Raw genomic sequence first — 222,675 nt, 5'->3', positions numbered from 1 at the left:
TCTCGCGGATCTCCGGCTCGACGAAGAGCGCGAGCGCCCACATGCCGGCATAGACGAGGCCCGCGAGGAGGCCGATCAGGACGACGAAACGGAACAGGGTCGGCAAGGTCGGGCTCTCGAGGTCGGTTGCGGCGTGATCGGGGCGGGCAGGCGCGGCGCTCGGGCACCGCACGCCGCCGTCCCGCCGCACGAGGACGCTACGCTCGCATGTCAGCCTATGCGGCGGACGCCGTCTTGCCTAGCCCTGCGTCGCACCCGCGCTCAGCCCTGCGGCTTGGTGGCCTTGCCCTTCTCGATGGCCTTCGAGACCATCTGCAGCGCTTCCTCGGCATCGCCCCAGCGCACGATCTTCACCCACTTGCCGGGCTCGAGGTCCTTGTAGTGCGTGAAGAAGTGCTCGATCTGCTCGAGCGTGATCTTCGGCATGTCGGTGATGGTCTTCACGCTCTCGTAGCGACGCGTGAGCTTCGTCGTCGGGACGGCGATGATCTTCTCGTCCTGGCCCGCCTCGTCCTCCATGATCAGCACGCCCACCGGCCGCACGGCGATGATCGCGCCGGGCACGATGGCGCGGGTGTTGGCCACGAGCACGTCGACGGGATCGCCGTCGTCGGAGAGCGTGTGCGGGACGAAGCCGTAATTCCCCGGATACCGCATCGAGGTGTAGAGGAAGCGGTCGACGACCAGCGTGCCGGCCGCCTTGTCCAGCTCGTACTTGATCGGCTCGCCGCCGATCGGCACCTCGATGATGACGTTCACCTCGTGGGGCGGGTTCTTGCCGATGGACACTGCATCGATGCGCATGCCGGTTCTCCCTCTCGCGGGCACGTCTCGCGCGCCGCGGGTCTTGTGGGCGCGAGTCTTGCGGTCGCGCGCTGAGTAGCGGCGGACGCCGCGCCGCACAAGGACGACTTTCGCCGGTTCGCGTCGGGCGTGGTGCGATCAGCGCTCGAACAGGTAGGCCTGCTTGGGCAGCGCATCGGGTCCGATGCGCTCCTTCCCGCGGGCGACGAGCCGCCCGCCCATGTGCTCGTAGAAGGCGCAGGCCCGCTCGTTCTGCGAGAGCGACCAGACCGCCACGCTGCGCGCACCGCGATGGTCGAGATCGTTGAGCACCGCCCGGAACAGCCGCCGGCCGAGACCGACGCCCTGGTATTCCGGTGCGAGGTAGAGCTCGTCGACCTCGCCCTCGGCGGGCAGCGCGCGGTCGCGGCAGCGGCCGTAGGAGGCGTATCCCACGATCTTCTTGCCGACGTCGAGCACGGCCAGCGGTCGCCCGCGGCGCAGCGAGAAGGCCCACCAGCGCGGGCCTCGCCGCTGGATCATGCGCTCGAGCGCGACGCCCGGGATGATGCCGCCATAGGCTTCCCGCCAGGCCGCGTCGAAGACCCGGGAGATGGCGCCGGCGTCGGCCGGCTTCGCATGCCTGATGCCTGTGACGAGCTCGCTCATGAGGAAAGTCTATGCCGCGTCGCGCGCGCTGGGAAGAGGTGCGTTCGTCGAAGCGGACGGCGCGCGCTGCGCCGTCGCGTCGCGGCGCTCGATTCTCCGCCTCGCAATCTCGGCCTGTGCGTTCCCGCCGCACCCGCGCGGTCGCGCGGCGCGCGGCACGAGCCTTGCCAAGCGCGGCTGGGCTCGCGAGGATGCGAGCCGGCGCGATGGGCATGCCCACGCCTTAGGCATTTCGAACTGGCAGGGATAGGCAACGATGACGCATTCACCCGCCGCGGCGCTGGCCGCAGCCGTCTCCACGCTCGCGCTCTGTGTCCTCGCGGTCCCGATCCTCGCGGTCCCGGCGAACGCCCAGGACGGCGACCTGCGCGAGGTGCGCTTCGGCACCAACTGGGTCGCCCAGGCCGAGCACGGCGGCTATTACCAGGCCGTCGCCGACGGCACCTACGAGGCATGCGGCCTGTCCGTCGAGATCGTCCCCGGCGGGCCGCAGGCGAACAACCGCATGCTCCTGCCGGTGGGCCGCATCGACTTCTACATGGGCGGCAACATGATCCAGTCCTTCTCGGCGATCCAGGAGGGCATCCCCACGCTCGTCGTGGCCGCCTCCTTCCAGAAGGAGCCGCAGATCCTGATGTCGCATCCGGGCGTGCACGACACGTTCGAGAGCCTGAAGGACTCCCAGTCGATCTACGTCGGCCGCGAGGGCCTCGCGACCTTCTATCAGTGGCTGATCACCGAGTACGGCTTCACCGAGGAGCAGACGAAGCCCTACACGTTCAACCCGGCGCCCTTCATCGCCGACACGGACGCGGTGCAGCAGGGTTACCTCACCTCCGAGCCGTTGGCGGTGGAGCGCGAGGCGGGCATCACGCCCAACGTCTTCCTGCTCGCGGATTACGGCTTCGACACCTATTCGACCATGATCGAGACCCGCCGCGAGCTCGTCGAGAACGAGCCGGACGTCGTCCAGTGCTTCGTCGACGGCTCGGCCATCGGCTGGTACAATTATCTCTACGGCGACAACGCCGCCGCCAACGAGATGATCAAGGCCGACAACCCCGAGATGACGAACGACCAGATCGCCTATTCCATCGAGAAGATGAAGGAATACGGCATCGTCGATTCAGGCGAGGCGCTGGAGCTCGGCATCGGCGCCATGACGGACGAGCGGATGAAGAGCTTCTTCGACAAGATGGTCGCCGCCGGCCTCTTCCCGGCCGACCTCGACTACACGCAGGCCTACACGCTCGACTTCGTCAACAAGGGCGTCGGCCTGGAGCTGCGCCCCGCGCAGTGACGGGAGACCGGGTCCGCGAGACCGGGGGCGAGACGACGACCGGCTCGCCCCCGGTAGACGGCGACACGATGCGAGACGGGAGCAGAGACCCGAGCCGATGAGCGCGATACAGGCCAGGCCGGCCCCCGACCAGCCACCGAGCCGGGCACCGTCCCTCGTCGCCCTGGAGGGCGTCGACAAGACCTTCGCCAACGGAACCGTCGCGCTCTCCGGGCTCGACCTCGACATCCGCGAGAACGAGTTCGTCTCGCTGCTGGGCCCCTCGGGCTGCGGCAAGTCGACGGCTCTGCGCATCCTCGCCGGCCTCGTCGCACCCTCGACCGGCCGCGTCGCCTGGGCCGGCGGCGGCACGGGGGAGGACCATCGCGGCGAGATCGGCTTCGTCTTCCAGGAGCCGACGCTGATGCCGTGGGCGAGCGTCGCCGACAACGTCTTCCTGCCGTTGCGCCTGCGCGGCGTCGCACGCGCCCGCGCGCAGGAGGCGATCGACGCATCCCTCGCGCTCGTGGGCCTGTCGAAATTCGCCCACGCCTATCCGCGCGAGCTCTCCGGCGGCATGAAGATGCGCGTCTCCATCGCCCGCGCGCTGTCGCTGCGCCCGCGCATCCTCTTGATGGACGAGCCCTTCGCCGCGCTCGACGAGATCACGCGGTTCAAGCTCAACGACGACCTCCTGCGCCTGCAGCAGGAATTCGGCTGCACGATCGTGTTCGTCACGCATTCGGTCTACGAAAGCGTCTACCTCTCCACGCGCATCGTGGTGATGGCGGCGCGGCCCGGACGGATCGTCGCCGAGATCCCCGTCGAGGAGCCGATCCCCCGCGACGAGACCTTTCGCACGACGCCGCTCTACGGCAGGCTCTGCCGGGAGGCGAGCGCCGCACTCCACGGCGCCATGGGCGCGCAGGAGCATCTCTAGTGCATGACGTGTCAGTGAGCGGAGCGTGGGCGTGAGCGAGACCAGAGCCGTCGTCGGCGGCACCGTGAGCGATGCGCGGGGCGAGACCCGCGAACATACTCGGGCCGAGACCCGCGGCGCGGCCGCCCCCGCGGCGGCGCGGGATCGCTCCAAGATCCTGCGCATCGCCCTGCCGCTCGCGGTCTTCGCCCTCGTGATCGTGGGCTGGGAGCGCTACGTCGTCGCCTACGAGGTGCCGCACTACATCCTGCCCGCCCCGACCCTGATCCTGAAGACGCTGATCTCGGACTGGCCGGTGCTCGCCACCTCGCTCGTCCAGACGCTGCAGACGACCTTCCTCGGCCTCCTCCTCGCCGTCGTGGGCGGCGTGGGGCTGGCCGTGCTCCTGTCGCTGTCGCGGCTCGTCGAATACTCGCTCTATCCCTACGCGGTGGTGCTGCAGGTGACGCCCGTCGTCGCGATCTCGCCGCTGCTGCTCATCTACATGCCGCAGGAGGCCGCCGTCCTGACCTGCGCCTGGATCGTCGCCTTCTTCCCGATCCTGTCGAACACGACGCTCGGCCTCCAGTCGGTGGATCGCAACCTGCTGGAGCTGTTCGACCTCTACGGCGCCACGAAGCCGCGCTGGGCGCCGCCCTGGCTCGGGCGCTTCCTCTCGCGGGTGAAGGCGCTGTGGTACCTGCGCCGGCCCGCCGCGCTGCCCTACTTCCTCGCCGGGCTCAAGATCGCCGGCGGCCTCGCGCTCATCGGCGCCGTCGTCGCGGAGATCGCCGCGGGCTCCGCCGGCGCCGGCTCGGGCCTCGCCTATCGCATCCTGGAGAGCCAGTTCCGGCTCAACATCCCCCGCCTGTTCGCCGCCCTCGCGCTTCTCTCGGCCACGGGCGTCGTCATCTTCCTCGCGCTTTCCACCGTGTCGCATCTCCTGCTGCGGCGCTGGCACGAGAGCGCCCTCTCGGAGGAGCGCTGATGCCCGATCCGTTCGCGTCCCACGCGCCGGCGCTACCGCCCGAGATCGCCGGCGCGCGCGCCTGGCGCATCGAGAACGCGCGCTCGCCGCTCTGTCTCGTCCAGGCCTCCGGCATCGCGGGCGACGCCGACGGCTTCGCGCGCATCGACGTCGTCGTGGAGGACGGGCGCATCGCCGGCATCGGTCCCGCCGGCGGCTTCCATCTCGACGGGGACGACCTGCCGCGCGTCGATCTTAACGGGCGCATCCTGCTGCCGCGGCTCGTCGACGTGCACACCCACATCGACAAGGGCCACATCTGGCCGCGAAAGCCCAATCCCGACGGCACCTTCGCCGGTGCGCTCTCCGCGGCGGGCGAGGATCGCGAGGCGCGCTGGAGCGCCGACGACCTCGCCCGGCGCATGGACTTCTCGCTGCGCTGCGCGCTCGCCCACGGCACGGGCGCGCTGCGCACGCATCTCGATTCGTTCGGCCGGCAGACGGCGATCTCCTGGCCCGTCTTCGCCGAGATGCGCGAGACCTGGCGGGGGATCCTCACGCTGCAGGCGGCCTCGCTCTTCCCCCTCGACCTGATCCACGACGATCCCGGCGCCTTCCACGAGATCGTCTCGACGACGGCGCGCTACGAAGGCGTGCTCGGCGGCGTCACCTTCCTGGGCGAGGCGCCGGGCGAGCGCCTCGACCTCGCCCTCGACATCATGATGAAGGCGGCCGCCGCCGAGGGCCTCGACCTCGACCTGCATGTGGACGAGAGCCTCGCCCCCGAGGCGCGCACGCTCGAGCGCATCGCGGATGCCGCGATCCGCAACCGCTTCCCCGGGCGCATCCTCGCCGGCCATTGCTGCGCGCTCGCCACGATGGACGACACCGAGTTCACCCGCGTGATCGACAAGGTGGCGCAGGCGCGCATCGCCGTCGTGTCGCTGCCGATGTGCAACATGTACCTCCAGGACCGCGCGGACGGCCGCACGCCGCGCCATCGCGGGGTCGCGCCGCTGCACGAGCTCAAGGCCGCGGGCGTGCCCGTCATGGTCGCCTCGGACAACACGCGCGATCCGTTCTACGCCTACGGCGACCTCGACCCGATCGAGGTCTTCCGCGAGGCGACGCGCATCCTCCATCTCGATCACGCGGGGCGCGACTGGCTGCGCGCGATCGCGGCGACGCCCGCCGACATCATGGGTCTCGATCGTGCCGGCCGGCTGGAGGCGGGTGACGCCGCCGATTTCGTCCTCGTGCGCGCCCGCTCCATGGACGAGCTCCTGGCGCGCCCGCAATCGGATCGGCTCGTCGTCCTCGCCGGCCGCCCCCTCGACGCGCGCCCGCCCGACTATGCCGAGCTCGACGACCTGATGCACCGCTGAGAGACGACGACGCGCCCGAGACGACGAGCCCCCTACAGGAGTGACCATGAGCGCCCGCTACGACATCGACGGCCTGGTATCGCGGCTGGACGGCATCAAGACCGAGACGAACCCCGCGCTGGTCAAGCAGAAGAGCCGCGACTTCTACTGGTACTCGCCGACGCTCAAGCGCCAGCTCGACGAGGTGAGCGGGGACGTCGTCGTCTCGCCGAAGAGCCGCGACGAGGTGGTGCGCACGCTCGAGGTCGCCTTCGCCCTCGGCATCCCGGTGACGCCGCGGGGAACGGGCACGGGCAATTACGGGCAGGCCATGCCGCTCTCGGGCGGCATCGTGCTCGACCTCTCGCTCTTCAACGCGGTCACCGAGATCCATCACGGGCGCGTCGTGGCCGAGCCCGGCGCCGTCGTCGCGGCCATGGACAAGACGACCCGCGCCGATTCGCGCCAGGAGATCCGGCTCCATCCCTCGACCTACCACACCGCCTCCATCGGCGGCTTCATCGCCGGCGGCTCCGGCGGCGTCGGCTCGATCCGCTGGGGCGGGCTGCGGGACGCGGGCAACATCATCTCGCTCGAGGTGGTGACGATGGAGGCGAGCCCGCGGGTCCTGACCCTCACGGGCGACGACCTGCACAAGGTCTCGCACGCCTACGGCACCAACGGCATCATCACCAAGGTCGAGATGCCGCTCACCCCCGCCTATGCCTGGGTCGACGTCATCCACGGCTTCGACACGCTGCGCGAGGCGACCGAGTTCGCCAATTCCGCGGGCGAGCAGGACGGGCTCCTCCTCAAGGAGCTCGCCGTCGTGGCGGCACCCGTGCCGCACGACCATTTCAAGCGCCATCGCAAGTACCTGCCGCGCGAGAAGCATCTGGTGCTCGCCATGGTCGCGGATTTCGCGCTCACGCCCTACCTCGCCTTCGCCGCACGGCATCGCGGCTCGGAGCTGCTCTTCCGCAACGACACGCTCGCTCCGGAGGACGCCAAGGGCTTGCCGCCGGTCTTCGAGCTCGCCTGGAACCACACGACCCTGCGCGCGCTGCGCGACGATCCCACGATCACCTATCTCCAGGTCCTCTACCCGTTCCCGAACCAGGTCGAGCTCGTGACGAGGATCCACGAGCGCTTCGGCGACGAGCTGCCGGCACACCTCGAGTTCGTGAAGTTCGACGGCAAGGTCACCTGCTTCGGCCTGCCGCTCGTGCGCTTCACGAGCGAGGAGCGGCTCGACGAGATCATGGCGATCCACGAGGAGATGGGCGCGCCGATCTTCAATCCCCACCGCTACACGCTGGAAGAGGGCGGCATGAAGCAGACCGACGAGGTCCAGCTCGCCTTCAAGCGCGAGGCGGACCCGCAGGGGCTGCTCAACCCCGGCAAGATGATCGCCTGGGAGGACCCGAGCTACGACTACCGCTCCGGCAAGACCTTCCTCTTCCGCGGCTTGGCGGAGGCGTGAGGATGATCGCGACGCAGAGCGCTGCGCGCCCCTCTCTCCTTCCCGGTAGGGGAAGGTGGATCGCCGCGAAGCGGCGAGACGGATGGGGCGCGGCGCGCAGCGACGCGTTCCGCGCAGCGGAAGCCTTGGTTTGCGGCATCGAACCGTCTTTTCGGCTGCGCCGAACGCGCGTCCCGCGCGCCCCATCCGTCACCGCGCTACGCGCGGCGCCACCTTCCCCTACAGGGAAGGAGAAGGGCGGGAGCGCCTGACATGCGCATCCTCGTTCTCTACGCGCATCCGGACCCGGAGAGCTACGTCGCGGCCCTCCATCGCACCGTCGTCGCAACGCTCACCGCCGCGGGTCACGAGGTCGACGATTGCGACCTCTACGCGGAGGGTTTCGACCCGGTGCTCTCGCTCGCGGAGCGGCGGGGCTATCACGAGACGCCGACGAACCGCATGCCGGTCGAGGACTACGTGCGGCGGCTCGAGGCCGCGGACGGGCTCGTTCTCGTCAACCCGGTCTGGAACTTCGGCTTCCCCGCGATCCTCAAGGGCTTCCTCGACCGGGTCTTCCTGCCGGGCGTCAGCTTCGTCATCGCCGACGGCAAGGTCGCGCCGGCCTTGCGCAACATCCGCCTGCTCATGTCGGTGACGACCTACGGCGCCTCGCGCTGGCGGGCCTTCCTCATGGGCGATCCGCCGCGGCGCTGCGTCATGCGCATGCTGCGCGTGCTCGCGGCGCCCGGCGCGAAGGCGGCCTATCTCGCCCATTACGACATGAACAACGCCACGCCCGAGAGCCGCAAGGCCTTCCTCGACCGGGTCCAGGCGACGCTCGCGGGGGTCTGATGCGCGTTCTCCTCGTCTATTGCCATCCGGTGCCGGAGAGCTTCAACGCGGCGGTGCGCGACCGCGCCGTCGGCGCTCTGGAAGCGGCGGGGCATTCGGTCGATCTCCTCGACCTCTACGCCGAGGGCTTCGACCCCGTCCTCTCGGCGGACGAACGGCGCGCCTATCACGAGCCGGGCGTCAACGAGGCGCCGGTCGCCGCCCACCTCGCGCGGCTGAAGGCCTGCGAGGCGCTGATCTTCGTCTACCCGACCTGGTGGTACGGACCGCCGGCCATGCTCAAGGGCTGGGTCGAGCGGGTGTTCGTGCCCCACGCCACCTTCGGCATGCCGGAGAAAGGCAAGCCGATCTCCCGCCTGCTCACGAACATCCGCGTCCTCGGCGCGATCTCGACGCTGGGCGCGCCGCGCTGGTGGTGGTGGTTCATGGGCATGCCCGGACGGCGCATGCTGCTCACCGGGCTGGGCGTCCTCTTCGCGCCGCGCTGCGAGACCTTCTGGATGGGCCTCCACGAGATGGACTCGGCGAGCCGGGAGGAGCGCGAACGCTATCTCGACCGGGTGAGCGCGCGTTTGAAGCGGCTGCGCTGACGCGGGACCGGGCTCATCGCCGGCCACTTTTCACGTGAAAACATCGTCGCACGCTTGGAACCGCAGGCGGGCTTCGGCGTTGTCTCTGGCCCGTCGCGCGTCCTGCGCCGACCGGGCTGCGAACCCGACCGGTAGCGATCGAGACGAGACGGATGAACGACATCAACGCCGCGCGGCGTCACGACGCCCGCGAGGCGAAGAGCCGGGGGCTTCTCGCGCGCTTGCCGCGCCTGTCCGGGCGCAATCTCCTCGCACCCGCCGCCGTCTTCGTCATCGGCCTCGCGAGCACGATGCTCGCCGGCTTCGCCTACGACCGCATCGCCGCCGAGCGGGACGAGCAGCGCTTCCAGTCGCTCGTCGCCCAGCGGGTCATCTCCATCGACGAGCGCATGCGTCTGTATGTCGGGCTCCTGCGCGGCGTCGCGGCGCATTTCGCGGCCGAGGGCACCGGCGACCGCGCCGATTTCGCGGCGCTCATTCGGCGCATGCGCATCGAGGACGAGTATCCCGGCGTCCAGGGCGTCGGCTTCACGGCGGTCGTCGAGCCCGGCGAGGAGGCGGCGCTGGAAGCTTCCCTCCGCGCACAGGGCGTCGAGGGCTTCGCCGTCTGGCCGAGCGCCGACGAGACCGATCCGCAGCGCGATCTGCGCACGGCGATCGTCTACCTCCAGCCGGAGGACGCGCGGAACCTCCAGGCCATCGGCTTCGACATGGCCTCCGAGGAGTCCCGACGCGCCGCCATGGCGCGCGCCCGCGACCGCGGCCGCTCCACGGCGTCGGGCCGCGTCACGCTCATCCAGGAGATGGAACAGGACGTCCAGCCGGGCTTCCTCATCTACCTGCCGGTCTTCGCCGGCGGCGCCATTCCCGAGACGATCGAGGCGCGCCGCGCCCTCCTGGAGGGCTTCGTCTACGCCCCCTTCCGCGCCCGCAACCTCTTCGACCGTGCGCTGTCGCAGGGGCTCGGCACCGAGCTCGACTTCGCGGTCTACGACGGCTCGTCCACGTCTCCCGACGCGCTTCTCTACCGCACCGGCGAGACCTTCGACCGCGGGCGCCTCGGCTTTCGTGCCGTCGAGGAGATCGTCATCGCCGACCAGCCCTGGACGGTGGTGCTCGAGACGACCCCCGTCTTCGAGGGCGCCTCGCCGCGCGTGTTCACGCCCTTCATCTTCCTCGCGGGCCTCCTCGCGACGGGACTGCTGACGGCGGCGAGCGTGCGCCAGGCGCGCGCGGTCGATCTCGCCGAGAAGGCGCAGGTCGATCTCGAGGAGCTGAACCAGACGCTGGAGCATCGCGTCGAGCGGCGCACGGCGCAGCTCGAGCGCGCCCGCGCGCGGCTGGCCGAGCTCAACGTCAACCTCGAACGCGCCGTGCAGTCGCGCACCGCGGAACTGTCGGCGGCGAACGAGGAGATTCAGCGCTTCGCCTACATCGTCAGCCACGATCTGCGCGCGCCGCTCGTCAACGTGATGGGCTTCACCGCGGAGCTCGACGCGGTGCGCCTGGACGTCGAAGCCTTCCTCGCGGACGTCGCGGAGAAGGCGCCGGAGATCGCGAGCGACGACGCGCGGCGCGCCATCGAGACGGATCTGCCGGAGGCGCTCGGCTTCATTCGCGCCTCGACGCAGAAGATGGACAGGCTGATCAACGCGATCCTCAAGCTGTCCCGCGAGGGTCGGCGCGTGCTCGTGCCCGAGACCGTCGATCTCGGCCAGCTCGTCGGCAACCTGCGCGACAGCCTCGCACACCAGCTGGTGGAGCGCGACACCGAGCTCGAGATCGGCCCCCTGCCGACGATCTCCTCCGATCGGCTCGCTCTGGAACAGATCTTCGGCAATCTGGTCGAGAACGCGGTGAAGTATCTCGACAAGTCGCGTCCCGGGCGCGTGCGCGTCCACGCGACGGATGCCGGGCCCCTCGTGGAGATCGCCGTCGCGGACAACGGGCGCGGAATCTCGGAGAACGATTTCGAGCGTATCTTCGACCTCTTCCGCCGTGCCGGTCGTCAGGACGTGCCGGGCGAGGGGATCGGCCTCGCCCATACCCGCGCCCTCGTGCGCCGCCTCGGCGGCACGATCGAGGTCGCCTCCAAGGCGGGAGAGGGCTCGACTTTCACCGTCACACTGCCGAAAGTGCTGGAGGACGCGGCCGAGCGTCCCGCGCACGAGAAAGAGGAAGCGGCATGAGTGCCCAGCCGGTCACCATCATCATGGTCGAGGACGACGAGGGCCATGCGCGCCTCATCGAGAAGAACGTCCGGCGCGCGGGGGTGAACAACGAGATCGTCCATTTCGTCGACGGAACCTCGGCGCTCGCGCACCTGATGCAGGAGCACGTGCGCGCCAACGGGCCGCTCCTCGTGCTCCTCGACCTCAACCTGCCCGACATGAGCGGCATCGACATCCTCGCTCAGCTCAAGGCCGACGAGCGTCTGCGGCGCGCACCGGTGATCGTGCTGACGACCACCGACGACCAACGCGAGATCCAGCGCTGCTACGATCTCGGGTGCAACGTGTACATCACCAAGCCCGTGGAGTACGAAACCTTCGCCCAGGCCATCCGCCAGCTGGGCCTCTTCCTTTCCGTGATGCAGGTGCCCGAGGCCTGACGACCGTGCCCTACAAGCTCGAAGGCGTCCGCCTTCTCTACATCGACGACGATTCCGCCTTCGGCCGCTTGGTCGAGCGCACGCTCTCACGCAAGGGCGTCGCGGTGACCGTCGCGCTGGGCGGGGAAGCCGGTGTCGCCGCGCTGGCGACCGGGCGCTTCGACGTGGTCGCGCTCGATCATTTCATGCCCGGCAAGGAGGGGCTCGAGGTCCTCGCCGAGATCCGCGCCGTCGACGACCCGCCGCCGGTCCTCTACGTCACCGGCGCCGACGAGGGGCGCATCGCGGTCGCGGCGCTGAAGGCCGGGGCCGCGGACTACATCGTCAAGGACGTCGGCGGTGCCTTCTTCGACCTGCTCGTCGCCGCCATCGGTCAGGCGCTCAGCCAGGAGGCCGTGCGCCGCGCCAAGGAGGCGGCCGAGCGCGAGGTGCGCGAGCAGCGCGACCGCGCCGAGATGCTCCTGCGCGAGGTGAACCACCGGGTGGCGAACTCGCTGCAGCTCGTCTCCTCCCTCGTCTCCATGCAGAAGTCGCTGGTGACCGATCCGGGCGCGCGCTCCGTGCTGGTGGAGACGCAGTCGCGGATCACCGCCATCGCGCAGATCCACCGCCGGCTCTACACGTCGCCGGACATCCGCGCCGTGTCCATGGACGCCTATCTGCGCGGGCTGATCGAGGAGCTGGGCGCCGCGCTCCAGGCGCAGGGCGAGCATCACGTGCTCAAGGTCACCGCCGACGGCGTGCCGATGCCCACGGACAAGGCCGTGTCGCTCGGCGTCATCGTCGCCGAGCTCGTCACCAATGCGGTGAAATACGCCTATCCCGCCGGTGCCGGCGGCGAGGTCCGCGTTCTCCTCGCCCGCGAAGGTACGGGCATCGCCCGGCTCGTGGTGGAGGACGACGGCGCCGGCTGGCGCGGTGAGGAGCCGCCCACCGGCAGCGGCCTCGGCACCCGCATCATCAAGTCCATGGCACACGCGCTGCAGTCGCGCCTCGAGTTCGACCCCACGCACCGCGGCACCCGCGTCATGCTCCGCTTCGCCCACGACGACGCCGAGCCGGAGCCCGCACTCCAGGTGGGGTGAAATCCCGCAGACCGCTCTCGCCCCCACCCGTCTCGCTGCGCTCGCCGACCGCCCCGTGGGGCGGTATCGGGTCGGTGCCCGTCATCGACGTCGATGCAGAGCGCGATATCGATACATCCCCTACGGGGCCCCGGAGGGGACCCCGCAGGGGAAGTGGGCCGCGAAGCGGACCGGTGGGGGCGAGCGGAAGGGCGCCGCGAGATGGCTGCCGGTCAGGCGACGGTCTACTTCGCCAGATGCTCCAGCGCGCTGCGCATCTCGTCCGGGATCGCCACCGGACGCCCATTTTCACGTGAAACGAAAACGTGGGTGAAGCGCCCCGCTGCCGCGGCGCAGGGCGCGCCCGCCTTGAAGATCCCCACTGCGTAGGTCACGGACGACGTGCCCAGCCGCTCCACCGCGATCCCCGCCTCTAGCGCATCCGGAAACGCGACGCTCTCGAAATACGAGCAAGCCGTCTCCACCACGAGCCCGATCACCGGGCTCGTCGCGATATCGAGCAGTCCTTCATCGACGTACCAGCCGTTCACGGCCGTGTCGAAATAGCTGTAATAGACGACGTTGTTCACGTGACCGTAGACGTCGTTGTCCATCCAGCGCGTCTGGATCGGGCGGTAGATCGCGAAGGCGTCGCGGTTCGGGCGCTGTGCCTTCGCCATGATGCCCTCGCCCGCCGATCAGCGCCCGCCGCGCAGGGCGCGGCAGAGCATGTCGAGCTGCTCCAGGCTGGCGTAGCGGATACGCACCTCTCCGTTGGGCGCACTGGGCTTCGCGGCGATGCTCACTTCGAGGCCGAGCGTCTCCGTGAGCGCCTGCTCCAGCGCTCGCGTATCCGCGTCCTTCTCCGAGCGGGGACGGCCGCCACGGGCACCGGAGCCGGGTACCGCCTCCTCCTCGCGGGCGAGGCGCTCGACGTCACGGACGTTGAGCCCGCGCTCGACGATCCGCTCGGCCGCGGCTTCGGGGTCCTTCACGGCCAGCAGGGCGCGGGCATGCCCCGCGCTGATCAGGCCGGACGAGAGCTTGTCCTGGACGCTCTGCGGCAGCTTCATCAGCCGCAGCGTGTTCGCCACGTGGGAGCGGCTCTTGCCGATGACCTGCGCGAGCTCGGTCTGCGAGTAGCCGAAATCGGCGATGAGCTTGTCGTAGCCCGCCGCCTCTTCCAGCGCGTTGAGGTCGGTGCGCTGAACGTTCTCGACGATGGCGTATTCCAGCGCCAACCGGTCGTCCGCCTCGACGACGACGATCGGGACCTCGTGCAGGCCGGCGCGCTGCGCCGCCCGCCAGCGCCGCTCGCCGGCGATGATCTCGAAGGCGTCCTCCAGCCCGCGCAGGGAACGCACGACGATGGGCTGGATGATCCCACGCTCGCGGATGGACTGCGCGAGATCTTCCAGGTCGCTCTCGGCGAAGGTCTTGCGCGGGTTGCGGGGGTTCGGCCGCAGGAACTCGATGGGTACGCGCCGTTGGCCGCGGCCGCGATCGACCACCGCCTCGTCGTCGTCCCCCATGTCGCCGATGAGCGCGGCGAGGCCGCGTCCGAGGCGAAGGCGCTGTCCCTCTTCCGCCATTCTCGTCTCTCCCCCGGACCTTGCCTCAGGCCGCCTTGAGCGTGCGTTCGCGCTGGATGATCTCGGACGCGAGCCTCAGATAGGCCTGGCTGCCCGAGCATTTGAGATCGTAGAGGAGGACCGGCTTGCCGTAGGACGGCGCCTCCGAGACCCGTACGTTGCGCGGGATCATGGTCTCGTAGACCTTGCCGCCCATGAAGGAGCGCACGTCCGCCACGACCTGGTTCGACAAATTGTTGCGCGGGTCGAACATGGTGAGCACCACGCCCTGGATCGACAGGCGCGGGTTCAGGTTGTCCCGCACCTGGTCGACGGTCTTCAGGAGCTGGCTCAGGCCCTCCAACGCGAAGAACTCGCATTGCAGCGGCACGAGCACCGAATCGGAAGCCGCCAGCGCGTTGATCGTCAGGAGATTCAGCGAAGGCGGGCAGTCGATCAGCACGTAGGTGAAGGGCTCGGCCCGCAGCGCGTCGCCCAGCGCCAGCCCGTCGATGGCGAGCTTCAGGCGATGGGCGCGGTTGCGCGCGGAGGCGATCTCGAGCTCGACGCCGAGCAGATCGAGGGTCGAGGGCGCGAGATGCAGGCGCGGCACCGCCGTGTCGCGGATGGCCGAGCGCAGCTCCGCCTCGCCGGTGAGCACGTGGTAGGTCGAGACCCGGCGCTGCTTGCGCTCGATGCCGAGCCCGGTCGATGCGTTACCCTGCGGATCGAGGTCGACGACGAGGACCTTCTCGCCGATGGCGGCGAGCGCCGTGCCGAGATTGATCGCCGTCGTGGTCTTGCCGACGCCGCCCTTCTGGTTGGCCAGCGCGATGACGCGGGGGCGGCCGTGCGGCCGGCGCGTCTCGCGGTAGGGGGCAGGATTCGAACGCTCCGCCTCGGCCATCGCGGGGGCCTCGGCCTCCAGCATATCGACGGCCGGGTCGTCGCCCGAAAGCGTTTCGATGGTCATGGTCGGTCCATCCTGGACGTGTCGTCCCGGGTGAGCTGGCGAATGCGCAGGATACGGGCGCGCGAATCGGTCCGGCTCGGGATCTCCTCGATGTCGACTGTCCGGGATTTCACCTGTGGGGTCAATTCACTGTCGACACCCGCACCCTTGGGAAACAGGGCCATGGCACCGGTTTTCAACAGCTCGTCGGTCCAGTCGAGCAGCGTCTCCAGCGGGGCGAGCGCGCGGGCGGAGACCACCTGGACGTCGCCGGCGAAGCTCCCGACGACGTCCTCGATGCGCGTGTCGTGGACGCGCGCCGGGGCGCCCGTCAGCCGCGCGACATGGCGGAGGAAGGCGCATTTGCGGGCGTTGGATTCGACGAGATCCATGTGGAAGCCGGGGCGGCTCTTCAGCGCGATCGCGACGACGAGCCCGGGGAAGCCGGCGCCGGAGCCGAGATCGGCCCAGCGCGTGGCGTCCGGCGGCGCGAAGTCGACGAGCTGCAGAGAATCGGCCACGTGACGTGTCCAGACGTTGTCGAGCGTCCCCGGCCCGACGAGGTTCTTCGCCGGCTGCCAGCGGCGCAGCTCGGCGACGAGCGTCTCCAGCCCGGAGCGCGTTTCACGTGAAACGGAGTAGGGCGCGAGAGCGGCGTCGCGTGATTCGGGTATCGGCATGACGCCTATGTGCCGCGGAGGCGCCCGCAGGTAAAGGGATCGAGCTCATGCCGATCGCCGACCCGCCACCTCCCCGAAGGGGCGGTCGACGAGCGGAGCGAAGCGGGTGGGGGCGAGAGCCGACGACCCTGTCCCTTCGCTCAGCCCCGCATGCCGAAGATCGCGCTGCCCACCCTCACCATCGTCGCGCCCATCTGGATCGCCGCGGCGAAGTCTGCGCTCATTCCCATGGAGAGCTCGCTGAGACCGTTGCGGCGGGCGATCTCGGCCAGGAGCGCGAAATGCGGGGAGGGCGGGTCCTCCGCGGGCGGGATGCACATCAGGCCCGCGATGGCGAGGCCGTGCTCCTCCCGGCAAGCAGCGATGAAGGCGTCGGCCTCTCCCGGCACGACGCCGCCCTTCTGCGGCTCCTCGCCGGTATTCACCTGCACGTAGAGCGTCGGCACGCGCGCGCCCTCCTCGCGCGCGCGAGCGATCTCCTTGGCCAACGCCTTGGCGAGGGAGGGGCGGTCGAGGCTCTGGATCGCGTCGAACAGCGCCACCGCCTCGCGTGCCTTGTTGGACTGGAGCGGCCCGATCAGGTGGACGCGGGCATCGGGATAGGCGGCGCGCAGGCCGGGCCACTTCCCCTTCGTCTCCTGCACGTAGTTCTCGCCGAAGACGCGGTGCCCCGCGGCGAGGACGGGCTCGATGGCGGGCGCATCGTAGGTCTTCGAGACGGCGACCAGCGTGACGTCATCGGGGTCGCGGCCGGCGTCGCGGGCCGCGCGGGCGATGGCCGCCTCGACCCGGTGCAGCCGGGCGACGCTCTCGGCCCCCATCTCGTCGCGCGCCTTCGCGAACGCGTCCGCATCCATCGCCATTCCCATCCCTCCCGCGCGCCCGGACCCGTTGACCGGCGGGCGCATTCGTGCCCAATTGCCCCGGCACCGCCGTGCGCCCTGCGTCGACGGTTCGCGGCAGCGCGCGCCGTCGCGGCCGCGTCGTGAACCGGCATCTTGCCACATCTCCCACAGGACACGCCAGATCGACCCCGCGATGAAGGCCGAGCGCTACAATCCCAAGGATTCCGAGCCCAAGTGGCAGGCGGAATGGGCGAAAGCCGAGACGTTCCGTACCCGCAACGACGATCCTCGGCCCCGCTACTACGTGCTGGAGATGTTCCCCTATCCGTCGGGGCGCATCCATATGGGGCACGTGCGCAATTACGCGATGGGCGACGTCGTCGCGCGCTACAAGCGCGCCAAGGGCTTCAACGTCCTCCACCCGATGGGCTGGGACGCGTTCGGCATGCCCGCCGAGAACGCGGCCATGGAGAACAAGGTCCACCCCAAGGAATGGACCTACAAGAACATCGCCACCATGCGCGGGCAGCTCCAGTCCATGGGGCTGTCGCTCGACTGGTCGCGGGAGATCGCCACCTGCGATCCCGCCTATTACAAGCATCAGCAGGCCATGTTCCTCGACTTCCTCGAGGCGGGCCTCGTCGACCGCAAGACGGCGAAGGTGAACTGGGACCCCGTCGACCAGACCGTGCTCGCCAACGAGCAGGTGATCGACGGGCGCGGCTGGCGCTCGGGCGCCCTCGTCGAGCAGCGCGAGCTCACCCAGTGGTTTCTCAAGATCACCGACTATTCCGAGGACCTGCTGCAGGCGCTCGACGGGCTCGAGCGCTGGCCGGACAAGGTCCGGCTGATGCAGCGCAACTGGATCGGCCGCTCCGAGGGCCTGATGGTGCGCTTCGGCCTCGACGCCGCGACGGCGCCGGAGGGTGCGTCCGAGCTCGAGATCTTCACGACGCGGCCGGACACGCTGTTCGGCGCGAAGTTCATGGCGCTCGCCCCCGACCATCCGCTGGCCAAGGCCGCGGCCGCGCGCGATCCCGCGCTCGCCGCCTTCGCGGAGGAGTGCCGGCGCATGGGCACCTCGGCGGAGGCGATCGAGACCGCCGAGAAGATGGGCTACGACACGGGCATCCGCGCGGTGCATCCGTTCGACCCGTCCTGGACGCTTCCCGTCTACGTCGCGAACTTCATCCTGATGGAGTACGGCACCGGCGCGATCTTCGGCTGCCCGGGTCACGATCAGCGCGACCTCGACTTCGCTCGCAAGTACGATCTCGGCGCCACCGCCGTCGTCTGCCCGCCCGACGCGGACGCGGCGTCGTTCGCCATCGAGGACGAGGCCTATGTGGGCGAGGGGCGGATCGTCAATTCGCGCTTCCTCGACGGCCTGACCATCGCCGAGGCCAAGGAGGAGGTCGCCCGCCGGCTCGAGGGCGAGACGCTCGCCGGCCGTCCCGTGGCGACGCGCAAGGTGAACTTCCGCCTGCGCGACTGGGGCATCTCGCGCCAGCGCTATTGGGGCTGCCCGATCCCGGTGATCCATTGCGAGGCCTGCGGCGTCGTGCCCGCCGCCCGTGACACCCTGCCGGTGACGCTGCCGGAGGACATCACCTTCGACAAGCCGGGCAACCCGCTCGACCGGCATCCGACCTGGCGCGACGTGTCCTGTCCGAAATGCGGCGGGGCGGCGAAGCGCGAGACGGACACGATGGACACGTTCGTCGATTCGTCCTGGTACTTTGCCCGCTTCACCGATCCGCATCTCGCGGACCGGCCGACGGACCCGAAGGAGGCCGACGGCTGGCTGCCGGTGGACCAGTATATCGGCGGCATCGAGCATGCGATCCTGCACCTGCTCTATTCGCGCTTCTTCACCCGCGCCATGCGCAAGTGCGGGCATCTGAACCTGGACGAGCCGTTCCGCGGCCTCTTCACCCAGGGCATGGTGGTGCACGAGACCTACAAGGACGCGGCCGGGCGCTGGGTCATGCCCGTCGATGTGCGCATCGAGACGGTCGAGGGCGAGCGCCGGGCGTTCCACGTGAAAACGGACGAGCCCGTCACGATCGGCTCCATCGAGAAGATGTCGAAGTCGAAGAAGAACGTCATCGACCCGGAGCACATCCTCGAGAGCTTCGGGGCGGATGCCGCGCGTTGGTTCGTGCTCTCCGATTCGCCGCCGGAGCGCGACGTGATCTGGACGGAGGAGGGCGCGCAGGGCGCCTATCGCTTCGTCCAGCGCGTCTGGCGCCTCGTCAACGAGACGCCTCTGGGACCAGCGGACGGTGCCCGTCCCGAGACGATCGGGGACGACGCGCTCGCTTTGCGCAAGGCGACGCACCGTACGCTCGCCGCCGTCGAGGAGGCGATCGAGGGGCTGCGCTTCAACGTCGCCGTCGCCAAGATCTACGAGCTCGCGAACGCCGTCTCCGGCGCCGCACCCAAGGACGGCACGGCACCGACCGGCGATCTCGGCTTCGCGCTGCGCGAGGCGCTGGGCGCCCTCGTCCAGCTCGTCGCGCCGATGATGCCGCACCTCGCCGAGGAGAGCTGGCGCGTGCTCGGCCGCGAGGGCTTCGTCGCCGATGCGGCGTGGCCGGCGGTCGAGGCCGATCTCCTCGTCGAGGACACGATCGTCATGCCGGTGCAGGTCAACGGCAAGAAGCGCGCCGACATCGCCGTCCCGCGGGACGCCGACAATGCGGCGATCGAGGCGCTCGCGCTCGCGCACGAGAACGTGCAGCGCGCCATGGAGGGCCGGCCCGTGCGCAAGATCATCGTCGTGCCGCAGAGGATCGTGAATGTCGTCGCCTGATCCGCGCGCCCGCAGGGCGCCGACCCGTCGCGCGGTCCTCTCGGGGCTCGCCTGCCTCGCGGCCCTGCCGCTCGCAGGCTGCCTGACGCCGCTCTACGGAACCGCCGCGTCTAACGTGGCGCTGGAGCAGCAGCTGCGCGCGATCGTGGTCGAGCCCGTCGCCGTCGCCGCCGGCGAGGAGGAGGTGCTCGGCCATTACCTTCGCCAGGAGCTCGTCTTCGCGCTCGACGGGACCGGCTCCGCCACGACGGCGGGCCCGAAGGCCTACCGGCTCTCCGTGCGCGCCAACGCCACGGTCTCGACGCCCATCGTCGATTCCGTGACGCTGCGCGCGAGCGTCGCCAGCCTCACGAGCTCGGCGACCTACACGCTCGCCACCATGGACGGCAGCGTCGTCGATGCCGGCACGGTGACCGGCGTCGTCACCTACGAGCGCACGGTGCAGCGCTTCGCCTCCGTCCGCGCTGGACGCGACGCGCGCATCCGCGTGGCCAAGCGGCTGGCCGAGGAGATGCGCACGCGTATCGCCATCGCCCTGCGCACGGCACCCGCGACGGCCGCGGCGAGCCTCTCCCCTCGCCCCGCCTCCTGATCGCGCCATGGTCGCGGTCAAGCCCGCAGAGGCCGACGCCGCGCTCGCGCGGATCGATCCGCGGGTCGCGCTCGTGCTCGTCTACGGCCCCGATACGGGCCTCGTCGCCGAACGCGCCAAGCGCGCAGCCCGAGCGGCGGTGGAGGACCCCGAGGACCCGTTCCAGTTCGTGAAGCTCGACGGCGACGGCGTCGCCGCCGATCCCGGCAAGCTCGCCGACGAGGCCGGCACCGTCGCCATGTTCGGCGGGCGGCGCGCCGTCTGGGTGCGGCCGACGTCGAAGAACCTCGTTCCCGCCGTGGAAGCCGTGCTCTCCCTGCCGGGATCGGACGCCCTCGTCGTGATCGAGGCGGGCGACCTCGCGAAGTCGGCGCCGCTGCGCACTCTGTGCGAGAAGGCACCGCGCGCGCTGGCCATCCCCTGTTACGCCGACGAGGGGCGAAATCTCTCCCAGGTCGTCGACGAGGTCCTGCGCGAAGCGGGCCTCGCCATCGATCGCGACACGCGCACGCTGCTCGTCGAGAGCCTCGGCGGCGACCGGCTCGCCACGCGCTCGGAGCTCGACAAGCTCGTCCTCTATTGCCACGGGCAGACCAATGTGACGCAAGCCGATCTCGAGGCGGTGCTCAGCGACGTCTCGGGGCTCCAGGCGACGGCCGTCACGGACGCCGCCTTCGCAGGCTCCGTGCGTGAGGCGGACGAGGCGTTGCGGCGCCTGCGCCAGGAGGGGACGAGCGTCACCGGCATCCTCACGCCGCTCCTGGGACACGCCACGACGCTGCTTCCGCTGACCCTCGACGTCGCGTCGGGAAGCCCACCGGCAGTGGCGGTGGAAGCCTGGCGCGGGCTGCACTTCAAGCGCAAGCCGCTCGTCACGAAGCATCTCGGCCTGTGGACACCCGACCTGCTGCGCCGGCTCGTCGGGCGCATCCAGGAAACCGTGCTCGCGACACGCCGGGCCGCGGATCTCGCCGATGAGCTCACCGAGAAGCTCGTCGTCGACATCGCGCGCATGGCCGCCGCTCGCGCGAGCCGCCGGGGCTGATCCCGCCGCCCTCTTACTCCGCCGCTTCCGCCGTCGGCAGGTAATCGCGCCAGACCATCTCGCCCTTGAAGCCGGCGATGAAGGCGGCGTGCGCCGCGCGCTCGGCGTCGCTGAGGCGCGAGGGTGCCGGGCGCCGCTCCGCCCGCGCGCCCGCCGCGACGAGGGGCCCGCGCGAGAGGCTCGGGGCGGCGAGGCCGAGATCGACCTGCTTGCCGCCGATCAGCTCGATATAGACCTCGGCCAGCAGCTCGGCGTCCAGGAGCGCGCCGTGCTTGGTGCGCTTGGTGTTGTCGATGGAGAAGCGGCTGCAGAGCGCGTCCAGGCTCGCCGGCGCGCCGGGGAACTTGCGCCTCGCCATCATCAGCGTGTCGAGCACCTGCGCGTCCGGCCAGCGCGGGCGGCCGATCCGCTCGAATTCCATGTTGAGGAAGCCCATGTCGAAGGGCGCGTTGTGGATGACGAGGCGCGCGCCGTCGATGAAGGCGAGGAACTCCTCGCACACCGCCTCGAACAGAGGCTTGTCCGCGAGAAATTCGTCCGACAGCCCATGCACCTGGAAGGCGCCCTCGGACATCCTGCGCTGCGGGTTCAGGTAGACGTGGTACGAGCGTCCCGTCGGGATGTGGTTGAGGAGCTCGACGCAGCCGATCTCGACGATGCGGTCGCCGAGATCCGCGTCGCGTCCCGTGGTCTCGGTGTCGAGGACGATCTCGCGCAAGGCGTCTCTCCGGCGTGCTCTCTCAGGCCCCGCGGCCACCGTCACGGCCGGCGAGGGCGCGCAGGATATCGCGCACCTGGCGCTCGGCGGAAGGGAAGCCGCAGCTCGTATCCACCACGAAGTGCGCGCGGCGGCGCTTCTCCGCGTCGGGTATCTGCCGCGCGAGGATGCCGTCGAGCTTCTCCGGGCTCATGCCCGGGCGGGCGAGGACGCGGGCGCGCTGGACGTCCGCGGGCGCCGTGACGACGCAGACGGCGTCGCAGTGCCGCTCGCCGCCCGTCTCGAAGAGGAGCGGCACGTCGAGAACGGCGAGGCTCGCACCGGCGGCGCGGGCGCGCGCCAGGAAGGCCTCGCGCTCGGCCGTCACGAGCGGATGGACGATGGCTTCGAGCCGCGCCATGGCCTCGGGCTTGCCGATGACCATCGGCCCGAGCAGGGCGCGATCGACGATGCCGTCACGCGTCGCACCCGGGAAGGCGGCCTCGATCGGCGCCGCGGCGGCGCCGGCATAGAGGGCGTGGACCGTGGCATCGGCATCGTGCACCGGCACGCCGGCGGCGCGAAACATCGCGGCCGTGGCCGACTTGCCCATGCCGATCGATCCCGTCAGCCCGAGGACGAAGGTCATGCCTCGCGCGACTCCGGCGTCGGCGCGGCCCGCGCCGGCTCGAGATCGGCCTCGACCAGCGCCCGCAGCTCCGGCCCGACCCGCGGGCGCACGCCGAACCAGCGCTCGAAGCCGGGCGCCGCCTGGTGGAGCAGCATGCCGAGCCCGTCCACGGCGGCGAGACCGCGGGCGCGGGCGTCGCGCAGGAGCGGCGTCTCGAGGGGCGCGTAGACGATGTCCGCCACGGCGGCGTGGGCGGGCAGGGGCGAGAGGTCGAGGTCGAGGGGGTCCTTGCCCGTCATGCCGAGCGAGGTGGCGTTGACGAGGAGGTCGGTGCGCGCGAGCGCTCGCGGCACGTCGGTGAGCAGCATCGTCGTCACGCGCGCCGGCGCGAAGGCGAGGAGCGGGGCCGCCTTGTCGAGGTCCCGCGCGGCGACGACGACCCGCGGTATGCCGCGATCGAGGAGACCCGCCACCACCGCCCGCGCCGCCCCGCCGGCGCCGAGCACCAGCGCGCGACCGGTCTCCCAGCCCCGTCCCAGAGCCGCGTCGAGGCTCTCCGCGAAGCCGGTGACGTCGGTGTTGTCACCATGCAGAACGCCGTTCTCGAGCCAGACGGTGTTCACCGCCCGCAGCCGCTGCGCCCGGTCGGTCGGTGCGTCGACGAGGCGAAAGGCCGCCTCCTTGTGCGGGATCGTGACGTTGCCGCCCACGTAGCCGTTGCGGCCGAGAGCCCGCAGGAAGCCGGGAAAGGCGTCGGGCGTCACGTCCACACGTTCGTAGGAGCCCGCGATGCCGTGCGCGTCGAGCCAATGGCCGTGGATCAGCGGCGAGCGGGAATGGGCGATCGGATGCCCGGCGACGAAGGCTCTCTTGGTCATTGCTCCCTCGGCCATAGGGTCATCGGCACTTTCGGTCTCTGCTCACAGGGCGAGCGCCCCCAGATCGCGCAAGGCTGCGAGAAGCGGGAAGATCGGCAGGCCGAGGATCGTCGCATGGTCCCCCTCCACCGTCTCGAAGAGATGCGCGCCCACGCCCTCGAGCTGGTAGCCGCCGACGCTCGTCGTGACGACGTCGCCCGCGAGATCGAGATACAGCGCGATGGCCGCCTCGTCGAGCGGGCGCATGGTGAGATGCGCGCTCGCGAGGAGATCGCAGACGATCTCGCCGTCGCGCGCCAGCGCCACGCCCGAATGCAGCGCGTGCCGGCGCCCGGCGAGGGCCGCGATCTGCTCGTTCGCCGCCTCGCGGGAGGTGGGCTTGTGGAAGAGACGGCGCTCGAGCGCCAGCGTCTGGTCGGCGCCGATGACGAGGGAGCGCGGACGCGTCCGCGACACGGCGCGCGCCTTCTCCCGGGCCAGCAGCACGGCCAGCGCCTCCGGGCTCGCCCCGTCGGCGAGCGCGCGCGCCTCGATCGCGCGCTCGTCCACCTCCGGCCGCGCGGTCTCGAAGGGCAGGGCCGTGGCGGCGAGGAGCGCTCTTCGCGTCGCCGAGGTGGAGGCGAGGACGAGGGGCGCGGGCTCGCGCCAGAGCGCCGCATCGGGAGAGGGGGAGGGAGCGTTCATGAGCCGGCTCAGGTCGCGATGAACTTCATGCGGTGGGCGCGATAATGCTCCAGGATCGCCGCCGCGGTCTCCTCGATGGAGCGGCGCGTCACGTCGATGACCGGCCAGCGCTTCCTGGCGAAGAGCTTACGCGAATAGGCGATCTCCTCGGCTACCCGGTCGCGGTCGGTATAGTCGGTCTCGTCCGACGCGTTGAGCGACAGGAGCCGGTTCTGGCGGATCTGGACGATGCGCTCCGGGCTCGCCACGAGGCCGACGAAGAGCGGCTTTTTCGCGTTCTCGATCTGCGGCGGCAGCGGCATGTCGGGCACGAGCGGGATGTTCGCCGTCTTCAGCCCGCGATTGGCGAGATAGATGGCGGTGGGCGTCTTCGAGGTTCGCGAGACGCCCATGAGCACCACGTCCGCCTCCTCGATGTCGGTGGGCAATTGCCCGTCGTCGTGGAAGAGCGTGAAGTTCATCGCGTCGATGCGCTTGAAATAGTCGGCGTTGAGCATGTGCTGCGCACCCGGCCGCGCCACGGATGCGGTGCCGAGATAGGATTGCAGCAAGGAATGGACGGGCGAGAGCACGGAGAGCGCCGGCGAGGCGTTCTCGCGGCAGGCCTCCTCCAGGCGCTGCGCCAGGTCCTGCTCGACGAGCGTGAAGAGCACGATGCCGGGCGCCGCCTCGATCTCGGCGATGACGCGCTCGAGCTGCGTCGCCGAGCGCACCAGCGGGTAGACGTGCTCGATGGCCGAGACGCCCTCGTACTGCGCGGCGACCGCGCGGGCGACGGTGATCAGCGTCTCGCCGGTGGAATCCGAGACGAGGTGGAGGTGGAAGTAGCTGCGCGCCACGATGGGCCTCCCGGCATCGCGATCCCCAGGCCGGCGACCGGGGGAGTCGACGAGTGTGGATAAAGCGCATGGCGCCCGGGGTCCAGCCGGGGGCCTGTGGAGGACCCCTCCATACCGTCAACACCGGATTTTCTGGGGAAGCGTGCGGCGGCTATGGTGGGAATCGGGTGCAGCAGGCTCTGCCCGGTCCGGCCCGGGATGCGGAAACGGAGCGTTAACGTCTTGTTAAGGTTTGGCCTTTCGGATCCGCCATGCGACTTCGGTAACGCTTTCTTCACCCTTCGCCGGGAGGCCCCCCGATGTGGAGAGGCTGTGGACGGCCTTGCGGCAGCCCTGTACCCCCGTCCAAGAGAAACAAGATTCGATTCTAGAAAGAAAATCTGATTTGAGAGGGATGGGGGAGGAACGCGGATGACATCCAAGCCGGCGCGCACGCTGCTACGGGTACTCGACGGCGAGGCGGTCTGGCCGCAGCCGATCTGGCTCATGCGCCAGGCCGGGCGCTACCTGCCCGAATACCGGGAGACGCGCGGCGAGGCCGGCGGGTTCCTGGAGCTGTGCTACAACCCCGATTTCGCGGTGGAGGTCACCCTCCAGCCGATCCGGCGCTTCGGCTTCGACGCCTCGATCCTGTTCTCCGACATCCTCGTCGTCCCCCATGCGCTCGGCCAGCACGTCTGGTTCGAGGAGGGGGAGGGCCCGCGTCTCGACCCGATCGCGACGCTCGACGACGTGAAGCGGCTGGGCGACACGAAGGATCCCCTGGAGCATCTCGCCCCCGTCATCGAGACGGTGCGCCGCCTGCGCGCGGAGCTGCCGGCGGAGACGACCCTGCTCGGCTTCTGCGGCGCGCCCTGGACGCTCGCGAGCTACATGATCGCGGGCCGTTCGAGCCCCGAGCAGGCGCCCTTGCGCCTCGCCGCCTATCGCGACCCGGCCTTCGTCGCGGCGTTGATCGAGCGGCTGGTCGAGACCTCGATCCGCTACCTCGTGGCGCAGATCGACGCGGGCGCCGACGCGGTCCAGATCTTCGAGAGCATGGGCACGAGCCTGCCGCCGCCGATGGTGGAGAGCCATTCGCTCGGCCCGCTCCAGCGGATCGTCACCGGCGTCAAGGCGGCACGCCCCGAGGCCAAGGTGATCGTCTTCGTGCGCGGGGGCGGGCACCTCCACAGGCTGGCGCAGGCGGGCTTCGCGGACGCGGTGGGTATCGACTGGCAGACGGACATCGCGCAGGCCGTGGCGGGCCTCCCCGCGGGCTTGGCGAGCCAAGGCAATCTCGACCCGTGGCGTCTCGTCGCCGGCGGGCGGGCGCTCGAGGAGGGGATCGACGCGATCCTCGACGCCACGCGCGGCCGGCCCCACGTCTTCAACCTCGGCCACGGCATCGAGAAGACGACGCCGATCGCCCATGTCGAGGCCATGATCGCGCGCGTGCGCGGAGCGTGACGGGTCGCGATGCTCGACGGATATCTCTGGCTGAAGAGCCTGCACGTCATCGCCATCATCGCCTGGATGGCGGGCCTCCTCTACCTGCCGCGGCTGTTCGTGTATCACACGAGCGCCGAGAAGGGCTCGGTGCAGTCCGAGACCTTCAAGGTGATGGAGCGCCGGTTGCTGAAGGCGATCACCACGCCGGCCATGATCGTCGCCGTGGTCACGGGCCTGTGGCTCGCTTTCGACGGCGGCTGGTGGAGCCAGGGCTGGCTGCACGGCAAGCTGCTGCTCGTGCTCGGCCTCCTCGTCTCCCACCACCTCATGGCGCGCTACGTGAAGGCCTTCGCCGGCGACGCGAACCACAAGTCTTCGAAATTCTTCAGAGCCTTCAACGAGGTGCCGACGCTGCTGATGATCGGCATCGTCATTCTCGTGATCGTGAAACCTATTTTCGCCTGAGCGCGTTTTGGGGGTTGAGCCGCGTGTGAAAACACGATAATCAGCCCCCTACCCTCCTCAGAGCGACTGGTCACGCTTCCCGATCGGGAGACGCGGTCCCCGGCACCCCGCCGGCCACCGTCCCACGAAGCGGCTCGTCAGAGCACCACACGCGAGCCCAGACCGGTCCCTCACGCCTCGGCGCGAACGTCCCATGATCGAAGACGACATCCTCAACGCCCCCATCCGCGAGACCGACGGCACGCCCGCGCCCATGCGCGAGATCAAGCTGCAGGATCTCAAGTCGAAGACCGCCACCGAGCTCACGACCTTCGCGGAGGAGCTCGAGGTGGAGAACGCCAGCACCATGCGCAAGCAGGAGCTGATGTTCGCGATCCTCAAGCAGCTCGCCGCCCGCGACGTCGAGATCATCGGCGAGGGCGTGGTCGAGACGCTGCAGGACGGCTTCGGCTTCCTGCGCTCGTCGGATTCGAACTACCTGCCGGGCCCGGACGACATCTACATCTCGCCCTCGCAGATCCGCCGCTTCGGCCTGCGTACCGGCGATACGGTGGAGGGCCCGATCCGCGGTCCCAAGGAGGGCGAGCGTTACTTCGCGCTCCTCAAGGTCAACACCGTCAATTTCGAGGATCCCGAGAAGATCCGCCACAAGGTCCACTTCGACAACCTGACGCCGCTCTACCCGACGGAGCGGCTCAAGCTCGAGCAGCAGGACCCCACGCGCAAGGATTACTCGGCGCGGATCATCGACATCGTCTCGCCCATCGGCAAGGGCCAGCGCGGGCTGATCGTCGCGCCGCCGCGCACCGGCAAGACCGTGCTGATGCAGAACATCGCGCAGTCGATCACGACGAACCATCCCGAGTGCTACCTCATCGTGCTGCTCATCGACGAGCGGCCGGAGGAGGTCACCGACATGCAGCGCTCGGTGAAGGGCGAGGTCATCGCCTCCACCTTCGACGAGCCGGCGGTGCGCCACGTCCAGGTGGCGGAGATGGTGATCGAGAAGGCCAAGCGCCTCGTCGAGCACGGCCGCGACGTGGTCATCCTGCTCGATTCGATCACCCGCCTCGGGCGCGCCTACAACACGGTGGTGCCGTCCTCGGGCAAGGTGCTCACCGGCGGCGTCGACGCCAACGCGCTGCAGCGGCCCAAGCGCTTCTTCGGCGCGGCGCGCAACATCGAGGAAGGCGGCTCGCTGACCATCATCGCCACCGCGCTGATCGACACCGGATCGCGCATGGACGAGGTGATCTTCGAGGAGTTCAAGGGCACCGGCAATTCCGAGATCATCCTCGACCGCAAGGTGGCCGACAAGCGCACCTTCCCGGCGCTGGACATCACGCGCTCCGGCACCCGCAAGGAAGAGCTCCTCGTTCCGCCCGACCAGCTCAAGAAGACCTACGTTCTGCGCCGCATCCTCAACCCGATGGGCACCGTGGACGCCATCGAGTTCCTGCTCGACAAGCTGCGCGCCACGAAGTCGAACGGCGAGTTCTTCGATTCGATGAACACCTGAGGACGGGGCCCGCGGCCCGTACTCCTATATCGGCACGGAAAAGCAAAGGGGCGAGCGTCGAGCTCGCCCCTTTTTCGTCTGCCGGTGCGGCTCGTCTCGCTGGATGCGAGATCTCGTCGCCCGCTCAGCGGGCGACGAAGCCGACGATCTCCTTGACCGCCTTCATCGTGACCTCCGCCATGGCGGACGCCTTCTCGGCGCCCTCCGCCAGGATGGCGTCGATGTGGCCGGGATCGGCCGTCAGGCGGCGCATCTCGTCGGTGATCGGGGCGAGCCTGTCCACGGCGAGGTCCACGAGCGCGCCCTTGAAGGTGGAGAAGTTGGCGCCGCCGAACTCGGCGAGCACCGCCTCGCGCTCGACGCCGCTGAGCGCCGCGTAGATGCCGACCAGGTTGTCGGCCTCGGGGCGCGCGGCGAGGCCGGCGGTCTCGGTCGGCAGCGGCTCGGGATCGGTCTTGGCCTTGCGGACCTTCTGCGCGATCGTGTCGGACGTGTCGGTGAGGTTGATGCGCGAATAGTCCGACGGGTCCGACTTCGACATCTTCTTCGAGCCGTCGCGCAGGCTCATCACCCGCGTGGCCGGGCCCTGGATCATCGGCTCCGGCAGCGGGAAGAACGCCTCGCCGTGCCCGCCGGCCGCGATCTCCTCGGCGAAGTCGTTGTTGAACTTCTGCGCGATGTCGCGGGTCAGCTCGAGGTGCTGCTTCTGGTCCTCGCCCACCGGCACGTGGGTGGCGCGATAGACCAGGATGTCGGCCGCCATCAGCGCCGGGTAGGCGAAGAGGCCCACCGAGGCGTTCTCGCGGTCCTTGCCGGCCTTCTCCTTGAACTGGGTCATGCGGTTGAGCCAGCCCATGCGCGCGATGCAGTTGAAGATCCAGGCCAGCTCCGCGTGCTGGGGCACTTGCGACTGGTTGAACAGGATCGAGCGCTTCGGGTCGATCCCGCAGGCGATGTAGGCGGCCGTGACCTCGCGGATGTTGCCGCGCAGCGCCTTGGGGTCCTGCGCCACCGTGATCGCGTGCATGTCGACGACGCAATACATGCACTCGTGCGTGTCCTGCATCCGCACCCAGTTGACCATCGCGCCGAGATAATTGCCGAGATGGAGGGTGTGCGTCGGCTGCATGCCGGAGAACACCAGATCCTTGAAGTGCGTCATCGTCTCGTCCTCGGGCGCCGCACGGGGGTGCGTCTCTCGCGCGGGGCTCTATCGGGTCGAGGGCGTGGAGGCAAGCACGAAGCGGGTCGCAGGCGCTCGATGCGGGGATCGCAGCCCGTCCGCGTCAGGCCTTGATCACGTAGGTGTCGGCGATCATGTCGTGCAGCGCCCGCTTTCCGCGCGTCCACCCCGCCATGAAGTAGCCGATGAAGAGGATGAGCGCCGAGATCGCCTTGGCGAAGTAGCGTCCCGTCGCGCGCCCGAACCCGATCCGGCCGCCCTCGGAATTCACGACCTTGAGCCCGAGCGCCCGCTTGCCGAGCGTGCCTTGCATCGACGAGCTCTCCATCACGGCGAAGTAGAGCCAGGTCACGCCGAAGCCGATGATGTTGCCGAGGAGCGCGATCTGGTCGGTCGATTGCGCGATGGAGGCACCGTCGAGCACGAGAAGGAAGCCGAGAGTGAAGCCGGCGAGCGCGCCGAAGACGACGGCGAGGATCATGGTGACGATCGTGTCGATCACAAGCGCGACGGCGCGGACCCAGAATCCGCCGAACGCGACGGTCCGGCTCTCCGGAGGGTGGCGGACGGATGCGACGGCGTAGTCGTACGCGCGGTCCATGCGGGCGATATCGGGCATGAGAACCTCTACAGACGGCTGGCATGGCATGCGGCGCCGTGCGGATGCACGCGCGCTGCGGCTCAATTCCAAGCTGCCGAGGTCGCGCGAGATTGCATGCGTACTCTTGCGTATGGCGGGTCCGGCGACGGTCGATTTCACGTGCTCTCACCGTGTTTCCTGCAAACATCGTTAAGAGCCATTGCCGCATCGAGCCGCTTCTTCCGCACCCTCGCTTCACCTTTCTTCACGTTCGCCGCGAATGCGAGACACGTCGGCGGGTCATGGTCTCCCCATCGCAGCCCCTACCGCGGCCGCACCCCTCCACGGGAGACGAGACCCATGACGACGGACAAGACCCCCATCGAGAAGACCCCCACCGACGACGCCACCTCGCGGGTCGCGGCCCCCCGCACCGGCTTTTCCCGCCCGATCCTCGCGGTCGCGCTCGGCGCGCTCGCGCTCGGAGCGGTCGGCGCCGGCTTCGCGGCGGCGCAGGACGCGCCGCTCGTGCGCCACGCCGCGGGCGAGGGTCCGCACGGCAGGATGATGCACGCTCGCTTCGGCGATCACGAGCGCGGCGAGCGCGGCGCCATGGGCGCCTTCATGGAATGGCGCCTCGAGCGCGCCCTCGACGAGGTCGAGGCGACCCCCGAGCAGGTGGAGCGGATCAAGGCCATCGCCGAGGACGCGCGCGACGAGATCATGCCGCTGGTGCAGGGCTTCCGCGACACCCGCGAGGACCTCGCCGGCATCCTCGGCGCCACCGAGATCGACCGGGCCGCCGCCGAGACCCTGCGCGCCGAGCGCCTCGCCGCCATGGAGACGGCCTCCGCCCGCGGCCTCGAAGCGCTCCTCGACGCCGCCGAGGTGCTCACTCCCGAGCAGCGCGCCGCGCTGATCGAGGAGATGGGCGAGCGCCGTCGCGGCCACGGCCGCTGGTGATAGGATAGCCGCATATCCCGTCGAAGAGGACGCGCGAGACATGCCGGACGAGATCCTGATCGTCGACGACGACGTGCGCCTGTCCGGCATGCTGCGGGACTATCTCGACCAGAACGGCTTTGCCGCCCGCGCCGCCGCCACGGCGCGGGACGGCCTCGCCGAGCTCTCCCGGCGCCCGCCCGCGGCGATCGTGCTGGACGTCATGCTGCCGGACCTCGACGGCTTCGAGACGCTGCGCCGCATCCGCGCCGCCTCCGACGTGCCCGTCGTCATGCTCACCGCCAAGGGCGACGAGACGGATCGCATCGTCGGCCTGGAGATCGGGGCGGACGATTACGTGCCCAAGCCCTTCAACCCACGCGAGCTGCTCGCGCGGCTGAAGGCGGTGCTGCGCCGGCGCAACGGCGGCGTCGGCCAGGCCGGCCCGCCGCCGCTGCGCTTCGGTCGGCTCGAGATCGACCGCGGGGCGCGCCAGGTGCGCGTCGACGGCGCGGAGCGTGCGCTCACCTCCTACCAGTTCGACCTGCTCGTGGCGCTCGCCGAGAACGCCGGGCGCGTCCTCTCCCGCGAGCAGCTGATGGACCTCGTGCGCGGCGCCGAGCTCGAGGCGTTCGACCGCTCCATCGACGTCCACGTCTCGCGCATCCGCGCGGCGATCGAGGACGATCCGAAGCATCCCCGCCGCGTGCTGACGGTCCGTGGCGCCGGCTACGTCTTCGCCCGCTCCCAGGACGAGGGCGCCTGATGGCTCTGTCGCTGCGCCGCCCCCGCGGCCTCTCGCTGTTCTGGAAGGTGTATCTGACGGTCGTCGCCGCCGTGGCGCTCGTGGCGCTGGCGGGCGCGATCGTCTTCCGCATCACCGCCGCCGCCGAGCGCGGGCCCTGGGCCGAGCGCGGGCGCATCTTCTTCGAGCGCACGCTGCCCGCCGACGATCCCGGGCCGACGCTCGATCGTCTCGCCGACGCGCTCGGCGCCGATCTCGCCCTGCGCGACCCCGGGGGCCGGCTCGTCGCCGGTGATCCCGGTCTCGACCGGCGCGGGCGCGTCTTCGTCTTCACGCTGAGCGACGGGCGCGTCGTCCAGGCGCGCTTCGGCCGCGCGGACTCGTCGGGCGAGGGAGGCGACGACGATCGCAATCCCTTGATCCCCATCGCCATCATCGCGATCCTGATCGCGCTCGTCGCCTACCCCGTCGTCGGTCACCTCACCCGCCGCCTCGAGCGCCTGCGGGCGGGCGTCGAGGCCTGGGGTGCGGGCGACCTCTCGGCCCGCATCGGGTTGTCGGGCGCCGACGAGGTCGCCGCCGTGGCGAAGAGCTTCGATGCGGCGGCCGCGACCGTGGAACGCCTCGTCGCCTCTCATTCGGCGCTCCTCGCCAATGCCAGCCACGAGCTGCGCTCGCCGCTCGCGCGCCTGCGCATGGCCATCGACCTGTTCGAGGAGGATCCGCGCCCGGCTCTGCGCCAGGAGATCGTCACGAGCCTCTCCGAGCTCGACGCGCTCGTCGAGGAGATCCTGGTGGCGAGCCGGCTCGATCACGTGGCAGGCCTGGAGCGTCGCGAGCGCGTCGATCTCCTCGCCCTCGTCGCCGAGGAGGGCGCGCGGGTCGATGCGACGGTGGAGGGCGACGCAGTGGAGATCGTGGGCGATCCGCGGCTCCTGCGCCGGCTCGTGCGCAACCTCTTCCAGAACGCCGCCCGCCACGGCGCGCCTCCGATCGAGGCCCGCGTCGAACGACGCGACGCAGGCGGCGTGCGGCTCGTCGTGCGCGACCACGGCCCGGGCCTGCCCGACGGCGAGGCGGAGCGGGTGTTCGAGGCGTTCTATCGGCCGGCGGGGCGATCGGAGGCGGCGGGAAGCTGGGGCCTGGGCCTGGCGCTGGTGCGCCAGATCGCGCGACGTCACGGCGGAGAGGCGCTCTACGCGCGGCCGAACGGCGAAGGAGCCGCGTTCGTGGCGGAGCTGCCGGGGGTCCCCGATGGGGAGCGTCTCTGACGTCTGCGGATGCGGGAGGTGTCGGGAGCGTCGTCCCGTGTGGCGCGCTCGCGAGGGAGCGTGTGGCGCCGGTACCAGCTCGTGATGCGAAACGGGTGGATGAAACGGAAGCGACCGAAACGGCCGTGGAAGCGCGGAAGAAAGAGCGGATCAGGAGAACATGTAGCCGAGGTAACGCTTGGAATCGATCGGATCGTAGCCGAGGCGCCCGCGTAGCTTCTTGCGCAGCTTCGAGATGTGGCTCTCCACCACCGCCTCGTCGACGTTCTCGTTGAACACGCCGTAGACGGCCGAGAAGATCTGCTCGCGCTGCACGCGCTTGCCCTTGTTCTTCACGAGATATTCGAGGATGCGGCGCTCGCGCCGGGGCAGGGTGAGCACCTCGCCGCGGACGATCGGGTCGCGCCCGTCGAAGAAGACCTGGAGATCGTGCTCGGTGGGCGCGGCCTCGTCTTCCACCGGCGGGACGATCCGGCGGTTGAAGGCGCCCACGCGGGCCATGATCTCCTTCACGTGCACGGGCTTGCGGACGACGTCGTCCACCCCGGCCGCGAAGAGCCCGAGCGTCTGCTCCAGGCAATGGGTGTCGTTCATGGCGATCACGGGCGCCTTGCAGCGGCTCTTGACGAGACGCGGCAGGGTCTCGCGCGCCTGGCAATCCCCGATGAGGATGGCCTCGACGGCGCCGAGATCCTCCTCGGCGGCGCCCGAGATCCAGTCGTTGAACTCCGACGGATCGAACCCGACCGCGCTCACGCCCTCTCGGTCGAAGCCGGATCGGTACCCCGTTGTGACGAGCTCTCTTTCGTCGACGATGATGTACACGTCATTACCCCCGTTCTAAGCGGACGCTCTAGGGGTAGTTCCGGAGGCCGTGACGAGCAACGCTCTTGTCGTGAATCACAGCTAGCAAATGTTGTCACCGTCAAGGGTACGTTACTTGCCCGCCGGTAAATCCGAATTCAAATTAGCGGCGATTACCAGCTGTTGGTAAGGTCTCGTTAGGAACTCGAATACTCCGGAAAAATCAACGCAAACGCCCGGCTTCCCGTCAATCTCCGGGTCCGACTTCGGCTCCGAAAGCGCCTCTCGCCGCGAGATCGACGATGCTGGCGGGATCGAGGCCCAGCACCTCCGCGAGCACCGTGTCGCGATCGGCGCCCAGCCGCGGCGGTGCCTTGTCGTAGGACGCGGGGGTGGCGCGGAGCTTGAGCGGATTGCCGAGGAGCCGCAGCGTCTCGCCGTCGACGATCGGGGAGGGCATCTCGATCACCATCTCGCGGGCGCGCGTATGCGGGTCCGAGAGGGCTTCCGGCACGCTCGCCACAGGGCCCGCGGGCACCTGCGCGCGCTCGAGCCGCGCGACCCAGGTCGCGACGTCGGCGCGCGCGACGATCGGGTCGAGGGCGGCGTTGAGCGCGTCGAGATGCTCGAGCCGCCCGGCATTGGTGGCAAAGCGCGGATCGCTCGCGAGCTCCGGCGCCTCGAGCGCCGCGCAGAAGCGGCGGAACTGCCCGTCGTTGCCCACCGCGACGACGAGGTGCCCGTCGGCGGCGCGGTAGGTCTGGTAGGGCGCGATGTTGGGATGGCGATTGCCGAGCCGCCGCGGCGCCTTGCCGGACACGAGGGTGTTCGTCGCCGCGTTCACGAGCCAGGAGATCTGCGTGTCGTAGAGCGAGACCTCGAGGAACTGCCCCTCCCCCGTCGCGTCCCGGTGGCGAAGCGCGGCGAGGATGCCCACGCTCGCATACATGCCGCACATGAGGTCGGAGATGCCCACGCCCACCTTCATCGGCTCCCCGTCGGGCTCGCCGGTGATGCTCATGATCCCGCCCATGGCCTGGACGAGGAAGTCGTAGCCGATGCGCTCGGCATAGGGCCCGTCGTGCCCGAAGCCTGTGATGGAGCACCAGACGAGATCGGGCTTGATCGCGCGCAGGTCCTCGTAGCCCAACCCCCGGCGGGCGAGGTCGCCCGGCTTGTAGTTCTCCACCACCACGTCCGCCTTCGCCGCGAGCGCGCGCACGATTTCGACGCCGGCGGGCGTCGTGATGTCGAGCACGATCGAGCTCTTGTTGCGGTTGGCCGCGAGGAAATAGGCGGAGAGGTCGGAGGGTGCGCCGGTCTCGTCGGGCACGAAGGGCGGGCCCCAGGCGCGGGTGTCGTCGCCCGATCCGGGCCGCTCGACCTTGATCACCCGCGCGCCGAGATCGCCTAGGAGCTGCGTCGCGCTCGGGCCTGCGAGGACGCGGGTGAGGTCGAGCACGGTGATGCCGGCGAGGCTCTTCGCGGACGTCTCGGGACGCGAGGCGGCGGTATCAGTCATCGAAAGGACCTCGGCGGCGCGGATGGGGCCGTCCTTCGGCTTACCCGCTCGCGCCTCCCGCGGGAAGCGCCGCACGCGCATGCGGCATTTCACGCTTCCGCGACGTCGGCCGGGGCGCTACCCTCCGGCCGGCCCGCATCGAGCCGTCGCGCGTGCGTGCGGCCGAGAGCGTGTGAGAGCGGGGGAAGCGTCGATGCGAAACGCGACTGTATGGAGCCTCGCCGCCGGCTGCGGCCTCGTGGCGATCCTCGCCGTCGCCGTGGCCACGCCTGCTTCGGCGCAGGCCGTCTCGCCCGATTTCGACTGGGGCGACGATTCGAGCCCCTTCGCCAACGACCGCGAATGCGACGACCCGCGCTTCGTGGGCCCGGGCATGGTGGGCTTCTCCGACGAGGAGCATCGCGGCGCGGACGCGACCGATTGCTTCCTGATGTTCAAGCGCGGGCGAATCACGCTGGCCGACGGTGCCGGTAGCGACGGCGCTGCCGCACCGCGCACCGTCGTCGGCGGGATCGATTACGGCGACGACACGGGGCGCTGGGCCAACGACGGCGAATGCGACGATCCCCGCTTCGAGGGCGAGGGGATGGCCGCGGTCCTCGTCGAGGAGGATCGCTTCAAGGACGCCAGCGATTGCCGCCGGCTCGTCGAGGCGGGTTCCATCGCGTTGCGCGCGGGCGAGAGCGGCGGCGCGCCGTCCCGCTCCGCGCCGGCGCCGGCGGCGGCGGGAGATGTCGATTTCGGCGACGACACCGGTCGATGGGCGAACGACGGCGAGTGCGACGATCCCCGCTTCGAGGGCGAGGGCATGGCCGCGGTGCTCGTGGAGGAGGATCGCCTACGCGACGCGAGCGACTGTCGACGCCTCTACGAGGCGGGCTCCATCGCGTTGCGTGCGGGCGAGGGCGGTGCGGCCTCCGCTCCCGCGACGGCCGTTCCCACGGCTCCCGCCACGCCCCCGCCTCCCGTGACACCCTCCGGGCCGGTGGACTTCGGCGACGACACGAGCCGCTGGGCAAACGACGGGGAATGCGACGACCCGCGCTTCCAGGGCCGCGGCATGGCGGCCGTGCTGCTCGACGAGGACGCGATGCGCGACGCGAGCGATTGCCGCCGGCTCTACGAGGAGGGCGCGATCGACCTCGTCGGCCGCTCCCGCGCGGACGTCGCCCCCGCAGCGCCCGCAGCGCCGGCGGCGCCGCCTGCCTCCTCCACCGCCGGCATCGATTTCGGCGACGATTCGAGCCGCTGGGCCAACGACGGCGAGTGCGACGATCCCCGCTTCGACGGCGAGGGCATGGCCATCGCGCCGCAGGGCGAGGACACGATGCGCGACGCGACCGATTGCCGAAATCTCCTCGCCGAGGGGCGGATCGAGCTGCGCTGAGGCGCGTCGGTCTTTTCCGCCGCGCCATTCCTCCCCATCTCTCGTTCGATGCCCCGTCTCGTCACCTACAACGTCCATTCCTTCATCGGTACCGATCGCCGCCGCGAGCCCGAGCGCATCGCGCATGCGATCCGCGAGAGCGGTGCGCGGGTCGTCGCGCTCCAGGAGGTGCGCTGGAGCGCCCGCAGCCAGGGCGCGCACGCGCTGCAGGCGCTCGCCCGCGGCCTGGGCATGGACTGGCACTTCCAGCGCACGGCGACCTTCGGCGGCGAGCAGTTCGGCCTCGCGATCCTGTCGGATCTGCCGATGCGCCCGGTGAAGGGCGGGCCCCTGCCGCGGCTCGGCCCGGCGCTGCCGGAGCGGCGCTCCGCGCTCTGGGTCGAGGTCGACACCGACCAGGGCCCGCTCCAGGTGATCTGCACGCATCTCGCCGTGCTCTCCCGGCGCGACCGCATGGCCCAGGCCGAGGCGCTGCTGGGGCCGGACTGGCTCGGCGCGGCGCCGGGGCCGGCGGTGCTCATGGGCGATCTCAACGCCGGCATGCGCACCGCCGCCTATCGGCGCCTGGCCGGCGAGCTCGACTGCGCCCGTTCCGTCCTGCCCGACAGGCACCCGACCTATCCCTCCTGGATGCCGCTGACGCGCATCGACCACATCATGGGCGCCAACGGCGCGCGTCTCGTGGCGGCGCAGGCCCTGCGCACGCCGACGACCCGCGTCGCCTCCGACCACCTCCCCTTCGTGGCGGAGGTGGTGCTCGACGATGCGGGCCGCGAGGCAGCGGATCAGCGGTCGGCCGGAGCCGGCCTCACTGGATGACGAGGTCGGCCTGGAGCGCGCCGGCGGACTTGATCGCCTGGAGGATGGCGATGATCCCGGCCGGCCGCAGCCCGATCTGGTTGAGGCCGGCGACGAGCGTCTGCAGGCTCGAGCCCTGTAGGATCGCGAGGCGGCCCTCGCCTTCCTGGACCTCGACGCGGGTGTCCGGCAGGACCACGGTCTGGCCGTCGGAGAAGGGTGCGGGTTGCGACGCCACGGGCATCTCCGTGATGCGCACCGTCAGGTTCCCGTGGGTGACGGCCACCGTCGAGACCCGCACGTCCGCGCCGATGACGACGGTGCCGGTGCGTTCGTCCAGGACGACGCGGGCGGGCGCGTCCGGCGTCACGGGGAGATCGCCAATCTCGGCGAGGAAGCGCACGGGGCTCACGTCGGGCGGGTTCACGAGCAGGATCGAGCGATAGTCGCGCTCGTAGGCGCCACGCCCGCCGAAGCGCGTCTGCGTGTAGACGTTGATGGCGTCGGCGATGCGCACCGCGGTACGGAAGTCCGGGTTCCGCAATTCGAGGATCAGCGAGCGCATGTTGCCGAAATGGTCCGGCAGCTCGCGCTCGATCAGCGCGCCGTTGGGCACGCGGCCGACCGTCGGGACGCCCTGCGTCACCGTCTCGGCCTCGCCCGCGGCGGAGAAGCCGCTCACCGCGACGGGGCCCTGGGCGACGGCGTAGATCTGCCCGTCCGCGCCCATGAGCGGCGTGATCACGAGCGTCCCGCCGAGCAGCGAGCGCGCGTCGCCCAGCGCCGAGACCGTGACGTCGATGCGGTTGCCGCGCCCGATGAAGGGCGGCAGCTCCGCCGTCACGACGACGGCGGCGACGTTGCGGGCGCGCAGCTGATCCGAGCCGACGTTCACGCCCATCCGGTCGAGCATGGACGTGAGCGACTGCTCGGTGAAGGGCGCGTTGCGCAGGGTGTCGCCGGTATTGGCGAGGCCGACCACGAGGCCGTAGCCGACGAGCTGGTTCTCGCGCATGCCCTTGAGGGTCGTGATGTCCTTGATGCGGGTCACGCCGCCCGCCATCGCGTCGGCGGCGGCCGAGCTCGGCATCAGCGTGGGCGCGAGGGCGGCCATCCCCAGAGCGAGGGCGAGGGCGAGAGGGCGGAGCATGCGACGAGGCATCAGGGCGCTCCCACGCGCAGCGAGCCGTCGTCCTGGACGATGCCCACGATGACGAGGCCCGAATCGAGGTTGCGCGCCCGCACGCGATCGCCGGCGCCGCCGTTCTCGAGCGGCGTCACGAGCGTCGAGATCACGAGCCCGTCGGCGGCGAAGACGACCTGCGTCGTCTCCCCGCGCACGACGAGCTTGGCGTCCTCCACGGCGTTCTGCGGCACGACGCGCCCGGGCAGCAGCGTGCGGCGCGCCACCTTGCCGACGAGGGCGCGCGCCTCGCGGATCACGGCGAGATCGCCGGTGCTGGCGGGAAAGTCGCGCTCGACGATCACCGTGTCCTTGATGGTCTCGCCGGGATAGATCGTGATCGTGGGCACCGGGAGGGTGACCGGGCCGGCGGCGAGGGCGGGCGCGCTCGCGGCGGCGGCGAGGGCCGCCACCGCGAGGAGTGCCGAGCGGGCTCGCGCGCGGCGGTGTCGTGTCGAGAGAGGCATGGCGGCGGATCTCCGGTCGGTCCGGCGGCGTCAGCGGATGCCGTTCGTCACGGTGGAGGCCATCTGGTCGGCGGCCTGGATCACCTTCGAGTTCATCTCGTAGGCGCGCTGGGCGGAGATCAGCTGGGTGATCTCCTTGACGGGATCGACGTTGGAGGCCTCGAGGTAGCCCTGGTGGATCTTGGCGTAGCCGGGATCGGCGGGCACGCCCACGACCGGCTGGCCGGAGGCCTCGGTCTCGCGGTACAGGTTGCCGCCCATGGGCGCGAGGCCGGTCTCGTTGGCGAAGTTGGCGAGCGTCAGCTGGCCGAGCTCCTCGAGCGCCTGCTGGTCGGGCACCCGGGCGAAGACCTGGCCGGACTGGTTGACCACGACCTCCACCGTGTTCTCCGGCACCTGGATCGCCGGCTCGACGAGGTAGCCCTCCATCGTCACGAGCTGGCCCTCGGCGTTGGTGTTGAAGGAGCCCGCGCGGGTGTAGAGGATCTCCCCGTCGGGGCCCTGCACCTGGAACCAGCCGCGCCCGTCGAGCGCGAGGTCGAGGCGGTTGCCCGTCTGCGAGAGCGCACCCTGCATGTGCAGGTTCCGGATCGCCGCCGTGCGCACGCCGAGCCCGAGATTGGCGCCCTCGGGGATCGCCGCCTCGCCGCCGCGCATGGGCACGCCCTGGAGCCGCTCGGTCTGATAGAGCAGATCCGTGAACTCGGCCCGCGCCCGCTTGAAGGCGGTGGTGTTGATGTTGGCGATGTTGTTGGCGATGACCTCGACGTTGAGCTGCTGGGCGTTCATGCCGGTGGCGGCGATGGCGAGCGCTTTCACGGGGTCTCTCCTTCATCTGTGGCCTGTGGCCCGGCGTTCTCGGCCGAGCCGGGGAGGGCCGAGCGCACGCGGCGCTTCTGTCTCGACTGGATGGCAGGGTTTCACGTGGAACCTGCGCGAGGCTTGTCGGTCCGCGCAGGGCCGCGGGACGCCGGCTTTACGTACTTGACAAAAACCGTCCGCTTCCGATCTCCTGTCGATCGACAGTCTTCGAGAATCCAACGACCGTTCGAGGCGTGCCGTGGCGAAAACCGGAACCTTGACGACCCGAGAAGCGCGGGATCTCGCGGACGATCTCCTGCGAGCCGTTTCCGACGCGCGTCGCGAGAGTGTCCGCACCGGCGAGACCACCCGTGTCACGATCACGGTCCATCCGGACAGGGCGCCGGAGATCGTGCGAGACGAAGGAAACGCGGGACGACATGCGGCCCTCCAGGAGGCACTCGAGCGCGCACGGGCACGCGGGCGAGTGGCTGCGTCGGAGGTGCTGAGCGGTGCGGACATGCTCAGCGGCGACGAGATGGCGCGGCGGCTCGGGGTGAGCCGCATGACGGTGAACACTTGGCGGCAGGAAGGGCGATTGGTCGGTATGGCGGGCGTCAAGCGCGGCTATCGCTTCCCGGAATGGCAGCTCGATGCGGAGGGACGGCCTTTCGCGGAGCTGCCGAAGCTGCACGCGCTCCTCGGCGGTGCGTGGGCGGTGTGGCGCTTCCTGAGCATGCCTCACGCGGAGCTCGGCGGCACGACGGGGCACGACGCCCTCGTCGCGGGCCGTTCGGAGGATGTTCTCGGGACGGCGGAGAGCATCGCGCGCGGGACCTTCGCCTGACGGATGCCGAGCGTGCCGATCGCGCAGCCGCCGCACGGCTTCGAGCAGCGCCGGGTCTTGACGAGCGAAATTCCAAAAGGCCGGCGATATCGGCGCATCTATCGCAGCGAGTTTCCCGACCCTCTCGGGTACGCGAAATCACCGAGCCGCTTCAGCGACCCGCGAGCGCTGAGCGACGACGATCGTTTCGGTGTCGTCTATTTCAACGAGACATCGACATCGTGCTTCCTGGAGGCTGTGCTGCGCGACCGTCGAGACGGCATCCTGGGCAGAGCGCTCCTGGACGAGGAGGATCTCACGCAGCGGTCGATCGCAACGATCGAGATCGTGGAGACGCTATCGGTGCTCGATCTTCGAGGCGACGCGCCCGTGAGAATGGGCGTGCCGAGCGAGGTCGTGCGTGGCTACGATCATCGCAATGCGCATCTCTGGGCCGTCGCCTTTCACGAGCACGCGTCGACGCTCGATGGCATCGTGTATCCCTCCCGTCTGGACCTTTCACCGAACCTCGCGATCTACGATCGCGCAATCGGCAAGGTTCGGGTCCTGGAGGTCTCTCCGCTGATCGAGGATCCCGACATGCCGTACATTCTCGAGCGATTCGACATCGCGCTGACCTCGTGATCGGGCAAGGCCGCCTTTCCTCAAATCTGCATCCGGCTGATTTCCTGGTACGCCTGCACGACCTTGTCGCGGACGGCGACGGCGGTCTGGAGGGTGCGCTCGGCGTTCATCACGGCCTCGACCACCTGCTGGACGGAGGCCTTGCCGTTGATGCCGGCGAGCGAGGCCGCCTCGGCCTCGCGCAGCGCGTTGACGCCCTGCGAGGCCACGTCGGAGAGGACCGCGCCGAAATCCGGCATGCTCGTCGCGGAGGACGGCGCGACGGGTGCCGCCTGCGCCGCGGTCGCGATGCGCTCGGCGGCACGGGTGGCGCCGGTCCCGGCGAGGCTGGAGAGGCTGTCGACGGCGTCGATCATCACGAGCTCCTCAGGAGGTCGATGGTCTGGGCGACCATGGAGCGGGTCTGGCGGATGACGGCGAGGTTGGCCTCGTAGGCGCGGTTCGCTTCGCGCATGTCGGCCATCTCGACGAGCATGTTGACGTTGGGCAGCTTGACGTAGCCGTTCTCGTCGGCGGCGGGGTGCGACGGGTCGAATTCCGTGCGGAACGGCGCACGGTCGGCGCCCACGCCGTCGACCTTGACCATGCTCGCGCCCGAGGCGCGGTCGATCTCGCTGTCGAAGGTCACCGTCTTGCGGCGATAGGGGTCGGTGCCGGCGGCGTCGCCGGTGGCGTTGGCGTTGGCCAGGTTCTCCGCGATGATGCGCATGCGGGTGGACTGGGCCTCGAGGCCGGAGCCCGCGATGCGCGAGGCGGAGGTGAGCGGGTCGATCATCATCGTCAGCCTCGGACGCTCTGCAGGATCATGCGGTGGAAGGACTTCACGACGGAGGTGGCGAGCGAGTGCTCGCGGCTCGCCGAGGAGGCCTTGATCAGCTCCTCCTCGATGCTCACCGAATTGCCCGAATGGCTGATCGCCAAGCCGTCGCGCGTACGTGTCTCGGAGACGCGCGCGTCCTGCGCCGGCAGGAGGTGATCCGGGCTCGTCGCCGCGAGCCGCAGGCTCGTATGGTCCATGACGTCGCGGAACGCCTCGACGTCGCGGGCGCGGAAGCCCGGCGTGTTGGCGTTGGCCACGTTCTCGGCGATCGTCGCCTGGCGCACGGAGAGCCATTCGGACTTGCGCGAGGCGAGGCTGAAGAGGTGGATGCCGTCGACCACGGGCGAAGCTCCTCGTCGTTGCTGACGATGGCGAGGATGATCGGGCTGGCTTGCGTCGAGCTTGCGCCGGGGACGGCGGGGCGAACGAAGCGGCGTTACAAACGCTTACGGAATGTGAAGCACTCCCGTGGCAGGCTCGCCTTGACGTCGCGCGCGGCGCGGGTGTTCTGAACCGCATCCGTTCTGAACCACACGAGCGGCGCGATGCGTCGCTCGACGATCTCGGAGCACGTCCCTTGCGCAAGCATTTCGGTACCGACGGCATCCGCGGCCGCGCCAACCTCAAGATCACGCCGGAGCTCGCGCTGCGCGTCGGCCAGGCGGCGGGCCTCGCCTTCCGTCGCGGCGATCACCGCCACCGCGTCGTCATCGGCAAGGACACGCGGCTGTCCGGCTACATGATCGAGTACGCCCTCGTCGCCGGCTTCACGTCGGTGGGCATGGACACGCTGCTGCTCGGCCCCATGCCGACGCCGGCGGTGGCCATGCTCACGCGCTCCATGCGTGCGGATCTCGGCGTGATGATCTCCGCCTCGCACAATCCTTACGAGGACAACGGCATCAAGCTGTTCGGGCCGGACGGCTACAAGCTCTCCGACGAGGTGGAGCTCGAGATCGAGGCCTTGATCGACGGGGACATCTCGCGGCGCCTCGCCGTGTCGGAGGGCCTGGGCCGCGCCCGGCGCGTGGAGGGCGTGCACGCCCGCTACATCGAGTTCGCCAAGCGCACGCTGCCGCGCCTCCTCGACCTCGAAGGCCTGCGCATCGTGCTCGACTGCGCCAACGGCGCCGCCTATCGCGTGGCGCCCGAGGCCTTGTGGGAGCTGGGCGCGGAGGTGATCGCCATCGGCGTCGAGCCCAACGGCTTCAACATCAACCGCGAGGTCGGCTCGACCGCCCCCGAGGCGCTCGTCGCGAAGGTGCGCGAGCTGCGGGCCGACGTCGGCATCGCGCTCGACGGCGACGCGGACCGCGTCATCATCGTCGACGAGAAGGGCCGCCTCGTCGACGGCGACCAGCTGATGGCCGCCATCGCCCGCAGCTGGCACGAGGACGGGCGCCTCTCGCGCCCGGGCATCGTGGCGACCGTCATGTCGAATCTGGGCCTCGAGCGCTACCTCCAGGGGCTGGGCCTTACGATGGAGCGCACGGCGGTGGGCGATCGCTACGTGCTCGAGCGCATGCGGGAGGAGGGCTACAATCTCGGCGGCGAGCAGTCGGGGCACATCATCCTCTCGGACTACGCGACGACCGGCGACGGGCTCCTCGCCGCGCTCCAGCTGCTCACCGTGGTGAAGCGCTCCGAGCGTCCGGTCTCGGAGGTCTGCCAGAGCTTCGAGCCGCTGCCGCAGATCCTCAAGAACGTGCGCTACAAGAGCGGGCGCCCCCTCGACGACGTCTCCGTCGCCTCCACCATCGAGGCCGGGCGCGCGCGTCTGGGGGAGGGCGGGCGCCTCGTCATCCGCCCGTCGGGCACCGAGCCCGTGATTCGCGTCATGGGCGAAGGCGACGACCGCGATCTCGTCAGCGAGGTCGTGGAGGAGATCGCGCTCGCCGTCACCCGCGCCGCCGCCTGAACGGCGCCGGCGCGGCGCGGATCGCCTTCGTCCGGTGAGATGCGCTTAACCGTGTCTCTTAAGGTTAAGCCCCGCTTAAGGAAGTTCTGCGATCGTCCCTATCCGTGAGAGCCGCGGGCCGTTCGCCCGCGCCGACGAGAACGGGGACCATTCGCCATGATTCGCCTCGAGCCGGCCCTCGTCGTCGCCGTCGCCGCCCTCGGCGGCGTCGTGGCGACGAGCGCTCAAGCCGCCGACCTTCCCACGCTTCCGCCCGCCCCCGTGCCGGTCCACGTCGAGAGCTTCGGCGGCTGGTACCTGCGCGGCGACATCGGCATGTCGAACCAGAAGTCCGACGAGCCGGAGAATCCCGAACTGGAGCGCCGGACTCCTGCGGACGCGGTCGAGTTTCTGCACTCCGATTTCGCGGCTTCACCCTTCGTCGGTGTGGGCGTCGGGTACCGCTTCAACTCCTGGCTGCGCGCCGACGTCACTGGTGAGTATCGCGGTCGTTCGCAATATCGCGGGTTGGATCGCGTACGCCAGACCGGGGCCGCCGCCTTCAATCAGGCCAACGAATTCTACTTCGACAAGACGGAATGGGTCGGCCTCGTCAACGGCTACCTGGATCTCGGCACCTGGCACGGCGTTACGCCGTTCGTTGGGGCGGGCGCCGGCTTTGCTCATGTGACGATCGACAATTTCCGTGACGTGGTGACCCTGCGAAGCGGACATAGCGGCGTTGCCTACGCTGACGCCGATTCGCGCACCAACTTCGCTTGGGCGCTCTATGCCGGTCTCGGCTACGAGGTTTCGCCGAACCTGTCCCTGGAGCTCGGCTATCGCTACCTCAACATGGGCGATGGAGGCACCGGCGAGACCTACCAGCTCGACGGGGTAAGCGGTGGCGAGGACAAGTGGGAGATCGGCAACATCCACTCCCACGACCTGAAGGTCGGCATGCGCTGGAACCTGCAGGCGCCGGCGCCCGTGCACGCCGGCCCGATCAGCCGCAGCTTCTGATCGACGAGGAGCCGACCCATGAGCCGCCTCATCCATTCCCGTCCGATCCTTCCGCTGGCCGCGGCCGCGCTCGCCGCCATGGCCCTCCTGCCGGGCACCGCCTCGGCCGCGGACGTGCTGCCGCCGCTGCCCGCCCTCGACGGGCCGGCGCCGGCCTCGGCGCCCGTCGGCTCGGGATGGTACCTGCGCGGCGACATCGGCTACACCGCCTACCGCGATCCGGAGACGCGTGCCCGCGTGGGCGGCGTCTCCGCACCCCTCGACGGCGCGGAGCTCGACCCCGCGCCGTCCATCGGTCTCGGTGCCGGCTACAAGTTCAATTCCTGGCTCCGCGCCGACGTGACGGCGGATCACCGCTTCGCCAACACGGCGACGGTGTTCTCCGGCGTGCCGAACGCGGCGGCGTTCGCGCAGGGCGATCTCTCCGCCTCGACCGTGCTCGCCAACGTCTATCTCGACCTCGGCACCTGGCACGGCTTCACGCCCTATGTCGGCGGCGGCGTGGGCTATGCCTGGACGCGGCTCGACGACTTCTCGGTCACGAATTGCGTCGCGCCCTGCGCCATCGGCGGCATCGGCCTCGGCACCCGCCTGCGGGACGACGAGGAGATCGGCGGCGACTTCGCCTGGGCCCTGATGGCGGGCGTCGCCGTCGACCTCGGCCGCAGCCTCTCGCTCGACATCGGCTACCGCTACGTCGATCTGGGCACGCCCGAGTTCGAGACCGCGGCAGGCACCACGTTCGAGGTCGACGACCTCACCGCGCACGAGGCGCGGATCGGCGTACGCTGGACCTTCGCCGCGCCCGAACCCTCCATCGTCCCGATCTCGCGCTCGTACTGAGCGCGGGCTCGCGCTTCCCCGCGACCTCCGCCACACCCGACAGAGACGACGAACCCTCTCGAGGATCGATCCCATGCGCATCCCGCTCGCCGCCACCGCCGCGCTCGCCGCGGGCTTCCTCTCGACCGGCGCCGCCGCCGTCGATCTCGGTCCCCTGCGCGGCGGCTACGGATCGGGTGGGCTCGAGCCCGTCGTCACCTGGCAGGGCGGCTATTTCGCCGGCTTCGCAGGCCAGACGAACGCGTCCTTCCAGGCGGACAAGGCGCTCGGGGACCTCATCGCTTTCGGGCTCCGGCGAACGATCGTAGAAGAAGAGATGCAGGTCTCGGAATGGCTGAATCCGCAGATTCCGGACGCGAGCGACACGACCTTCGGGGTCCTGGCCGGCTATAACTTCCAGTTCGCGGAAACTATATTGGGTATCGAAGCTGATGTAACCTTAGGAGCGCTCAGTTCAAGTGGGTTGGATACTCTCAGTAGGGTCCAAACATTATCGAACAATGAGCGTTACAATGTGACGGCCAAGGGGAACATCGATGCCAAGCTCGAGAATTGGGCGACGCTCAGAGCTCGAGCGGGATATACGCTCGGCGCGTTCCTTCCCTTCGTCACGGGTGGCATCGCACTGGCCCAGTATGAAGTCGTTCGCTCGGCGGGCGTTGACGGCAGCCGCGAGCGAGTGGATGACGATGGGCTTCCCATCACCGGCGCCGTACCCCTCCAACCGGTCTCCGAGACCGGAACCGACAGCGGCATCGCGCTGGGTCTCGCAGCCGGTGCGGGCCTCGACGTGGCGCTGACGCAGAACGTCTTCCTGCGCGGCGAATGGCAATACCTGTTCTTCCCCGATCTCGCCGGGGTGGAGATGAGTGTCAACACCTGGCGCGCCGCCGCCGGCGTGAAGTTCTGATCCACCAGCGCACCATGCCGGCGGGCCTCAGGCCCGCCGCGCCTCCAGGATCATCGCGCAGGCCTTCTCGGCGATCATGATCGTCGGCGAGTTGGTGTTGCCGGACGTGATGCGCGGCATGGCGGAGGCGTCGACGACGCGAAGACCCGCCACCCCGTGCACCCGAAGCCGCCCGTCGAGCACCGCCGACGGGTCGCTCGACGGCCCCATCTTGGCCGTGCCCACGGGATGGAAGATCGTCGTGCCGATCTCGCCCGCAGCCTGTGCCAGCGCCTCCTCCCCGTCGATCTCGGGTCCCGGCCTGTATTCCGTCGGCCTGAAGCGCGCGAGCGGCGCCTGCGCCACGATACGCCGGACGAGGCGGATCGAATCGGCCGCGACCCGGCGATCCTCGTGCGTGTCGAGATAATTCGGCTGGATCGCCGGCGGGGCGTGCGGGTCCGGGCTCGTGGCGTGGACCGACCCCCGGCTCGACGGACGCAGGTTGCACACGCTCGCCGTGAAGGCCGGAAAGGGGTGGGGCGCGTCGCCGAACTTGTCGAGCGACAAGGGCTGGAAGTGGAATTGCAGGTTCGGCGTCTCGTAGTCCGGCGAGGAGCGCGCGAAGGCGCCGAGCTGCGAGGGCGCCATGGTCAGCGGCCCGCGCCGGAACAGCGCGTATTCGAGCCCCATCCAGGCCCGCCGCCAGAGCTTGCCGTAATCCTCGTTGAGCGTGCGCACGCCCTCCACCTTGAAGATCGGGCGCAGCTGCAGATGGTCCTGCAGGTTCTCGCCGACGCCGGGCGCGTGATGCTTCGTCTCGACGCCGAGCGCCTGCAGGCGCGCGCCGTCGCCGATGCCGGAGAGCTCGAGCAGCTGCGGCGACTTGATCGCGCCGGCACACAGGATCACCTCGCCGCCGGCATGCGCCACGCAGGTCTCCCCGCCCTGGCGGAAGACGACGCCCGTGGCCCGCCCGTCCTCGATCACGACGCGCTCCACGGCGATGCCGGTCTCGAGCCGCAGGTTCGGCCGGCCGAGCGCCGGCGCGAGGAAGCCGCGGGCGGAGGACCAGCGCCGGCCGCCCTTCTGGTTCACCTGGAAGTAGCCGACGCCTGAATTGTCGCCGCGATTGAAGTCGTCCGTCGCCGGGATGCCGGCCGCGACGCAGGCCTCGATCACCGCGTCGAGCAGGTCCCAGCGCACCCGCGGATAGTCGACGCGCCATTCACCGCCGCCGGCATGATGCGCGTCCGGACGGGCGTGGTCCTGGTGCTGGAGGAAGATCGGCTTGACGTCCTCCCAGCCCCAGCCATCGAGGCCGAGCTGGCGCCAGCCGTCGTAGTCCTGCGCCTGGCCGCGCATGTAGATCATGGCGTTGATGGCCGACGAGCCGCCGATCACCTTGCCGCGGGGATAGGCGAGGGTGCGGCCGTTCAGCCCGGGGACCGGCTCGGTCTTCAGCATCCAGTCGGCGCGCGGGTTGCCGATGGCGAAGAGGTAGCCGACGGGGATGTGGAACCAGATCCAGTCGTCCTTGCCGCCGGCCTCGAGCACCAGCACCCGGGCCGAGGGGTCTCGCGAGAGGCGGTTCGCCACGACGCAGCCGGCCGAGCCGGCGCCCACCACGATGTAGTCGAAGGTCCCGAAATCCCTCAAGGCCGCCCTCCCGTTCCGCTTTCTCGTTCTTCGCGCGCGGTCCTCGGTGTCCGCTGCCACACGCGCGAGGGGAAGCCTAGCGCGTCGGGGCCCGGCTGACGACGGGGCAGGGCCCGGTCGAGCCGCGATCGGCACGTTTCGCCCCGCGCCGCGCCCTTCCATCGAGCGCCCGCGTCGCATAGATAGAGCGGGCGACAGATCGGAGAGCGAGCCGCCGCGTGAAGAAGGTCTACGTCAAGTCCTACGGCTGCCAGATGAACGTCTACGACGCCGAGCGCATGACCGACGTGCTCGCGCCGGAGGGCTATGTCCAGACGCAGGTGCCGGAGGAGGCCGATCTCGTCGTCCTCAACACCTGCCACATCCGCGAGAAGGCGGCGGAGAAGGTCTATTCCGAGCTCGGCCGCGTGCGCCGGATGAAGGAGGCGCGCACGCTCGAGGGGCACGAGACGAAGGTCGTCGTCGCCGGCTGCGTGGCCCAGGCCGAGGGCGCCGAGATCCTCAAGCGCGCCCACGTCGTCGACGCCGTCGTCGGCCCGCAGAGCTATCAGCGGCTCCCGGAGATCCTGCGCGCGGCCAAGGCCCGGCGCGTGGTCGACACGGAGTTTCCCGTCGAGGACAAGTTCGACGAGCTGCCCGCGCTCGACGCCAAGCGCGTGCGCGGGCGCGGGGTCACCGCCTTCCTCACCGTGCAGGAGGGTTGCGACAAGTTCTGCGCCTTCTGCGTCGTGCCCTATACGCGCGGCGCGGAGGTCTCGCGCCCCGTGGCGAAGGTGCTCGCGGAAGCCCGCACCCTCGCCGCGGCCGGCGTGCGCGAGATCACCGTCATCGGCCAGAACGTCAACGCCTATCACGGCGAGGGGCCGGACGGGCGGACCTGGGGTCTCGCGCGCCTCCTCCACGTGCTGGCCGAGATCGAGGGCGTGGAGCGCCTGCGCTACACGACGAGCCATCCCCGCGACATGGACGATGCGCTCGTCGCCGCCCATCGCGACCTGCCGGCCTTGATGCCCTACCTGCACCTGCCGGTGCAGGCGGGCTCGGACCGGGTGCTCGCCGCGATGAACCGCAAGCACACCGCCGACGAGTATCGCCGCATCGTCGAGCGCGTGCGCGCGGCGCGGCCGGACATCGCGCTCTCCTCGGACTTCATCGTGGGCTTTCCCGGCGAGACCGACGCCGAGTTCGAGGACACCATGCGCCTCGTCGCCGACGTCGGCTTCGCGTCGGCCTTCTCGTTCAAGTATTCGCCGCGCCCCGGGACGCCGGCGGCGGAGGAGGCGGAGCAGGTGGCCGAGGCCGTGAAGGTCGAGCGGCTCGCGCGCCTGCAGGCGCTCCTCGAGGAGCAGCGCCAGGCCTTCAACCGCGAGACGGTGGGGCGCACCGTGGACGTCCTGCTCGAGAAGCCCGGCCGCCATCCGGGCCAGCTCGCGGGCAAGTCGCCCTATCTCCAGGCCGTCGTCATCGAGGATGCGACCGGCGCCGTGGGCGACATCGTGGCCGCGCGGATCGTGCGGGCCGGATCGAACAGCCTGTTCGCCGAGACGAACGCGTCCGCCGCGACGCCTTCCGTTTCGTCGAACGTTTCCGCAGGAGAACCCGCCCTTGCCGTCGAGTGACCGGCCGTCGAACGACCGCCCCCGCGGCGAGGCCCGGGATGCCGCGAGCCATCCCGGCGTCGAGGAGATGGCGCAGATCAGCCTGACCTTCGACGACAACCGGCTGGCGAGCCTCGTCTTCGGGCATTACGACCAGAACCTCGCGCATCTCGAGCGCCGGCTCGGCGTGCTCGCCAACGCCAACGGCAATTGCGTCGTGCTGCGCGGCGCGCCGGAGGCGGCGGAGCAGGCCCGCCGGGTGCTGGAGAGCCTCTACGAGCAGGTCCGCTCCGGCGCGCCGCTCGCCGTCGGCGACGTCGACGGCGCGATCCAGGAGAGCGCGATGCAGGGCCAGCTCTTCCCTTCGGGCGACGAGCCGGCCGCCGAGCCCGGCACCGCCGGCTTCGAGGGCATCGCCACCCGCCGGCGCGGCTTCGTGAAGGCCCGCAACCGCGCGCAGGACGGCTATCTGCGTGCGCTCAAGGCGCACGAGCTCGTCTTCGCGGAGGGGCCGGCCGGCACCGGCAAGACCTGGCTCGCGGTGGGCTTCGCGGTCTCGCTGCTCGAGCGCGGGGACGTCGACAAGATCATCATCACACGTCCCGCCGTGGAGGCGGGCGAGCGCCTCGGCTTCCTTCCGGGCGACATGCGCGAGAAGGTCGACCCGTACCTGCGCCCGATCTACGACGCGCTCTACGACTTCATGGAGGCGCGCCACGTGGAGCGCGGCCTCGCGACCGGCATGATCGAGATCGCGCCGCTGGCCTTCATGCGCGGCCGCACGCTCACCTCCGCCCTCGTCCTCCTCGACGAAGCGCAGAACACCACGACCATGCAGATGAAGATGTTCCTCACCCGCCTGGGAGAGGGCTCGCGCATGATCGTCAACGGGGACCCGACTCAGATCGACCTGCCGCCGGGGCAGGCCTCGGGCCTCGTCGAGGCGTCGCGGGTGCTCGCGAAGGTGGAGGGCGTCGGGCGTATTCGCTTCAAGGACGAGGATGTCGTCAGGCACGATCTCGTGCGACGTATCGTCGCGGCTTATGATGCCGACTTCCGCGCACGCCACCCCGTCGACGCGTCGGGCGAGCCGCTGGCGCCGCAGCGCGGGCGCGGCGGCCCGCGTCCGGGGACACCCTCGTGAGTGCTGTCGACCTGACATTGGAGATCACCCGCGAGGCGGGCGCCTGGGATACGCTCGAAGACGTCGAAGGGCTGTGCGTGCGCGCCGCCGAGGCCGCCCTCGTGGTGGCCGGGGTGGAAGGGCTCGTCTCCCTCGAGCTGCTCCTGACCGACGACGACGCCATCAGGGCGATCAACCTGGAGTGGCGTAATCTCGACAAGCCGACGAACGTTCTCTCGTTTCCGGCGGCGCCGACCCCCGGCTTTCCCGGCCCGCGGCCGCTCGGCGACGTCGTCCTCGCCTACGAGACGCTCGCCCGGGAGGCCGAGGAGGAGGGCAAGTCCCTCGCGGATCACGCCGCGCACCTCCTGGCGCATGGCGTTCTGCACTGTCTCGGGTATGATCACGACACCGACGCTGCCGCCGAGGAGATGGAGGCGCTGGAGACACGGGCCATGGCCCTCATCGGGATCGCCGATCCCTATGGCGGGGCGACATGACGCCTCCTCGCAGCGCGAACGACACACGATGACCGACGGCTCTCAATCACCGACCCGCCCTGCCCCGTCCGCCTCCGAGCCCGCCCGCGAGGGCCGGGACGGCGATCGAAGTCCCGCCGCGCCCCGCCCGGCGGAGACGACGGTCGACGGCCATTCCGCGCCGAGCGTGCCCCCACGCGAGGGGTTCGTCGACCGCATGCTCGTGCGGCTCGGCCTGCGCCAGCGCGAATCGACGCGGGCCGATCTCGAGGATCTCCTCGCCGTGACGGCGGAGAACCCGCACATCTCCGCGCGCGAGCGCGCCATGCTCAAGAACGTGCTGCGTTTCCACCGCATGCGCGTCTACGACGTCATGGTGCCGCGCGCGGACATCGTCGCCGTCTCGCACGAGACGACGCTCGGCGAGATGCTGAAGGTGTTCCGCACCGCCGGCCATTCCCGCCTGCCCGTCTACGGCGAGACGCTCGACGACCCCAAGGGCATGGTCCACATCCGGGACTTCCTCGACTTCCTGGTGGCCAAGGCGGAGAGCGCCACGCGCCGCCGCCGCGCCCGCAGCGCCGAGCACAAGGCGGCCGGCAACGGGCGCGCCACGGGCGAGGCCAGGGCCGACGGCAAGGGTGAGGGCAGGGGTGAGGGCAAGGAGGCCCGCGGCGACCTCGCCCGCGCGCTCGACGGCGTGAGCCTCTCCAACATCGACCTCTCGGCGACCCTCGCCTCCGCGCGCATCCTGCGTCCGGTCCTGTTCGTGCCGCCCTCCATGCCCGCGGTCGAGCTCCTCGTGCGCATGCAGACGACGCGCACGCACATGGCGCTCGTCATCGACGAGTACGGCGGCACCGACGGCCTCGTCTCCATCGAGGATCTCGTCGAGATGGTGGTCGGCGACATCGAGGACGAGCACGACCTCGCGAGCCAATCGATGATTCGCCCGAGCGGGGCGGACACCTGGGTCGCGGACGCGCGCGCCGATCTCGAGGAGGCCTCGCAGGTCATCGGCTACGACTTCACCGAGGGCGAGGTGGCCGAGGACGTGGATACGCTCGGCGGCCTCGTCGTGGCGCTCGCCGGCCGCGTGCCGGCCCGCTCCGAGCTGATCGCGGGGCCGGAGAGCTTCGAGTTCGAGATCCTCGACGCGGATCCGCGGCGCCTCAAGCGCGTGCGCGTGCATCGCCGCGACCCGAGCCTCGCGCTCGTGCCCGCGGGTGTCGCCACCGGCTTGGCCGCGCGTCGCGGTGCGGACGCGACGGGCGCGTCCGCGGAGCGCGAGACCGGGGCCGGGGCCGGGGACGGCGAGGCGCCGGTGGAGAGAGAGACCCCCGGCGACACGACGGCGTCCGGCGACGCCCCGCGCTCGGCGCCGGGCGAGAGCGCGCCCGATCGGCCGCCATCCGCATGAAGACCCTGGCGCATCGCGTCGTCCTCGCCTGGGGCTGGCGGCGCGCGGCGATCGCGTTCGTCGCGGGCGCGATCGGGGCGCTCGCCATGCCGCCCTTCGGCTTCTTCCCGGCTTTGATCCTCGCCCTCGTCCCGGCCGTGTGGCTGGTCGACGGCCTCGGCTCGCGGCGCGACGTCCGCACGATCGCCGCCGCGGCGGGGATCGGCTGGCTGTGGGGCTTCGGCTATCTGCTGGCGGGGCTGTGGTGGCTCGGTGCGGCCTTCCTGGTCGAGGCCGAGCGTTTCGCCTGGGCGATGCCGCTCGGCGTGATCGCGCTTCCGGCTGCGCTGGCCTTGTTCTACGCGGCCGGCTTCGCGCTTGCGCGCGCGCTCTGGTCGCCGGGCGCCGCGCGCGTCCTGGCGCTCGCGACCGGCCTCGCCGCGGCGGAATGGCTGCGCGGGCACCTCTTCACGGGCTTTCCCTGGAACGCGCTCGGCATGGCGTTCGGGCAGAGCCTTCCGCTGATGCAGGCGGCCTCGCTGGTCGGGCTCTACGGGCTCGGGCTTCTCGCCGCGGCCATCGCCGCCGCGCCCGCGACCCTCGCCACCGGCCGCACGCCGACGGCGCGGCTCGCGCCCACGTTCGTCGCCACCCTCGCCTTCGGCGGGCTCCTCGCCTTCGGCGTCGCGCGCCTGCCGGCCGCGCCGATGCCGGAGGTCGCGGGCGTCGCCCTGCGCATCGTCCAGCCCAACCTGCCGCAGGACGTGAAGATCGACCCCGCCCGGCGCGAGGAGATCATGCGCACCTATCTCGGCCTCTCGGACCGGACGACCTCCCCCGAGCGCGCGAGCGTCGCGGACGTCACGCACGTGATCTGGCCCGAGAGCGCCTTCCCCTTCCTGCTCCACCGCGACGCGCGGGCGCTCGCGCAGATCGCCGGGCTCCTGCCGGCGGGCACGACCCTCGTCACGGGCGCCGCGCGGGTCGACGAAGGCTGGCTGCCGGGAGAGGAGCCGGTCTTCTACAATTCCATCCAGGTCGTCGCCGACGACGGCACGATTCTCGACACGTACGACAAGGTCCACCTCGTTCCCTTCGGTGAGTACCTTCCCGAGATGTTCGCCGCGATCCTCGACGGCGTCGGGCTGCGTGCCTTCGTCGCCGTCCCCGGCGGCTTCGCGGCCGGGACCGAGCGGCGGACGCTCGCCGTACCCGGTCTACCGTTGATTGCGCCCGGTATCTGCTACGAAGCCGTGTTCCCGGGCGCCGTCACGCCGCGGGGCGAGCGGCCCGGCGCGCTCCTGAACGTCACCAACGACGCCTGGTTCGGCGACACCCCCGGCCCACGCCAGCACTACGCCCAGGCCCGCCTGCGTGCCGTCGAGGAGGGGTTGCCACTCGTGCGCGCGGCCAATACCGGGATCTCGGCCATGGTCGATCCCTATGGTCGCGAGACGGGCCGGCTCCCGCTCGGAACCGCCGGACTTATCGATGCGGGGCTGCCACAGGCGCTCCGGCCCACCCTGTACGCGCGTTTCGGAGATGGCGTTTTTGCAATCATGCTTCTAACGTGTTGCGTGTCGGCGCTGATGCCGGGGCTTCGCGGGTCTCGGAGCGGCGTCGGCTGAGAGGCGCGCCGGAGGTCTTCCCGGAGCTTTCCCAGCGAAGGCTCCTTCCCGAAGGTTTCTCGGCCGCAGATGTCCAGTCCGAGGCATTCGCCGCCGGTCGTTCGCCGAAGGTCCCCCGCAGGAGCGATGCGTTGAAGAAGACTCCCAACCCGATCGACAAGCATGTCGGAAGCCGCGTGCGCATGCGCCGCATGATGATCGGCATGAGCCAGGAGCGCCTGGGCGATGCGCTGGGGCTCACCTTCCAGCAGGTGCAGAAATACGAGAAGGGCACCAACCGGATCGGTGCGAGCCGGCTGCACCAGATCGCGTCTATCCTGGGCGTGCAGGTGGAGTTCTTCTACGAGGGCGCGCCCCAGGCCGAGGGAGCGCCGCCCGTCGTGTCCGACGGGCTCTCGGAGACGCCCACCCCGCCCTACGTCGCGGACTTCCTCTCGACCACCGACGGCCTGCACCTGATGCGCGCCTTCATGAAGGTGCGCGACCCGAAGGTCCGCAAGCGCGTGGTCGAACTCGTGGAGGCTCTGGCAGGCGACGACGAGGAGCAGCCGGCCGAGGAGCTGGAGGCGATCGAGGCCGTTCGGTAGATCGGACACGTTCGCCTTTTCGGGTTGACCCGACCGAGAGTAGGTGTCATCTAGGTTCCGTTCAGTCCGTTTTACCGGACGGCGCCGGCCGTGCACCGTCCGCGCGAGGAATGAAAGGATCCGACGCCGTGGCCCGCTCCTCCTATCTCTTCACCAGCGAATCGGTGTCCGAAGGACATCCGGACAAGGTCTGCGACCGGATCTCCGACGAGGTCGTGGACGCCTTCCTGGGCGAGATGCCCGAGGCGCGGGTCGCGTGCGAGACGCTGGCCACGACGAACAAGGTCGTGATCGCCGGCGAGGTGCGCGGTCCCGCCACGATCACCAAGGAATACGTCGCCCACCTCGCGCGCCTGGCCATCAAGGACATCGGCTACGAGCAGGACGGCTTCCACTGGGACACGTGCGACATCGACGTCCTGCTGCACCAGCAATCGGCCGACATCGCCCAGGGCGTCGACGCCGAGGGCGCGGGCGACCAGGGCATCATGTTCGGCTATGCCTGCGACGAGACGCCCGAGCTGATGCCGGCGCCGATCTTCTTCGCGCACGAGATCCTCAAGACGCTCGCCGAGGCCCGCAAGACGGGCGAGTCGAAGGTGCTCGGCCCCGACGCCAAGAGCCAGGTCACCGTGCGCTACGAGAACGGCAAGCCCGTGGGCGTGACGCAGATCGTCGTCTCCACCCAGCACCTCGACCCGCATCTCACATCCCACGACGTGCGCGCCATCGTCGAGCCCTACGTCCGCCAGGCGCTGCCCGAGAACTGGATCGAGCCGACCTGCGTGTGGCACGTCAATCCTACGGGCAAGTTCCTCATCGGCGGCCCCGACGGCGATGCCGGCCTCACCGGCCGCAAGATCATCGTGGACACCTACGGCGGCGCGGCGCCCCACGGCGGCGGCGCCTTCTCCGGCAAGGACCCGACGAAGGTCGATCGCTCGGCGGCTTACGCCGCGCGCTACCTCGCCAAGAACGTCGTCGCCGCGGGCCTCGCCTCGCGCTGCACGATCCAGCTCTCCTACGCCATCGGCGTGGTGAAGCCGCTGTCGATCTACGTCGACACCCACGGCACGGGCAAGGTCGAGGAGGCCAAGCTCGAGGCGGTGCTCATGGACGCCATGGACCTCTCGCCACGCGGCATCCGCAACACGCTGGGCCTCGGCCGCGCCATCTACGCCCGCACCGCCGCCTACGGCCATTTCGGCCGCGCGGCCGAGGCGGACGGCGGCTTCTCCTGGGAAGCGACGACCCTCGCCGACGGCCTGAAGCGCATGTTCTGAGACGGGCACTCCGCTCGCGAGCGTTTTAGAGATGGGCGGCGATCCACGGGGATCGCCGCCCTCTTCGCGATGGTGCTCGCGCCGCCGACCCGCTCCTTCCCTGTAGGGGAAGGTGTCGCCGGCGAAGCCGGTGACGGATGGGGCGCGCGGCACGCGCGTTCGGCGGAGCCGAATTGCGACGGGGCCACCGACACGTCGGCTTCCGCTTCGCGGAACGCGTCGCTTCGCGCCGCGCCCCATCCGTCTCGTCGGCTTCGCCGCCGATCCACCTTCCCCTACAGGGAAGGAGACACCGTTCGGTCCTTCGGAGCGGAACCGCCGAACGGCTCTCGGCTCCGTCATGGCGGGAGGCGATCAGGCGTAGACGCCGGCGTCGACCGCGTCGATGTACTCCATCACCTCGCTCGCTCGGCCCTCGCGCACGAGCTGCATCGCCGTCTCTCCGCCGAAGCCCGCCAGCGGCTCCGAGCGATACCAGGCATAGGCGATAAGCGTCGATCCGAAGCAAGCCTCGGCGCGGTCGAGGATGTCGACCAGCTCGCGCAAGCGCTTCTGGGTTTCGGCACTCGCGATACGTTCGGGCCGTAGCATCGCGTCACGGCCCACGCCGACGGCGTGGGCGACCTCGTCGCGCGTCGTGCGCAGCTGTTGGGCAATGCGATCGGGCGTCAGCAGCCCGTGTTCTACGATTGCTTCGAGACGCATGCCGTTCTCCACCGCGGCTGAAGCGACATAGCGCCGGGGTGATTGGCCGAAGACGGGCCCGGCGGGGCTTCAAGGGCCCCCCCGCAGGCCGCACCCTCACCCGGCCTTCGGCTGGAGGAGCTTGCGGTTGATCAGCGCTTCCGCGATCTGCACGGCGTTGAGCGCCGCGCCCTTGCGCAAATTGTCGGAGACGCACCAGAACGAGAGGCCGTTCTCCACCGTGATGTCCTCGCGGATGCGCGAGACGTAGGTCGCGTCCTCGCCGGTGGCCTCGTGGGGCGTGGCGTAGCCGCCGGGCTCGCGCTTGTCGATCACCAGGATGCCGGGCGCCGAGCGCAGGATGGCGCGCGCCTCGTCGGCGCTGATGGGCCGCTCGAACTCGACGTTCACCGCCTCCGAATGCGAGACGAAGACCGGCACGCGCACGCAGGTGGCGGTGAGCTTGATCTTCGGGTCGAGGATCTTCTTCGTCTCGGCCACCATCTTCCACTCCTCCTTGGTCGAGCCGTCCTCCATGAAGACGTCGATCTGGGGGATGAGGTTGAAGGCGATGCGCGTGGGGAACTTCTTGGGCGCGAATTCCTGCAGCGAGTAGACCGCGCGGGTCTGGCGGTCGAGCTCCTCCTCGCCCTCCTTGCCGGCGCCGGAGACGGACTGGTAGGTCGCCACCACGACGCGCTTGATCGTCGCCGCGTCGTGCAGGGGCTTCAATGCCACCACGAGCTGCGCGGTCGAGCAGTTCGGGTTGGCGATGATGCCCTTCTTGGCGTACCCCTCGACGGCGGCGGCGTTCACCTCCGGCACGACGAGCGGCACGTCCTGGTCCATGCGCCAGGCGCTCGAATTGTCGATGACGACGCAGTTCTGCGCGGCGATCCTGGGCGCCCATTCCTTCGAGACGTCGCCGCCCGCCGACATCAGGCAGATGTCGACGTCGGAGAAGTCGAACGTGTCCAGCGCGCGCGTCTTGAGCGTCCTGTCGCCGTAGGACACCTCGACGCCCTGGCTGCGGCGCGACGCCACCGGCACGACCTCGTCGGCCGGGAAGGCGCGCTCGGAGAGGATGTCGAGCATGACCCGCCCGACATTGCCCGTCGCTCCGACGACGGCGACCTTGTAACCCATGGGTATTCTCCTCGCGATGGAACCGGGCTCCCCGGATGTCGCGGCGCCCGGGGAGCCTCGATCGGCTCTGCCTGGGCTTCCGGCCTCCCGCCCGGCGGGGAGAGGTCCGGGAACGAGAGGGCGTTCAGCGGAGCGTGGTGCCCGCCGTCGTGGACGTCGTCGTCGTTTTGCGCGTGGTGCTCACGGCCGGACGCATCGTCTCGCTCTCGTCTCCGCCCGGCCACCATTGCCGGAGCGTGGCTCGTGCTTGCGTCGAAACGCGAGCGGTGTCAAGCGCGCCTCTCGCCGACATCGCCCCTGCCGCCATCGCAACGATGGATTCACGAAACGCCGAGAAAGCCCGCTCGCTCCGGTGCGCCGGTAACCCCCCGTTCGGCCCCGCGGGCGGAGGGTCGCCACGGGAGACGAGAGGGACGGCGTCATCATGCACGCGGCGGGACGGTTCCGCGAGGCGGAGCTGTTGGAGATCGGGGCGGACTGGGAGCGCGACGCGCACGAGCGTCGCGAGCGCGGTCTCGCGCGCACGCTCTCCGGCGCCCTCACCGCCGCCGCCGCCTGCGGGCTCGTGGCGCTCGCGCTGATGCCGGCGCCGCCGCCCATGCAGGAGGCGCCCCGCGACATCGCCGAGCTGGTCGCGCGGCCCGATCCCGTCCTCACCGCACCGCCGCCGGACTGGCGCGCCCTCGAGATCCCGCAGATCGTGCTGGGCCTCGACGCGCCGGGCTTCTCCGGCCTCGCCTCGCGGCACGTGGCGCGCATCCATGCCGACGGCGCACGCGAGGACGCCCTCGTCTTCGGCGCCTTCGCGGAGCCGGGCACGCACATGCGTCTCGCGCTGCGGCGCGACGGGCCGGGCACGACGCCGGAGGCGGAGCGCAGCTTCTTCGTGGAGGCCGCGCTCGCCGCCGCGCAGGCCGGCCTCGCGATCGTCCGCACCGGACCGACGCAGGCGGTCGCCACACGCTTCGGCACGCTGGAAGCCGCCGAGCTCGTGCTCGAGAACGGGCCTGTGCGCACTTGCCTCGCCTTCCGCGGCGGCGTGAGCCTCGGGCTCTCCGGCTGGCTGTGCGACGCGCATGCCGCTCCGGAGACGCTCGCCTGCGTCGTCGACGGGCTCGTGCTCCTCGATCCCGGCGGCGACACGGCCCTCGCCCGCGCCTTCGCGGCGCCGGCCGGCGCGCACGGGTGCGCGCCGGCGGGTGACGATCCGGCCTCCGTCGCGTCCATCGCGCCCGCGCCGCCGACGCGGGGCGGTGGCGCACGTCCGCAGGCTCTGCCGCAGATCGTCGTGCCCATGCCGGTGCCGCCGCCGCGCCCCGCGCATCTGGGATTCTCCTCCTGACGGGAACCCGGATCGCGCGTCTCGCGTCGTCGATCCATGATCGTGGCACGAAGAGAGGCCTCACCATGACGCGAACTGCTCTCGCGGCCGCCTGCGCCGCTTTCCTCCTGGTCCCCGCCTCCGGCGCGAACGCGCAGGACGGGCTCGCCGTCGAGGTTCGGCCGTCGGGCCCGCCGGCCTGGCTCGATCCGCCGAACGTGACGCTGCCGAACAATCTCGAAGGCTCCATGCAGCGCTACGTGTACCAGCAGATGGTGCTGAGCGAGCCCTCCGCGCTCGGCGCGCACCGGGATCGCTACGGCCATCATCTTCTGCCGCGCCGCCGGGAGCTCGGCGACCTGCCGCCCTTCATCGAGACGCAGTGAGACCAAGACCGAGTGAGACGTCTCGCGCATTTCGGCCCGGCTCGCCCTTGACGAGCCGGGCCGCACGGCTTAGCTAGAACGTATGAGGAACGAACGCGCCCTGTTCTGGAGAGAATCGCTGCGCGACCTGCGCGGTGCGGCTCGTGGCGTCGGCCCCGCCCCGTGCGACGGGGAGGGGGACGTGCGCGAGGAGCGCCTGCGTGCGACGGCGCAGGCGGGAGACGGGCTCGGCCTGTCCTCCTGGCGCGGACGCTCGGGGCGGCGCGTCGTCGTCGCGGTGCACGCGATCGCCTCCGTCGACGCGGACGATCTCGACGGCACCGTGGCCCTCGCCGTCGCGCGAGAGCCGAGCGGTGCCGGCGAGGGTGCGGCGGCGCGCGCGCGGATCGTCGGCGTCACCCTCGCGGACGCCCTGCCGGACACCGCCCGCCGCGGCACGTGGCTCGCCCGTGCAGCCGAGCGCGGCGCGAGCGAGATCCATCTCCACCGCCTGGCCGAGACGCCGCAGGCCCGCGCCGCCGTGGCACGCGATCTCGGCGGGTCGCCCTCGCGATCGGGTGTCGACGGCTCGCGGGAGGTAGCCTACGCCGCGCGGGACATCGGCGCCCGCCGCCGCCCGGCCCGACGCCGCGGCGCGTCCGACGAGATGCTGGACACCATCACCGGCGGCCTCCAGGGCGGAGGCGGCACCGGCCGACGCCCCGCGCGGCGGTGACGCCCGGCTCGCCCGCGCTTCCGGCCGGGCGTTGCCGAAAGCGGCATTCGTATCCCCAGCGCGATGGCGCGAAAATAACGCCGGCTCTCCCCCTTCCCCCGGCCCCCGCCCCCCATTACATTGTTCCTTGCGGGGCTGTGGGGTTCGTCAGGAGGACTTTTCCCCGGGGCCTTATCGATCTCGAAGGGAGCTGTCCCTGACCCGGTCCGTGGACCGGGACATACGGCGCCCACCTACTGTGTAGGTATCCCGGGATCGACTCTCCAACGGCCTTCGCGGCTCCGCGCTCGATTACATGACGACGTCGCCTCTCGCACCATCGACCTCTGACAAGCCGGCGCTGCGGCGCGAGGGGCTCGCCCGGCGCGACGCGCTGGCACCCGAGGTGCGCGAGGCGGCGGCGCGGGGGCTCGTCCATACGCTGCTCGCCCTGCCCGAGCTCGCCGGCATCGGCACCATCGCCGGCTATTGGCCGCTGCGCACGGAACTCGACGTGCGCCCCGCCCTCGTGGCGCTCGCCGAGCGCGGCCATCGCATCGCGCTGCCCGTCGTCACCGATCCGAGCCTCGTCTTCCGCGCCTGGACGCCCGGCACGCCCCTCGTGCGCGGCGCCTTCGGCGTCGAGGCGCCGGGGCCGGAGGCGCAGATGCTCCATCCGCAGGCGCTCCTCGTGCCGCTCTCGCGTTTCGACCGCGCCTGCCACCGCATCGGCTACGGCAAGGGGCATTACGACCGTGCCCTCGCCGCGCTCGAGCGCGCGGGCCCGGTTCTCGCGATCGGGGTGGCTTTTTCCGTTCAGGAAGCGCAAAGCATTCCCGCCGAGGATCACGACCGTCGTCTCGACCTCGTCGTGACCGAGGCGGAGATCATCCGCGCGCCGCGGGACGCGGGCGCGGCACGGGAGGCGTGAGCGCATGCGGATCCTCTTCCTCGGCGACGTCGTCGGCCGGCCGGGGCGCCAGGCGGTCACCGAGGAGCTGCCCCGCCTGCGCGCTCGCTGGAAGCTCGATTGCGTCGTGATCAACGCGGAGAACGCCGCCGGCGGCTTCGGCATCACCGAGGCGATCTGCGACGAGCTCCTCGGCGCGGGCGCCGACGCGCTCACGCTCGGCAACCATTCCTTCGACCAGCGCGAGGCCCTCGTCTTCATCGAGCGGCAGGACAGGCTCGTGCGTCCCGCGAACTATCCCGCCGGCACGCCGGGGCGCGGCGCGACCCTCGTCGAGACGGCGCAGGGCGCGCGCGTCCTCGTCGTCAGCGTCATGGGGCGGCTCTTCATGGACGCCATGGACGACCCGTTCGGCGCCGTCGAGCGGGCGCTGTCCGACTGCCCGCTCGGCGCCGCCGCGGACGCCATCGTCGTCGACATGCACGCGGAGGCGACGAGCGAGAAGCAGGCCATGGGCGTGTTCTGCGACGGGCGCGCGAGCCTCGTCGTCGGCACCCACACCCACGTTCCCACGGGCGACCACCGCATCATGCCGGGCGGCACGGCCTACATGTCGGACGCCGGCATGTGCGGGGACTACGATTCCGTGCTCGGCATGGCCAAGGACGAGCCCCTGCGCCGCTTCCTGCAGAAGACGCCCGGCGCGCGGCTCGAGGTGGCGTCGGGCCCCGGCGCGCTCTCGGGGATCGCCGTCGAGACCGATCCGCGCACCGGGCTCGCCACGAAGGTGGCGCCGGTGCGGATCGGACCCCATCTCGACGAAACCAAGCCCGTCTTCTGGGATTGATCCGCACGTGGACCCGATGAGCGCGCACGATCCCCGAGAGACGACACGCGAGACCACCGCAGAGCCCGGCCTGGATGCCGGCGCCCGGCCGGAGGCGTCCGCGGCCGAGACGCCCGGCACGGAGGCCGAAGGCGTGGAGACGCCCGGCACGGAGGCCGAAGGCGTGGAGACGCCCGGCACCGAGGCGGCCGAGCGGCGCCGGCGCCTGCGCGAGGCCATCGAGCGTCTCCAGCAGCGCCGTGCCGAGCGTCGCGCGGCCAAGGCCGCGCGGCTCGCCGCGGAGGCCGACACGCCTCAGGCGCGGCGCGCCCGCGCGCTGCACGAGGCGATGGAGCACAAGCGCATCACCCTCGTCCTGCGCGCCGTCGTCGACACGGTGGAGGGCGACCGCATCTCCATTCGCGAGATCGTCGAGGCCTTCGGCGAGCGCGCCTTCGGCTTCGTCATCATCCTGTTCTCGCTGCCCAACTGCATCCCGGCGCCGCCGGGCATGAACTCCGTCTTCGGCCTGCCCGTCCTGCTCTTCGCCGTCCAGATGGCGCTGGGCAAGCGCCGCCCCTGGCTGCCGCGGCGCCTGATGGACAAGACCTTCGCGGTCTCGACCTTCCGCAAGATCATCGACCTCGCGGAGCCGCGGCTGCGCTGGGTGGAGAGCCTGTGCCGGCCCCGCTATACCGGGCTCTTCGGCGACCGCGGCGACCGCCTCATCGGCGTCTTCGCCGTCCTGCTGGCGGCCTGCGTGATCATTCCCCTTCCCGGCACCAACTTCGTGCCCTCCATCGCACTCGTCGTGCTCGCCATCGCGATCATGCAGGAGGACGGCGTGATGCTCGGCATCGGCGGCCTGCTCGGCCTCGCCGGCATGGTCTACACGGTGGGCCTGTCCTGGGCGATCGTCGGCGTGGCGCTGTTCGCCGCGGAGAAGGCGGGGGGGATGTGAGCAAGGCCCGGGCGGAGGGGGAAGGCCCTCGGCACGACGGTGCGCTTGGCAAGAGCGCCCTCTCCCGCCTATATCCGTGCTCCAGCGACACCTGATGAACAGCAACCAGGCCGCCGCCCTTCGGCCGGCGCCGCGCGAGGACGGATACCGCATGGCCGGACACAGCCAGTTCAAGAACATCATGCACCGCAAGGGGCGCGTCGATGCGCAGCGCTCCAAGCTCTTCTCGAAGCTCGCCCGCGAGATCACGGTGGCGGCCAAGATGGGCATGCCCGATCCCGCCATGAACCCGCGCCTGCGCGCCGCCGTGCTCGCGGCCAAGGCGCAGTCCATGCCCAAGGACAACATCGAGCGGGCCATCAAGAAGTCCCAGGGCGGGGACGCGGAGAACTACGAGGAGATCCGTTACGAGGGCTACGGCCCCGGCGGCGCGGCGATCATCATCGAGGCCATGACGGACAACCGCAACCGCACCGCCTCCGACATCCGCTCCTACTTCACCAAGTCCGGCGGCAACCTCGCCGAGACGGGCGCCGTCGCCTTCATGTTCGACCGCGTCGGCATCGTCGAGTACGGGCCCGAAGTGGCCGATGCCGACGGCATGCTGGAGGCCGCCATCGAGGCGGGCGCCGACGACGTCGTCTCCTCCGAGAACGGCCACGAGATCTACTGCGCCGACATCGCGCTCGGCGACGTGACCAAGGCGCTCGAGGAGCGCTTCGGCGAGGCGAGCAAGTCCGCGCTGATGTGGAAGCCGCAGAACGCGGTCGCCGTCGACGACGAGACCGGCGAGAAGCTCATGCGCCTCATGGAGACGCTCGAGGACCACGACGACGTCCAGAACGTCTACGCCAATTTCGAGCTCTCCGAGACGCTCATGGAGAAGCTCTCCGCCTGACCCGGGAGACGGGCGCCCTTCTCCTTCCCCTACAGGGAAGGAGCTAAGTGGAATTCGCGTCGCCGCCCTCCGCGCTCTCCCCGGCTTCCGCCGCCGCGGCTGCGGCGCCGCTCGCGACGGTGCGGGTGCGCACCTGCGGCAGGGCGCCGGGATGGGTCTCCTGGAGCCAGGCGACGAGGTCCTCGCGGACGGTGCAGCGCAAATCCCAGGTCTCGCCGGGGGTGCGCGCGCTCATCAGCCCGCGCACCGTGATCGAATCGCGCCCCGCGTCGATCACCTGAAGCCCCACCGTCTCGCCGTCGAAGAGCGGGGAGGCGCGCACCAGAGCCTCGAAGCGCGCGCGGATCGCCGCGATGGGTGCGGTGTAGTCGAGATGGAGCACGACGGACCCGATCAGCCGCGCCTCGCCTCGCGTCCAGTTCTGGAAGGGCTGCTCGATGAAGCGCTTGAGCGGCACGACGAGCCGGCGCAGGTCCCACAGCCGCACCACCACGTAGCTCGTGCGGATGTCCTCCACGAAGCCGAACTCGCCCTCCACGATCACCGCGTCCTCCAGCCGGACGGGCTGGGTGATGGCGAGCTGCAGGCCGGCGATGATGTTCGACAGCACCGGCTGGGCGGCGAGCCCGATGACGAGGCCCGCGACGCCCGCCGACGCGAACAGGCTCGTCCCGTATTGCCGCGCGACGGGGCTCGTCGTCATCAGCGCGGCGACCGTGAGGACGCCGATGACGATGACGGCGATGCGCCGCAGGAGCCGCACCTGCGTCGTCGCCTTGCGGGCGAGCGTGGTGTCCTCGGATTCGCGCGGAAGCCGGCGCAGGTAGACGTCGGCGGCGACGTCGACGACGACCATCGCGGCCCAGCCCAGCACGACGATGAAGGCGAGGAGCAGGAGCCAGGCGAGCCAAGCCCGCGTGTCGCCGTCGAGCGGCACGGCCGGCAGGGCCCCGCCCACGAGGACGATGACGAGCGCGAGCCGCGTCGGGCGCCGGATGCGCGCCAGGATGCCGCGTCCGAGATCGCCGAGCCGCCGCCCGAACGTCGCGCGCACGATCGAGACGACGAGCCCGTGCAGGAGGAGCGCCGCGACCGCGAAGAGCGCGAGCACGACGGCCGCCTCGGCCCAGTCCGGCCAGGCCGCGAGGATGTCGCCCGCCTCGTCGGCGAGCCCTGCGATCTGTTCCACGAAAAGAAAACCCCGCGTGCTGCCTCGTCGAGGCGGCGAACGCGGGGGCGAGCGCGGCGGTTCCTGCCGCGATGGTCGGGGAGTAGGGGGGGGTCAGCGCGTCAACGCCACGCGCCGCTCGTAGATGTCCCGGGCGATGGTCTCGAAATGGGCGACCAGCGTGTCGACCTCGGAGGTGAAGACGTGGCGCGGCGTCGAGGCGCAGCCGCCGAGCAGCTTGTGGGCATCGGCGCTGGAGAGCGCGAAGGCGACGGTGAACACCTCGACGTCCTCCGCATGCAGGTTCTCGCACACCGTTTCCATGCGCTCGTTCAGGAGCCTCTTGTGGTTCGAGCGGTTGAAGGTAGCGCTCTCGGACATGCGTCCGTAGGCGGTGTAATCGCTGTCGTTGGAGGGCGCGTGGCCGGTGTAGAAGCCGTTCTCGCCGTCCGTCATGAAGACGAGGATGCGCTCGACCTTGGCGTGGGGCGGGGCGTCGGCCCAATGGTCGGGACCCCACAGGCCCTGCCATTGCGGGGAGACGAGGCGCCAGCCCCAGAGCAGGCCGACATGGCCCATCGTGCCGCCGCGGTGCCAGGCCTCGAAATCCTCGATCTCGCCGAGAAGCAGGTCGCGGTCGGCGGTGAAGGGGACGACGGCGTTCTTCGGGCAGCCGAGATTGGGGCCGCGGCCGTCGTTGGACGTGGCATTGGTGTGCCAGCTCTCGTCGACGGAATTGGGCAGCCAGGAATTGAAGCGGTTGCTCGGCGAGCCGTTGCCCGTCCAGGACTGCCAGTAATAAGGCCGGAAGGCCGCGGTGCTCGGGGGCGCGTCGGTGAGCTCCCCGTCCGAGCCGGCGCGCTCCATGACGCAGCCCGCCCAGGCGTTCGCGACGTAGCAGGTGTCGCCGCGGATGACGCCCGGGCAATCGTCCACGTCCTCGAACGCGCTGAGCGTGCCCATGTAGCAGAGCTGCTTCTGGCCGTCCCAGACGACGTTCGTGCCCTTGCACAGGTTCGCCGGCACCTCGCTCGAATCCCAGACGTAGCGGTTCTGGGCGATGGCATCGAGGCCGGCGTCGTCGAGGGCGCCGTTGCCCGGGGTGAGCCAGCCGGAGCGCGAGGTGCCGACGTTCACGGTGGCCGAGTAGGGCACGATCGCGACCCGCAGACGGTCGCTCGAGGCGCCCGCGGGCAGGAGCGTCTCGACGAACCGGGTCGCCGATTGCCGCAGCGCATTGATCTTGCTGTCCTTCATCGAGCCCGTGACGTCGACGACGAGCACGACCTCGTAGAGCTTGCTCGCCGCCTGCGCCTCGCTCTCGAGCGTGAAGGGGATGCTCTCGATCCCGATGACGCGGGAGATGTTCGCCGTCACGCGGCCCGACGCCTCCACGTGCATGGTGCGCGCGCCGGTGGACGCGTCGACCACGAGACGCGGGACGACCTCGTCGATGACGACCCCCTCCGGCAGCTCGGGGATGAGCTGCTCGACCATCTCGCGGGCGTAGTCCTCGGCGCCGTATTCCTCCTCGCGGCTCACCGCGGCGAGGGCCGCGCGGTCGAGCATCGAGAGCACCTGCGGCCGCACGTTGGCGACTCGGTTATAGTCGACGGCGACGCCCGCGAGCCCGAGCGTGGGCAGGAGGCTCAGCGCGAAGGCGACGGCGACCCCGCCTCGGCGATCCTCGATCAGTCTGGACAGCATGTCGACGCTCGCTCTCGTTCGCGTAACGGCAGGTGAGGTGAGACGTAGCAGCGAAGTTCTGCAATCGGGCCAAAACGATCGCTCGAAGCGGAGGCGTCGCGGAAAGCTCTCGGTAACCCTCCCGGTGCAGTGCATCGGCACCTCGCCACGGGCGCTGCGATGGCTTAGGGATGGAGCATGGCCGCTTTCGACGACGAGGATCTCCGCGACGACGAGCGCCTGCGCGAGGTCCTGATCGCCCTCCTCGATCTCGACGTCGCCGCGGGCGTCGATTGCGCGCTCGACGAGACGCCGCACGATCGCTTCGCGGAGGAGGCGGCGCGGCGCGAGGAGGCGCGCGCCGTCCGGCCGGCGCCGGAGCCGGCGGCACGACGCGAGGCGCCGCCGCGATCGCAGCCGGCCTCACCGCCGCCCGCGCGCCCGGCGGTCTCGCCCGGCGCGCTCGACCCCGATCAGGCTGCGGCGAGCGCGCGGATCGCCGCGGAGGCGGCGCAGGATCTCGCGGCGCTCGAAGCCGCGCTCGCGGCCTTCGAGGGCTGCGCGCTCAAGGCGTCGGCCCGCAGCCTCGTCTTCGTGGACGGGACGCCCGGTGCGCGCGTGATGATCGTCGGCGAGGCGCCCGGCGCCGACGAGGACCGCACCGGCAAGCCCTTCGTCGGGCGCGCCGGCCAGCTCCTCGACCGCATGCTCGCGGCGATCGGGCTCGTGCGCGAGGACGTCTACATCGCCAACGTCGTGCCCTGGCGCCCGCCGGGCAACCGCACGCCGACCCCACAGGAGGTCGCCGCCTGCCTGCCCTTCACGCGTCGGCAGATCGCGCTCGCCGATCCCGACATCCTGGTGTGCATGGGCGCGCCGGCGACGCAACACCTGCTGGGCGTGCGCGAGGGGATCACCAAGGCGCGGGGGCGCTGGCTCGACTACGACACCGGGCGGCGGACGATCCGAGCGCTGCCGATGCTGCACCCGGCCTACCTCCTGCGCCAGCCCCTGCAGAAGCGCCTCGCCTGGCGCGACCTGCGCGCCCTGCGCGCCGCGCTCCGGCAGGAAGACTCTCAGATCTCCGAGAAGCCGCCGAGATAGGCGCGGGCGTCCGGATCGTGGGCTGCGTGCAGCCCCGCGGCGGCGGCGCGGGCGAAGCGCAGCGTCAGCGCCTTGCGCCTGGCCGGGGCGAGGGGATGGTGCGGCGGCTCGCGCAGGATCTCGGCGCCGAAGCCGTCGGCCAGGATCAGCCCCGCCTCGATGGGCAGGATGTCCAGCGGCGTGGCCGCATCGACCGCGAAATAGAGGCGGTCGCAGAACTCGCGGTAATCCGGCCATTTCCGGTCCGCCCGGAAGTCGCGCACGCTCGACTTGATCTCGACGATGGAGACGCTGCCGTCGCGCGAGAGCGCGATGACGTCCGCCCGGCGGCCGGAGCGCAGGGTGAACTCGCAGAGCGTCACGCAGTCGTGCGCGGCGAAGAGCCGGCGCACGCCCCGCTGGATCGCGAGCGCGCTCGGCGATTGCCGCCCGTCCGGGCGCAGGGCTGTCGCGGCCATGGTCATGCTTCGTTCCTAGCACGACGCGACCGAAAAGGGAACATCCGCTCCGATGGCGGCGGAGGCGGCACGGATGCCCGCGCCGCGCTCCGCCCCAGGGCCGGTCCCCGCTGCGTCAGCCCCGGCCGAGCGCGGCGACGATGGCGTCGCCCATCTCCGAGGTGGAGACGGCGTTGGCGCCCTCGCTTGCGATGTCCTTGGTGCGCGAGCCCGACGCGAGCGCCTCGGTGATCGCCGCCTCCAGCCGATCCGCCGCCTCGATGAGGCCGAAGGAATAGCGCAGGCACATGGCCAGCGAGCCGATCATGGCGATGGGGTTGGCGAGCCCGCGCCCGGCGATGTCCGGGGCCGAGCCGTGCACCGGCTCGTAGAGCGCCTTGCGCTTGCCGGTCTGCGGATCCTCGGCGCCGAGCGAGGCGGAGGGCAGCATGCCGAGCGAGCCCGTCAGCATCGCTGCGACGTCGGAGAGGATGTCGCCGAAGAGATTGTCGCAGACGATGACGTCGTATTGCTTGGGGTAGCGCACGAGCTGCATGGCGCAATTGTCGGCGAGCACGTGCTCGAGCGTCACGTCGGAGAAGTCCTGCGCGTGGACGCGGGTGACGACCTCCTTCCACAGCACGCCCGACTTCATGACGTTGTGCTTCTCGGCGGAGGAGACCTTGTTGCGGCGCTTGCGCGCGAGGTCGAAGGCCACGCGCGCGATGCGGTCGATCTCGCCCGTCGTGTAGAGCTGCGTGTCGACGGCGCGCTTCTCGCCGTTCTCGAGCGTGACGATCTCCTTGGGCTCGCCGAAATAGACGCCGCCCGTGAGCTCGCGCACGATGACGATGTCGAGGCCCTCGACCAGCTCGGGCTTGAGCGAGGACGCGCTCGCGAGCGCCGGGTAGCAGATCGCCGGGCGCAGGTTGGCGAACAGGCCGAGATCCTTGCGCAGCCGCAGGAGGCCCGCCTCCGGGCGGTGCTCGTAGGGCACGCTCGCCCATTTCGCGCCGCCCACCGCCCCGAACAGCACGGCGTCCGCCGCGTCGGCGAGGCGCATGGTCTCGTCCGAGATCGACTTGCCGTGCGTGTCGTAGGCCGCGCCGCCGACGAGATCGCGCTCGGTCTCGAAGGAGGCGACGCCCTCCTTCGACAGCCAGGAGACGATCTTCTCGACCTCCCCCATCACCTCGGGGCCGATCCCGTCGCCGGGGAGGAGCAGGAGCTTGTGCGTCGCCATGGCGTGCCGTCCGGTTTTCGTTGCGTCGGCAGCCTTGTGGCGAAAGGAACGCGCGGGGGCAAGGGGGAGGCCTGCCGGACGCGTGTGGGCGGGACGCGCGAGGGCGACGCCGCCCGTGGTCAGGCACCCTCGTGCAGGAGACGCGCGACCGTCTGCGGGTCCGACGCAATGACGCGCAGATAGGCCGTCAGCGTCGGATCGGGATCGCCCCGCCCGGCTGCCACGACCTCCAGCCGGTCTGGATCGATCCCGTAGCGCTGCGCCAGCTCGCGAACGTTCGCGCCGGTGCGCTCCTGGGCTCGCCTGAGGAGCGAGAGCGCCTCCAGCCGATCCAGCATCGCGTCCGACAGGAGCGGGTTGTCCGGGTCGTACGCGGCACCGGCGGCGATCGCCTCCTCGCCGATCGCCTCGAGGCCGGCGCGCACGGCCGGATCGTCGCGCGCCGCCTGCGCGCGGATCTCATCGAGCGTCTTGCGGACGATCGCCATGGAGGCGCCTCTCCTTTTGGCTTGCCTTTCGCGCCGAGATGATGCGCACGGCGTCGGCTCGTATCGTGTATACCACAGCCAGCACGACACCTCTAACGCGCCCGAAGCAGATCCGGCGCGGTTCGCCGTACGCGAAGCGATCGTCCGGCAGATCCAGACGACGCGGGTCGAGAAAGACCTCGGACGCGACGTCGAAGGAGATGCCGTGCTTGACTTCGTTGCTGGCGGCCTTGGCATCATCCCAATCGAAGCGCGTTGCGAGCACCATGCGGCAACTCTCGACAATCATGCTCGTATCGTCAAGCTTGTCTCGCTGGCGCATGCCTATGCCCGTGCTCCCGCGTGCACCCCGCCTGCGCGCGGCGGGCGCTGGCTCTCCGGGCACGCCCTCGCTAGGCTCGCCTCTCCAGGAGACGAGACGCAACGGGAGGGCACGGACATGGCGAGGATCGCGGTGGTGACGGGGGCCGGGTCGGGGATCGGGCTCGCGTCGGCTCTCGAGCTCGCGCGCACGGGCTTCGATCTCGTGCTCGCCGGGCGCCGGCCCGAGCCGCTGGAGGAGGCCGCCGCACGGATCCGCGATCTCGGTCGCGAGGCGCTGTGCGTGCCCACCGACGTCGCCGACGAGGCGCAGGTCGACGCGCTCTTCGCCCGCGCGGTGGAGCGCTTCGGCCGCGTCGACCTCCTGTTCAACAATGCCGGCCTGTTCACCAAGGGCGCGGAGGTGGACGCGCTCTCGGTGGCGGACTGGAAGCGCTCCGTCGACGTGAACCTCACCGGCGCCTTCCTGTGCGCGCGAGCCGCCTACATCCAGATGAAGCGCCAGGACCCCAGCGGCGGGCGCATCATCAACAACGGCTCGATCTCGGCCCATACGCCGCGGCCGGGCTCCGCGCCCTATACGGCGACGAAGCACGCGATCACGGGGCTCACGAAGTCGCTCGCGCTCGATGGGCGCCCGCACGACATCGCGGTGGGCCAGATCGACATCGGCAACGCCGAGACGGAGATGATCCGCGGCATCAACGCCGCGCGCGCCGCCGAGCCCGGCGCCCCGCCGCCGCAGCCCACCATGGACGTCGCCCACGCCGCGCGCGCGGTGGCGCACATGGCGAGCCTGCCGCTCGACGCCAACGTCCTGTTCATGACGGTGATGGCGACCAAGATGCCCTTCGTCGGCCGCGGCTGAGGCGAGAGCGGCGATCCGCCGCGCGCCGGTGCGGGGCCTTGGTGCCCTATCCTGGATCTTCCGAGACGCGTCGCCCGCATCGAGGAGATCCGCCATGCCCAGGCCCGAGTCCGTGTTCGAGACCGCCCCCGCACCACGCGTGCCGCACGCCTCGACGCACGCGCCGCCGACGCGCGAGGAGGGGCTCGCGCGCCTCGCCCGCTTCGTGCCGCTCGCTGGGAGCGCCTACGCGGCGAGCCGCAACGAGGATCGCGGTCCGCAGAACCGCGACAACGTGTCGACGCTCTCCCCCTACATCCGCCATCGCCTCGTCTCCGAGCGGGAGGTGCTCGCCGCGACCCTCGCGGCGCATTCCCTGGAGGACGCGGAGAAGTTCGTGCAGGAGGTGCTCTGGCGCACCTATTGGAAGGGCTGGCTCGAGCAGCGCCCCGCCGTCCGGAACCGCTACGACGCGCGGCTCGCCCAGGACATGCGCGCGCTCGAGGCCGACCTCTCGCTGCGCCGGCGCTTCGAGGAGGCGGTGGAGGGCCGCACCGGCATCGAGGGCTACGACGATTGGGCGCGGGAGCTGGTGGAGACCGGCTACCTGCACAATCACGCGCGGATGTGGTTCTCCTCCATCTGGATCTTCACCCTGCGCCTGCCCTGGGCGCTGGGGGCGGACTTCTTCCACCGCCACCTGCTCGACGGCGACCCGGCCTCGAACACTCTTTCCTGGCGCTGGACCGCGGGGCTGCAGACGCAGGGCAAGACCTATCTCGCGCGGCGCGACAACATCTCCCGCTACACGCTGGGACGCTTCTCGCCCGACGGGCTCTCGGGGAGCGCCGAGCCGCTCGTCGACGCGCCGCCTCCCCCGGCGGCGGGCATCCCCGCCGCGGACGCGCCCCGGGCCGTGGACGCGGCGCTCCTCCTCACCGAGGAGGATCTCACGCCCGAGCAATGGCATCTCGGCGCGATCCGGCCGAAGGCCATCCTGCTCGCGCACGCGGCCGCCTCGCGCTCGCCCTGGCCGAGCTCCGTGCCCGTCCTCGCCTTCACGGAGGGTGCGCTCGGCGACGCGGGGAGGCGGGCGAGCGCGCATCTCGGCGTCCCGGCGGAGCGCGTGGCGCTGACGCCGCAGGCGCTGACCGACGCCGCCCGCCGCCTCGGGGTCGGTGCGCTCGTGACCGGCTACGCGCCCGTCGGGCCCGCCGCGGACGCGCTCCATCGGGCACGGCCCTCCCTCGCCGATGCGGGGGTCGTGCTGCTGCGGCTGCGCCGGTCCCTGGACGAGCGCGCCTGGCCCTACGCGACGCGCGGCTTCTTCGCCTTTCGCAAGGCCATCCCCGACCTCCTCGCCGCGGAGGGGCTCGTCGCCCCCGGCACCGCCGCGTGAGGCGTAGCGCCGAGGTCGTTCAGAGCTCGCGGCAGACGAGCGGGCGCGCCGCGGCGGCGAGCGTCGCGCGGTAGCGCGCGCTGGCGTCCTGCGGATCGGCCGTCCGGCGCTCGCGATAGGCGGGGAGGCGGCGCTCGCAGGCGATCAGCTGGGTGAGAAAGCCCGCGTCGGCGCGGCCGCTGCGGAGCGCGGGCGGCGCCAGGCGAGGCTCCAGCGGCACGAGCGCGCGGCATTCTCCCCCTCGCGTTAATGTCTCGTTATGCAACGCGGCGACCTCCGTCGTGGACGACACCGCATTGCTAGCAAGTCGCGGGCCGTTCTTCACGCTTCGTTAACCGTCCGCCTCGATCCTGGTTCGGTACGCCCCTCGCGATCGGTCGCGCGGCGCCCTGCGCGGCGGGGGGCGGGGACGAGGACCGCATGCATTCCAAGGGCGCGCGCCCCCAGACCGGCCAGCTCGACAAGCCCCGACGCTCGACGCGCGGCCCGCTCGACCCACGCACGGTGCTCACCTCCATCGGCGAGGTCGTCTACGACTGGGACGTCGAGACCGACGCTCTCACCTGGAGCGCCAACGCCCGCGAGGTCTTCGGGCTGCCGGACATGGCGCCCTTCGCCACCGGTGCGGGCTACGGGCTCGCCTGCGAGGACGTTGGCGGGCGCACGCGCCACGACGCGGTGCTCGACGCCGGCACCTCCGAGGGCGAGACCGACCATGGCGCGGGCGTCGCCTACCGCGCCACCTACCTGCTGCGCCTCCCGGCCGCCGCGCGGGGCGCGCACGGCGCCGACGCGGACGGCTGCGTGCAGGTGGAGGACACCGGGCGCTGGTACGCCGGGAGCGACGGGCGACCGGCCTTCGCCCACGGCGTCCTGCGCCTCGCCCCGCCCGCACGCGACGAGCAATCGGGACCGGTGGCGCGCAACGGCTTCCTCGCCAAGATCTCGCGGGAGGTCGCCTCCGCCGCCCGGGCGAACCGGCCCATGACCCTGCTGGTCATGTCCATCGAGGGGCTCGACCGCATCAACGAGGACCACGGCTTCGAGGTGGCGGACCGCGCCATCGAGGAGGCCATGCGCCGCGCCGTCGTGGTCATGCGCCGCCGCGACGTCTTCGCCCGCTACGCCTCGAACCGCTTCGGCGTCGCCCTCCTCTCCTGCCCGCTGGAGCAGGCCGAGATCGCGGCCGAGCGCCTGCGCGCGGGCGTCGAAGGCGTGCCGCTGGAGACGCGGCGCGGGCCGCTGACGATCCGCGTCGCCATCGGCGCCGCCTGCGCGCCCGAGCACGCGAGCGAGGCCTCGGGCCTGCTGCGCCGGGCCGAGGACGCGCTGACCGCGAGCCGGCGCACCGCCGCCGGCTACCAGGTCTACCGTCCCGGCACGCTGCGCGCCGACCGCTCGCCGAAGCGGGCCGAGCGCGAGCTCGACATCGTCGCCGCCTTGAACGAGCGTCGCGTCGTCGTCGCCCGCCAGCCGGTGGTCGAGGCCTGCGGCGCGCGGGCGACCGCCTTCCACGAGGCGCTGGCGCGCATCCGCGAGCCGGAAGGCCGCATCGTCGGGGCGGGGGACATCATCCCCCTCGTCGAGCGGGCGGGCCTGGTGCCGCTCCTCGACGCGCGCATGCTGGAGCTCTCCGCGCGGCGGCTCGCCGCGAACCCGACGGAGCGGCTGTCCATCAACGTCTCCCCGCTGACGCTGGAGACGCCCGACTGGCTCGGCATCCTGGCGAGCACGCTCGGCGCCCATCCGGGCATCGCCGAGGGGCTCATCGTCGAGGTGACGGAGACCGTCGCCGTGCGGGACCCCGAGGCCACCCGCGCACGTCTCGACGCGATGAAGGCGCTCGGCGTCGCCATCGCGCTCGACGATTTCGGCGCCGGCCACACCTCCTTCCGCCACCTGCGCGACTTCCCCGTCGATCTCGTCAAGATCGACGGCGCCTTCGTGCAGAACCTCTCGCGCTCGCCGGACGATCGCTTCTTCGTGCGCACCCTCGTCGACCTCGCCCAGCACCTGGGCATCCCCACGGTCGCGGAATGGGTGGAGACGCAGGAGGCGGCCGACATGCTCGCCTCCTGGGGCGTCGACTACCTCCAGGGTGGTCTCTTCGGCATGGCGGCGATCGACGAGACGTCCCAGCCCCTGACCATCGCCGAGCCCGTCCGTCGCAGCGCCGTCGGCTGAGGCCCGCCTGCGCCGATCAGGCCGCGCGCGCCCGGCGTGCGGAGCCCGCATAGGCCGGGACCGTCTCGGGTGCGGCCTTGGCGAGGACGAAGCCCACGATCGCTGAGCGCGGGATGCTCGCACGCCGGAGGGCCTGCTCGACGTCGTCCGCTCCGGTCCGCTCCGCCTCGACCACGAGGAGGACCTTCACGCCCGCGCGGGCGAGCGCGCCGGCCTCGACGCCGCCGGCGCAGAGCGGGGGCGCGTCGAAGACCACCTGGTCCCAGCCCGTGGCGAGCCGCTCGACGAAGCCGCCGAGATCGGCGTCCTCCATCAGGTCCGCGAGCGTCGCCAGCGCCTCCGGCGAGCCGGCCGGGATGGCGGCGGGCTCGCCGTCGCGACCACGCACCAGCACTTCGCCGAGCGTCGCCCTGCCCCGCATCAGGTCCGCGAAGCCGTTCTCGCCCGCGATCCCGAGCGCGGTGCCGAGGCCCGCGCCCTCGCCGTCGGCGTCGATCGCGAGCGTCCGCCGTCCCTTCACCGCGAAGGCGCGCGCGAGGGCGAGCGCGAGGGTGGACTTGCCCTCGCCGGGCGAGACGGAGGTGACGACGACACGGGTCGCCCCGGCCTCGCGCAGGCGCGCGCGGATGCCCCGAAGCGCCGCGCGCGTGATCTCGTCGCTCGCCGCCTCGGCGCCGCGGCGGCGGTTGCGTCCCCCGCGAGCGCCGCCGGAGCGGGGCAGCGCACCCAGAGCGGCGAGGCCGAGCGCGGCCTCCGCCTCGTCGGGCGTGCGGAAGCCGCGGCGCGTCGCCTCCGCGAAGAGGGCGAAGGCGAGCCCGGCGAAGAGCCCCACGACGCCGCCGGCGGCGAGCATGACGGAGCCCTTGGGCGCGCTCTTGCGCAGCGGCGGCAGGGCCGGCGACACGAGCCGCGCGTCGGCGATGCGCAGGTCCTCCTGCTCGCCGGTCTCGCGCAGGCGCAGCAGTGCCTGCTCGTAGACGGCGCGGTTCGCCTCCGCTTCGCGCTCGAGCTCGCGCAGGCGCACGCTGGCCGAGCCGATGTCGCGGTAGCGCCCCTGCAGGTCCTCGAAGTCGCGCTGGAGCGAGGCCTCACGGCGAAGCGCCGTCTCCAGCTCGTTCTCGACGCCCGCCGAGATGCGCCCGATCTCGCTGCGGATGAGCGCCTCGGCCCGGTCGGCGCGGGCCTGCGCCTGACGCAGGGCGGGATGGTCCGGGCCGTAGACGAGCTCGAGCTCGGCGGCATTGCGCTCGAGCTCGGCGTATTCGACGCGCAGCTCCGCGACGACGGGCGACTGGAGCGCCTCGCCGAGGCTGCCGAGGTCGCCCAGTCGCTCGCCGACGAGGGCGAGCTGGTCGCGCCGCGCCTGCGCCTCGATCACCCGCGCCCGCGCGGCGGCGAGGTCGGCGCCGAGCTGCGCCACACGGCGATCGAGCAGCGTATCGCCCTGGCCGACGTCGAGGATCTCGTTGGAGGAACGGAAATCCGCCACCGCTTGCTCGGAGATCTCGAGCCTGGCGCGCAGGTCGTCGATGCGGTCGGCGAGGAAGTCGTTGGCGGTGCGGGTGGCGTCGACCCGCGCACCGACTAGCTCCCCGAGGTAGGTCTCGGCGACGGCGTTGGCGAGGCGGGCGGATTTCTGCGGGTCGCCGGTCGTGACGCCCACCTCCAGGATGTAGGTCAGGCCCCGGCGCTGCACCCACAGGCTCCGCGCGAGGGCGGAGAGCGCGATCTGCGCGTCGCGCTCGGGCGAGGAGGCCTCCGGTGCGGAGAGCCCGAGCGCCTGCATGACGCGGCCCCTCAAGCCGGCGGAGACGAAGTCGGGATCGCTCGCGAGGCCCTCCTCGGCCACCACGCGGCCGAGCACGGCCGTCGAGGTGATGAGCTCGACCTGGCTCTCCACCGCCGCCGCGTCCTGCCCGAAGCCCGAGAGGACGCTCTCCGAGGAGAGCACGTTCTGCTGGCGGGGATCCACCAGCAGGATGGCGGAGGCGGCGTAGCGCTCGGGGCTCAGGAGATAGGCGCCGAAGCCGAGCGCGACGCCGACGAGGGTCGTGGCGACGACGACGGGCGCGCGGCGGCGGACGAGGGCGAGATAGACGCGCAGGTCGAGCCACCCCGCCGGGAGCCGTGGCGCGGCCGCGGGGAAGGGATCGTCGAGAAATTCGGCTGCGTCCCGAAACGGTTTCATTTCGTCTCCAATCGACACATCCGGCTTAACGGAGGCGTAACCCTCCCACGCACGCGCAAGCGCGATGCCATGCGGTGCAAGGCGTTCGCGCGCATCGCGGCCTCACCGTAGGCTGGCATGCCTTTCGCTCTCGTTTCCGCAGCGACACGTCGATGTCGCACGCCCGCGCGGACGGCGGGCCCGCGTGCGGCGGAGCGAACGGGGAGGACGAGGAGCGGATGACGAGCGCCGCGTCGACGAGAGGAGGCTTCCCGGCGAGCGCCCATGGCGCGTTCGCGCCGCGTGCCCGTGCGGCGAGCCCCGCCACGGCACCCGCCTGGGCCGGCGCCGTCGTCACCCTCGCGCTGGGTCTCCTCGTCGTGGCCGTGCCGGTCCTCGTCTTCCAGGCGAGCTTCGTCCTATCGGTGGCGATCTGCGCCGTCGCCTGGGCGCTCGTCGCGAATTTCGCGCCGGGCATGCTGCCGGCGCATCTCGCGCTGGTCTTCGTCTTCCAGAACGTCTTCGTCTCGCTCGTGGCCGGCGAGCTCTCCGGGCAGCGGGACTTCACGCTGATCCGCGCCTATTCCTTCGTGGCGACGGTGGTGGCGTGGGGCGTCGTCGTCGCGGCCGTCCTGCCGACGCCGGCGCTGCGGCTGCCGTCGGCGCGCGGGCCGCTCCTCGCCTCCTCCATCGCCATCGCGGCGATCTTCGCCTATGCCGGACTGGGCTTCGCCGCGGGCGCGGGCGAGGGCGCGGTGATCTACCTGCGCAACGCGCTCACGCCCTTCCTCGTCTTCCAGATCGCCTTCCTCGTCGCCCTCGCGGGCCCCTTGCAGCCGACGCGCACGCTCACGCTGATCTGCGCGCTCGCGGTGGGATACGGCTATTGGGAGGCGATCGGCCACGAGAGCCTGTTCGCGCTCGTGAACGGCTACGACTATGTCGGCCTCGCCTTCGCCGACGTGCTCAATTCCGGCGCCCTCGTCGAGGAGATGCGCGAGACCGGCCGCGTCATCCGCGATACCCGCGACATGATGATGGTCAACCTGTTCAACTCGACCTTCTTCCCGGACATCCGCCTCTACCGCCTGCTTGGCCCGAACTTCCACGCGATCAGCTACGCCTACGCGGTGGCGATCCTCGCCCTCGTGCTCTTCGCCGCCGGCAGGCGGATCGTGCCGCTCCTCGCGTTGCCCGTCCTCGTCCTCGTCGGCTCGAAGGGCGCGATGATCCTCTTCGTCCTGTGCCTGATCGGCCTCGCCGCCTGGCGGCTCCTGCCGCCGGGACTCGTGCTCGCGGGGTATCTCGGCGTTCTCGGGCTCTATGCCGGGGTGGCCTTCGTCGTGGGGCTCAGCGTCGGCGACTACCACGTCATCGGCTTCCTCGGCGGCGTCGACGGCTTCGTCGCGAACCCGATCGGACGCGGGCTCGGCATCGGCGGCAATCTCAGCGGCGACATGACCCGCATCGACTGGAGCCGCGCGCAGAGCCTCGGGCGCACCGAGGGCGCCTTCGAGAGCGCGGTGGGCGTGCTGCTCTACCAGATGGGGATCGGCGCCCTCGTCGTGCTCACGGCCACCGTGCACCTCGCGCTCCACGCGTGGCGCGCGGCGGCGCACCGGCGCGATCCCGCTCTCGCGCTGGCGGCTCTGATGATCCTCACCATCCTCGTCAACGGCGTGTTCCAGGAGGAAGCCCTGTTCTCTCCCCTCGCCTTCGGCCTCGTCCTCCTCGTCGCCGGGCTGGCCATGGGCCGGGCCGTGCGCCCGGTGGAGCCCTCGCGCCGCGCCGCGCACAGCGCGAGAAAGGTCGCCCCGTGAAGACCGGCGAGAAGATCGGCCCGGACCTCCGGCCTCCGGCGCCGGCGCTCGGCGGGCGCCTCGGCATGCTGCTGGCGCGCCTCCTCGACGGGGCCATGCGCGACGCCGCGCGCGCCATCGCCTTCAAGGCGGCGGGCGCCGTGCTGATGCTGGCCGCCTTCGCGCTGGCTGCGCGCGTGATGGACAAGGCGGGCTTCGGCACGCTCGTCGTCTGGTTCAACGGGCTCAGCTTCGTCGTCGTGGTGGCGCAGGTCGGCCAGGAGACCTGGATCGCGCGCAGCTGGCACGAGCATCTCGGCGCCGGCCGCGACGCCGAGGCTCGCGGCGCCCTCGCTCGCGCCTTCGCCACCGTCCTCGTCACCGGTACGATCATCGGGCTCGGAGCGGCGATCTTCGCCGTCATGACGGGGCAGGGCGCCTATCTCGCGGCGAGCGCCTTCCTGTTCGTCCTCGCGCTGACGGTCTTCGCCGTCTCGATCCCCGCGAGCCGGACCATCGTCGGCATCGGCGCGGGCGACGGGCACGGCGAGGTGACCTGGCGCTCGCTCATCCTCGCCGGCTGTGCGCTGCTCGCCGTCTCGGGCGCCACCTTCGAGGCGCCGGACTTCCTCCTGATCGCGGCGCTCGCGGGCTTCGCCAGCGTCGCGCTCCAGGTCTCCGCCATCCGCCGCGCCCTGCCGGAGAGCGTGCGCCGCGCACGCGGCGTCGTCGACGGCCCGGCCTGGCGGCGGCGCTCCGCCTCCATGTGGGCCTCCTCCCTCATCGACGCGACGAGCCAATTCCTGGAGGTCCTCTTCGTGGGCCTCCTCCTCGGTCCGGCCATGGCCGCGGGCTACTTCGCCGCCGGACGGCTCGCCGCCGCCTTCGCCATGCTGTCGGGGGGCATCACCAACTTCGCGCTGCGCGCCATCGCCAAGGATTTCTTCGCCGGGCGCGCGGTGCAGGTGCAGGCGACGCTGCGGCGGCTCGCCGTCGCCGTCGCGGCCGCCGTGGCGATCGGGCTCGCCGGCATCCTGGCGGTCGGTGGCCATCTGCTGACGCTCTTCGGCGCGGATTACGCGGTCTATCACACGACGCTCGTCCTGCTCTCGCTCGGCACCGCCGCCGTGGCGCTCGGCGGACCGGCGTCCGCCGTCCTGGTGCTGACCGGTCACGAGCGGCTGCACGCCGTCCTCCTCGGCGCGTCCGTCGCGGCGCGCCTCGGCGCCGTGGCCATCGGCGCCCTCGCCTTCGGAGCCGTGGGCGCGGCGGCCGCCTATGCCGCGACCATCGCCACGACGACCATCGTCCTCGTCGTGGTGGCGCGCCGCCTCGTCGGCCTCGATCCCTCGATCTTCTCGCTCTTCGCGCGCTCGCGCGTGGAGATCCGGGACGGAGCACACTGATGCGACACCGCCTCGCCCCCGTCGTCCTGCTGCAGACCCAGTCCGAGAACGCCGGCGCGCAGGAGGTCTCGCGCCTCGTCGGCGAGCGGCTGGCGGCGCGCGGATATCCGGTCCACCACGTCTTCCTGTATCGCAAGTCCTCGGACTGCGCCTGGCTCGGCGACGTGCGCTTCTGCGCGCCGGCGCGGCCGCGGGGCCCGCTCGGCGTGGCGCGGCTCCTCGTGCGTCTCTACGAGACGCTGCGCGCGATCCGCCCCGCGACGGTGGTGACCTTCCAGCATTACGGCAACGTGCTGGGCGCCGTGCCCGCGCGGCTCGCGGGCGCGCGCGTCATCGCCAACCAGACGACCTCGCTGCGGCAGGTCGCGCGCCCGCTGGCGCGGGCGGATCGGCTTCTCGGTGCGCTGGGGATCTACGACCGGGTCGTCGTCAATTCCGCGCAGACGCTGAGCGAGTACGGCGTGCACCCGGCGTCCTACCGGGATCGGCTCGTCCTCGTCGAGCACGGCTTCGACCTGAAGGCGCGCACCCTCGACGCGCAGGCCGCGCGCGCCGCGCTCGACCTGCCGGCGGGCCCGCTCCTGGGCTGCGTGGCGCGGCTTCATCCGTCGAAGAACCTCGAAGCCGCCATCGGGCTCCTCGCCCGCCGGCAGCACTGGCGGCTCGCGCTGGCGGGGACGGGGCCGCACGAGGCGGTCCTGCGCGCGCACGCCGACAGGCTGGGCGTCGCCGATCGGGTGACCTTCGTGGGCGAGCTGCCGCCCGCGCGCATCGGCGACTTCCTGAGCGCGCTGGACGTCTTCGTCTTCCCCACCCGCATCGAGACCTTCGGCCTCGCCGGCGTCGAGGCGGCGCAGGCGGGGGTGCCCGTCGTCGCCAACGACATCCCGATCCTGCGCGAGGTGCTCGCCGTCGACGGCGCGCCCTGCGCCGCCTTCGTCGACGTCGACGACGCAGCCGCGCTCGAGAGCGCCGTGGCCGAAGCGCTCGAGCGGACGCCCGCCGTCGCGGCGCGGGTCGCGCGCGCCGCCGGGCTGGCCGAGCGCTATTGCGCCTCCGCCATGGCCGACGCCTACGCGGCGCTCGTCGAGGCCGTCGCCGCGGAGCGCGCGCCGCCCCGCGGCGCCGGGCGGGTCGAGGCCACCGACGACGCGCTCGCCGCCGAGCGGGGGAATTCGCGATGAAGCCCGACGATTACAGCGCGCTGCGCGTCGCCGGCGAGACCCGCCATCTGGCGATCCTCGCCGATCGCGGCGCGACGCGCTCCTGGATCGGGCGGCTCGCGGAGACGCTCGCCCGCGAGCCCGGGCTCGCCGTGACGCTGCATCCGGCCGGGCGCCGTCCCGGCGTGCTCTCGCGGCTCGATCTCCTGCAGGATCTCGAGCGCATGGTCCTGCGCGCGAGGCCGCGCGGCAGCGTGCTCGTGCCGCTGCAGCAATCGGCGCCCGCCCGCGAGACGCATCCCGCGAGCCTCGTCCTCGACCTGCGCTCGGATTGCGCGCGCGACCCCGACGCGGCCCTCGTGCCCGCGGACGCGCTCCTGGTGCGACCGCTCTACGACGGTCATGCCGGGGAGGAGCAGCTCGCCGCCTGCCTCCTCGCCGGGCACGCGCCCCGCGTCGATCTCGTGGAGGTGCGATCCGGCGCCGTCCTGTGGAGCGGACGCCCGTCCATCGAGGCCGCGCGCAGCGTGACGGAGGCGCTCGAGGCCGTGAGCGCCCGCACCGCGACCATGCTCCACGCGCTCGCCGTCGCCCCCCGCGCCAGCGTGAAGGCCGCAGCCGGCCCCGCGCGGCGTCTCGGGGCGCCGCTGGTGGCGCGCCATCTCGGAAAGCGCCTCGCGAGCCTCGTGGCGCGGGCGCTCTACCACGCCGCCTGCCAAGCGCCGCATTGGCGCGTGGGCTGGCGGCTCGTCGAGGGGCCCGGCGTCGCCGAGCGCCTCGACCTGTCGGGACCCGCCTGGCAGACCCTGCCCGATCCCGGCACGCGCTTCTACGCCGACCCGTTCCCGCTCGTGCGCGACGGGCGCCGCCACCTCTTCGTGGAGGATCTCGACCACCGCACGGGCAAGGGCATCGTCTCCGTCGTCGAGATCGACGAGAGCGGCCCGCGCGGGCTGCCGATCCCCGTGCTGGAGGAGCCCTGGCACCTCTCCTATCCGTTCCTCCTGGAGCACGAGGGCGAGGTCTACATGATCCCTGAGAGCTCCACCGCGAACGCGGTCCATCTCTACCGGGCGGACCCCTATCCCACCCGCTGGGTGCGCGAGGCGACGCTCGTCGAGGGCGCCTGCCTCAGCGACGCCACCCTCGTTCGGGAGGGCGGGCGCTGGTACATGCTCGCCACCGAGCACGACGGCGTCGGCGCCCATTCCGACATGCTCGTCGTTCATCACGCGCCCGACCTCTTCGGGCCGTGGACGCGGCTCTCGCGGGAGCCGGTCCTGATCGACGCCGAGACCGCGCGTCCCGCAGGCGCCTTCGTGCGCGGGCCGCACGGGCTCCTGCGACCGGTGCAGGACTGCGCCGGCGGCTACGGCCGCGCGCTCGGCCTCGCCGCGATCACGCGCCTCGACGAGGAGGGCTTCTCGCAGCGCCTCGTCGCGCGCATCGCGCCAGGGCCCGCCTGGCCGGGGCGCAGGCTCCACACGCTCAATCGCGCCGGCGACCTCGAATGCATCGACGGCTCGGCGCTCTCGCTTCGTGGCTGGGGGACCGTGGCCCATGCATGAGATTTTCGACGTCGCCCTGCGCTCCGAGATCGATCTCGACGGCGCGGCCTACCGCGACCTCTTCCGCCGAGCGGGGGAGCCCTGCTTCGGCCACCCGACCTGGCTCGCGGCGCTCGCCCGCATCTTCCCCGCCTCGCGGGGCGGTGTCGTGCGCTTCCTCGTCGTGGAGGAGCGCGGGACGGGGCGCCTCGCGCTCGTCCTGCCGCTCTTCCGTCGCAGCCGTCTCGGCGTCGAGCTCGTCCAGTCCGCCGATTTCGGGGTGAGCGACTATACCGGCCCCATCGCCGAGCCGGCGGAGATCGTCCGTCTCGCCGCCGATCCCGGTATCCGCCTGGCGATCGCCCGCGCGGTCGGCCGGCCGGCGCTCCTGCGCCTCGCCCGCGTACGCGACGGCGCGGACGACGTGGCGCACCTGATCGGTGCGCGAACCTCCCCCGCCCCGCACGCGGCGCACGCGATCGCTCTCCCCCGGACACATGCGCAATGGCGCGAGAGCCTCTCGCGCTCCACGCGCCAGGCGCTCAAGCGCCGGCGCCGGCAGGCGGAGGCCATCGCGCCGCTCGCGCTCGAAGTCGTCGACCGGGCGGGCGTCGACGCGGCCCTGGAGCGCCTCCTCGCCTTTCGGGCGGTGCGCTTTCCCGCGAGCGACGACGCGCTCCAGCGCCAGGACGGCCACGCCTTCTATCGCGAGGTCGCCCGGCGCGGCGTCGAGGACGGCTTCGTGCGGATCTACGCGCTGCGCCACGGCGAGCGCATCGTCGCCGTCGACTACTGCATCGTGTCGGGGGGCGTGACCTGCCTCCTGCTGCGTGGCATCACGCCGGACGCGGACCAGGCGCTCTCCTTCGGCAACACGCTCTTCGACGAGATCGTCGGGCATTGCATCGCCTCCGGCGACCGCGTGCTCGACCTCGCGGCGGGGGACGAGGCATACAAGACACGCTTCGGCGCGATCGCACATCCCCTCGCCATCGTGGACGCCCATGCCGGCCCGGCGGGCCTCGTCATCCACGGGGCCGCGCGCAGCGCACGGCTGCGCGCGGCCCTGCGCCGGCTAGCGGTGGCGCCCGGCGCCCGTCGCGCCGCCGCCCCGTCGATCGTCCGCGACGCGTCCTGAACGGGCGAAATCATGCTTAAGCGTTCCTTAATCGGAGCGCGACACACTGCGCCCTGCCGACGGATGACGCGGTCGGGAGCGGGATCGGGATGCGGGGCGCACGGGCGTTCGTACTGGCCATCGCGGGCGGCGCCGTCGGGGCGCTCGCCGGCGTCTCGGCGCATACGGGCCTGCGCCTGTGGCTCGGCGAGCCCTGGCAGGCGTCCTACCTCGTCGCGCCCCACGCGCAGACGCTTCCCCCGGCGAGCGCGCTGCCGCAAGGCGTGCGCCTCGCGGGCGATCCGCGCACCGGACTCCTCCTCGTCGAGGCGCGGGGCCCGAGCGCGGACGCGGCGACGGCTCTGGGCGCCGCCGCCGCCCTCGCCGTCGCCTCGGGGAGCGCATCGTCGAGCATCGGTCCACTCGACCCGCACGCTGCCGCCCCCGTGCCGGCGACGACGGGCTCGCTTCCGTCCTTTTCCACGGAGAGCGCGCGGCTGCGCGCGGAGCTCGCCTCGGCCGAGATCACGATCGCGGCGCTCGATGGGCGCGGGGACGCCCGCGCCCTCGCCTCCGCGCCCGACCTGCCCGAGCCGCTCGGCGCCCTCGCCTCCGCCTTCCGCGAGATCGACATGCGCTTCGCCGACGTCGAGGCGGATCTCGGCCCGCGGCACCCGGCCTATATCGAAGTGGCGCGCCGGCGGGAGCTCGTGGGACGCCAGCTCGTCGACGCCGCCGAGACCGGCCTCGCGCAGGCACGCGCGACGCAGGAGCGCGCGCAGGCCGCGCTCGCGGCGATCGAGGCGGCGAGCGCGGTGCGGGCTCCGTCCGAGGGCGATGGTGTCGCGCCCTCCGATCCGATGCCCGCCGGGACCTCGCCGGCGGAGATCCCCCTCGCCGCGCGCTCGGCGCCCCGCCACCTCGGCACCGCTCTCGCCTATCCCGCCGCGACCATGCCCCAGGCCGCGGGCCTCGGCGCGCTCGCCGGCAGCCTCGCCTTCCTCCTCGCCGGCATGGCCAGCGCGCCCGCGGGCACGCGCCGACGCCCGGCGGACGAATCGACCGAGGCGCGCGCGCCCGCGGCGAGCCCCGCGGTCGCATCCGGCGTGCCGGCGGAGCAGGCGCAAGCCGACGAGCGCGCGCTCCTCCACGCCGAGAGCTCCGAGCCCGAGCCCGAGCCCGAGGAGCCGGAGACCTCCGAGGATGAATCCGATCCCGGCCTCTCCCCCCAGGCGCTGGAGGCCCTCCTCACCCGCACCGCCGAGGCGATCGTCGCGCACGACATCGACCGCGTCGTCGCGCTGGGCGACGAGGCCGGCGAGCGCTCGCTCGGGCCGCTCCTCGCCGTCGCCCTCGCCGATCTCGAGCGGCGCGTCCTCCTCGTCGACGCGACGCCCGACGCCTACCTGTTCGAGGAAGCTTCCGGCGAGCCCGCCCGGGCGCTCACCGTGAGCCCGGTGCTGCCCCTCGACGAGGACGGCTTCATCGCCGCCGTGCGCCTGCGCTACCTCGTCGATCCCGCCTGCGACCCCTGGCGGACCGAAGAGGCGGCCTGCCTCCTGGCGCTGGCACGCGCCTCCTTCGACACGATCGTCGTCATGGCCCCGAGCGACTGGCGCAGCGACGCGCTCGAGCCCTCGGCGGAGGAGACCGGCCGGGCCGGCCTCCTCGTCCTCGATCCGGAGGGACGCGCCGTGGCGCACGCCGGGAGCGCGGCGCGCATCGACGACCCGGATACCACCGACCCCCGCTCGGCCGAGGCGATCGCTCGCAATCGACGCGCAGTTTAGTCGAATTGTCGGCATCGCGCTTGCTGTCCTGATCCGCACGCCCCTCGCACGGTCCCTTCCGTAGCGAAAGGCGTGTCGGAGCTGGACGCGATGGATCATTCCGAGACAACGGCGCCGCCGCACCTCACGGCGAGCGCCATGAGTCCCCCCGAGCGGACGGTGCGCCTGTCCTCGCTCTTCCCGGCGCGAGACCGGTTCCGTGCACGGCTCGCGCTGTCGAGCCTGCTCGCTCTGTGGGACCTCCTCGCCACCTACTCGATCGTCTACGCGGCGGAGGCGCTCTACCACCTCGTGGTGCTCGGCGTATCGCCCGACGAGGTGAACGCGGGACGGCGCGCCGTCGTCTTCGCGGTGAGCTTCGTCGCGATCGTCACGGCGCTTCGCGGCTATCGCCCGGGCCCGCACGCCCGCGAGAGCATCGGCCACGTCTTCGCCGTGTGGGAGATCACGGTCGTCGCCTTCATCGTCCTCGCTTTCCTGCAGAAGGACGCGGAGGCGCTCTCGCGCGGGGCGCTCGGCCTGGTCGCGATCGGCGGGCCCTTCCTGCTCCTGCCCGTGCGGCGTGCGCTCGTCTCCGTCCTCCAGGACTACGCGACGAGCCGCCGCATGCTCGATTCCACCGTGCTCGTCGTCGGCGTCGAGGAAGCCGTGCGGGGCGTCGAGAAGGCCATCGGCCGCGACGCCCACGGCCGCCGCGTCGCCGCCGTCCTGCAGCTGCGCGACGTCGAGACCGGTCCCGCCGCCGAGGGCGAGACGCCGCCGGCAGCGACGCTGGAGGAGGATCTCGCCTTCGCCGTGTCGCTGGCGCGGCTCACGCGCCCGGAGGAGATCGTCATTGCGCTCGGCCGCGTGCGCCCGGGCATCCTGGCGCGCACGGTGGAAGCGCTGCGGGCCATCCCCTGCGAGGTCTACGTTTCCTTCGAGGACGTCCTCGCCGAGGTGCCGCAGGTCGCCGGAACGCGGCTGGAGGACCGCTCGCTTCGCCTCATCCGCCCGCCGCTGACGCTGAGCGAGCGCGTGTCGAAGCGCCTCCTCGACGTCGCGCTGGCGGGGACGGCGCTCGTCCTGCTCGCGCCCCTCCTCGCCCTCGTCGCCCTCGCGATCCGCCTCGACGGGCCCGGCCCGATCCTGTTCCGGCAGCGTCGCTACGGCCTCAACCTGGCGCCGTTCCGCATCCTCAAGTTCCGCACCATGACCACGCTCGAGGACGGACGCGTGGTGCGCCAGGCGGAGCGGAACGACCCGCGCGTGACGAAGATCGGGCGCGTGCTGCGGCGCTGGAACATCGACGAGCTGCCGCAACTCTGGAACGTGCTCGTCGGCGACATGTCCCTCGTCGGACCGCGCCCCCACGCCATGACCCACGACCAGTCCTTCATGCGCGAGGCGACGAGCTACGTCTATCGCCACCGCGTGAAGCCCGGAATCACCGGCTGGGCCCAGGTGAACGGCTGCCGCGGCGAGATCCGCTCCGAGGACGACATCCGCCGGCGGCTCGCCCACGACCTCTACTACATAGACAACTGGAGCCTGTATCTCGATCTCCAGATCATGATCCTCACCCTCGTCTCCCCCCGTGCCTACAGGAACGCGCGATGACCGGCTTCGACCCCACCCATCCCGCCCTGCCGCCCGTCGTCCGGGAGACCGCCCCGCCCGTGACCGCCCCGCGCCGGGCCGACGCCTCCCTCGTCGGCGGCCTGCCGCTGCGCGTCGTCGACCGGAACGCCGCCGCCGACATCCTGCTCGCGCAGGCGGCGTCGCGGCAGGCGGCGAACGCACGGCCCTTCCTGTCCACCTCGGCCAACGGGCAGGTGCTCTCCCTCGTCGCCTCGGACCCGGAGCTGCGCCGGCTCGTTCTCGACTTCGACGAGATCCACGCCGACGGGATGCCGCTCGTCTTCGCCTCGCGGCTCCTGTGCCGGGCGCCCCTGCCGGAGCGGGTGGCGACGACGGACCTCTTCCACGACGTCGCGACGCGGGCGCAGGCGCAGGGGCGGACCTTCTACATGCTGGGCGCCGATCCCGAGAGCCTCGCCGCCGCCGAGCGGGAGGTGCGCCGGCTCTACCCGGACCTGCGGCTCGTCGGCACCCATCACGGCTACGTGGAGGGCGCGGCGGCCGACGAACGCGTCGCGGAGATCGCGCGCTTGCGCCCCGACGTGCTGTGGCTCGCCATGGGCTTTCCCCGCGAGCAGCGCTTCGCGCTGCGCTACGCGGACGCCCTGCGGGGCGTGGGCGCGGTGAAGACGTCGGGCGGGCTCTTCGACTTCCTCTCGAAGCGCCGGGCGCGTGCGCCCATGCCGCTGCAGCGCGCGGGCCTCGAATGGCTCTGGCGCCTCGCGCTCGAGCCGCGGCGGCTCGGCGCGCGCTATCTCGCGACGAACCCCCACGCCGCCTGGCTCCTCGCCACCCGCACCCGCCGCGAGCCGCTCGGCCACGCGGCGACGGCACGCGAGATCGAGGTCGCGCGTCCATGAGCCTCTCGCGTCGTCGCCTCCTCGCCGGCGTGGCCGCGGGATCCGTGGCGTCCGCAATGGCCGCACGGCCCGGGCTCGCCGGGACCGACGCCTTCGCCGGAGACGACGATCTCGCCATCGACGTCTCGCGCCTCGCGCGCGGCGTGAATCTGCCCGGCTGGCTCGATGCCGGGCTGCCCGAGACGGATGCGCTGGCGACGCTGGTCCGGCTCGGCATCACGCATATGCGCCTGCCCGTCCCGCTGGAGCGCGTCGGGCCCGATTTCGCCGACGGAGCCACGGCGGCCGCGACGATCCTCGCCGTCCGGGACGCCGTGAACCGGCTGCGCGCCGCGGGATGCGTCGTCTCCGTCGACCTCCACCCGGACACGGGCGCCTTCAACGCCCTGCACGAGGCGCGCCGGGAGGAGGGGCTCGCGGCCGCGATCGCCGCCTGGGACGCGCTGATCCCCTTCCTCGCCGACCTGCCGCCCGCCGAGGTCGCGCTGGAGATCCTCAACGAGCCGGTCGTCTCGGCGGAGATATGGCTCGCCCAGGCGCCGCGCCTCGCGGCAGCCGTGCGCGCGCGGGCTCCCGCCCACACGCTCGTCTATCCGCCGCACCTCTATCAGCGCATCGAGGCGCTGGAGGAGACGCCGCCCCTCGACGACCCGAACGTCGTCTACGCCGTGCATTACTACGACCCGATGGCCTTCACCCATCAGGGCGCGGACTGGAACGGCGACGGGGATCCGCTCGCGCATCTGCGCGGGCTCCCCTTCCCCGCCGGCCCCGAGGACGCCCGCCTCGACGGGTTCGTCGACGCCTCGAGGCGCGCGGGCCGGGACGAGGCGGCGGACATCGTGCGCGAGGCCTATGCCGACCCGTGGGACGCCGAGCGCATCGCGGCGGATTTCGCGCGCGCGGGCGCCTGGTCGCACCGGACGGGGCGGCGGGTGATCGTCAACGAGTTCGGCGTCCTGCGCTGGCACGCGCATCCGCGCGACCGCGCAGCCTGGCTCGCGGCCGTGCGCCGCGGCGCGGAAGCGGCCGGCATCGGCTGGGCGCATTGGGACTACGCGGACGGCTTCGGCCTCGCGGAGCGCACGCAGAGCGGCGATCGGCTCGATCCCGACACCCTCGACGCGCTCCTCGCCTGACGCCGCAGCCTCACGCCCCTCGGCCCGCGTACGGCGGGTGGAGCGCCGCCTCCGGATGCTCCGAGAGGAAGTGGCGCAGCGCGCCGTTGAGCCGGCGGGCGTGATCGAGGTCCCGGCGGCGGATCGCGGCGCGCAGGTCGTCGAGCATCATGTCGCGGATGCGCTCCGCACCGTGCGCCTCGTGGAGCAGATAGGCGCCGAGCGTCGCGGCGACGATCTCGGGCACGTGCTCGTGCTCCGCGAGGGCGGCGATCTCCTCCTCGGTGAGGTCCGAGAGGCCGATGGCGTCGATGAGGCTGATCATGGGGCGTCTCCTCGTCGTGTTTTGCGACGAGAATGCCATGTCCGGAGAGCCGACGCATTGACGAGACGCAAAGCCGGCGAAGCGTCTCGCCGGCGCCCGCGAAGCCGGCGCCCGCGAAGCCGTCGCGCTCAGGCGAGCGAGCGCGCCTCCTCGGGCAGCATGATCGGGATGCCGTCGCGGATCGGGTAGGCGAGCTTCGCCTGGCGCGACACCAGCTCCTGCGCCGCGTGATCGTATTCGAGCGGCCCCTTGGTCAGCGGGCAGACCAGGATCTCGAGGAGCTTCGGGTCGACGGCGATGGGATCGGCCGCCGCGCTCTCCGCGGGAGTGCCGCTCGGCTGGTTCTCGGGCGTGGTCTCGTCGGTCATCGGGTGGTCTCTCGAAGAACCCGCCGCGTCCGCGGGCGGGCTCATTGCAGGGTCGGCTCGCCGTCGTCGTCGCCGGAGCGGGCGATCTCGATCTCGGTGAGGGCGATGAGGACGTCGGCGCGGGTCTTGAGGTCGGCGGCCTCGAGCAGCGCCTGCTTCTCGCGCACGCCGAAGGGCGTCATCATGCACAGCGCGTTCACGAGCGCCTCGTTGGGCGCCTGCTCGACGCCCCGCCAATCGACCTCGACCTCCATGGCGTCGACGAACTGGCGCAGCGCCTTGAGCACGCCCTCTCGGTCCACCTCCTCCTCGCCGGCGCGGGCGACGAAATCGCGCGCGAAGGGCGCGAAGTCCGCCTCCACCTGGCGGTAGGCGGTCATGGCGGAGAGCTCGGACGCCACGCGGAAGCGCGCGATGCCCGTGAGCGTGATGAGGTAGCGCCCGTCCCCGGTCTCGGCGAGCTGCGTGATGCGTCCCGCGCAGCCCGTGCCGTAGAGGCTCGGCGGGCCGCCGGCGGCGCCGGCGTCGGCGTCCGGCTGCACCATGCCGATGATGCGCTCGGTCCGCAGCGCGTCGTCCACCATGGCGAGATAGCGCGGCTCGAAGATGTTGAGCGGCATCTGCCCGCGCGGGAGCAGCAGCGCGCCGGGCAGGGGGAAGACCGGGATGATGCCCGGGCAGTCCTGCGGCCCGCGATAGGTGGCGTTCATCGCCATGACCTCGTACTCCCGCGCTCGCGATCGACCCTCGCCCGGCGGAGGCGCATCGCTCCCCGCCGCCGCCCGCTCCCGCCGATCATCAGCGGAAGAGGACCGAGGAGAGCTTGCGCCGACCCACCATCGTGGCCTCGTCCTTGGGACCCCACGCCTCGAAGAACTCGACGAGCTGCTTGCGGGCCCCGTCCTCGTTCCAACTACGGTCCCGGCGCACGATTTCAACCAGCGCCTCGGCGGCGCGCACACGTTCGTTGCGCGCGTTGAGGGCGAGCGCGAGGTCGAAGCGGGCCTGATGGTCGTCCGGGTTCGCGGAAACGCGCGCCTCGAGCTCGGCCACGTCGCCCAGAGCCGCCGCCTGGCGGGCGAGCTCGATCGCCTTGCGGGCGGGGACGAGGGCGGGGTCCTGCGCCTTCTCGGGCGGCGCCATGGCGAGCATCTGCTCGGCGCCGTCGACGTCGCCGAGATCGACGTGGAGCTTCGCCATGCCGCCGAGCGCGACCATGTTGTCGGGCTCGCGCTGGAGCACCGCGGCATAGAGCTCCGCCGCGCCCTGCGCATCGCCCTTGCCGGCGCGGGTCGCGGCCTCCTCCAGCGCCTGCTCCACGGGGGAGGGGCCGGCGGCGCCCGAGAGCTTGTCGATGAAGGCCTTGATCTGGCTCTCGGGCTGGGCGCCCATGAAGCCGTCGACCGGCTGACCCTGGACGAAGGCGATCACGGCCGGGATGGACTGGATGCCGAGCTGGCCGGCGATGGAGGGGTGCTCGTCGATGTTCATCTTGACGAGCTTGACCTTGCCCTTGGCGGCGCGGACCACCTTCTCGATGACGGGCGTGAGCTGCTTGCAGGGACCGCACCAGGGCGCCCAGAAGTCCACGAGGACCGGGGTGCGCATGGAGGCGGCGATCACGTCCTCCCGAAACGTCGCGGTCGTCGTGTCCTTGATCAGGTCCGCCGGCGCGCCGTCGGGCAGGCCGCCGCCGAGATTCGATCCGTCTGCCAGCATGTCGGTTCGGCTCCTGTCGTCCGGGGCCCTTTTCGATGGGGCGCCCGTGCTTCTCGTGCTCTGGTGCGGGAGATGGGGTGCGACACCACGACCTGCCAGGGGGCGCGGGCCTTCAGGGGGAGGGCGCCGACGCCTCCTCCTCGGGTGGTGTCGGCAGGTCGACGATCGTCGGCGCGTGCCCGATCGCCGCGAGGAAGGCGACGAGCGCGGGCGTGGGGATCGCCGTCGTCATGGTGTTGACGAGCGGATGGACGTTGATCGTCTCGAACCCGGCGAGGGTGCGGTCGAGGAAGAAGCGCACGCGCCCCGCGCGATCGTTGGCGAGGGCGAGCGGCGTGACCGAGCCCGGCTCGACGCCGAGCGCCTCGCGCAAGAGCTCGGCGGAGCCGAAGGAGAGCCGGCTCGCCGCCCCGAGCGGGACGTGCAGCCGCTTGAGGTCGACGCGCGCATGGGCCTCCGCCGTCACCAGGAAGAGGCTGCCCTTCTTGTCCTTGAGGAAGAGGTTCTTCGTGTGGCCGCCCGGCAGGTCGCGCTCGATCGCCTGCGACTGCGCGACGGTGAACACCGCCTCGTGCTCCACCGTGCTGTGCGGCGTGCCGTGCCGGTCGAGGAGCGCGAAGAGCGCCTGCGGGTCGAGGGGGGCGTGCGTGCGGTCGTCCATGGCCCACCTCTTACGCGAAGGGCGCCGGTGCGCTCAAGCCTGCGGTAGCGTCCGCGGCGCATGGGACAGGGTGCCGGCGAGGCCGCCGAAAAGATCGTCGGAAAAAGATCGTCCTCGGCCCGAAATTTTCCCCTTGCATTCCCTTTTCGCCTGGTTCATATCACCGGCCTCGACGGCGGGCGACGCACCGCGGTCCGGAGCGAGCGGGTGTAGCTCAGGGGTAGAGCACAACCTTGCCAAGGTTGGGGTCGAGGGTTCGAATCCCTTCGCCCGCTCCAGTTTTCCTACCAGGTGTCCGAAAGCAGCGCCGCGTCGTCGAGCGATACGCGGCCCTTTGCCGTGCCGAGGGTCGTCCGGCGACGAGCGGACCGCGCGCGCCGAAAACGCATGATCGGCCGATCGGCATCGCCCCGTCGGGAGCCCGTCTTGACCGGATCCGCCTCGCCCGACCCGTCTTCATCGCAGACCGACACGATCTTCGCCCCGGCTTCCGGCTGGGGCCGCGCGGCGATCTGCGTCGTGCGCGTCAGCGGACCCGCGACGCGCGCCGTGCTGGAGGCGCTGGCCGGCGGCGTGCCCGCGCCCCGGCGGCTCGCGCTTCGCGACCTGCGCGCGCCCGCCACCGGCGAGGTGCTCGACCAGGCCCTCGTCGCCTACTTCCCCGCTCCGCATTCCTTCACCGGCGAGGATCAGGCCGAGCTCCACGTCCACGGCGGGCTCGCGACCCGCACCGCCGTGCTCGACGCCCTCGCCCACGTGCCGGGCTGCCGCCACGCCGAGCCCGGCGAGTTCACCCGCCGCGCCTTCCTCGGCGGGCGCATGGACCTCTCCGCCGTGGAGGGCCTCGCCGACCTGATCGAGGCGGAGACTCAGGCCCAGCGCCGCCAGGCGCTGCGGCAGCTCGAAGGCGGGCTCGGCCGGCTGGCGGAGGATTGGCGCCGGCGGATCGTCGAGGCTCAGGCGCTCCTCGAGGCGGCCCTCGACTTCTCCGACGAAGGCGACGTCGCGGACTCTGTGGAGGCGCAGGCCGCGGCGGCGATGACGGCGCTCGGAGGCGAGATCGCCCGGGCGCTGGCCGATGCCGGGCGCGGCGAGCGCCTGCGCGACGGCTACGTCGTCGTCCTCGCCGGCCCGCCCAATGCCGGCAAGTCGACGCTGATGAACGCCCTCGCCCGCCGCGACGTCGCCATCGTCTCCGCGACACCCGGCACCACGCGAGACGCCATCGAGGTGCGCCTCGATCTCGGCGGCCTGCCGGTGACGCTCATCGACACCGCCGGCCTGCGCGAGACGAGCGACACGATCGAGGCCGAAGGCGTCGCGCGCACCCGTGCCAAGATCGCCGGCGCGGATCTCGTCGTCTGGCTCGACCCCCGCGACGCGCCCGCGCCGCCGGAGCCGGCCGCTACGCCCCACCTCCACGTGGCGACGAAGGCGGATCTCGTCGCCGCGCTTCCGGCCGCCGCGCCCCCCGTGGCGGCCGATCTCGCCGTCTCGGCGGCGACGGGGGAGGGGATCGATGCGCTCCTCGCCGCGATCGAGGCGCGTGCCCGCGACACGGTCGGCGACGGGTCCGACGCCGTCGTCACCCGCGCGCGCCACCGCATCGCCCTTCAGACGGCCCACGACGCGCTCGCCCGCGGCGCGCGCGCCCTCGAGGCGGGCGACACCGAGCTCGCCGCCGAGGACGTCCGCCTCGCCGCCCGCGCCGTCGGCACGATCTCCGGCCGCGTGGACGTCGAGGACGTGCTGGACGCGCTGTTCGGGGCGTTCTGCATCGGGAAGTGAGGCTCCATGTCCGCCACCCCGCCCCTGGATGCGCGGGCCCAGCCTCTGTATATCGGACGCGACCCTCAAAGCCCGGACCGCACCACCATGCCCGCCCTCATCGGCCCCGACGATCCTCTCGACCGCTACGACGTCGTCGTGGTGGGCGGCGGACATGCGGGTGCGGAGGCCGCCGCCGCGGCGGCGCGGACGGGGGCGGCGACCGCGCTCGTGACGCACAAGGCCGCGACCATCGGCGCGATGTCCTGCAATCCGGCAATCGGCGGGCTCGGAAAGGGCCATCTCGTGCGCGAGATCGACGCCCTGGACGGGCTGATGGGCCGCGTCGCGGACGTGGCCGGCATCCAGTTCCGCCTGCTCAACCGCCGAAAGGGGCCCGCCGTACGCGGTCCGCGCAGCCAGGCCGACCGCAGGCTCTACGCCCGCGCCATGCAGGCGGCGCTCGCCGCGCAGGCGAACCTCGCGATCGTGGAGGGCGAGGCGCACGACATCGAGGTCGTGGACGGGCGCGTCGCGGCGCTGCTGCTGGCCGACGGCCGGCGCATCCGCGCGGGCGCCGTCGTGATCACGACCGGCACCTTCCTGCGCGGGCTCATTCATATCGGCGAGCGCAAGATCCCCGCCGGGCGCGTGGACGAGGCGCCTTCGCTCGGGCTCTCGGCGACGCTCGAGCGCTTCGGCTTCGCGCTCGGGCGGCTCAAGACCGGGACGCCGCCGCGCCTCGACGGGCGCACCATCGACTGGGCCGGGCTCGACGTGCAGGAAGCCGACGACGATCCCGTGCCCTTCTCCGCGCTGACGACGCGCATCACCACGCCGCAGATCGCCTGCGGCATCACCCGCACGACGGCGGCCGCGCACGATCTCATCCGCGCCAACCTCCATCGCGCGCCCATGTATTCCGGCGACATCGCCTCGACGGGCCCGCGCTACTGCCCCTCCATCGAGGACAAGGTGGTGCGCTTCGGCGATCGCGACGGCCATCAGATCTTCCTCGAGCCCGAGGGGCTCGACGACCCGACCGTCTACCCCAACGGCATCTCCACCTCCCTGCCGGAGGACGTCCAGGCGGGCGTCGTCGCGGCGATCCCCGGCTGCGCGCGCGCGCGCATCCTGCGGCCGGGCTACGCCATCGAGTACGATTACGTCGACCCCCGCAGCCTCGCGCCGACGCTCGAGACGAAGCGCATCGCCGGCCTCTTCCTGGCCGGGCAGATCAACGGCACGACGGGCTACGAGGAGGCCGCCGCGCAGGGCCTCGCGGCCGGCCTCAACGCCGCGCTCTTCGCCGGCGGCGGCGAGGGCGTCGTCTTCGATCGCGCGGCGTCCTATCTCGGCGTGCTCGTCGACGACCTCGTGACCCGCGGGGTCAGCGAGCCCTACCGCATGTTCACCTCGCGCTCCGAGTACCGGCTGAGCCTGCGCGTCGACAATGCCGACGAGCGGCTGACCGCGCTCGGGATCGCCGCCGGCTGCGTCGGGCCCGAGCGGGCGCGGCTCTTCGGACAGGCGAGCGATCGGCTGGCGGCCGCCCGCGCGGCGCTCGAGGCGCGCAGCGTGACGCCGGCGGAGGCCGCCCGCGCCGGGCTCGCGCTCAACCAGGACGGCATCCGCCGCTCCGCCTTCCAGCTCCTGTCCTACCCCCACGTCTCCTTCGAGGATCTCGCGCGGGTCTGGCCGGAGCTCGGCGAGATCGAGCCCGTGCTTCGCGAGCGGCTCACGACGGACGCGACCTACGCCGTCTATCTCGACCGGCAGGCGGCGGACATCGCCGCCCATCGCCGCGACGAGAGCGTGGTGCTGGCCGACGACATCGACTTCACGGCGCTGCCCGGGCTCTCGAACGAGATCCGCACGAAGCTCGATCGCGTGCGCCCGCGCACGCTCGGCCAGGCGGCGCGCATCGAGGGCATGACGCCGGCGGCGATCACGCTTCTCGCGGCGCATGCCCGCAATTCCCGCCGGCGCGGGCACCGAGAGAGCGCCTGCGTCAGATGACGTTGCGCTCGACGACCCGCCGCCCTTCTGCGATCCGTGCGAAGGCGAGGTCGGAGAGGTCGAGCGTCGCGTAGCGCCCCTCCACGATCCATTCCGCGAGCCCGCGCCCGACGGCGGGGCTCTGCTGCAGGCCGTGGCCGGAAAAGCCGTTACAGAGCAGGAAGTTCTCCGGCCCCTGCGGCGCGGCGGGCCCGAGCAGCGCGTTGTGGTCGAGCGCGCACATGTCGTAGGGACCCGCCCACGCCGCGCCCGGGCGGATGGCCTCGAAGGCGGGCACGCGCGCGGCGAGCGCGGGCCAGATCCGCTCCTCGAAATAGGTCCAGTCGACGTCCTGGCTCGCCGGGTCCTCGTCGCGCCAGGACAGGCCCTCGTCCTCCACCGCATCGGGGGAGACGCCGCAGATGAATTGCCGCCCGTCCGCGCTCTCGCCCTCCGGGCGGACGTAGACGCCGGACGTGTCGATCATCAGCGGGCAGTTCGGCACGTCGCCGCGGCAGGAGAAGGTGAAGACGTAGCGACGGCGCGCGAAGACCGGCAGGTCGACGCCGGCCATCGCGGCAACCGTGCGCCCGCCCGCGCCGGCGCAGTTCACCAGCGTCCCGCAGGCGATCCGTCGCCCGTCCGCGAGGACGACGCCCGTGACGCGCGGGCCCCCGCGCAGGACGTCCACCACCTCGCCGGCGACGTAGTGCGCGCCGAGCGCCTTCGCCTTGCGGCGGAAGGCCTGGAGCAGCCCCCAGCCGTCGAACCAGCCCTCCCCCGAGAGCCCGAGCGAGCCCATCACGACGTCCTCGCCGGGATTGAGCCAGGGGAAGCGCGCGACGAGCGTGTCGGGATCGAGGAGCGCGACGTCCGCGCCCTCCGCGATCTGGACGGCGTGGTTCTCGCGCAGGACGTCCGCGCCGGCGGCCGTGGCGAGATAGAGGTAGCCGCCCTCCTTCAGCCCGATCTCCGGCACCTCGCCCTCGACGGCGAGATGCTCCGCGATCGCGCGCAGGAAGCGGATGCCGTGGAGCGAGATGCGCACGTTCACCGGGCTCGAGAACTGGCTCCTGATCGAGGCCGCCGACAGCGCGGATGCGCACAGCCGGTAGGTCGGGTCCTTCTCGACGACGACGACTCGCCCCGAGAAGCCGGGATGCGCGAGGAGATGATAGGCGAGCGAGGAGCCCATGGCGGCGCCGCCGACGACGAGGACGTCGGCGGTCTCGGAAGTCGGGATCTCTGGCGACGTCACGGGTCTGGTCTCTCGTCGTGTCTTCGTGCGCGCGCGTGCTCGCGCCGGGCGCGGAGCGGACACGAGCACGTTCGCAAATCTGCCGAAAGAGGCGATTTCGTCGCCTCCGCTTGCGATCGCGCGCGGTCGTGCCCTCGCCCTTTGCACGACGGGGGCGGGCGCGCTAGGGTCACGCCCGGCGAGGCGGGCAGCGGAGCGGACATGGCCGAGAGGACGAACGAGCGGCTCGTGCGCGTCGTGCTCGACGAGGCCTCCATCGGCCGCGGCAATCCCGACCAGGAGCACGAGCGGGCGGTGGCGATCTGGGACATCGTCGAGACCAACCATTTCGCGGTGCCCGGGCGCGACGACGGGCCCTACGCGCTCAAGCTCGGCCTGGTGGAGGCCAAGCTCGCCTTCGAGATCCAGACGGAGGCGGGAGAGCCGCTGATGACGCATCTGCTCTCCCTCACCCCGTTCCGGCGCGTGATCCGCGACTATCGCACGGTCTGCGAGAGCTACTACGCCGCCATTCGCACGGCCTCGCCCCAGAAGATCGAGGCCATCGACATGGGCCGGCGCGGCCTGCACAACGAGGCCGCGGAACTGCTCGTGGAGCGCCTCTCCGGCAAGGTCGAGATCGACTTCGACACGGCGCGGCGCATCTTCACGCTGATCTTCGCGCTGCACTGGAAGGGCTGAGCCCGTGGCCGCGGACGGCTCGCGCGTGCACTCGGTGCTGTTCGTGTGCAATTACAACGCCGTTCGCTCGCCGATGGCGGAGGGGCTGGCGCGGCACTTCTTCGGGCGCTCGACCTACGTCCAGTCCGCGGGCGTGCGCAAGGAGGACGAGCCCGATCCATTCATGATCTCGGCCATGGACGAGCTCGGCATCGACGCGTCGCGCCACCGCTGCCGCACCCTCGACGAGCTGGAGGAATACGAGGGCTTGAGCTTCGACCTGATCGTCAGCCTCACGCCCGAGGCCCACCACGCCGCGCTCGAGCTGACCCGGTACATCGCCGCCGACGTGGAATATTGGCCCACGCCCGACCCGACGCTGGAGACCGGCACCCGCGAGCAGCGCCTCGACGCCTATCGCGCGACGCGTGACTGGCTGGCGGAACGGGTGAAGGCGCGGCTGCGGTGATTTTCGTCTGCGTCTCCTCACTCGGCCGTCGGGCGCTTCTCGCCGTCGGCGATCTGCTTCAGCGTTTCGGCCAGCTTCGGCAGGTCGTCGGTGACGACGTTCCAGACGATCCTGCCGGAGACGCGATGATACTCGTGCAGCAGGACGTTGCCCAACGCGCGAACCGCCTGCCAGGGTATGTCGGGGTATCGTGCCTTGACCTCGTCCGGCAGGTGGCGCGACGCCTCCGACACGATCTCCAGACCACGCTCGATGGCTCTCGCGAGAACCCAGTCGCTCTCTAGGTCGGCGACAGTCTTGCCCGCGCATGCGCGCTCGATCTGCGCGATCGCGTCGAGCATCTCGTCGAGGACGATATCGAGCGATCGGTGGGTCAAAACACGCGCACCGCATCCCACTCGATATCCCCCCGCAGCTTCGGGTGCAGGCTGTCGCGGGTGGTGACGTCGACCGGGCGCCGCAGCACCTCCTCGAGGTAGAGCTTGATGCCGACGAGGTCGAGGAGGGAGAAGCGCCCCTGCGGATCGTAGTCGAGGAAGAGGTCGACGTCGCTGTCCGGGCGGGCGTCTCCGCGGGCGAGGGAGCCGAACAGCCACATGGACGCGGCGCCGCGGGCCTTGACGGCATCGGCGTGGCGCGAAAGGTCGGCGATGATCGTGTCCCGCTCCATGCCGTGCATGATGCACCAGGACGGTCGGTCGGAAAAGCATCCGCTCCAGCGCCCGGGGCCACCTTGGAAGCAATCCGAGCTAGTAAGTACTCCCCCGCATGAGCGAATCCCAGGGTCGTGATAGCGTGGCCATACACGCATCTAGCGCGTGTGAAACTCTGGGGGATCTCCATCATGCCGACCCGCTCGCCGACGCGTCCGCCGGGACCGTCACGCTCGCTCTCGTGGGCGGCCGCGCGCGCCGCCGCGCTCGCCGTCACGCTCGTCGCCGCACCCGCCGCCGCGCAGACGGTCCATGTCGACCAGGGCGACGCCTGGACGCCGGCCAAGCGCGACGCCTTCTACACGCAGGACCAGGGCTCGGTCATCATGCCGCTCGCCTGGATGCAGGCGCTGACGCTGCCCGACGGCACGCCCTTCATGGACGCCAGCCTGTCGCGCTACGGCTACCTGCCGAACCCCAGCGCCACGACGCAGAACGTGCCCATCGGCTTCACCGTCGCCAACTACGCGGGCGCGCCCGCCATCGGCATGACCTGCTCGGCGTGCCACACGCGCCAGATCGACGTCTCGGGCACGAACTACCGCATCGACGGCGGGCCCGGCATCGTCGACTTCCAGCCCTTCCTCGCCGATCTCGACACGGCCGTGAAGGCCGTGCTCGCCAGCGACACGGCCTTCGACACCTTCGCCGGTGCCGTTCTCGGCGCGGATGCGACCGCGGTGGAGAAGGAGACGCTGCGCATCGACGTCGAGACCTGGGAGCTGCGCTTCGGCACGCTGATCGCGCGCTCCCTGCCCGATCCGGCCTGGGGCCCCTCGCGCCTCGACGCGGTGTCGATGATCTTCAACCGGCTCGCCGGCCTCGACATGGGCGAGGCGCCGAGCTACCTCATCGCCGACAACATCGCCCTCGCCGACGCGCCGACCCGCTATCCCTTCTTGTGGAACGCAGCGCGCCAGGACAAGACGCAATGGCCGGGCTTCGCCGACAACGGCAACGACATCCTCGGCCTGTCGCGTAACCTCGGCCAGGTCTACGGCGTCTTCGCGGTCTTCCACCCGATCCCGCAGAGCGGCTTCCTGCAGCTCGACCGCGACTACATCACGAACAATTCCGCGAACTTCACGGGGCTCAGAGCGCTCGAGACGCTGATCTGGGACATCGGCGCGCCGAAATGGCCCTGGGAGGTGGACCATGCGCTCGCCGCGCGCGGGGCCGAGATCTTCGATCGCGCGACCTCCGATGGCGGCTGCGTGGAATGCCACGGCATCACCCGCGGCGCCTTCCGCTCGATCCATCACGAGACCTGGGCGACGCCGATCGTCGACGTCGGCACGGACGCGCGCGAGTGCTCCGTCCTGCAGCGCACGGTGCAGACCGGCGTGATGGAAGGCGCCAAGATGCCCTTCGGCACGGCGCTCGGCGCGACCGACACCGCCTTCAACCTGCTCGCCACGACGGTGATCGGCGCGATCATCCAGGACTTTTTCCGCAGTCACGGCACGAGCGACGTGCGCACGATGAACGCCGCTTCCGCCGACGGCACGCCGCGGACGCTCGAGCAGAGCCTGCCGGACGAGCTCCAGCATCTCTCCGGCGCCTTCCGCAACACCGACGCGGCGTCGCAGCTGAGCGCCATGGCCGCGGCGGCGCCGGAGACGGCGCCGGCGAACCAGCCGACCTCGGGCTGCGCCTACGAATCGCGGGTGCTCCACGGCATCTGGGCGGCGGCGCCCTACCTCCACAACGGCTCGGTCCAGAGCCTGGAGGAGCTCTTGAAGCCGGCGTCCGAACGCAAGGCCTCCTTCGCGCTCGGCCCCACCTACGACATCGAGGCGGTGGGCCTCGCCGACACGCAGACGCGCTTCGGCTACACGCTCGTGACCACCGGCTGCGACGATCTCTCGTCGGGCAACAGCCGCTGCGGCCACGAATACGGCACCGACCTCTCCGATACGGAGAAGGGCGCGCTGCTCGAGTACCTGAAGACGCTCTGAGGCGCCACGCGTCAGAGACCGGCGAGCCGGGCGAGCGACACCGCTGTCAGCCCGGCCGCCACGCCGGCCAATTCGAACCGAACCAGCGCCATCGTCGCGACCGCCGCGACGAGGCCCAGGATCGCCGACGGGCCCGCTTGCGCCGCCACCGGCAGGATCGTCGAGACGACGATGGAGCCCGGCAGGGCGCGCAAGGCCCTGTCGATGGGCGGGGTGATTCGCAGCCGGCTCATGAACAGGATTCCGGAGGCGCGGCAGAGGTAGGTGGCCAGAGCCATCATCGCCACGGCGAGGTAGTCCGCCGCCGGATGCGCGAAGAAGCCGGCGAGGATGCCGGAGAGGGCGCCCTCAGCCATCGCGCAGCGCTCCCGCGGCGGCGCCCGCCAGCGCGCCCACGATGATGAAGGCGTAGCCGTCGACGAGGACGCTGGTCAGGAGCGCCACCGCGCCCGCGACGATCCACGGGATCGCCGGGGCGAGCCCCTTCCAGAGCGGCACCAGCATCACGGCGAAGAAGACGGGCATGACGAGATCGAGGCCGAAGGCGCGCGGATCCGTCACCAGCGCCCCGGCGAGGAAGCCGGGTATGGTGGCGAGCACCCACAGCCCCCACAGCATCGCGCCCGCGCCGAGGATGACCCCGAGGTCCCGCCCGCCGTCTGCGTGGTAGCGCGTCGCGACGAGCCAATTGGCGTCGACGAGGACGTAGAAGTTGAGGAGACGGATGCCCCGCGGCATGGCCTTCACGTGCGGCGCGATGGCCGCGCCCATGAGCACCATGCGCCCGTTGATCGTCGCCGTCACCATCATGAGGTAGAGCAGCGTCGGCCAGGACCACACCTCCCGCCAGAGCTCGAGCGCCACCATCTGCGAGGCGCCGGCGAAGACGAAGGCGGAGAGCGAGAGCGTCAGCCAGACGTCGAAGCCCTTCTGCGCCGCCGCCGCCCCGAAGGCCGTGCCGAACACCACGACGCCCGGCACGAGCGGCAGGGTCAGCCGCATGCCGGTGAGCGCGCCGGCGAGCGTGAGCGGCGGCGCCTCGGCCTCCTGTCGCGACGGATCGGGCATGGGTCTCGTCGTCCTCCAGCGAGACCTACTCGCTTAGACGCCGGGACGAAGCCGGGCAATCGCGGCCGACGCGCACCCGCCATGCACGAGACAAGACGGCATTCGCCCCCGCCCGCCTCGCTGCGCTCGTCCACCGCCCCTTGGGGCGGTGCCGCCGCCCCCTCGGCCGCCGCCTGCTCAGCCGGTCAGGCGCGCGATCTCTCGGCGAAGCGCCGGCCCGAGCTCCGGGTCGTCGAGGCCGTAGGCCAGGTTCGCCACGAGGAAGCCGATCTTCGAGCCGGTGTCGTGGGTCGTGCCCTCGTAGCGCATGCCGTGGAAGTCCTGCGTGCCCATCAGCGTCTTCATGGCGTCGGTGAGCTGGATCTCCCCGCCGGCGCCGGGCTCCTGGCGCTCCAGCACCTCGAAGATTTCCGGCTGCAGGATGTAGCGCCCGGAGATCATCAGGTTGGAGGGCGCGTCCTCGACCTTGGGCTTCTCCACCATGCCGGAGATCCGGAAGGTCCGGCCGTGGTCCTCCGCCACCGAGAGGATGCCGTACTTGGAGGTCTCCTCCATCGGCACCTCCTCGGAGGCGATGATGTTGCCGCCGTGGCGCTCGTAGGCCTCCAGCATCTGCGTCATGCAGCCCCTCGACAGCATGTCGGGCAGGATCACCGCGAAGGGCTCGTCGCCGACGATCTCGCGGGCGCACCAGACGGCGTGGCCGAGCCCGAGCGGCGCCTGCTGGCGGGTGAAGCTGGTGGCGCCCGCCTTCGGCAGGTCGGCCTTGAGCCCGTCGAGCGCCGGCTTCTTGCCGCGGGCGTCCAGCGTCGCCTCAAGCTCGTAGGCGATGTCGAAATGGTCCTCGATGGCGCTCTTGCCGCGCCCGGTGACGAAGACGAAATGCTCGATCCCGGCCGCCTTCGCCTCGTCCACCACGTGCTGGACGACGGGCCGGTCCACCACGGTCAGCATCTCCTTGGGCACCGCCTTCGTGGCGGGCAGGAACCGGGTGCCGAGCCCGGCGACGGGCAGGACGGCCTTGCGGATTCGCTTCATGACGTCTGGTCCTCGCTGTTCTCGCCCCCGCGCCGACGTCCGACGGCCGGGTGGCCCCGGCCGGCTTAACGGCTCCTTGAGCCGCTCCGTTGCATCATCTCCCGAACGGGGCGCGCGGGCACAATGCCCCAGCCTCGCGCACGACGTAAAGCGGGAGAGGTCCCATGGCGGTCTTGGTCACTGGCGGTGCCGGCTATATCGGGGCGCACGCCGTCCTCGCACTCCTCGACGCGGGAGAGGCCGTGGTCGTCCTCGACGATCTCTCCACGGGCGTGCGGCCGATGGTGCCCGAGGGCGTGCCCCTCGTCGTCGGCGACGTCGCCAATTCCGCCCTCGTGACGCGGGTCGTCGGCGAGCACGGCGTGAAGGAGGTCATGCATTTCGCCGCCAAGATCGTGGTGCCGGAATCGGTGGCCGATCCGCTCGGCTATTACGACGCCAACACGATGAAGACCCGTGCGCTCCTCGCCGCGGCGCTGGCCGCCGGGGTCGAGCGCTTCGTCTTCTCCTCGACGGCGGCGGTCTACGGCGAGCCGGACCTCGCGATCATCGACGAGGACGCCCCGCCCGCGCCGATCAATCCCTATGGACGCTCCAAGCTGATGAGCGAGTGGATGATCCGCGACGCCGCCGCGGCGCACGGGCTCGACTACGCCATCCTGCGCTACTTCAACGTCGCGGGCGCCGATCCGAAGGGCCGCGCCGGCCAGAGCGCGACGAACGCCACCCACCTGATCAAGGTGGCCTCCCAGGCGGCGCTGGGCCTGCGGCCGGCGCTCTCGATCTACGGCACCGACTACGCGACGCCCGACGGCACGTGCCTGCGCGACTACATCCAGGTGACGGACCTCGCCGACGCGCATCTCGCCGCGCTCCGGAACCTGCGCGAGCGAGGCGGGCGCCACACGTTCAATTGCGGCTACGGCCGCGGCGCCTCCGTGCGGGAGGTGGTGGAGACGGTCAAGCGCATCTCCGGCATCGACTTCCCCGTGGCCGAGGCCCCGCGCCGCGCCGGCGATCCCGCCGCCCTCGTGGCCGATGCGACGCGCATCCGCGAGACGCTGGCCTGGGAGCCGCGCTTCGCCGATCTCGACACGATCGTCGCCCAGGCGCTCGCCTGGGAGCGCCGGCTCGGCAACGGCGCGGAGCCGGTCCGCGCGACCGGGTGACGCGGGGGGCGCGACGGGGCCGGTGCGGCCGCCCTTAATCCGATCTTCACCACGATCTGGTGGCATCCGCGAGAACGGGTTAACCTTTCTCTCGGAAATGAGACCAGACATGCCGCGCACCACCTCAGCCCTCGACACGCGTCGGCGCCTCGCGCGCGCCGCCGCGCTCGCCGCGCTGGCGGCGACCCTGCCGCTCGCCGGCTGCACGGTCGCGGGCGCCGGCACCGGCATCGGCGAGCCCGTGGGCATCGCCACCGCGAGCCTCGATCCGGGCGCGGCGCAGGAGGGCGTGCCGCAGGGCACGTTCGACGCCTTCGTCGCCGGGCTCTGGCCGGAGGCGCAGGCGCGCGGCGTCTCGCGCGCGACGTTCGACACGGCCTTCCGCGGCGTGACGCCCAATCCGCGCATCATCGAGCTGACGCGCCGCCAGTCGGAGTTCACCCGGCCGATCTGGGAGTACATCGACAACGCCGTCTCGGCCGAGCGCGTGCGGCTCGGCGAGCGGGCGCGGGCGCAATATTCCTCGATCCTCTCCTCCGTCGAGCGCGCCTACGGCGTGCCGCAGGCGATCGTGCTCGGCGTGTGGGGCATGGAGACGAATTTCGGCGGCTTCACCGGCGACATGGACGTGATCCGCTCGCTCGCCACCCTCGCCCACGTGCGCCATCGCGGCGACTTCTTCCGCGGCGAGCTGCTCGCGGCGCTCGAGGTGCTCGAGCAGGGCAAGATCTCCCGCGGCGAGCTCGAAGGCTCCTGGGCCGGCGCCATGGGCCACACCCAGTTCATGCCGACGAGCTACCTGCGCTACGCGGTGGACGGCGACGGCGACGGCAAGCGCGACATCTGGCGCTCCATCCCGGACGCGCTCGCCTCCACGGCGAACTATCTGCGCGAGCACGGCTGGCGGCCGGGCCTCGACTGGGGCGTGGAGGTGAGCCTGCCGTCGGGCTTCGACTACGCCCAGCAGCGCATGCCGATGGCGAATTGGGCGGCGCTCGGCGTGCGTCCCGCCAACGGCGGCGCGCTTCCCGGTGGCGGCGCGGAGGCGACGCTGTTCCTGCCCGCCGGCGCCTCCGGGCCCGCCTTCCTGGTCACGTCGAACTACGACGTGATCAAGCGCTACAATTCCTCCGACAGCTACGCCATGGGCGTCGCCCTGCTGGGCCAGCGCCTCACCGGCGGCGGCGGCGTGCGCGGCTCCTGGCCGCGCGACGAGCGCATGCTCAGCGGCGACGAGCGGCGGGAATTGCAGACGCGCCTCGCGGGGCTCGGCCTCTACGACGGCACCGTCGACGGCAAGATCGGCTCGATGACCCGCGAGGCTGTTCGTCGATTCCAGCTCTCGCGCGGGCTGACGCCGGACGGCTATGCCGACGTCGCCCTGCTCGAAGCGCTCAGGGGGCGCTGACGCCGTCGATGAGGCGCTGACGCGCGGGCCGAAGCGCGCTATCATGGCAGACCATGACGCGCGCCCCTCGCCCGTTCGTGACCGCTCTCCTCGTCCTCGCGGCGCTGCTCCTCGGCGCCGCGACGAGCACCCGTGACGCCCGCGCCAACGACGACGAGCGGCGCATCTTCCTCGAGATGTTTCGCTCGGACCCGGCGCCGGCGGCACAGGCCGCCCCCGCGCAGCGCGAGCGCCCGCGCCAGAGACGCGTCACGAGGCCCGCGCCGGCCTCGGCCGCGACAGCTCCGCCGGAGAGCGCCGCAGCCGCCGTCGCCCCCGGCGAGGTCCTCGTCACCCATCGCGTCGTGGTCTTCGGCGATTCCCTCGCGACCAATCTCGGCGACGGGCTCGCCGACGTGCTCTCCGACCAGCCGCAGGTGATGGTCGCGACGCGCGCGCAGGGCTCGTCGGGTCTCGTGCGCGACGATTTCCACGATTGGCGCGCCGAGATCGAGCCCTTCCTCACGGGAGACGAGCGTTTCGACATCGGCGTCGTGCTCGTGGGCCTCAACGACCGCCAGGACATCGCCACGCCGGACGGGCGGCTCGAGCGCCTCGGCGAGCCCTGGAAGGAGGCCTACGCGGCGCGCGTCGACACCATCATCGAGCGTTTCGCCCAGGCGCGGATACCGCTGATCTGGGTCGGCCTGCCGCCCATGCGCTCCTCGCGTCTCTCCGCCGATCTCCAGGCGATCAACGAGATCGTGCGCGGGCGCGTCACCCGGGCCGACGGGATCTACGTCGACATCTGGCAGGCCTTCGTCGACGACGACAACCGCTATTCCGACAACGGCCCGACGCTGGAGGGGCAGATCGCGCGCCTGCGGGCGGGAGACGGCATCCACTTCACCCCGGCCGGCGGACGCAAGGCGGCGCATTTCGTCGACGTCGAGATCCGCCGTCTGCTGACGCGGGACGTAGGCCCTCTCGCCCGCGAGAGCCGGGAGGTGCCCGCCGGCGCCGTCGGCATCGCCGCGATCGAGAACCTGGAGAACCTCTCCGTGGACGAGATCGTCGCGCGCCTCACCGCGGCGGGCGTCGAGATTCCGGAGCTCGACGAGCCGGCGCCGGCGCCCGCCATCGGCCCCGTCCTGCCCCTCACCGCGTCCGCCCGCACCCAGGGCGCGGCGCTGGCGACCGCGCCGCCGCTGGCGGATCGCTCGATCCGGCTCCTCAACGAGCGCGTCCTGGCCGACGGCGTCGCGCCGGGGCCCGTCCCCGGCCGCGCGGACGATTTCAGCTGGCCCGGATCGGCGCCGGCGGGGACCACGGGAACCACGCGATCCCGTTAAGCCTTCCTTCGCGGCATGCGGCTAGGCTCGGTCTTCGGAAGGACCGTTCCGATGACCGAGACTGCCGATCCCGCCGACCACCGCACGGCTCCCCGCCGCCGCGCCCTCATCGCCGCGAAGCTCAGCTACGGGGGCGGCGCGGTGACGGTGGACTGCGTCGTGCGCAACATATCCCAGACCGGCGCGAAGCTCGCGCTCTCGGAAGGCATCACTATCCCGCACCATTTCGAGATCGTGATCCCGCAGCTCAACGCCGTGCACCGGGCCGAGCTGCGCTGGCGCACCGGCGGCGAGGCCGGCATCACCTTCCTCGACGCGCAGGGCGCAAGCCCGTCGGGCGACGGCGAGGAGGCCTTCGCGACGCAGCAGACCAGCATCGCCACCCCCGGCGAGGAGGCGCTCAAGGCGCGCATCCGTCGGCTGGAAGCCGAAATCGTGCGCCTTCGCGCCCGCGTGGCCGAGCTCGGCGGCACCTGAGGCGCGCCGCGCCTGCGGCCTCACTTCACGATGAGGACCTGCTTGTCGGTGACGCGCTCGCGCACGGGGCAGTTCACCACGAGACGAATGTCGTCGTAGTCTCGGTCGGTCCAGCCCAGGCCCGGCGGGCGGTCCTCCCAGCCGAAATACATGTACATGCCCTCCTGGCAGGCCGCCGTCGCCGTTCGCGGATCGCGGCCGGTCCTGCGATTGGGCACGATGCCGCCCTGCGAGACCGGCTTGCACTCGGCGAGCGTCGCGCATCGGATCGTCTCGAGGATCGGGCTCACGCTCATGTCGATCGGCGTGCGCGTGCTGCCGCCGACGACCCGATAGCCGCGCACGTCGTGCACCATCACCCGCGTCTCGGGATCGAGCACGGTGTCGGCATAGTACTCGTAGACCTCCTGGGCGGGATCGTCCCAGCGGTTCGGGTAGCGCCGCGCGCTGCGCACGTTGCGCAGCATGTAGCTGACCACCTCCCCCGGTCCGCAGGTGGGGAGCGCGAACCCTTGCGCCGCGTAGTCCGTCGGCGGCGAGCCGTTGTCGGCGATGGGGGTCAGCGCGCGGCGCCCGCGGTCGGGCTCGTCGGCGCGCTCGTCGTCGTAGCAATAGAGGTAGATGCGATTGTAGTCCGCCGCCTCCGGCTCCAGGAGCGACTGGTGCGGCGGGGTCGTCGCGTAGGTCGGCGGGATGCGCTTCGTCACGCTCTCCAGGCTGAACGCGATCTCGCGCGGCATTCCGGGCACCGCCGCGAGGATGCGCGTGTCCACCGCCGCCTCGATGCGCACGGAATAGTGCGCTTCGTCCAGCCACTGGCCGGTGACGTCGAGCGCCTCCAGCTGGTCGCCGTAGCGCTCCTGCAGCAAGGCCTTCGCCCCGCCCAGCGCCTGCGCGGCGATGTCGTCGTCCGCCGACGCGATCCGCACCGCCGTCGCGTCGCCGACGCTGCGAGCAAATTCCCGCGCGGCGCCGACACGCGTATAATCCACCGCCGCTCCCGTGAGGCCGAGCATGGGGACCACCATGAGGGCGAAGGAGAGGGTCACGTTGCCGCGTTCGTTCTTCCCGAAATTGAACATAGGGCTCCTCCTCGGTTTCAGGAAAGCTTAAGGCTCAGATCCAAAAGCGAGGTTTGCACGAATGCTCCATTTCGGGATTTTGTGAAGCGGCCTAATATACCTTAGGGAAACCATAGTAATCACATAAGGGACCTCCGATGCTCGACTTCACCGACCGGATCGCCTTCGTCACCGGCTGCGGCTCCCGCGCCGACGGCTCCAAGGGCGAAGGCTGGGGCAACGGCCAGGCCATCGCCACGCTCCTCGCCCGGCGCGGCGCGCACGTCGTCGGCTGCGACCGCGATCCGGACGCGGCCGAGGTGACGCGCCGGATCGTCGAGGCCGAGGGCGGCTCCTGCGAGGTGCATACCTGCGACGTCACGAGCCGGGCCGAGGTGGAGGCGCTCGTCGCCGCCATCGTCGAGCGTCACGGGCGCATCGACGTTCTCGTCAACAATGTCGGCCGCTCCGAGCCGGGCGGTCCCGTGGAGATGGACGAGGCCGTCTTCGACGCGCAGATGGATGTCAACCTGAAGAGCGCCTGGCTATGCTGCAAGGCGGTGCTGCCGATCATGGAGCGGCAGGGCAAGGGCGCGGTCGTCAGCGTCTCGTCCGTCGCGGGGCTGCGCTACATCGGCAAGCCGCAGGTGGCCTATGCCGCGGCCAAGGCGGCCCTCCTGCAGATGACGCGCGCCACCGCGGTGCTCTATGCGCCCAAGGGTGTGCGGCTGAACGCCGTCGTGCCCGGGCTCATCGGCACGCCGCTGGTGCGGCGCCTGGCGGACAAGTATGCCGGCGGCGACTACGACGGCTTCGTCGCCACCCGCAACGCGCAGGTCCCCATGGGCTTCATGGGTGACGCCTGGGACGTCGCGAACGCGGTGGCGTTCCTCGCCAGCGACGAGGCGCGCTACGTGACGGGGACGGAGATCGTGGTGGACGGGGGCTTCGTCGCGGCGACGCGATGAGGAGGTTCGGCGTGCGCAGTCTCCCGCTATCGTTGCATCCGCGGGTGCCGGCTGCTATATTGCTCTTGGAGTGGCAGGGAGAGGTTTCCCCCTCCCCGCCCTTTTTCAGCCGCCGATGGCCACGCGGAAGACGAGGTGCAAGCTCGTCTTCCGCACCATGCGGAAGCTGAAGGACACGCTGATGCGTGGAATGATCCACGACATGGCACATCCCTCCTCACGAACGAGCGCGGCACGCGCCCGATGATGCGGAGAACCGACCTCCGCATGGGGCTCGTCTGCACAGCCCTGGCATTCCCTCGGTCGTGAACGTGGCGCGTGCGCCACAGCTCGTTCGTAGACGTTCGTGCGTCGGCAGACAAGCAAAACGTATCAAGATCGCGTAGATTCAACCTATCGCTGAATTTCTTCAACCGCTCGCCAGGCGATCCATCTCCTGCGCCAGGGTCACGTCGAGCTTCGTGAGGCCGCCCGCGTCATGGGTGGAGAGGGTCACCTCCACCGTCTTGTAGACGTTGAACCATTCCGGATGGTGGTCGTGCTTCTCGGCGACGATCGCCACCTTCGCCATCCAGCCGAAGGCGGCGACGAAGTCGGCGAAGACGTAGCTTTTGTGGATCGCGTCGCGCCCTTCCACCATGGTCCAGCCGGTGAGCCCCGGCAGCATCGCGTCGCGCTCCTCTCGGGTGAGCAGGTTGGCGGCCATGTCGTCCTCCTGGATGGCTGGTTCTCGTCGTATCGCGTGCTCTCGAAACTAGGGCATCGGCGCCCCGAGTGGAATGCCGCCGACGGGCGCGAGACGCCGCCGCCCGGCGCCGCGGAAATCGTGCGCCGGGCACGTTTTCGGGGTAGGCAAGCGCGCCGGGAGCGTATATAGACCGCGCCTCGACCCAGATACCCGCCGGCGGGCGCGGACGCACGCGCGCGCCGGCGCATGCCGTGACCGGAGACGAACCATGGCCGTTCCGAAGAGAAAGACGTCGCCGTCCAAGCGCGGCATGCGCCGCTCCGCCGACGCGCTGAAGGCCCCGACCTATGTCGAGGACAAGGACTCGGGCGAACTTCGCCGCCCGCACCACATCGACCTGAAGACCGGCATGTATCGCGGTCGCCAGGTCCTCACGCCGAAGTCCGAGGACTGATCGCCCGCGGCGGTCCTCCGGGACCGCCCGGCGTCGCGCCTCGCTCGAGCAATCGAGACACGAAAAGGCCCGCGCACGACGCGGGCCTTTCTGCGTTCTCGCACCCATCAGCGATGCCTGCCCCGCGAGCGCGCACGCCAAAAGCCCGGCCGGCACGGGGTGCCGACCGGGTCTTCTTTTACTCGGAGCGTGAGCGCGGACGTGCCGCCTCAGAGGCTCATCGCCACCCGCATCCCCTCCAGCATCGCCGCATGCATGTTGCGCGAGGCGACCGCGTCGCCGATGCGCGCGAGGACGAAGCGGCCCGACGGGTTCGCGACGGGGAAGTCGAACCGGTTCTCGTCGATGCGCTCCAGCCCCAGCACGCCCGCATTGGAGGCGTGGGGGACGAGGCCGTGATAGACCTCGTCGAGCGGCACGGTGCCGTTCTCGACGACGAGCGCGTCCGCCTCGATCTCCTCGGCGACCCCCGTCAACGTGTTCTGGACGCGCACGCCCACGCCGTTTCCGCGCGGCGCGAGGCCCGCGAGCGAGCGGTTCGGCACGATGGCGACGCCAAGCGTGAAAAGCGCGCGCAGGGCGACGGCGCGCGTCGTCGGCCCGAGCTCCTGGAGCGGCATCTCGTCGGGCGTGAGGAAGGTGACGCGCGCTCCCTTGCGGGCCGCGACCTCCGCGGCGATGGCGGCTGCGTGCGTGCCGATCTCGTCGTAGACGACGACGTGCCCCTCCGGACGCGCGCCGCCGCCCAGCAGGTCCCACACCGAGCCGATGCGCTCGGTGCCGGGCACGTCCGGGATCGCCGGCAGGCCACCGGTGGCCAGCACGATGGCGTCCGCCTCCTCGGCGAGGAGATCGGGCGCCTCGACGTAGGAATTGAGCCGCACCTCGACGCCTTCGCGCTCCACCGCCTCGACCAGCCATTCGACGACGCCGAGCGTCTGGCGCCGTACCGTGCCGGCGCCGGCGAGGAGCAGCTGCCCGCCGAGCCGTGGTGCCGCCTCGTGCAGGACGACGCGATGGCCTCGCGCCGCGGCGACGCGCGCCGCCTCGAGCCCGCCCGGACCGCCGCCGACCACGACGACGCGCTTTCGCGCGCCCCCGGCACGGGGGATCACGTGAGGCAGCGTCAGCTCGCGGCCCGTGGCCACGTTGTGGCCGCACACGGCGGCCTTGCCCTGGTTCACCCGATCGACGCAATAGCCGAGCCCGACGCAGGGGCGGATCAGCGCCTCCTCGCCGGCCGCGAGCTTCGTGACGAGGTAGGGATCGGCCATGTGCGCGCGGGTCATGCCGACCATGTCGACGAGCCCTTCCTTGATCCCGTAGCGGGCCGTCGCGAGATCGGCGACCCCGCCGGCGGCGAGGACCGGCACGTCCACGGCGGCGCGGATGCGCCCGGCGCTCGCCAGATGCCCCGCCTCGTCGAGCCCCATGGGCGGCACCCATTCCGCGAGCCCGAGATTGTCGTAGGGCGCACCGGCGACGACGTTGAGGAAGTCCACCGCGCCGGTCTCCGCGAGGCCGCGCGCGATCGCGACGCATTCGTCGTCGGTCAGCCCGCCGGCGCGGCTCTCGTCGCCGCTGATGCGCAGGCCGAGAGCCGGCTCCGGCCCGATGGCCTCGCGCACGGCGTGCACGATGTCCACGACGACGGCGAGGCGCCGCTCGAGCGGGCCACCCAATGCGTCCTCGCGGCGGTTGGCATGGGGCGTCAGGAACTGGCCGAGCAGGTGCCCGTGGGCGAGGAGCTCGATGCCGTCGAAGCCCGCCTCGACGCAACGCCGCGCGGCGCGCGCGAAATCGGCGCGGATGCGCGCCACGTCGGAGGCCTCGATCGCCTTGGGGATCGCGCGATGTGCCCGCTCGCGCAGGGCGGAGGGCGCGACCGTGGGCAGCCAGGCGCCGTCGTCCCAATGCGTGCGCCTGCCCATATGGGTGAGCTGGCACATGACGGCGGCGCCCTGCGTTTTCACGCCGGCCGTCAGGGCGCGAAACCAGGGGAGGATCGTGTCGTCGCCGGCATGGAGCTGCCCGAAGACGGACGGGCTGTCGACGGAGACGTTCGTGGAGCCGCCGATCATGGTGAGCGCGAGCCCGCCCTTCGCCTTCTCGACGTGGTAGGCGGCGTAGCGCTCCCGCGGATGGCCGCCCTCGGCGAAGGAGGGCGCGTGGGCGGTGGAGAGGATGCGGTTGCGCAGGCGAAGCCGCCCGATCATTACGGGGGTGAGCAGCGGGTCGGCGGGTCCCTGCCCGCCCGCAGCCGCGTCGTCGAGCCGGTCCGTCGTCATCGTGCTCTCCCCAGGCCTCAAGCGGTGTAGAGCATGGCGGCGAGGATCGCCTCCGGTGCGTCCTCCTGGACGAGGTGCCCGGCGCCGGGCACCGGCACGAGCCGCGCGCCCGGGATCATCCCGGCGAGGCGCTCGCCCTGCGAGAAGGGGATCCACGCGTCCGCCTCGCCCCAGAGCAGGGTCACGGGCAGGTCGAGCCGGCCGAGCATCGGCTCGATCTCGTCCGTGTAGCGCTGGTCCATCTGCGCGATCTGGGCATAGAAGGCGGGCTTGCCGGCCGCGCCGAGCCAGGGGCGCGCATGCACGTCGAGCGCCTCCGCCGAGAGCGGCCGGTGCGCCGCGCCGGCGATGTAGGCGCGCAGCATCGCCTCGTGCGCGTAGTCCGGCAGGCCCGCGAAGGCGGGTTCGTGGACGCGCACGTGCTGGACGAAGGGCGATCCCCAGGGCGCGATGGCGACGGGATCGACCAGCGTCAGCTTGGAGACGGGCAGGCCGTCGAGCAGCATGGCGCGCAGAACCGTCGCACCGCCGAAGTCGTGGGCGAGCACCTCCAGATCGGCCGTGAGGCCCCATTCGCGCACAAGCGCTGCGAGCACACCGTTCTGCACCCCGAGGGAGACATCGGCGCCCGGCGTCATGGCGGAGCTGCCGTAGCCCAGCAGATCGAACCAGTACACCTTGCGATTGCTTGCTAGCCACGGGGCGATCCGCCGCCAGACTTGGCAGGAGAAGGGCGTCCCGTGGACGAGGACGAGCGGCGAGGCGCCGATGCCGTCCTCGCCCGCGCTGCCCCAGGCGACCGACCGACCCTCGTGGACGAAGCGATGCGGTGTCGGCAGCTCCGACGGGAACGTGGCCATCTCGGTCCTCCTGGGATGCGCGGGTGGCGTGACGATCCCGGGGCGTGCCCGGCGGACGCTGGGGGGCTGGCCGGACGCCGCACCCGGGATCGCCGGAACGGGCTCGCGCCGGGGGCTGACCGACGTCCCCTCGTTGCCCCGAAAGACGCCGGCCGCCTCGACCTGCCCGACGCGAGGAACCGTTCCGTTCTTGACAGATATACGCGTGGCCGCTTTCCCTGTAGCGAATCCTAGTCACCCCTGCGTACGCCGCGTGGAAACGGGGCCATTCCGGACGAGCGAGAGATGGGGAACGCCGAGCCCTCCGCCGCGATCAGGCAGATCCTGCGCTCGGACGCCATGCGCGTCGCGCTGGCCGTCGTCGAGCTCGGCTCCGTGCGCCGGGCCGCGTCCGCCCTGTCGATGACGCCGTCCGCGGTGTCCAAGCAGCTCGTGCGCATCGAGCGCCAGCTCGGCCGCACCCTCTTCGTGCGCTCGCGCGACGGGGTGCGACCCAACGACGAGGGATTGGCGCTGGCGAGCTACGCGCGCCGCTTCCTCGCCCTCGTGGCGGAGGTGGGCGAGCGCTTCGAGACGGATTTCGCCTCCCCGCGCGTTCGCCTCGGCGTCGCCGACGACGTCGGCCTCACGCGCCTGCCCGCCGCCCTCGCCCGCGTACGCGAGACGGCGCCGGACGTGGCGGTGGAGCTCACCGTCGCCTTCTCCTCCGAGCTCATCGCGCTGACGGAAGCCGGCAAGCTCGACCTCGCGATCCTCTCCGACGGCGGCCCGCCCTTTCCCGCCGGCGCGCGCCGCCTGCGGCCCGAGCCGATGAGCTGGTTCGGCCGACGCGACGCGTTGCCGCCGGAGGGGCCGCTGCCGCTTGCCGTCGCCGCCGAAGGCTGCCCCTGGCGGGCGCGGGCGATCGCGCTCCTCTCCGCGGCGAAGGTGCCCTGGCGGATCGCCTGCACGAGCCCCTCCGCCGCGGGCCAGCTCGCCGCGGCGCGCCTGGGGCTCGCGCTGGCGCCGCTGCCGGAGGCGGTCGCCGCCGGATACGACGATCTCGCCCGCGTCACGCAGGGCCTTCCCGATCTCCCCGCCTGCGATCTCGCCCTCCTCGCGCCGGCGCGGCCGAGCCGCGCGGTCCGCGCCGTGACCGAAGCCGTGCGCGTCGCCTACGGCTGAGCGCCGCAGGCGCGAACGGCCCCGCCCGCCCCGTCGTTGTCGACCGGTCGCCGACCTTCCCGGCGACGCGATGGAGAATGCGCGATGGGCTCGGGCGGCGACGTCATCCTCGTCGGCTTCCTCGCGAGCCTCGGAGCGGGGCTCGTGACGGGGCTCGGCGCGATCCCGGTCCTGTTCGTGAAGAGCCTGCCGCGGCGGCTCGAGGACGCGGCGCTCGGCTTCGCCGCGGGCGTGATGCTGGCCGCGTCGTTCTTCTCGCTCATCGGCCCGGGCATCGCGTACGGCACGACGGTCTTCGGCGTGGGCGAGCCGGTCTCGGCGGCGATCGTCGTCGCCTCCGTCCTCGCCGGCGCGTCGGCCATCGACGTCCTCAACCGCCGGGCGCCGCACGAGCATTTCGTCGGGGGCCGCGAGGGGCCGAACGACGACGAGGGCGCCAAGCGCGCGCGGATCTGGCTCTTCGTCACGGCGATCGCCCTGCACAACCTCCCCGAAGGCCTCGCCGTCGGCGTCGCTTTCGGCGGCGACACGATCGCGGAAGGCGTGCCGCTCGCCCTCGCCATCGGCCTGCAGAACGCGCCCGAGGGCCTGTCCGTCGCCCTCGCGCTGGCGGGGCTCGGCTATTCGCGGCCCGTCGCGCTCGGCATCGCCACGGCGACGGGGCTCGTCGAGGGCGTCTCCGGCCTTCTCGGCGTGAGCGTGGTGACCGTCTCCGAGCCGCTCCTGCCGATCGGCCTCGGCTTCGCGGCGGGGGCGATGCTCTACGTCATCTCCCACGAGATCATCCCCGAGACGCACCGCGCCGGGCACCAGCGCCTCGCGAGCGCCGGCCTGATGATCGGCCTCGCGGTCATGACCTTCCTCGACACGGCGCTCGGCTGAGGCTCGCGGGAGCACTTTCGTCCAAGACGCGGCGGGTCGGGGCGCGCGAGACAGGCGGCCCGACCCTTCGCGAGACCGGGCCATCATGCACGCATCCCAATCGACCACCACGCGCCGGGAGGAGATCCGCGCCGCGCTCTCGGACATCGCCGCGCCCAGCCTCGCCCTCGTGCCGATCGGGGTGCTCTTCGGCGCGGTGGCGACGGCCGAGGGGCTCTCGGCCGCGGAGACGATGCTGATGTCCGGCTTCGTGTTCGCGGGCGGCGCGCAATTCGCGGCGATCGAGATCTGGGCGGACCCCGTTCCCGTCGCCGCGATCGTCTTCTCGACGCTGCTGATCAACCTTCGCCACGTCCTGATGAGCGCGTCGCTCGCCCCGCGCACGGGCGCCTTCGCGACCTGGCAGCGGATCGTGGGCTTCCACTTCCTCGCCGACGAGACCTGGGCGCTGGCCGAGCGCCGGGCCGCCGCGGCGCGGCTGACCCCGACCTATTACTTCACGATGATCGCCCTGTTCTTCCCGACCTGGCTCGTGACGATCTCGACGGGCGCCGTGCTCGGCGCGCGCATCGGCGACCCGCAGACCTACGGCGCGGATTTCGCCTTCCCGGCGCTGTTCATCGCGCTGATCGCGGCGCTCTGGAAGGGGCCGGCGACGGGCGTCGTCGTCGCGGCGAGCGCCGTCGCGGCCGCGTGCGCCGCCTGGCTCTTCGGACCGCCCTGGCACGTGCCGGCCGGCGCCGTCGCCGGCATCGCCGCCGCGGCGCTCGCCTGGCGTCCCGACCCGCTGAAGGAGAGAGAGACGTGACGAGCGCGTTCCTCGACGTCGACCCCGCGGCGTTCGCCGCCATCGCCGGCATGGCGATCGTGACCTACGCGACGCGCGTCGCCGGGCTCGCGCTCGCCGGGCGCCTCGCGCTTCGCGGACGCGCCGAGGCCGCCTTCGAGGCGATCCCGCCGGCGGTCCTCACGGCGGTGATCGCGCCGGCGATCCTGCTCGCGGGCTGGCCGGAGGCGGTGGCGGGCGCGCTGACGGCGCTCGCCGCGATCCGCCTGCCGCTCATCGCGTGCGTGGCGGTGGGCGTGGGCGCCGTCGTCGCCCTGCGGGCGATCGCCGGCGCCTGAGCCCGTCCGCTCAGCGAGCCGCGATCACCGCGATCTCGACCTTGTACTGGGCGGCGGCGAGCTTCGCCTCGACGGTGGCGCGCGCCGGCGCGCAGCCGGGAGCGACCCAGGCGTCCCAGACGCCGTTCATCTCGGCGAAGGTCGCCATGTCGGACAGCCAGATCGAGGCGGAGAGGAGCTTCGTCTTGTCCGTGCCGGCCTGGGCGAGGAGCGCATCGATCATCGAGAGGATCTCGCGGGTCTGGTCGGCCACCGAGCCGCCGGCGGTCTCCTTGGCCACCTGGCCCGCGGTGTAGACGGTGTCGCCGTGAACGACGGCCATGGACATGCGCGGGCCGGGCGCGATGCGGGTGATCTCGGTCATGGGAGGTCCTCCTTCTCTCGTCGTCGTCTCATGGCCGAGCGCCGCGCCGGGGGCAAGGGCCCAGACGCCCGCCCGACGCGAAAGCCGGCATCGCATCTTTCGTGGCATCTTGCTCCGAATCACCGGCACGGCGATGATGCGGGGATGGTCCTCTCGCTCCTCCGCCGCACGCTCGTCGATCCCGCGCCCGAGCCCGACGCGATCCGCGTCGCGTTCGGGGCGAGCCGGTTCGACGTCGCGGTGAAGCGCTCGGCACGGGCCCGGCGGATGACGCTGCGGGTGTCCTCCGCCACGGGCGAGGTCGTCCTCACCATCCCGGCACGCACGGCGCTCGCCAGCGCCGAGCGGTTCGTCGGCGATCATGCCGGCTGGATCGCGACGCGGGTGGCGAAGCTCCCCGGGCGCGTCGCCTTCGTGCCGGGAGCGGAGGTGCCGCTTCGGGGCGTCCCGCATCGCATCGTGGCGACCGGCGGGCGGCGGGCGCCCGCGCGGGTCGGCGTCGACGAGCACGGCGCGCCGGCGCTCCTCGTGCCGGGCGATCCCGATCTCGTCGCGGCGAGGGTGCGCGACCTCCTCCTGCGCGAGGCCCGCGCCGATCTCGCCGCGGCGGTGGCACGCCACACCGCGACGATCGGCATTCCGGCGAAGCGAATCACCCTTCGCGACACGCGCAGCCGCTGGGGCTCCTGCTCCGCGCGCGGGCACCTGTCCTTCTCCTGGCGGCTGATCCTGGCGCCGGCCTTCGTGCTCGACTATCTCGCCGCGCACGAGGTGGCGCATCTCAAGGAGATGAACCATTCCGCCCGCTTCTGGCGGCTGACGGAGCGGCTTTGCCCCCGCACCGACGAGGCGGAGGCCTGGCTCCAGCGCAACGGCGCCTCCCTGCACCGCTGGGGTGCGTGAGGCGCCCGCCTGCTCTCGGGGCGACTCGTGCGCCCTCGATCACTCGCCGATCGACCATTCCATGCCGATGCGGGCAGTGAAGGTGAGCTGCGCCGGCGGGACGATCGGCACGGCGGGCGCCGCGGAGGCGCGCATCATCACGCGATCCATCTCGGGCATCGGGCCGCCGCCGACATCGCCGTTGCCGATCTGCCGGATGGCGCCGAGCGCGACGCCGGCGGCCTGCGCCAGCACCTCGGCCTGGCGGCGCGCGTCGGCGACGGCGAGGCGCATGGCCTCCTCCTGCGCCTCCTCGCTGCGCTCGAGCCCCCAGCCGATCGACTGGAAGGTCATCGCCTCGAGCGCGAGGATCTCGCCCGCGAAGGCGCCCACCGTGTCGACGTCGCGCAGCACGATCTCGAGCTGGTGCGTCGCCGTGTAGGGCGGAACGGTGCGAGGATTGCCGTTGCGGTCGTATTCCTCGGGCGTCTCGTAGACCTGGAAGTTCGAGGTCGAGACGTCCTCGCGGGCGATGCCGCGCGCCTCGATGGTCGCGAGCGCCTCCTCGGTGGCGAGCCGGTTCGCCTTCACCACCTCGGCGACGCTGTCGCCGCGATTGGTCACGGCGACGAAGACGCGGGCGAAGTCGGGCGCGCGTTCCACCTCGCCGATGCCGGTCACGACGATGCGTCCGGCCTGCGCGGCGACGCCTCCCGAGGTCTCCTGCGCCGACGCCGGCAGCGGCGTCGCGACGGCGAGCGAGAGGGCGAGGGCGAGGCCGGCGAGCGGCGGGGCGGCGCGAAACATGGGGCACTCCTGGTGAACTCTTCGGAGCGCGACACTCTGACCGCTTCTGTGGCCAAGTCGAGGCGGGAAGCCGAGGCGGGGCCCGCCCTCAGCCGGCCCGCACCTGTGCCGGGTCGACGAAGTTGAACTCCTCCACCATCAGCTCGCGCACCACCGCCTCGCCGATACGGGCGTTGACCGCCTCCGTCAGGCCGGTGAGGAAGCCGCGCATGTCGAAGGCGCGCAAATCGGCGAAATCGATGGTCTCGTCCGCGAACAGACGCTGGAAGGTCTCGTCGAGGATGAAGCTCTCGGGGGGCACGCGCAGCCGGCGCAGGTCGTCCGTGTCCACCGTGTAGACGAACTGGGCGACCACGTAGCCGGCTATTCTTCCGTCGCGCAGGATCGGCACGGAGAGCGCGCGGGTCTTCTCGTAGGAGACGCCCTGGAAATAGGTCGGCTCGCCGGTGACGTCGGCGGCGCGCTTGGCGCGCCAGTCCGCGACGAGGTGCGAGGAGACGAAGACCGTGGCGCACAGCCACAGCCCGGCGACGAGGAGGCGCGCGATCATCGCCGCGCGCTCCCGCCGGCCGCGGGCGCGCCGACACGCACGGGGACCGGCCGCTCGGCGTAGGTGCCGTCGGAATCGCGCGCCTCCATGGCGCCGGCGATGGTCGCCGCGATCTCGCGCACGGCGTCGAGATGGGTGGTGAGAACGGCCTGGTTGCGGGCGATGGCGTCGCGCAGGCGCCCGAGCCGATCGCGCAGCACCTCCGAGACGGTCTGCTCGGCCAGCGGGCGCGCGGCGCGGGTGAATTCCAGGAGGCACAGGCTCTTGCGCCTGTTGAGGTCCTTCATCTCGCCGGTCGAGAGCCGGCCGATGGCCGCGGTCTCGTGCTCGAGCACGGCTTCGAGCCGGTCGATCGCGGCGATCATGCCGGTGGCGTCGCCGTAATCGGGATTGAGCACGGGCGGCGCGAGAACGGGCGCGAGCGCCGTCGGCAGGGGCTCGGCCGCGGCGGCGAGGAGCGCCTCGGGGGCGGCCTCGTCGGTCGCGGCGCTCTCGTGCGCGGCGCTTTCGTGCGTGGCGCTTTCTAGCACCGGGTCGGCTTGCGCGGCGGGCAGGGCGGCGTCGGTCATGATCGATCCGTGTCAGGTGCGATAGAAGCCGGTGAAGTAGGGAGCGTCGGAGGCGGGCAGCGCGGCCGAGGCGGTGGCGTGCTCGGGCCAGAGCGTCGCCTTGGCGGCGTTCACCTGGTCGAGCTCGGGATGGGCGGCGGCCACCGCGCGGGCGATGCCCACGCCGCCGGCGCGGGCGAGCTCGGCGCCGATCTCCTCGGCGAGGAAGCCGCGCCAGACGGAGCCGGCGGTGCCTTCGCCGAAGACGCTCGCCTCCTGGGGCATCAAGGTCTCGACGACCTGGCGCAGGAAGGTCGCCTCGAAGGCCTGGGCCGGCGTCTCGGCCGCGCCGGTCGCCGAGCGCGTCGAGCCGCTCGCGAGGTCCGGGCCCGCACCGATCCGCGCCGATTGCGTGGGCGGCGCGAGGGCGGCCAGCGTCTGCTGCAGGCGCTCGGGGGAGGGCGGCGGCATCGGCACCGGCGGCGGCGCCGGCGGGCGCGCGGCCTCGGCCACCATGGTCTCGAAGCCGTCACCCGTTCGACCGCGGGCGGCGGCGATGTCGCGCAGGCGCTCCGTCGCCGCGGCGAGCGCGGTGGGATCGGCGGCACGCGCCACTTCGAGGATGATGTCGGAGGGCGGTTGGATGGTCATGTGCGGGCCTCCTCCTCTCCTGGTTCGGTCGATCGTCAGGCTACAGAGCCGCCCTTGCCCGAGGCTTGCGGCGAGGAGGCTTGCGTGATGGGGGCTTCCTTCCGCAGGCTCCCGATCTGCGCCTCCCCGCCGCCGGCGAGGAAGGCCTCGAGGATGTCGAGGTCCTCCTTGCGTCGGCGCTCGTCCTCGACCTGGCGCGCGGCCTCGGCCTTGAGGATGCCCGCCGCCTTCTCGCGCCGCGCCTCGACGCGCACGGCCTCCTCCTGGCGCTCGCTCGCCGCCTCCAGCTGCCGGCGCTGGCGCGCGAGGCTCTCGAGACGCTTGGCGCCGCTCTCGACGAAGAGCCCCTTGAGCGGGGTGTCGGCGTTGAGCGCGGCGATGGTCTCCTCCTGCGCCTGCGCGACCGCGCGCGTGCGCCGGGCGAAGTCCGCGAGCTTCCATTCCTCGAGCTTGCGCTTCGTCTCCTGCAGCGCATGGATGCGCACGAGCGAGGCGTGGCGGGCGCGGGCGTCGGTCATGCGCTCACCCCGTCCTGAGCCAGTCGGCGAAGCCGGCGGCGAAGAGGGCGAGGTACTCGCCGACGAGGAAGTAGACGATGAACAGGCCGGCCATCAGCACCGCCGGCATCGCCACGAAATAGATCGGGATCTGCTGGGCGAGCTTGTTCATGACGCCGATGGCGAAGTTCGCCAGGAAGGCGAAGATCACGAAGGGCGCGGAGATGCGCAGCGCGAGCAGGAAGGCCTCGCCGATCCGGTCCGACACCGCCACGAGCGAGGTGCGCGCGTCGAAGCCGGCCGCCGGCGGCAGCGTGTCGTAAGAGACGACGAGGCCGCGGAAGACCTCCCAATGCAGGTTCGCGATGAAGAACAGAGCCGTCGCCGACATCATCACGAGCGAGCCGAGCGCCGGGATCGGCTCGATCTCGTCGATGGGCGCGCCCGGCATGGCGCCGAAGCCGATCAGCATGGCGCTCGCATGCGCCAGCGTCTGCAGGGCGAGATAGAAGATGCGCCCGATGATGCCGATCTGCGCGCCGATCAGCGTCTCCGTGACGATCAGCGAGAGGATGCCCGCCTGCGAGGCCGCGCCGACGGTAGGCAGGAGCCCCGGCACGACGACCGGCGAGAGCGCCAGCGTGATGCCGAAGACGATGAACAGGCGCACCTGCGGCGGCACGCGCAGCGACGAGAAGCCCGGCATCAGCATCAGGCACGCGCCGATCCGGCAGAAGACCAGGAAGGTCGACAGGATCAGGTCCGGCGCGAGCAGGCTCACCCGACGGTCCCCAGGCTCTCGATGTCGACGCCGCGGGGGATCTCCACGTGCGAGAGGACGGGGAGCGTCGGGAACAGCCGCTCGACGACCATGCGCACGTAGGGCCGCGCGTCGGGCGCCGTGACGATGGCGAAGGGCTTGCCGCCTTCGAGCCGCTGCTTGATCGCGGCCGACGCCGCCTGGCCGAACTCCTCGAGCAGGCGCGGGTCGATGTCGAACTCCACCACCTCGCCCTTCGCGTCGCGCTTGACCGACTGGTGGAAGGCGAGGTCCCAGCGATTGCCGAGCCGCAGCACGCGCAAGGAGCCGCCCTCGGTGAGGTCCCCGCAGATCTGCTGGGACATGCGCATGCGCACGTGCTCCACCACCTGCTCTGACCGGCGCACGTGGGGCGCGATCTCCGCCACCGCCTCGAGGATGAGGTTGAGGTTGCGGATCGAGACGCGCTCGGCGAGGAGCAGCTTGAGCACGCCCTGGAGGCCGGAATACGAGATCTGCGAGGGCACGATGTCGTCGATGAGGCGCTTGTACTCGGGATCGAGGCGATCCATCAGCGCGCGCATGTCCTTGTAGGACAGGAGCTGGGGCAGGTTGTTGCGGATCACCTCGGAGAGGTGGGTGAGCAGGACGGAGAGGTTGTCGATGGGCTGGAAGCCCTCGCGCTTCACCTCCGCGGCGTAGCTCTCGGCGATCCACATGGCGGGCATGCCGAAGGCGGGCTCGCGCGCCTCGTCGCCCGGGACGTCGGGCTTCGACTGGCTGGTGATGACCATGACCTCGCCGATGCGCAGCTCGCTCGCGGCGATGGTCGTGCCGTGGATCTTGATCTCGTAGGTCTTGCGCGGGAGCGTGAGCGAATCCGACAGCTTGATCTCGGGCACGACGAAGCCGTACTGGCGCGCGAACTTGCGGCGCATCTTCGAGACGCGGTGGGCGAGCTCGCCGTGGGCGGTGAGGAGCTCGGCGGAGAGCTGCTTGCCGAGCACGAGCTCGATCTCGGGTGTGCGCAGCTCGTCCTTGACCGAATCGCGGCTCTCCTCCTCGACGCGCGCCTCCTCCTCGGCCTTCAGCATCTCCCGGCGGCTCTCCTCGGCGGCGATGCTGCGGGGGATGGCCCAGGCGCCGAACGCGAGGATGGCGGCGAGGATGGCCAGAGGGAAGAACGGCAGGCCCGGCGTGACCGCGAGCAGCAGCATGACGCCGCCCGCCATGACGAGCGCGCGGGGATAGCCCGAGAGCTGGGTCGTCACCGTCTCTTCCGCCGAGCCGCGGGTGCCGCCCTTCGACACGAGGAGGCCCGCCGCCAGCGAGACGATCAGCGCCGGGATCTGGGTGACGAGGCCGTCGCCCACCGAGAGCTTGACGAAGGCGTCGGCGGCGTCGGCGAGCTCCATGCCGTGGCGCGTCGTGCCGATGACGATGCCGCCGAACAGGTTGATCGCCGTGATGATCAAGCCGGCGATGGCGTCGCCGCGCACGAATTTCGAGGCGCCGTCCATGGCGCCGAAGAAGGAGCTCTCCTCCTCGAGCTCCCGCCGGCGGCGCTGCGCCTCCTTGTCGTCGATGAGGCCCGCCGAGAGGTCGGCGTCGATGGCCATCTGCTTGCCGGGGATGGCGTCGAGCGTGAAGCGCGCGCCGACCTCCGCGATGCGGGTCGCGCCCTTGGTGATGACGACGAAGTTCACCGTCACCAGGATGCAGAAGATGATCAGGCCGATGACGAAGTCGCCCGACATGACGAGACGCGAGAAGCCGTCGATGATCATGCCCGCGGCGTCGCCGCCGCTGTCGCCCTCCGAGAGGATCATGCGCGTCGTCGCGATGTTGAGCGCGAGCCGCAGCATGGTGGCGATGAGGAGGACGGTGGGGAAGGCGGAGAAGTCGAGCGGCTTCTGGATCCACAGCGCCACCATCAGGATGAGGACGGAGAGCGCGATGGAGAGCGCGAGCCCCGCATCGATGAGGAAGGCGGGGATGGGCAGGAAGAGGATCGTCAGGATGACGACGATGCCGAGCGCGAACCCGATGTCGCGCATGCCCCGTGCCCGCGGCGCTCCCCCTGCCGTCCTCGCCCCGCCGGCCGCGATCGCCTTCGCCATCTCGCCTCTCTCGTCCCGTGATGGATGATCCATCGTGGAGGATGAGCGCGGGACCTTGCGCGAGGATGGTGCGGGGGTGGGGGCACGGGCTCGAACGAGATCGGCGGGGAAAACATTCGCCGTTTGTTCCAATGGCCTCGTTTCCCTGCTATGGCTCGGATGCTCGCCTCTTGACGGAACCGGCCATGCTGCACGAGACCGACGACCTCTTTTCGTCCGCATGGCCGGACGGGCCGGCCGCTCCGAAGCTCGTGGGCGCGGCTCCGGCACGGGCACTCGCCTATCCCGAGCTGCGCTACATGGGCTCCAAGCGGCGCCTTCTGCCATGGATCCACGCGGTGCTCGACGAGCTCGACTTCGAGAGCGCGCTCGATCCCTTCTGCGGCACCGGGTGCGTCGCCTACCTCATGAAGGCGATGGGCCGGCGCGTGACCGCGTCGGACTTCCTGCTCTTCCCGAGCATCATCGCCGCTGCGACGGTGGGCAATTCGAGCGCTATGCTCGATTCCGGGACGCTCGGACGGCTCCTCTCCCACGCGCCGGACGACGACTTCATCGCTCGTACCTTCGACGGCGTCTTCTTCACCGCCGCCGATCGCGCGTTTCTCGATCGCGTCAGCGCGGGTCTCCGCGCGCTCGACGATCCCGATCGTCGCGCCGTCGGCTATGCCGCCTTGTTCCGCTCCTGCCTCAAGCGACAGCCGCGCGGCGTGTTCACCGTCTCCGGCGACCTCGCGCGATACGACGACGGCCGGCGCGACCTGCGCCTTTCCCTGGAAGAGCATTTCCACGAGCAGGTTGAGGCGTTCAACGCGGTCGTCTTCTCGAACGGCCGCGACTGCGGTGCGATGCGTGCGGATGCGCTTGCGATCGACCCGTCCGATTACGACCTCGTCTACCTCGACCCTCCCTATGTGCCGCGGTCGGATGACAACTGCTACGTGAAGCGCTATCACTTCCTCGAAGGACTGGCATCCTATTGGAAGGACGTCGAGCTGATGCCGCAGACGAAGGTCAAGAAGATCGCCAAGCGCTACACCCCTTTCAGCTATCGACGTACCGCGCTGGCGGCTTTCGAAGCGCTGTTCGAGAGGTTCGCCCGTAGCACGATCGTCCTATCGTATTCGTCCAACGGCTATCCGGATCTCGCGACGCTGGAGGGCCTGCTCTCTCGCTACAAGTCGCGCGTCACCGTCCACGAGCGCCCTCACCGCTATCACTTCGGTACTCACGGATCGGTCAAGCGCGCATCGGTGACCGAGTACCTGATCGTCGGGCGATGACGCGCGATACCGATCAGACGCTGGAGGAGATCGTCGAAAGCCTCGGCCCGCTCGCCGTCGAGTGGATGGACGACGTCGCCGCATCCGCGATCGCGGCTCTGCGAGCGCTGCCCGAGAAGGGGGCCTACGCACGAGAGGACGTCGTGACGCTGCTGGAGGATGACTTCGAGCGCGGTCTCCTCTGCGCGCGGCTGTTCCTGGCCTTGTCCAAGGATGCGATGGAGGCAGAGCTTCGACGCCTCCTCGGGCCGGGCGGGATCGGAGTGCGGCGCTTCGAAACCGATCGGGTTCGCTTCCTCGATGCGCTGGACGCGCTCGGATTGCCCGCGGCGATGAGCGATGCGGTCAACACTGTTCCGGTGTGGAGCGACATCCTGGTGGAGCGTCTTCGCGCCGGTCGCGGATCGGCCATTCAAGGACAGCGTCGCGGCCGGGGCCTCGAGGACTTCGTCGAGACGGCTCTCGTCGAGGTGTTCGGAGCGAACGCTTACGAGATGCGCGGCGTGTTCGCGGGCGTCAGAGGACGTACCGCGAAGTGCGACTTCGCGGTACCCGGCCGCCAGCGCGCGGACATCGTGATCGAGGCGAAGGGCTACGGGGCGACCGGGTCGAAGATGTCCGATATCATCGGCGATCTCGATGCGATCATCGACGCCAAGCGGCACGATCAGGTTCTCTTGTTCGTCACCGACGGCGTCACGTGGAAAGCGCGCCTCTCCGACCTGAGAAAGATCGTGGAGCGGCAGAACGACGGGAAGATCATGCACATCTATACGATGAGCATGCGTGACCGGCTCGTCTCCGACCTCCACGTTCTCAAGGAGCGCTTCGGCCTGTAGGCCGTCTCCGCCCCGGAACCGTCGGCCGTCGACGGTTTCAGGCCTTTGTTCATCTCTGCCGTCTATCGTCCCCCTTCCGATAGGGAAAGGGACGGTGCGGGCATGCAGGCATTGCAGGCCATACAGAACGAGATCCTCGAGCTCGTCGCGCGGGGCGAGCCGCTGCGGGCGCTCGCGGAGCGGCTGTGCCGGCTGGTGGAGGCGCACGACCCCTCCGTGGTCTGCTCCGTCCTCTCCGTCGACGACGAGCGCCGCCTGCGGCCCGTCGCGGCGCCGAGCCTGTCGCCGCGCTTCTCCGCCTCCGTGGACGGCGTTCCGATCGGTCCCAAGGCGGGGTCGTGCGGGACGGCGGCCTTTCTCGGCCGCGAGGTCGTCATCGAGGACATCGCCACCGATCCGCTCTGGGAGGGCTTCGCGCATCTCGCGCTCGAGGCCGGGGTCGTCGCCTGCTGGTCGCGGCCGATCCGCGGCTCGGACGAGAAGGTGCTCGGCACCTTCGCGCTGTATTACCGCGAGCGGCGCGGACCTTCGCCGGCGGACCGCGCGATCATCGAGCGCTGCACGCATCTGTGCTCCATCGCCATGGAGCACGACCTCCTCATCGCCAGGAACCGCCGCCTGGCGCTCGCCGACCAGCTGACGGGCCTGCCCAACCGCACGGCCTTCGAGGAGGACCTCGCGGCCATGACGGGCCGGGGCCCGTGCAGGACGGGGCTCCTCCTCGTGGACGTGGACGGGCTCAAGATCGTCAACGACACGCTGGGCCACGCCTCCGGCGACGCGCTCGTCGCGACGGTGGCGGCCGCGCTCTCCGAGCTCGAAGGTGGCACGCGCGTCTACCGCATCGGCGGTGACGAGTTCGCGCTCCTGCGTCCGGACGGCGCCTCGCCGCAGGCGCTGCGCGCGCTCTCCTCCGCGATCTTCCGGCGCCTGCGCGCGCTGCCGCAGAATGCGACCGCGCTCGGCGCGCCGAGCGTCACCATCGGCGGCGCCATCGATTCGGAGATGTGCAAGCTGCGTCGCAAGGCGGATCTCGCGCTCTACCACGCCAAGGCGTCGCGGCGCGGCTCCTATCTCCTCTTCAAGGAGGGCATGCGCACCGCCATCGGCTCGCGGCTCGACGCCATTCGCGAGGTCGGCGCGGCGCTGGCCGAGGAGCGGATGACGACGTACTTCCAGCCCATCGTCTCCCTCGCCGACGGGCGGATATTCGCCATGGAGGCGCTCGCGCGCATGCGTCGCGAGGACGGCAGCGTCGTCACCGCCGGCGCCTTCCAGCCCGCCCTCGACGACGCGGCCATCGCCTGCGCCATCACCGACGCGACGCTCGCCCGCGTGGCGGCGACGATCCGCGCCTGGGACGACGCGGGCGTCGTCGCGCCGAAGATCGGCGTCAACGTCACCGCCTTCGATCTCGCCCGCGGCGGGCTCGACCGGCGCCTGGCGCGGGCCTGCGACAAGGCCGGCATCGCGCATCACCGGATCTCCGTCGAGATCACCGAGAACGCGGTGCTGCGCGCCGGCGACCGGGCGGTGCGCACCACGCTCGCGGCCTTGAAGCGGCGGGGCGTGCGCATCGCGCTCGACGATTTCGGCACGGGCTTCGCCTCGCTGACGCACCTCCTCGATCTGCCCGTCGACGTGATCAAGATCGATCGCGCCTTCGTCTCGCGCATGCGAACGGACGCGCGGGCGCGCACCATCGTCGAGGCGCTGCTCTCGATCTCGCGGGGGCTCTCGCTGAACCTGATCGCGGAGGGCATCGAGACCGAGGCGCAGGCGCAGGACCTGCGCCGGATGGGCTGCCCGTTCGGCCAGGGCTTCCTGTTCGGGCGCGCGGAGGCGCCGGAAATCGCCATGGAGCTCTACCGGCGTCTGGGCCGGCGCGACGCGGACGCGGCTCAGCGCACTTCGGCCGAAGCCACGGCGAGGCGCATGTCGGCCGCGTGAGCTCCGCGCACGCGTCATGCCGAGATAGGCCGTGACCGGGCGGGCGTTGCGCCCTAATCTCCGGCTCCGATCGAGACCCGGAGACCGAGCCAGATGACCGCCACGTCGACCCGAGAGACCAGCCCCGTCGCCGCAGCCCCCCTCGGCGCGGGGGATCGGCTGATCCTGGTCGACGGCTCGTCCTTCGTGTTCCGCGCCTTCTTCCAGTCCATGAACCAGGACGCGCGCTACAATTACCGCTCGGACGGGCTGCCGACGGGCGCGCTGCGCATGTTCTGCGTCAAGCTGCTGCAATTCCTGAAGGACGGCGCCGCCGGCGTCACGCCGACCCACCTCGCCATCGTGCTCGACAAGTCGGAAGGCTCGTTCCGCCGCGAGGTCTATCCCGAGTACAAGGGCCACCGGCCGGACGCGCCGGAGGATCTCAAGGCGCAGATGCCGCTGATGCGCCACGCGGTGCGCGCCTTCGGGCTCGAGCCCGTGGAGCTCGAGCGCTACGAGGCGGACGACCTCATCGCCGCCTACGCCAAGCAGGCCGCCGAGCGCGGCGCCGACGTGCTCATCGTCTCCGCCGACAAGGACCTGATGCAGCTCGTCGGGCCCAAGGTGCGCTTCTACGATTTCGAATCGGGCGTGAAGGGCAAGCCCGGCTACCGCCCCGAGCGCGACCTCGACGAGGCCGCCGTGATCGAGCGCTGGGGCGTGCCGCCCAAGCAGATCGCCGATGTCCTGGCCCTCATGGGTGACACGTCGGACAACGTGCCCGGCGTCCCGGGCATCGGGCAGAAGACCGCCTCGCAGCTCATCGTCGAGTACGGCGACCTCGAGACGCTGCTCGCCAAGGCCCCCGAGATCAAGCAGCCCAAGCGCCGCGAGGCGCTCATCGCCAACGCCGACGTGGCGCGGCTCTCCAAGCGCCTCGTGCTCCTCGACGACGAGGCGCCGACGCCGGTACCCATCGACGACCTGCGCGTCGGCGATCTCGACGCACGCCGCCTCATCGCCTTCTTCAAGGCGATGGAGTTCACCACGGTGACGAAGCGCGTCGCCGCGGAATACGACGTCGACCTCAACACGGTGGAGCCCGATCCCGCCCTCGCTCGCGCCGGCGCGGCGACGAGCGGCGACGAGGCCGGCTCCGGCGAGGCGACGCCCGGCGGCGAGGACGCGACGCCGGCCGCCTCCGCCGACGAGGATTCGACGCCCGCCCGCATCGTGGCCATGCGCCTCAAGGACGCCGTCGACCAGAAGATCGACCGGGATGGCTACGAGCGCGTGACCACGCTCGCGCGCCTGAAGGAATGGGTGGCCGAGGCGAGCAGCATCGGCATCGTCGCCTTCGACACCGAGACGACGGCGCTCGAGGCGCACAAGGCCGATCTCGTCGGCGTCTCGCTGGCCACGGGCCCGAGCCGCGCCTGCTACGTGCCGCTGCAGCACCGCGACCCGGCGAGCGACCTGTTCTCGGGCTCGGGCCTCCTGCCCGACCAGATCCCGATCGCCGAGGCGCTCGCCGTGCTGCGCCCGATGCTGGAGGACCCGGGCGTCCTCAAGGTCGCGCACAACATGAAGTACGACTGGCTCGTGATGCAGCGGCACGGCGTCGAGGTCGCGCCCTTCGACGACACGATGCTGATGTCCTACGTGCTCGACGCCGGGCGCAACAATCACGGCATGGACGACCTCGCCCAGCGCCATCTCGGCCACACCTGCATCGCCTATGCCGAGGTCGCGGGCACGGGCAAGGCGCAGGTCTCCTTCGACCGCGTGCCCATCGAGAAGGCCACGACCTATGCCGCAGAGGACGCGGACGTGACCTTGCGCCTGTGGCGCGTGCTCAAGCCGCGCCTCGTCGCCGAGGAGAAGACGACCGTCTACGAGCTTCTGGAGCGCCCGCTCGCTCCGGTGCTCGCGCGGATGGAGGGACGCGGCATCAAGGTCGACAGGCAGGTGCTGAGCCGGCTCTCCTCCGACTTCGCCCAGACCATGGCGCGGCTCGAGGAGGAGATCCAGGCGGACGCCGGCGAGCCGTTCTCGGTGGGCAGCCCCAAGCAGATCGGCGAGATCCTGTTCGGCAAGCTCGGGCTTCCCGGCGGCAAGAAGACGCCCTCGGGCCAATGGGCGACGCCTGCCGCCGCGCTCGAGGAGCTGGCCGAGGCCGGGCACGAACTGCCGGCGAAGATCCTCGAATGGCGCCAGGTGCAGAAGCTGAAATCCACCTACTCGGATTCGCTGCCCGGCTACATGGACGAGGGCGGGCGGGTCCATACCTGCTTCTCGCTCGCCGCGACGACGACGGGGCGGCTGTCCTCCTCCGATCCCAACCTGCAGAACATCCCCGTGCGCACGGAAGCCGGCCGCAAGATCCGCACGGCCTTCATCGCGGAGCCCGGCCACCGCATCGTCTCGGCCGACTATTCGCAGATCGAGCTGCGGCTCCTCGCCCACATCGCCGACATCCCGCAGATGCAGGCGGCCTTCGCGGAGGGCGTCGACATTCACGCGACGACGGCGTCGGAGATGTTCGGCGTGCCCCTCGACCAGATGACCTCGGACCTGCGCCGCCAGGCGAAGACCATCAATTTCGGCATCATCTACGGCATCTCCGCCTTCGGCCTCGCCGCGCGCCTCGGCATCCCGCAGGGCGACGCCGCCGCCTTCATCAAGCGCTATTTCGAGCGCTTCCCCGGCATCCGCGCCTACATGGACGAGACGAAGAAGTTCTGCCGTGAGAACGGCTTCGTGACGACGCTGTTCGGGCGCGTGTGCCACTACCCCGCGATCCGCGCCGGCAACCCGGCGGAGCGCGCGGCGGTGGAGCGCCAGGCGATCAACGCCCCGATCCAAGGCTCCGCCGCCGACATCATCCGCCGCGCGATGACCCGCATGGAGGACGCGCTCGCGGAGGCGAAGCTCTCCGCGCGCATGCTGCTGCAGGTGCACGACGAGCTCGTCTTCGAGGTGCCCGAGGACGAGGTGGAGGCGACGCTCCCCGTCGTCGCCCGCGTGATGGAGGAGGCGCCCCATCCTGCGCTGACGCTCAAGGTGCCGCTCGCCGTCGAGGCGCGCGCCGCGAGCAATTGGGAGGAGGCGCATTGAGCGCCCCTCGCGCCCGCCTCGCACGGCCGGCCCGCCCGTGCGCCTGACGGGGCCCGCCGCCGTGACGCCGCCGCGCCCCCCCGTGGAGACCGCCACCGACGTGCGCCTCCTGCGCATCGCCGCCGACCACCTCGCCCGCTTCGGCCCGCGCCGGCTCACCGTAACGGGCGTGGCGGAGGAGGCGGGCATGACGCACGCCAACGTCTACCGCTACTACCCGTCGAAGGCCGACCTGATCGACGCGGTGGCCGGGCAATGGCTGCGCGATGTCGAGGCGGAGCTCGCCAACGTCGTCGACGGGCCGGACCCCGTGGAGGACAAGCTCGAGCGTTTCGTCACCGCCATCGCCACCTCCTACCGCGCCTGCGCCGTGGAGCAGCCGACGCTGTTCGAGGTCTACGTGTCCGCGGTGGAGGAATCCCGCGGCATCGCGCGCAAGCACCGCGGCCGCCAATTGCGTCTCCTGGAGCGCATCCTGGAAGAGGGGATCGCGACGGAGGCCTTCGCGCCCAAGGACCGCGACCGGGCGGTCGCCTTCGTCATCGACGCCGTCCAGCGCTTCGTGAACCCGGTCATGGTGCGCGTCGACGCCCGCGTCCCCTCCGGCGTCATGGAGACCCGCCTCGGCACGATGATCGAGGTCGTGCTGCGGGCGCTCCACGGCGGCTGGGTGTGATGAGCGCGTCTTTGATCGTGTCGCAAAGGGCTCGTTCGCCCTGCTGCGCCTGAGGTCTGACGGCGATAATCTCTTCATCATGACGAATGACATTTCTCGTCATTCGTCATTGCAGCCTCTCCGTGCGACCCCGGCCCCGCGCCGGGGTCTTCGCATGTGCACGAAGCCCTTGGGGAATCGCGCTAATTCGCGTTCCGCTGCGTCGGCGCCGCGTCGGCGCGGCGGGCAAAGCCCCGCCCATGAACGGAGAGCTTAAGGTTTTCAACGGGTTGAACCCCGATCCGTCTTGCGCTTACAAGGCCCCGCAAGCCGCGTCGGGCGTCGGCGACGTCGTCTCCACGCGACAGAACGGTCAACACCTGCAAGAGGCCTTTCCCTCATGGCACGCAAGAAGATCGCGCTCATCGGCGCCGGCCAGATCGGCGGCACGCTCGCCCACCTCGTCGGCCTCAAGGAGCTGGGCGACGTGGTCCTGTTCGACATCGCCGAGGGCGTGCCGCAGGGCAAGGGTCTCGACATCGCCGAGAGCGCGCCGGTGGACGGCTTCGACGCCGCCTACAAGGGCACGCAGGACTATGCCGATCTCGCCGGCGCCGACGTGGTGATCGTCACCGCCGGCGTGCCGCGCAAGCCCGGCATGAGCCGCGACGATCTGCTCGGCATCAACCTCAAGGTCATGCGCGCGGTCGGCGAGGGCATCAAGGCGCATTGCCCGAACGCCTTCGTGATCTGCATCACGAACCCGCTCGATGCCATGGTCTGGGCGCTGCAGAAGTTCTCCGGCCTGCCGGCGAACAAGATCGTCGGCATGGCCGGCGTGCTCGATTCCGCGCGCTTCCGCCACTTCCTCGCCGAGGAATTCGGCGTGTCGGTGGAGGACGTCACCGCCTTCGTGCTCGGCGGCCACGGCGACGACATGTGCCCGCTCGTGCGCTACTCGACGGTGGCCGGCATCCCGCTGCCCGACCTCGTGGCCATGGGCTGGACCACGCAGGAGAAGCTCGACGCCATGGTCGAGCGCACCCGCAAGGGCGGCGGCGAGATCGTCAACCTGCTCAAGACCGGCTCCGCCTACTACGCGCCCGCGGCCTCCGCCATCGCCATGGCCGAAAGCTACCTGAAGGACAAGCGCCGGGTCCTGCCCTGCGCCGCGCACCTCACCGGCCAGTACGGCGTCTCCGACATGTTCGTGGGCGTGCCGATCGTCATCGGCGCCAACGGCGTCGAGAAGATCGTCGAGGTCTCGTTCACGCAGGAGGAGAAGGCGATGTTCGAGAAGTCCGTCGCCTCCGTGAAGTCGCTCGTCGAGGCCTGCAAGGGCATCGAGCCGGCGCTCGCCTGAATCCCGCGCTCGCGCGCGGCGGCGAGGGCATCGCCGCCGCGGGTCTCCGACCCCGAGCTGATCCCGATCCCGAGAGAGGGTGGACCGATCTCATGAACATCCACGAATACCAGGGCAAGGCGCTGCTGAAGGAGTTCGGCGCGCCCGTCTCCCGCGGCGTCGCCATCTTCAAGGCCGAGGAGGCCGAGGCGGCCGCGCGCGAGCTCGGCGGTCCCCTCTGGGTCGTCAAGAGCCAGATCCACGCGGGCGGCCGCGGCAAGGGCAAGTTCAAGGAGGCCGCCGCCGGCGAGAAGGGCGGCGTGCGCCTCGCCAAGTCGATCGAGGAGGTGAAGGAATTCGCCTCCCAGATGCTCGGCAACACGCTCGTCACGGCCCAGACCGGCCCCGAGGGCAAGCAGGTCAATCGCCTCTACATCGAGGACGGCTCGGACATCGAGAAGGAGTTCTACCTCTCGGCGCTCGTCGATCGCTCGACCGGCTTCGTCGCCTTCGTGGTCTCGACGGAAGGCGGGATGGACATCGAGGAGGTCGCGCACGAGACCCCCGAGAAGATCCTGACGCTCGCGGTCGACCCCGTCACGGGCGTGATGCCCCATCACGGCCGCTCGGTCGCCAAGGCGCTCGGGCTCTCGGGCGACCTCGCCAAGCAGGCCGCCGACCTGATCGGCAAGCTCTACACGCTCTTCGTCCAGAAGGACGTCGAGATGCTCGAGATCAACCCGCTCATCGTCACCAAAGACGGCAAGCTGCGCTGCCTCGACGCGAAGGTCTCCTTCGATTCGAACGCCATGTTCCGTCACCCCGAGGTCGCCGAGTTGCGCGACCTGACGGAGGAGGACGACAAGGAGATCGAGGCCTCGAAGTACGACCTCGCCTACATCGCGCTCGACGGCACGATCGGCTGCATGGTCAACGGCGCCGGCCTCGCCATGGCGACGCTCGACATCATCAAGCTCTACGGTGAGGAGCCGGCGAACTTCCTCGACGTCGGCGGCGGCGCGAGCGAGGAGAAGGTCACCGCGGCCTTCAAGATCATCACCGCCGACCCGAACGTGAAGGGCATCCTCGTCAACATCTTCGGCGGCATCATGAAGTGCGACGTCATCGCCCGCGGCGTCATCGCGGCGGTGAAGGCGGTGGGCCTGCAGGTGCCGCTCGTCGTGCGCCTCGAGGGCACGAACGTCGAGGAGGGCAAGGAGATCATCCGCTCGTCCGGCCTCAACGTCATCCCCGCCGACGACCTCGACGACGCGGCGCAGAAGATCGTCGCCGCGGTGCGCGGGCAGGGCTGATGACGCTCCACGGCGCCATCGTGCTCGCAACTCCCGTGGTCACGGGCGCCGCGGTCGCGGCTCTGCTCGTGGCCATCGAGCGTTACGTGCTGCGCGATTGGCGTACGGGTCTGCGGCCACGGCTCTGGGGCTGCATCGCCGCCCTGTCGCTGCTGCCGCTCCCGGCGATCTTCATCTTCCACGCCTGGTATGTCACAGGCCTTCCGGAGGAGCTCGGCGCGCCCGCGTCCGACCCGATGGTCGAGCACGAAGCGGACATGGCGTCCTTCGCCTTCGCCGCGCTCTTCGGGGCCTACCTTCTTTTCTCGCTTCCGGTCTTCCTCACCGCGCTGTTCCGGCACGGCATGTGGCAGGACCGCAATGAGCTCACGCCGCTGGAGAGTTGAGCCGATGTCCATTCTCATCGACGCGAACACCAAGGTCATCTGCCAGGGCTTCACCGGCAAGAACGGGACCTTCCATTCCGAGCAGGCCATCGCCTACGGCACCAAGATGGTCGGCGGCACCTCGCCCGGCAAAGGCGGCTCGACGCATCTGGGCCTGCCCGTGTTCGACACGGTGCGCGAGGCCCGCGAGGCGACGGGCGCCGACGCCTCCGTGATCTACGTGCCGCCCCCGGGCGCCGCGGACGCGATCCTCGAGGCGGTCGACGCCGAGATCCCGCTCATCGTCTGCATCACCGAGGGCATCCCCGTCCTCGACATGGTGAAGGTGAAGCGCGCGCTCTCGGGCTCGAAGTCGCGCCTCGTCGGGCCCAATTGCCCCGGCGTCGTCACGGCGGGCGAATCGAAGATCGGCATCATGCCGGGCAACATCTTCAAGAAGGGCTCGGTGGGCATCGTCTCGCGCTCGGGCACGCTGACCTACGAGGCCGTGTTCCAGACCTCGAACGAGGGCCTGGGCCAGACGACGGCGGTGGGCATCGGTGGCGACCCGGTGAAGGGCACCGAGTTCATCGACGTGCTCGAGCACTTCCTCGCCGACGACGCCACGCACTCGATCGTGATGATCGGCGAGATCGGCGGCTCGGCGGAGGAGGACGCGGCGCAGTTCCTGCAGGACGAGGCCAAGCGCGGGCGCAAGAAGCCCATGGTCGGCTTCATCGCCGGCCGCACGGCGCCTCCGGGCCGCCGCATGGGGCATGCCGGCGCGATCATCTCCGGCGGCAAGGGCGGCGCCGAGGACAAGATCGCGGCGATGGAGGCGGCGGGCATCGTCGTCTCTCCCTCGCCCGCGCGCATCGGCAAGACCCTCGTCGAGGTCCTCAAGGGCTGAGACGCTTCGCATCGGGCGGGAGCGATCCCGCCCCGCGTTGGTTAACGCTACAGGAAGGCAGGCCGCGGTAGGATTCGCGTCCTCCACCTGACCCGGTCGGGGCCACGCGCTCCGGGGGAGACCGGGTCGAGAAAACCGGGGGCGTTCGCGCCCTCACCAGATCCCGGCGCGGGGTGCACCGCGCTGAACCGGACGAACGAACGCCATGGCACGCCAGACCGACGCCAACGAAGGCTTCCTGCAGACCTCCTTCCTCTCGGGCACGAACGCCGCCTACATCGAGGACCTCTACGCCGCCTACACGCAGGACCCGCGCTCGGTGGACGCCGAGTGGCAGGCCTTCTTCGGCGCCATGAAGGAGGAGAGCGCCACCGTCGCGAAGAACGCGAAGGGCGCCTCCTGGAAGCGGCCCAACTGGCCGATCCCGATGAACGGCGAGCTCGTCTCGGCCCTCGACGGCAACTGGATCGAGGTCGAGAAGCACATCGGCGACAAGCTCAAGGGCAAGGCTCAGGCGAAGGGCGTCGAGATCAGCCAGGCCGACGTTCAGCAGGCGACCCGCGACAGCTTGCGCGCGCTCATGATGATCCGCGCCTTCCGCATGCGCGGTCACCTGCACGCCAACCTCGACCCGCTCGGCTTCGAGAAGCGCGTCTCCGACGAGGAGCTCTCGCCCTCGCATTACGGCTTCACGCCGGAGGACTACGACCGCAAGATCTTCCTCGACATGGTGCTCGGCCTCGAGTTCGGCACCGTGCGCGAGATCCTGGCGATCCTCGAGCGCACCTATTGCCAGACGCTCGGCGTCGAGTTCATGCACATCTCCGATCCGGTGGAGAAGGCCTGGCTGCAGGAGCGCATCGAGGGTCCGGACAAGGAGATCGCCTTCACCCGCGAGGGCAAGCGCGCCATCCTCAACAAGCTCGTCGAGTCCGAGGGCTTCGAGAAGTTTCTCGACCTCAAGTACACGGGCACGAAGCGCTTCGGCCTCGACGGCGGCGAGGCGCTCATCCCGGCGCTGGAGCAGATCATCAAGCGCGGCGGCAATCTCGGCGTGAAGGAGATCGTGCTGGGCATGGCCCATCGCGGGCGCCTCAACGTGCTCACCCAGGTGATGGGCAAGCCGCACCGCGCGCTGTTCCACGAGTTCAAGGGCGGCTCCTTCGCCCCCGACGAGGTCGAGGGCTCGGGCGACGTCAAGTACCATCTCGGCGCCTCGTCGGACCGCACCTTCGACGGCAACAACGTCCACCTCTCGCTCACCGCGAACCCCTCCCACCTCGAGATCGTCGATCCCGTGGTGCTCGGCAAGGTCCGCGCCAAGCAGGACCAGCACAAGTGCCCGCCGGACCTCCGCACCGCGGTCCTGCCGCTGCTGCTGCACGGCGACGCCGCCTTCGCCGGCCAGGGCGTGGTCGCGGAGTGCCTGGGCCTGTCGGGCCTGAAGGGCCACCGCACCGGCGGCTCGATCCACTTCATCATCAACAACCAGATCGGCTTCACCACGAACCCGCGCTACTCGCGCTCCTCGCCCTATCCGTCCGACGTGGCGAAGATGGTCGAGGCCCCGATCTTCCACTGCAACGGCGACGATCCGGAGGCGGTGGTGTTCGCCGCCAAGGTCGCGACCGAGTACCGGCAGCGCTTCCAGAAGCCCGTCGTCATCGACATGTTCTGCTACCGGCGCTTCGGTCACAACGAGGGCGACGAGCCGTCCTTCACCCAGCCGCGGATGTACAAGATCATCCGCCAGCATCCCTCGACGCTGGAGCTCTATTCGAAGAAGCTCGTGGCCGAGGGCGTCGTCACCGAGGCCGAGATCGACGAGATGAAGGCGGAGTTCCGCCGCACCCTCGATTCCGAGTTCGACACGGCCACCGCCTTCAAGCCCAACAAGGCGGACTGGCTCGACGGCCGCTGGGCCGGCCTCAAGGCGGTCAAGGAGGACGTGGACGATCCCCGTCGTGGGCGCACCGGCATCGAGTTCGACCAGCTGGAGCGCATCGGCGACGCGCTGACGAGCGTGCCGGAGGGCTTCGCCGTCCACCGCACGATCAAGCGCTTCCTCGACAATCGTCGCAAGATGATGGAGAGCGGCGAGGGCATCGACTGGGCCATGGGCGAGGCGCTGGCCTTCGGCTCGCTCCTCGTCGAGGGGCACCGCGTGCGCCTCTCCGGCCAGGATTGCGAGCGCGGCACCTTCTCGCAGCGCCATTCCGTGCTGCTCGACCAGGAGAACGAGGAGCGCTACACGCCGCTCAACCACATCTCCGAGGACCAGGCGCATTACGAGGTCATCAACTCGATGCTCTCGGAGGAGGCGGTGCTCGGCTTCGAGTACGGCTACTCCCTGGCCGAGCCGAACGCGCTGACGCTGTGGGAGGCGCAGTTCGGCGACTTCGCCAACGGCGCGCAGGTCGTGTTCGACCAGTTCGTCTCCTCGGGCGAGCGCAAGTGGCTGCGCATGTCGGGCCTCGTCTGCCTGCTGCCGCACGGCTACGAGGGCCAGGGGCCGGAGCACTCCTCCGCGCGCCTGGAGCGCTTCCTGCAGATGTGCGCCGAGGACAACATGCAGGTCGCCAACGTCTCGACGCCGGCGAACTACTTCCACATCCTGCGCCGGCAGCTCAAGCGCGAGTTCCGCAAGCCTTTGATCCTGATGACGCCCAAGAGCCTGCTGCGCCACAAGCGCTGTGTCTCGACGCTGGCGGATCTGGGACCGGATTCCACCTTCCACCGCATCCTCGTCGACGACGCCGAGCGCGCCGGCTCCGAGATCCAGCTCGTGCGCGACGACAAGATCCGCCGCGTGGTGCTGTGCTCGGGGAAGGTCTACTACGATCTCTACGAGGAGCGCGAGAAGCGCGGGATCAACGACGTCTACCTCCTGCGCGTCGAGCAGCTCTACCCGTTCCCGCTCAAGTCGCTGCAGCAGGAGCTGTCGCGCTTCAAGAACGCGGACGTGGTCTGGTGCCAGGAGGAGCCCAAGAACATGGGCTCCTGGACCTTCGTCGAGCCCTATCTCGAATGGGTCCTGCGGCATGCGGGCTCGAAGGTCTCGCGTCCGCGCTATGCGGGCCGGCCGGCCTCCGCCGCCACCGCGACGGGCCTGATGTCGAAGCACCTCCACCAGCTCCAGGCCTTCCTCGACGAGGTCTATGCCGGCTGACGCCGGTCCCCTTCCGCCCGCCGCCACCGCGCGGCGGGCGCCCCCGCCCTTCCTCTCCCGTCCGACCGACGAGACCCTGACCGATGGCCACTGAGATCCGCGTTCCCACCCTCGGCGAATCCGTCAGCGAGGCGACCATCGCCCGCTGGTTCAAGAAGCCCGGCGAGGCCGTCACCGCCGACGAGCCGCTCGTGGAGCTCGAGACCGACAAGGTCACGCTCGAGGTTCCCGCACCGGCCTCCGGCGTGATCGCCGAGATCGCCCAGGCGGAAGGCGCGACGGTGGAGCCCGGCGGCGTGCTCGGCACCATCGACGAGGGCGGAACGGCCTCGGCCGTGCCCAAGGCGGAAGAGAAGAAGGCCGAGGAGAAGCCCGCAGCCGCTCCGGCGCCGGCGGCGCCCGCGGCTTCGACACAGGGCTACGGCAACGCGCCGAAGACCGGCATCGACACGCAGGACCACGGCCCGGCGGTCGGCCGTCTCGCCCGCGAGAGCGGCGTCGATCCCGCGCAGGTCGCGGCCTCCGGCAAGGACGGGCGCGTGACCAAGGGCGACATGCTCGCCGCGATCGCGCAGGGCGGCTCGTCCGGCGGCGCCCAGGCTCCCGCGCCCGCGCCCGCGCAGATGCGCGCTCCCTCCGCGCCCGACGACGCGTCGCGCGAGGAGCGCGTGCGCATGACGAAGCTGCGCCAGACCATCGCGCGCCGTCTCAAGGACGCGCAGAACACCGCCGCCATGCTCACGACGTTCAACGACGTCGACATGACCGCCGTCATGGAGATGCGCAAGACCTACAAGGACGTGTTCGAGAAGAAGCATGGCGTGAAGCTCGGCTTCATGGGCTTCTTCACCAAGGCCTGCGTGCAGGCGCTCAAGGAGCTGCCGGCGGTCAACGCCGAGATCGACGGGCAGGACATCGTCTACAAGAACTACTACCACGTCGGCATCGCGGTCGGCACGGAGAAGGGCCTCGTCGTGCCGGTGGTGCGCGACGCGGACCAGATGACCATCGCCGAGATCGAGAAGCAGATCGGCGTCTTCGGCAAGAAGGCGCGGGACGGCAAGCTCTCCATCGACGAGATGCAGGGCGGCACCTTCACGATCACCAACGGCGGCATCTACGGCTCGCTGATGTCCACCCCGATCCTCAACGCGCCCCAGTCCGGCATCCTCGGCATGCACCGCATCGAGGAGCGCCCCGTGGTGCGCGGCGGCCAGGTGGTGGTGCGCCCGATGATGTATCTCGCGCTCTCCTACGACCACCGCATCGTCGACGGCAAGGAGGCCGTGACCTTCCTCGTGCGCGTCAAGGAAGCGCTGGAGGACCCGGCGCGGCTCGTGCTGGATCTTTGATCCGCCTCTGAGCACCGTTTCTTTTTCCGGCGCGCGGGCCGCCGCGCGCCGCCTCCAATTTCGAGGCTTGCTCCATGTCCACCTACGATCTCATCGTCATCGGCACCGGCCCGGGCGGGTACGTCTGCGCCATTCGTGCGGCCCAGCTCGGCCTGAAGACGGCCGTCGTCGAGAAGCGCAAGGCGCATGGCGGCACCTGCCTCAACGTCGGCTGCATCCCCTCGAAGGCGCTGCTCCACGCCTCGCATCTCTACGAGGAGGCCGCGCATCATTTCGACGCCTTCGGCATCGAGGTGGGCACGCCCAAGATCGATCTCGCCAAGATGCGCGCCTTCAAGGACGAGGCGATCGCCGGCAACACCAAGGGCGTCGAGTTCCTCTTGAAGAAGAACAAGATCGACGCCCATCACGGCACCGGCAAGATCCTCGCCCCGGGCAAGGTCGAGGTCACCGCCGAGGACGGCGCCACCACGACGCTCGAGACGAAGTCGATCGTCGTCGCCACGGGCTCGGAGGTCGTCTCGCTGCCCGGCATTGAGATCGACGAGAAGAAGATCGTCTCCTCGACCGGCGCGCTGGACCTCGAGCAGGTGCCGGGCCACCTCGTGCTGATCGGCGGGGGCGTCATCGGCCTCGAGCTCGGCTCGGTCTGGCGCCGGCTCGGCGCCAAGGTGACGGTCATCGAGTATCTCGACCGCATCCTCGCGGGCATCGACGGCGATACGGCGAAGCAATTCCAGCGCATCCTCGGCAAGCAGGGCATGGAGTTCAAGCTCTCGTCCAAGGTGACGAGCGCCAAGGCGACCGCCGACGGCGTCAGCCTCACCGTCGAGCCGGCGAATGGCGGCGAGGCGCAGACGCTTCACGCGGACGTCGTGCTCGTCGCGGTCGGGCGGCGGCCCTACACCGACGGGCTCGGCCTGGAGGAGGTCGGCGTCGCCAAGGACGAGAAGGGCCGCGTCGTCACGGATGCGCATTACGCGACGACCGTGCCCGGCATCTACGCCATCGGCGACGTGATCACGGGCCCGATGCTCGCCCACAAGGCCGAGGACGAGGGCGTCGCGCTCGCCGAGCAGCTCGCGGGCAAGGCGGGCCACGTGAATTACGGCGTGATCCCCAACGTGGTCTACACCTATCCCGAGGTCGCCGCCGTCGGCGCGACGGAGGAGGACCTCAAGGCCGCGGGTATCGAATACAATGTCGGCAAGTTCCCCTTCACGGCCAACGGCCGCGCCAAGGCGAACCTGATGACGGAGGGCTTCGTCAAGATCCTCGCGGACGCCAAGACCGACCGTGTGCTCGGCGCCCACATCGTCGGGCCGGAAGCCGGCAACCTGATCCACGAGATCGCGGTGGCCATGGAGTTCGGCGCCTCCTCCGAGGACGTGGCGCGCACCTGCCACGCCCACCCGACGCTGGCCGAGGCGGTCAAGGAAGCGGCGCTCGCCGTGGAGAAGCGCGCGCTCCACATGTGAGCGCGTAGACTTCTCAAGAGGACACGCCGGCGCCCGCCGGCAGCCGCCCGCCCGCATTGCGCACCAGCGCCTCGATCCGGTCCTCGATCGGCGGGTGGGTGGCGAGCAGCGCCGTGAAGCCGCGGCGCGGGTTCTCGACGCACATCTCCATCACGCTCGCCGGCGCGCGGGCGATGTCGGCATTGCCCTTGATCTTGAGGAGCGCGGAGATCATCGCGTCGGGGTTCTTCGTCAGCTCCACCGCGCCCGCATCCGCCATGTATTCCCGCGCGCGCGAGATGGCGAAGCGGATGAGGAGCGAGGCGATCCAGGCGACGAGGATGATGACGATCGCCACGACGATGGCGATCGCCGCCCCGCGCCCGCCGCCGCCTCCCCCGCTCCCGCGCGAGCGCGAGGAGCCGCGACGCAGGCTGCCGAAGCGCAGCGAGCGGAAGACGATCTCGCCGACGAGCCCGATCACCCCCGCCACGACCACGGCGACCATCATCAGCCGGACGTCCTCGTTGCGGATGTGGGTGAGCTCGTGCGCCATCACCGCCTCGAGCTCCGCCTCGTCGAGGCGTTCGACGAGGCCGCGCGTCAGCGTCACGGCGTATTGCCTCTGCGTGATCCCCGAGGCGTAGGCGTTGAGCGCGTCGGTCTCGACGATCTTGAGCCGCGGCGTCGGCATGCCCCGCGAGATGCACAGGGTCTCGAGCATGCGGTAGAGCCGCGGGTCGTCCTCGCGCGTGATCGTGCGCGCGCCGGTCGTCGCATCGACGATCCGCCCGTTGAGCCCGAGCGAGAGGCCGACCCAGGCGAGCGTGCCGAGCACGAGGAAGGGGCTCCACAGGAGCGCCGTGTCGAGGGCCGCGCGCGCGATCACCTCCGGCGGCGCGCCGGCGGCGTCTCCCAGGGCGACGAGTGCGAGCGCGACGGCGTAGCCGACGAGCAGTACGAGGACGAAGAGCCCGGCCACGAGCAGCACCGAGCGGATGCGGTTCGCGCGTATGTGCGTGTAGAGCCCGAAGACGGGTACCATCGGCGCCACTCCGCGAGAGCGAGCGGGCGCGGGCCGCTCAGAATTTCACCTGCGGCGCCACGTTCATCTCCGCCCGGCGCTCCTCGCCGACGTCGAAGAACTCGCGCTCCGAGAAGCCGAGCGAGCGGGCGAACAGGACGGCCGGGAACGATTGGATCGCCGCATTGAACTCGCTCACAGCGTTGTTGAAGAAGCGCCGGGCCGCCGCGAGCTTGTCCTCGACGGCGGAGAGCTCGCTCTGCAGGGAGAGGAAGTTCTGGTTCGCCTTGAGGTCCGGATAGGCCTCGGCCAGCGCGAAGAGGCGCCCGAGCGCGCCCGTGAGCATGCCCTCCGCCGCCGCCTGGTCGGCGGGGCCGCTCGCCTGCGTCGCGCGGTTTCGCGCCGCGACGACGGCGTCGAGCGTCTCGCGCTCGTGGGCGGCGTAGCCCTTCGCCGTCTCGACGAGGTTGGGGATCAGGTCGTGGCGCTGGTGGAGCTGCACGTCGATGTCGGCATAGGCCTGGTCCACACGCTGACGCATGGCCACGAGGCCGTTGTAGGTCACGATGCCGTAGACGACGAGCACGGCGACGACGCCGAGGATGATCCATTCCATGTGCCGACGTTCCCCCGCTGACGAACGGCCGCGAGCCTAGCGGGAAATGCGCGGAAGGAAAGGGGAAGCGGCGGGCCCGTATGCCCGCCGCGACCTCTGATCGGCGAGCCCTCAGGCGAGGCGCGCGTCGAGCGTGACGGAGATCGCGCCGAGCGCCTTGGAGACGGGGCAGTTCTCCTTGGCCTTGGTGGCGAGCGACTGGAAGGTCGCCTCCTCGATGCCGGGCACTGTGGCGACGAGGGTCAGCGCCGAGCCGGTGATGCCGGTCCCGGGGATCAGCTCCACCGCCGCGCTCGCCTCCAGGCGCTCCGCCGGCGTGCCGTTCTCGGCGAGGAAGTGGGAGAGCTGCATGGCGAAGCAGCCCGCATGCGCCGCCGCGATCAGCTCCTCGGGATTGGTGCCGGAGCGGCCGCTCTCGTCCTCGAAGCGGGTCTTGAAGGAATAGGCCTGTCCGGCGAGGACGCCGCTCTGCGTGTCGAGCGTGCCGGTCCCGTCCTTCAGGGCGCCGCTCCAGACGGCCTTTGCGGTGCGCTTCATGATGTGCGTCTCCTCGGTGGTTCTCGTGTCGGCCCCCGAGGAGCGAGATAGTCACGAGATGGGCTGGCGCCAGGGGCCCGCTCACCTACGCCCGAACAGCTTCTCGATGTCGGCGAGCTTCAGGGAGACGAAGGTCGGGCGACCGTGATTGCACTGGCCCGACAAAGGCGTCGCCTCCATCTCGCGCAGGAGCGCGTCCATCTCCTCGGGCTTGAGCCGGCGCCCGGAGCGGATCGAGCCGTGGCAGGCCATGCGCGAGAGGAGCGCGTCGCGCCGCCGCGCCAGGAGGTCGGCGCCGGCGAGGCCGTCGCTCTCGGCGAGCGCGTCCGCGAGATCGCGCACGAGCGCGCGCACGTCCGGGCGCCCGAGCGCCGCAGGCGTCTCGCGCACGCATACCGCGCCTTGGCCGAAGCCTTCGAGGACGAGGCCCAGCGTCTCGAGCGCGTCGGCGGCGTCGGCGAGCCGGGCGGCGTCGTCGGGGTCGAGCTCGACGATCTCGGGGACGAGCAGCATCTGGCGGGCGACGCCGGCACCGCCGGTCTCGCCCGCGCGCTCGCGCTTGAGCCGCTCGTAGACGAGCCGCTCGTGGGCGGCGTGCATGTCGACGAGCACGATGCCGTCGCGGGTCTGGGCGAGGATGTAGGTCTCGTGCAGCTGCGCACGTGCCGCGCCCAGCGGATGGTCCTCGAAGCCGGCGGCATGCTCCGGCGCATCGTCCGGCCGCGCCGCGGCGCGGGCGTCCGCGGAGGGCGCGAAGCCGAAACCGGTCTGCGGCGGCTGGTACCGGGCCTGCGGCAGATCGAAACCGGCCTGCGGCGCTTCGCCGAACCCCGATTGCGACGTCGCGTCGGGCGCCTGCCAGCTCTCGCTCCAGTGCCCGTGGAGCGGCTGCGGGCGGACGGGGGCGTGGCGCGAATACGCGCTCGCGCCCGAATGCGTGCGCAGGGCGGCGAGGGCGTCGGTGCCCAGCGTCGTCGAGGCGCGGTGCCCCGCGCGCGCCAGGGCCTCGCGGATCGCCGAGACGACGAGGGCGCGCACGAGCCCGGGATCGCGGAAGCGCACCTCCGTCTTCGCGGGATGGACGTTCACGTCGACCATGCGCGGGTCGCAATCGATGAAGAGCGCGAGCGCGGGATGGCGATCGGACGCCATGACGTCGGCATAGGCGCCGCGGACCGCACCCAGCAGGAGCTTGTCGCGCACCGGCCGGCCGTTGACGACGAAATGGATCTGCGCGCCCGTGCCGCGATGGAAAGTCGGCAGGCCCACGAGCCCGGCGAGCGCGAAGCCCTCGCGCGCGGCGTCGACGCCCACCGCGTTCTCGGCGAAGTCCCGCCCGATCACCCGCGAGAGCCGGCGCGCGAGCCCCTCCTCGCCGGGCGGCTCCGGCGGGCAGGTCAGCGCACCGACGCCGTCGCCCTCGAGCGAGAAGCGGATCTGCGGATGCGCGACCGCGAGACGCTTCACCACCTCGGAGACGGCGAGCGCCTCGGCGCGATCGGATTTCAGGAACTTCAGCCGCGCCGGCGTCGCGTGGAAGAGATCCGCGACCTCGACACGCGTGCCCGGGCGCGCCGCCGCCGGCGCGATCTCGCCCCTGCGGCCGGCATCGACGAGGAGGGAGAGCCCGCTCTCGGCGTCGCGGGTGCGGGTGGTGATGGTGAGCCGGCTCACCGCGCCGATCGACGGCAGCGCCTCGCCGCGAAAGCCCAAGGTCCCGATCCGGGAGAGATCCCCGTCGGGTAGCTTCGAGGTGGCGTGACGCTCCACCGCCAGCGCCAGATCGTCCGCATCCATGCCGCGCCCGTCGTCGGTGACGCGGATCAGGCGACGCCCGCCGCCCTCGATCTCCACCGAGATCGCCCGCGCGCCGGCGTCGATGGCGTTCTCGACGAGCTCCTTCACCGCCGCGGCGGGACGCTCCACCACCTCGCCGGCGGCGATGCGGTCGACGAGCACGGGGTCGAGCCGGCGCACGGCGAGAGGCGCAGCCGCGTGCGCCTCGGCGCCGGGGGGCGGGGCGTCGCTGCCGGTCTCGTCGTCGAACAGGCGGGGATCGGCCAGAGGCATGTGCTGATTCGGCTCCCAGGCGCAGTCTAGGGCGCGGGACGGCGTGCGGGGAAGGGGTCGGCCGAGCCGGGTCCCCAGGAAGCGGATCCTCGAGAAGCGCGTCTCACCACGCCGCCTCGTAGATCGCCAGCGTGTCGGCGAGGGTCACCTCGCGGGGATTGTTCACGAGGAGGCGGGTCTGCTTCATCGCGTCCTCGGCGAGACGCGGCAGCGCGTCCTCCGGCACGCCGACGTCGCGCAGCCGCCGGGCGAGGCCGATCTCGGCGCACAGGGCTTCCAGCCGCGCGATCAGCGCCTCGGCGTCCTTCGGGCAGCCGGGGAAGACGTCGGGAGCGAGCGTCGCATACGCCTCGCGCGCCGCGGGCAGGTTGAAGCGCATCACCTGCGTCAGCACGAGGGCGTTCGAGAGACCGTGGGGGATGCCGAAATGCCCGCCCAGCGGATAGGCGAGCGCGTGCACGGCGGCGACGGGGGAATTGGCGAAGGCCTGGCCTGCGAGCATCGAGCCCATCAGCATGGCGCCGCGCGCCTCCCGGTCCGACCCGTCGCGGCAGGCGGCCACGATCGCCCCGCCGAGCATCCGCAGCGCCTCGCGGGCGAGCGCCTTCGAGACCGGGTTGGCGTTGGGGCTCGCCGAGGTGAAGGCCTCGATGGCGTGGACCATGGCGTCGACCCCCGTCGCGGCGGTGACGGGGGCGGGCAGGCCCAGCGTCAGGTCGGGATCGAGGATCGCGACGTCCGGCAGGAGAAGCGGCGAGACGACGCCCATCTTGGTGTGCGCGCCGGTGGTGACGATGGAGATCGGCGTCACCTCCGAGCCCGTCCCCGCCGTCGTCGGCACGAGGACGAGGGGGAGGCGCGGCCCCTCGGCGTTGCCGACGCCGTAGGCCCTGGCGAGCGCCTCGCCCGAGCCGGCGAGGAGAGCGGCCACCTTTGCGACGTCGAGGGAGGAGCCCCCGCCGAGCCCGACGACTCCGCTCGCGGAATGCGCCCGCACGGCCGCCGCCGCCGCCTCGACGACGCTCTCGGGCGGGTCCGCGACCACGCCCGTGTAGAGCGCGACGCTCGTGCCGGCCGCCTCCAGCGCCGCGATGGCGGGCGCGACGAGCCCGGCTTCGACGAGGCCGGCATCGGTGACGAGAAGCACGCGCGGACCGAGCCGCCCCGCCGCGAGCTCGCCGAGCCGCCCGATCGCGCCGGCGCCGAAGACGATGGAGGGGGTCGTGGCGAAGGTGAAGGGTGTCATCGCAGGGCGCTCCTCGTCGCCGGAGCGTGCCCGCCGGGCGCCGCATCCGTCAACCATCTCCCCGGTCCGGCCCTCCCCTGCGCCACCTCCCCGCAGGGGAGGACGACGGCCCGAGGGCCGGAGGGTGGGGAAGGGGCGGGCCGGCCTGCAGGACGATCGTAACGGCCCCACCGCCCGCTTCGCGGACTCCTTCCCTCCGGGGAGCTAGCCTCAGCCCAGCCGCTCGGCGACGAGCGCCTTCAGCGAGCGCAGGTCCGCGACGAAGCCGCGGATGCCCTCGGCCAGCTTCTCGGTGGCCATGGCGTCCTCGTTCAACGCGAAGCGAAAGGCCTTCTCGTCGAGGGTCATGCGCGCGGGCGCCTCGCCGGCGGTCTCGGGGGAGAGGCGACGCGGCAGCGGGCCCTCGTCGGCGGCGAGCGCTTCCAGCAGCGCGGGCGAGATGGTGAGCCGGTCGCAGCCCGCCAGAGCCTCGATCTCGCCGGCATTGCGGAAGGAGGCGCCCATCACCACCGTGTCGATGCCGTGCGCCTTGTAATAGGCGTAGATGCGCCGCACCGAGAGCACGCCCGGATCGGTCTCGGCCTCGTAGGGCCCGCCGCCGGCTTTCACGTGCCAGTCGAGGATGCGCCCGACGAAGGGCGAGATCAGGAAGGCGCCGGCATCGGCGCAGGCCGCCGCCTGGACGAGCGAGAACAGGAGCGTGAGATTGCAGTCGATCCCCTCGCGCTGGAGGATCTCCGCGGCGCGGATGCCCTCCCAGGTGGAGGCGAGCTTGATGAGGATCTTCTCGCGGGGCACGCCGCGCGAGGCGTAGTCGGCGACGAGCGCGCGCGCCTTCTCCACGGAGGCCTGCGTGTCGAAGGAGAGATCGGCGTCGACCTCGGTGGAGACGCGGCCCGGCACGATGCCGGCGAGCTCGGTGCCGAAGGACACCGCGAGCCGGTCGCACACGGCGCTCACCACCGCGTCGCGCGCACCACCTTGCCCGCGGCCCCAGGCCAGCGCCTCCTCGACGAGATGGGCGTAGGCCTCGTCCTTCACCGCCTTGAACAGGAGCGTCGGGTTCGTGGTGCAGTCCTGCGGCGCGAGGCGGCGCACCGCCTCGATGTCGCCGGTGTCGGCGACGACGACGGTCATGTCGCGCAGCTGCGCGAGCTTGGAAGCCATGGGCGTGTGCTCCGGTTCGATGCGGCGTCTCGCGCGCCGCTGCTGATCATGCGCGCTTCTAGCGCTGGAGGCCGCCATTCCGCAACGCGACAGCGGACGAAACGGTCACGGCCGCACCGCGGGGGCGGTCCAGGGCTCCGCCCGCAGGATCGGCCCGCCGATCGGTGCCTCGACGACGACGTGGACGGGGCTCGGGCCGATCGCCCAATCGGGCAGGACGAGGACCTCCGAGAGGACGCCCGTCGCGTCGACCTGCGCGCGGTGGAAGTAGAGCGCCGCTGCGGGCCCCGGGCCCGCGCCGACGAGGACGCTCGCGCCGGGAGGCAGGCCGCGGGCGAAGACGCGCACCCGCGGATCGAGCGGGTTGCCGGCGGGCAGGATCCGCACCGGCGCCACGCCCGACCCGCTCGCCCCGGGCACGGGCGCCGCCTGCGTCGGTGACGGGGCCGCGCTCCCGCCGGGAATGGCGATGGTGGTGCCCAGCGGCAAGATGTTCGGGTCGCTGATCTGCGGGTTCGCCTCGAGCAGCGCCTGCGGCGTGATCCCGCAGCGTTGCGCGACGTTGGTGAGCGTGTCGCCGATCGCAACGACCCGCTCGGCCGCGCAGGCGGCCTCCTGCGCGATCGCGCGGGGTGCTGCCTGCGTGGCGAGAGCTACGAGCAGAGCCGACAGGACGGCGAGGGCGATAGCGCGCGGCATGCCCGGCAACGGCACCGGCGGCGCGGCCGTTCCGTCGGCCGCCGACGCATCGTCCTCGAACATGCTGGCACAGGCGATCTCGGCATCCCCGCGCTTGCGCGAACGGTTCGGCTGCGCTTTCAGTCGCAGCATGGACATCCTCGTCATCGGTGCCGGCATCGTCGGCCTCGCCACCGCCCGCTCCCTCGCTCGCCGCGGCCACTCGGTCGTCGTCGCCGAACGCACGACCGGGATCGGCTCGGGCATCTCCTCGCGCAACAGCGAGGTCGTCCATGCAGGGCTGTACTACCCGGCGGGTTCGCTGAAGGCGCGACATTGCGTCGCCGGCCGTCGGATGCTGTACGCCTATTGCGCCGAGCGTGGCGTGCCCGCCCGCAAGCTCGGCAAGCTGATCGTGGCGACGAGCGAGGCCGAGATCGCCAAGGTCGAGGCCATCGCCGCGCAGGGTGCGGCGAACGACGTGGAGAACCTCGCGCTGATCTCCGGTGCGCAGGCGCGCGCCATGGAGCCCGCCCTCGCCTGCACGGCGGCGCTCCTGTCGCCGGAGACCGGCATCGTCGACAGCCATGCGCTGATGCTGGCGCTCCAGGGCGAGATCGAGGATCACGGCGGCGCATTGGCGCTGCTCACGCCCATCGAGCGCCTCGCCGTCCGCGCGGGCGCCTGGGAGGTCCACGTCGCCGGCGAGAGGCTCGCCTTCGACGCCGTGGTCAACGCCGCCTCGCTGGGCGCGCAGACGATCGCGGCGGCGACCGAGGGCTTCCCGGAGGCGGCGATCCCGCGCCTCCGTCTCGCCAAGGGCAGCTACTTCGCCTGCACCGGGCGCCCGGCCTTCTCCCGGCTGATCTATCCCGCCCCGGTGGACGGCGGGCTCGGCGTCCACCTCACCCTCGATCTCGGTGGGCGCATGCGCTTCGGGCCGGACGTGGAATGGATCGAGCACGAGGAGTACGACGTCGACCCGCGCCGGGCCGACGCCTTCTACGCCGCGATCCGCCGCTACTGGCCGGGCCTGCCCGACGGCGCGCTCACCGCCGATTATAGCGGCATCCGCCCGAAGCTCTCGGGCCCCGGCGAGCCGGCGGCGGATTTCGTGATCGCGGGGGAGGCCGAGCACGGCCTGCCCCGCCACGTCGCCCTCTTCGGCATCGAGAGCCCGGGGCTGACCTCGGCGCTCTCGCTCGGCGAGGCCGTGGCGGAGGTGCTGGAGCGCTGAGGCGGGTCAGCCGAGCCCGTCGTCAGCCGAGCCCGTCGGCGATGGCCCGCTCGGCCGCCCGCAGCAGGAAGCCCGAGCGCGACAGGCCCTGCGCCTCCGCGTAGCGGTCGACGCGCTCCAGCGCGTCCTCGGGAAAGGTGACGTTGATGCGCACGGCGCGCGTCGGCCGCGCCGGCACCTCGACGAGGATCGCCACCCCGTCGCGGTTCTGCGCATCGCTCATCACGGCGTCGAGGGACGAGGCTTCGGGTGCGGGCAGCCCGTCCTCGTCGAGACCGTCGAGATGCAGCGCGAGCGCCTCCTGGGCCATCGCCCGCGCCTCGTCGAGCGTCCGGCCCGCGGTGACGCAGCCGGGCAGGTCCGGAAAGGACACCCCGTAATCGCTGTCGCCGTCCTTGTGGATGAGGCCGATATACCCGCGCATGACGATCATCTCCGCTCGAGTCCGGACTGCCGCTCGATGCTCTCGAGCATCCCGGTCGGGAGGTCGTGCTCCGGGACCGACCGGGATGCCTCCGCAGGGCGCGATCACTCCGCCGCCGGGGCCTCCTTGTCCTTCTTGCCGAACATTCCGGAGAACCAGCCCTTCTTCGGCGCGTCCTCGCCGCTCGTGCCGGAGATCGTCTCGCCCTCCTGCTCGGGCGGGGGAGGCGCGACGACCTCGCCGAACTTCGTGAAGAACTCGCCGGCGAGCTTCTTGGCGGTGGCGTCGATGAGGCGCCCGCCGAGCTGGGCGATCTTGCCGCCGACCTGGGCCTTCACGTCGTAATGGAGGATCGTCTCCTCGGCGCCGTCCTCGCCCTGCGCCGCCTCGAGGTCGACCTTGGCCGAGCCCTTGGCGTGTCCCGCGGCGCCGCCGGCGCCTTCGCCGGAGATGACGTAGCCGTTGGGCGGATCGAGGTCGGAAAGCGTCACCTTGCCGTTGAAGGTCGCCTTCACCGGGCCGATCTTGAGCGTGACCTTCGCCGTCATCTCGGTGTCGGAGACCTTCTCGATGGTCTCGCAGCCGGGAATGCACTGCTTGAGCACCTCGGGATCGTTGAGGCCGGCCCAGACGACTTCCCGGGGCGCGGCGATGCGCTGGCTGTCCTTCATGTCCATGGCGTCTTCCTTCCTCGTTCTTCGGGTGTTTCTTCGATTCTCACGCCGCGCGTTGGCCGCGCCGGCGCAGGACGGTGATCTCGGCGAGGATCGACATCGCTATCTCTTCGGGCGTAATCGCCCCGATGTCGAGCCCCGCGGGGGCGTGCAGGCGCTCGAAGGCGGCTTGCGGCAGTCCCGCGCGGATCATCTCCTCGCGCAGAGCCGCCGCCTTCAGCCGCGAGCCCACGAAGGCGACGTAGCCCGCATCGCTCTCGAGCGCGGCGCGCAGCGCGGTCGCGTCGCCCGCGCCCTGGGTCGCGACGACGACGAAGCGCGTCTGCGCCGCCTCGCGGTCGACGGCATATCCCGCGACCCGCCGATCGGGCGCGGCGAAGGCGTCGAGATCGGCCTCGGGGGCGTGCACCACCGTCTCGTAGCCCATGCGCCGGCCGAGATCGCACAAGGCCTTCGCCACCGGCGTCGCCCCGCAGATCACGAGCTGGGCGCGCGGCAGCACCGCCTCGACGAAGACGTCCATCGTGCCCTTCGACGGGCAGCGATTGGCGGCGAAGCGTACGCCGTCGCGCTCGTCGCCGGGCGCGATGCCGAGATCGGCGAGGAGCTCCTCGGGCTGCACCGAGACGAGCCGCGCCTCGCCGTCGGCGATGACCTGGCGCGCCGTGCGCAGCACCGCGCCGCGGGCGCAGCCGCCGCCGATCCAGCCGCCGGTGATCGTGCCGTCGGCGCGGATGATCGCCTTGGCGCCGGCCTTCGCGGCGGTGAGCGAGACCGTGCGCACCACGGTCGCGACGGCGAAGGGCTCCGCCTTCGCCCGCATGGCGGCGACGAGGGAGAGGACGTCCTGGGGATCGGTCATCGGCATCGTCTCCGGCGGTGGGGTGATCACGGGCGCGTTCACAGGCGGGCGAGCTCCGGCTCGAGAGCCGCGAGGCTCGCGAGATCGTGGGCGGGGGCGAAGAGATCGACATGCGGCAGCGCCGCGCGCATGCCGCGGGCGGCGGGGGCGTAGTCGCGCCAGCCCAGCATCGGGTTGAGCCAGATCACGCGCCGCGCGCGCCGCCGCAGCCGCGCCATCTCGCGGGCGAGCACCTCGGGCTCGCCGGTGTCGTAGCCGTCCGACACGATCATCACCGCCGTGCGCGAGGTGAGCGTGCGCGAGGCGTAGGCGCGGTTGAAGGTCTCGAGCGCCGCCCCGATCCGGGTGCCGCCGCCGAAGCCCTGGGCGAGGAGCGCGAAGCGCTCGGCGGCGCGCACGGGGTCGCGCTCGCGCAGCGCCTGCGAGACCTGGATGAGCCGCGTGTGGAAGACGAAGGCGTCGGCGCGGGCGAAGCCGGCCAGCACGCCGTGCATGAAGCGCACGAAGGTCGCGGAATAGACGCTCATGGAGCCCGACGCGTCGAGCAGGATCACGAGCTTGAGCGGCTTGGCGCGCGGGCGCCGGCGCACGAGGTCGATCGGCTCGCCCCCGTGCTCCACGGCCCGGGCGAGGGTGCGGCGCAGGTCGATGCGCCGGCCGCGCCGGGCGATGCGTTCGCGCCGCACGAGCCGCGTGCGCATGCGCCTCGCGAGCCGCTCGGCCAGCGCGTGCGCCGCCTCGATCTCGGCCGGATCGGTGAGGTGGCGGAAATCGGTGTGGGCGAGGCTCTCGACCCGCGAGCCGCCGGCGCGGCGGCTGCCCGCCTCGTCCCCGCTCTCCGCCGCGTGGTCCTCCGCCTCGTCGGTCCGCGTGACGCGATCGGGCACGCCCTCGATCGCGGGCTTCGCCTGCGGCCCCGGCCAGGAGCGGATGTCGAGCCCGCCCGTGCGCGAGGCGCCGGACGTGGTCACGCGCATGCCGGTGCGGCGCGCGCGCCAATAGGCGGCGTAGATCTCCGGGAAGCGTTCCCAATCGGACGGGCGCGAGGCGAAGAGCGTGCGCAGTGACGGCATCAGCGCGGCGGGGCGCGCGAGATCGGCCTCGGCGAGGATCGCCAGCGCGTCGCGGCTCTCGGCGAGGCCGACGGGAAAGCCGTTCATCCTCAAGCTGCGCACGAAGCCGGCGAGCCGCCCGCGGATCGCTGCGGGGACGTCGATCTCGGGCATGGCGGCGGGAGCGGGCCTCACGCGCTCGCCTCCACGAGGCGCGCGATCACCTGGGGCGCGAGGCGCGCGCGGTCCTCGCGCGTCTTGAGGAGCGCGATCAGCGCGTCGCGCACCGCGTCGGGATCCTCGCGCAGGTCGGCGAGGCCGACCAGGCTCGCCGCGAAGTCGAGGCTCTCGGCGACGCCCGGGACCTTGGCGAGGTCCTCCTTCCGCAGCTTGGCGAGAAAGCGGGCGATCTGGGTGGCGAGCGCCGTATCGATCGCGGGAAGCCGCGCGAGCAGGATGCGCGCCTCGCGGTCGGGCGCGGGATAGTCGACGTAATGGTAGAGGCAGCGCCGCCTGAGCGCGTCCGAGAGCTCGCGGGTGGCGTTCGAGGTGAGGATCACGTGCGGCACGCTCGTCGCCGTGATCGTGCCGAGCTCGGGGATGGTCACCTGGAAATCGGAGAGGAGCTCGAGCAGGAAGGCCTCGAACTCCTCGTCCGCCCGGTCGATCTCGTCGATGAGGAGCACGGGCGCCGTCTCCTGGCGGATGGCGGCGAGCAGCGGGCGCTCCAGCAGGTAGGCTTCAGAGAAGATCTCCGCCTCCACCACCTTCGCGTCGTGCCCCTCCCGCGCCTTGATGGCGAGGAGCTGGCGCTGGTAGTTCCATTCGTAGAGCGCGGCGGCGCGGTCGAGCCCCTCCCAGCATTGCAGCCGGATCAGGCGCGTACCGTGGATCTCGGCGAGCGCCTTGGCGATCTCCGTCTTGCCGACGCCCGCCTCGCCCTCGAGCAGGAGCGGGCGCCCGAGCCGCTGCATCAGCGCCAGCGCGGTCGCGAGGTCGCGATCGGGCACGTAGCCGGTCGCGGCGAGACGCTCCGCGATGGCCTCGCGGTCGAGGGGGGCGGTCACGGATTACTCTCCTCGAAACGGTGGTTGGCCGGCGCGCCGTTTGCTCTCCTTCCACTACAGGGAAGGAAAGACGACGCGCCTCGCTTCACCGACCTCCGCGTCACGCGCCCAGCGCGCGGGCGGCCTTCCAGATGCGCCAATGGTCGTGGGGCATCTGGATGTGCGTGCTCCCCAAGAACGCGAAGGCGTCGTTCACCGCGTTGGAGAAGCACGGCACGCCGCCCACGTGCGGGCTCTCGCCGACGCCCTTGGCGCCGATCGGGTGGTGCGGCGAGGGGGTGACGGTGTGGTCCGTCTCCCAGACCGGCGTCTCCACCGCGGTGGGCAGGAAGAAGTCCATGAAGGACGCGCCCATCACGTTGCCCTGCTCGTCGTACCGGATCTCCTGGCCCATCGCGACCGCGAAGGCCTCGGTGAGGCCGCCGTGCACCTGGCCCTCGATGATCATCGGGTTGATGCGCGTGCCGCAATCGTCGAGCGCGTAGAAGCGCCGGACCTTGTACACGCCGGTGTCGACGTCGATGTCCATCACGCAGAGATAGGCGCCGAACGGGTAGGTCATGTTCGGCGGGTCGTAGTAGGACACCGCCTCGAGGCCCGGCTCCATGTTCGGCGGGGGCTGGTTGTAGGCCGCCCAGACGATCTCCTTCATGGACTTGCGCTTCTCGGGCAGGCCCTTCACGCGAAAGCCGTCGATGTCGAACTCGACGTCGTCGTGGTGCACCTCGAGCATGTGCGCCGCGATCATCTGCGCCTTCGCCTTGATCTTGCGCGCGGCGACCGCCGTAGCGGCGCCGGCGACGGGCGTCGAGCGCGAGCCGTAGGTGCCCAGGCCGTAGGGGGCGGTGTCGGTGTTGCCCTCCTCGATCATGATGTCGTCGGCGGGGATGCCGAGCTCGGTGGCGATGATCTGGGCGTAGGTCGTCTCGTGGCCCTGGCCCTGGCTCTTCGTGCCCATCCGCGCGATCACGCCGCCGGTGGGATGGATGCGGATCTCGGCGGAATCGAACATGCCGATGCCGAGGATGTCGCAATTGCGCGTCGGGCCGGCGCCGACGATCTCGGTGAAGAACGAGATGCCGATGCCCATGATCTCGCGGGTCTCGCCGCGGCGGAAGGCGTCGCGCTTCGCCGTCTGCTCGGCGCGCAGCGCATCGTAGCCCACCGTGTCCAGCGCCTTCCTCATGGCGGTGTGGTAGTCGCCCGAATCGTATTCCCAGCCCAGCGCCGACTGGTAGGGGAATTGCTCCGCCTTGATGAAGTTCTTCATCCGCAGCTCGGCGGAATCCATGCCGAGCTTCTGCGCCAGGATCTCGATGGCACGCTCGATGGCGTAGACCGCCTCGGTGACGCGGAAGGAGCAGCGATAGGCGACGCCGCCGGGCGCCTTGTTGGTGTACACGCCGTCGACCGCGAGATGCGCCACCGGGATGTCGTAGGAGCCGGTGCAGATGTTCATGAAGCCCGCCGGCCACTTGGACGGGTCGGCGCAGGCGTCGAAGGCGCCGTGATCGGCCAGCACGTGGACGCGCATGGCGGTTATCTTGCCGTCCTTCGTCGCCGCGAGCTCTGTGGTCATGTGGTAGTCGCGGGCGAAGGAGGTGGTGGAGAGGTTCTCCATCCGGTCCTCGACCCACTTCACCGGCACGCCGAGCACGATCGAGGCCACGACCGAGCAGATGTAGCCCGGATAGGCGCCGACCTTGTTGCCGAAGCCGCCGCCGATGTCGGGGGCGATGACGTGCACCTTGTGCTCGGGGATGCCCGCGAGCATCGACGCCACCGTGCGGATGACGTGGGGGGCCTGGAACGTGCCCCACAGCGTCAGCTCCCCGCGGATCTTGTCCATCGAGGCCACGCACTGGCAGGTCTCGAGCGGCGAGGGATGCGTGCGGTGGTAGGAGAGCATCTCCTTGATCGTCACGTCCGCGCCCTGGAAGGCCGCGTCCGTGCCGGTCTTGTCGCCGATCTGCCAGTCGAAGATGTGGTTGTAGTGCTTGCGGGGGCCGTGGGCGCCCTCGGTCTTGTCCTTGATGTCCTCGCGCAGGAGCGGCGCGTCCTCGGCCATGGCTTGGAACGGGTCGACGAGGGGCGGGAGCTCCTCGTACTCGACCTCGACGAGCTCCGCCGCGTCGGCGGCGACGTAGCGGTCCTCGGCGATGACGAAGGCCACCTCCTGGCCCTGGAACAGCACCTTCTCGTCGGCGAGCACGGCCTGCACGTCGCCGGCCAGCGTCGGCATGTAGTGCAGGTTGAGCGGCTTGAGGTCGGCGGCCGTCAGCACCGCCTTGACGCCCGGCAGCGCCAGCGCGGCGGAGGCGTCGATCTTCTTGATGCGCGCATGCGCGTAGGTCGAGCGCACGAAGTCGCCGAAGAGCATGCCGGGCAGCTTCAGGTCGTCGACGTACTGGCCGCGCCCTTGCGTGAAGCGCACGTCCTCGACGCGCTTGCGCTTGCAGCCCATGCCCTGGAGCTTGGCTTCGCGCTCCTCGCGGGTGGGGGTCATGTCGTTCATTCGGCGGCCTCCTGGAAGGGCTCGCCCGCGAGCGTCGCGGCGGCGTGCTGAATGGCTTTGACGATGTTCTGGTAGCCCGTGCAGCGGCACAGGTTGCCGGCGATGCCGGCGCGGATCTCGGCTTCCGTCGGGCGCGGGTTCTCCTGGAGCAGGCGATGCGCGCGCACGATCATGCCGGGCGTGCAATAGCCGCACTGGAGCCCGTGCATCTCGCGGAAGCTCTCCTGGAGCGCGTGCAGCGTGCCGTCGGGGGCGGCGACGCCCTCGATCGTCAGGATGTCGGCGCCGTCCGCCTGGACGGCGAACATGGTGCAGGACTTCACCGACATGCCGTCGATGTCGACGGTGCAGGCGCCGCAATGGCCGGTCTCGCAGCCGACATGCGCGCCGGTGAGGTTCAGATCCTCGCGCAGGAAATGGACGAGGAGCGTGCGCGGCTCGACCAGCGCCTCGTGCGCCTTGCCGTTCACGGTGAGCTTCACGTGGACCTTGGACATGGTCTCTCCCCTCAGCCTTGCGCGCGAGACGCGGCGCGGGCGAGCGCCCGGCGCAGCATGATCCCGGCCATGGCGGTGCGGTACTCGGCGGGGCCGCGCCCGTCGGAGGCCGGGTTGGTGATCGCCTCGGCGGCGGCGACGGCGCGGTCGACCACCTCCGGCTCGAGCCGCGAGCCGGCGAGGATGGTCATCGCGTCCTGCGCGAGCAGCGGCGTCTCGGAGACGTTGGTGAGGCCGATGGCGATGGTCTCCACCGTGCTCGCCTTCATGGTCAGCTGCACGGCGGCGGCCGCCGTGGCGTAGTCGCCGACCTTGCGCTTGAGCTTCTCGTAGGCGTATCCGGCGCCCGGCGCGGGCGTGGGGATGCGGATCTCGGTGAGGATCTCGCCGGGCTCGGCCGCGGTGAAGTACGCGCCCTCGTAGAAGCCCCGCGCCTTGACCGAGCGCGTCCCGTTGGGGCCCGCGAGCACGTAGGTGGCGTCGAGCGTCATCATCACGGCGGGCATGTCGTTGCCGGGATCGCCGTTGGCGACGTTGCCGCCGAGCGTGCCGCGATAGCGGATCTGCGGATCGGCGATGACGGCGGACGTCTCCGGGATCAGCGGCACCTTGGCCGCGATGATCGGGTCCGACATCAGCTGATGCTGCGTGGTCATGGCGCCGACGACGATCTCCGGCCCCTCCTCGCGCACGCCCTTCAGGGCGGCGATGCGGGAGAGGTCGACGAGCGCCTCGGGCGCGGCGAGGCGCAGCTTCATCATGGGGATGAGGCTGAAGCCGCCCGCGAGCGCGCGGGCCTCCTCGCCGAGCGAGGCGAGAAGGCCGACGGCCTCCTCGATCGTGCTCGGCCGGTGATAGGCGAAATTGGCGGGTATCACGCCGGTCCTCCTCAGCTGTTCCAACCCTTGCGTGCGGAGCATGCTCCGTCTTTTTCGAAAGGGTCCAGAGAGGAGAGGGGTGGTTCAATGGCTCGTGCACGAAAACCCGAGGCCGCGCACGAAATGCGGGGTCGGCTGCACGAAGTGCGTCAGGGAGCTTGACCTATTCCGCCGCATCCAGCGGTCGCGCGCGGCGGGCCTCCCCCTCCTCGAATCGCCGCCGCAGGCCCGCGAGGCGCGCGCGGGCGACGGGGAGCGTGCCGCAGCCGTCGAGGACGACGACGCCGTTGTCGCCGGCCTTGCGCACGGCGATCACGTGATCGAGGTTGACGATGTGGCTGCGGTGGACCCGCAGGAAGCGCGCCGGATCGAGGGCCGCCTCGGCCTCGCCGATGGACAGCCCGCAGAAATAGTCCTGCGTCTCGTCGCGGACGTAGGTGTAGTGCGCGTTCGCCCGCACGCAGCGGATCGCGGCGACGGGGAGCGCAAGGGCCGCGCCGTTGCGCTCGACCGTGATCGTGGACAGGGGTCGGCGGGCCGGCGCGCCCGCGCCGCCCAGCGGCGTCGCCCGAGAGGCCGGCTCGCGCGCCGCAGGCTCGGAGGTTGGCTCGGGCTGAAGAGAAACGGCAGCCTCGGGAGCAGGGCCGGCAGATGCGGCGACGGGGGCGCTCGCCTCGGAAGCGGCCTCGACGGTGTCGGCCGGCTCGGGTGCTCTCGCCGCCTCCGGGGCGCGCCGGCGGTCGGGAGTGAGCGTCATCAGGAAGGCGCCGGAGACGGCGAAGGCGACGAGGGCGACGGTGAGCGCGAGCCCGTCCGGCGAGAGGCTCGAGGCGAAGCGGCTCGGCGCCGCCGCGGCCTGCGCATGCACGCTCATGCCGGCCATCGCCGTGTAGTGCATGCCCGATACGGCGAGCCCCATGGCGACGGCCGACGCTCCGAGCGTCTGGCGCGGCGCCTCGAAGCACAGCCACAAGGCCGCCATGGAGGCCGCGACCGCGAGCGCGACGGACAGCACGACGGCTCCCGCCGCATGGCTCATGCTCATGGCGCCGGCGAGCGCGCCCATGCCGATGTAGTGCATGGACGCGATGCCGGCCCCCATGCCGAGCCCGCCCGCGCCGATGCGCAGGCTCGCCGGCAGGTCGGTGGCGGCGAGCACCATGGCTGCGCCGATCACCGTGACGCAGACCAGGAAGGAGACGACGGTGGGCACGACGAGATAGTCCACCGGCACGGGCATGGCGGCGGCGAGGATGCCGATGAAGTGCATCGACCAGATGCCCACGGCCAAGGTCGCGGCCGCGCCCCCGATGAACACGCGCCGCCGCACCCCCTCCGCCGCCGCGACCCTCCCTGCGAGCGCGAGCCCGACATACGCCCCCTGCATGGCGACGACGATCGAGAGTACGACCAGCCAGGGGTCGTGCTCCACTTGATGCGAGATCGCCTGCACGTCGAGCCCAGCCATCCGTGTCCTCCCCGCGGCACCGGTGGTGGTGGTTCATCGGGCGCGCAGAGTGCCCATAAATGCGCCGCGGAGCAACGGGCGACGCGCGCGAGGGTCGTCCCGGGCAATGCGACACTGCATCATCGTGGCGGGTGGATCGGGACGTGCGTTTGCGTTATGGCCGAGCTTACAGTCATGTCTCGACATCGCCGGGGCTCCGCCATGCTCGCTCATCCGCGTTTCCATAAAGGGTCCATCGCCCGCGCCGCCGCCGCGTCGGCGCTCCTCCTCCTCGCCACCCTACCTACCACCGCCGCGAAGGCCGCCACCCTCGACGACCTCGCCGAGGCCGAGGCGGCGCTCGTCGCGGTGTGGGAGGAGCTGCCGCTCACCTTCCGCACCGCGACGTTCGTGTCGGAGCGTCCCGTTGGATTCGGCGTCTACGAGGCGCGGGAGACGAGCGTCTTCGCGCCCGGCGAGCGGCTCGTGGTCTATGCCGAGCCGCAGGGCTATCTCTGGGAGGAGACGGGAGACGGGCGCGTCGTCTTCGGCTTCGACGTGGATCTCCTGATCAAGCGGCCGGACGGGGAGATCGTCGGCGGGCGGGAGAACTTCCAGCGGCTCGCGCTCGAGAGCCGCGAGCGCAATCGCGAGTTCATGCTGACGCTGACGCTCACCCTCGACGGCATCCGGCCGGGGGACTACGTGCTCGAATACCGCGCGCGCGACATCGCCTCCGACAAGGCGGGCACCATCGCCCTGCCCTTCACCATCGCCGCCGAATAGGCACGGCGCGCGTCAGAACAGCGGCGGCACGCTCACCCGCGGCACCGGGATCGGGCCCACGAAGACGCGGCCTTCGGCGATGCGCAGAGGCGGGAGCGGGCGCAGCTCCGGGGCCGGCTCGCCGTCGGCGGCCGGGGGCGCGTCCCCGCCGAGCGCGGCGACGATGGCGTCGACCATGAAGTCTCCCCGCCCGCCGAGCGCCGCCTGCACGATGGGGCCGAGGCCTCGGCCCGACGCCTCGATGCGGCCCTCGGGCCGGTCCATGGCGTCGAGCGCCAGCTCACCGGAGAGCTGCAGCGCCGCACTCCCCGTCTCCACGGCGACGACGCCGATCTCCAGCCGCCCGCCGGCGTCGCGCCAGGCGCGGGCGGCGAGCGCGGGATCGTCCCCGCCGCGGGCGAGGGCGCGGGGCGCATGCAGGCGCAGCTGTACCTCGATGTCGGCGGGGCCGCGGGCGGCCTCGGGGAGCGCGACGGCGAGGCCGGGCACCTCCAGCGCCTCGGCGCGCATGACGGCGTCCAGGGCGCCGGTCGCGAGCGTCGTGCCGGGGCTCGGGCGGGCGTAGAGCTCGGCGCGCGCGGCGTTCGCCTCCACCGGCGCCGGCAGGGCCGGCGCGGAGATCGTGGCGCGGGGCGCCTCGACGACGATGGCGAGCTGCTCCGTGCCGCGCCCGAGATTGCGCACGGAGGCCTCCAGCAGCTCCCATTGCGCCGCCACGCGGCCCTCCGGCGTCTCGACGCCGAGCGGGCCCGCGACGTTCACGATCGCATGACGCGGCTGGTAGATCTGCGCCAGCGCCTGCGCCGGGCCGAGATCGAGGGTGAGCCCGTCGGCGGTGGCGAGCGCGAGGCGCCCGCACGAGACCTCGATGCGGAAGGGGAATCCCGCCACGCGCCGATCCGCGCAGGTCCAGGAGCGGCCGAGCGTCTCCTCGACGCCGAGCAGGCCGTCGAGCTCGACGACGACGCGCTCGCGGATGGCGAACCAGGCCGCGCTCCAGCCGATCACGACGAGGGCGAGGAGGACGAAGGGGGCGAAGAGCCAGAAGCGCGAGCCCCGGCGGGTCGCCTTGCGGGCCGGGGCATCCGGCGCGTCGCCGTCGCGTGTCGTCATCCTGTCTCGCTCCTCCGAGCCGGCCGCTGCGCTGCGTCGCCAAGGCCGGCGGGTCCTAGCCGAAAAGCCTCAGGCCGGCAAATGGCGCGCGTGGCATGCGTGGTAAAGGGCGCGCGAGCAATGGCCGCGGCGGGTGGTTGCCTCGCTCCTCCGGGGAGCGTAGGGGTCGCGCGCGGTGCGAGCGGAGAGCGGGATGAGCGCGGACGGGGACGGCGAGACACGAGGCGACGATCTGTGGGTGTTCGGCTACGGCTCGCTGATGTGGCGACCGGGCTTTCCCTTTCACGAGAGCCGTCCCGCGCACGTGCGGGGCTATCATCGGGCGCTGTGCGTCTATTCCCACGTCCATCGCGGCACGCCGGAGCGGCCCGGCCTCGTGCTCGGCCTCGACCGCGGCGGCTCGTGCCGCGGCGTCGCCTTCCGCGTCGGCGCGGCGGACGCGGCGGAGACGATCCGCTACCTGCGCGCCCGCGAGCAGGTGACGTCGGTCTATCTCGAGCGGCGGCTCGACGCGCGGCTTGCCGACGGGCGGATCGTGCGGGCGCTGACCTACGTGGTCGACCGCGCGCATCTGCAATATGCCGGGCGCCTCGACGATGCGCGCACCCTCGAGATCGTCCGCGGCGGCGTCGGCCAGTCCGGCGCGAACCCGGACTACGTGCTCTCCACCGCCGCCCACCTCGTCGAGCTCGGCGTGCACGATCCCCATCTCGCGGCGCTGGCGGCGGCGCTCGCCGCCGACCCGGGCGAAGCGTCCGCCGCGGATGCGCCGCCGCTGGCCGCGTCGCGCTGATGGTCGCAGCCGGCAGGTTCGGCGCGGTCGATGTCCTGGAGCGTCCGGTACGTCAGCCTTCCCCATTGAACCCGCCTCCGTCCGGCGCTAAAGCCCTTCTCCCGTGACGAGACCCGTGCCCTCTCCCGATCCGAAGCGTCCCGTGTCGCGTGCCTACGAGGCGCGCGTCGCGTCGGGCTCGATCGAGCGCGATCCGGCGCAGGTGGGGCTCCTGCGGCGGCTCGATGCGCTCTCGGCGGCGCTCGCCGAGCGGCGGCTCGCGCGAAAAGGGAGCGCGCTCGGCTGGCTGTTCGGGCGCAAGGGCGCGGCGCAGGCTCCCGTGAAGGGGCTCTACGTCTGGGGCTCGGTCGGGCGCGGCAAGACCATGCTGATGGATCTCTTCTTCGAGACCCTGCAGGTGCGCCGCAAGCGCCGGGCGCATTTCCATTCCTTCATGGCCGACGTGCATTCGCGCATCCATGCCTTCCGGCAGGACCTCAAGGCCGGGCGCGTCAAGGGCGACGACCCCATCGCGCCGGTGGCGAAGGCGATCGCGGACGAGAGCTGGGTGCTCTGCTTCGACGAGTTCACCGTCACCGACATCGCCGACGCGATGATCCTGGGGCGGCTGTTCAAGGCGCTTTTCGCGCAGGGCGTGACCGTGATCGCCACCTCGAACGTGGAGCCCGCGCGGCTCTACGAGGGCGGGCTGAACCGGGCGCTGTTCGAGCCCTTCATCGGCATGATCGGCGAGCGGATGGAGATCGTGCGCCTCGACGCGCGCACGGATTTCCGGCTCGAGAAGCTGTCGGGTGCCGAGATCTGGCACGTTCCCGCCGACGAGAGCGGCCGCGCAGCGCTCGATCGCGCCTTCCAGGCGCTGACCGGCAAGACCCGGGGCGAGCGCATCGAGATCGCCGTGAAGGGGCGCTCCGTCGTCGTGCCGCAGGCGGCGGCGGGCGTCGCGCGCTTCTCGTTCGCGGATCTGTGCGAGGCGCCGCTCGGCGCCTCCGACTATCTCGCCGTCGCGCGCGACTTCCACACCGTGATGATCGACGGCGTGCCGGTGATGGACGCGACGAAGCGCAACGAGGCCAAGCGCTTCATCACGTTGATCGACGCGCTCTACGACGAGCGCGTCAAGCTGCTGGCCTGCGCCGCCGCCCAGCCGCAGGAGCTCTACACGGCGACGAGCGGGCGCGAGGCCTTCGAGTTCGACCGCACGGTCTCGCGCATCATGGAGATGCGCTCGCACGAATATCTCGGCTTGCCGAAGGGACGCCCGGACTCGCGGGCGTCCGACGACACGACGGGCCTCGTCGAGACCTGAGCGGCGCGGGCGCCGCTCGGGTCCGCCCCCTCGCTCAGAGCCCCTCGAACAGCGCGCTCGAGATGTAGCGCTCCGCGAACGAGCAGGCGATGGTGACGATGGTCTTGCCCTTCATCTCCGGGCGCGACGCGATCTCGAGGGCCGCCGCCACGTTGGCGCCCGTCGAGATGCCGCCGGGGATGCCCTCCGCGCGCGCGAGCGCGCGGGAGGTGTCGAAGGCGGTCTGGTTGCCCACCGTCACCACCTCGTCGATGAGGCCGCGCTCGAGCACGTCGGGCACGAAGCCCGCGCCGATGCCCTGGATCTTGTGCGGGCCGGGCTGGCCGCCGGAGAGGACGGGGCTGTCCTCGGGCTCCACCGCGATGACCTTCACACCGGGCTTCTTCTCCTTGAGCACCTTGCCGATGCCCGTGATGGAGCCGCCGGTGCCCACCGCCGAGACCAGCACGTCCACCTCGCCGGCCGTGTCGTTCCAGATCTCCTGGGCCGTCGTCACCCGATGGATGTAGGGGTTCGCCGGGTTGGAGAATTGCTGCGGGATCACCGCGCCGGGGATCTCCCGGGCGAGCTCGTTGGCGCGGGCGACGGCGCCCTTCATGCCCTGCGGGCCGGGAGTGAGCTCGAGCTCGGCGCCCAGGAAGGCGAGCATCTTGCGCCGCTCGGTCGACATCGTCTCGGGCATGACGAGGATGAGGCGATAGCCGCGCGCGGCGGCGACGAAGGCGAGCGCGATGCCGGTATTGCCGGAGGTCGGCTCGATCAGCGTCGCGCCGGGCGCGATGCGGCCCTGCGCTTCCAGATCCTCGATCATGGAGACGCCGATGCGGTCCTTCACCGAGGCGATCGGGTTGAAGAACTCGAGCTTGAGAAGCACGTCGGCGTCGATCCCGCGCTCCTGCGGCAGGCGCGCGAGGCGCACGAGCGGCGTGTCGCCGATCGTCTGGGTGATCGAGTCGTAGACCCGGCCGCGCCCGTGGGTGCGCGGCGTCTCGTCGGTGCGGGTGGGCTGTGCCATGGGAAGCCTCCGTTCGGTTCGGCGCCCCTTCTAGCCCAATTCACGCAGCCTGTCGCGGTTCTTTTCAAATCACACGTCAGATGGCGAAATCCAGCGCCCCGTCGGTCCCCGCGTCCGGTCCGGTCATGCTCTCGGCGCGATTGCACAGGTCCTCGATGGTGATGCCGTCGAGCTCGCCCAGGAAGGCCTCGCCCGCGCTCTTGACCACGGGGCCGACGACCTCGTCGACGAGCTGGCTCTCCGGCAGCGGCGGCAGCCCGTCCTCGCCGGTGACGCTCATGGCCGCGCGCACCACGTCGCCGGCGGTGATGCGGCGGCGCTCCTTGGCGAGCTCGTAGCCGCCGCGCGGGCCGCGCACGCCCTTGAGGATGCCCACGCGCACCAGCGCCTGCAGCACCGTCTCCAGATGGCGCGGCGGCAGGTTGTGGCGCTGGGCGAGCACCTTCGCCGCGACGGGCGCCGGCCGGGCGTGGAGCGCGATGTCCACCACGGCGGCGATGGCGAGCAGCGAACGGCGAGACAACAGGATCATGACCGTGATTACCCCCTGGCGGCCGACGAGGCCGCTCGTGTCCTCCCGGACCGTCCGGCCCTCAGACGCCGGTCGACCCGAAACCACCGCCGGCACGGGGTGTCGTCCCCAGCTCGGCGACCTCGACCAGGGTCGCGCGCGTCACCGGCGCGACCACCAGCTGGGCGATGCGCATCCCCCGGTGGATCCGGAACGGCGCGTCGCCCAGGTTCACGAGGAGCACCATCACCTCGCCGCGATAATCCGCGTCGATCGTGCCGGGCGCGTTGAGCACGGTTATCCCGTGCTTCGCCGCGAGCCCGGATCGGGGCCGAACCTGCGCCTCGTAGCCCGGGGGCAGCTCGAGCGCGAAGCCCGTGGGGACCAGGGCCCTTTCGTGAATACCCAACTCGATATACGTATTTTGCCCGATCGCCGCAACAAGATCCAGGCCCGCGGCACCCGCGGTCTCGTATCGTGGCAGCGAAAGATCGCCGCAATGGGGCAGGCGCACCACGCGCACGCTCACGCTCACTGCGAAGGCTCCTGGGCTTTCTCCTGCGACGACGCCGCGAGCCGGCTCGCGAGATGGGCGACGAGCCGGCGGGCGACCTCGTCCTTGGCGGCGCGCGCCCAGGTCTCGACCCCCTCGGGCGAGACGAGGTGCACGGCGTTGAAGTCCCCGCCCATGACCCCGCCTCCGGCGGCGGAGACGTCGTTGGCGACGACGAGGTCGCAGCCCTTGCGCGCGAGCTTGGCGCGGGCGTTCTCGACGACGTCGTCGGTCTCCGCCGCGAAGCCGACGACGAGGGCGGGGCGCCCGCTCCCGGGCTCTCGCGGGCGCCTGGCGATGGTGGCGAGGATGTCCGGGTTGAGCGCCAGCGCGAGCGGGGCGGGCGTCGTGCCGTCCTTCTTGAGCTTCGAGGGCTTCGCCTCGGCCGCGCGCCAGTCCGCGACGGCGGCGGCGAAGATCGCGACGTCGGCGGGCAGCGCCGCCTCGACGGCGGCGAGCATCTCCCGGGCGCTCTCCGCGCGCACGACGGCGACGCCCGGCGGATCGGCGATCGCGACCGGCCCGGAGACGAGCGTCACCCGCGCCCCCGCGGCGGCGGCGGCGGCTGCGATGGCGTGGCCCTGCTTGCCCGACGAGCGATTGGCGATGTAGCGCACGGGGTCGATGGGCTCGTGCGTCGGCCCCGACGTCACGAGGACGTGGCGACCGGCGAGCGGGCCCCGAGCGCGGGCGCTCTCCGCGCGCGCGGCGACGAGCCGCTCGACGGCGTCGGCGATCTCGACCGGCTCGGCGAGGCGCCCGGGGCCGCTCTCCGGCTCCGCCATGCGCCCGGAGCCCGGCCCGACGAAGGCGACGCCGTCCGCTTCCAGCGTCGCGCGATTGCGCCGCGTCGCCGGGTGGCCCCACATGGTCGGGTTCATCGCCGGCGCGAGGAGGATCGGCGCGGTGGTGGCGAGAAGCACGGTGGTGGCGAGGTCGTCCGCCTGGCCCTGCGCCATGCGCGCCATCAGGTTCGCGGTCGCGGGCGCCACGACGACGACGTCCGCCTCCCGCGCCAGCCGGATATGGCCGATCGCCGCCTCGTCCTCGCGGTCGAACAGGTCGGTGAAGGCCTTCTCGCCCGACAGCGCCGCCGCCGCGAGCGGCGTCACGAAAGCTTGCGCGCCGGCGGTGAGGATGCAGCGCACCCGCGCGCCGCGCTCGCGCAGCCGCCGGATCAGGTCGAGCGCCTTGTAGGCGGCGATGCCGCCGCCGACGACGAGGAGGATGCGGGTTCCGTCGAGGGTCATGGCCGCCCGGATCAGTCAGTCCTGACCGATCACTAGCACGGCCGCGGGTGCGTGCGGAACGCGGAGCGCGCGCGAAATGCGCGGCATTCTCCCCAATTCGTGAACGCCCGGTCGACCGTCCGCGCCGATTGAGCCTCTCTCAACCACGTTCGCTCAGGAATCGGCGAGCCGCCGCGCGCGAGAACGCCCCTCATGGTCCGAGAGGGAGCCCGCCCGATGCCGCAGCGTCTCACGATGATCCTCGTCCTCGCCGCCTGGTTCGCCGTCGCGCCCGCGCCGCTGCAGGCGCGCGAGCGCGTGGCCTTCGATCTCGACGTGCCCGCGGGGGCCATCGTCGTGCGGGCCGCCGAGCGCGCGCTCTATCTCGATCTCGGCGACGGCACCGCGATCCGCTACCGCGTGGCGGTGCCGCGCGCCGACAAGATGTGGACGGGCTGGCGGCGCATCGACGGGAAGCACGTCGCACCGGCCTGGACGCCGCCTGCGGACGTGCGCCGCGACCTGCCGCATCTGCCGGACGTGATCCCCGGCGGCCATCCCTCGAACCCGATGGGCGCCGCCGCGCTCACCCTCGACGACGGCCTCACCGCCATCCACGGCACGACCCGCACGATGCGCGCCTCCATCGGCTCCGCCGCGAGCTACGGCTGCATCCGCATGCGCGACGAGGACGTGATCGACCTCTTCCAGCGCGTGCGCGTGGGCACGCCGGTGGTGATGATCCGCTGAGCGAAGGTGGAGGCAGCGGCGTTGGCGGCGTCTCGATGCGGTGGTAGCCTCGCGCGCGATGACGACGACGTCGACCTCTCCCGTGATCGAGCCCGCCATCGAGGCGGCCGTCGCGCGCCTGCGCGGCGCGGCTCCGGTCGAGCGCGTGATCCTGTTCGGCAGCCGGGCGCGCGCGGATCACGATAGAGACAGCGATTGGGACCTGCTCGTCGTCCTCTCGGACGACATCCCGGCCGGCGTCTACACGCCGCTCACGCTGTGGCCGCTGGTCGCGGACCTCGGCCCCGCCATTCAGGTCTTCCCCGTCCGTCGCAGCGTCTTCGAGGCGAAAAGCCACGACGTGAACGCCCTCGCCTACGACGCGGCGAGGGAGGGGATCGTGCTGTACGAGGCGGAGCAGGCGGCCATCTCGTCACTGAATTGATTTCCTCAGCGCGACTTATTCAGGCGAGCACATTCCTGACATAGCGGCTTGCCGCCAGTACCCTGGCGAATGTTCTCTTTTTCGATGTTGTTGCCGGTGTTACAATTAGTATCGTTGTGATGCACTCCGGCCTTGATCGAATGCCACGGCGACTTCTTTGCCATCGAACTCTCCTTCCTTCGGATGCGCGAAAGATTTCCGATTCGCACCCCTGAGTCGAGTCAGAAAATGCCAATCTGAATCCGATAGCTGTTAGTACCTCTATTCTTAGTCGCTATGATTGAGAATCGGGCAATTGAGCGCAATTTAAAGTAGCCCTTGGAGCTAATCGTCTTAACGCTCCAGGTCCACTCAACCCGACCGTTTCACCCCGCCTTCCGCCGCCCGCCCGCGCGGCGGCGGGCGCCGGCGAGCTCGGCGAGCGCCTCGGCGCGGGTCGCGGCGTAGGCGGCGGGGTCGTCGAGGATGGTGCGCACCGCCTCGGGGATGGTGCGCGCGGCGACGTCGGCGCCGGCGGGGGCGGCGATGAGGTAGCCCTGCACCTCGTCGCAGCCGCGCTGCATGAGCCGCAGGAGCTGGTCGGGCGTCTCCACGCCCTCCGCGACGACGCGCACGCCGAGCCCCTCCGAGAGCCGCAGCACCGATTCGACGATGTGCCAGGCGCTGTCGTCGTCCTCCATGCCGCGGATGAAGGAGCGGTCGATCTTGATCGTGTCGAAGGGAAAGCGCGTGAGATAGCTCAGCGAGGAATAGCCCGTGCCGAAATCGTCGAGCGCGATGCGCACGCCGGCGCGCTCCAGCGTCTCCAGGATGGCGATGGCGCGGCGGTCGTCGTCGACGAGGACGCTCTCGGTGATCTCGAGCTCGAGCCGATCCGGCGGCAGGCCGGAGGCTTCGAGGGCGTCGAGAACGGTCTCGAGGAACTCCGGGTCCCGGAACTGGCGGGGGCTCACGTTGACGCTCATCCCCGTCTCGGGGAAGAGCCGCGCCGCGGCGGCGCAGGCCTCGCGCAGGACGAAGGCGCCGATGGGGACGATGAGGCCGGTCTCCTCGGCCACGGGGATGAAGTCGGCGGGCGAGATCGAGCCGTCCTCGCGGTGGCTCCAGCGCAGAAGCGCCTCGTAGGAGACGATGCGCCCCTGCGCGAGATCGAGGCGCGGCTGGTAGTGCAGCGCGAGCTCGCCGCGATCGAGGGCGCCCGCGAGCTCCGCCTCGATGCGCTGGCGCCGGCGCTGGGCCTCGCCCATGCCGGGCTCGTAGATCGCATAGCCGTTGCGCCCGGCGTTCTTGGCCGCGTAGAGCGCCGTGTCCGCCTGCTGGAACAGGCCGGCGGCGTCGCCCGCGTGGTCGGGGAAGAGCGCGAGCCCGATGGAGCAGCACGGGCGGATCTCCTGGCCGCTCGGCAGGAGCACGGGCTTGCCCACCTCGTGGAGGATGCGCAAGGCGAGATCGCTCGCCTGCGCCGCGAAGACGATCCCGGCCTGGAGGACGGCGAACTCGTCGCCGCCGAGCCGCGCCGCGCAGTCGCTCTCGCGGCACAGGCCGCGCAGGCGCGCCGCCACGGCGGAGATCACCGCGTCGCCCGCGGGGTGGCCGTAGAGGTCGTTGATGTCCTTGAAGCGGTCGAGGTCGACGAGGAGGAGCGCCGCGCCCGGCGTCGCGCCCGCGCTCGCCTCGGGCCGCGGCTCCGTGCGCTTGGCGAGCTCGCGGTTGAAGAGCGTGCGGTTCGGCAGGTCGGTCAGCGGGTCGTGGAGGGCGAGATGGTAGATGCGCGCCTCCGCCTCGTGGCGCTCGCGCTGGTCGGCGATGGCGAGGACCTGCGCCTCCACGCCCTTGACGACGATGGAGCGCCGGCGGATCTCCACGGGCACCGGCGCGCCGTCGGCACCGCGCACGCGCATCTCGCAGGGCGCGCCCGCGTCGGAGCCCGCGAGCGCCCGCGCGAGATCGCCCCAGTCCGTGGCGGGAACGAGATCGCGTAGCGGGCGCCCGCGCAGGCCGTGCGCGTCGGCGCCGAAGAGGGTGCCGGCGGAGGTGTTGGCGTCGACGACGACGCCGTCGCGCACGATGAGGATGCCCTCGAAGGTCGCGTCCGCCAGGGCGGCGAGCCGCGAGGCCTCCTCCTCCGCGCGCCGGCGCTCGGTCTCGTCGCCGCGCCGCTCCTCCGCCCGCTGAAGCGAATCCATCAGGCCGTTGAACAATTCGGTGAGCCGCTGGGCGTCGTCGCCGTCGACCACGGGGAGGCGGGCGGCGAGGTCGATGTCGCCGCGCACCAGCGACTGCATGGCGTCCTCGACGTGCCCGGTCCCGAGCCGCGTCGCGTGCTCCGCCACGTTGAGCCCCGCCGCCTCGTCGCTCGCCGAGACCCGGACGGGGAGCGCGCGGGCGAGGAGGCGCAGCGCGACGTAGGCGATGCCGAAGGCCCACAGGGCGTTCGTGCCGACGCCGAGCGCCTGGACGCCGAGCTGCGCGACGCGGTCGCCGGCGGGGAGCATGTCGACGGGTGCCAGCAGCGCGAGCGCCAGCGTGCCGAAGGCGCCGGCCGCGCCGTGCACGCCCACCGCGCCGACGACGTCGTCGAGGCGCGCGCGGGTCTCGAGGAGGTGGTTGACGGCGTTCGCCACGAGGCCGCCGAGGAAGCCCACCAGCATCGCCGCGCCGGGATCGAGGAGGTGGCAGCCGGCGGTGACGGCGACGAGCCCGCCGATCACGCCGTTGATCGGGCGCTCGGGCGGGAGCCTCCCGTCCCGCGACCAGCCCGCGACGTAGCCGCCCGCGCCGCCGGCGGCGCCCGCGAGCACCGTCGCGAGGACGATCGCGGGCACCTCCGCGGAGGCCGCGAGCGTCGAGCCGCCGTTGAAGCCGATCCAGCCGACGAAGAGCACGAGCGCGCCCGCGGCCGAGAGCACGGGGCTGTGGCCCGCGATCCGCACGGGGCGGCCGCGCGCGTCGAAACGCCCGGCGCGCGGGCCGAGGACGAGGCAGGCGGCGAGCGCCACCCACGCGCCGGTGGCGTGGACCACCGTCGCGCCGGCGAAGTCGACGAAGCCGAGATCGGCGAGCCAGGCGCCGGAGGCGGGCGCGAGCGCGTTGCCCCAGGCCCAGTGGACGAAGACCGGGTAGATCAGGGCGGCGATGACGACGGTGCAGACGACGTAGGCGGACAGCCGCATCCGCTCGGCGACCGCGCCGGCGACGATCGTCGCCGCCGTGCCGCAGAACATCACCTGGAAGACGAAGAAGGGCACCTCCTCCGGCGCGAGCCCGCTCAGCAGGAAGAGCCGCGCCTCCGAACCCACGGGGAGGAGCGTCGACGACGCCCCGAAGGCGAGCGCGAAGCCGATCGCCGCGAAGGCCAGGGTGGCGAAGACGAAGTCGAGCAGGTTCTTCTGCGCGACGTTCACCGCGTTCTTGGTGCGCACGGCGCCGGCCTCGAGCAGCATGAAGCCGATCTGCATCAGGAAGACCAGGGCGGCGGCGACCATGATCCAGGTCGTGTCGAGCCGCGCGCCGAGCTCGGTGACGGGCGCCGCCGACGCGGAAGTCGCCCAAAGAAAAGGCATGATGATGCTCAGATGAGCAATATGCAGAGCCTTGTACTTCATTGCATTCGTTCCGACGTCGTCGATGACGTTCTAGCGCGAAGCCCGTTAACGCTACGTTTGCCGCACGGATGTTCACCGGGACCTCTCGGTCCGCCAGAGCGCCACGAACCCTTTCCGCGCATGGGATTCGCGGCTGCGTCTCAACACATCGCTTACGAAAGGGCATTAAGGTGCATTCGACGCGACGACGCGAGAAGGCGCTCGCGGCCGGGAAGATCGTGCTCATGGACATGCTGACCTCGCTCGTGTCGGACGTGGAGGACGCCGTCGCCAACGGCGACCCGTCCCGGCGCGTCGAGACGTTGCGGCGCATGACCGACCTGTTCATCGAGCAGGCGCCCCACCTCGCCGACCTGCACGTGGCGGTGTTCGACGAGGTCATCCTGCGGCTCGCCCGGGGCATCGAGTTCCGTGTGCGCGTGGAGCTCTCCGAGCGCCTCGCCGACATGATCAACGCGCCCCAGGGCGTGCTGCGCGACCTCGCGCTCGACGACGAGATCGCGGTGGCGCGCCCGGTGCTGGAGCGTGCGGCGCGCCTCGACGAGGACGATCTCGCCCGGGTCGCCGCGCTCAAGAGCCAGGAGCACCTCCTGGCGTTGAGCCGCCGCGCGAGCCTCTCCGAGCGCATCACCGACATTCTCGTGGATCGCGGCGACGAGCGCGTGGTCAGCGCGGTGGCCGGCAACGAGGGCGCGCTGCTCTCCGAGCGCTCTCTGGTGGCGCTGGTGGAGAAGGCGCGCGGCGACGAGGACCTGCAGACGCAGCTCGAGGCGCGTGCGAGCCTCGGCAACGAGCAGCTGCGCCAGCTCGTCGCCATCGCCCGCGAGAAGGCGCGTGCGACGATGCGCGATTCGCTCGCGCGCCTCGACGGCTTCTCCTTCGACACGGCCGCCTTCGACGACGCGGTGGACGGTGCCGCCGAGGACCTGGCGCGCACGTCGAGCTACAAGGCCCTCGTCGACGACTTCGCCGACGCGGCCCGGATCGTCTCGGAATGCGCGGGCTCGGGCGCGCTCGACGAGGAGACCATCGCCGCCTGGGTGCGCGAGGGGCGCATCGAGGACGCGCTCGCGGCGATCGCGCATCTCGCCCAGGTGCCGACGCCGGTGGTGGCGCGCGCCTACCACTCGAACCACTACGACCCGCTGCTCTTCTTCCTGCGCTCGCTGCGCTTCGGCTGGGCGACCTTCAAGGCCTTCCTCGTCGCCAAGGCGGGGCGCGAGCTCACCGACGAGGTCCACCGCTCGGCCTTCGCCGCCTTCCAGCAGCTCTCCGTCTCCACCGCCCAGCGCATCGTGCGCTTCACCGCCATGCGCGAGCGCACGCTCGAGGCCGAGGCGATCTGAGCAAAACCACCTCCTCGGGTGATTCCAGGCCGGCGCGGCGCGTGCGGGCGTACGTCACGCACGCCCGGCGCAGGTTTCGCGCCGTATTTCGTCTCCCCACGCCGCTTTCCCGTCGGCTTCCCGCCAGACCCGGACAATTCGAGCGATCGATCTAACCTCGCGCTTCATCGGCTCGCCTAACGTCGCGTCGGGAGGCACGAGGGAGCCATGAACGCGATGCCCGCATTGATGAGGGAGGTCGACGACGCGATCGCACGTGGAACGAGCACGCGGCGTGCCGACCACCTGCGCCAGGTCACCGACCTCTTCCTGCGCGACGCCCCGGCGCTCACCGACGAGCAGGTCGACCTGTTCGACGTCGTCATCGCGCGCCTCGCGGCGGCGATCGAGGCGCGGGCCCGCGTCGAGCTCGCCGAGCGCCTGGCGGACGCGCCCAACGCGCCGCGCGGCGTGATCCGCTCGCTCGCCCACGACGAGATCGCGGTGGCGCGCCCCGTCCTCGCCCGCTCCGAGCGACTGTCGGACGAGGATCTCGTGGCGGTCGCCATCGCCAAGGGGCGCGAGCACATGCTCGCCATCAGCGCGCGCACGACGCTCTCCGAGCCCGTCACCGACGTGCTGGTGAAGCGCGGGGACCGGCGCGTGGTCCATGCCGTCGCCGCCAATCCGGGCGCGCGCTTCTCCGACGGGGCGATCGGGGATCTGATCGATCGCGCGCGCATCGACACGCCGCTGCACGACGTGCTCTCCGAGCGCGTCGACCTGCCCGAGGAGCACGTCCGCCAGCTCGTCGCCATCGCTCAGGAGACCGCGCGCAGGCGCCTCGCCGAGGACGCGCCGTCGGAGGGCGCCATCGTCACCGAGGTGATCGAGATCGGCGCGAGCTCGGTGCGCGCCGCCGTGCTGCCGGGCGGGCGCGATCTCGCGGCGGCCTACGCCGTGGTCTCGCGGCTGGCCGCGACGCGCCCGATCACGGAGGGCGACGTCGCGACCTACGCGCGCGACGGCAAGGGCGAGGAGGCGATCTGCGCCATATCCTTCGCCGCCGATTTGACGCTCTCGACGGCCGAACGCCTGTTCAAGGCCGGCGACAGCGAGCTGCTCGTCGTCGTCGCCCGCGCCCAGGGCTGGTCCTTCACCACGGTCGAGCCGCTGCTCGCGCTGCGCGATCCCGAAGGCGCTTGCGCGCCCCATGTCCTCAAGCGCTCCCGCGACGCCTTCGAGCAGCTGCGCCCGCAGACGGCCCAGCGCGTCGTCCAGTTCCTCAAGGCCCGCGAGGCCTCCCAGAAGCGCGCGGCGGAAGCGGCCGCCCAGCGCCAGATCGCGGCGCGGCGGCGCTAGCGTCGCGTCCCGTCGCGCTGCGCGCGCGGCCGTGCTAGAGGGCGGGACCATCCCGTTCCCGAGCCGGAGCCGCCCGATGAAGCCGCTCAATTCCGTTCTCTCAGGCCTGCCGACGACCATCTTCGAGGAGATGTCGCGCCGTGCCCGGGAGACGGGCGCCGTCAATCTCGGCCAGGGCTTTCCGGACGATCCCGGCCCCGCCGACGTGCGCGAGGCCGCGGCGCGCGCCGTGCTGGAGGGCTGGAACCAGTATCCGCCCATGCTCGGCCTGCCGGAGCTGCGCGCCGCCATCGCCGCGCATTACGCCCGCTGGCAGGGCCTCGTCCTCGATCCCGAGCGCGAGATCATGGTGACGTCGGGCGCCACCGAGGCCATCGCCGGCGCGCTGATGGCCATCCTGGAGCCCGGCGACGAGGTGGTCCTGTTCGCGCCGATGTACGACGCCTACCTGCCGCTCGTGCGCCGGGCCGGCGGCGTGCCGCGCGTGGTCACGCTCCAGCCGCCGCTCTTCGGCCTGGACGAGGCGGCGCTCGAGGCCGTCTTCTCGGAGCGCACCAAGGCCGTCCTGTTCAACGATCCGTTGAACCCGACGGCCACCGTCTTCTCCGACGCCGACCGCGCGCTGCTCGCCCGCTACTGCGTGCGCCACGACGCCATCGCGATCTGCGACGAGGTGTGGGAGCACGTGATCTTCGACGGCCGCCGCCACCGTTCGCTGATGAACGAGGAGGGGATGCGCGAGCGCACGGTGAAGATCGGCTCGGCCGGCAAGATCTTCAATCTCACCGGCTGGAAGGTGGGCTTCGTGAGCGCCGCCGCGCCGCTGCTCGGCACGCTCGCCAAGGCCCACCAGTTCCTCACCTTCACGACGCCGCCCAACCTCCAGGCGGCGGTGGCCTACGGGCTCGGCAAGGACGACGCTTATTTCGAGGGGCTGCGCGCCGACCTGCAGCGCTCGCGCGACCGCTTCTGCGACGGCCTCGCGGGGCTCGGCTTCTCGGTGATCCCGGCCGCGGGGACCTATTTCGTCAACGTCGACATCGGCGCGCGCGGCGAGGACGACGTCTCCTTCTGCCGCCGGCTGGTGAGCGAGCACGGCGTCGCCGCCATCCCGGTCTCGGCCTTCTATCCCGGGGGCGAGGTGACGAATGTGGTGCGCTTCTGCTTCGCCAAGCGCGACGCGACGCTGGATGCCGCGCTGGAGCGGATGCGGGGGGTGTGAGCGTCACACACCCTCGTGCGAGGCGACCACGCGCTCGACGTGGATCTCGGCCGCATGCTCGAGCGCCCGCGCCATGTCGTACGCCGCCTGCATGCGGTACCAGGTCTCGGCGCCTCCGCCGAAGGCCTTGTCCAGCCGGATGGCCATCTCCGGAGAGATGCCGGAGCGCCCGTTGACGAGGTCCGAAAGCTGCCTGCGGCTCACGCCGAGCCGACGTGCGGCCTCGGTCACGCCCAGCCCGAGAGGCTCCAGGCAGTCGTGGCGTACGGAGAGGCCGGGATGGGGCGGTCGCTTCATCGGCATGTGGATGGCCTTCAGTGATAGTCGAGCAGGTCGAGATCCCACGCGTCTGCGTCCTCGAACCGGAACACGAGGCGCCAGTTCGCCGAGATCGTGACCGACCAGAAGCCTGCCAGATCCCCCTTCAGCGGATGGAGCCGGTATCCGGGCAGATCCATGTCGCCGGGGCGAGACGCCTGGTCGAGCCGAGCGAGCACGCGTTCGACCTTCGCCACGTGCTCCGGCGCGAGCCGGCGGCGATCACCGGTCTCGTAGAGACGCTCCAGACCCTTGTGGCGAAAAGACCGGATCACGCGAGCAGTGTAACCACACACCGCTCATCGTGGCAACGACGTTCCCCTCGCGTAAGCGCTTGCACCCCACCCCCCTCTCCCCTACGTTTCCTCGCGCGCCGGCACCGCTGCCGCGTATTCCTCCACCCGCACGAACCTGAGATCGGGAGACCGCACGCGATGGGTCGTTTCCTCCCCACCCGCCGGGCGCTGGGCGCGCTCGTTTCCGTGTCCGCGCTGGCGCTCGCCACGGGCGGCGCGCTCGCGCAGGAGCGCGTGGTCAACGTCTACAATTGGTCGGACTACATCGACCCGCAGGTGCTCGCGGACTTCACCGCCGAGACAGGCATCGAGGTGGTCTACGACACCTACGACAACAACGAGATCGTCGAGACGAAGCTGCTCGCCGGCCGCTCGGGCTACGACATCGTGGTGCCGTCGGGCCCGTTCACGCAGCGCCTGATCCAGGCGGGCGTGTTCGCGCCCCTCGACAAGGCGCAGATCCCCAACCTGGAGAACGCCTGGCCGCAGATCGCCGATCGGCTCGCGGTCTACGATCCCGGCAACGCGCATGCCGTGAACTACATGTGGGGCACGACGGGCATCGGCATCAACGTCGAGGCCGTGCGCGAGCGGCTGGGGCCGGAGGCGGACCTCGAGACCTGGGATCTCGTATTCGACCCCGAGGTGGCCTCGAAGCTCGCCGATTGCGGCATCCACGTGCTCGACGCGCCGGAGGACATCTTCCCCACCGCCCTCAACTATCTCGGGCTCGATCCGGATTCGAAGGACCAGGGCGACTTGCAGCAGGCGGCGGACCTGCTCGCGACGATGGCGCCGAGCGTGCAGAAGTTCCACTCGTCGGAATACATCAACGCGCTCGCCAACGGCGACATCTGCGTGGCGGTGGGCTATTCCGGCGATGTCCTGCAGGCCAAGGCGCGGGCGCAGGAGGCCGGCAACGGCGTCGAGATCGCCTACATCGTGCCCGACGAGGGTGCGCTGTTGTGGTTCGACTCGTTCTCGATCCCCGCGGACGCGCCGAACGTGGAAGAGGCGCACGCCTTCATCGACTACATGATGCGCCCGGAGGTCGCCGCCGCCAACGTGAACTACGTCGCCTACGCGTCGGGCAACCTCGCCGCCAAGGAGTTCGTCGACGAGGCGGTGCTGAACGATCCCGGCGTCTACCCGAGCGACGCCACGATCGAGAACCTCTTCATCAACACCGCCTACGACCCGCGCTCCCAGCGCTTCGTCACCCGCGCCTGGACGCGCGTGAAGACCGGCCGTTGATCGGGCGGTGATTCGTTCTCAGTGGGTCGTGACCGGCGGTCGCGGCCCACGGGGATGCGTGGCGGCGCGCTCGCGACGCAGCGGGCGCGCCGCACGCCAGGCATCGTAGCGGCGATCCTCGGTCAGCGGATCACGCGCGCCTCCGTCTCGCACGGGACCGCGCAGGGCGATGGCGAGGCCCGCCACCGCCAGCCCGCCGGCGGCGACGAGAGCCGCCGCCGCGAGCGGATGAAGCTGCGTCTCCAGAAGCCCCGTCGAGACCCGTGCCGACATTCCGCCGCCGGCGAGCGTCCCGCCCGTGACGACGAGGCTGCGGCGCGGATGCTCCGCCGCGTGGAGCGCCGCACGCGCGATGCGCGCCGCGTCGTCGGGATCGCCCGCGACGAAGTGGGTGCGCACCAGCGTCACGGAGATCGGCGCGCGCTCGGCGGCGAGGTCGCGCCGCAGCCCGGAGATCGCGCCCGACAGCGCACCGCGCGCGGCGCCGACCGGCCCCGCGTCCCGCACCGGACGATCGAACGGCTCGATGGCGATCAGCGCGCCGCCGCGCCGGCGCAGATGCCGCGCGGCCTCGTAGGCGCCGTCGATGGCGGCCCAGGCGAGGGCGTCGAAGCGGCGCCGGCGCTCGGAGGGGCTCGCGGCGGCGAGCGCGCTCGTGGCGCCGTCACTCTCGCCGTCGAGCGGGGCCGCGATCCAGGTGTCGAAGCCGCCGAACGCCGCCTCGGCCACCTGCGCCGTCCGGCGCGCGTCGTCCGCGTCGGCGCGGGTCGTCTCGACGGTGAGAATCCGCGTGCCGGCCCCGCCGAGCGCGTCGGCGAGGCGCGCGAGCGTGGCTCCGTCGCGTCCCGCCAGCACGAGGCGCGCACCTCGCGCCGCCGCCTCGTGCGCGATCGTCCGGCCCACGGCTCCGTCGGCGCCCGCGACGACGACGATCTGATGCGCGAGCGGCTTCAGGCTGACGGACATGGGATTTGGCTCCTCGGCTTTCGCGACGACACGCGGGGTCGGGTCGTCGGGAACGGGGGCGGCCAAGCTCCGGTTCCGCACCGGCGCGCGCGAGTCATCATCGATGTCGATGGGCGCCATGCATGCCATGCGCTTTCCACGCGCGCGCGGCGCGATATTCTCACGCTCGAGAAACGCTCCGAGAAAGAGGCACGCTCCATGTCCGGCCCCGCAGCATCGCCGCGCGAGAGCCGCGTCGCACCCGAGGTCGTCATCGCCGCCGGCTGCCTGATCGCGCTCGTGACCTTCGGCCCGCGGGCCTCGGCGGGCCTGTTCCAGGTGCCGATGACGACGGATTACGGCTGGGGGCGCGACACGTTCGGGCTGGCCATCGCCATCCAGAACCTGCTCTGGGGCATCGGCCAGCCCTTCGCCGGCGCGGTGGCCGATCGCTTCGGCACGGTGCGCGTCCTGATGATCGGCGCCGTGCTCTATGCGCTCGGGCTCGTCGTCATGGCCTGGGCCTCGACGCCGCTCATGCTGCACATGGGAGCGGGCGTGCTCATCGGCTTCGGGCTCGCTGGCGCCTCGTTCAACCTCGTGCTCGGCGCCTTCGGCAAGCTGCTCCCCGAGGAATGGCGGCCGATGGCCTTCGGCATGGGCGTCGCCGCCGGCTCCTTCGGCCAGTTCCTGTTCCCGCCCATCGGCAACGCGCTCATCAACGCGGTCGGCTGGCAGGACGCGCTCCTGTGGTTCTCCGCCATCATGCTCGTCGTGCTGCCGCTCTCGATGCTGCTGGCGACCCGCGGCTCCGGCGGCGGCGCCAAGGCCGATGCGGGGCCCAGCCAGTCTATCGCGCAGGCGCTGGCGGAGGCCTTCCGGCACCGCTCCTACGTGCTCCTCGTCACGGGGTTCTTCACCTGCGGCTTTCAGCTCGCCTTCATCACGGCGCACCTGCCGGCCTATCTGAAGGACGCGGGCCTTTCGGCGGCGGTGGGCGGGTGGACGCTCGCCGTGATCGGGCTCGCGAACGCCGTGGGGTCGCTCGGCGCGGGCTGGCTCTCGACGCGCATGCCCAAGCGTTACCTGCTCGCCTGGATCTATCTGGGGCGCGCCATCGCCATCGCCGCCTTCGTCCTGGTGCCGGCCTCGCCCGCCTCGGCGCTCGTCTTCGGCGTGACGATCGGGCTCCTGTGGCTCTCCACCGTGCCGCCGACGTCCTCGCTGGTGATGGTGATGTTCGGCACGCGCTACATGGCGATGCTCTACGGCTTCGCCTTCTTCTCCCACCAGCTCGGCGGCTTCTTCGGCGTGCTGCTCGGCGGCGTGCTCTACGAGGCGACCGGCGGCTACGCCATCGTCTGGTGGTTCTCGGTGGCGCTGGGCATCGCGTCGGCGCTGATCAACCTGCCCATCGTGGAGAAGCCCGTCGCGCGCCTCGCTCCGCAGCCGGGCTGACGTTGAAGAGCCCCGGGTCCGCCTCGCGAACCCGGGGGGCCGCGTCAGGCCTTCAGGTTGAACACCCGGTGCGGCAGGAACTCGCCGCGCTCGATCGTGCCGGTGGAGACCAGAACGCCGTTGAAGGTGGCGTAGGCCTGGCCCTCGATCGGCGCGTCGCGCCCGCGCAGGATCACGGATTGGCCGCGCATCAGGCGCGCGGCGGCGTCGCGCGAGACCGGAACCTGGTCGATCTCCCCGAGCGCGGTCTGGACCGGCAGGACGAGGTCCTCGAGCACCGGGTTCTCGCCCGCCTCGAAGGCGACGCGGAAGGCCTCGAGATCCTCGGCCTCCACCGTGTCCTCCTCGGTGAAGGGGCCGACGCGGGTGCGGCGAAGCGACGAGACGTGGCCGAGGCAGCCGAGCCGGCGCCCGAAATCGCGGGCGAGCGCGCGGACGTAGGTGCCGCGCCCGCATTCGGCCTCGAACACGGACGTGTCGCCCGTATGCGCCACGAGGGAGAGCCGGTCGATCTCCACGGGACGCGCCACGAGCTCCACCGCCTCGCCGTCCCGGGCGAGGTCGTAGGCGCGCTCGCCCGCGATCTTGATGGCCGAGAAGCGCGGGGGCACCTGCATGATCTCGCCGATGAAGTCGGGCAGGATCGCCTCGATTTCGGCCGGCGCCGGACGCGCGTCCGAGCGGCCGACGACCTGCCCCTCGGCGTCGTCGGTGTCGGTCTCCACGCCCCAGCTGACGGTGAAGAGATAGGCCTTGCGGCCGTCCATGACGAAGGGAACGGTCTTCGTCGCCTCGCCCAGCGCGATCGGCAGGATGCCCGACGCGAGCGGGTCGAGCGTGCCGGCGTGGCCCGCCTTCTTGGCGTTGAAGGCGCGCTTGACCATCGCCACGGCCTGGGTCGAGGTGATGCCGACCGCCTTATCGAGGACGACCCAGCCGTTCACGTCCCGGCGCTTGGGCCGGTCGGGCCGCGGTCCGCGGCGGTCCCTCTGGCGCGCGGGACGCTCGTCGGTCGTGGCGGCGCTCTTCGTCTCGTCGGTCATCTCGTAATCCATGATCGGTCGGTCTCGGCTCGGCCGCTGACGGCTCGCACGCGGGGTATCGTCGCCGGCTCGGGCCGGTCGTTCAGGCACCGGAATCGGGGTCGGCGTCGAGGTCGGGCTCGTCCTCGTCGCCCTCGCGGCCGGCCTCGACGTCGCGACGCACGGTCTCGGAGCGCAGGAGCGCGTCGATGCGCGCCGCCTCGTCGAAGCTCTCGTCGCGACGGAAGCGCAGGTCCGGGGCGAACTTGAGGTTCACGCGCCGTGCCACCTCGCCGCGGAGCAGCTTCTTCGAGCGGTCGAGGGCGTCGAGCACGGCCTTCTCGTCACGCCCGCCGAGCGGCATGACGTAGGCGGTGGCGAGCTTGAGGTCCGGCGACATGCGGACCTCGGGGATGGTGACGACGTGGGTCGTGAGCACCGGATCCGTCAGGTCGCCGCGCGTGAGCACGTCGGAAAGCGCGTGGCGAACGAGCTCCGCGACGCGCTGCTGGCGCTGGGACGGACCGGCGGTCTCGAAACGCTTCGCCATGGCAATGCGCCTCCTCGGCGGGCGAACGCGGCCCGCGAATGCGCTGCGCGGCCCCGCCGCTCACGCGTGGAGGCCGAACGCAGCAATGGATCGAAAACGGCCCGCGCGGCGCGGCGGTTCGGACGCGGGCCGCCGCGCGGGTGAGGTCTCGCTCGGCCGCGCGCCCCGTGCCGAGGGCACGGAGCGGAGCCGAGATGGACGCGCGAGGCGTCAGAGCGTGCGTCGCACCTCGTGGACGAGGTAGCACTCGATGACGTCGCCCTTGCGCATGTCCTGGTAGTTCTCGAAGGCCATGCCGCATTCCTGGCCGGCCACCACCTCGCGCGCGTCGTCCTTGAAGCGCTTGAGCTGGGAGAGCTTGCCCTCGTGAATGACGACGTTGTCGCGGATGAGGCGCACGTGCGCCCCGCGCTGGACGATGCCGTCCTGCACCCGGCAACCCGCGACCTTGCCCACCTTGGACACGGCGAAGACCTCGAGGATCTCCGCCTCGCCCAGCCGCTCCTCGCGGAGCTGCGGGGGGAGCATGCCCGACATGACGGCTTTGATGTCGTCCACCAGGTCGTAGATGATGTTGTAGTAGCGGACCTCGACGCCCACGCGCTCGGCGCTCTCGCGCGCTTCCTTGTGGGCGCGTACGTTGAAGCCCAGGACCACGGCGTTGGACGCTTCCGCGAGGGTGACGTCCGATTCCGTGATGCCGCCGACGCCGGCGTGGATGATGCGGGCCGCGACCTCGTCGTTGCCGATCTTCTCGAGAGCGCCCTGGATGGCCTCGACGGAGCCCTGCACGTCGCCCTTGACGACGAGCGGCATCTCCTTGCGGCCGACACCCTCCTTGAGATCGCGCATCATCTCCGCGAGCGAGCGGGTGGCGCCGCCGGTGCGGGCGGAGAGCCGCTCGCGCTTCTGGCGGGCGCGGTACTCGGTGACCTCGCGGGCGCGCGCCTCGTTCTCGACGACCGCGACGCGATCGCCGGCCTCGGGCGTGCCGTTGAAGCCGAGCACCTCCACCGGGACCGACGGCCCGGCTTCCTTCACCTGCTCGCCGATGTCCGACACGAGCGCGCGGACGCGACCCCACTCGGAGCCGGCGACGACGATGTCGCCGGTACGCAGCGTGCCGCGCTGGACGAGGACCGTGGCCACGGGGCCGCGACCGCGATCGAGCTTCGCCTCGACGACGGTGCCTTCCGCGGCGCGGTCGGCGTTCGCCTTCAGGTCGAGGATCTCGGCCTGGAGCGCGAGGCCCTCGAGCAGCTCGTCGAGACCCTGGCGGGTGAGGGCGGAGACCTCGAACTCGAGGGTCTCGCCGCCCATCGACTCCACCTGGATGTCGTGCTGCAGGAGCTCGGTACGCACCCGCTGCGGATCCGCGGAGGGCTTGTCGATCTTGTTGATCGCCACGATCAGCGGCACGCCGGCCGCCTTGGCGTGGGAGATCGCCTCGATCGTCTGCGGCATGACGCCGTCGTCGGCCGCCACCACGAGGACGACGATGTCCGTCACCTTCGCACCGCGGGCGCGCATGGCCGTGAAGGCCGCGTGACCGGGGGTGTCGATGAAGGAGATCTTGCCGCCCGACGGGCTCGTCACCTGGTAGGCGCCGATGTGCTGCGTGATGCCGCCGGCCTCGCCCGCGACCACGTTGGTCTTGCGGATCGCATCGAGGAGCGACGTCTTGCCGTGGTCGACGTGGCCCATGATGGTCACGACGGGCGGGCGCTGACGCAGGGTCTCGGCGGCGTCGGCCTCGGAGAACAGGCCCTCCTCGACGTCGGATTCCGCCACGCGCTTGACCGTGTGGCCCATCTCCTCCGCCACGAGCTGCGCCGTGTCGGCATCGACCACGTCGGTGATCTTGTACATCTCGCCCTGCTTCATCAGAAGGCGGATGACGTCCACGGCGCGCTCGGCCATGCGGTTGGCCAGCTCCTGGATGGTGATGGTCTCGGGCACGACGACCTCGCGCGAGATCTTCTCGCGGTCGGCGGACTGGCCCTTGCCCTGCAGGCGCTGCATGCGGCGCTTGAAGGAGGCGACGGAGCGCGTGCGCTCCTCGTCCCCGGCGAGCGCCTTCGTCACCGTCAGGCGGCCGCGGCGGCGATCCTCGCCGCCCTTGGTCGCCTTGGGAGCCGGCGGCGCCTTGGGCGCGCCCTTGCGGCCGCGGGGCGCCTCGTCCTCGGCGGGAGCCGCGGCGGGACGACCACGCGCGGGCGAAGCCGCGCCGGGGGTCGCCCGGGCGGTCGCGGGAGCGTCCGCCTTCGCGGCGGGCTTGGCGGCGACGGCGGTGGGCTCGGCCTTCGGCGGCTCCGGCTCGGGAGCCGGGCGGGCCATGTGGTCGAGGCTCGCGGGCTTGCGGGCGTCCACGCGCGGGATGACGGTCCGCGTGGGCATGCCGGGACGCGGCGCCGTGGCGCGTACGGCCGGACGCTCCGCGGCGCTGCGGGGAGCGGGACGCTGCGCCGGCGTGGCGGACGCGGACGCCCGAGCGGCGGGCGCGGGTGCCTGCGCGGCCGGGGCCTGCGTGGCCGGAGCGTCGGGCGCGCTCGCCGGAGCGGCTTCGGCCCCGGTGGCCTCGGCTTCGCGGCGGGCGTTCTCCTGAGCGCTCTCTTGCGCCTCGCGAGCACGGGCCTCCTCGGCGCGGGCGGCCTCGGCACGCGCGGCCTCGTCGCGCGCCTGGGCGTCACGGGCCTCCGCCTCGGCGCGGGCCTTCGCCTCGGCCTCGCGACGGCGCTCCTCCTCCTGCCGGCGACGCTCGTCCTCCTCGCGACGACGCGCGTCCTGGAGCGCGGCCGCGCGGGCGTCGCGCTCGCTCTCGGAGAGGGTGCGCAGCACCTGAGCGCCGGGGCGCGTGGGCGTTCCCGGGCGTGCGGGCTTGGCCGCCGGCGCCTGCGGCGCGGCGGGCTTGGCGGCGGGTGCCGCCGCCTCCTTCGCCGTCTCCGCGGGCGGGCGGGTGCCGCGCTTGCGCTCGACGACGACCTGCTTGGTGCGGCCGTGCGAGAAGCTCTGACGCACCGTGCCCTGCTCGATGCGGGGCTTGATGCTCAGGGTCTTCTGCGGCGCGTGCAGCGTCTTGTCGCCCGGGGTCTTGGTATCACTCATTCCGCTCACGATCCTGCGGGTTCGTCTCGTCGTCGAGGCCGGCGCCCTCGGGGTCGAGGGGCGCGGCATTCATGGCGATGGTTCCGCGATAGACGCATAGCCGCCGCCAGCGCTCCAGGAAGATACGACTTCCGGCGCCCGCGACGAGGGCTGCATGTATCACATGAGACCGCCCCAAAGCCAAATCCAAATCGTGGCCGGCGAGCGCCGTCACGATCGGGACCCGCTCGGAAGCGTCCCCCAGGCGCCGTCGCAACGCCTGCGCGATCTTTCTCTTGCCGTCCTCGGCCGCCTCGGAGGCGTGGACGAGGACGACGACGGTCTTCGAGCCGACGGTCTTCACCACCGTGTCGAAGCCCGTGACGACCCGCCCCGCCTTGTTGGCGAGGGCGAGCCCCTGGCGGAGGTCCTCCACGAGCGCCGCGTCGATCGCGGCCGCGAGGTCCTCCGGAACCGTGACGGAGGCTTTGAGCCCCCTGGCGAAGAGACGGCGCTTCACCGCCGTCTCCACCGCCTCGCGCCTGGCCGAGACCCACACGCCCCGGCCGGGCAGCTTGCGCTTGAGGTCCGGCGTCACCACGCCGTCCGGCGAGGCGACGAAGCGGACGAGCTCGTCGGGGGAGCGGACCTCCCGGGTCGCGACGCAGGTGCGCCGCGGCGCGGCCCTGCCGGCCTTCTCGCCGGCATGCGCCCGATCCTGACCCGTCGTCTCGCTCACGTCGCGCGAACCCCGCTCCTCGTCTCCTCGCCCGTGCCGTCGGCACGGACCCGTTCATGTCTCGACCCCGAGAGAGAGCCTCAGCCCTCCTGGCGGGCCTGCGCCTCGGTGTCGCCCGTCTCGTCGGTCGCGGCGTCGGCCGCCTCCGTCTCGGGCTCGTCCGCCTCGGCGTCGGTCGTCTCGGCCTCGGTCGTTTCGCCGTCGCCGGCCTCGGCGAAAACCTCCTCGGCCGCGCCGCCGTCGGCGTAGTCGTCCTCGGAATATTCCTCCTCGGGCTCCTCCACGACCGGTGCCTCGATCCAGCCGGCGCGCACGCGCGCGTCCATGATCATGGTCTCGGCGTCGGTCCGCGACAGCTCGAAGCCGTCGAGGAAGCCCGGGTGGCGCTTGGCCTCGGCCCCGCGCCCTTCGGTGTAGCCGACGAGGTCGTCGGTGGCGCAGCCCGCGAGGTCCTCCATGGACTTCACGTCGTTCTCGCCGAGCGCGACGAGCATGCCGCTCGTGATGCCCTCGACCTCGCGCAGCTCGTCGGCGACGCCGAGCGCGATGCGCTTCTCCTCGTTCTCGGCCTCGATCTTCTCCAGATGCTCGTTGGCGCGCATCTGGATCTCCTGCGCCGTCTCCTCGTCGAAGCCCTCGATCGAGGCGATCTCGCCGAGATCGACGTAGGCGATCTCCTCGATGTTGCGGAAGCCCTCGGAGGCGAGGAGCTGGCCCACCACCTCGTCGACGTCGAGCGCATCCATGAAGAGGTTGGTGCGCTCGGTGAATTCCTTCTGGCGGCGCTCCGATTCCTCGGCCTCGGTCAGGATGTCGATGTCCCAGCCGGTGAGCTGCGAGGCGAGGCGCACGTTCTGGCCGCGACGCCCGATCGCAAGACTCAATTGGTCATCGGGGACCACGACTTCAATACGCTCGCTGTCCTCGTCGAGCACGACCTTGACCACTTCCGCCGGCTGGAGGGCGTTGACGATGAACGTCGCCTCGTCCTGAGACCAGGGGATGATGTCGATCTTCTCGCCCTGCAGCTCGCCCACGACCGCCTGCACGCGCGAGCCGCGCATGCCGACGCAGGCGCCGACGGGGTCGATGGAGCTGTCGCGCGAGATCACGGCGATCTTGGCACGCGACCCGGGGTCGCGGGCCACCGCGCGGACCTCGACGATGCCGTCGTAGATCTCCGGCACCTCCTGGGCGAACAGCTTCGCCATGAACTGCGGATGCGTGCGCGACAGGAAGATCTGCGGCCCGCGCGTCTCGCGGCGCACGTCGTAGAGATAGGCGCGCACCCGGTCGCCGGGGCGGAAGGTCTCGCGCGGGATCAGCTCGTCGCGGCGCACGATCGCCTCGGCGCGGCCGAGATCGACGATGACGTTGCCGTATTCGACGCGCTTGACGAGGCCGTTGACGATCTCGCCCACGCGGTCCTTGAACTCGTCGTACTGGCGGTCTCGCTCGGCGTCGCGCACCTTCTGCACGATGACCTGCTTGGCCGATTGCGCGGCGATGCGGCCGAAGTCGAAGGGTGGCAAGGCCTCGGAAATGAAGTCGCCGATCATGGCGGCCGGGTTGCGGCGGCGCGCCTCGTCGAGCGTGATCTCGGTGGCGTCGTTCTCCACCGCCTCCACCACGTGGAGCAAGCGCGAGAGGGCGATCTCGCCGGTCTTCGGGTTGATCTCCGCGCGCACCTCGGTCTCGCTGCCGTAGCGCGAGCGGGCCGCCTTCTGGATGGCGTCCTCCATCGCGGCGAGCACGATCTGGCGGTCGATCACCTTCTCGCGGGCCACCGCGTCGGCGATCTGCAAGAGCTCGAGCCTATTGGCGCTGACGGCCATCGCGTATCACTCCTTCACGGAAGGGTCGTTGTCGTTGTCCACGGAAGCGGGGCTCTCGGCCTCGTCCTCCTCCTCGCCCTCGATCGTCTCGTCGGCGCCGTCCGCGGAGGGAGCGGTGCCGCGCCGGAGCGATTCGCGCACGAGGTCGTCGGTGAGCACGAGGCGCGCCTCGCCGATGTCGTCGAGCGGCAGGCGCGCGATGCGGTCGACGCCGTCGGGGGCGTCGGCAAGCTCGATGAGCGCGTCGTCGCCGTCCACGCCGCGAACGAGGCCGCGGAAGCGCTTGCGGGCGCCGACCGGGCGGGCCATCTCGACCTTCGCCTCGTGGCCGGCCCAGCGCAGGAAGTCGCCCGGGCGCACCAGCGGCCGGTCGATGCCGGGCGAGGAGACCTCGAGATTGTACGCCGTGGTGATCGGGTCGTCGACGTCGAGCGCCGGCGAGATCGCACGGCTCACCGCCTCGCAATCGTCCACGCCCATCGTGCCGTCCGGCCGCTCGGCCATGATCTGCACGGTGCAGCCGTTCTGGCTCGAGATCTTCACCCGCACGAGGCGGTAGCCGAGATCCACGATCACGGGCTCGACGATCGCGGCCACGCGGGCGGCGAGGCCGGTCTCGGTGATGAGGCGTTCTTCAAGTCTGTCCGCCACGACGGCGCGCTTCCTCTCGCGTACGAAAGATCGTGTCTCGCGGGAGGGCCCCGCGCGTCGCTCCGGTGGCCTCCGGGACGGGAGATCGTCCCGCCGCATATGAGAAAGGAGCGGACCCGGTCAGGGCCCACTCCCGCGAGGCGACGCTCTCACGCCGCTACCAGAGCTGACGACGCGTGATATACCCGCGTGCGCCGAGAGATTCAAGCCCGCATTCGGCCCGTCTGCCGCTCAGGCCGGAACGAGGCGTCGTCCCCGGCGCATCAGCAGCATGGCGATGACGCCCATGTTGAGGAGGTTCCAGGCGAGCCCGTTGAGGAAGGCGTAGGAATAGGCGCCGGTCGCGTCGAAGATCGCCCCCGACAGCCAGCCGCCGAAGGCCATGCCCAGGATCGTCGCCATGAGGACGAGCCCCACCCGCATGCCCGCCTCCGCCGGCGGGAAATATTCGCGCACGACGATGGCGTAGCTCGGCACGATGCCGCCCTGGAACAGCCCGAACAGCGCCGACACGACGTAGAGCGCGGCGAGGCCGTCCACCAGCATGTAGAGGAGGAGCGCCAGGGCCTGCAGCGTCGAGCCGAGAAGCAGCGTCGCGAGCCCGCCGATCCTGTCGGCGATGAAGCCGGACGCGATACGGCTGACGATGCCGAAGAGCATCATGAGCGAGAGCATCTGCGCGCCCGCGCCCGTGCCGAAGCCGAGCTCCGCGCAATAGGCCACGATGTGGACCTGCGGCATGGCCATGGCGACGCAGCAGGCGATACCCGCGACGAAGAGGAGCGCGGTGAGCGCGTTCGTCGAGAGCCCCAGCGCCGCGCGCCCCGGCGGAGCGACGTGCGCCTCGCTCTGGGCCGCGACGGGCGCGCGCCGGCGCAGCGTCAGCGCGAGCGGGATCATGGTGCATAAGAGCACGCCCGCGACGACGAGATGGGTGGTGCGCCAGCCGCTCGTCTCGACGAGGCTCTGGACGATCGGCGGCCAGATCGCGCCGGCGACGTAGTTGCCCGCCGCGCAGATCGCCACGGCGATGCCGCGGCGGCGCCGGAACCAGTGCGAGACCTCGGCGATGAGCGGGCCCAGCGTCGCCGAGGCGCCGAGCCCGACGAGGGCGTGCGACGCCACGAAGAGCAGCAGCGAGGGCGCCGCCGCGCTCGCGGCGTAGCCGGTCGCCAGCAGGAGCGCCCCCGCGATCAGCGGCGGGACGATGCCGGTGCGGTCGGCGATGCGCCCCATGGCGACGCCGCCGCCGGCGAAGGCGAGCATCAGGACCGTGTAGGCGAGGGCGGACGAGGCGCGGCTGGCCTCGAAGGTCGCCTCCACCGCCGGCATCACCACGACGACGGACCACATCCCCACCCCGCCGAGCGAGGACAGGCACACGGCGATGGCGAGCCTGATCCAGGCGGGGCGTGCGTCGATGACGTCCGAGGAGGCGGGGGAGGTGGCGGCGTTCATGCCACAGCGCTACCACGCCGCGCCCCCGCCCGGCGAGGGCGCGGAGCGCGAAAGCGCGCGTGCACTCCCTCACCCGTCGAGCGGCACGGTCTCGTCCAGCGCGATGCCGAAGCCCGCGAGGCCGACGTAGGAGCGCGAGGAGCTCGCGAGGTTGCGGATCGAGGTGACGCCGAGGTCGCGCAGGATCTGCGCGCCGAGGCCGACCTCGCGCCAGGCGGTGTTGCGCTCGGCCTCCGAGCGGCTCGCGTCCTCGGAGAACGAGGTCAGCGGCACGCCGGCCGTGCCCTCGCGCAGGTAGACGAGGACGCCGCGGCCCTCCGCCGCGAAGCGCGCCAGCGCGCGATCGACCGAGCCGGTGGGCCCGAACACGTCGGAGACGACGTTCGCCCGGTGCAGGCGGGCAAGCACGCCCTTGCCGTCGCCGATGCGGCCGTGGACGAGGGCGAAATGCTGCACGGCGTCGAAGGGCGTGGTGTAGGCGTAGCCCGTCATCTGGCCGTAGCGGGTCTCGACGGGGAAGGTGCCGACGCGCTCGACCAGCCGCTCCCGGCGCTGGCGATAGGCGATCATGTCGGCGACGGAGACGCGCTTGAGGCCGTGCGTCTGCGCGAAGGCGACGATCTGGTCGCCCTTCATCACCGTGCCGTCGTCGTTGGCGAGCTCGCAGATCACGCCGACCTCGGGCAGGCCCGCGAGCTTGCACAGGTCCACCGCCGCCTCGGTGTGGCCCGAGCGCATCAGCACGCCGCCTTCCTTGGCGACGAGGGGGAAGACGTGGCCCGGGCGCACGAAGTCCTCGGCGCCCATGTTGCCGTTGGCGAGCGCGCGCACGGTGTTGCAGCGCTGCTCGGCGGAGATGCCGGTGGTGAGCCCGTGGCGGACGTCGACGGAGACCGTGAAGGCGGTGCCGAGCGGCGCGTCGTTCGTCGCCACCATCGGGTCGAGCCGCAGCCGCCGGGCTTGCGAGCGCGTCAGCGGGGCGCAGACGATGCCGCAGGTGTTGCGGATGATGAAGGCCATCTTCTCGGGCGTGCAGAGCGAGGCGGCGACGATGAGGTCGCCCTCGTTCTCGCGATCGTCGTCGTCCGTGACGATGACGATCTCGCCGCGGGCGAAGGCTTCGATGGCGTCGGTGACGGATTGGGGCATGGTGCTCTTCCCGGACGGGCCGCTTCGCGGGCCGCGCTCGTCTTAGCCGAAGGGACGCTCGAGAGGCCAGTCGCGGACGGCGCCGACCTGTCCCCTGTGGCGCAAATAATGGTCGGCGAGGACGCATGCCACCATCGCCTCGCCCACGGGCACCGCGCGGATGCCGACGCAGGGGTCGTGGCGGCCCTTGGTGAGGACGTCGGTCTCGCCGTTCTGCCGCGTCACGGAGGCGCGCGGCGTCAGGATGGAGGAGGTGGGCTTCACGGCGAAGCGCGCCACCACCGGCTGGCCGGTGGAGATGCCGCCGAGCACGCCGCCGGCCCTATTGGAGAGGAAGGTCGGCGCGCCCGCATTGCCCGGGCGCATCTCGTCGGCGTTCTCCTCGCCGGTGAGGGCCGCGGCGGCGAAGCCCTCGCCGATCTCCACGCCCTTGACGGCGTTGATCGACATGAGCGCGCCGGCGAGCTCGGCGTCGAGCTTGCCGTAGATCGGCGCGCCGAGCCCCGGCGGCACGCCCTCCGCCACGATCTCGACGACGGCGCCCACCGACGAGCCGCTCTTGCGGATGCCGTCGAGATAATCCGCCCAGAGCGCCGCCGCCTTCGCGTCCGGGCAGAAGAAGGGGTTGCGGGAGACCTCCTCCCAGTCCCACGCCGCGCGGTCGATTGCGTGCGGGCCGATCTGCACGAGCGCGCCGCGCACGACCATGCCGGGCACGACCTTGCGGGCGATGGCGCCGGCGGCGACGCGCGCCGCCGTCTCGCGCGCCGAGGAGCGCCCGCCGCCGCGATAGTCGCGCACGCCGTACTTCACGTCGTAGGCGAAATCCGCATGGCCCGGGCGGTAGCTGTCGCGGATCTCGGAATAGTCCTTGGAGCGCTGGTCGACGTTCTCGATCACGAGGGCGATCGGCGTGCCGGTGGTGACCTGGGCCGCCATCCGCTCGTCCTGGAAGACGCCCGAGAGGATCTTCACGGCGTCGGGCTCGCGGCGCTGCGTCGTGAAGCGCGACTGCCCCGGCCGACGCCGGTCGAGCTCGGCCTGGATCTCCTCGGCGGTGAGCGCGAGGCCCGGCGGGCACCCGTCCACCACGCAGCCGAGCGCCGGCCCGTGGCTCTCGCCGAAGGTGGTGACGCGGAAGAGATGGCCGAACGTGTTGTGGGACATGGGCGCGCGCTCCTGGGAGAGGTCTTAGGGGAGAAGCGCGGCCGAGGGAAGGGGGAGGACGAGAGGGTGGGAGCGGCCTGTGCAGCGCCCCCTCACCGAACCACCAGCACCGGCTCGCCGAGCACCTCCATGCGCGGCGTGACGCCGAGCCCCGGGCGGTCGGCTGCCGTCATGGTGCCGCCGACGCGTCGGGGCGCGCCCTCCGCGATGGAGGTCGTCACGTAGCTGTTGAAGTCGGTCGCGGAATAGGTGAGCTCGGCGGGCGTCGAGCGGGCGAGGTGGGCGATCGCCGCGGTCACGATGTCGCCGCCCCAGGTGTCCTCGATCGTCATGGGCAGGTTCGCGGCGATGCAGGCGTCGCGGATCAGCCGGGCTTTGGTGAGGCCGCCGACCTTGGAGATCTTCAGGTTGATCGCATCCGCCGCGTCCTCCGCGAGGAGGCGCATCAGGCTGTCGAAGCCGGTGATCACCTCGTCGAGGACGAAGGGCAGGCGCGTGCGCCGGCGGATCGAGAGGCATTCCTCGAAGGTGGCGCAGGGCTGCTCGATGACGACGTCGAGATCCGCGACCGCCGCCGCGACGCGGGCGGCCTCGGGGCGCGTCCAGCCGGTATTGGCGTCGGCGATGAGGAGCTCGCCGCGATCGAGCACGGCGCGGCAGGCGCGGATGCGGGTGATGTCGTCCTCGACCGCGCCGCCGACCTTGAGCTGGAACTTCGTGTAGCCCTCCGCGCGATAGGCGGCGACGGAGGCCGCCATGGCGTCGGGCGTGTCCTGCGAGATGGCGCGGTAGAGCGCGACCTCGTCCTGCTCGGCGCCGCCGAGGAGACGGTAGACGGGCAGCCCCGCGACCTTCCCGAGAACGTCCCAGCAGGCGATGTCGACGGGGGCCTTGACGTAGGGATGGCCGCGCAGCGCCGCGTCCATGCGCCGGTTCAGCGTGCCGAGATCGCGCGGGTCGAGGCCGACGAGCTTGGGTGCGATCTCCGCGAGGCCCGCGCGCACGCCCTTGGCGTAGGCCGGCAGATAGGCCGAGCCCAGCGGGCAGCATTCGGAATAGCCCGTAATGCCGGCATCGGTCTCCACCGCGACGACGGTCGAATCGAAGACCTCCACGGAATTGTCGTTCGACCAGCCGTAGCGGCCTTCCTTCAAGGGCAGGTCCACCTGCCAGGCGAGGATGCCGGTGATCTTCATGGGTCCGTCCTCAAGGTCTCGAAGGCCGCGCACCGCCAGCCGGCGGGCTCTCGAACAGAGCGACGAGCGCGCCCCGTGCCGTGTCGATGTGGCGTGCGAGGAGCGCGCAGGCCTCCTCGACGGCGCCCGCGCGGCACAGGGCCACGAGGGCGGCGTGGTCCGCCTCGGCCCGCGCCCGCCCGTCGGCGAAGGCGATGTCGATGCGGGTGTAGCGGTCGGTGCTCTGCAGGAGCGTCGCGACGATCGCCTCCGTACGCGGCTGATCGGCACGGCTGTAGAGCAGCCCGTGCAGGCGCGTGTTGAGCGCGCCCCAGCGGCTGGGGTCGTCGGTGCGCATCTCCTCGCAATATTCGGCGAGGATGGCGTCGAGCGCGGCGAAATCCTCCGCCGTGAGCCGCGGGGCCGAGCGGGCGAGGAGGCGCGGCTCGATGAGCGCGCGCAGGTCGAACAGCTCCTCCACCTCCGCCGCCGAGAGCTCGGAGACGACGGCCCCGCGATGGGGTGCGATGCGCACGAGCCCCTCGCTCTCGAGCTGGACCAGCGCCTCGCGGATGGGGATGCGGCTGACGCCGAGCTCGCTCGCGAGCGCGTCCTGCTTGAGCTGCACGCCGGCTTCGATCTCGCCCGCGAGGATGCGCCGGCGCAGCTCGTGGGCCACGCGCGCGGCGATCGTGCGGGCGCCGAGCGGACCGGCGGCGTCGCGGGTGCGCAGGGCGGTGGTCGCGCTCATCCGCTCGTGTCCGCGAGCGAGAAGCCGGCGACGAACGGGTCGCGATCGTCCAGCGTGATGGCGTTCTGCCCCGTGATCCGCGCCCAGCCCTCGATCGAGGGCACGATCGCCTCGCGCTCGCCGACGCGGGTGCGGCCCTCGATGCGCCCCGTGAAGATCGAGCCGATGATGCTCTCGTGCACGAAATCCTCGCCCTCCCGCAGGCGCCCCGTGGCGGCGAGCTGGGCCATGCGCGCCGAGGTGCCGGTGCCGCAGGGCGAGCGGTCGATGGCCTTGTCGCCGTAGAAGACGGCGTTGCGGGCGCTGCCTCGAGGCGTCTTCGCCGCACCCGTCCAGAGCACGTGGGTGAGCCGGTCGATCGCCGGGTTCTCGGGATGCGCGATGGCGTAGCGCGCGTTGAAGGCGGCGCGCAGGCGCGGGCTGTGGCGCAGGATGTCGGAGGGCTGGAGGTCCTCGAGGTCCCGGAAGAGCGGCTGCGGCTCGACGATGGCGTAGAAATTCCCGCCATAGGCGACGTCGACGGCGAGCGTGCCGAGCCCCTCGACCTCGACCTCGTAGCCGCGCCCCAGCAGGAAGGACGGCACGTTCGTGAGCTTGACCGAGGCGACGTAGGGCCCGTCCATGACGTAGCGCGCCTCGACGAGGCCGGCCGGCGTGTCGAGGCGCAAGAGCCCCGGCTCGCGGGGCGTCACGAGCCCGTGCTCGATGATGGCCGTGACCGTGCCGATCGTGCCGTGGCCGCACATGGGCAGGCAGCCGGTCGTCTCGATGAAGAGGAGGCCCACGTCGCAATCGGGCCGCGTCGGGGGATAGAGGATCGTGCCCGACATCATGTCGTGGCCGCGGGGCTCGAACATCAGTCCCGTGCGGATGAAGTCGAACTCGGCCTGGAAATGCTGGCGGCGCGCGAACATGCTCGCGCCCTCGAGCCGCGGAACGCTGCCGCCGGCGACGACGCGCACCGGGTTCCCGCAGGTGTGACCGTCGATGCAGTAGAAGGTGTGGCGCGCCACTGTGAGTCCTCTAGAACGGGGTGTCAGAGGCCGACGTCGGGAAGCGCGGGGCGCGTCTCGAGCGCCCGGCGCATGATCGCCTCGACCTCGCCACGCTCGGCCTGCGTGAGCGGCAGGCGCGGCGGGCGGGTGACGTGCGTGCCGCGGCCCATCACGTGCTCGCACAGCTTGATGCACTGGACGAGATCCGCCCGCGCGTCGAGGTGGAGGAGCGGCATGAACCATTCGTAGAGCGGCATCGCCTCCGCGTAGCGCCCGTCGCGCGCCAGGCGGAACAGCGTCTCGCCTTCCTTCGGGAAGGCGTTCGACATGCCCGACACCCAGCCCTCGGCGCCCAGCACCACGCTCTCGAGCACGGTGTCGTCGAGCCCGGCGAAGAGCGTGAAGCGGTCGCCGACGAGATTGCGCAGGTCGACGAAGCGGCGGGTGTCCCCCGACGATTCCTTGAAGGCGACCACCGTCTCGCAATCGGCGAGCGTGGCGAGGATCTCTGGCGTGACGTCGTTCTTGTAGATCGGCGGGTTGTTGTAGACCATCACCGGCAGGTCGACGGCCGTGGCGACGCCGCGGAAATGCGCCGCCGTCTCGAAGGGCTTCGCCGAGTAGACCAGAGCCGGCATCACCATGATGCCGTCGACGCCCGCGGCGCGGGCCTCGCGCGCGGTCTCGACGGCGAAGGCGGTGGTGAATTCGGCCACCCCCGCGATCACGGGCACGCGCCCGCCTGCGGCGTCCTTCGCCACCTCCATGATGGTGCGCTTCTCCGACGGCGTCAGCGAGCAGTTCTCGCCCACCGTCCCGCCGACGATGAGCCCGGACACGCCGTCCTCGACCAGCGCCGCGATCACGCGATGCGTCGCGGGCGCGTCGAGCGAGAAATCCTCCCGGAACTGCGTCGTCACCGCGGGAAAGACGCCCCGCCACCCGATCCTGCCGCCCATCGCACGCTCCTCCCGAGACGTGCGAAGTAGATTGTATAAAATCTACGACGTCAAGATCCGGCCGTCCGGGCGGGCCGGCGCGGCCTTCGCCCCGCGCACCAGCCACGCGCAAGCTCCCCGGCGTCTCATCCGGGGCAACGATCCTCTTCCATGCGTGGAGAATGAACGATGAGCCTCTACGGAGTGATGCGCACGGGCGTGTCGGGCATGGCGGCGCAGTCGTCGAAGCTCGCGACGGTCGCCGACAACATCGCCAACGCCAACACCAACGGCTACAAGCGCGCGCAGACGGAGTTCTCGTCGCTGATCCTCGGCAACGGCTCGGGCCAGTACACGTCCGGCGGCGTGACGCCGAACGTGCGCTACGCCATCAGCCAGGAGGGGGCGAAGGTCTTCACCACCTCCTCCACAGACCTCGCCATCGAGGGCCGGGGCTTCTTCGTCGTCTCCGACGGCGACGGCACGCCCTACCTGACGCGCGCCGGCTCGTTCGTGCCGAACGGGGAGGGCGAGCTCGTCAACGCGGCGGGCTTCAAGCTGATGGGCATGCCCATCGACGGCACGGCGGCGCCCGTCGTGATCAACGGGCTCGGCGGCCTGCAGCCGGTGAACATCGGCCAGACCGCCCTCGAGGCGACGCCCTCCACCACGGGCGTGTTCTCCGCCAACCTCGATTCGGGCACCGCGGTCGGCGCCACGCCGGTCGTGTCCTCCCTCGTGACCTACGACAATCTCGGTAACGAGCGGATCTACGACATCTCGTTCGAGAAGACCGCCGAGACCGCCCCGCCCAACGTCGTCAGCACCTGGACGGCCACCGCGACACGCCGGGACAACGGCAACACGGCGAACGTCACCTTCGACTTCGATCCCGCCACTGGCCGCGTCGTCGGAAATCCCGTCATCGCCATCCCCGCGGTGGGCACCGACGCGCCCGCGATCGATCTCGATCTCTCCGGCATGACGCAGGTCGCCTCCGATTACACGGTCATGCAGGCCTCCGTGAACGGCAACGCGCCCTCCGCCATTCGCGACGTCGAGATCTCCGACGAGGGCATCGTCTTCGCCGTGTTCGAGAACGGCGAGCGTCGCGCCACCTGGCAATTGCCCCTCGCCGACGTGACGAGCCCGGACAACCTCACGCCGGAGGCCGGCAACGTCTACTCGCTCGGGCTCGAATCGGGCGACGTGAAGCTCGGCACCGCCGGCCAGGGCGGGCTCGGCGGCGTCGTCTCCGGCGCGCTCGAGCAGTCCAACGTCGACCTCGCCGCGGAGCTGACCTCGATGATCGAGAGCCAGCGCTCCTACACCGCCAATTCCAAGGTCTTCCAGACCGGCTCCGAGCTCCTCGACGTGCTCGTCAACCTGAAGCGCTGACGGCCCTCCCGCCGTCGACGCCCTCTCACCAGAGGCCCGACCGATGTCCCTCTCGCTCGCGCTCAACTCCGCCCAGACCGCGCTCTCCGTCACCTCCCAGCAGACGGCGATCACGGCGCGCAACATCACCGGGGCGAACGATCCGGCCTATTCGCGCAAGGTCGCGAACGTGGCGACGAGCGCGTACGGCTCGACCTATGTCGCCTCCATCGGTCGCGCCCAGGACCAGGCGCTCTACACCCGCATGCTCGAGGCACGGTCGGATGCGGCCGCCAGGTCGGCGCATCTCGACGGGCTCGAGCGCCTCGCCCAGACGATCGGCGACCCGCAGGACGATTATTCCGTCGCCGGGGCGCTCGGCGCCTTCCAGAACGCGCTGCAGATGCACGCGGACGGGCCGAGCGATCCGATCCTCGCGGGCGAGGTGCTCGGGCGCGCGCACGATCTCGCCGAGCGCCTCGACCTCGCGACGCAGACGGTCCAGGCCGCCCGCGCCACGGCGGACGGCGAGATGGTGACCTCGGTGGCGCGCATCAACGACCTGCTCGCGCGCTTCGAGACGACCAACCGCGCCGTCGTCGCCGGTACGGCGGCGGGGGCGGACGTCACCGACGCGCTCGACACCCGCGCCAAGATCCTCACCGATCTCTCCCAGGAGATCGGCGTCACGACGATCGTGCGCGGCGACAACGACATGGTGATCTACACCGACTCGGGCGTGACGCTCTTCGAGAAGACCGCGCGCGAGGTGAGCTTCACCCGCACCTTCGCCTACGACGCGGGCATCGACGGCCAGGCGGTCTTCGCCGACGGCGTGCCGATCACGGGGCCCGGCGCCACGATGGGCATCAAGTCGGGCGCGCTCTACGGCCACGCGATGCTGCGCGACGAGACGAGCGGCGTCTACCAGAAGCAGCTCGACGAGATCGCGCGGGGCCTGATCCTCGCCACCGCCGAGACCGACCAGATCAACGACCCCGCGGTGCTCGCGCCGCAGGCGGGCCTCTTCACCTGGGGCGGCGGGCCGAACCTGCCGCCGGGCACGACCGCCATCGACAATCTCTCGGCGAGCCTGCGGGTCAACCCCGCGGCCGATCCCGGGCAGGGCGGCGATCTCTCGACGATCCGGGACGGCGGCATGAACGGTGCGGCCTACGACTACAATCCGGCGGGCGCCGCGTCGTTCTCCGGGCGCATGCAGGGCCTGATCGCGAGCCTCGAGGCGTCCCAGCCCTTCGACGCGACGGCGGGCGTGAACCCGAACACCTCGCTCGGGCGCTTCGCCGCCGGCTCCGTCGGCTGGCTCGAATCGACCCGCAAGCAGGCCGACAAGGAAGCCTCCTACCAGATCACGTTCCTGGAGCGCACCCAGGAGAGCCTCTCCAACGAGACGGGCGTGAACCTCGACGAGGAGCTCGCCCTCATGCTCGAGCTCGAGCGCAGCTACGGCGCCTCGGCGCGGATCATCACCGCCGTCGACACGATGCTCGCATCGCTCCTCCAAGCCGTGAGGTGACACCGATGAAGACCTCTTTCGTCTCCACCCTCGGCGTGTCGACCGCGACCCGCCTCTCCCTCGTGAAATCGCAGGCGGAGCTGGCGCGTGCCTCCCACGAGCTCTCGTCGGGACGCCATGCGGACGTGGGCCTCACGCTCGGCGCCCGCACCGGGACCTCGGTCGAGCTGCGCCAGGAGCTGGCACGCATCGGCACGATCATCGACACGAACGGTCTCGTCGGCGCGCGCCTCGACACGATGCAGGCGGCGCTCTCCAACGTGCAGGGCACGGCGGAGGACCTGCTCGGCGTGCTGATCGCGGTGAAGGAGGGCTCCGAGGCGGCCGAGGTGGTCGCGCCCCAGGCGGCGCTCAACCTCAAGAGCCTCGTCGGCACGATGAACGCGAACCTCAACGGGCAATATCTCTTCGCCGGCATCAACACCGACGTGCCGCCCATGGAGGAGTATTTCGGCCCGCCCCCCTCCGCCGCCAAGACGGAGATCGACGCGCGCTTCGTCACGGCGTTCGGGCATCTCCCCGACGATCCGCTCGCGGCGACGATCACGCCCGCGGCGATGGCGGCCTTCATCGACACGCAGATCGCGCCGCTCTTCGCCGACCCCGGCTGGGGCACCTACTGGTCGAGCGCCTCCAACGAGAACCTCTCGAGCCGCATCTCCGGCACGGAGACGATCGAGACCTCCGCCAACGCCAACGAGCAGCCGTTCCGCGACCTGACGATGGCCTACATGATGCTGTCGGCGCTCGGCGGCGAGACCCTCTCGCAGGGCGCCTATCGCGAGATCGTCGATCGCGCCATCGGGCTCGTGGGCGGCGCGATGCAGGACGTCACCACCGTCCAGGCGCGCCTCGGCGTCGCCCAGAACCGCGTGGGCGACGCCTCCGACCGCATGGCCATTCAACGCGACATCCTCACCCGGCAGGTCACGGACCTCGAGAACGTCGATCCCTTCGAGGCGGCGACGCGCGTCAACGCGCTCATGTCCCAGGTCGAGGTCTCCTACTCGCTCACCGCGCGCATCCGCGAGATGAGCCTCCTGCGCTACCTCTGACGAGAAACGAGGCGACCATGTATCAGTTCTCCTACGCCGAGATCGTCGAGGACACCTTCGCCGACACCCGCGCCCGCGAGCGCGAAGCGGTCGAGCGGGCGGTGGCCCTCCTGCGCAAGGCGGAGGCCGCCGGCGCGGCCTCGCGCGAGACGGTCGAGGCGCTGCACTTCGTGCGCCAGCTCTGGGCGATCCTCATCGAGGATCTCGCCAGCCCCGAGAACGACCTGCCCCAGAAGCTGCGCGCCGACCTCATCTCCATCGGGCTGTGGGTCATGCGCGAGGCCGAGGCGATCCGCCTCGGCCAGACGGAGGACTTCACCTCCATCATCGAGGTCAACCAGACGATCGCGGAGGGGCTGAAATGAGCGGCACCATGCGCCTGACGCTGCGCGCCGGCGAGCGCGTGTGGATCAACGGGGCCGTCGTGCGCGCCGAGCGCAAGACCACGCTCGAGATCCTCAACGACGCGACCTTCCTGCTCGAGAGCCACGTGCTCCAGCCCGAGGAGACGACGACGCCGCTGCGCCAGATCTACTTCGCGGTGCAGACCATGTTCGTCGACCCCTCGGCGACCGAGACCGCGCAGGTGCTCTTCGAGCGCTTCCTCGGCGCTGCGCTGCGCGCCTTCGCGAGCCCGGACATCCTGGGCGGGCTGATGCGCGTGCGCGACCAGATGGAGGCGGGCCGCCGGCTCGACGCCATGAAGACGCTGCGCGCGCTCTTCCCCGCCGAGGACGCGATCCTCGCCGCCGCTTCCCAGCGCCGCGACGCGGCCTGACCCGCACGAGGAGCCCGAAGACCATGGACGTCGCATCCGCCACCGCCGCCCAGCCCGGCACGCAGGCCGACAATGCCGGGCGCGCCGGCGCTTCGAGCCCGGGCAGCATGGACTACGACAGCTTCCTGCGCCTGCTCATCGCGCAGATGAAGAACCAGGACCCCCTCAACCCCATGGACCCGTCCGAGCAGGTGGCCCAGCTCGCCACCTTCTCCATGGTCGAGCAGGCGATCATGACCAACAAGAAGCTCGACGGGCTCCTCTCCGCCACCTCGCTCGCGCAGGCGAGCGACCTCATCGGCCGCACCGCGACGTCCGCCGACGGGCGGATCTCCGGCGAGGTCACGGGCGTGCGCCTCACCGACGAGGGGCCGCTCGCCACGCTCGACGGGGGCGAGACGCTCCTCGTCGGGCCGGGCGTGAGGCTGACCTGATGAACGCCGTCGACGCCCTCGACCTCGTCCAGGCGGCGATCTGGACCGTCATCGTCGCGTCGGGCCCCGCCGTCGCGGTGGCGATGACGGTGGGTATCGTCATCGCGCTGGGCCAGGCGCTGACGCAGATCCAGGAGATGACGCTCACCTTCATCCCGAAGATCGTGGCGATCCTCCTGATGATCCTCGTCACGGCGCCCTTCATGGGCGCGACGCTCTTCGCCTTCACCGAGAGCGTCTACGCACGCATCGAGACGGGCTTCTGACACGGGCTTCTGACACGGGCGAGCGCGGCTCTCGACGGGCTTGATCGGGCGGGCTATGCCACCACATCCTGAGAGGTGACATTCCCGCGTTCGTGCACGGAACGCCGACGCTCGAGACCGCGTCGGCCCACGCGCCGAGAGACCGACGAGACCCGCCATGTTCATCCAGACCGAAGCGACCCCCAATCCCGCGACGCTGAAGTTCCTCCCCGGCCGCGTGGTGATGGAGCGCGGCACGTTCGACGCCCGCGCCGCCGAGGGTGCGGAGGGCTCGCCGCTGGCGCAGCGCCTGTTCGCCATCCCCGGCGTCGCCGGCGTGTTCTTCGGCTACGACTTCGTGACGATCACCAAGGGCGAGGGCGAGTGGCAGCACCTCAAGCCCGCCATCCTCGGCGCGATCATGGAGCATTTCATGTCGGGCCAGCCGGTGATCGCGCAGGCGGGCGCGCAGGGCACCGAGGACGGCGAGGAATTCTTCGAGGAGCGCGACGCCGACACGGTGGCGACCATCAAGGACCTGATCGAGACGCGCGTGCGCCCGGCCGTGGCCGGCGACGGCGGCGACATCACCTTCCGCGGCTATCGCGACGGCATCGTCTACCTCGCGATGAAGGGCGCCTGCGCCGGCTGCCCCTCCTCCACGGCGACGCTCAAGCACGGCATCCAGAACCTCCTGCGCCACTTCGTGCCCGACGTGCAGGAAGTGCAGCAGGTTTGATGTTCGGGGCTCGCCGATGAGCAGCGAGATCCCCGTGTGCTCCGACGACGAGATCCTTCTCGAGCACGCGGGATATCGCGCGCGTGTACTGCATGACGCCGAGGACGCGATCTTCGTCGGTCGCATTCTCGGCATCCGTGACATCGTCAGCTTTCACGCCGCGAGCCTTTCGGAGCTGAAGGTCGCCTTCGAGGAGGCGGTCGACGATTACCGGGAAACCTGCGCGCGGATCGGAAAGGTGCCGGAGACCGACGCGTCGATCGGTCAGGCCTCGGAAGCTGCCGGCCGCGCGCTGGCCTGAGCTTCCCGCCCCTCGAAATCGCCGCCCGCGCGGCCTATCTCCAGCGTCCAGACGGATGCAGGAGGATCGACGAGAGCGATGGACGAGCACGCACGCGGCACGGCAGAGGATTCCTTCGCCGACAAGCCCTTCTCGAAGCCCCCGTCCCATCCGCTCCCGGACGCGGCGCTCGATCAGCTCTTCCGCGAGGCGCGCACGCACAATGCCTGGCGCGACGTGCCCGTCTCGGAGACGACGCTGCGGGCGCTGGCCGACCTCCTGAAGATGGGGCCGACGAGCGCCAATTGCTGCCCCGCCCGCATCGTCTTCGTCGCCTCGCCCGAGGCGAAGAAGCGGCTCGAGCCGCTGATGTCTGCCGGGAACCGCGCGAAGACCATGGCGGCGCCGGTGACGGCCATCGTCGGCTACGACCTGCGCTTCTACGAGAAGCTGGGCACGCTCTTTCCGCACGAGCCCTCCGCGCCGTCCTGGTTCGACGGGTCGCCCGAGAAGATCCGCGAGAACGCCTTTCGCAACGGCACGCTCCAGGTCGCCTACCTGATCCTCGCGGCGCGCTCGCTGGGCCTCGATTGCGGGCCGATGTCGGGCTTCGACGCCCCGGGCGTCACGCGGGAGTTCTTCCCGCAGGGGGACGTCGAGGCGAACGTGCTCGTCAACCTCGGATACGGCGATCCCGCGGGGGTGAAGCCGCGCCTGCCGCGTTTTTCGTTCGAGGAATTCTGCGCGATCGCGTAATGCTCTGCGGGACGAACGAGACCCGAACCGACGCAAGTCGACGTCCCTACGAGGCTGACCCGTGCGTATCCTCGCCATCGACACGGCGCTCGAGGCCTGCTCCGCCTGCGTGCTCGACGCGGGCCAGAGCCTGCCGATCGCGCGCGAATCGCTCACCATGCAGCGCGGCCACGCGGAGGCGCTGCTCCCCCTCGTCGAGCGGGTGATGTCGGGCGTCGAGGGCGGCTTCACGAGCCTCGACCGCATAGCGGTGACGATCGGGCCCGGCAGCTTCACGGGGCTGCGGGTGGGGATCTCGGCGGCGCGCGCCATCGGGCTCGCGGCGAAGGCGCCCGTGGTCGGCGTCTCGACGCTCTCGGCGCTGCTCGCGCCCCTCGTCGCCTCCGGCGATCGCCGCCTTCTCGCCGCCGCGATCGACGCGCGCCACGGCGGTGTCTACTTTCAGGCCGTCGCGCCCGGCGGACGCACCGTGGTGGCGCCGGCGCACATGGCCGTGCGCGACGCCGTGCGCTATCTCGGCTCGGGGGCCGTGATCAGCGGATCGGGCGGGCCGATCGTCGCGGCCGAAGCCATGCAGGTCGGCATCGACGTCATGCTCGCGGACGCGGAGCCCGCGCCCGAGATCGCCTGGGTCGCCCGGCTCGGGCTCGCGGCCGATCCGGCGGGCGCGCTGCCCAAGCCCCTCTACCTGCGCGCACCGGACGCCCGTCCGCAGGACGGCGCGCGCATCGCGAGGCGCTGATGTCCTCGCTCCTGCCGCCGCTCCCGCCCTCCTGGCCCTTCGCCCGCGAGAGCCGCCCCACCATCGCGCCGCTCGCACCCGCGCACGCCCCCGCTTGCGCGACGATCCACGCCTCCGGCTTCGCCCGCGGCTGGAGCCCCACCGACATCGAGAGCCTGATCGCCGATCGCGGCGTCGTCGGCGACGGCCTCTTCCTCGCCGGCGACCAGAAGCGGCCCAGAGGCTTCGTCCTCTCCCGCGCCGTTCTCGACGAGGCGGAGATCCTCACGATCGCGTTGGAGCCCGCGATCCGGGGGCGCGGCTTCTCGCGCGTCCTGCTAGAGCGCCATCTGGAGGCTCTGCGGCGCGAGGGCGTCGCGCGCCTCCATCTCGAGGTGGACGAGGCGAACGTGCCGGCTCGCGCGCTCTACGCCCGCCTCGGCTTCGCCCAGGTGGGCCGGCGGGAGGGCTATTACCAGCGCGCCGACGGCAGCCGCGCGTCCGCGCTGACGCTCTCGCTCGATCTCTGAGAGGAGCGGGACGCGTTTCATGGCGAGCCTGATGAAGGCCCTGCGGCTCCTCGTCCTCGTGTGTGCGCTGGTGATCCTCATCGGCCCGCAGGCGCTGGGCGTGCGCTTCCATTGGCGGATCGCGCGCACGATCCCGATCCTGTTCCACCGCACCGCCCTCTGGGCGCTGGGCGTGCGCGTCACGCAATTCGGCCACCGGCCCAAGGCGACGCCGACGCTCGTCCTGTCGAATCACGTCTCCTGGCTCGACATCGTCGTGCTCGGCAGCCTTTCGCCCCTCTCCTTCGTGGCGAAGTCGGAGATCGCGGGCTGGCCGCTCTTCGGCACGCTCGCGCGGCTGCAGCGCTCGATCTTCATCGAGCGCGAGCGCAAGGCGTCGACGGCGGAGGTGAACGCCACCATCGCCCGGCGCCTGGCGCGCGGCGAGCTCATCGTGCTCTTCGCCGAAGGCACGACGGGCGACGGGGCGCGCATCCTGCCCTTCCGCACCTCGCTCGTGGGCGCGGCGCGCCTCGCGCTCGCGGATCATGCGCTGGACGAGATCGTCCTGCAGCCGCTGTCGCTGGTCTATGCCCGGCGCGACGGCCTGCCGCTCGATCGGCGCGAGCGCCCGGAGATCGCCTGGTACGGTGACATGGATCTCGTGCCGCACCTGAAGGGCGTGCTCGCCGGCGGTCCGATCGACGTCGAGATCCGCTGGGGTGCGCCGATCCCCTTCGACGCGAAGACCGACCGCAAGCGCGCCGCCGCGCGGGCGGAGGACGAGGTGCGCCGCGGGCTCAATGCGGGGCTCGGGCGCCGCGGCGAGCCACCGGCGCCTCATCCCGCGCGCTGAGGCACGCCGTTCGCGCGCTCAGTGGCGGAAGTGCCGGTGGCCGGTGAAGACCATGGCGAGGCCCGCCTCGTCGGCGGCGGCGATCACCTCCGCGTCGCGCATGGAGCCGCCGGGCTGGATCACGGCCGTCGCGCCGGCCTCGGCCGCCGCCAGGAGGCCGTCGGCGAACGGGAAGAAGGCGTCCGACGCCACGACCGAGCCTTTGGCCAGACTCTCGGCCAGCCCCAGCGCCTTCGCCGCCTCGCCCGCCTTCCAGGCGGCGATGCGCGATGAGTCGACCCGGCTCATCTGCCCCGCGCCGACGCCCACCGTCGCCCCGTCGCGGGCGTAGACGATGGCGTTCGACTTCACGTGCTTCGCCACCCGGAAGGCGAAGGCGAGGTCCTCCATCTCCCGCGCGGTGGGCTGGCGCTTGGTCACGACCGACAGCGTCATGTCCGAGACCACTGCGTTGTCGCGATCCTGCACGAGGAGACCGCCTGCGACGGTGCGGACCGAGAGCCCCTTCGCGCGCGGATCGGGCAGGCCGCCGGCGAGGAGGAGCCGCAGGTTCTTCTTGGCCGCGACGAGGGCAATGGCTTCCTCGGTGGCGTCGGGGGCGATGATCACCTCCGTGAAGACCTCGACGATCTTCGCCGCCGCCTCGGCGTCGAGCGTGCGGTTCGTGGCCACGATCCCGCCGAAGGCCGAGACCGGGTCGCAGGCGAGCGCACGCTCGTAGGCGTCCGCCAGCGTCGCGCCCGTGGCGACGCCGCAGGGGTTGGCGTGCTTGACGATCACCACCGCCGCGCTCGCCGCCGGGTCGAACTCGCCGACGCACTCGTATGCCGCGTCGGTGTCGTTGATGTTGTTGTAGGAAAGCGTCTTGCCCTGGACCTGGCGCGCGGTGGCGACGCCGGGGCGCGCCTCGCCGGTGCGGTAGAAGGCGGCCTTCTGATGCGGGTTCTCGCCGTAGCGCATGGCCTGGGCGAGCGTGCCGCCGACGGCGCGGAAGGTCGGCGCCTCGACCTCGAGCGCGTCCGCGAGCCAGTTCGAGATCGCCGCGTCGTAGGCGGCGGTGCGGGCATAGGCCTTCTGCGCGAGGCGCTTGCGCAGGGTCAGCGTGGTGGCGCCCTCGTGCTCGGCGAGCTCGGCGAGGATCGTCTCGTAATCGCCGGGATCGACGACGACGGCGACGCTCTCGTGGTTCTTGGCGGCGGCGCGGATCATCGCCGGGCCGCCGATGTCGATGTTCTCGACGCAGGTGTCGTAATCCGCCCCGCCGGCGAGGGTCGCCTCGAACGGATAGAGATTGACGACGAGGAGATCGATCTCGGCGATGCCGTGGGCGAGCATGGCCGCCTGGTGCTCCGGGTCGGAGCGCCGGCCCAGCAGCCCGCCGTGCACCTTCGGATGCAGCGTCTTCACCCGCCCGTCCATCATCTCCGGGAAGCCGGTGAGGTCGGAGACCTCCTGCACCGGCAGGCCCGCCTCGACGAGCGCCTTGTGCGTGCCGCCCGTGGAGACGAGGGCGACGCCCCGCGCGTCGAGCGCGCGGGCGAAGTCGACGATGCCGGTCTTGTCGGAAACGGAGATGAGCGCGCGCGTGACGCGCTCCTTGCGGCTGGGCATGATGGGTGTATCCCGCGAGTGTCTGGCGTTCGCGGGCGGTTAGCACGGTTCGGCGGCGGGGGGAACCGGCAGGAACCCTACCCCACCTCCACCACCACGCGCCCGCGCACCCGTCCAGCGAGGATCTCCTCGGCCGTGCCGATCACGTCCTCGAGCGGGATCGTCGTCGTCATGGCGTCGAGGATCGCGGGGTCGACGTCGCGGGCGAGCCGGTCCCAGGCGGCGCGGCGCAGCGGGATCGGGGCGGGGACCGAGTTGACGCCGAGCAGCGCCACGCCGCGCAGGATGAAGGGCGCGACCGAGGTCGGCAGGTCCATGCCGCCGGCATTGCCGCAGGCGGCGACGGCGCCGTCGGGCTGCGTCATGGCGAGCACGTTGGCGAGGACGCCGCCGCCCACCGTGTCGACGGCGGCCGCCCAGCGCGCCTTGGCGAGCGGCTTGGGCGGACCCGCGAGCTCGGCGCGAGGCAGGATCTCGGCGGCGCCGAGGCCCGTGAGGTAGTCGGCCTCCTCCGGCCGGCCGGTCGCGGCGATCACCCGCCAGCCGGCTTTCGCGAGGAGCGCCACGGCCACGGAGCCGACGCCGCCGGCGGCGCCCGTCACCAGCGCCGGGCCGGCATCGGGCGCGAGCCCGTGGCGCTCTAGCGCCAGCACGCAGAGCGCCGCCGTCAGCCCCGCGGTCCCGAAGGCCATGGCGTGCGCCGCGTCCATGCCCTCGGGCAGCGGCACGAGCCAGTCGCCCGGCACGCGCACCTTCTCGGCATAGCAGCCCAGATGCGTCTCCCCGACGCCCCAGCCCGTGAGGATCGCCGCGTCGCCGGGCTTCCAATCGGGATGCGTGGATGCCTCGACGATGCCTGCGGCGTCGATCCCCGCGATCATCGGAAAGCGCCGCACCACGGGCATCCTGCCCGTGATCGCGAGCCCGTCCTTGTAGTTCACGGTCGAGTGGGAGACGGCGAGCGTCACGTCCCCCTCCATCAGCTCGCTCTCGGGAAAGTCCTTCAGCGCGGCGACGGTGCCGGCCTCGCTCTTCTCGATGACGATGGCGCGCATGGTGGTCCTCCCGGGCCCGCGTTCGGTTCGGTAGAGTTCACACCAGGGGAGGGGCGGGGGGCAAGGGGGGCGAGAAACGTCTCAGCGATCGGGCGAGAGATCGGCTGCTTCGGCGTCGTCGGAGGTGGACGAGGCTCGTGCGGCGCGCTCTTCCGCTTCGATGCGGTCCTTCATGCGCGTGGCGTAAGCGCGTATCGCGTCGCGATCGATGTGCTTCTCGAGCGAGGACTCGAAAGGAGGTGGGTCCTTGTCGACGAGCTCGAGCAACTGCCTTGCGAACCAACCGCGTTCGAAGCTCGCGCGCTGAGCCATGTCGATCTCCCGTAGCAGCTATTGTTTTATACGCGAATCAGGTTAGCAGATTCAGAAACGTCCGGCATGCCGGAATGTGCCGAACTCACACAGAAGCGACGCCGCACGCATGCCGCAGCATGAACCGAAGAATGCTCCCGAACTGGTCTTCTGTCTCTGCGCTCCCGTCGGCTCCGACCTCGATGCCGTGCAGGCAGAGCTAACGGAGCAGCTTCACCGCGTCGGTTACGACGCGGTGCAAATCCACATCACCGATTATCTGCGAGAGATCCGTCCGTCGCCGAAAGCGGGCGAGGGCTTCGGCGATCGCGTTATGCGCTTGATCGAGGAAGCGAACGCGTTGCGCGAGCGTATCGGCGTCATGGCGGCGATGGCCTACGCGGCACTCACGATGATCCGCAGGGAACGCTTTCGCATCAGCGGCTCCGAAACGACCCTGAAACCGGGTGTCGCCTACATCGTGCGGCAGCTGAAGCGGCCGGAGGAGATCGCGCTTCTGCGCGAAGTGTACGGCAAGCGCGTCTTCCAGATCTCGGTCCATTCGGAAACGAGCCGGCGTCGGACCCGCCTCGTCGAGCGCATGCGCGACGCCGACCCCGCCGCCACGCGGGGCCGCCAATTCGAGAACAAGGCGGGCGAGCTTCTAGACCGCGACGAATTCGAGGGAAAGGTGGAGCATGGCCAACGTCTCCGCGACGTCTTTCCGCTCGCTGACGCCTTCATCGACAGCGATCGAACGCGGGATATCGGCAAGACCGTCGAGCGCCTCGTCCGGCTCGTATTCGGCTACAACTACGCCTCCCCGACCCGCGACGAGCACGGAATGTACCTCGCGAAGTCGGCGGCCCTTCGCTCCCTCGATCTCTCGAGGCAGGTCGGCGCCGCGGTGTTCTCCGCGGAAGGAGAGGTCAAGGTTCTCGGCACCAACGAGGTCCCCAGCCGCCACGGCGGGACCTACTGGGACGGGGACGAGCCGGAATCGCGCGAGTACGTGCGTGGCACCGACACCAACGAGGAATTCAAGCACAAGCTCCTCTCCGACGCCCTCCACCGTCTCGCCGAGGTCGGCGTCGTCACGGAGGAGTACGGTGCGCTCGACTCACGCTCGCTGCTCGCCCGCATCAAGACCGAGAAGGGTGTCGATCTCGGCAAGCAGCTTCTGCTGATGGACATGATCGAGTACGGGCGCATCATCCATGCGGAGATGAACGCGATAACCGACGCGGCGCGCCTGGGCATCTCGCTGAAGGACGCGACGCTCTTCTGCACCACGTTCCCCTGCCATCTCTGCGCCAAGCACATCATCGCCGCAGGGATCAAGCGCGTGGTCTACATCGAGCCCTACCCGAAGAGCTACGCGACCGAGCTCTATCCCGACGAGATCGTGCTCGGCCGGCCCGACACGACGACATCGCCCGAGTGCGATCATGGCCGCGTCCGCTTCGAGCCGTTCATCGGCATCGCGCCGTTCCGGTATCGAGACTTCTTCGAGAAGCAGAAACGTAAGGGCCCGGACGGCCGGGCGCAAACGTGGATGGCCGGCACTCCCGTCCCGATCGTGGGAAGCGACGTCGAAGCCTACATCGTGACTGAGGAGCAGAAGGTCCTTCATTTCGCGAGCCTGCTCGCCGCGACCACGCCTCTCGAAGACTCCGAGGGCGGATCGCTCTGACTGCTCACCCCACCCGCGACACGTACACGTCCGAGAACGCCGTCATCACGCGGTCGCGGCCGTTGGCCTTGGCGTCGTAGAGCGCGAGGTCGGCGCGCTTGAGGAGGCCCTCCACGGTCTCCCCGTCGGACCATTCGCCGACGCCGAGGCTGGCCGTGAACTTCACCGGGCCCGAGCGGCCGCGCACCCGGATCTCGGAGATCTTGCCGCGCAGGCTGGATGCGACGTCGGAGGCCTCCATGCCGCGCATGCCGGGCAGGGCGAGCGAGAACTCCTCGCCGCCGACGCGCCCGGCGAAGCCCTTGTGCTCGCGGGCGACCTCGGCGAGCACCTCGCCGGTGGCGCGGATGGCGGCGTCGCCCACCGCGTGGCCCTGCCCGTCGTTGATCTTCTTGAAGAAGTCGAGATCGAGGCTCACCAGCGCGAGCTTGTTCTGCGGGCCGAAGCGGCGCGCGGCGTCGCCGAGGCGGTGCATGAAGGCGCCGCGGTTGAGGAGGCCCGTCAGCGAATCGGTCTCGGCCAGCCGGATCAGCTCGCGCTGGAGCGTTGTGAGCCGCTGGGCGGCGCGCAGGCGCGCGTTCAGCTCCTCCGCCACGGGGGGCTTGGAGAGGAAGTCGTCCGCGCCGGAATCGAGCGCCTCGGAGAGGTTGCGCGCATTGTCGGTGGAGGACATGGCGATGATGTAGAGCGGGCGGCGGTCCTCCGCGAGCAGGCGCGCGGACCAGCAGAGCTCGAAGCCGCCGATGGGGCGCGTCTCGAGGCTCGTGATCAGCGCGTCCACGCTTGCGGTGTCGGTGACGAAGGCGAGCGCCTCGCGGCTGTCCGTGAACGTGTCGACGCGGTGCCCACGCGGTTCGAGCAGGCCGGCCACCATCTTGAGCACGACCCGGCTCGAGTCCACGACCACGATATGCATGTGCCGCCCCATTCCCGTCCGGAAGATATGAGCAGCAATAGAGCGGACGGCTTAAGAAGCCTCTAACGCGACAGGATGGCCTCGCGCGCGCGGCGCACGTTCAGGTCGAAACCGCCAGGCGCATCTCCGCCTCCCGGTGCGCCTGCGGATCGCCCACGTGCAGCCACGTCCCGTCGAGGCGCAGGCCGTGCAGGCGGCCCTCCCGCTCTGCGCGGTCGAAGAGCAGGTTGAGCGAGAACGGCCCCTCCGGCGTATCCGCGAAGAGCGCCGGCGAGAGGATCGCGACGCCCGCATAAGCGAAGGGCGCGACGCCCCGCTCGCGCCGGCGCGCGAGGCGCCCCGTGGCGTCCATCTCGAAGTCGCCCGGCCCGTCGAAGCCCACCGATGTCGCCGTCGCGGCGAGGAGGAGGGCGATGTCCATGCGCGCGGGGTCGAAATGGGCGACGAGCCGCGCGACGTTGCTGCGCGGCCCCTCGATCCAGACGGAATCGGTGTTGTGGAGGAGGAAGGGCCCGGGCCCGAGATGCGCGAGCGCGGCCTTGACGCCGCCGCCGGTGTCGAGGAGCCGCTCGCGCTCGTCGGAGATCACGAGGGCGGGCGGGCCGCTGCGGCGGGCGCAATGCGCCTCGATGAGGTCGGCGAGGTAGTGGACGTTGACGACGGCCTTCTCCACGCCCGCCGCGGCGAGCCGGTCCAGCGCGTGGTCGAGCATCGCCTTGCCGCCGAGCCGCACGAGGGGCTTGGGCGTCGTCGTCGTCAGCGGGCGCATGCGCCGGCCGTAGCCGGCGGCGAGCACCATGGCGGTGGTGGGGCGCACGAGGGAGCGATCGGCGGCGTTCATGTCTCGTCGGATCCGGCCGCCGGCGCGAGGAGGCGCGGCGCGTGGGTCTCGTACCACGCCTTCAGGCGCGCCAGCGCCGGATGGGCGAGATTGCGGGCGAGATAGGCTTCGAGCCGCGGCAGGTGGGCGAGGTAGCCGGGCTTGCGGTCGCGCCGGTCGAGCCGCACGAAGATGCCGAGGATCTTCGTCGCCCGCTGCGCGCCGAGGATCGCGTAGTCCCGCGCGAAGGCGGCGACGTCGAAGGCAGGATCGCGCGCCCGGCGCTCTCGGGCGTAGAGCGAGAGCAGCTTCAATTCGAGCTCCGGCGCGACGTCGACCCGCGCGTCCTGCGCCAGCGAGACGAGGTCGTAGGCCGGGTGGCCGAGCACCGCGTCCTGGAAGTCGATGAGGCCGAGGCGCGCGACGCCCTCGCGCTCGGGGAGCCAGATGAGGTTCGGCGAATGGTAGTCGCGCAGCGTCCAGGTGGCGGGCGCGGCGATGACGTCCGCGAGCGCCTCGCGCCAGGCGTTGAGGAAGTCGGCGCGCGCCGCGCTCGACAGCTCGTGGCCGACCCGGAAGCGCAGGTACCAGTCGACGAAGAGCTCGACCTCGATGGTCAAGGCCGCCTCGTCGTAGGGCGGGATGACGTGCTCGATCTCGTCGGCGACGGGGAGCACGTGGGGGAGCGTCGTCGCGTGGATGCCGACGAGGAGCCGCGCCGCCTCGGCGTAGCGCTCCGGGATCGGGCCGTTCGCGTCGACCACCGGCTCGGCGCCGAGATCCTCGAGCAGGAGCAGGCCCTCGTCGAGCGCCTCGCCCAGGATGCGCGGGGCGGAGAGGCCGAGCGAGCGCAGGCCGCGATCGACGGCGACGAAGGCGTGGACGCTCTCGGCGAGGCGCGCGATGGCGCTGTAGGGCTTGCCCTGGCGGATCGGCGGGCCGTCGGGGCGGCGCGGCGCGATCATCAGGACCGCGTTCTCGCCGGTCTCGCGGGTGAGCCGCTCGTAGGCGCGGGTCGAGGCGTCGCCGGTCATGGGCGTGCGGCGCGCGCCGGTCCAGCCGGCTCGTGCGAGGAGCCCCTTGAGGGCGCGCGCCCGCACCAATCGCTCGCCGAAGGCGCCGACGCCGACGAGGATCGCCACGCGCGCCTGCGCGCCGTCGGCGGAGACGATGTCGAGGGTGATGTCGAGGCGCGAGGCGGAGAGCGCGCCGGCGGCCCGGTCCGGCCATTCGACGAGCGTGACGGCGCCCTCCGTCGCCTCCTCCCAGCCCATCTCGACGAGCTCGTCGGAGGAGCCCAGCCGGTAGAAGTCGGCGTGGACGACGGGCGCCTTGCGCGTGTCGTAGGTCTGCATGAGCGTGAAGGTCGGGCTCGGCACCTCGAGCCCGGGATCGCCGGCGAGCGCACGCACGATGGCGCGCGCCAGCGTGGTCTTGCCGGCGCCCAGCCCGCCCGAGAGCGTCACCACGTCTCCCGGCTTGAGCTCGTCGGCGATGAAGCGCGCCATGTCGCGGGTCGCCTGCTCGTCGTCGAGCAGGACCTCCCAGACCGGCAGGCGCGGGTCGGGACCCGGGGGCAACCCCATCAGGCCTCTGTCGGGCATCGCATCCTCGCTCCAGCGTGCGAAAAACGGAAAAGCCCCCAGCCCCCGTCCGCGCGGCCTCGGCAGCGCCGTCATTCCGCCGCGAGGCGTTGCGGGCCGTCGGCCGGGAAGACGCACGTCACCGTCGTTCCCGATCCCGGCCGCGAGGTCAAGGACACCCGCCCTCCGTGCAGCTCGACGAAGGAGCGCACGATGGCGAGGCCGAGCCCCACGCCGCGGTGGCGCGTGCCGAGCGTATGGCTCTCGAACCGGTCGAAGACGCGCTCGACCACGTCGTCGGGGATGCCGCGACCCTGGTCGGCCACCTCGAACACCACCTCCCCCGCCTGCCGGCGGGCGGAGAGGCGCACGCGTGCGCCGGTCTCCGAGAAGCCGACCGCGTTCGAGAGGAGATTGAAGAGCACCTGGCGCACCCGCTTGGCGTCCGCGACGAAGCTGCCGATGCCCGGATCGACGTCGATGACGAGGGAGAGCTTGTGCTCGGCGATGCGGTCGTCGAGCCCGCGCACGGCGGCGTCGATGGTCTCGCGGATGTCGACCTCCTCCGGGTCGAGCTCGAGCGAGCCCGTGTCGATGGAGGCGAGGTCGAGGATGTCGTTGATGATGGCGAGCAGCGCGCCCGACGAGCGCATGATCAGCCCGGCATATTCGCGCTGGCGGTCGTTGAGGCCGCCGACCGTCTCGTCGCCGAGGAGCTGCGCGAAGCCGATGATCGTCGTGAGCGGCGAGCGCAGCTCGTAGGAGACGTGGTGGACGAAGTCCTCGCGCAGCCGCGCGGCGGCCTCCAGCGCCTCGTTCTTCTCGATGAGCGCGCGCTCGACGTTGACGCTCGCGGTCACGTCGACGAAGGCGATGAGCGTCGCGCCGTCGGGCAGCGGCTGGACGGCGCAGTCGAGGTGCACCCCGTCGCGGCGCGCGAGGCGCAGCGCGATCTCGGTGCGCTCCTCGGCGTCGCCGGCGATGGCGCCGCGGATGCGCTCCCACGCCTCCTCGTCGGGCGCGAGCGTGCGGCAGGCGGTGACGACGCTCTCCAGATGCGGCTCCTCGCCCTTCGCGGGCTCCGGTAGGCGCCAGAGGGCGCGGAAGGCGCGGTTGGCGAGCTTGAGGCGCCCGTCCGAGCCGAACACGGCGACGCCCTCCTCCAGCGCGTCGAGGGTCTCGCCCTGCACGCGCATGAGGGAATTGTAGCGGCTCTCCAGCGAGAGATGCTCGGAGACGTCGTCGAACAGCCAGGTGAGCCCGCCCTGCGGGTTGGGGTTGGCGACGACGTGGAGCGTGCGCCCGTCGGGCAGGTGCCACCAGGTCTCCTGGGGCTCGATGGCGCGGTAGGCGGCGAGCACGTCCGCCTTCCAGCGCCGCCAGTCCGCCTGCTCGGGCAGGCGCCGCTCGGCACGCAGCCGGTCGAGGATCTCGCCCTCGGAGGGGCCGCTCTCGAGATAGGCGCGGTCGAGGCCCCACAGGGCGCGATAGGCGGAATTGTGGAAGACGAGGCGCTGGCGCGCGTCGAAGATCGCCACGGCGTTGGGCAGGTGGTCGAGGGTGCGCACGTGCGCCTGCATCTGGCGCTGCAGGTCCGAGCGCATGTCCTCCAGATCCGTGACGTCGACGGCGATGCCGACGAAGCCGCCGGGCGAGGGCGTCTCGGCGACGTCGATGGTGCGCCGCGCGCCGGCGACGATGGCCGTGGTGCGCGTAGCGAAGTGCGCCTTCTCGGCGCGGGCGGTGGCCGCTTCCTCGCGGGCCGTGCGATCGAGGAGCTCGAGGCCGCGGGCGCGGGCGTCCTCCAGGCTCTGCGCTTCCACGGCGGCAAGCCAGGCGGGATTGGCCCAGGCGACGGCGCCCGAGCCGTCGCGCAGCCAGACCGGCTGGCTCATGCCTTCCAGGAGCGCGCGCAGGTTCTTGAGGTCGTCGCCCTGGCGCAGCAGCGTCTGGCGGGCCTGGAGCAGCTCCAGCCGGTCGCCGGTGACGTCGCGCAGGCGCAGGATGGCGCGCCCGCCGAGCGCGCGCCCCTGCGCCTCGACGAAGCGGTCGCGCTGCGCGCGCAGCGTCAGGCGGAAGGCCTCGCCGCGCTCGCGCAGGCGCTCCAGCGCCGCGTCGAGGGCACCGGCGTCGGCGGGCACGAGCCAGGCGCCGAAGGCGAGGAGGCGCTTGCCGGCGGCTGCGGGGCCGAGCGCGGCGGGATCGCCCTCGATCCGCGGCTCGGCGTCGCGCCCGTCCCAGGAGACGATGATCTGGCTCTCGGCGCCGATGACGGTCTCGGCGCGATCGGCGGCGGCGCGCAGCTCGGCGAGCTCGGCGCGCAGTCCCGCCTCGCGCTGCGACCAGCGGCGGTGCTCGATGCGGTACACGAAGGCGGTGGTGAGCGCGAAGATCAGCGAGCCGGCGACGAAGGCGAAGCTGATGGCGTTTTGCGGATCCAGCCGCGCGAGCAGCGACTCCGGCGCCATCGCCGCCACCGCCGGCCCCGCGAGGAGGAGGCCCGACGTCAGCGCGCTCGCCCCGAAGAGCGTTGCGCGCAGGGGTAGCGACGCGCACGAGGGTAGCGACGCGCGCAGGCCCCGCCGCGCGGGCCTCTCGTCGTGCGTGCCGTCGCCCTGCCCGTATCGATCGCCCATGAGCCGCCGAAACCCCCGCTCGTCGCAACGCGCTCCGCAGCCGGATCATCCCGGCGCGGGGCGGCGACGCTGTCACGATTCGCGTGCAGTGTACCCGTCCCCCGACTCCGCCAGGAAGAGGGTTAATGTCCGTTTAAGCCCGGGTGTCGCGGCGGGGACTCAGGCATGGCAGACGCCGATTCGCCCCCGAATCGTGGCGCGTGCGGTGGCCGCGGCAGGCCTCCGCGACGCCGCGGCGGGAACCCGGCTGTTGCCAAACGCCGCCCGCGTCGGCACATGTGGCGACGTCATGACCGCCCATCCCACGAGACACGCCGGATTCGGCGTCTACGTGCACTGGCCCTTCTGCGCCTCGAAGTGCCCGTATTGCGACTTCAACAGCCACGTGCGGCGCGAGCCGCCGGACGAGGCGCGCTTCCGCGCGGCCTTCGAGGCGGAGATCGCGCACCAGGCGGCGCTCGCGCCGGGGCGCACGGTGACGAGCGTCTTCTTCGGCGGCGGCACGCCCTCGCTGATGAAGCCGCAGACGGTGGGCGCGATCCTCGATGCCATCGGCGGCGCGTGGTCGGTCGCGCCCGACGTCGAGGTGACGCTGGAAGCCAACCCGACGAGCGTCGATGCCACGCGATTCGCCGGTTATCGCGCGGCGGGCGTCGAGCGCGTGTCGCTCGGCGTCCAGGCGCTCAACGATCCCGACCTGCGGGCGCTGGGGCGGCTGCACACGGCGCGCGAGGCGCTCGATGCGGTCGCGGTGGCGCAGGCGCATTTCCCGCGCTCGTCCTTCGACCTGATCTACGCCCGCCCCGGTCACGATCCCGCCGCCTGGGCGGCGGAGCTGCGCGAGGCGATCGCGCACGCCGCCGAGCACCTCTCGCTCTATCAGCTGACCATCGAGCCGGACACCTGGTTCGAGAAGCTCCACCGCGCCGGCAAGCTCGTCATCCCCACGCCCGACGAGGCGCGCGTCCTGTGGGACGTGACGCAGGAGGTCTGCGAGGCCGCGGGCCTGCCGGCCTACGAAATCTCGAACCATGCGCGGCCGGGGGCGCAATCACGGCACAACCTCGTCTATTGGCGCTACGGCGAATATGCCGGCGTCGGGCCGGGCGCGCATGCGCGGCTCGTCACGAACGAAGGGCGCATTGCGCTCGCCACCGAGCGCCATCCGGAGACCTGGCTCGAGCGCGTGGAGCGCGACGGCAACGCCACGGTCTCGCGCGAGGTGCTCTCGGCCGAGGAGCAGGGCGACGAGTTCCTGCTCATGGGCCTTCGGCTCACGGAGGGCGTCGACCCGAAGGTCTACGAGGCCCTGTCCGGCCGCCGGCTCGATCCGCGGCGCATCGCGGATCTCGTCGGCGACGGCCTGATCGAGAGCCGCGGCGACGGGCGCCTCGCGGTGACGCAGGCGGGCTTTCCCGTGCTCGACGCCGTGGTGGCGGATCTCGCGGCCTGAAAAGCCGCCGACGGCTATTCGCCCGAGGCGAGGATCGCCTCGACGAGCTCCTGCACCGCGAGCGCCTCCGAGAGGCTCGCGAGATCCTGCGGCTCTCCCCGCGCCATGGCGGCGACCTTGGCGAGCTGGCGCGCGAGCGTGATCGGGCGCGCCTCCTCCTGCGGGATCGCGTCCGGCGCCGGCTGCCACGCGCCGTCGACGAGGCGCTCCGCGATCGCCCAGTCCCGCAGGCGGATGGCGCCGTTCGAGCCGTGCAGGGTGAAGCCGTTCGTGTCGGGCGTCTCGGTCTCGCCGACGAGGCCGCGCACGCGCACGGGGATCGTGCCGCAGGTGAGCTCCGCCGCGATCGCGCGCTCGCTCGCACCGTCGACGGGATAGCGCACGCTCGCCGGGCCGAGCGCCGCGGGACCCACGAGCCGGAGCGCCAGGAAGAGGAAGTGCGAGAGCACCTCCCGGGTGAAGCCGCCCTGCAGGCGCCGGTCGAGCCAGGCCGCCGCGTCCTCCTGCCAGGGACGAGGCCAGGCGGCGAAGCCGACCTCGATGTCCGCCTCGCGCAGGGCGCCGAGCGTCCCGTCCGTCATCCAGGCCTCGAGCTGGTCCACCGCGAGCGAGGAGGCGAAGGGAAAGTTCACCGCCGCGCGCATGCCGGCGGCGTCGGCGTCGCGCACGAAGGCGCGGGCCTGCGCCACGTCCACCGCGAGCGGCTTCTCGCAGAACAGCGCCTTGCCGGCGGCGAGCGCGGCGCGGGCGTGGTCGAGATGGGCCGCGGGCGGCGAGGCCACGTAGATGCAGGTGCACGTCTCGATCAGCGCCGCGACGCTCTCGAAGCGCGGGATCTCCGGGAAGCTCTCGGCGAGGCGCGCCATGGCGGCGGGCGAGGGATCCCAGACGCCGCAGACGGAGACCGAGCCCGCACCCGGGCCGAGCGCCGCCCGCAGCAGGCGCTCGCCCATGATGCCGTATCCGATGATCCCGAGCCCGATGCCGTCGACGCGATCCATTGAGCTTTCCAGAGAATGTGCCGCCAAAGAAGATGATGCTGGCAGCCTGCTTGCCATGGCGGCTGCGTTTCGCCAAGTGGCGAAAAAGGGATAGCGCCGGGCGTCCGCGCTCGGGCAGGATGCGGCCGCGTGGCCCTGGACGTGCGGGGTCGGCGCGGGGACACTCCCCCTCCCGGAGGAGACGCCGCGCCCGCGGGGCGGGACGCGTGAAAAGGCGAGAGCGAGATGCGCGAGAACGCACCGGCAGATACGCCGCATGCGGGAGAGACGGTCGACGAGCGAGCGCGTGGCGCAACTCCTGGCGCAGCTCCTGGCGAGGGTCCGCCTCGGCGGGGCCGCACGCCCCGGCCGCGCCCGCGCGGCCGGCCTCTCGACGAGGCGGCGCTCGCCGAGGTCCAGGCGCTCGTCGGCCCGATGGAGCGTCGGCGCGACCTCCTGATCGAGGCGCTGCATCGCCTGCAGGACGGCGTCGGGCACCTCGCCGCGCGCCATCTGAAGGCGCTGGCGGAGGAGTTCCGCATCCCGGAGGCGGAGGTCTACGAGGTCGCGAGCTTCTACCACCATTTCGACATCGTGAAGGAAGGCGAGGCGCCCCCCGCGCCGCTGACGATCCGCGTCTGCGACGGCGTCGCCTGCATGCTCGCAGGCGCCGAGCGGCTGACCAGCGCCCTGCGCGAGGGCGTCGACCCGGCGGCGATCCGCGTCCTCTCCGCGCCCTGCATCGGGCGCTGCGCGGGCGCGCCGGCGGCCCATGTCGGGACGCGCGCCGTCGAGCACGCGACGCCCGAGCGGCTGATCGAGGTCGCCCGGGCGGGGGACGTCGTCGAGCCGATCCCGCGCGAGGCGATCGGCCTCCAGGCGTACCGTGCGCAGGGCGGATACCGCCTCCTCGACGAGTGCCTGTCCGGCACGCGTGATGTGGAGGACATCGTCGCGACGCTTTCCGATTCGGGCCTGCGCGGGCTCGGTGGCGCCGGCTTCCCCGCCGGACGCAAGTGGTCGATCGTGCGCGCGCAGCCCGGCCCGCGCCTCATGACGGTGAACGGCGACGAAGGCGAGCCCGGCACCTTCAAGGACCGCTTCCACCTGGAGCGCGACCCGCACCGCTTCCTCGAAGGCGCGCTCGTCGCCGCCTGGGCGGTGGAGGCCGAGCGCCTGTTCATCTACCTGCGCGACGAATATGCCGGCGTGCGCGCGCTCCTCGAGCGCGAGGTCGCCGCGCTGAAGGCGGCGGGGCTCGACCAGCATGCGCCGATCGAGCTGCGACGCGGGGCGGGCGCCTACATCTGCGGCGAGGAGAGCGCCATGCTTGAATCGATCGAGGGCAAGCGCGGCCTGCCCCGCCATCGCCCGCCCTACATCGCGCAGGTTGGCCTGTTCGGCCGCCCGACGCTCAACCACAACGTCGAGACGCTGCTGTGGGTGCGCGACGTCGTCGAGAAGGGCCCCGCCTGGTTCGCCGGGCTCGGCCGTCGCGGGCATGCGGGGCTGCGCTCGTTCTCGGTCTCGGGGCGCGTGCGCGAGCCCGGCGTCAAGCTCGCGCCCGCGGGCATCACCTGCCGGGAGCTGATCGACGAATTCTGCGGCGGCATGGCTGAGGGCCATACGCTGGCCGCTTACCTGCCCGGCGGCGCCTCGGGGGGCATCCTGCCCGCGCGCATGGCCGACCTGCCGCTGGATTTCGGCGTTCTGGAGCCGCACAAGGCCTTCGTCGGCTCGCATGCCGTCGTGGTGCTGTCCGACCGGGACGATGTGCGGGCCGTGGCGCTCAACCTCGTGCGCTTCTTCCGCCACGAGAGCTGCGGGCAATGCACGCCCTGCCGCAGCGGCACGCAGAAGCTCGAGGCGCTGCTCGACGCCGGCCGCTGGGACCTGCATCTCCTGGGCGACCTCGAGCAGGTCCTGCGCGACGCCTCCATCTGCGGCCTCGGCCAGGCCGCAGCGAACCCGGTGGCGAGCGTGCTGAACTTCTTCCCGGAGGGGCGGAGGTGACGGGCCAGAAATGGAGCACGCCACGGGTCTCCCCTCTCCCTCGTGGAGAGGGGTCGGGGGTGTGGGGCGTCGGGAGCTCTCGGACGGGTGGCCAAGGGCTCCTCGGACGGCATCGGCGGCGTGTCCATTCCTGCACGCCCCACACCCCCAGCCCCTCTCCACGAGGGAGAGGGGAGCGCGTCGTGCGTGATCGCTCTCGCGTGCACGTCCTTCGCCGAATCGAATTCCACCCCGGAGCCTGCCCATGACCATCCGCTTCACGCTCGACGGGCGCGCGGTCGAGGCGCGCGAGGGGGAGACGATCTGGGAGGTCGCCCGCCGCGAGGGCACGACCATCCCGCATCTGTGCCACCGCCCCGAGCCCGGCTATCGACCGGACGGCAATTGCCGTGCCTGCATGGTGGAGATCGAGGGCGAGCGCGTACTCGCCGCCTCCTGCATCCGCACGCCCGCCGAGGGCATGGCGGTGAAGAGCGCGTCCGAGCGGGCGCGGACGGCGCGCAAGCTCGTCATGGAGCTCCTCGTCGCCGACCAGCCGCCCCGCGAGACGGCGCACGACGCCGCCTCCCCGCTCTGGCGCTTCGCCGATGCCCAGGGCGTGACGCACGCCCGCTTCCCCGGGCGCGACCATCCGGCGGCGCCGGACCTCTCGCACCCCGCCATGGCGGTGAACCTCGACGCGTGCATCTCCTGCACCTTGTGCGCCCGCGCCTGCCGCGAGGTGCAGGTCAACGACGTCATCGGCATGGCCTATCGCGGCGATCACCATCGCCCTGTCTTCGACCTCGACGACCCGATGGGCGCCTCGACCTGCGTCGCCTGCGGCGAATGCGTCCAGGCCTGCCCCACGGGCGCGCTGATGCCGGCCTCGATCGTCGATCGCGAGACGCAGGTCGGCAGCCGCGGGGCGGACGAGAGCGTCGATTCGGTGTGCCCCTATTGCGGCGTCGGCTGCCAGATCTCCTACAAGCTCCGCGACGGGACGATCGCCTATGTCGAGGGGCGCGACGGCCCGGCGAACGAGAGCCGGCTGTGCGTGAAGGGCCGCTTCGGCTTCGACTACGTGGCGAGCCCGCAGCGCCTCACCGTGCCGCTGATCCGCCGCGAGGGCGCGCCCAAGAACCTCGATGTCGATCCGACAAACCCGTTCACGCACTTCCGCGAGGCGAGCTGGGAGGAGGCGCTCGATGCCGCCGCGAACGGTCTCGCGCGCATCCGCGACGCGCGGGGCGGCCGGGCGGTCGCCGGCTTCGGCTCCGCCAAGGGCTCGAACGAGGAGGCCTACCTCGTCCAGAAGCTGATCCGCCAGGCCTTCGGCCACAACAACGTCGACCATTGCACGCGGCTGTGCCACGCCTCCTCCGTCGCCGCGCTGATGGAGGGCATCGGCTCGGGCGCCGTCACCGCGCCGTTCAACGACGCGCTTCTCGCCGACGTCATCGTCGTCATCGGCGCGAACCCCACCGAGAACCACCCCGTCGCCGCCACCTACTTCAAGCAGGCGGTGAAAAGCGGCGCCAAGCTCGTCGTCATGGATCCGCGCGGCAGCACGCTGATGATGCGCCACGCGACCCATCGCCTGCGCTTCCGCCCCGGCACGGACGTCGCGCTGCTCAACGCGATGATGAACGTCGTCGTGACGGAGGGCCTCGTCGACCGCGACTACGTCGCGACCCATACCGAGGGCTTCGAGCGCATGGAGGCGCATCTCGCCGCCTACACGCCGGAGGCCATGGCCGAGCGCTGCGGCATCGAGGCGGGCACGATCCGCGAGGTGGCGCGGCTCTACGCGACCGCCGAGCGTGCAATGATCTTCTGGGGCATGGGCGTGTCGCAGCACACGCACGGGACGGACAACGCGCGGTGCCTGATCTCGCTCGCGCTGATGACCGGCC

215 protein-coding genes, 1 tRNA gene and 1 other RNA gene (2 of these 217 only partly in view) are annotated in these 222,675 nt (G+C 71.4%); 113 read left to right on the top strand and 104 right to left on the bottom strand.

Translation table 11 applies throughout. From position 1 onward, the window contains the following. The 3 genes from IEX89_RS10850 to IEX89_RS10840 all read right to left on the bottom strand — a co-directional run. On the bottom strand, window positions 1–106 hold the 5' portion of the coding sequence (locus IEX89_RS10850) for a histidine kinase (RefSeq protein WP_188912649.1). It extends 41 nt beyond the left edge of the window; only the first 106 of its 147 coding nucleotides appear in the window; the start codon lies at window positions 104–106; the stop codon falls past the left edge of the window. A 155-nt stretch (window positions 107–261) separates the two neighbouring features. Further along, the gene (gene ppa / locus IEX89_RS10845) at window positions 262–804 is read right to left on the bottom strand and encodes an inorganic diphosphatase (protein ID WP_188912647.1); all 543 of its coding nucleotides are present in this window, start codon (window positions 802–804) and stop codon (window positions 262–264) included. A gap of 138 nt (window positions 805–942) precedes the next feature. After that, a complete protein-coding gene (locus IEX89_RS10840; protein ID WP_188912645.1) occupies window positions 943–1,452 on the bottom strand; it encodes a GNAT family N-acetyltransferase in 510 nt (169 codons plus the stop codon). Here IEX89_RS10840 and IEX89_RS10835 point away from each other — a divergent pair. From IEX89_RS10835 to IEX89_RS10785, 11 genes are all read left to right on the top strand, one after another. Next, window positions 1,451–1,702: a hypothetical protein gene (locus IEX89_RS10835; RefSeq protein WP_188912644.1), complete on the top strand. Its 252-nt coding sequence runs from the start codon at window positions 1,451–1,453 to the stop codon at window positions 1,700–1,702. The genes IEX89_RS10840 and IEX89_RS10835 overlap by 2 nt on opposite strands. A gap of 6 nt (window positions 1,703–1,708) precedes the next feature. Next, window positions 1,709–2,752, top strand: coding sequence for an ABC transporter substrate-binding protein (locus tag IEX89_RS10830; RefSeq protein ID WP_188912642.1), 1,044 nt, complete (start codon window positions 1,709–1,711; stop codon window positions 2,750–2,752). Window positions 2,753–2,849: 97 nt separating this feature from the next. Next, window positions 2,850–3,671: an ABC transporter ATP-binding protein gene (locus IEX89_RS10825; RefSeq protein WP_188912640.1), complete on the top strand. Its 822-nt coding sequence runs from the start codon at window positions 2,850–2,852 to the stop codon at window positions 3,669–3,671. Window positions 3,672–3,735: 64 nt separating this feature from the next. Continuing rightward, window positions 3,736–4,638: an ABC transporter permease gene (locus IEX89_RS10820; RefSeq protein WP_188912785.1), complete on the top strand. Its 903-nt coding sequence runs from the start codon at window positions 3,736–3,738 to the stop codon at window positions 4,636–4,638. Further along, window positions 4,638–6,002: a cytosine deaminase gene (locus IEX89_RS10815; RefSeq protein WP_188912638.1), complete on the top strand. Its 1,365-nt coding sequence runs from the start codon at window positions 4,638–4,640 to the stop codon at window positions 6,000–6,002. The genes IEX89_RS10820 and IEX89_RS10815 overlap by 1 nt, the downstream gene beginning before the upstream one ends. Window positions 6,003–6,048: 46 nt before the next feature. Continuing rightward, window positions 6,049–7,464: an FAD-binding oxidoreductase gene (locus IEX89_RS10810; RefSeq protein ID WP_188912636.1), complete on the top strand. Its 1,416-nt coding sequence runs from the start codon at window positions 6,049–6,051 to the stop codon at window positions 7,462–7,464. Window positions 7,465–7,716: 252 nt separating this feature from the next. After that, a complete protein-coding gene (locus IEX89_RS10805; protein ID WP_188912634.1) occupies window positions 7,717–8,298 on the top strand; it encodes an NAD(P)H-dependent oxidoreductase in 582 nt (193 codons plus the stop codon). After that, on the top strand, window positions 8,298–8,888 hold the full coding sequence (locus tag IEX89_RS10800) for an NAD(P)H-dependent oxidoreductase (protein ID WP_188912632.1): 591 nt from the start codon (window positions 8,298–8,300) through the stop codon (window positions 8,886–8,888). The genes IEX89_RS10805 and IEX89_RS10800 overlap by 1 nt, the downstream gene beginning before the upstream one ends. A gap of 152 nt (window positions 8,889–9,040) precedes the next feature. Further along, window positions 9,041–11,077, top strand: coding sequence for a sensor histidine kinase (locus IEX89_RS24255; RefSeq protein WP_210317614.1), 2,037 nt, complete (start codon window positions 9,041–9,043; stop codon window positions 11,075–11,077). Further along, window positions 11,074–11,499 (top strand): response regulator, encoded by a 426-nt coding sequence (locus IEX89_RS10790; protein ID WP_188912630.1) that lies wholly within the window; start codon window positions 11,074–11,076, stop codon window positions 11,497–11,499. Before IEX89_RS24255 ends, IEX89_RS10790 begins: the two co-directional genes overlap by 4 nt. Before the next feature lie 5 nt (window positions 11,500–11,504). Continuing rightward, complete coding sequence (locus tag IEX89_RS10785; RefSeq protein WP_188912628.1) at window positions 11,505–12,584, top strand: sensor histidine kinase; 1,080 nt, start codon at window positions 11,505–11,507, stop codon at window positions 12,582–12,584. A 224-nt stretch (window positions 12,585–12,808) separates the two neighbouring features. Here IEX89_RS10785 and IEX89_RS10780 read toward each other — a convergent pair whose 3' ends face one another. The 5 genes from IEX89_RS10780 to IEX89_RS10760 form a co-directional block, all read right to left on the bottom strand. Continuing rightward, window positions 12,809–13,243 carry an acyl-CoA thioesterase gene (locus IEX89_RS10780; protein WP_188912627.1) on the bottom strand — a complete coding sequence of 145 codons (435 nt, stop codon included), beginning with the start codon at window positions 13,241–13,243 and terminating at the stop codon, window positions 12,809–12,811. A gap of 18 nt (window positions 13,244–13,261) precedes the next feature. Continuing rightward, the gene (locus IEX89_RS10775; RefSeq protein WP_188912625.1) at window positions 13,262–14,155 is read right to left on the bottom strand and encodes a ParB/RepB/Spo0J family partition protein; all 894 of its coding nucleotides are present in this window, start codon (window positions 14,153–14,155) and stop codon (window positions 13,262–13,264) included. A 25-nt stretch (window positions 14,156–14,180) separates the two neighbouring features. Next, window positions 14,181–15,041, bottom strand: a complete 861-nt coding sequence (locus tag IEX89_RS10770) for a ParA family protein (protein ID WP_188912781.1) — start codon at window positions 15,039–15,041, stop codon at window positions 14,181–14,183. 62 nt (window positions 15,042–15,103) lie between these two features. Beyond that, window positions 15,104–15,766, bottom strand: coding sequence for a 16S rRNA (guanine(527)-N(7))-methyltransferase RsmG (rsmG, locus tag IEX89_RS10765; RefSeq protein ID WP_188912623.1), 663 nt, complete (start codon window positions 15,764–15,766; stop codon window positions 15,104–15,106). A 140-nt stretch (window positions 15,767–15,906) separates the two neighbouring features. After that, a complete protein-coding gene (locus IEX89_RS10760; RefSeq protein ID WP_373290572.1) occupies window positions 15,907–16,623 on the bottom strand; it encodes a YggS family pyridoxal phosphate-dependent enzyme in 717 nt (238 codons plus the stop codon). Window positions 16,624–16,804: 181 nt separating this feature from the next. Between IEX89_RS10760 and leuS the strand changes: the two genes are divergently transcribed. The 3 genes from leuS to holA are packed head-to-tail and all read left to right on the top strand — an operon-like array spanning window position 16,805 to window position 21,063. Beyond that, complete coding sequence (leuS, locus tag IEX89_RS10755) at window positions 16,805–19,426, top strand: leucine--tRNA ligase (RefSeq protein ID WP_188912621.1); 2,622 nt, start codon at window positions 16,805–16,807, stop codon at window positions 19,424–19,426. Then, window positions 19,413–20,018 (top strand): LPS assembly lipoprotein LptE, encoded by a 606-nt coding sequence (locus tag IEX89_RS10750; protein WP_188912619.1) that lies wholly within the window; start codon window positions 19,413–19,415, stop codon window positions 20,016–20,018. The genes leuS and IEX89_RS10750 overlap by 14 nt, the downstream gene beginning before the upstream one ends. 7 nt (window positions 20,019–20,025) lie before the next feature. Continuing rightward, entirely contained in the window at window positions 20,026–21,063 is a 1,038-nt protein-coding gene (holA, locus tag IEX89_RS10745; protein WP_188912617.1) for a DNA polymerase III subunit delta, read from the top strand. A gap of 13 nt (window positions 21,064–21,076) precedes the next feature. Here holA and dnaQ read toward each other — a convergent pair whose 3' ends face one another. The 5 genes from dnaQ to IEX89_RS10720 are packed head-to-tail and all read right to left on the bottom strand — an operon-like array spanning window position 21,077 to window position 24,792. After that, the gene (gene dnaQ, locus IEX89_RS10740; protein ID WP_188912615.1) at window positions 21,077–21,781 is read right to left on the bottom strand and encodes a DNA polymerase III subunit epsilon; all 705 of its coding nucleotides are present in this window, start codon (window positions 21,779–21,781) and stop codon (window positions 21,077–21,079) included. Window positions 21,782–21,803: 22 nt separating this feature from the next. Continuing rightward, complete coding sequence (gene coaE, locus IEX89_RS10735) at window positions 21,804–22,409, bottom strand: dephospho-CoA kinase (protein ID WP_188912613.1); 606 nt, start codon at window positions 22,407–22,409, stop codon at window positions 21,804–21,806. Further along, window positions 22,406–23,269: a shikimate dehydrogenase gene (locus IEX89_RS10730; RefSeq protein ID WP_188912610.1), complete on the bottom strand. Its 864-nt coding sequence runs from the start codon at window positions 23,267–23,269 to the stop codon at window positions 22,406–22,408. Before IEX89_RS10730 ends, coaE begins: the two co-directional genes overlap by 4 nt. A gap of 42 nt (window positions 23,270–23,311) precedes the next feature. Then, window positions 23,312–23,953 (bottom strand): Maf family protein, encoded by a 642-nt coding sequence (locus tag IEX89_RS10725; RefSeq protein WP_188912608.1) that lies wholly within the window; start codon window positions 23,951–23,953, stop codon window positions 23,312–23,314. An 8-nt stretch (window positions 23,954–23,961) separates the two neighbouring features. Beyond that, the gene (locus tag IEX89_RS10720; RefSeq protein WP_188912606.1) at window positions 23,962–24,792 is read right to left on the bottom strand and encodes a pyruvate, water dikinase regulatory protein; all 831 of its coding nucleotides are present in this window, start codon (window positions 24,790–24,792) and stop codon (window positions 23,962–23,964) included. A 411-nt stretch (window positions 24,793–25,203) separates the two neighbouring features. On the opposite strand from IEX89_RS10720, the gene hemE reads away from it, so the two are divergent. The 3 genes from hemE (at window position 25,204) to rho (ending at window position 28,207) form a co-directional block, all read left to right on the top strand. Beyond that, on the top strand, window positions 25,204–26,241 hold the full coding sequence (gene hemE / locus IEX89_RS10715) for a uroporphyrinogen decarboxylase (protein ID WP_188912604.1): 1,038 nt from the start codon (window positions 25,204–25,206) through the stop codon (window positions 26,239–26,241). A 9-nt stretch (window positions 26,242–26,250) separates the two neighbouring features. Then, complete coding sequence (gene hemJ, locus IEX89_RS10710; protein WP_188912602.1) at window positions 26,251–26,688, top strand: protoporphyrinogen oxidase HemJ; 438 nt, start codon at window positions 26,251–26,253, stop codon at window positions 26,686–26,688. 193 nt (window positions 26,689–26,881) lie between these two features. Continuing rightward, window positions 26,882–28,207, top strand: a complete 1,326-nt coding sequence (gene rho, locus IEX89_RS10705) for a transcription termination factor Rho (RefSeq protein ID WP_210317613.1) — start codon at window positions 26,882–26,884, stop codon at window positions 28,205–28,207. Window positions 28,208–28,331: 124 nt separating this feature from the next. Here the strand turns inward: rho and trpS are convergent, their stop codons facing one another. Further along, on the bottom strand, window positions 28,332–29,369 hold the full coding sequence (gene trpS / locus IEX89_RS10700) for a tryptophan--tRNA ligase (protein ID WP_188912600.1): 1,038 nt from the start codon (window positions 29,367–29,369) through the stop codon (window positions 28,332–28,334). Between the two features lie 124 nt (window positions 29,370–29,493). Further along, a complete protein-coding gene (locus IEX89_RS10695) occupies window positions 29,494–30,009 on the bottom strand; it encodes an RDD family protein (protein WP_210317612.1) in 516 nt (171 codons plus the stop codon). Window positions 30,010–30,330: 321 nt separating this feature from the next. Here IEX89_RS10695 and IEX89_RS10690 point away from each other — a divergent pair, with 321 nt between their 5' ends. Genes IEX89_RS10690 through IEX89_RS10680 form a run of 3 tightly spaced genes read left to right on the top strand, consistent with a single transcriptional unit; the run spans window position 30,331 to window position 32,928 of the window. Next, window positions 30,331–30,933, top strand: a complete 603-nt coding sequence (locus IEX89_RS10690; RefSeq protein ID WP_188912598.1) for a Spy/CpxP family protein refolding chaperone — start codon at window positions 30,331–30,333, stop codon at window positions 30,931–30,933. A 40-nt stretch (window positions 30,934–30,973) separates the two neighbouring features. Continuing rightward, window positions 30,974–31,678 (top strand): response regulator, encoded by a 705-nt coding sequence (locus tag IEX89_RS10685; RefSeq protein ID WP_188912596.1) that lies wholly within the window; start codon window positions 30,974–30,976, stop codon window positions 31,676–31,678. Next, a complete protein-coding gene (locus IEX89_RS10680; protein WP_188912594.1) occupies window positions 31,678–32,928 on the top strand; it encodes a HAMP domain-containing sensor histidine kinase in 1,251 nt (416 codons plus the stop codon). The genes IEX89_RS10685 and IEX89_RS10680 overlap by 1 nt, the downstream gene beginning before the upstream one ends. Window positions 32,929–33,078: 150 nt before the next feature. Here the strand turns inward: IEX89_RS10680 and IEX89_RS10675 are convergent, their stop codons facing one another. Further along, a complete protein-coding gene (locus IEX89_RS10675) occupies window positions 33,079–33,753 on the bottom strand; it encodes a response regulator transcription factor (RefSeq protein ID WP_188912592.1) in 675 nt (224 codons plus the stop codon). Between the two features lie 226 nt (window positions 33,754–33,979). Then, the gene (locus IEX89_RS10670) at window positions 33,980–35,254 is read right to left on the bottom strand and encodes a CaiB/BaiF CoA transferase family protein (protein ID WP_188912590.1); all 1,275 of its coding nucleotides are present in this window, start codon (window positions 35,252–35,254) and stop codon (window positions 33,980–33,982) included. Window positions 35,255–35,447: 193 nt separating this feature from the next. Between IEX89_RS10670 and IEX89_RS10665 the strand changes: the two genes are divergently transcribed. After that, on the top strand, window positions 35,448–36,641 hold the full coding sequence (locus IEX89_RS10665) for a hypothetical protein (protein ID WP_188912588.1): 1,194 nt from the start codon (window positions 35,448–35,450) through the stop codon (window positions 36,639–36,641). Between the two features lie 48 nt (window positions 36,642–36,689). Then, on the top strand, window positions 36,690–37,460 hold the full coding sequence (locus IEX89_RS10660) for an endonuclease/exonuclease/phosphatase family protein (RefSeq protein WP_188912586.1): 771 nt from the start codon (window positions 36,690–36,692) through the stop codon (window positions 37,458–37,460). Here IEX89_RS10660 and flgI read toward each other — a convergent pair. Genes flgI through flgG form a run of 3 tightly spaced genes read right to left on the bottom strand, consistent with a single transcriptional unit; the run spans window position 37,450 to window position 39,908 of the window. After that, on the bottom strand, window positions 37,450–38,589 hold the full coding sequence (gene flgI / locus IEX89_RS10655) for a flagellar basal body P-ring protein FlgI (protein WP_188912772.1): 1,140 nt from the start codon (window positions 38,587–38,589) through the stop codon (window positions 37,450–37,452). The genes IEX89_RS10660 and flgI overlap by 11 nt on opposite strands. 11 nt (window positions 38,590–38,600) lie before the next feature. Next, on the bottom strand, window positions 38,601–39,089 hold the full coding sequence (gene flgA / locus IEX89_RS10650) for a flagellar basal body P-ring formation chaperone FlgA (protein WP_188912584.1): 489 nt from the start codon (window positions 39,087–39,089) through the stop codon (window positions 38,601–38,603). Between the two features lie 30 nt (window positions 39,090–39,119). Beyond that, the gene (gene flgG / locus IEX89_RS10645) at window positions 39,120–39,908 is read right to left on the bottom strand and encodes a flagellar basal-body rod protein FlgG (RefSeq protein ID WP_188912582.1); all 789 of its coding nucleotides are present in this window, start codon (window positions 39,906–39,908) and stop codon (window positions 39,120–39,122) included. A gap of 502 nt (window positions 39,909–40,410) precedes the next feature. On the opposite strand from flgG, the gene IEX89_RS10640 reads away from it, so the two are divergent. Further along, entirely contained in the window at window positions 40,411–40,737 is a 327-nt protein-coding gene (locus IEX89_RS10640; protein ID WP_188912580.1) for a helix-turn-helix domain-containing protein, read from the top strand. Window positions 40,738–40,740: 3 nt separating this feature from the next. After that, complete coding sequence (locus IEX89_RS10635) at window positions 40,741–41,361, top strand: RES family NAD+ phosphorylase (protein WP_373290569.1); 621 nt, start codon at window positions 40,741–40,743, stop codon at window positions 41,359–41,361. Between the two features lie 20 nt (window positions 41,362–41,381). On the opposite strand, the gene fliE is transcribed toward IEX89_RS10635, so the two are convergent. From fliE to flgB, 3 genes are read right to left on the bottom strand one after another with little or no spacing between them, the layout of a single operon-like run. After that, window positions 41,382–41,717 (bottom strand): flagellar hook-basal body complex protein FliE, encoded by a 336-nt coding sequence (gene fliE, locus IEX89_RS10630; RefSeq protein ID WP_188912576.1) that lies wholly within the window; start codon window positions 41,715–41,717, stop codon window positions 41,382–41,384. Then, window positions 41,717–42,133, bottom strand: a complete 417-nt coding sequence (gene flgC / locus IEX89_RS10625) for a flagellar basal body rod protein FlgC (protein ID WP_188912770.1) — start codon at window positions 42,131–42,133, stop codon at window positions 41,717–41,719. The genes fliE and flgC overlap by 1 nt, the downstream gene beginning before the upstream one ends. A gap of 8 nt (window positions 42,134–42,141) precedes the next feature. Further along, entirely contained in the window at window positions 42,142–42,522 is a 381-nt protein-coding gene (gene flgB, locus IEX89_RS10620; protein ID WP_188912574.1) for a flagellar basal body rod protein FlgB, read from the bottom strand. A gap of 236 nt (window positions 42,523–42,758) precedes the next feature. Between flgB and glmM the strand changes: the two genes are divergently transcribed. The 4 genes from glmM (at window position 42,759) to IEX89_RS10600 (ending at window position 46,854) form a co-directional block, all read left to right on the top strand. Beyond that, complete coding sequence (gene glmM, locus IEX89_RS10615; RefSeq protein ID WP_188912571.1) at window positions 42,759–44,099, top strand: phosphoglucosamine mutase; 1,341 nt, start codon at window positions 42,759–42,761, stop codon at window positions 44,097–44,099. A 156-nt stretch (window positions 44,100–44,255) separates the two neighbouring features. After that, entirely contained in the window at window positions 44,256–45,101 is an 846-nt protein-coding gene (locus IEX89_RS10610) for an outer membrane protein (RefSeq protein WP_188912569.1), read from the top strand. An 18-nt stretch (window positions 45,102–45,119) separates the two neighbouring features. Continuing rightward, complete coding sequence (locus IEX89_RS10605; RefSeq protein WP_188912567.1) at window positions 45,120–45,944, top strand: outer membrane protein; 825 nt, start codon at window positions 45,120–45,122, stop codon at window positions 45,942–45,944. Window positions 45,945–46,017: 73 nt separating this feature from the next. Next, window positions 46,018–46,854 (top strand): outer membrane protein, encoded by an 837-nt coding sequence (locus tag IEX89_RS10600; protein ID WP_188912565.1) that lies wholly within the window; start codon window positions 46,018–46,020, stop codon window positions 46,852–46,854. A gap of 27 nt (window positions 46,855–46,881) precedes the next feature. Here IEX89_RS10600 and IEX89_RS10595 read toward each other — a convergent pair whose 3' ends face one another. Continuing rightward, the gene (locus IEX89_RS10595) at window positions 46,882–48,492 is read right to left on the bottom strand and encodes a GMC family oxidoreductase (RefSeq protein WP_244645275.1); all 1,611 of its coding nucleotides are present in this window, start codon (window positions 48,490–48,492) and stop codon (window positions 46,882–46,884) included. Window positions 48,493–48,710: 218 nt separating this feature from the next. Here IEX89_RS10595 and miaB point away from each other — a divergent pair, with 218 nt between their 5' ends. The 7 genes from miaB to metK all read left to right on the top strand — a co-directional run bounded on the left by miaB (window position 48,711) and on the right by metK (window position 56,589). Beyond that, window positions 48,711–50,111, top strand: a complete 1,401-nt coding sequence (miaB, locus tag IEX89_RS10590; protein WP_188912561.1) for a tRNA (N6-isopentenyl adenosine(37)-C2)-methylthiotransferase MiaB — start codon at window positions 48,711–48,713, stop codon at window positions 50,109–50,111. 67 nt (window positions 50,112–50,178) lie between these two features. Further along, complete coding sequence (locus IEX89_RS10585) at window positions 50,179–51,234, top strand: PhoH family protein (RefSeq protein ID WP_188912768.1); 1,056 nt, start codon at window positions 50,179–50,181, stop codon at window positions 51,232–51,234. After that, a complete protein-coding gene (gene ybeY / locus IEX89_RS10580; protein ID WP_188912559.1) occupies window positions 51,231–51,713 on the top strand; it encodes an rRNA maturation RNase YbeY in 483 nt (160 codons plus the stop codon). Before IEX89_RS10585 ends, ybeY begins: the two co-directional genes overlap by 4 nt. Before the next feature lie 28 nt (window positions 51,714–51,741). Then, a complete protein-coding gene (locus IEX89_RS10575) occupies window positions 51,742–53,112 on the top strand; it encodes a hemolysin family protein (protein WP_188912549.1) in 1,371 nt (456 codons plus the stop codon). Further along, entirely contained in the window at window positions 53,109–54,719 is a 1,611-nt protein-coding gene (gene lnt, locus IEX89_RS10570; protein ID WP_188912547.1) for an apolipoprotein N-acyltransferase, read from the top strand. The genes IEX89_RS10575 and lnt overlap by 4 nt, the downstream gene beginning before the upstream one ends. A 182-nt stretch (window positions 54,720–54,901) precedes the next feature. After that, on the top strand, window positions 54,902–55,306 hold the full coding sequence (locus tag IEX89_RS10565; protein WP_244645297.1) for a helix-turn-helix domain-containing protein: 405 nt from the start codon (window positions 54,902–54,904) through the stop codon (window positions 55,304–55,306). Between the two features lie 128 nt (window positions 55,307–55,434). Beyond that, window positions 55,435–56,589, top strand: coding sequence for a methionine adenosyltransferase (gene metK / locus IEX89_RS10560; RefSeq protein ID WP_188912543.1), 1,155 nt, complete (start codon window positions 55,435–55,437; stop codon window positions 56,587–56,589). 354 nt (window positions 56,590–56,943) lie between these two features. Here the strand turns inward: metK and IEX89_RS10555 are convergent, their stop codons facing one another. Together IEX89_RS10555 and IEX89_RS10550 are read right to left on the bottom strand one after the other, a co-directional pair. Further along, the gene (locus IEX89_RS10555) at window positions 56,944–57,294 is read right to left on the bottom strand and encodes an MbcA/ParS/Xre antitoxin family protein (RefSeq protein WP_188912541.1); all 351 of its coding nucleotides are present in this window, start codon (window positions 57,292–57,294) and stop codon (window positions 56,944–56,946) included. A gap of 96 nt (window positions 57,295–57,390) precedes the next feature. After that, on the bottom strand, window positions 57,391–58,419 hold the full coding sequence (locus IEX89_RS10550) for an aspartate-semialdehyde dehydrogenase (protein WP_188912539.1): 1,029 nt from the start codon (window positions 58,417–58,419) through the stop codon (window positions 57,391–57,393). A gap of 424 nt (window positions 58,420–58,843) precedes the next feature. Here IEX89_RS10550 and IEX89_RS10545 point away from each other — a divergent pair, with 424 nt between their 5' ends. The 8 genes from IEX89_RS10545 to IEX89_RS10510 all read left to right on the top strand — a co-directional run bounded on the left by IEX89_RS10545 (window position 58,844) and on the right by IEX89_RS10510 (window position 64,415). Then, window positions 58,844–59,761, top strand: a complete 918-nt coding sequence (locus IEX89_RS10545) for a hypothetical protein (RefSeq protein ID WP_188912530.1) — start codon at window positions 58,844–58,846, stop codon at window positions 59,759–59,761. A gap of 65 nt (window positions 59,762–59,826) precedes the next feature. Continuing rightward, window positions 59,827–60,126 carry a hypothetical protein gene (locus IEX89_RS10540; RefSeq protein ID WP_188912528.1) on the top strand — a complete coding sequence of 100 codons (300 nt, stop codon included), beginning with the start codon at window positions 59,827–59,829 and terminating at the stop codon, window positions 60,124–60,126. A gap of 181 nt (window positions 60,127–60,307) precedes the next feature. Then, the gene (locus tag IEX89_RS10535) at window positions 60,308–60,841 is read left to right on the top strand and encodes a hypothetical protein (protein ID WP_188912525.1); all 534 of its coding nucleotides are present in this window, start codon (window positions 60,308–60,310) and stop codon (window positions 60,839–60,841) included. 129 nt (window positions 60,842–60,970) lie between these two features. Then, window positions 60,971–61,127: non-coding RNA, 6S RNA (gene ssrS / locus IEX89_RS10530), on the top strand. Between the two features lie 9 nt (window positions 61,128–61,136). Continuing rightward, a complete protein-coding gene (locus tag IEX89_RS10525) occupies window positions 61,137–61,751 on the top strand; it encodes a 5-formyltetrahydrofolate cyclo-ligase (RefSeq protein ID WP_188912523.1) in 615 nt (204 codons plus the stop codon). A gap of 4 nt (window positions 61,752–61,755) precedes the next feature. After that, a complete protein-coding gene (locus IEX89_RS10520) occupies window positions 61,756–62,577 on the top strand; it encodes a TIGR00282 family metallophosphoesterase (protein WP_188912521.1) in 822 nt (273 codons plus the stop codon). A 16-nt stretch (window positions 62,578–62,593) separates the two neighbouring features. Further along, complete coding sequence (locus tag IEX89_RS10515; RefSeq protein ID WP_188912519.1) at window positions 62,594–63,517, top strand: exopolysaccharide biosynthesis protein; 924 nt, start codon at window positions 62,594–62,596, stop codon at window positions 63,515–63,517. Between the two features lie 151 nt (window positions 63,518–63,668). Next, the gene (locus IEX89_RS10510) at window positions 63,669–64,415 is read left to right on the top strand and encodes a YebC/PmpR family DNA-binding transcriptional regulator (protein WP_188912517.1); all 747 of its coding nucleotides are present in this window, start codon (window positions 63,669–63,671) and stop codon (window positions 64,413–64,415) included. Window positions 64,416–64,458: 43 nt separating this feature from the next. Here the strand turns inward: IEX89_RS10510 and IEX89_RS10505 are convergent, their stop codons facing one another. Both IEX89_RS10505 and IEX89_RS10500 read right to left on the bottom strand, forming a co-directional pair. Beyond that, window positions 64,459–65,604 (bottom strand): mechanosensitive ion channel family protein, encoded by a 1,146-nt coding sequence (locus IEX89_RS10505; RefSeq protein WP_188912515.1) that lies wholly within the window; start codon window positions 65,602–65,604, stop codon window positions 64,459–64,461. 93 nt (window positions 65,605–65,697) lie between these two features. Beyond that, a complete protein-coding gene (locus IEX89_RS10500) occupies window positions 65,698–67,290 on the bottom strand; it encodes a TadE/TadG family type IV pilus assembly protein (protein WP_188912513.1) in 1,593 nt (530 codons plus the stop codon). A gap of 177 nt (window positions 67,291–67,467) precedes the next feature. Between IEX89_RS10500 and IEX89_RS10495 the strand changes: the two genes are divergently transcribed. Then, window positions 67,468–68,373 (top strand): uracil-DNA glycosylase, encoded by a 906-nt coding sequence (locus tag IEX89_RS10495; protein WP_188912511.1) that lies wholly within the window; start codon window positions 67,468–67,470, stop codon window positions 68,371–68,373. Here IEX89_RS10495 and IEX89_RS10490 read toward each other — a convergent pair. From IEX89_RS10490 to IEX89_RS10475, 4 genes are all read right to left on the bottom strand, one after another. Next, complete coding sequence (locus IEX89_RS10490) at window positions 68,346–68,831, bottom strand: MmcB family DNA repair protein (RefSeq protein ID WP_188912509.1); 486 nt, start codon at window positions 68,829–68,831, stop codon at window positions 68,346–68,348. The genes IEX89_RS10495 and IEX89_RS10490 overlap by 28 nt on opposite strands. 115 nt (window positions 68,832–68,946) lie before the next feature. After that, window positions 68,947–70,053, bottom strand: a complete 1,107-nt coding sequence (gene leuB / locus IEX89_RS10485; protein WP_188912507.1) for a 3-isopropylmalate dehydrogenase — start codon at window positions 70,051–70,053, stop codon at window positions 68,947–68,949. Between the two features lie 119 nt (window positions 70,054–70,172). Continuing rightward, on the bottom strand, window positions 70,173–70,541 hold the full coding sequence (locus tag IEX89_RS10480) for a hypothetical protein (protein ID WP_188912505.1): 369 nt from the start codon (window positions 70,539–70,541) through the stop codon (window positions 70,173–70,175). Beyond that, complete coding sequence (locus tag IEX89_RS10475) at window positions 70,513–70,863, bottom strand: BrnT family toxin (protein WP_244645272.1); 351 nt, start codon at window positions 70,861–70,863, stop codon at window positions 70,513–70,515. The genes IEX89_RS10480 and IEX89_RS10475 overlap by 29 nt, the downstream gene beginning before the upstream one ends. A gap of 117 nt (window positions 70,864–70,980) precedes the next feature. Here IEX89_RS10475 and IEX89_RS10470 point away from each other — a divergent pair, with 117 nt between their 5' ends. Both IEX89_RS10470 and IEX89_RS10465 read left to right on the top strand, forming a co-directional pair. After that, window positions 70,981–71,730, top strand: a complete 750-nt coding sequence (locus IEX89_RS10470) for an SDR family oxidoreductase (protein ID WP_188912503.1) — start codon at window positions 70,981–70,983, stop codon at window positions 71,728–71,730. 94 nt (window positions 71,731–71,824) lie between these two features. Beyond that, window positions 71,825–73,108 carry an FAD-binding domain-containing protein gene (locus IEX89_RS10465; RefSeq protein WP_188912501.1) on the top strand — a complete coding sequence of 428 codons (1,284 nt, stop codon included), beginning with the start codon at window positions 71,825–71,827 and terminating at the stop codon, window positions 73,106–73,108. 19 nt (window positions 73,109–73,127) lie between these two features. On the opposite strand, the gene IEX89_RS10460 is transcribed toward IEX89_RS10465, so the two are convergent. Next, on the bottom strand, window positions 73,128–73,328 hold the full coding sequence (locus tag IEX89_RS10460) for a hypothetical protein (RefSeq protein ID WP_188912499.1): 201 nt from the start codon (window positions 73,326–73,328) through the stop codon (window positions 73,128–73,130). 200 nt (window positions 73,329–73,528) lie between these two features. On the opposite strand from IEX89_RS10460, the gene IEX89_RS10455 reads away from it, so the two are divergent. Beyond that, the gene (locus tag IEX89_RS10455) at window positions 73,529–75,292 is read left to right on the top strand and encodes a bifunctional diguanylate cyclase/phosphodiesterase (protein ID WP_188912497.1); all 1,764 of its coding nucleotides are present in this window, start codon (window positions 73,529–73,531) and stop codon (window positions 75,290–75,292) included. 16 nt (window positions 75,293–75,308) lie between these two features. Here the strand turns inward: IEX89_RS10455 and IEX89_RS10450 are convergent, their stop codons facing one another. Continuing rightward, entirely contained in the window at window positions 75,309–77,480 is a 2,172-nt protein-coding gene (locus IEX89_RS10450; RefSeq protein WP_188912494.1) for a GumC family protein, read from the bottom strand. A gap of 218 nt (window positions 77,481–77,698) precedes the next feature. On the opposite strand from IEX89_RS10450, the gene IEX89_RS10445 reads away from it, so the two are divergent. The 9 genes from IEX89_RS10445 (at window position 77,699) to IEX89_RS10405 (ending at window position 89,900) form a co-directional block, all read left to right on the top strand. Further along, on the top strand, window positions 77,699–79,279 hold the full coding sequence (locus IEX89_RS10445; RefSeq protein WP_188912492.1) for a hypothetical protein: 1,581 nt from the start codon (window positions 77,699–77,701) through the stop codon (window positions 79,277–79,279). Continuing rightward, complete coding sequence (locus IEX89_RS10440; protein ID WP_188912490.1) at window positions 79,276–80,664, top strand: lipopolysaccharide biosynthesis protein; 1,389 nt, start codon at window positions 79,276–79,278, stop codon at window positions 80,662–80,664. Before IEX89_RS10445 ends, IEX89_RS10440 begins: the two co-directional genes overlap by 4 nt. Next, window positions 80,664–81,848, top strand: a complete 1,185-nt coding sequence (locus IEX89_RS10435) for a glycosyltransferase family 4 protein (RefSeq protein WP_188912489.1) — start codon at window positions 80,664–80,666, stop codon at window positions 81,846–81,848. Before IEX89_RS10440 ends, IEX89_RS10435 begins: the two co-directional genes overlap by 1 nt. After that, window positions 81,845–83,395 (top strand): glucosamine inositolphosphorylceramide transferase family protein, encoded by a 1,551-nt coding sequence (locus tag IEX89_RS10430; RefSeq protein ID WP_188912487.1) that lies wholly within the window; start codon window positions 81,845–81,847, stop codon window positions 83,393–83,395. Before IEX89_RS10435 ends, IEX89_RS10430 begins: the two co-directional genes overlap by 4 nt. After that, window positions 83,388–84,512 carry a GNAT family N-acetyltransferase gene (locus IEX89_RS10425; protein ID WP_188912485.1) on the top strand — a complete coding sequence of 375 codons (1,125 nt, stop codon included), beginning with the start codon at window positions 83,388–83,390 and terminating at the stop codon, window positions 84,510–84,512. Before IEX89_RS10430 ends, IEX89_RS10425 begins: the two co-directional genes overlap by 8 nt. A gap of 89 nt (window positions 84,513–84,601) precedes the next feature. Next, window positions 84,602–86,281, top strand: a complete 1,680-nt coding sequence (locus IEX89_RS10420; RefSeq protein ID WP_188912482.1) for a hypothetical protein — start codon at window positions 84,602–84,604, stop codon at window positions 86,279–86,281. A gap of 90 nt (window positions 86,282–86,371) precedes the next feature. Then, a complete protein-coding gene (locus IEX89_RS10415; protein ID WP_188912480.1) occupies window positions 86,372–87,880 on the top strand; it encodes an exopolysaccharide biosynthesis polyprenyl glycosylphosphotransferase in 1,509 nt (502 codons plus the stop codon). Continuing rightward, entirely contained in the window at window positions 87,877–88,761 is an 885-nt protein-coding gene (locus tag IEX89_RS10410; RefSeq protein WP_188912469.1) for a WecB/TagA/CpsF family glycosyltransferase, read from the top strand. Before IEX89_RS10415 ends, IEX89_RS10410 begins: the two co-directional genes overlap by 4 nt. Further along, window positions 88,758–89,900 carry a glycoside hydrolase family 5 protein gene (locus tag IEX89_RS10405; RefSeq protein WP_188912467.1) on the top strand — a complete coding sequence of 381 codons (1,143 nt, stop codon included), beginning with the start codon at window positions 88,758–88,760 and terminating at the stop codon, window positions 89,898–89,900. Before IEX89_RS10410 ends, IEX89_RS10405 begins: the two co-directional genes overlap by 4 nt. A gap of 10 nt (window positions 89,901–89,910) precedes the next feature. Here the strand turns inward: IEX89_RS10405 and IEX89_RS10400 are convergent, their stop codons facing one another. From IEX89_RS10400 to IEX89_RS10380, 5 genes are all read right to left on the bottom strand, one after another. Next, complete coding sequence (locus IEX89_RS10400; RefSeq protein ID WP_188912464.1) at window positions 89,911–90,204, bottom strand: hypothetical protein; 294 nt, start codon at window positions 90,202–90,204, stop codon at window positions 89,911–89,913. Window positions 90,205–90,332: 128 nt separating this feature from the next. After that, entirely contained in the window at window positions 90,333–90,572 is a 240-nt protein-coding gene (locus IEX89_RS10395) for a Trm112 family protein (protein WP_244645270.1), read from the bottom strand. A 41-nt stretch (window positions 90,573–90,613) separates the two neighbouring features. Further along, a complete protein-coding gene (locus IEX89_RS10390; protein WP_188912462.1) occupies window positions 90,614–91,288 on the bottom strand; it encodes an LON peptidase substrate-binding domain-containing protein in 675 nt (224 codons plus the stop codon). Between the two features lie 82 nt (window positions 91,289–91,370). After that, window positions 91,371–92,291, bottom strand: a complete 921-nt coding sequence (gene trxA, locus IEX89_RS10385) for a thioredoxin (protein WP_188912460.1) — start codon at window positions 92,289–92,291, stop codon at window positions 91,371–91,373. A 112-nt stretch (window positions 92,292–92,403) separates the two neighbouring features. Further along, a complete protein-coding gene (locus IEX89_RS10380; protein ID WP_188912459.1) occupies window positions 92,404–92,952 on the bottom strand; it encodes a prolyl-tRNA synthetase associated domain-containing protein in 549 nt (182 codons plus the stop codon). A gap of 203 nt (window positions 92,953–93,155) precedes the next feature. Between IEX89_RS10380 and IEX89_RS10375 the strand changes: the two genes are divergently transcribed. The 3 genes from IEX89_RS10375 (at window position 93,156) to mnmG (ending at window position 96,738) form a co-directional block, all read left to right on the top strand. Further along, window positions 93,156–93,230, top strand: a tRNA-Gly gene (locus IEX89_RS10375). Between the two features lie 148 nt (window positions 93,231–93,378). Beyond that, complete coding sequence (gene mnmE, locus IEX89_RS10370) at window positions 93,379–94,740, top strand: tRNA uridine-5-carboxymethylaminomethyl(34) synthesis GTPase MnmE (RefSeq protein ID WP_244645268.1); 1,362 nt, start codon at window positions 93,379–93,381, stop codon at window positions 94,738–94,740. Between the two features lie 87 nt (window positions 94,741–94,827). Then, a complete protein-coding gene (gene mnmG, locus IEX89_RS10365) occupies window positions 94,828–96,738 on the top strand; it encodes a tRNA uridine-5-carboxymethylaminomethyl(34) synthesis enzyme MnmG (protein WP_188912455.1) in 1,911 nt (636 codons plus the stop codon). On the opposite strand, the gene IEX89_RS10360 is transcribed toward mnmG, so the two are convergent. Then, on the bottom strand, window positions 96,731–97,975 hold the full coding sequence (locus IEX89_RS10360) for an NAD(P)/FAD-dependent oxidoreductase (RefSeq protein WP_280513915.1): 1,245 nt from the start codon (window positions 97,973–97,975) through the stop codon (window positions 96,731–96,733). The two genes, mnmG and IEX89_RS10360, sit on opposite strands and share 8 nt — an antisense overlap. 201 nt (window positions 97,976–98,176) lie before the next feature. On the opposite strand from IEX89_RS10360, the gene IEX89_RS10355 reads away from it, so the two are divergent. Then, window positions 98,177–98,656 carry a UPF0262 family protein gene (locus IEX89_RS10355; RefSeq protein WP_188912453.1) on the top strand — a complete coding sequence of 160 codons (480 nt, stop codon included), beginning with the start codon at window positions 98,177–98,179 and terminating at the stop codon, window positions 98,654–98,656. A 4-nt stretch (window positions 98,657–98,660) separates the two neighbouring features. After that, complete coding sequence (locus IEX89_RS10350; protein ID WP_280513914.1) at window positions 98,661–99,104, top strand: arsenate-mycothiol transferase ArsC; 444 nt, start codon at window positions 98,661–98,663, stop codon at window positions 99,102–99,104. 17 nt (window positions 99,105–99,121) lie between these two features. On the opposite strand, the gene IEX89_RS10345 is transcribed toward IEX89_RS10350, so the two are convergent. Together IEX89_RS10345 and IEX89_RS10340 are read right to left on the bottom strand one after the other, a co-directional pair. Further along, window positions 99,122–99,445 (bottom strand): HepT-like ribonuclease domain-containing protein, encoded by a 324-nt coding sequence (locus IEX89_RS10345; protein ID WP_188912451.1) that lies wholly within the window; start codon window positions 99,443–99,445, stop codon window positions 99,122–99,124. 32 nt (window positions 99,446–99,477) lie between these two features. After that, entirely contained in the window at window positions 99,478–99,774 is a 297-nt protein-coding gene (locus IEX89_RS10340; RefSeq protein WP_188912759.1) for a nucleotidyltransferase family protein, read from the bottom strand. A 174-nt stretch (window positions 99,775–99,948) separates the two neighbouring features. Here IEX89_RS10340 and IEX89_RS10335 point away from each other — a divergent pair, with 174 nt between their 5' ends. After that, complete coding sequence (locus tag IEX89_RS10335) at window positions 99,949–101,775, top strand: di-heme-cytochrome C peroxidase (protein ID WP_188912449.1); 1,827 nt, start codon at window positions 99,949–99,951, stop codon at window positions 101,773–101,775. A gap of 11 nt (window positions 101,776–101,786) precedes the next feature. On the opposite strand, the gene IEX89_RS10330 is transcribed toward IEX89_RS10335, so the two are convergent. The 3 genes from IEX89_RS10330 to galU all read right to left on the bottom strand — a co-directional run bounded on the left by IEX89_RS10330 (window position 101,787) and on the right by galU (window position 103,881). Then, window positions 101,787–102,131: an AzlD family protein gene (locus IEX89_RS10330; RefSeq protein ID WP_188912447.1), complete on the bottom strand. Its 345-nt coding sequence runs from the start codon at window positions 102,129–102,131 to the stop codon at window positions 101,787–101,789. Further along, window positions 102,124–102,843, bottom strand: a complete 720-nt coding sequence (locus IEX89_RS10325) for an AzlC family ABC transporter permease (RefSeq protein WP_188912445.1) — start codon at window positions 102,841–102,843, stop codon at window positions 102,124–102,126. Before IEX89_RS10325 ends, IEX89_RS10330 begins: the two co-directional genes overlap by 8 nt. Before the next feature lie 177 nt (window positions 102,844–103,020). Further along, window positions 103,021–103,881 (bottom strand): UTP--glucose-1-phosphate uridylyltransferase GalU, encoded by an 861-nt coding sequence (gene galU / locus IEX89_RS10320; RefSeq protein WP_188912443.1) that lies wholly within the window; start codon window positions 103,879–103,881, stop codon window positions 103,021–103,023. A gap of 164 nt (window positions 103,882–104,045) precedes the next feature. Here galU and galE point away from each other — a divergent pair, with 164 nt between their 5' ends. From galE to IEX89_RS10300, 4 genes are all read left to right on the top strand, one after another. Continuing rightward, complete coding sequence (gene galE, locus IEX89_RS10315) at window positions 104,046–105,050, top strand: UDP-glucose 4-epimerase GalE (protein WP_188912441.1); 1,005 nt, start codon at window positions 104,046–104,048, stop codon at window positions 105,048–105,050. A gap of 109 nt (window positions 105,051–105,159) precedes the next feature. Further along, window positions 105,160–106,458, top strand: coding sequence for a lytic murein transglycosylase (locus IEX89_RS10310; protein WP_188912439.1), 1,299 nt, complete (start codon window positions 105,160–105,162; stop codon window positions 106,456–106,458). A 53-nt stretch (window positions 106,459–106,511) separates the two neighbouring features. Further along, on the top strand, window positions 106,512–107,789 hold the full coding sequence (locus IEX89_RS10305; protein WP_188912436.1) for an SGNH/GDSL hydrolase family protein: 1,278 nt from the start codon (window positions 106,512–106,514) through the stop codon (window positions 107,787–107,789). Window positions 107,790–107,840: 51 nt separating this feature from the next. Next, window positions 107,841–108,266 (top strand): PilZ domain-containing protein, encoded by a 426-nt coding sequence (locus IEX89_RS10300; protein ID WP_188912434.1) that lies wholly within the window; start codon window positions 107,841–107,843, stop codon window positions 108,264–108,266. 20 nt (window positions 108,267–108,286) lie between these two features. Here the strand turns inward: IEX89_RS10300 and IEX89_RS10295 are convergent, their stop codons facing one another. Beyond that, window positions 108,287–109,348, bottom strand: coding sequence for a TadE/TadG family type IV pilus assembly protein (locus IEX89_RS10295; protein WP_188912432.1), 1,062 nt, complete (start codon window positions 109,346–109,348; stop codon window positions 108,287–108,289). Between the two features lie 137 nt (window positions 109,349–109,485). On the opposite strand from IEX89_RS10295, the gene IEX89_RS10290 reads away from it, so the two are divergent. Continuing rightward, window positions 109,486–110,295: an SDR family NAD(P)-dependent oxidoreductase gene (locus IEX89_RS10290; protein ID WP_188912430.1), complete on the top strand. Its 810-nt coding sequence runs from the start codon at window positions 109,486–109,488 to the stop codon at window positions 110,293–110,295. A 409-nt stretch (window positions 110,296–110,704) separates the two neighbouring features. On the opposite strand, the gene IEX89_RS10285 is transcribed toward IEX89_RS10290, so the two are convergent. Continuing rightward, window positions 110,705–111,001 (bottom strand): 4a-hydroxytetrahydrobiopterin dehydratase, encoded by a 297-nt coding sequence (locus IEX89_RS10285; protein WP_188912428.1) that lies wholly within the window; start codon window positions 110,999–111,001, stop codon window positions 110,705–110,707. 250 nt (window positions 111,002–111,251) lie between these two features. On the opposite strand from IEX89_RS10285, the gene rpmF reads away from it, so the two are divergent. Further along, complete coding sequence (gene rpmF / locus IEX89_RS10280; RefSeq protein ID WP_188912426.1) at window positions 111,252–111,437, top strand: 50S ribosomal protein L32; 186 nt, start codon at window positions 111,252–111,254, stop codon at window positions 111,435–111,437. Between the two features lie 209 nt (window positions 111,438–111,646). Here rpmF and IEX89_RS10275 read toward each other — a convergent pair whose 3' ends face one another. After that, window positions 111,647–113,725, bottom strand: coding sequence for an oxidoreductase (locus IEX89_RS10275; RefSeq protein WP_188912424.1), 2,079 nt, complete (start codon window positions 113,723–113,725; stop codon window positions 111,647–111,649). Window positions 113,726–113,742: 17 nt separating this feature from the next. Further along, complete coding sequence (locus IEX89_RS10270; protein ID WP_188912422.1) at window positions 113,743–114,585, bottom strand: alpha/beta fold hydrolase; 843 nt, start codon at window positions 114,583–114,585, stop codon at window positions 113,743–113,745. A 285-nt stretch (window positions 114,586–114,870) separates the two neighbouring features. On the opposite strand from IEX89_RS10270, the gene IEX89_RS10265 reads away from it, so the two are divergent. The 4 genes from IEX89_RS10265 to IEX89_RS10250 all read left to right on the top strand — a co-directional run bounded on the left by IEX89_RS10265 (window position 114,871) and on the right by IEX89_RS10250 (window position 117,756). Then, the gene (locus IEX89_RS10265; RefSeq protein ID WP_188912420.1) at window positions 114,871–115,749 is read left to right on the top strand and encodes a LysR family transcriptional regulator; all 879 of its coding nucleotides are present in this window, start codon (window positions 114,871–114,873) and stop codon (window positions 115,747–115,749) included. Window positions 115,750–115,833: 84 nt separating this feature from the next. Then, a complete protein-coding gene (locus IEX89_RS10260; protein ID WP_188912418.1) occupies window positions 115,834–116,631 on the top strand; it encodes a ZIP family metal transporter in 798 nt (265 codons plus the stop codon). Between the two features lie 85 nt (window positions 116,632–116,716). After that, on the top strand, window positions 116,717–117,439 hold the full coding sequence (locus IEX89_RS10255) for an AzlC family ABC transporter permease (protein WP_188912417.1): 723 nt from the start codon (window positions 116,717–116,719) through the stop codon (window positions 117,437–117,439). After that, window positions 117,436–117,756: an AzlD family protein gene (locus IEX89_RS10250; protein WP_280513913.1), complete on the top strand. Its 321-nt coding sequence runs from the start codon at window positions 117,436–117,438 to the stop codon at window positions 117,754–117,756. Before IEX89_RS10255 ends, IEX89_RS10250 begins: the two co-directional genes overlap by 4 nt. 10 nt (window positions 117,757–117,766) lie before the next feature. Here IEX89_RS10250 and IEX89_RS10245 read toward each other — a convergent pair whose 3' ends face one another. Then, a complete protein-coding gene (locus tag IEX89_RS10245) occupies window positions 117,767–118,120 on the bottom strand; it encodes a RidA family protein (RefSeq protein WP_188912415.1) in 354 nt (117 codons plus the stop codon). Between the two features lie 144 nt (window positions 118,121–118,264). Here IEX89_RS10245 and IEX89_RS10240 point away from each other — a divergent pair, with 144 nt between their 5' ends. Continuing rightward, window positions 118,265–119,023, top strand: coding sequence for a M48 family metallopeptidase (locus tag IEX89_RS10240; RefSeq protein ID WP_188912412.1), 759 nt, complete (start codon window positions 118,265–118,267; stop codon window positions 119,021–119,023). Window positions 119,024–119,062: 39 nt separating this feature from the next. Here IEX89_RS10240 and IEX89_RS10235 read toward each other — a convergent pair whose 3' ends face one another. The 7 genes from IEX89_RS10235 to flhA form a co-directional block, all read right to left on the bottom strand. Next, window positions 119,063–119,809, bottom strand: a complete 747-nt coding sequence (locus tag IEX89_RS10235; RefSeq protein WP_188912410.1) for an SIMPL domain-containing protein — start codon at window positions 119,807–119,809, stop codon at window positions 119,063–119,065. Window positions 119,810–119,897: 88 nt separating this feature from the next. Continuing rightward, on the bottom strand, window positions 119,898–120,359 hold the full coding sequence (locus tag IEX89_RS10230) for a hypothetical protein (protein WP_188912408.1): 462 nt from the start codon (window positions 120,357–120,359) through the stop codon (window positions 119,898–119,900). Next, complete coding sequence (locus IEX89_RS10225) at window positions 120,356–120,928, bottom strand: hypothetical protein (RefSeq protein WP_188912406.1); 573 nt, start codon at window positions 120,926–120,928, stop codon at window positions 120,356–120,358. Before IEX89_RS10225 ends, IEX89_RS10230 begins: the two co-directional genes overlap by 4 nt. A 12-nt stretch (window positions 120,929–120,940) precedes the next feature. Continuing rightward, on the bottom strand, window positions 120,941–121,558 hold the full coding sequence (locus IEX89_RS10220) for a rod-binding protein (protein ID WP_188912404.1): 618 nt from the start codon (window positions 121,556–121,558) through the stop codon (window positions 120,941–120,943). A gap of 35 nt (window positions 121,559–121,593) precedes the next feature. Next, the gene (locus IEX89_RS10215; RefSeq protein ID WP_188912402.1) at window positions 121,594–122,076 is read right to left on the bottom strand and encodes a hypothetical protein; all 483 of its coding nucleotides are present in this window, start codon (window positions 122,074–122,076) and stop codon (window positions 121,594–121,596) included. Window positions 122,077–122,080: 4 nt separating this feature from the next. After that, window positions 122,081–122,836 (bottom strand): flagellar biosynthetic protein FliR, encoded by a 756-nt coding sequence (locus tag IEX89_RS10210; RefSeq protein ID WP_188912400.1) that lies wholly within the window; start codon window positions 122,834–122,836, stop codon window positions 122,081–122,083. After that, entirely contained in the window at window positions 122,833–124,935 is a 2,103-nt protein-coding gene (gene flhA / locus IEX89_RS10205) for a flagellar biosynthesis protein FlhA (protein WP_188912398.1), read from the bottom strand. Before flhA ends, IEX89_RS10210 begins: the two co-directional genes overlap by 4 nt. A 20-nt stretch (window positions 124,936–124,955) precedes the next feature. Here flhA and IEX89_RS10200 point away from each other — a divergent pair, with 20 nt between their 5' ends. The 12 genes from IEX89_RS10200 to lpdA all read left to right on the top strand — a co-directional run bounded on the left by IEX89_RS10200 (window position 124,956) and on the right by lpdA (window position 142,690). Continuing rightward, window positions 124,956–126,218 (top strand): DNA adenine methylase, encoded by a 1,263-nt coding sequence (locus IEX89_RS10200; RefSeq protein ID WP_244645266.1) that lies wholly within the window; start codon window positions 124,956–124,958, stop codon window positions 126,216–126,218. After that, window positions 126,215–127,057: a DpnII family type II restriction endonuclease gene (locus IEX89_RS10195; protein WP_188912396.1), complete on the top strand. Its 843-nt coding sequence runs from the start codon at window positions 126,215–126,217 to the stop codon at window positions 127,055–127,057. Before IEX89_RS10200 ends, IEX89_RS10195 begins: the two co-directional genes overlap by 4 nt. Before the next feature lie 102 nt (window positions 127,058–127,159). Beyond that, complete coding sequence (locus IEX89_RS10190; RefSeq protein ID WP_188912395.1) at window positions 127,160–129,007, top strand: putative bifunctional diguanylate cyclase/phosphodiesterase; 1,848 nt, start codon at window positions 127,160–127,162, stop codon at window positions 129,005–129,007. 93 nt (window positions 129,008–129,100) lie between these two features. Further along, window positions 129,101–132,106 (top strand): DNA polymerase I, encoded by a 3,006-nt coding sequence (gene polA, locus IEX89_RS10185; RefSeq protein WP_188912393.1) that lies wholly within the window; start codon window positions 129,101–129,103, stop codon window positions 132,104–132,106. Window positions 132,107–132,167: 61 nt separating this feature from the next. Beyond that, window positions 132,168–132,782 (top strand): TetR/AcrR family transcriptional regulator, encoded by a 615-nt coding sequence (locus IEX89_RS10180; protein ID WP_244645259.1) that lies wholly within the window; start codon window positions 132,168–132,170, stop codon window positions 132,780–132,782. Window positions 132,783–133,161: 379 nt separating this feature from the next. After that, window positions 133,162–134,124: a malate dehydrogenase gene (gene mdh, locus IEX89_RS10175; protein WP_188912391.1), complete on the top strand. Its 963-nt coding sequence runs from the start codon at window positions 133,162–133,164 to the stop codon at window positions 134,122–134,124. Between the two features lie 92 nt (window positions 134,125–134,216). Further along, a complete protein-coding gene (gene sucC / locus IEX89_RS10170) occupies window positions 134,217–135,416 on the top strand; it encodes an ADP-forming succinate--CoA ligase subunit beta (protein ID WP_188912389.1) in 1,200 nt (399 codons plus the stop codon). Next, complete coding sequence (locus IEX89_RS10165; protein ID WP_188912387.1) at window positions 135,416–135,802, top strand: hypothetical protein; 387 nt, start codon at window positions 135,416–135,418, stop codon at window positions 135,800–135,802. The genes sucC and IEX89_RS10165 overlap by 1 nt, the downstream gene beginning before the upstream one ends. 4 nt (window positions 135,803–135,806) lie before the next feature. Next, complete coding sequence (gene sucD / locus IEX89_RS10160) at window positions 135,807–136,691, top strand: succinate--CoA ligase subunit alpha (RefSeq protein WP_188912385.1); 885 nt, start codon at window positions 135,807–135,809, stop codon at window positions 136,689–136,691. Window positions 136,692–136,896: 205 nt separating this feature from the next. After that, the gene (locus tag IEX89_RS10155) at window positions 136,897–139,860 is read left to right on the top strand and encodes a 2-oxoglutarate dehydrogenase E1 component (protein WP_188912383.1); all 2,964 of its coding nucleotides are present in this window, start codon (window positions 136,897–136,899) and stop codon (window positions 139,858–139,860) included. 83 nt (window positions 139,861–139,943) lie between these two features. Further along, complete coding sequence (gene odhB, locus IEX89_RS10150) at window positions 139,944–141,212, top strand: 2-oxoglutarate dehydrogenase complex dihydrolipoyllysine-residue succinyltransferase (RefSeq protein WP_188912381.1); 1,269 nt, start codon at window positions 139,944–139,946, stop codon at window positions 141,210–141,212. Between the two features lie 74 nt (window positions 141,213–141,286). Further along, entirely contained in the window at window positions 141,287–142,690 is a 1,404-nt protein-coding gene (lpdA, locus tag IEX89_RS10145; protein WP_188912379.1) for a dihydrolipoyl dehydrogenase, read from the top strand. 13 nt (window positions 142,691–142,703) lie between these two features. Here lpdA and IEX89_RS10140 read toward each other — a convergent pair whose 3' ends face one another. The 7 genes from IEX89_RS10140 to IEX89_RS10110 all read right to left on the bottom strand — a co-directional run bounded on the left by IEX89_RS10140 (window position 142,704) and on the right by IEX89_RS10110 (window position 150,160). Further along, complete coding sequence (locus IEX89_RS10140) at window positions 142,704–143,714, bottom strand: M48 family metalloprotease (RefSeq protein ID WP_188912376.1); 1,011 nt, start codon at window positions 143,712–143,714, stop codon at window positions 142,704–142,706. Window positions 143,715–143,751: 37 nt separating this feature from the next. Continuing rightward, on the bottom strand, window positions 143,752–144,309 hold the full coding sequence (locus IEX89_RS10135; protein ID WP_188912374.1) for a LemA family protein: 558 nt from the start codon (window positions 144,307–144,309) through the stop codon (window positions 143,752–143,754). Between the two features lie 111 nt (window positions 144,310–144,420). Beyond that, a complete protein-coding gene (locus IEX89_RS10130) occupies window positions 144,421–144,846 on the bottom strand; it encodes an OsmC family protein (RefSeq protein ID WP_188912372.1) in 426 nt (141 codons plus the stop codon). 81 nt (window positions 144,847–144,927) lie between these two features. Then, window positions 144,928–146,916 (bottom strand): DNA mismatch repair endonuclease MutL, encoded by a 1,989-nt coding sequence (gene mutL / locus IEX89_RS10125; RefSeq protein WP_188912370.1) that lies wholly within the window; start codon window positions 146,914–146,916, stop codon window positions 144,928–144,930. A 103-nt stretch (window positions 146,917–147,019) separates the two neighbouring features. After that, window positions 147,020–148,162 (bottom strand): iron-containing alcohol dehydrogenase, encoded by a 1,143-nt coding sequence (locus tag IEX89_RS10120; RefSeq protein ID WP_188912368.1) that lies wholly within the window; start codon window positions 148,160–148,162, stop codon window positions 147,020–147,022. Between the two features lie 210 nt (window positions 148,163–148,372). After that, complete coding sequence (tal, locus tag IEX89_RS10115) at window positions 148,373–149,329, bottom strand: transaldolase (RefSeq protein ID WP_188912366.1); 957 nt, start codon at window positions 149,327–149,329, stop codon at window positions 148,373–148,375. Between the two features lie 105 nt (window positions 149,330–149,434). Then, window positions 149,435–150,160 carry a LysM peptidoglycan-binding domain-containing protein gene (locus IEX89_RS10110; protein ID WP_188912364.1) on the bottom strand — a complete coding sequence of 242 codons (726 nt, stop codon included), beginning with the start codon at window positions 150,158–150,160 and terminating at the stop codon, window positions 149,435–149,437. On the opposite strand from IEX89_RS10110, the gene IEX89_RS10105 reads away from it, so the two are divergent. Beyond that, entirely contained in the window at window positions 150,159–151,244 is a 1,086-nt protein-coding gene (locus tag IEX89_RS10105; protein WP_188912362.1) for an NAD(P)/FAD-dependent oxidoreductase, read from the top strand. The genes IEX89_RS10110 and IEX89_RS10105 overlap by 2 nt on opposite strands. A 22-nt stretch (window positions 151,245–151,266) precedes the next feature. Here IEX89_RS10105 and IEX89_RS10100 read toward each other — a convergent pair whose 3' ends face one another. From IEX89_RS10100 to IEX89_RS10060, 9 genes are all read right to left on the bottom strand, one after another. After that, entirely contained in the window at window positions 151,267–151,668 is a 402-nt protein-coding gene (locus tag IEX89_RS10100) for a type II toxin-antitoxin system HicB family antitoxin (RefSeq protein WP_188912360.1), read from the bottom strand. A 104-nt stretch (window positions 151,669–151,772) separates the two neighbouring features. Beyond that, window positions 151,773–152,345, bottom strand: coding sequence for an SRPBCC family protein (locus IEX89_RS10095; RefSeq protein WP_188912358.1), 573 nt, complete (start codon window positions 152,343–152,345; stop codon window positions 151,773–151,775). Between the two features lie 40 nt (window positions 152,346–152,385). Beyond that, window positions 152,386–153,204, bottom strand: coding sequence for an XdhC family protein (locus tag IEX89_RS10090; RefSeq protein WP_188912356.1), 819 nt, complete (start codon window positions 153,202–153,204; stop codon window positions 152,386–152,388). A 38-nt stretch (window positions 153,205–153,242) separates the two neighbouring features. Next, window positions 153,243–154,430 carry a vWA domain-containing protein gene (locus tag IEX89_RS10085; protein ID WP_188912751.1) on the bottom strand — a complete coding sequence of 396 codons (1,188 nt, stop codon included), beginning with the start codon at window positions 154,428–154,430 and terminating at the stop codon, window positions 153,243–153,245. 17 nt (window positions 154,431–154,447) lie between these two features. After that, on the bottom strand, window positions 154,448–155,323 hold the full coding sequence (locus IEX89_RS10080) for an AAA family ATPase (protein ID WP_244645257.1): 876 nt from the start codon (window positions 155,321–155,323) through the stop codon (window positions 154,448–154,450). Between the two features lie 100 nt (window positions 155,324–155,423). Continuing rightward, entirely contained in the window at window positions 155,424–157,838 is a 2,415-nt protein-coding gene (locus IEX89_RS10075) for an aerobic carbon-monoxide dehydrogenase large subunit (protein WP_188912354.1), read from the bottom strand. Continuing rightward, entirely contained in the window at window positions 157,835–158,335 is a 501-nt protein-coding gene (locus IEX89_RS10070; protein WP_188912352.1) for a (2Fe-2S)-binding protein, read from the bottom strand. The genes IEX89_RS10075 and IEX89_RS10070 overlap by 4 nt, the downstream gene beginning before the upstream one ends. An 11-nt stretch (window positions 158,336–158,346) precedes the next feature. Next, window positions 158,347–159,213, bottom strand: a complete 867-nt coding sequence (locus tag IEX89_RS10065) for an FAD binding domain-containing protein (protein ID WP_188912350.1) — start codon at window positions 159,211–159,213, stop codon at window positions 158,347–158,349. A gap of 163 nt (window positions 159,214–159,376) precedes the next feature. Continuing rightward, the gene (locus IEX89_RS10060; RefSeq protein WP_188912349.1) at window positions 159,377–160,681 is read right to left on the bottom strand and encodes an MHYT domain-containing protein; all 1,305 of its coding nucleotides are present in this window, start codon (window positions 160,679–160,681) and stop codon (window positions 159,377–159,379) included. Between the two features lie 174 nt (window positions 160,682–160,855). On the opposite strand from IEX89_RS10060, the gene IEX89_RS10055 reads away from it, so the two are divergent. Then, window positions 160,856–161,446 carry a hypothetical protein gene (locus IEX89_RS10055; RefSeq protein WP_188912347.1) on the top strand — a complete coding sequence of 197 codons (591 nt, stop codon included), beginning with the start codon at window positions 160,856–160,858 and terminating at the stop codon, window positions 161,444–161,446. Window positions 161,447–161,458: 12 nt separating this feature from the next. Here IEX89_RS10055 and IEX89_RS10050 read toward each other — a convergent pair whose 3' ends face one another. Then, a complete protein-coding gene (locus IEX89_RS10050; protein ID WP_188912346.1) occupies window positions 161,459–162,559 on the bottom strand; it encodes a DUF2125 domain-containing protein in 1,101 nt (366 codons plus the stop codon). A gap of 193 nt (window positions 162,560–162,752) precedes the next feature. Here IEX89_RS10050 and IEX89_RS10045 point away from each other — a divergent pair, with 193 nt between their 5' ends. Together IEX89_RS10045 and zapE are read left to right on the top strand one after the other, a co-directional pair. Next, a complete protein-coding gene (locus IEX89_RS10045; RefSeq protein ID WP_188912344.1) occupies window positions 162,753–163,352 on the top strand; it encodes a gamma-glutamylcyclotransferase in 600 nt (199 codons plus the stop codon). 115 nt (window positions 163,353–163,467) lie between these two features. Beyond that, a complete protein-coding gene (gene zapE / locus IEX89_RS10040) occupies window positions 163,468–164,661 on the top strand; it encodes a cell division protein ZapE (RefSeq protein WP_244645255.1) in 1,194 nt (397 codons plus the stop codon). 34 nt (window positions 164,662–164,695) lie between these two features. Here the strand turns inward: zapE and cysK are convergent, their stop codons facing one another. From cysK to coaBC, 4 genes are all read right to left on the bottom strand, one after another. Then, window positions 164,696–165,676 (bottom strand): cysteine synthase A, encoded by a 981-nt coding sequence (gene cysK / locus IEX89_RS10035; RefSeq protein WP_188912341.1) that lies wholly within the window; start codon window positions 165,674–165,676, stop codon window positions 164,696–164,698. Window positions 165,677–165,752: 76 nt separating this feature from the next. Then, complete coding sequence (locus IEX89_RS10030) at window positions 165,753–166,208, bottom strand: RrF2 family transcriptional regulator (protein WP_188912339.1); 456 nt, start codon at window positions 166,206–166,208, stop codon at window positions 165,753–165,755. A 61-nt stretch (window positions 166,209–166,269) separates the two neighbouring features. Then, entirely contained in the window at window positions 166,270–166,722 is a 453-nt protein-coding gene (gene dut, locus IEX89_RS10025; RefSeq protein WP_188912337.1) for a dUTP diphosphatase, read from the bottom strand. Then, window positions 166,719–167,990 carry a bifunctional phosphopantothenoylcysteine decarboxylase/phosphopantothenate--cysteine ligase CoaBC gene (gene coaBC, locus IEX89_RS10020; RefSeq protein WP_188912335.1) on the bottom strand — a complete coding sequence of 424 codons (1,272 nt, stop codon included), beginning with the start codon at window positions 167,988–167,990 and terminating at the stop codon, window positions 166,719–166,721. Before coaBC ends, dut begins: the two co-directional genes overlap by 4 nt. A gap of 216 nt (window positions 167,991–168,206) precedes the next feature. On the opposite strand from coaBC, the gene IEX89_RS10015 reads away from it, so the two are divergent. Together IEX89_RS10015 and IEX89_RS10010 are read left to right on the top strand one after the other, a co-directional pair. Further along, entirely contained in the window at window positions 168,207–168,719 is a 513-nt protein-coding gene (locus IEX89_RS10015) for a L,D-transpeptidase (RefSeq protein WP_188912333.1), read from the top strand. 58 nt (window positions 168,720–168,777) lie between these two features. Next, a complete protein-coding gene (locus IEX89_RS10010; RefSeq protein WP_188912331.1) occupies window positions 168,778–169,143 on the top strand; it encodes a nucleotidyltransferase domain-containing protein in 366 nt (121 codons plus the stop codon). A 5-nt stretch (window positions 169,144–169,148) separates the two neighbouring features. On the opposite strand, the gene IEX89_RS10005 is transcribed toward IEX89_RS10010, so the two are convergent. Beyond that, window positions 169,149–169,307, bottom strand: coding sequence for a hypothetical protein (locus tag IEX89_RS10005; protein ID WP_188912329.1), 159 nt, complete (start codon window positions 169,305–169,307; stop codon window positions 169,149–169,151). Between the two features lie 201 nt (window positions 169,308–169,508). Beyond that, a complete protein-coding gene (gene amt / locus IEX89_RS10000; protein WP_188912327.1) occupies window positions 169,509–172,706 on the bottom strand; it encodes an ammonium transporter in 3,198 nt (1,065 codons plus the stop codon). A 266-nt stretch (window positions 172,707–172,972) separates the two neighbouring features. Between amt and IEX89_RS09995 the strand changes: the two genes are divergently transcribed. The 3 genes from IEX89_RS09995 (at window position 172,973) to IEX89_RS09985 (ending at window position 176,657) form a co-directional block, all read left to right on the top strand. Continuing rightward, window positions 172,973–174,094, top strand: coding sequence for a DUF2336 domain-containing protein (locus IEX89_RS09995; RefSeq protein ID WP_188912325.1), 1,122 nt, complete (start codon window positions 172,973–172,975; stop codon window positions 174,092–174,094). Between the two features lie 207 nt (window positions 174,095–174,301). Beyond that, a complete protein-coding gene (locus IEX89_RS09990) occupies window positions 174,302–175,435 on the top strand; it encodes a DUF2336 domain-containing protein (protein WP_188912323.1) in 1,134 nt (377 codons plus the stop codon). 76 nt (window positions 175,436–175,511) lie between these two features. Next, window positions 175,512–176,657, top strand: coding sequence for an aminotransferase (locus tag IEX89_RS09985; protein ID WP_188912321.1), 1,146 nt, complete (start codon window positions 175,512–175,514; stop codon window positions 176,655–176,657). Between the two features lie 3 nt (window positions 176,658–176,660). Here IEX89_RS09985 and IEX89_RS09980 read toward each other — a convergent pair whose 3' ends face one another. Then, window positions 176,661–176,960, bottom strand: coding sequence for a HigA family addiction module antitoxin (locus IEX89_RS09980; RefSeq protein ID WP_188912319.1), 300 nt, complete (start codon window positions 176,958–176,960; stop codon window positions 176,661–176,663). A gap of 11 nt (window positions 176,961–176,971) precedes the next feature. Further along, a complete protein-coding gene (locus IEX89_RS09975) occupies window positions 176,972–177,250 on the bottom strand; it encodes a type II toxin-antitoxin system RelE/ParE family toxin (RefSeq protein WP_188912318.1) in 279 nt (92 codons plus the stop codon). A gap of 159 nt (window positions 177,251–177,409) precedes the next feature. Between IEX89_RS09975 and IEX89_RS09970 the strand changes: the two genes are divergently transcribed. Beyond that, the gene (locus IEX89_RS09970) at window positions 177,410–178,525 is read left to right on the top strand and encodes a polyamine ABC transporter substrate-binding protein (protein ID WP_188912315.1); all 1,116 of its coding nucleotides are present in this window, start codon (window positions 177,410–177,412) and stop codon (window positions 178,523–178,525) included. An 18-nt stretch (window positions 178,526–178,543) separates the two neighbouring features. Here IEX89_RS09970 and IEX89_RS09965 read toward each other — a convergent pair whose 3' ends face one another. Continuing rightward, window positions 178,544–179,491, bottom strand: a complete 948-nt coding sequence (locus IEX89_RS09965; protein WP_188912313.1) for an SDR family NAD(P)-dependent oxidoreductase — start codon at window positions 179,489–179,491, stop codon at window positions 178,544–178,546. A 198-nt stretch (window positions 179,492–179,689) separates the two neighbouring features. On the opposite strand from IEX89_RS09965, the gene IEX89_RS09960 reads away from it, so the two are divergent. Continuing rightward, on the top strand, window positions 179,690–180,928 hold the full coding sequence (locus IEX89_RS09960) for an MFS transporter (RefSeq protein ID WP_188912311.1): 1,239 nt from the start codon (window positions 179,690–179,692) through the stop codon (window positions 180,926–180,928). Window positions 180,929–180,972: 44 nt separating this feature from the next. On the opposite strand, the gene truB is transcribed toward IEX89_RS09960, so the two are convergent. From truB to IEX89_RS09895, 13 genes are all read right to left on the bottom strand, one after another. Beyond that, a complete protein-coding gene (gene truB, locus IEX89_RS09955; RefSeq protein WP_188912309.1) occupies window positions 180,973–181,983 on the bottom strand; it encodes a tRNA pseudouridine(55) synthase TruB in 1,011 nt (336 codons plus the stop codon). A gap of 70 nt (window positions 181,984–182,053) precedes the next feature. Further along, window positions 182,054–182,500, bottom strand: coding sequence for a 30S ribosome-binding factor RbfA (rbfA, locus tag IEX89_RS09950; RefSeq protein WP_188912307.1), 447 nt, complete (start codon window positions 182,498–182,500; stop codon window positions 182,054–182,056). A 210-nt stretch (window positions 182,501–182,710) separates the two neighbouring features. Further along, window positions 182,711–185,605, bottom strand: coding sequence for a translation initiation factor IF-2 (gene infB, locus IEX89_RS09945; protein WP_188912306.1), 2,895 nt, complete (start codon window positions 185,603–185,605; stop codon window positions 182,711–182,713). Then, complete coding sequence (locus IEX89_RS09940; protein WP_188912303.1) at window positions 185,598–186,323, bottom strand: RNA-binding protein; 726 nt, start codon at window positions 186,321–186,323, stop codon at window positions 185,598–185,600. The genes infB and IEX89_RS09940 overlap by 8 nt, the downstream gene beginning before the upstream one ends. A gap of 80 nt (window positions 186,324–186,403) precedes the next feature. Next, the gene (gene nusA / locus IEX89_RS09935; RefSeq protein ID WP_188912300.1) at window positions 186,404–188,158 is read right to left on the bottom strand and encodes a transcription termination factor NusA; all 1,755 of its coding nucleotides are present in this window, start codon (window positions 188,156–188,158) and stop codon (window positions 186,404–186,406) included. 6 nt (window positions 188,159–188,164) lie between these two features. Further along, window positions 188,165–188,809, bottom strand: a complete 645-nt coding sequence (gene rimP, locus IEX89_RS09930; protein ID WP_188912298.1) for a ribosome maturation factor RimP — start codon at window positions 188,807–188,809, stop codon at window positions 188,165–188,167. A 231-nt stretch (window positions 188,810–189,040) separates the two neighbouring features. Further along, window positions 189,041–190,267 carry an MFS transporter gene (locus IEX89_RS09925; RefSeq protein ID WP_188912296.1) on the bottom strand — a complete coding sequence of 409 codons (1,227 nt, stop codon included), beginning with the start codon at window positions 190,265–190,267 and terminating at the stop codon, window positions 189,041–189,043. Between the two features lie 69 nt (window positions 190,268–190,336). Next, window positions 190,337–191,416 (bottom strand): 3,4-dihydroxy-2-butanone-4-phosphate synthase, encoded by a 1,080-nt coding sequence (gene ribB, locus IEX89_RS09920; RefSeq protein WP_188912294.1) that lies wholly within the window; start codon window positions 191,414–191,416, stop codon window positions 190,337–190,339. Between the two features lie 42 nt (window positions 191,417–191,458). Next, entirely contained in the window at window positions 191,459–192,583 is a 1,125-nt protein-coding gene (gene aroC, locus IEX89_RS09915; RefSeq protein WP_188912292.1) for a chorismate synthase, read from the bottom strand. Between the two features lie 92 nt (window positions 192,584–192,675). Continuing rightward, window positions 192,676–193,779, bottom strand: a complete 1,104-nt coding sequence (locus tag IEX89_RS09910) for a cis-3-hydroxy-L-proline dehydratase (protein WP_188912283.1) — start codon at window positions 193,777–193,779, stop codon at window positions 192,676–192,678. A gap of 10 nt (window positions 193,780–193,789) precedes the next feature. After that, window positions 193,790–194,509 (bottom strand): GntR family transcriptional regulator, encoded by a 720-nt coding sequence (locus IEX89_RS09905; protein ID WP_188912281.1) that lies wholly within the window; start codon window positions 194,507–194,509, stop codon window positions 193,790–193,792. Next, window positions 194,506–195,522 (bottom strand): 4-hydroxyproline epimerase, encoded by a 1,017-nt coding sequence (locus tag IEX89_RS09900; protein ID WP_188912279.1) that lies wholly within the window; start codon window positions 195,520–195,522, stop codon window positions 194,506–194,508. Before IEX89_RS09900 ends, IEX89_RS09905 begins: the two co-directional genes overlap by 4 nt. A gap of 23 nt (window positions 195,523–195,545) precedes the next feature. Beyond that, complete coding sequence (locus IEX89_RS09895) at window positions 195,546–196,463, bottom strand: dihydrodipicolinate synthase family protein (protein WP_188912277.1); 918 nt, start codon at window positions 196,461–196,463, stop codon at window positions 195,546–195,548. 168 nt (window positions 196,464–196,631) lie between these two features. On the opposite strand from IEX89_RS09895, the gene IEX89_RS09890 reads away from it, so the two are divergent. The 13 genes from IEX89_RS09890 to olsA all read left to right on the top strand — a co-directional run bounded on the left by IEX89_RS09890 (window position 196,632) and on the right by olsA (window position 205,729). Next, entirely contained in the window at window positions 196,632–197,840 is a 1,209-nt protein-coding gene (locus IEX89_RS09890) for a flagellar hook protein FlgE (protein WP_188912275.1), read from the top strand. Between the two features lie 43 nt (window positions 197,841–197,883). Further along, window positions 197,884–199,356: a flagellar hook-associated protein FlgK gene (gene flgK, locus IEX89_RS09885; RefSeq protein WP_188912273.1), complete on the top strand. Its 1,473-nt coding sequence runs from the start codon at window positions 197,884–197,886 to the stop codon at window positions 199,354–199,356. Window positions 199,357–199,361: 5 nt separating this feature from the next. Next, window positions 199,362–200,411, top strand: a complete 1,050-nt coding sequence (locus IEX89_RS09880) for a flagellar hook-associated family protein (protein WP_188912271.1) — start codon at window positions 199,362–199,364, stop codon at window positions 200,409–200,411. 17 nt (window positions 200,412–200,428) lie between these two features. Next, window positions 200,429–200,776, top strand: coding sequence for a flagellar biosynthesis regulator FlaF (gene flaF, locus IEX89_RS09875; RefSeq protein WP_188912268.1), 348 nt, complete (start codon window positions 200,429–200,431; stop codon window positions 200,774–200,776). Then, a complete protein-coding gene (gene flbT, locus IEX89_RS09870) occupies window positions 200,773–201,189 on the top strand; it encodes a flagellar biosynthesis repressor FlbT (RefSeq protein WP_210317611.1) in 417 nt (138 codons plus the stop codon). The genes flaF and flbT overlap by 4 nt, the downstream gene beginning before the upstream one ends. A gap of 23 nt (window positions 201,190–201,212) precedes the next feature. Next, a complete protein-coding gene (gene flgD, locus IEX89_RS09865) occupies window positions 201,213–201,623 on the top strand; it encodes a flagellar hook assembly protein FlgD (RefSeq protein WP_188912266.1) in 411 nt (136 codons plus the stop codon). Beyond that, a complete protein-coding gene (fliQ, locus tag IEX89_RS09860) occupies window positions 201,623–201,889 on the top strand; it encodes a flagellar biosynthesis protein FliQ (RefSeq protein WP_188912264.1) in 267 nt (88 codons plus the stop codon). Before flgD ends, fliQ begins: the two co-directional genes overlap by 1 nt. Before the next feature lie 157 nt (window positions 201,890–202,046). After that, a complete protein-coding gene (locus tag IEX89_RS09855; protein WP_188912262.1) occupies window positions 202,047–202,607 on the top strand; it encodes a NifU family protein in 561 nt (186 codons plus the stop codon). Window positions 202,608–202,623: 16 nt separating this feature from the next. Continuing rightward, the gene (locus IEX89_RS09850) at window positions 202,624–202,908 is read left to right on the top strand and encodes a toxin-antitoxin system HicB family antitoxin (RefSeq protein WP_188912260.1); all 285 of its coding nucleotides are present in this window, start codon (window positions 202,624–202,626) and stop codon (window positions 202,906–202,908) included. A 78-nt stretch (window positions 202,909–202,986) separates the two neighbouring features. Beyond that, window positions 202,987–203,643 (top strand): malonic semialdehyde reductase, encoded by a 657-nt coding sequence (locus IEX89_RS09845; protein ID WP_188912258.1) that lies wholly within the window; start codon window positions 202,987–202,989, stop codon window positions 203,641–203,643. 61 nt (window positions 203,644–203,704) lie between these two features. Further along, window positions 203,705–204,385, top strand: a complete 681-nt coding sequence (gene tsaB / locus IEX89_RS09840; protein WP_188912256.1) for a tRNA (adenosine(37)-N6)-threonylcarbamoyltransferase complex dimerization subunit type 1 TsaB — start codon at window positions 203,705–203,707, stop codon at window positions 204,383–204,385. Beyond that, complete coding sequence (locus IEX89_RS09835) at window positions 204,385–204,894, top strand: GNAT family N-acetyltransferase (protein WP_188912254.1); 510 nt, start codon at window positions 204,385–204,387, stop codon at window positions 204,892–204,894. The genes tsaB and IEX89_RS09835 overlap by 1 nt, the downstream gene beginning before the upstream one ends. A 19-nt stretch (window positions 204,895–204,913) precedes the next feature. Then, window positions 204,914–205,729, top strand: a complete 816-nt coding sequence (gene olsA / locus IEX89_RS09830) for a lyso-ornithine lipid O-acyltransferase (RefSeq protein WP_188912252.1) — start codon at window positions 204,914–204,916, stop codon at window positions 205,727–205,729. Window positions 205,730–205,747: 18 nt separating this feature from the next. Here olsA and purH read toward each other — a convergent pair whose 3' ends face one another. From purH to IEX89_RS09815, 3 genes are all read right to left on the bottom strand, one after another. Beyond that, entirely contained in the window at window positions 205,748–207,340 is a 1,593-nt protein-coding gene (gene purH, locus IEX89_RS09825) for a bifunctional phosphoribosylaminoimidazolecarboxamide formyltransferase/IMP cyclohydrolase (RefSeq protein WP_188912249.1), read from the bottom strand. A gap of 77 nt (window positions 207,341–207,417) precedes the next feature. Further along, window positions 207,418–208,395, bottom strand: coding sequence for an acrylyl-CoA reductase (NADPH) (gene acuI / locus IEX89_RS09820; protein ID WP_188912247.1), 978 nt, complete (start codon window positions 208,393–208,395; stop codon window positions 207,418–207,420). An 81-nt stretch (window positions 208,396–208,476) separates the two neighbouring features. Beyond that, the gene (locus tag IEX89_RS09815) at window positions 208,477–208,707 is read right to left on the bottom strand and encodes a hypothetical protein (RefSeq protein WP_188912245.1); all 231 of its coding nucleotides are present in this window, start codon (window positions 208,705–208,707) and stop codon (window positions 208,477–208,479) included. A 109-nt stretch (window positions 208,708–208,816) separates the two neighbouring features. On the opposite strand from IEX89_RS09815, the gene IEX89_RS09810 reads away from it, so the two are divergent. After that, a complete protein-coding gene (locus IEX89_RS09810) occupies window positions 208,817–210,379 on the top strand; it encodes an anti-phage dCTP deaminase (protein WP_188912243.1) in 1,563 nt (520 codons plus the stop codon). A 4-nt stretch (window positions 210,380–210,383) separates the two neighbouring features. Here IEX89_RS09810 and IEX89_RS09805 read toward each other — a convergent pair whose 3' ends face one another. From IEX89_RS09805 to IEX89_RS09790, 4 genes are all read right to left on the bottom strand, one after another. Continuing rightward, window positions 210,384–211,295, bottom strand: a complete 912-nt coding sequence (locus IEX89_RS09805; RefSeq protein ID WP_188912241.1) for a GGDEF domain-containing response regulator — start codon at window positions 211,293–211,295, stop codon at window positions 210,384–210,386. A gap of 100 nt (window positions 211,296–211,395) precedes the next feature. Next, a complete protein-coding gene (locus IEX89_RS09800; RefSeq protein ID WP_188912238.1) occupies window positions 211,396–212,136 on the bottom strand; it encodes a nucleotidyltransferase family protein in 741 nt (246 codons plus the stop codon). After that, window positions 212,133–213,719, bottom strand: coding sequence for a tRNA (adenosine(37)-N6)-threonylcarbamoyltransferase complex ATPase subunit type 1 TsaE (tsaE, locus tag IEX89_RS09795; RefSeq protein WP_188912236.1), 1,587 nt, complete (start codon window positions 213,717–213,719; stop codon window positions 212,133–212,135). Before tsaE ends, IEX89_RS09800 begins: the two co-directional genes overlap by 4 nt. A gap of 71 nt (window positions 213,720–213,790) precedes the next feature. Further along, window positions 213,791–216,334, bottom strand: coding sequence for a sensor histidine kinase (locus IEX89_RS09790; protein WP_244645253.1), 2,544 nt, complete (start codon window positions 216,332–216,334; stop codon window positions 213,791–213,793). A gap of 289 nt (window positions 216,335–216,623) precedes the next feature. On the opposite strand from IEX89_RS09790, the gene hemW reads away from it, so the two are divergent. Beyond that, the gene (hemW, locus tag IEX89_RS09785; RefSeq protein ID WP_188912227.1) at window positions 216,624–217,787 is read left to right on the top strand and encodes a radical SAM family heme chaperone HemW; all 1,164 of its coding nucleotides are present in this window, start codon (window positions 216,624–216,626) and stop codon (window positions 217,785–217,787) included. A 14-nt stretch (window positions 217,788–217,801) separates the two neighbouring features. On the opposite strand, the gene IEX89_RS09780 is transcribed toward hemW, so the two are convergent. Then, entirely contained in the window at window positions 217,802–218,788 is a 987-nt protein-coding gene (locus IEX89_RS09780) for a Gfo/Idh/MocA family protein (RefSeq protein WP_188912225.1), read from the bottom strand. A gap of 414 nt (window positions 218,789–219,202) precedes the next feature. Between IEX89_RS09780 and IEX89_RS09775 the strand changes: the two genes are divergently transcribed. Then, complete coding sequence (locus IEX89_RS09775; RefSeq protein ID WP_244645250.1) at window positions 219,203–220,780, top strand: NAD(P)H-dependent oxidoreductase subunit E; 1,578 nt, start codon at window positions 219,203–219,205, stop codon at window positions 220,778–220,780. Window positions 220,781–221,024: 244 nt separating this feature from the next. After that, window positions 221,025–222,675 carry the 5' portion of a formate dehydrogenase subunit alpha gene (gene fdhF / locus IEX89_RS09770; protein WP_188912221.1) on the top strand. Its footprint extends 1,094 nt past the window's final position, so the window shows 1,651 of its 2,745 coding nt (coding positions 1–1,651); it begins with the start codon at window positions 221,025–221,027; its stop codon lies beyond the right edge, outside the window.

The organism is Salinarimonas ramus, from assembly GCF_014645695.1.
GTDB lineage: Bacteria > Pseudomonadota > Alphaproteobacteria > Rhizobiales > Beijerinckiaceae > Salinarimonas > Salinarimonas ramus.
Note: the sequence above shows the minus strand (reverse complement) of the source record. Positions and strands in the feature narration are given on the sequence as shown.

What these genes read in the sequence shown, in the direction of transcription:
- ppa (WP_188912647.1), bottom strand. Translation starts at nt 804, where the DNA reads ATGCGCATCGATGCAGTGTCCATCGGCAAGAACCCGCCCCACGAGGTG.
- IEX89_RS10835 (WP_188912644.1), top strand. Translation starts at nt 1,451, where the DNA reads ATGAGGAAAGTCTATGCCGCGTCGCGCGCGCTGGGAAGAGGTGCGTTC.
- IEX89_RS10840 (WP_188912645.1), bottom strand. Translation starts at nt 1,452, where the DNA reads ATGAGCGAGCTCGTCACAGGCATCAGGCATGCGAAGCCGGCCGACGCC.
- IEX89_RS10830 (WP_188912642.1), top strand. Translation starts at nt 1,709, where the DNA reads ATGACGCATTCACCCGCCGCGGCGCTGGCCGCAGCCGTCTCCACGCTC.
- IEX89_RS10825 (WP_188912640.1), top strand. Translation starts at nt 2,850, where the DNA reads ATGAGCGCGATACAGGCCAGGCCGGCCCCCGACCAGCCACCGAGCCGG.
- IEX89_RS10815 (WP_188912638.1), top strand. Translation starts at nt 4,638, where the DNA reads ATGCCCGATCCGTTCGCGTCCCACGCGCCGGCGCTACCGCCCGAGATC.
- IEX89_RS10810 (WP_188912636.1), top strand. Translation starts at nt 6,049, where the DNA reads ATGAGCGCCCGCTACGACATCGACGGCCTGGTATCGCGGCTGGACGGC.
- IEX89_RS10805 (WP_188912634.1), top strand. Translation starts at nt 7,717, where the DNA reads ATGCGCATCCTCGTTCTCTACGCGCATCCGGACCCGGAGAGCTACGTC.
- IEX89_RS10800 (WP_188912632.1), top strand. Translation starts at nt 8,298, where the DNA reads ATGCGCGTTCTCCTCGTCTATTGCCATCCGGTGCCGGAGAGCTTCAAC.
- IEX89_RS24255 (WP_210317614.1), top strand. Translation starts at nt 9,041, where the DNA reads ATGAACGACATCAACGCCGCGCGGCGTCACGACGCCCGCGAGGCGAAG.
- IEX89_RS10790 (WP_188912630.1), top strand. Translation starts at nt 11,074, where the DNA reads ATGAGTGCCCAGCCGGTCACCATCATCATGGTCGAGGACGACGAGGGC.
- IEX89_RS10780 (WP_188912627.1), bottom strand. Translation starts at nt 13,243, where the DNA reads ATGGCGAAGGCACAGCGCCCGAACCGCGACGCCTTCGCGATCTACCGC.
- IEX89_RS10775 (WP_188912625.1), bottom strand. Translation starts at nt 14,155, where the DNA reads ATGGCGGAAGAGGGACAGCGCCTTCGCCTCGGACGCGGCCTCGCCGCG.
- IEX89_RS10770 (WP_188912781.1), bottom strand. Translation starts at nt 15,041, where the DNA reads ATGGCCGAGGCGGAGCGTTCGAATCCTGCCCCCTACCGCGAGACGCGC.
- rsmG (WP_188912623.1), bottom strand. Translation starts at nt 15,766, where the DNA reads ATGCCGATACCCGAATCACGCGACGCCGCTCTCGCGCCCTACTCCGTT.
- IEX89_RS10760 (WP_373290572.1), bottom strand. Translation starts at nt 16,623, where the DNA reads ATGGATGCGGACGCGTTCGCGAAGGCGCGCGACGAGATGGGGGCCGAG.
- leuS (WP_188912621.1), top strand. Translation starts at nt 16,805, where the DNA reads ATGAAGGCCGAGCGCTACAATCCCAAGGATTCCGAGCCCAAGTGGCAG.
- IEX89_RS10750 (WP_188912619.1), top strand. Translation starts at nt 19,413, where the DNA reads ATGTCGTCGCCTGATCCGCGCGCCCGCAGGGCGCCGACCCGTCGCGCG.
- holA (WP_188912617.1), top strand. Translation starts at nt 20,026, where the DNA reads ATGGTCGCGGTCAAGCCCGCAGAGGCCGACGCCGCGCTCGCGCGGATC.
- coaE (WP_188912613.1), bottom strand. Translation starts at nt 22,409, where the DNA reads ATGACCTTCGTCCTCGGGCTGACGGGATCGATCGGCATGGGCAAGTCG.
- IEX89_RS10730 (WP_188912610.1), bottom strand. Translation starts at nt 23,269, where the DNA reads ATGACCAAGAGAGCCTTCGTCGCCGGGCATCCGATCGCCCATTCCCGC.
- IEX89_RS10725 (WP_188912608.1), bottom strand. Translation starts at nt 23,953, where the DNA reads ATGAACGCTCCCTCCCCCTCTCCCGATGCGGCGCTCTGGCGCGAGCCC.
- hemE (WP_188912604.1), top strand. Translation starts at nt 25,204, where the DNA reads ATGACATCCAAGCCGGCGCGCACGCTGCTACGGGTACTCGACGGCGAG.
- hemJ (WP_188912602.1), top strand. Translation starts at nt 26,251, where the DNA reads ATGCTCGACGGATATCTCTGGCTGAAGAGCCTGCACGTCATCGCCATC.
- rho (WP_210317613.1), top strand. Translation starts at nt 26,882, where the DNA reads ATGATCGAAGACGACATCCTCAACGCCCCCATCCGCGAGACCGACGGC.
- trpS (WP_188912600.1), bottom strand. Translation starts at nt 29,369, where the DNA reads ATGACGCACTTCAAGGATCTGGTGTTCTCCGGCATGCAGCCGACGCAC.
- IEX89_RS10695 (WP_210317612.1), bottom strand. Translation starts at nt 30,009, where the DNA reads ATGCCCGATATCGCCCGCATGGACCGCGCGTACGACTACGCCGTCGCA.
- IEX89_RS10690 (WP_188912598.1), top strand. Translation starts at nt 30,331, where the DNA reads ATGACGACGGACAAGACCCCCATCGAGAAGACCCCCACCGACGACGCC.
- IEX89_RS10685 (WP_188912596.1), top strand. Translation starts at nt 30,974, where the DNA reads ATGCCGGACGAGATCCTGATCGTCGACGACGACGTGCGCCTGTCCGGC.
- IEX89_RS10680 (WP_188912594.1), top strand. Translation starts at nt 31,678, where the DNA reads ATGGCTCTGTCGCTGCGCCGCCCCCGCGGCCTCTCGCTGTTCTGGAAG.
- IEX89_RS10670 (WP_188912590.1), bottom strand. Translation starts at nt 35,254, where the DNA reads ATGACTGATACCGCCGCCTCGCGTCCCGAGACGTCCGCGAAGAGCCTC.
- IEX89_RS10665 (WP_188912588.1), top strand. Translation starts at nt 35,448, where the DNA reads ATGCGAAACGCGACTGTATGGAGCCTCGCCGCCGGCTGCGGCCTCGTG.
- IEX89_RS10660 (WP_188912586.1), top strand. Translation starts at nt 36,690, where the DNA reads ATGCCCCGTCTCGTCACCTACAACGTCCATTCCTTCATCGGTACCGAT.
- flgI (WP_188912772.1), bottom strand. Translation starts at nt 38,589, where the DNA reads ATGCTCCGCCCTCTCGCCCTCGCCCTCGCTCTGGGGATGGCCGCCCTC.
- flgA (WP_188912584.1), bottom strand. Translation starts at nt 39,089, where the DNA reads ATGCCTCTCTCGACACGACACCGCCGCGCGCGAGCCCGCTCGGCACTC.
- IEX89_RS10640 (WP_188912580.1), top strand. Translation starts at nt 40,411, where the DNA reads ATGCTCAGCGGCGACGAGATGGCGCGGCGGCTCGGGGTGAGCCGCATG.
- IEX89_RS10635 (WP_373290569.1), top strand. Translation starts at nt 40,741, where the DNA reads ATGCCGAGCGTGCCGATCGCGCAGCCGCCGCACGGCTTCGAGCAGCGC.
- fliE (WP_188912576.1), bottom strand. Translation starts at nt 41,717, where the DNA reads ATGATCGACGCCGTCGACAGCCTCTCCAGCCTCGCCGGGACCGGCGCC.
- IEX89_RS10610 (WP_188912569.1), top strand. Translation starts at nt 44,256, where the DNA reads ATGATTCGCCTCGAGCCGGCCCTCGTCGTCGCCGTCGCCGCCCTCGGC.
- IEX89_RS10605 (WP_188912567.1), top strand. Translation starts at nt 45,120, where the DNA reads ATGAGCCGCCTCATCCATTCCCGTCCGATCCTTCCGCTGGCCGCGGCC.
- IEX89_RS10600 (WP_188912565.1), top strand. Translation starts at nt 46,018, where the DNA reads ATGCGCATCCCGCTCGCCGCCACCGCCGCGCTCGCCGCGGGCTTCCTC.
- IEX89_RS10585 (WP_188912768.1), top strand. Translation starts at nt 50,179, where the DNA reads ATGGCGCAGATCAGCCTGACCTTCGACGACAACCGGCTGGCGAGCCTC.
- IEX89_RS10575 (WP_188912549.1), top strand. Translation starts at nt 51,742, where the DNA reads ATGACCGACGGCTCTCAATCACCGACCCGCCCTGCCCCGTCCGCCTCC.
- lnt (WP_188912547.1), top strand. Translation starts at nt 53,109, where the DNA reads ATGAAGACCCTGGCGCATCGCGTCGTCCTCGCCTGGGGCTGGCGGCGC.
- IEX89_RS10565 (WP_244645297.1), top strand. Translation starts at nt 54,902, where the DNA reads ATGCGCCGCATGATGATCGGCATGAGCCAGGAGCGCCTGGGCGATGCG.
- IEX89_RS10555 (WP_188912541.1), bottom strand. Translation starts at nt 57,294, where the DNA reads ATGCGTCTCGAAGCAATCGTAGAACACGGGCTGCTGACGCCCGATCGC.
- IEX89_RS10550 (WP_188912539.1), bottom strand. Translation starts at nt 58,419, where the DNA reads ATGGGTTACAAGGTCGCCGTCGTCGGAGCGACGGGCAATGTCGGGCGG.
- IEX89_RS10545 (WP_188912530.1), top strand. Translation starts at nt 58,844, where the DNA reads ATGCACGCGGCGGGACGGTTCCGCGAGGCGGAGCTGTTGGAGATCGGG.
- IEX89_RS10540 (WP_188912528.1), top strand. Translation starts at nt 59,827, where the DNA reads ATGACGCGAACTGCTCTCGCGGCCGCCTGCGCCGCTTTCCTCCTGGTC.
- IEX89_RS10525 (WP_188912523.1), top strand. Translation starts at nt 61,137, where the DNA reads ATGACGACGTCGCCTCTCGCACCATCGACCTCTGACAAGCCGGCGCTG.
- IEX89_RS10520 (WP_188912521.1), top strand. Translation starts at nt 61,756, where the DNA reads ATGCGGATCCTCTTCCTCGGCGACGTCGTCGGCCGGCCGGGGCGCCAG.
- IEX89_RS10515 (WP_188912519.1), top strand. Translation starts at nt 62,594, where the DNA reads ATGAGCGCGCACGATCCCCGAGAGACGACACGCGAGACCACCGCAGAG.
- IEX89_RS10510 (WP_188912517.1), top strand. Translation starts at nt 63,669, where the DNA reads ATGGCCGGACACAGCCAGTTCAAGAACATCATGCACCGCAAGGGGCGC.
- IEX89_RS10500 (WP_188912513.1), bottom strand. Translation starts at nt 67,290, where the DNA reads ATGCTGTCCAGACTGATCGAGGATCGCCGAGGCGGGGTCGCCGTCGCC.
- IEX89_RS10495 (WP_188912511.1), top strand. Translation starts at nt 67,468, where the DNA reads ATGGCCGCTTTCGACGACGAGGATCTCCGCGACGACGAGCGCCTGCGC.
- IEX89_RS10490 (WP_188912509.1), bottom strand. Translation starts at nt 68,831, where the DNA reads ATGGCCGCGACAGCCCTGCGCCCGGACGGGCGGCAATCGCCGAGCGCG.
- leuB (WP_188912507.1), bottom strand. Translation starts at nt 70,053, where the DNA reads ATGGCGACGCACAAGCTCCTGCTCCTCCCCGGCGACGGGATCGGCCCC.
- IEX89_RS10480 (WP_188912505.1), bottom strand. Translation starts at nt 70,541, where the DNA reads ATGGCGATCGTCCGCAAGACGCTCGATGAGATCCGCGCGCAGGCGGCG.
- IEX89_RS10475 (WP_244645272.1), bottom strand. Translation starts at nt 70,863, where the DNA reads ATGCGCCAGCGAGACAAGCTTGACGATACGAGCATGATTGTCGAGAGT.
- IEX89_RS10470 (WP_188912503.1), top strand. Translation starts at nt 70,981, where the DNA reads ATGGCGAGGATCGCGGTGGTGACGGGGGCCGGGTCGGGGATCGGGCTC.
- IEX89_RS10465 (WP_188912501.1), top strand. Translation starts at nt 71,825, where the DNA reads ATGCCCAGGCCCGAGTCCGTGTTCGAGACCGCCCCCGCACCACGCGTG.
- IEX89_RS10455 (WP_188912497.1), top strand. Translation starts at nt 73,529, where the DNA reads ATGCATTCCAAGGGCGCGCGCCCCCAGACCGGCCAGCTCGACAAGCCC.
- IEX89_RS10450 (WP_188912494.1), bottom strand. Translation starts at nt 77,480, where the DNA reads ATGAAACCGTTTCGGGACGCAGCCGAATTTCTCGACGATCCCTTCCCC.
- IEX89_RS10445 (WP_188912492.1), top strand. Translation starts at nt 77,699, where the DNA reads ATGACGAGCGCCGCGTCGACGAGAGGAGGCTTCCCGGCGAGCGCCCAT.
- IEX89_RS10435 (WP_188912489.1), top strand. Translation starts at nt 80,664, where the DNA reads ATGCGACACCGCCTCGCCCCCGTCGTCCTGCTGCAGACCCAGTCCGAG.
- IEX89_RS10430 (WP_188912487.1), top strand. Translation starts at nt 81,845, where the DNA reads ATGAAGCCCGACGATTACAGCGCGCTGCGCGTCGCCGGCGAGACCCGC.
- IEX89_RS10425 (WP_188912485.1), top strand. Translation starts at nt 83,388, where the DNA reads ATGCATGAGATTTTCGACGTCGCCCTGCGCTCCGAGATCGATCTCGAC.
- IEX89_RS10420 (WP_188912482.1), top strand. Translation starts at nt 84,602, where the DNA reads ATGCGGGGCGCACGGGCGTTCGTACTGGCCATCGCGGGCGGCGCCGTC.
- IEX89_RS10415 (WP_188912480.1), top strand. Translation starts at nt 86,372, where the DNA reads ATGGATCATTCCGAGACAACGGCGCCGCCGCACCTCACGGCGAGCGCC.
- IEX89_RS10410 (WP_188912469.1), top strand. Translation starts at nt 87,877, where the DNA reads ATGACCGGCTTCGACCCCACCCATCCCGCCCTGCCGCCCGTCGTCCGG.
- IEX89_RS10405 (WP_188912467.1), top strand. Translation starts at nt 88,758, where the DNA reads ATGAGCCTCTCGCGTCGTCGCCTCCTCGCCGGCGTGGCCGCGGGATCC.
- IEX89_RS10400 (WP_188912464.1), bottom strand. Translation starts at nt 90,204, where the DNA reads ATGATCAGCCTCATCGACGCCATCGGCCTCTCGGACCTCACCGAGGAG.
- IEX89_RS10395 (WP_244645270.1), bottom strand. Translation starts at nt 90,572, where the DNA reads ATGACCGACGAGACCACGCCCGAGAACCAGCCGAGCGGCACTCCCGCG.
- IEX89_RS10390 (WP_188912462.1), bottom strand. Translation starts at nt 91,288, where the DNA reads ATGGCGATGAACGCCACCTATCGCGGGCCGCAGGACTGCCCGGGCATC.
- trxA (WP_188912460.1), bottom strand. Translation starts at nt 92,291, where the DNA reads ATGCTGGCAGACGGATCGAATCTCGGCGGCGGCCTGCCCGACGGCGCG.
- IEX89_RS10380 (WP_188912459.1), bottom strand. Translation starts at nt 92,952, where the DNA reads ATGGACGACCGCACGCACGCCCCCCTCGACCCGCAGGCGCTCTTCGCG.
- mnmG (WP_188912455.1), top strand. Translation starts at nt 94,828, where the DNA reads ATGCCCGCCCTCATCGGCCCCGACGATCCTCTCGACCGCTACGACGTC.
- IEX89_RS10355 (WP_188912453.1), top strand. Translation starts at nt 98,177, where the DNA reads ATGGCCGAGAGGACGAACGAGCGGCTCGTGCGCGTCGTGCTCGACGAG.
- IEX89_RS10345 (WP_188912451.1), bottom strand. Translation starts at nt 99,445, where the DNA reads ATGCTCGACGCGATCGCGCAGATCGAGCGCGCATGCGCGGGCAAGACT.
- IEX89_RS10340 (WP_188912759.1), bottom strand. Translation starts at nt 99,774, where the DNA reads ATGGAGCGGGACACGATCATCGCCGACCTTTCGCGCCACGCCGATGCC.
- IEX89_RS10335 (WP_188912449.1), top strand. Translation starts at nt 99,949, where the DNA reads ATGCCGACCCGCTCGCCGACGCGTCCGCCGGGACCGTCACGCTCGCTC.
- IEX89_RS10330 (WP_188912447.1), bottom strand. Translation starts at nt 102,131, where the DNA reads ATGGCTGAGGGCGCCCTCTCCGGCATCCTCGCCGGCTTCTTCGCGCAT.
- IEX89_RS10325 (WP_188912445.1), bottom strand. Translation starts at nt 102,843, where the DNA reads ATGCCCGATCCGTCGCGACAGGAGGCCGAGGCGCCGCCGCTCACGCTC.
- galU (WP_188912443.1), bottom strand. Translation starts at nt 103,881, where the DNA reads ATGAAGCGAATCCGCAAGGCCGTCCTGCCCGTCGCCGGGCTCGGCACC.
- galE (WP_188912441.1), top strand. Translation starts at nt 104,046, where the DNA reads ATGGCGGTCTTGGTCACTGGCGGTGCCGGCTATATCGGGGCGCACGCC.
- IEX89_RS10310 (WP_188912439.1), top strand. Translation starts at nt 105,160, where the DNA reads ATGCCGCGCACCACCTCAGCCCTCGACACGCGTCGGCGCCTCGCGCGC.
- IEX89_RS10305 (WP_188912436.1), top strand. Translation starts at nt 106,512, where the DNA reads ATGACGCGCGCCCCTCGCCCGTTCGTGACCGCTCTCCTCGTCCTCGCG.
- IEX89_RS10300 (WP_188912434.1), top strand. Translation starts at nt 107,841, where the DNA reads ATGACCGAGACTGCCGATCCCGCCGACCACCGCACGGCTCCCCGCCGC.
- IEX89_RS10295 (WP_188912432.1), bottom strand. Translation starts at nt 109,348, where the DNA reads ATGTTCAATTTCGGGAAGAACGAACGCGGCAACGTGACCCTCTCCTTC.
- IEX89_RS10290 (WP_188912430.1), top strand. Translation starts at nt 109,486, where the DNA reads ATGCTCGACTTCACCGACCGGATCGCCTTCGTCACCGGCTGCGGCTCC.
- IEX89_RS10285 (WP_188912428.1), bottom strand. Translation starts at nt 111,001, where the DNA reads ATGGCCGCCAACCTGCTCACCCGAGAGGAGCGCGACGCGATGCTGCCG.
- rpmF (WP_188912426.1), top strand. Translation starts at nt 111,252, where the DNA reads ATGGCCGTTCCGAAGAGAAAGACGTCGCCGTCCAAGCGCGGCATGCGC.
- IEX89_RS10275 (WP_188912424.1), bottom strand. Translation starts at nt 113,725, where the DNA reads ATGACGACGGACCGGCTCGACGACGCGGCTGCGGGCGGGCAGGGACCC.
- IEX89_RS10270 (WP_188912422.1), bottom strand. Translation starts at nt 114,585, where the DNA reads ATGGCCACGTTCCCGTCGGAGCTGCCGACACCGCATCGCTTCGTCCAC.
- IEX89_RS10265 (WP_188912420.1), top strand. Translation starts at nt 114,871, where the DNA reads ATGGGGAACGCCGAGCCCTCCGCCGCGATCAGGCAGATCCTGCGCTCG.
- IEX89_RS10260 (WP_188912418.1), top strand. Translation starts at nt 115,834, where the DNA reads ATGGGCTCGGGCGGCGACGTCATCCTCGTCGGCTTCCTCGCGAGCCTC.
- IEX89_RS10255 (WP_188912417.1), top strand. Translation starts at nt 116,717, where the DNA reads ATGCACGCATCCCAATCGACCACCACGCGCCGGGAGGAGATCCGCGCC.
- IEX89_RS10245 (WP_188912415.1), bottom strand. Translation starts at nt 118,120, where the DNA reads ATGACCGAGATCACCCGCATCGCGCCCGGCCCGCGCATGTCCATGGCC.
- IEX89_RS10240 (WP_188912412.1), top strand. Translation starts at nt 118,265, where the DNA reads ATGGTCCTCTCGCTCCTCCGCCGCACGCTCGTCGATCCCGCGCCCGAG.
- IEX89_RS10235 (WP_188912410.1), bottom strand. Translation starts at nt 119,809, where the DNA reads ATGTTTCGCGCCGCCCCGCCGCTCGCCGGCCTCGCCCTCGCCCTCTCG.
- IEX89_RS10230 (WP_188912408.1), bottom strand. Translation starts at nt 120,359, where the DNA reads ATGATCGCGCGCCTCCTCGTCGCCGGGCTGTGGCTGTGCGCCACGGTC.
- IEX89_RS10225 (WP_188912406.1), bottom strand. Translation starts at nt 120,928, where the DNA reads ATGACCGACGCCGCCCTGCCCGCCGCGCAAGCCGACCCGGTGCTAGAA.
- IEX89_RS10220 (WP_188912404.1), bottom strand. Translation starts at nt 121,558, where the DNA reads ATGACCATCCAACCGCCCTCCGACATCATCCTCGAAGTGGCGCGTGCC.
- IEX89_RS10215 (WP_188912402.1), bottom strand. Translation starts at nt 122,076, where the DNA reads ATGACCGACGCCCGCGCCCGCCACGCCTCGCTCGTGCGCATCCATGCG.
- flhA (WP_188912398.1), bottom strand. Translation starts at nt 124,935, where the DNA reads ATGGCGAAGGCGATCGCGGCCGGCGGGGCGAGGACGGCAGGGGGAGCG.
- IEX89_RS10200 (WP_244645266.1), top strand. Translation starts at nt 124,956, where the DNA reads ATGGATGATCCATCGTGGAGGATGAGCGCGGGACCTTGCGCGAGGATG.
- IEX89_RS10195 (WP_188912396.1), top strand. Translation starts at nt 126,215, where the DNA reads ATGACGCGCGATACCGATCAGACGCTGGAGGAGATCGTCGAAAGCCTC.
- IEX89_RS10190 (WP_188912395.1), top strand. Translation starts at nt 127,160, where the DNA reads ATGCAGGCATTGCAGGCCATACAGAACGAGATCCTCGAGCTCGTCGCG.
- polA (WP_188912393.1), top strand. Translation starts at nt 129,101, where the DNA reads ATGACCGCCACGTCGACCCGAGAGACCAGCCCCGTCGCCGCAGCCCCC.
- mdh (WP_188912391.1), top strand. Translation starts at nt 133,162, where the DNA reads ATGGCACGCAAGAAGATCGCGCTCATCGGCGCCGGCCAGATCGGCGGC.
- sucC (WP_188912389.1), top strand. Translation starts at nt 134,217, where the DNA reads ATGAACATCCACGAATACCAGGGCAAGGCGCTGCTGAAGGAGTTCGGC.
- IEX89_RS10165 (WP_188912387.1), top strand. Translation starts at nt 135,416, where the DNA reads ATGACGCTCCACGGCGCCATCGTGCTCGCAACTCCCGTGGTCACGGGC.
- sucD (WP_188912385.1), top strand. Translation starts at nt 135,807, where the DNA reads ATGTCCATTCTCATCGACGCGAACACCAAGGTCATCTGCCAGGGCTTC.
- IEX89_RS10155 (WP_188912383.1), top strand. Translation starts at nt 136,897, where the DNA reads ATGGCACGCCAGACCGACGCCAACGAAGGCTTCCTGCAGACCTCCTTC.
- odhB (WP_188912381.1), top strand. Translation starts at nt 139,944, where the DNA reads ATGGCCACTGAGATCCGCGTTCCCACCCTCGGCGAATCCGTCAGCGAG.
- lpdA (WP_188912379.1), top strand. Translation starts at nt 141,287, where the DNA reads ATGTCCACCTACGATCTCATCGTCATCGGCACCGGCCCGGGCGGGTAC.
- IEX89_RS10140 (WP_188912376.1), bottom strand. Translation starts at nt 143,714, where the DNA reads ATGGTACCCGTCTTCGGGCTCTACACGCACATACGCGCGAACCGCATC.
- IEX89_RS10135 (WP_188912374.1), bottom strand. Translation starts at nt 144,309, where the DNA reads ATGGAATGGATCATCCTCGGCGTCGTCGCCGTGCTCGTCGTCTACGGC.
- IEX89_RS10130 (WP_188912372.1), bottom strand. Translation starts at nt 144,846, where the DNA reads ATGAAGCGCACCGCAAAGGCCGTCTGGAGCGGCGCCCTGAAGGACGGG.
- mutL (WP_188912370.1), bottom strand. Translation starts at nt 146,916, where the DNA reads ATGCCTCTGGCCGATCCCCGCCTGTTCGACGACGAGACCGGCAGCGAC.
- IEX89_RS10120 (WP_188912368.1), bottom strand. Translation starts at nt 148,162, where the DNA reads ATGACACCCTTCACCTTCGCCACGACCCCCTCCATCGTCTTCGGCGCC.
- tal (WP_188912366.1), bottom strand. Translation starts at nt 149,329, where the DNA reads ATGGCTTCCAAGCTCGCGCAGCTGCGCGACATGACCGTCGTCGTCGCC.
- IEX89_RS10105 (WP_188912362.1), top strand. Translation starts at nt 150,159, where the DNA reads ATGGACATCCTCGTCATCGGTGCCGGCATCGTCGGCCTCGCCACCGCC.
- IEX89_RS10110 (WP_188912364.1), bottom strand. Translation starts at nt 150,160, where the DNA reads ATGCTGCGACTGAAAGCGCAGCCGAACCGTTCGCGCAAGCGCGGGGAT.
- IEX89_RS10100 (WP_188912360.1), bottom strand. Translation starts at nt 151,668, where the DNA reads ATGCGCGGGTATATCGGCCTCATCCACAAGGACGGCGACAGCGATTAC.
- IEX89_RS10095 (WP_188912358.1), bottom strand. Translation starts at nt 152,345, where the DNA reads ATGGACATGAAGGACAGCCAGCGCATCGCCGCGCCCCGGGAAGTCGTC.
- IEX89_RS10090 (WP_188912356.1), bottom strand. Translation starts at nt 153,204, where the DNA reads ATGACCGATCCCCAGGACGTCCTCTCCCTCGTCGCCGCCATGCGGGCG.
- IEX89_RS10085 (WP_188912751.1), bottom strand. Translation starts at nt 154,430, where the DNA reads ATGCCCGAGATCGACGTCCCCGCAGCGATCCGCGGGCGGCTCGCCGGC.
- IEX89_RS10075 (WP_188912354.1), bottom strand. Translation starts at nt 157,838, where the DNA reads ATGAACGACATGACCCCCACCCGCGAGGAGCGCGAAGCCAAGCTCCAG.
- IEX89_RS10070 (WP_188912352.1), bottom strand. Translation starts at nt 158,335, where the DNA reads ATGTCCAAGGTCCACGTGAAGCTCACCGTGAACGGCAAGGCGCACGAG.
- IEX89_RS10060 (WP_188912349.1), bottom strand. Translation starts at nt 160,681, where the DNA reads ATGGCTGGGCTCGACGTGCAGGCGATCTCGCATCAAGTGGAGCACGAC.
- IEX89_RS10055 (WP_188912347.1), top strand. Translation starts at nt 160,856, where the DNA reads ATGTCTCGACATCGCCGGGGCTCCGCCATGCTCGCTCATCCGCGTTTC.
- IEX89_RS10050 (WP_188912346.1), bottom strand. Translation starts at nt 162,559, where the DNA reads ATGACGACACGCGACGGCGACGCGCCGGATGCCCCGGCCCGCAAGGCG.
- IEX89_RS10045 (WP_188912344.1), top strand. Translation starts at nt 162,753, where the DNA reads ATGAGCGCGGACGGGGACGGCGAGACACGAGGCGACGATCTGTGGGTG.
- cysK (WP_188912341.1), bottom strand. Translation starts at nt 165,676, where the DNA reads ATGGCACAGCCCACCCGCACCGACGAGACGCCGCGCACCCACGGGCGC.
- IEX89_RS10030 (WP_188912339.1), bottom strand. Translation starts at nt 166,208, where the DNA reads ATGATCCTGTTGTCTCGCCGTTCGCTGCTCGCCATCGCCGCCGTGGTG.
- coaBC (WP_188912335.1), bottom strand. Translation starts at nt 167,990, where the DNA reads ATGACCCTCGACGGAACCCGCATCCTCCTCGTCGTCGGCGGCGGCATC.
- IEX89_RS10015 (WP_188912333.1), top strand. Translation starts at nt 168,207, where the DNA reads ATGCCGCAGCGTCTCACGATGATCCTCGTCCTCGCCGCCTGGTTCGCC.
- IEX89_RS10010 (WP_188912331.1), top strand. Translation starts at nt 168,778, where the DNA reads ATGACGACGACGTCGACCTCTCCCGTGATCGAGCCCGCCATCGAGGCG.
- IEX89_RS10005 (WP_188912329.1), bottom strand. Translation starts at nt 169,307, where the DNA reads ATGGCAAAGAAGTCGCCGTGGCATTCGATCAAGGCCGGAGTGCATCAC.
- amt (WP_188912327.1), bottom strand. Translation starts at nt 172,706, where the DNA reads ATGCCTTTTCTTTGGGCGACTTCCGCGTCGGCGGCGCCCGTCACCGAG.
- IEX89_RS09995 (WP_188912325.1), top strand. Translation starts at nt 172,973, where the DNA reads ATGGACATGCTGACCTCGCTCGTGTCGGACGTGGAGGACGCCGTCGCC.
- IEX89_RS09990 (WP_188912323.1), top strand. Translation starts at nt 174,302, where the DNA reads ATGAACGCGATGCCCGCATTGATGAGGGAGGTCGACGACGCGATCGCA.
- IEX89_RS09985 (WP_188912321.1), top strand. Translation starts at nt 175,512, where the DNA reads ATGAAGCCGCTCAATTCCGTTCTCTCAGGCCTGCCGACGACCATCTTC.
- IEX89_RS09980 (WP_188912319.1), bottom strand. Translation starts at nt 176,960, where the DNA reads ATGCCGATGAAGCGACCGCCCCATCCCGGCCTCTCCGTACGCCACGAC.
- IEX89_RS09970 (WP_188912315.1), top strand. Translation starts at nt 177,410, where the DNA reads ATGGGTCGTTTCCTCCCCACCCGCCGGGCGCTGGGCGCGCTCGTTTCC.
- IEX89_RS09965 (WP_188912313.1), bottom strand. Translation starts at nt 179,491, where the DNA reads ATGTCCGTCAGCCTGAAGCCGCTCGCGCATCAGATCGTCGTCGTCGCG.
- IEX89_RS09960 (WP_188912311.1), top strand. Translation starts at nt 179,690, where the DNA reads ATGTCCGGCCCCGCAGCATCGCCGCGCGAGAGCCGCGTCGCACCCGAG.
- truB (WP_188912309.1), bottom strand. Translation starts at nt 181,983, where the DNA reads ATGGATTACGAGATGACCGACGAGACGAAGAGCGCCGCCACGACCGAC.
- rbfA (WP_188912307.1), bottom strand. Translation starts at nt 182,500, where the DNA reads ATGGCGAAGCGTTTCGAGACCGCCGGTCCGTCCCAGCGCCAGCAGCGC.
- infB (WP_188912306.1), bottom strand. Translation starts at nt 185,605, where the DNA reads ATGAGTGATACCAAGACCCCGGGCGACAAGACGCTGCACGCGCCGCAG.
- nusA (WP_188912300.1), bottom strand. Translation starts at nt 188,158, where the DNA reads ATGGCCGTCAGCGCCAATAGGCTCGAGCTCTTGCAGATCGCCGACGCG.
- IEX89_RS09925 (WP_188912296.1), bottom strand. Translation starts at nt 190,267, where the DNA reads ATGAACGCCGCCACCTCCCCCGCCTCCTCGGACGTCATCGACGCACGC.
- ribB (WP_188912294.1), bottom strand. Translation starts at nt 191,416, where the DNA reads ATGCCCCAATCCGTCACCGACGCCATCGAAGCCTTCGCCCGCGGCGAG.
- aroC (WP_188912292.1), bottom strand. Translation starts at nt 192,583, where the DNA reads ATGTCCCACAACACGTTCGGCCATCTCTTCCGCGTCACCACCTTCGGC.
- IEX89_RS09910 (WP_188912283.1), bottom strand. Translation starts at nt 193,779, where the DNA reads ATGAAGATCACCGGCATCCTCGCCTGGCAGGTGGACCTGCCCTTGAAG.
- IEX89_RS09905 (WP_188912281.1), bottom strand. Translation starts at nt 194,509, where the DNA reads ATGAGCGCGACCACCGCCCTGCGCACCCGCGACGCCGCCGGTCCGCTC.
- IEX89_RS09895 (WP_188912277.1), bottom strand. Translation starts at nt 196,463, where the DNA reads ATGGGCGGCAGGATCGGGTGGCGGGGCGTCTTTCCCGCGGTGACGACG.
- IEX89_RS09890 (WP_188912275.1), top strand. Translation starts at nt 196,632, where the DNA reads ATGAGCCTCTACGGAGTGATGCGCACGGGCGTGTCGGGCATGGCGGCG.
- flgK (WP_188912273.1), top strand. Translation starts at nt 197,884, where the DNA reads ATGTCCCTCTCGCTCGCGCTCAACTCCGCCCAGACCGCGCTCTCCGTC.
- IEX89_RS09880 (WP_188912271.1), top strand. Translation starts at nt 199,362, where the DNA reads ATGAAGACCTCTTTCGTCTCCACCCTCGGCGTGTCGACCGCGACCCGC.
- flaF (WP_188912268.1), top strand. Translation starts at nt 200,429, where the DNA reads ATGTATCAGTTCTCCTACGCCGAGATCGTCGAGGACACCTTCGCCGAC.
- flbT (WP_210317611.1), top strand. Translation starts at nt 200,773, where the DNA reads ATGAGCGGCACCATGCGCCTGACGCTGCGCGCCGGCGAGCGCGTGTGG.
- flgD (WP_188912266.1), top strand. Translation starts at nt 201,213, where the DNA reads ATGGACGTCGCATCCGCCACCGCCGCCCAGCCCGGCACGCAGGCCGAC.
- fliQ (WP_188912264.1), top strand. Translation starts at nt 201,623, where the DNA reads ATGAACGCCGTCGACGCCCTCGACCTCGTCCAGGCGGCGATCTGGACC.
- IEX89_RS09855 (WP_188912262.1), top strand. Translation starts at nt 202,047, where the DNA reads ATGTTCATCCAGACCGAAGCGACCCCCAATCCCGCGACGCTGAAGTTC.
- IEX89_RS09850 (WP_188912260.1), top strand. Translation starts at nt 202,624, where the DNA reads ATGAGCAGCGAGATCCCCGTGTGCTCCGACGACGAGATCCTTCTCGAG.
- IEX89_RS09845 (WP_188912258.1), top strand. Translation starts at nt 202,987, where the DNA reads ATGGACGAGCACGCACGCGGCACGGCAGAGGATTCCTTCGCCGACAAG.
- IEX89_RS09835 (WP_188912254.1), top strand. Translation starts at nt 204,385, where the DNA reads ATGTCCTCGCTCCTGCCGCCGCTCCCGCCCTCCTGGCCCTTCGCCCGC.
- olsA (WP_188912252.1), top strand. Translation starts at nt 204,914, where the DNA reads ATGGCGAGCCTGATGAAGGCCCTGCGGCTCCTCGTCCTCGTGTGTGCG.
- purH (WP_188912249.1), bottom strand. Translation starts at nt 207,340, where the DNA reads ATGCCCAGCCGCAAGGAGCGCGTCACGCGCGCGCTCATCTCCGTTTCC.
- acuI (WP_188912247.1), bottom strand. Translation starts at nt 208,395, where the DNA reads ATGCGCGCCATCGTCATCGAGAAGAGCGAGGCCGGCACCGTCGCCGCG.
- IEX89_RS09815 (WP_188912245.1), bottom strand. Translation starts at nt 208,707, where the DNA reads ATGGCTCAGCGCGCGAGCTTCGAACGCGGTTGGTTCGCAAGGCAGTTG.
- IEX89_RS09810 (WP_188912243.1), top strand. Translation starts at nt 208,817, where the DNA reads ATGCCGCAGCATGAACCGAAGAATGCTCCCGAACTGGTCTTCTGTCTC.
- IEX89_RS09805 (WP_188912241.1), bottom strand. Translation starts at nt 211,295, where the DNA reads ATGCATATCGTGGTCGTGGACTCGAGCCGGGTCGTGCTCAAGATGGTG.
- IEX89_RS09800 (WP_188912238.1), bottom strand. Translation starts at nt 212,136, where the DNA reads ATGAACGCCGCCGATCGCTCCCTCGTGCGCCCCACCACCGCCATGGTG.
- tsaE (WP_188912236.1), bottom strand. Translation starts at nt 213,719, where the DNA reads ATGCCCGACAGAGGCCTGATGGGGTTGCCCCCGGGTCCCGACCCGCGC.
- IEX89_RS09790 (WP_244645253.1), bottom strand. Translation starts at nt 216,334, where the DNA reads ATGGGCGATCGATACGGGCAGGGCGACGGCACGCACGACGAGAGGCCC.
- hemW (WP_188912227.1), top strand. Translation starts at nt 216,624, where the DNA reads ATGACCGCCCATCCCACGAGACACGCCGGATTCGGCGTCTACGTGCAC.
- IEX89_RS09780 (WP_188912225.1), bottom strand. Translation starts at nt 218,788, where the DNA reads ATGGATCGCGTCGACGGCATCGGGCTCGGGATCATCGGATACGGCATC.
- IEX89_RS09775 (WP_244645250.1), top strand. Translation starts at nt 219,203, where the DNA reads ATGGAGCGTCGGCGCGACCTCCTGATCGAGGCGCTGCATCGCCTGCAG.